At 66.1% G+C, this 230686-nt stretch carries 196 protein-coding genes and 8 tRNA genes (1 of these 204 cut by a window edge); 120 read left to right on the top strand and 84 right to left on the bottom strand.

The genetic code is table 11. The features are described 5' to 3' along the window. The 5 genes from OIK44_RS12235 to OIK44_RS12215 form a co-directional block, all read right to left on the bottom strand. Window positions 1-443, bottom strand: the start of a protein-coding gene (locus OIK44_RS12235) for an ABC transporter permease (RefSeq protein WP_273671030.1). Its footprint begins 781 nt before the window's first position; 443 of the gene's 1224 nt are visible here — the first part of the coding sequence; it begins with the start codon at window positions 441-443; its stop codon lies off the left edge, out of view. Between the two features lie 34 nt (window positions 444-477). Continuing rightward, a complete protein-coding gene (locus OIK44_RS12230; protein WP_273671029.1) occupies window positions 478-1242 on the bottom strand; it encodes an ABC transporter ATP-binding protein in 765 nt (254 codons plus the stop codon). Further along, window positions 1239-2459, bottom strand: coding sequence for an efflux RND transporter periplasmic adaptor subunit (locus OIK44_RS12225; protein ID WP_273671028.1), 1221 nt, complete (start codon window positions 2457-2459; stop codon window positions 1239-1241). The genes OIK44_RS12230 and OIK44_RS12225 overlap by 4 nt, the downstream gene beginning before the upstream one ends. Before the next feature lie 164 nt (window positions 2460-2623). Beyond that, on the bottom strand, window positions 2624-3685 hold the full coding sequence (locus OIK44_RS12220) for a patatin-like phospholipase family protein (RefSeq protein WP_273671027.1): 1062 nt from the start codon (window positions 3683-3685) through the stop codon (window positions 2624-2626). A 373-nt stretch (window positions 3686-4058) separates the two neighbouring features. Then, a complete protein-coding gene (locus OIK44_RS12215) occupies window positions 4059-5345 on the bottom strand; it encodes an O-acetylhomoserine aminocarboxypropyltransferase/cysteine synthase family protein (RefSeq protein ID WP_273671026.1) in 1287 nt (428 codons plus the stop codon). Between the two features lie 205 nt (window positions 5346-5550). Between OIK44_RS12215 and OIK44_RS12210 the strand changes: the two genes are divergently transcribed. Both OIK44_RS12210 and OIK44_RS12205 read left to right on the top strand, forming a co-directional pair. Next, complete coding sequence (locus tag OIK44_RS12210) at window positions 5551-6771, top strand: cyclic di-GMP phosphodiesterase (protein WP_273671025.1); 1221 nt, start codon at window positions 5551-5553, stop codon at window positions 6769-6771. Window positions 6772-6952: 181 nt separating this feature from the next. Continuing rightward, window positions 6953-8155 (top strand): YaiO family outer membrane beta-barrel protein, encoded by a 1203-nt coding sequence (locus OIK44_RS12205; protein WP_273671024.1) that lies wholly within the window; start codon window positions 6953-6955, stop codon window positions 8153-8155. A gap of 84 nt (window positions 8156-8239) precedes the next feature. On the opposite strand, the gene OIK44_RS12200 is transcribed toward OIK44_RS12205, so the two are convergent. Continuing rightward, on the bottom strand, window positions 8240-11131 hold the full coding sequence (locus tag OIK44_RS12200) for a TonB-dependent receptor (RefSeq protein WP_273671023.1): 2892 nt from the start codon (window positions 11129-11131) through the stop codon (window positions 8240-8242). Between the two features lie 295 nt (window positions 11132-11426). Here OIK44_RS12200 and trhA point away from each other — a divergent pair, with 295 nt between their 5' ends. Continuing rightward, window positions 11427-12044, top strand: coding sequence for a PAQR family membrane homeostasis protein TrhA (gene trhA, locus OIK44_RS12195; RefSeq protein WP_273671022.1), 618 nt, complete (start codon window positions 11427-11429; stop codon window positions 12042-12044). A gap of 25 nt (window positions 12045-12069) precedes the next feature. On the opposite strand, the gene OIK44_RS12190 is transcribed toward trhA, so the two are convergent. Then, the gene (locus OIK44_RS12190; RefSeq protein WP_273671021.1) at window positions 12070-13266 is read right to left on the bottom strand and encodes an MFS transporter; all 1197 of its coding nucleotides are present in this window, start codon (window positions 13264-13266) and stop codon (window positions 12070-12072) included. Window positions 13267-13428: 162 nt separating this feature from the next. Here OIK44_RS12190 and OIK44_RS12185 point away from each other — a divergent pair, with 162 nt between their 5' ends. From OIK44_RS12185 to OIK44_RS12165, 5 genes are all read left to right on the top strand, one after another. Beyond that, a complete protein-coding gene (locus tag OIK44_RS12185) occupies window positions 13429-14310 on the top strand; it encodes a LysR family transcriptional regulator (protein ID WP_273671020.1) in 882 nt (293 codons plus the stop codon). Window positions 14311-14420: 110 nt separating this feature from the next. Further along, window positions 14421-14798 carry a LiaF transmembrane domain-containing protein gene (locus tag OIK44_RS12180; RefSeq protein ID WP_273671019.1) on the top strand — a complete coding sequence of 126 codons (378 nt, stop codon included), beginning with the start codon at window positions 14421-14423 and terminating at the stop codon, window positions 14796-14798. Further along, on the top strand, window positions 14788-15498 hold the full coding sequence (locus OIK44_RS12175) for a LiaI-LiaF-like domain-containing protein (protein ID WP_273671018.1): 711 nt from the start codon (window positions 14788-14790) through the stop codon (window positions 15496-15498). The genes OIK44_RS12180 and OIK44_RS12175 overlap by 11 nt, the downstream gene beginning before the upstream one ends. Before the next feature lie 3 nt (window positions 15499-15501). Further along, window positions 15502-16569: a sensor histidine kinase gene (locus OIK44_RS12170; RefSeq protein WP_273671017.1), complete on the top strand. Its 1068-nt coding sequence runs from the start codon at window positions 15502-15504 to the stop codon at window positions 16567-16569. Window positions 16570-16573: 4 nt separating this feature from the next. Continuing rightward, entirely contained in the window at window positions 16574-17308 is a 735-nt protein-coding gene (locus tag OIK44_RS12165) for a LytR/AlgR family response regulator transcription factor (protein ID WP_273671016.1), read from the top strand. 12 nt (window positions 17309-17320) lie between these two features. On the opposite strand, the gene OIK44_RS12160 is transcribed toward OIK44_RS12165, so the two are convergent. From OIK44_RS12160 to OIK44_RS12115, 10 genes are all read right to left on the bottom strand, one after another. Further along, entirely contained in the window at window positions 17321-19582 is a 2262-nt protein-coding gene (locus tag OIK44_RS12160) for an ATP-dependent DNA helicase (protein ID WP_273671015.1), read from the bottom strand. Next, complete coding sequence (locus tag OIK44_RS12155) at window positions 19561-21210, bottom strand: VRR-NUC domain-containing protein (RefSeq protein ID WP_273671014.1); 1650 nt, start codon at window positions 21208-21210, stop codon at window positions 19561-19563. Before OIK44_RS12155 ends, OIK44_RS12160 begins: the two co-directional genes overlap by 22 nt. Before the next feature lie 154 nt (window positions 21211-21364). Further along, on the bottom strand, window positions 21365-21898 hold the full coding sequence (gene phaP / locus OIK44_RS12150; protein WP_273671013.1) for a TIGR01841 family phasin: 534 nt from the start codon (window positions 21896-21898) through the stop codon (window positions 21365-21367). 103 nt (window positions 21899-22001) lie between these two features. Continuing rightward, window positions 22002-22205, bottom strand: a complete 204-nt coding sequence (locus tag OIK44_RS12145; protein WP_273671012.1) for a hypothetical protein — start codon at window positions 22203-22205, stop codon at window positions 22002-22004. A 92-nt stretch (window positions 22206-22297) separates the two neighbouring features. After that, complete coding sequence (locus tag OIK44_RS12140; RefSeq protein WP_273671011.1) at window positions 22298-24511, bottom strand: GAF domain-containing sensor histidine kinase; 2214 nt, start codon at window positions 24509-24511, stop codon at window positions 22298-22300. Window positions 24512-24906: 395 nt separating this feature from the next. Next, a complete protein-coding gene (locus OIK44_RS12135) occupies window positions 24907-25077 on the bottom strand; it encodes a hypothetical protein (RefSeq protein ID WP_273671010.1) in 171 nt (56 codons plus the stop codon). Continuing rightward, window positions 25068-25152 (bottom strand) — tRNA-Leu (locus tag OIK44_RS12130). Before OIK44_RS12130 ends, OIK44_RS12135 begins: the two co-directional genes overlap by 10 nt. A gap of 111 nt (window positions 25153-25263) precedes the next feature. After that, a complete protein-coding gene (locus tag OIK44_RS12125) occupies window positions 25264-26349 on the bottom strand; it encodes an NF038122 family metalloprotease (protein WP_273671009.1) in 1086 nt (361 codons plus the stop codon). A gap of 228 nt (window positions 26350-26577) precedes the next feature. Continuing rightward, window positions 26578-26662 (bottom strand) — tRNA-Leu (locus OIK44_RS12120). Between the two features lie 253 nt (window positions 26663-26915). Continuing rightward, window positions 26916-27000 (bottom strand) — tRNA-Leu (locus OIK44_RS12115). 322 nt (window positions 27001-27322) lie between these two features. Here OIK44_RS12115 and rnr point away from each other — a divergent pair. From rnr to OIK44_RS12095, 4 genes are all read left to right on the top strand, one after another. After that, window positions 27323-29842 (top strand): ribonuclease R, encoded by a 2520-nt coding sequence (gene rnr / locus OIK44_RS12110; RefSeq protein ID WP_273671008.1) that lies wholly within the window; start codon window positions 27323-27325, stop codon window positions 29840-29842. Window positions 29843-29845: 3 nt separating this feature from the next. Then, window positions 29846-30592 (top strand): 23S rRNA (guanosine(2251)-2'-O)-methyltransferase RlmB, encoded by a 747-nt coding sequence (rlmB, locus tag OIK44_RS12105; protein ID WP_273671007.1) that lies wholly within the window; start codon window positions 29846-29848, stop codon window positions 30590-30592. Window positions 30593-30751: 159 nt separating this feature from the next. After that, a complete protein-coding gene (gene cysE, locus OIK44_RS12100; protein ID WP_273671006.1) occupies window positions 30752-31495 on the top strand; it encodes a serine O-acetyltransferase in 744 nt (247 codons plus the stop codon). An 8-nt stretch (window positions 31496-31503) separates the two neighbouring features. Beyond that, entirely contained in the window at window positions 31504-32199 is a 696-nt protein-coding gene (locus OIK44_RS12095; RefSeq protein WP_273671005.1) for a YceH family protein, read from the top strand. A gap of 72 nt (window positions 32200-32271) precedes the next feature. Here OIK44_RS12095 and OIK44_RS12090 read toward each other — a convergent pair whose 3' ends face one another. The 6 genes from OIK44_RS12090 to OIK44_RS12065 form a co-directional block, all read right to left on the bottom strand. Next, window positions 32272-33252, bottom strand: coding sequence for a hypothetical protein (locus OIK44_RS12090; protein WP_273671004.1), 981 nt, complete (start codon window positions 33250-33252; stop codon window positions 32272-32274). After that, window positions 33249-34106 carry an ABC transporter ATP-binding protein gene (locus OIK44_RS12085; RefSeq protein WP_273671003.1) on the bottom strand — a complete coding sequence of 286 codons (858 nt, stop codon included), beginning with the start codon at window positions 34104-34106 and terminating at the stop codon, window positions 33249-33251. The genes OIK44_RS12090 and OIK44_RS12085 overlap by 4 nt, the downstream gene beginning before the upstream one ends. Further along, window positions 34103-34471, bottom strand: coding sequence for a GntR family transcriptional regulator (locus OIK44_RS12080; RefSeq protein WP_273671249.1), 369 nt, complete (start codon window positions 34469-34471; stop codon window positions 34103-34105). The genes OIK44_RS12085 and OIK44_RS12080 overlap by 4 nt, the downstream gene beginning before the upstream one ends. Window positions 34472-34676: 205 nt before the next feature. Then, window positions 34677-35435, bottom strand: coding sequence for a UDP-2,3-diacylglucosamine diphosphatase (locus tag OIK44_RS12075; protein WP_273671002.1), 759 nt, complete (start codon window positions 35433-35435; stop codon window positions 34677-34679). Window positions 35436-35487: 52 nt separating this feature from the next. Further along, window positions 35488-35979, bottom strand: a complete 492-nt coding sequence (locus tag OIK44_RS12070) for a peptidylprolyl isomerase (protein WP_273671001.1) — start codon at window positions 35977-35979, stop codon at window positions 35488-35490. 84 nt (window positions 35980-36063) lie between these two features. After that, complete coding sequence (locus OIK44_RS12065; RefSeq protein WP_273671000.1) at window positions 36064-36681, bottom strand: peptidylprolyl isomerase; 618 nt, start codon at window positions 36679-36681, stop codon at window positions 36064-36066. A 266-nt stretch (window positions 36682-36947) separates the two neighbouring features. On the opposite strand from OIK44_RS12065, the gene cysS reads away from it, so the two are divergent. The 7 genes from cysS to OIK44_RS12030 all read left to right on the top strand — a co-directional run bounded on the left by cysS (window position 36948) and on the right by OIK44_RS12030 (window position 43537). After that, complete coding sequence (cysS, locus tag OIK44_RS12060; protein WP_273670999.1) at window positions 36948-38339, top strand: cysteine--tRNA ligase; 1392 nt, start codon at window positions 36948-36950, stop codon at window positions 38337-38339. Beyond that, window positions 38336-38995, top strand: coding sequence for a DNA-3-methyladenine glycosylase family protein (locus OIK44_RS12055; RefSeq protein ID WP_273670998.1), 660 nt, complete (start codon window positions 38336-38338; stop codon window positions 38993-38995). The genes cysS and OIK44_RS12055 overlap by 4 nt, the downstream gene beginning before the upstream one ends. 55 nt (window positions 38996-39050) lie before the next feature. Continuing rightward, on the top strand, window positions 39051-40025 hold the full coding sequence (locus tag OIK44_RS12050) for an acetyl-CoA carboxylase carboxyltransferase subunit alpha (RefSeq protein ID WP_273670997.1): 975 nt from the start codon (window positions 39051-39053) through the stop codon (window positions 40023-40025). 124 nt (window positions 40026-40149) lie between these two features. Continuing rightward, on the top strand, window positions 40150-41559 hold the full coding sequence (tilS, locus tag OIK44_RS12045; RefSeq protein WP_273670996.1) for a tRNA lysidine(34) synthetase TilS: 1410 nt from the start codon (window positions 40150-40152) through the stop codon (window positions 41557-41559). A 182-nt stretch (window positions 41560-41741) separates the two neighbouring features. Beyond that, complete coding sequence (locus OIK44_RS12040) at window positions 41742-42989, top strand: aspartate kinase (protein WP_273670995.1); 1248 nt, start codon at window positions 41742-41744, stop codon at window positions 42987-42989. 112 nt (window positions 42990-43101) lie between these two features. After that, window positions 43102-43195 (top strand) — tRNA-Ser (locus tag OIK44_RS12035). 248 nt (window positions 43196-43443) lie between these two features. Further along, window positions 43444-43537 (top strand) — tRNA-Ser (locus OIK44_RS12030). Window positions 43538-43641: 104 nt separating this feature from the next. Here OIK44_RS12030 and OIK44_RS12025 read toward each other — a convergent pair. Further along, a complete protein-coding gene (locus tag OIK44_RS12025; RefSeq protein ID WP_273670994.1) occupies window positions 43642-43917 on the bottom strand; it encodes a hypothetical protein in 276 nt (91 codons plus the stop codon). Window positions 43918-44785: 868 nt separating this feature from the next. Between OIK44_RS12025 and OIK44_RS12015 the strand changes: the two genes are divergently transcribed. The 11 genes from OIK44_RS12015 (at window position 44786) to OIK44_RS11965 (ending at window position 60677) form a co-directional block, all read left to right on the top strand. Further along, the gene (locus OIK44_RS12015) at window positions 44786-44962 is read left to right on the top strand and encodes a hypothetical protein (protein ID WP_273670993.1); all 177 of its coding nucleotides are present in this window, start codon (window positions 44786-44788) and stop codon (window positions 44960-44962) included. A 239-nt stretch (window positions 44963-45201) separates the two neighbouring features. After that, the gene (locus tag OIK44_RS12010) at window positions 45202-46434 is read left to right on the top strand and encodes a radical SAM/SPASM domain-containing protein (RefSeq protein ID WP_273670992.1); all 1233 of its coding nucleotides are present in this window, start codon (window positions 45202-45204) and stop codon (window positions 46432-46434) included. A 15-nt stretch (window positions 46435-46449) separates the two neighbouring features. After that, entirely contained in the window at window positions 46450-47691 is a 1242-nt protein-coding gene (locus tag OIK44_RS12005; protein ID WP_273670991.1) for an aKG-HExxH-type peptide beta-hydroxylase, read from the top strand. Between the two features lie 95 nt (window positions 47692-47786). Further along, complete coding sequence (locus tag OIK44_RS12000) at window positions 47787-49013, top strand: DUF6895 family protein (protein ID WP_273670990.1); 1227 nt, start codon at window positions 47787-47789, stop codon at window positions 49011-49013. A gap of 29 nt (window positions 49014-49042) precedes the next feature. Then, complete coding sequence (locus tag OIK44_RS11995) at window positions 49043-50257, top strand: radical SAM protein (protein WP_273670989.1); 1215 nt, start codon at window positions 49043-49045, stop codon at window positions 50255-50257. Continuing rightward, entirely contained in the window at window positions 50226-51569 is a 1344-nt protein-coding gene (locus OIK44_RS11990) for an aKG-HExxH-type peptide beta-hydroxylase (protein ID WP_273670988.1), read from the top strand. Before OIK44_RS11995 ends, OIK44_RS11990 begins: the two co-directional genes overlap by 32 nt. Window position 51570: 1 nt before the next feature. Then, window positions 51571-53160: a TolC family protein gene (locus OIK44_RS11985; RefSeq protein WP_273670987.1), complete on the top strand. Its 1590-nt coding sequence runs from the start codon at window positions 51571-51573 to the stop codon at window positions 53158-53160. Between the two features lie 9 nt (window positions 53161-53169). Next, complete coding sequence (locus OIK44_RS11980; RefSeq protein WP_273670986.1) at window positions 53170-54438, top strand: NHLP bacteriocin system secretion protein; 1269 nt, start codon at window positions 53170-53172, stop codon at window positions 54436-54438. A gap of 10 nt (window positions 54439-54448) precedes the next feature. Continuing rightward, on the top strand, window positions 54449-56635 hold the full coding sequence (locus tag OIK44_RS11975; protein WP_273670985.1) for an NHLP family bacteriocin export ABC transporter peptidase/permease/ATPase subunit: 2187 nt from the start codon (window positions 54449-54451) through the stop codon (window positions 56633-56635). After that, window positions 56628-59507 (top strand): NHLP bacteriocin export ABC transporter permease/ATPase subunit, encoded by a 2880-nt coding sequence (locus OIK44_RS11970; RefSeq protein ID WP_273670984.1) that lies wholly within the window; start codon window positions 56628-56630, stop codon window positions 59505-59507. The genes OIK44_RS11975 and OIK44_RS11970 overlap by 8 nt, the downstream gene beginning before the upstream one ends. A 12-nt stretch (window positions 59508-59519) precedes the next feature. After that, entirely contained in the window at window positions 59520-60677 is a 1158-nt protein-coding gene (locus OIK44_RS11965; RefSeq protein ID WP_273670983.1) for an ABC transporter substrate-binding protein, read from the top strand. A gap of 6 nt (window positions 60678-60683) precedes the next feature. On the opposite strand, the gene OIK44_RS11960 is transcribed toward OIK44_RS11965, so the two are convergent. The 3 genes from OIK44_RS11960 to OIK44_RS11950 are packed head-to-tail and all read right to left on the bottom strand — an operon-like array spanning window position 60684 to window position 64596. Next, window positions 60684-61700 carry an ABC transporter substrate-binding protein gene (locus OIK44_RS11960; RefSeq protein ID WP_273670982.1) on the bottom strand — a complete coding sequence of 339 codons (1017 nt, stop codon included), beginning with the start codon at window positions 61698-61700 and terminating at the stop codon, window positions 60684-60686. A gap of 20 nt (window positions 61701-61720) precedes the next feature. Next, window positions 61721-63763, bottom strand: a complete 2043-nt coding sequence (locus OIK44_RS11955) for an MFS transporter (RefSeq protein ID WP_273670981.1) — start codon at window positions 63761-63763, stop codon at window positions 61721-61723. Then, the gene (locus tag OIK44_RS11950; RefSeq protein ID WP_273670980.1) at window positions 63760-64596 is read right to left on the bottom strand and encodes a hypothetical protein; all 837 of its coding nucleotides are present in this window, start codon (window positions 64594-64596) and stop codon (window positions 63760-63762) included. Before OIK44_RS11950 ends, OIK44_RS11955 begins: the two co-directional genes overlap by 4 nt. A 503-nt stretch (window positions 64597-65099) precedes the next feature. Here OIK44_RS11950 and OIK44_RS11945 point away from each other — a divergent pair. The 6 genes from OIK44_RS11945 (at window position 65100) to OIK44_RS11920 (ending at window position 73774) form a co-directional block, all read left to right on the top strand. Further along, window positions 65100-67391, top strand: a complete 2292-nt coding sequence (locus OIK44_RS11945; RefSeq protein ID WP_273670979.1) for a TonB-dependent hemoglobin/transferrin/lactoferrin family receptor — start codon at window positions 65100-65102, stop codon at window positions 67389-67391. Then, on the top strand, window positions 67391-71329 hold the full coding sequence (gene cobN / locus OIK44_RS11940; protein ID WP_273670978.1) for a cobaltochelatase subunit CobN: 3939 nt from the start codon (window positions 67391-67393) through the stop codon (window positions 71327-71329). Before OIK44_RS11945 ends, cobN begins: the two co-directional genes overlap by 1 nt. Window positions 71330-71338: 9 nt before the next feature. Further along, on the top strand, window positions 71339-71833 hold the full coding sequence (locus tag OIK44_RS11935) for a MotA/TolQ/ExbB proton channel family protein (protein WP_273670977.1): 495 nt from the start codon (window positions 71339-71341) through the stop codon (window positions 71831-71833). Continuing rightward, window positions 71830-72177 (top strand): DUF2149 domain-containing protein, encoded by a 348-nt coding sequence (locus OIK44_RS11930; RefSeq protein WP_273670976.1) that lies wholly within the window; start codon window positions 71830-71832, stop codon window positions 72175-72177. The genes OIK44_RS11935 and OIK44_RS11930 overlap by 4 nt, the downstream gene beginning before the upstream one ends. Window positions 72178-72253: 76 nt before the next feature. Further along, complete coding sequence (locus OIK44_RS11925) at window positions 72254-73240, top strand: ribose-phosphate diphosphokinase (RefSeq protein ID WP_273670975.1); 987 nt, start codon at window positions 72254-72256, stop codon at window positions 73238-73240. 27 nt (window positions 73241-73267) lie between these two features. Next, complete coding sequence (locus OIK44_RS11920) at window positions 73268-73774, top strand: Hsp20/alpha crystallin family protein (protein WP_273670974.1); 507 nt, start codon at window positions 73268-73270, stop codon at window positions 73772-73774. A 36-nt stretch (window positions 73775-73810) separates the two neighbouring features. Here the strand turns inward: OIK44_RS11920 and OIK44_RS11915 are convergent, their stop codons facing one another. The 16 genes from OIK44_RS11915 to OIK44_RS11840 form a co-directional block, all read right to left on the bottom strand. Continuing rightward, window positions 73811-75349 carry a LamG domain-containing protein gene (locus OIK44_RS11915; protein WP_273670973.1) on the bottom strand — a complete coding sequence of 513 codons (1539 nt, stop codon included), beginning with the start codon at window positions 75347-75349 and terminating at the stop codon, window positions 73811-73813. Between the two features lie 303 nt (window positions 75350-75652). Next, window positions 75653-76528, bottom strand: coding sequence for an alpha-amylase family protein (locus OIK44_RS11910; RefSeq protein ID WP_273670972.1), 876 nt, complete (start codon window positions 76526-76528; stop codon window positions 75653-75655). Between the two features lie 14 nt (window positions 76529-76542). Then, on the bottom strand, window positions 76543-78141 hold the full coding sequence (locus OIK44_RS11905; protein ID WP_273670971.1) for an MBOAT family O-acyltransferase: 1599 nt from the start codon (window positions 78139-78141) through the stop codon (window positions 76543-76545). A 6-nt stretch (window positions 78142-78147) separates the two neighbouring features. Beyond that, the gene (locus OIK44_RS11900) at window positions 78148-78399 is read right to left on the bottom strand and encodes an acyl carrier protein (protein WP_273670970.1); all 252 of its coding nucleotides are present in this window, start codon (window positions 78397-78399) and stop codon (window positions 78148-78150) included. Beyond that, a complete protein-coding gene (locus OIK44_RS11895; protein ID WP_273670969.1) occupies window positions 78396-80267 on the bottom strand; it encodes an HAD-IIIC family phosphatase in 1872 nt (623 codons plus the stop codon). Before OIK44_RS11895 ends, OIK44_RS11900 begins: the two co-directional genes overlap by 4 nt. Continuing rightward, complete coding sequence (locus OIK44_RS11890; RefSeq protein ID WP_273670968.1) at window positions 80264-81418, bottom strand: alginate O-acetyltransferase AlgX-related protein; 1155 nt, start codon at window positions 81416-81418, stop codon at window positions 80264-80266. The genes OIK44_RS11895 and OIK44_RS11890 overlap by 4 nt, the downstream gene beginning before the upstream one ends. Next, on the bottom strand, window positions 81415-82386 hold the full coding sequence (locus OIK44_RS11885) for an alginate O-acetyltransferase AlgX-related protein (RefSeq protein WP_273670967.1): 972 nt from the start codon (window positions 82384-82386) through the stop codon (window positions 81415-81417). The genes OIK44_RS11890 and OIK44_RS11885 overlap by 4 nt, the downstream gene beginning before the upstream one ends. Beyond that, window positions 82383-83054, bottom strand: coding sequence for an alginate O-acetyltransferase AlgF (locus OIK44_RS11880; RefSeq protein ID WP_273670966.1), 672 nt, complete (start codon window positions 83052-83054; stop codon window positions 82383-82385). The genes OIK44_RS11885 and OIK44_RS11880 overlap by 4 nt, the downstream gene beginning before the upstream one ends. Window positions 83055-83069: 15 nt before the next feature. Beyond that, a complete protein-coding gene (locus tag OIK44_RS11875; RefSeq protein ID WP_273670965.1) occupies window positions 83070-85613 on the bottom strand; it encodes an NfrA family protein in 2544 nt (847 codons plus the stop codon). After that, window positions 85610-87724 (bottom strand): glycosyl transferase family protein, encoded by a 2115-nt coding sequence (locus OIK44_RS11870; RefSeq protein ID WP_273671248.1) that lies wholly within the window; start codon window positions 87722-87724, stop codon window positions 85610-85612. The genes OIK44_RS11875 and OIK44_RS11870 overlap by 4 nt, the downstream gene beginning before the upstream one ends. Beyond that, a complete protein-coding gene (locus OIK44_RS11865) occupies window positions 87724-89937 on the bottom strand; it encodes a cellulose synthase (protein ID WP_273670964.1) in 2214 nt (737 codons plus the stop codon). The genes OIK44_RS11870 and OIK44_RS11865 overlap by 1 nt, the downstream gene beginning before the upstream one ends. A 17-nt stretch (window positions 89938-89954) precedes the next feature. Beyond that, window positions 89955-91103, bottom strand: a complete 1149-nt coding sequence (gene wecB, locus OIK44_RS11860) for a non-hydrolyzing UDP-N-acetylglucosamine 2-epimerase (protein WP_273670963.1) — start codon at window positions 91101-91103, stop codon at window positions 89955-89957. A 399-nt stretch (window positions 91104-91502) separates the two neighbouring features. Beyond that, window positions 91503-93140: a DUF2334 domain-containing protein gene (locus OIK44_RS11855; protein ID WP_273670962.1), complete on the bottom strand. Its 1638-nt coding sequence runs from the start codon at window positions 93138-93140 to the stop codon at window positions 91503-91505. A gap of 96 nt (window positions 93141-93236) precedes the next feature. Next, a complete protein-coding gene (locus OIK44_RS11850; protein WP_273670961.1) occupies window positions 93237-93515 on the bottom strand; it encodes a hypothetical protein in 279 nt (92 codons plus the stop codon). A 338-nt stretch (window positions 93516-93853) separates the two neighbouring features. After that, window positions 93854-94996 (bottom strand): glycerate kinase, encoded by a 1143-nt coding sequence (locus tag OIK44_RS11845; RefSeq protein ID WP_273670960.1) that lies wholly within the window; start codon window positions 94994-94996, stop codon window positions 93854-93856. Between the two features lie 36 nt (window positions 94997-95032). Beyond that, complete coding sequence (locus tag OIK44_RS11840; protein WP_273670959.1) at window positions 95033-96376, bottom strand: MFS transporter; 1344 nt, start codon at window positions 96374-96376, stop codon at window positions 95033-95035. Window positions 96377-96607: 231 nt separating this feature from the next. Between OIK44_RS11840 and OIK44_RS11835 the strand changes: the two genes are divergently transcribed. Beyond that, window positions 96608-97762 carry a sugar diacid recognition domain-containing protein gene (locus OIK44_RS11835; RefSeq protein ID WP_273670958.1) on the top strand — a complete coding sequence of 385 codons (1155 nt, stop codon included), beginning with the start codon at window positions 96608-96610 and terminating at the stop codon, window positions 97760-97762. 14 nt (window positions 97763-97776) lie between these two features. Here OIK44_RS11835 and OIK44_RS11830 read toward each other — a convergent pair whose 3' ends face one another. Beyond that, complete coding sequence (locus tag OIK44_RS11830) at window positions 97777-98250, bottom strand: YbhB/YbcL family Raf kinase inhibitor-like protein (protein ID WP_273670957.1); 474 nt, start codon at window positions 98248-98250, stop codon at window positions 97777-97779. A gap of 246 nt (window positions 98251-98496) precedes the next feature. Here OIK44_RS11830 and OIK44_RS11825 point away from each other — a divergent pair, with 246 nt between their 5' ends. Then, window positions 98497-99951 carry a DegQ family serine endoprotease gene (locus tag OIK44_RS11825; protein ID WP_273670956.1) on the top strand — a complete coding sequence of 485 codons (1455 nt, stop codon included), beginning with the start codon at window positions 98497-98499 and terminating at the stop codon, window positions 99949-99951. A 79-nt stretch (window positions 99952-100030) separates the two neighbouring features. Here the strand turns inward: OIK44_RS11825 and OIK44_RS11820 are convergent, their stop codons facing one another. Further along, entirely contained in the window at window positions 100031-101317 is a 1287-nt protein-coding gene (locus tag OIK44_RS11820) for an efflux RND transporter periplasmic adaptor subunit (protein WP_273670955.1), read from the bottom strand. Window positions 101318-101526: 209 nt separating this feature from the next. Beyond that, window positions 101527-102447 carry a LysR family transcriptional regulator gene (locus OIK44_RS11815; RefSeq protein ID WP_273670954.1) on the bottom strand — a complete coding sequence of 307 codons (921 nt, stop codon included), beginning with the start codon at window positions 102445-102447 and terminating at the stop codon, window positions 101527-101529. 145 nt (window positions 102448-102592) lie between these two features. Here OIK44_RS11815 and OIK44_RS11810 point away from each other — a divergent pair, with 145 nt between their 5' ends. Both OIK44_RS11810 and mmsB read left to right on the top strand, forming a co-directional pair. Next, window positions 102593-104107 carry a CoA-acylating methylmalonate-semialdehyde dehydrogenase gene (locus OIK44_RS11810; RefSeq protein ID WP_273670953.1) on the top strand — a complete coding sequence of 505 codons (1515 nt, stop codon included), beginning with the start codon at window positions 102593-102595 and terminating at the stop codon, window positions 104105-104107. After that, window positions 104104-105012: a 3-hydroxyisobutyrate dehydrogenase gene (gene mmsB / locus OIK44_RS11805; RefSeq protein ID WP_273670952.1), complete on the top strand. Its 909-nt coding sequence runs from the start codon at window positions 104104-104106 to the stop codon at window positions 105010-105012. The genes OIK44_RS11810 and mmsB overlap by 4 nt, the downstream gene beginning before the upstream one ends. Before the next feature lie 20 nt (window positions 105013-105032). Here mmsB and OIK44_RS11800 read toward each other — a convergent pair whose 3' ends face one another. Further along, window positions 105033-106031, bottom strand: a complete 999-nt coding sequence (locus tag OIK44_RS11800; protein WP_273670951.1) for an aldo/keto reductase — start codon at window positions 106029-106031, stop codon at window positions 105033-105035. A gap of 119 nt (window positions 106032-106150) precedes the next feature. Between OIK44_RS11800 and OIK44_RS11795 the strand changes: the two genes are divergently transcribed. Together OIK44_RS11795 and OIK44_RS11790 are read left to right on the top strand one after the other, a co-directional pair. After that, window positions 106151-107035, top strand: coding sequence for a LysR family transcriptional regulator (locus OIK44_RS11795; protein WP_273670950.1), 885 nt, complete (start codon window positions 106151-106153; stop codon window positions 107033-107035). A 202-nt stretch (window positions 107036-107237) separates the two neighbouring features. Continuing rightward, window positions 107238-109556: a heparinase II/III domain-containing protein gene (locus OIK44_RS11790; RefSeq protein WP_273670949.1), complete on the top strand. Its 2319-nt coding sequence runs from the start codon at window positions 107238-107240 to the stop codon at window positions 109554-109556. Window positions 109557-109611: 55 nt separating this feature from the next. Here the strand turns inward: OIK44_RS11790 and OIK44_RS11785 are convergent, their stop codons facing one another. Continuing rightward, on the bottom strand, window positions 109612-110337 hold the full coding sequence (locus tag OIK44_RS11785; protein WP_273670948.1) for a metallophosphoesterase family protein: 726 nt from the start codon (window positions 110335-110337) through the stop codon (window positions 109612-109614). After that, window positions 110337-110573 carry a DUF6713 family protein gene (locus OIK44_RS11780; protein WP_337587199.1) on the bottom strand — a complete coding sequence of 79 codons (237 nt, stop codon included), beginning with the start codon at window positions 110571-110573 and terminating at the stop codon, window positions 110337-110339. Before OIK44_RS11780 ends, OIK44_RS11785 begins: the two co-directional genes overlap by 1 nt. A 100-nt stretch (window positions 110574-110673) precedes the next feature. On the opposite strand from OIK44_RS11780, the gene OIK44_RS11775 reads away from it, so the two are divergent. Beyond that, window positions 110674-111888, top strand: a complete 1215-nt coding sequence (locus tag OIK44_RS11775; protein ID WP_273670946.1) for an AGE family epimerase/isomerase — start codon at window positions 110674-110676, stop codon at window positions 111886-111888. 5 nt (window positions 111889-111893) lie between these two features. After that, window positions 111894-112802 (top strand): PfkB family carbohydrate kinase, encoded by a 909-nt coding sequence (locus OIK44_RS11770; protein WP_273671247.1) that lies wholly within the window; start codon window positions 111894-111896, stop codon window positions 112800-112802. 40 nt (window positions 112803-112842) lie between these two features. Here the strand turns inward: OIK44_RS11770 and OIK44_RS11765 are convergent, their stop codons facing one another. Together OIK44_RS11765 and OIK44_RS11760 are read right to left on the bottom strand one after the other, a co-directional pair. Further along, window positions 112843-113898: a LacI family DNA-binding transcriptional regulator gene (locus OIK44_RS11765; protein WP_273670945.1), complete on the bottom strand. Its 1056-nt coding sequence runs from the start codon at window positions 113896-113898 to the stop codon at window positions 112843-112845. Further along, window positions 113895-115844: a glucokinase gene (locus tag OIK44_RS11760; protein ID WP_273670944.1), complete on the bottom strand. Its 1950-nt coding sequence runs from the start codon at window positions 115842-115844 to the stop codon at window positions 113895-113897. The genes OIK44_RS11765 and OIK44_RS11760 overlap by 4 nt, the downstream gene beginning before the upstream one ends. A 267-nt stretch (window positions 115845-116111) precedes the next feature. Here OIK44_RS11760 and OIK44_RS11755 point away from each other — a divergent pair, with 267 nt between their 5' ends. The 6 genes from OIK44_RS11755 (at window position 116112) to OIK44_RS11730 (ending at window position 122188) form a co-directional block, all read left to right on the top strand. Further along, window positions 116112-117368 carry a maltoporin gene (locus OIK44_RS11755; RefSeq protein ID WP_273670943.1) on the top strand — a complete coding sequence of 419 codons (1257 nt, stop codon included), beginning with the start codon at window positions 116112-116114 and terminating at the stop codon, window positions 117366-117368. Between the two features lie 105 nt (window positions 117369-117473). Continuing rightward, on the top strand, window positions 117474-118715 hold the full coding sequence (locus tag OIK44_RS11750; RefSeq protein WP_273670942.1) for an ABC transporter substrate-binding protein: 1242 nt from the start codon (window positions 117474-117476) through the stop codon (window positions 118713-118715). Between the two features lie 73 nt (window positions 118716-118788). Beyond that, entirely contained in the window at window positions 118789-119673 is an 885-nt protein-coding gene (locus tag OIK44_RS11745; protein WP_273670941.1) for a carbohydrate ABC transporter permease, read from the top strand. Beyond that, window positions 119670-120536: a carbohydrate ABC transporter permease gene (locus OIK44_RS11740; protein WP_273670940.1), complete on the top strand. Its 867-nt coding sequence runs from the start codon at window positions 119670-119672 to the stop codon at window positions 120534-120536. Before OIK44_RS11745 ends, OIK44_RS11740 begins: the two co-directional genes overlap by 4 nt. A gap of 8 nt (window positions 120537-120544) precedes the next feature. After that, window positions 120545-121657: an ABC transporter ATP-binding protein gene (locus tag OIK44_RS11735; protein WP_273670939.1), complete on the top strand. Its 1113-nt coding sequence runs from the start codon at window positions 120545-120547 to the stop codon at window positions 121655-121657. A gap of 123 nt (window positions 121658-121780) precedes the next feature. Next, the gene (locus OIK44_RS11730; RefSeq protein ID WP_273670938.1) at window positions 121781-122188 is read left to right on the top strand and encodes a hypothetical protein; all 408 of its coding nucleotides are present in this window, start codon (window positions 121781-121783) and stop codon (window positions 122186-122188) included. A 4-nt stretch (window positions 122189-122192) separates the two neighbouring features. On the opposite strand, the gene OIK44_RS11725 is transcribed toward OIK44_RS11730, so the two are convergent. Further along, on the bottom strand, window positions 122193-122933 hold the full coding sequence (locus OIK44_RS11725; protein WP_273670937.1) for a siderophore-interacting protein: 741 nt from the start codon (window positions 122931-122933) through the stop codon (window positions 122193-122195). 38 nt (window positions 122934-122971) lie between these two features. On the opposite strand from OIK44_RS11725, the gene OIK44_RS11720 reads away from it, so the two are divergent. After that, window positions 122972-123445, top strand: coding sequence for a MarR family winged helix-turn-helix transcriptional regulator (locus OIK44_RS11720; RefSeq protein ID WP_273670936.1), 474 nt, complete (start codon window positions 122972-122974; stop codon window positions 123443-123445). A gap of 26 nt (window positions 123446-123471) precedes the next feature. Here the strand turns inward: OIK44_RS11720 and OIK44_RS11715 are convergent, their stop codons facing one another. The 7 genes from OIK44_RS11715 to OIK44_RS11685 form a co-directional block, all read right to left on the bottom strand. Next, a complete protein-coding gene (locus OIK44_RS11715) occupies window positions 123472-124155 on the bottom strand; it encodes an ABC transporter ATP-binding protein (protein ID WP_273670934.1) in 684 nt (227 codons plus the stop codon). A gap of 204 nt (window positions 124156-124359) precedes the next feature. Next, window positions 124360-126042: a long-chain-fatty-acid--CoA ligase gene (locus tag OIK44_RS11710; RefSeq protein ID WP_273670933.1), complete on the bottom strand. Its 1683-nt coding sequence runs from the start codon at window positions 126040-126042 to the stop codon at window positions 124360-124362. Between the two features lie 215 nt (window positions 126043-126257). After that, window positions 126258-127481 carry a maltoporin gene (locus OIK44_RS11705; protein WP_273670932.1) on the bottom strand — a complete coding sequence of 408 codons (1224 nt, stop codon included), beginning with the start codon at window positions 127479-127481 and terminating at the stop codon, window positions 126258-126260. Between the two features lie 99 nt (window positions 127482-127580). Further along, window positions 127581-128714: an ABC transporter ATP-binding protein gene (locus tag OIK44_RS11700; protein ID WP_273670931.1), complete on the bottom strand. Its 1134-nt coding sequence runs from the start codon at window positions 128712-128714 to the stop codon at window positions 127581-127583. 10 nt (window positions 128715-128724) lie between these two features. After that, complete coding sequence (locus OIK44_RS11695) at window positions 128725-129564, bottom strand: carbohydrate ABC transporter permease (RefSeq protein ID WP_273670930.1); 840 nt, start codon at window positions 129562-129564, stop codon at window positions 128725-128727. Between the two features lie 72 nt (window positions 129565-129636). After that, window positions 129637-130551 carry a carbohydrate ABC transporter permease gene (locus OIK44_RS11690; RefSeq protein WP_273670929.1) on the bottom strand — a complete coding sequence of 305 codons (915 nt, stop codon included), beginning with the start codon at window positions 130549-130551 and terminating at the stop codon, window positions 129637-129639. Between the two features lie 83 nt (window positions 130552-130634). Then, window positions 130635-131885 (bottom strand): ABC transporter substrate-binding protein, encoded by a 1251-nt coding sequence (locus OIK44_RS11685; protein WP_273670928.1) that lies wholly within the window; start codon window positions 131883-131885, stop codon window positions 130635-130637. A 450-nt stretch (window positions 131886-132335) separates the two neighbouring features. On the opposite strand from OIK44_RS11685, the gene OIK44_RS11680 reads away from it, so the two are divergent. The 5 genes from OIK44_RS11680 to OIK44_RS11660 all read left to right on the top strand — a co-directional run bounded on the left by OIK44_RS11680 (window position 132336) and on the right by OIK44_RS11660 (window position 137359). Further along, on the top strand, window positions 132336-133640 hold the full coding sequence (locus tag OIK44_RS11680; protein ID WP_420213844.1) for an ABC transporter substrate-binding protein: 1305 nt from the start codon (window positions 132336-132338) through the stop codon (window positions 133638-133640). After that, a complete protein-coding gene (locus OIK44_RS11675; RefSeq protein ID WP_273670927.1) occupies window positions 133615-134328 on the top strand; it encodes a response regulator in 714 nt (237 codons plus the stop codon). Before OIK44_RS11680 ends, OIK44_RS11675 begins: the two co-directional genes overlap by 26 nt. Next, window positions 134321-135787, top strand: coding sequence for an ATP-binding protein (locus tag OIK44_RS11670; protein ID WP_273670926.1), 1467 nt, complete (start codon window positions 134321-134323; stop codon window positions 135785-135787). The genes OIK44_RS11675 and OIK44_RS11670 overlap by 8 nt, the downstream gene beginning before the upstream one ends. 73 nt (window positions 135788-135860) lie before the next feature. Then, complete coding sequence (locus OIK44_RS11665) at window positions 135861-136031, top strand: hypothetical protein (RefSeq protein WP_273670925.1); 171 nt, start codon at window positions 135861-135863, stop codon at window positions 136029-136031. A gap of 398 nt (window positions 136032-136429) precedes the next feature. Then, window positions 136430-137359, top strand: coding sequence for a PhzF family phenazine biosynthesis protein (locus OIK44_RS11660; RefSeq protein ID WP_273670924.1), 930 nt, complete (start codon window positions 136430-136432; stop codon window positions 137357-137359). Between the two features lie 55 nt (window positions 137360-137414). On the opposite strand, the gene OIK44_RS11655 is transcribed toward OIK44_RS11660, so the two are convergent. Beyond that, window positions 137415-138674, bottom strand: coding sequence for a hypothetical protein (locus OIK44_RS11655; protein WP_273670923.1), 1260 nt, complete (start codon window positions 138672-138674; stop codon window positions 137415-137417). 362 nt (window positions 138675-139036) lie between these two features. Between OIK44_RS11655 and OIK44_RS11650 the strand changes: the two genes are divergently transcribed. After that, the gene (locus OIK44_RS11650; protein WP_273670922.1) at window positions 139037-139777 is read left to right on the top strand and encodes an IPT/TIG domain-containing protein; all 741 of its coding nucleotides are present in this window, start codon (window positions 139037-139039) and stop codon (window positions 139775-139777) included. Between the two features lie 83 nt (window positions 139778-139860). Here OIK44_RS11650 and OIK44_RS11645 read toward each other — a convergent pair whose 3' ends face one another. Beyond that, complete coding sequence (locus OIK44_RS11645; RefSeq protein WP_273670921.1) at window positions 139861-140034, bottom strand: hypothetical protein; 174 nt, start codon at window positions 140032-140034, stop codon at window positions 139861-139863. Window positions 140035-140066: 32 nt separating this feature from the next. Between OIK44_RS11645 and OIK44_RS11640 the strand changes: the two genes are divergently transcribed. Continuing rightward, entirely contained in the window at window positions 140067-141278 is a 1212-nt protein-coding gene (locus OIK44_RS11640) for a DUF4382 domain-containing protein (protein WP_273670920.1), read from the top strand. A 42-nt stretch (window positions 141279-141320) separates the two neighbouring features. Here OIK44_RS11640 and OIK44_RS11635 read toward each other — a convergent pair whose 3' ends face one another. After that, window positions 141321-142103, bottom strand: coding sequence for an IclR family transcriptional regulator (locus tag OIK44_RS11635; RefSeq protein ID WP_273670919.1), 783 nt, complete (start codon window positions 142101-142103; stop codon window positions 141321-141323). 229 nt (window positions 142104-142332) lie between these two features. Between OIK44_RS11635 and OIK44_RS11630 the strand changes: the two genes are divergently transcribed. From OIK44_RS11630 to OIK44_RS11565, 14 genes are all read left to right on the top strand, one after another. Then, window positions 142333-143199 carry a branched-chain amino acid ABC transporter permease gene (locus OIK44_RS11630; protein WP_273670918.1) on the top strand — a complete coding sequence of 289 codons (867 nt, stop codon included), beginning with the start codon at window positions 142333-142335 and terminating at the stop codon, window positions 143197-143199. Continuing rightward, on the top strand, window positions 143199-144140 hold the full coding sequence (locus OIK44_RS11625; RefSeq protein ID WP_273670917.1) for a branched-chain amino acid ABC transporter permease: 942 nt from the start codon (window positions 143199-143201) through the stop codon (window positions 144138-144140). The genes OIK44_RS11630 and OIK44_RS11625 overlap by 1 nt, the downstream gene beginning before the upstream one ends. Before the next feature lies 1 nt (window position 144141). Beyond that, the gene (locus OIK44_RS11620) at window positions 144142-144915 is read left to right on the top strand and encodes an ABC transporter ATP-binding protein (RefSeq protein WP_273670916.1); all 774 of its coding nucleotides are present in this window, start codon (window positions 144142-144144) and stop codon (window positions 144913-144915) included. A gap of 20 nt (window positions 144916-144935) precedes the next feature. Beyond that, complete coding sequence (locus tag OIK44_RS11615) at window positions 144936-145670, top strand: ABC transporter ATP-binding protein (protein ID WP_273671244.1); 735 nt, start codon at window positions 144936-144938, stop codon at window positions 145668-145670. Window positions 145671-145721: 51 nt separating this feature from the next. Further along, window positions 145722-146684, top strand: a complete 963-nt coding sequence (locus OIK44_RS11610; protein ID WP_273670915.1) for an MBL fold metallo-hydrolase — start codon at window positions 145722-145724, stop codon at window positions 146682-146684. 21 nt (window positions 146685-146705) lie between these two features. Further along, the gene (locus OIK44_RS11605) at window positions 146706-148406 is read left to right on the top strand and encodes an FAD-dependent oxidoreductase (protein ID WP_273670914.1); all 1701 of its coding nucleotides are present in this window, start codon (window positions 146706-146708) and stop codon (window positions 148404-148406) included. Continuing rightward, window positions 148391-148597 (top strand): DUF2783 domain-containing protein, encoded by a 207-nt coding sequence (locus OIK44_RS11600; RefSeq protein WP_273670913.1) that lies wholly within the window; start codon window positions 148391-148393, stop codon window positions 148595-148597. Before OIK44_RS11605 ends, OIK44_RS11600 begins: the two co-directional genes overlap by 16 nt. A gap of 14 nt (window positions 148598-148611) precedes the next feature. Next, window positions 148612-149937, top strand: coding sequence for a homogentisate 1,2-dioxygenase (gene hmgA / locus OIK44_RS11595; RefSeq protein WP_273670912.1), 1326 nt, complete (start codon window positions 148612-148614; stop codon window positions 149935-149937). 25 nt (window positions 149938-149962) lie between these two features. Next, window positions 149963-151114, top strand: a complete 1152-nt coding sequence (locus OIK44_RS11590) for an ABC transporter substrate-binding protein (RefSeq protein WP_273670911.1) — start codon at window positions 149963-149965, stop codon at window positions 151112-151114. A gap of 66 nt (window positions 151115-151180) precedes the next feature. Beyond that, window positions 151181-151834, top strand: coding sequence for an ANTAR domain-containing response regulator (locus OIK44_RS11585; protein ID WP_273670910.1), 654 nt, complete (start codon window positions 151181-151183; stop codon window positions 151832-151834). A 276-nt stretch (window positions 151835-152110) separates the two neighbouring features. After that, window positions 152111-153307, top strand: a complete 1197-nt coding sequence (locus OIK44_RS11580; RefSeq protein WP_273670909.1) for a CmpA/NrtA family ABC transporter substrate-binding protein — start codon at window positions 152111-152113, stop codon at window positions 153305-153307. Next, window positions 153304-154083, top strand: coding sequence for a uroporphyrinogen-III C-methyltransferase (gene cobA, locus OIK44_RS11575; protein WP_273670908.1), 780 nt, complete (start codon window positions 153304-153306; stop codon window positions 154081-154083). The genes OIK44_RS11580 and cobA overlap by 4 nt, the downstream gene beginning before the upstream one ends. 291 nt (window positions 154084-154374) lie before the next feature. Beyond that, the gene (locus OIK44_RS11570) at window positions 154375-155250 is read left to right on the top strand and encodes a hypothetical protein (protein ID WP_273670907.1); all 876 of its coding nucleotides are present in this window, start codon (window positions 154375-154377) and stop codon (window positions 155248-155250) included. Continuing rightward, window positions 155240-156505, top strand: coding sequence for a hypothetical protein (locus tag OIK44_RS11565; RefSeq protein WP_273670906.1), 1266 nt, complete (start codon window positions 155240-155242; stop codon window positions 156503-156505). Before OIK44_RS11570 ends, OIK44_RS11565 begins: the two co-directional genes overlap by 11 nt. A 249-nt stretch (window positions 156506-156754) precedes the next feature. Here the strand turns inward: OIK44_RS11565 and OIK44_RS11560 are convergent, their stop codons facing one another. From OIK44_RS11560 to OIK44_RS11550, 3 genes are read right to left on the bottom strand one after another with little or no spacing between them, the layout of a single operon-like run. Further along, window positions 156755-157594, bottom strand: coding sequence for a hypothetical protein (locus tag OIK44_RS11560; RefSeq protein WP_273670905.1), 840 nt, complete (start codon window positions 157592-157594; stop codon window positions 156755-156757). Window positions 157595-157610: 16 nt separating this feature from the next. Then, a complete protein-coding gene (locus OIK44_RS11555) occupies window positions 157611-158231 on the bottom strand; it encodes a hypothetical protein (RefSeq protein ID WP_273670904.1) in 621 nt (206 codons plus the stop codon). A 20-nt stretch (window positions 158232-158251) separates the two neighbouring features. Beyond that, entirely contained in the window at window positions 158252-159046 is a 795-nt protein-coding gene (locus OIK44_RS11550; protein WP_273670903.1) for a TIGR04255 family protein, read from the bottom strand. A 277-nt stretch (window positions 159047-159323) separates the two neighbouring features. Between OIK44_RS11550 and OIK44_RS11545 the strand changes: the two genes are divergently transcribed. Next, on the top strand, window positions 159324-160025 hold the full coding sequence (locus OIK44_RS11545) for a YecA/YgfB family protein (protein ID WP_273670902.1): 702 nt from the start codon (window positions 159324-159326) through the stop codon (window positions 160023-160025). A 22-nt stretch (window positions 160026-160047) separates the two neighbouring features. Here OIK44_RS11545 and OIK44_RS11540 read toward each other — a convergent pair whose 3' ends face one another. After that, window positions 160048-161400, bottom strand: a complete 1353-nt coding sequence (locus tag OIK44_RS11540) for an MBL fold metallo-hydrolase (protein ID WP_273670901.1) — start codon at window positions 161398-161400, stop codon at window positions 160048-160050. Between the two features lie 357 nt (window positions 161401-161757). On the opposite strand from OIK44_RS11540, the gene OIK44_RS11535 reads away from it, so the two are divergent. The 5 genes from OIK44_RS11535 to OIK44_RS11515 all read left to right on the top strand — a co-directional run bounded on the left by OIK44_RS11535 (window position 161758) and on the right by OIK44_RS11515 (window position 169963). Then, window positions 161758-163056, top strand: a complete 1299-nt coding sequence (locus OIK44_RS11535) for an MFS transporter (protein ID WP_273670900.1) — start codon at window positions 161758-161760, stop codon at window positions 163054-163056. A gap of 2 nt (window positions 163057-163058) precedes the next feature. Beyond that, window positions 163059-165593 carry a nitrite reductase large subunit NirB gene (nirB, locus tag OIK44_RS11530; protein ID WP_273670899.1) on the top strand — a complete coding sequence of 845 codons (2535 nt, stop codon included), beginning with the start codon at window positions 163059-163061 and terminating at the stop codon, window positions 165591-165593. Window positions 165594-165661: 68 nt separating this feature from the next. Next, window positions 165662-166009: a nitrite reductase small subunit NirD gene (gene nirD, locus OIK44_RS11525; protein WP_273670898.1), complete on the top strand. Its 348-nt coding sequence runs from the start codon at window positions 165662-165664 to the stop codon at window positions 166007-166009. Then, on the top strand, window positions 166006-167235 hold the full coding sequence (locus OIK44_RS11520) for an NAD(P)/FAD-dependent oxidoreductase (protein WP_273670897.1): 1230 nt from the start codon (window positions 166006-166008) through the stop codon (window positions 167233-167235). The genes nirD and OIK44_RS11520 overlap by 4 nt, the downstream gene beginning before the upstream one ends. Window positions 167236-167248: 13 nt before the next feature. Beyond that, a complete protein-coding gene (locus tag OIK44_RS11515) occupies window positions 167249-169963 on the top strand; it encodes a nitrate reductase (protein WP_273670896.1) in 2715 nt (904 codons plus the stop codon). A 4-nt stretch (window positions 169964-169967) separates the two neighbouring features. On the opposite strand, the gene OIK44_RS11510 is transcribed toward OIK44_RS11515, so the two are convergent. Continuing rightward, a complete protein-coding gene (locus tag OIK44_RS11510; protein ID WP_273670895.1) occupies window positions 169968-171014 on the bottom strand; it encodes a hypothetical protein in 1047 nt (348 codons plus the stop codon). 575 nt (window positions 171015-171589) lie between these two features. Between OIK44_RS11510 and OIK44_RS11505 the strand changes: the two genes are divergently transcribed. From OIK44_RS11505 to OIK44_RS11485, 5 genes are read left to right on the top strand one after another with little or no spacing between them, the layout of a single operon-like run. Beyond that, window positions 171590-173341 carry a methyl-accepting chemotaxis protein gene (locus OIK44_RS11505; protein ID WP_273670894.1) on the top strand — a complete coding sequence of 584 codons (1752 nt, stop codon included), beginning with the start codon at window positions 171590-171592 and terminating at the stop codon, window positions 173339-173341. A gap of 42 nt (window positions 173342-173383) precedes the next feature. Next, window positions 173384-174070 carry an adenylyl-sulfate kinase gene (gene cysC / locus OIK44_RS11500; protein WP_273670893.1) on the top strand — a complete coding sequence of 229 codons (687 nt, stop codon included), beginning with the start codon at window positions 173384-173386 and terminating at the stop codon, window positions 174068-174070. Beyond that, window positions 174067-175098: a hypothetical protein gene (locus OIK44_RS11495; protein ID WP_273670892.1), complete on the top strand. Its 1032-nt coding sequence runs from the start codon at window positions 174067-174069 to the stop codon at window positions 175096-175098. Before cysC ends, OIK44_RS11495 begins: the two co-directional genes overlap by 4 nt. Continuing rightward, a complete protein-coding gene (gene chrA / locus OIK44_RS11490) occupies window positions 175082-176299 on the top strand; it encodes a chromate efflux transporter (RefSeq protein WP_273670891.1) in 1218 nt (405 codons plus the stop codon). The genes OIK44_RS11495 and chrA overlap by 17 nt, the downstream gene beginning before the upstream one ends. 33 nt (window positions 176300-176332) lie before the next feature. Continuing rightward, entirely contained in the window at window positions 176333-177412 is a 1080-nt protein-coding gene (locus tag OIK44_RS11485) for a sulfotransferase family protein (protein ID WP_273670890.1), read from the top strand. A 10-nt stretch (window positions 177413-177422) separates the two neighbouring features. Here the strand turns inward: OIK44_RS11485 and OIK44_RS11480 are convergent, their stop codons facing one another. Next, window positions 177423-177878 (bottom strand): RDD family protein, encoded by a 456-nt coding sequence (locus OIK44_RS11480; RefSeq protein ID WP_273670889.1) that lies wholly within the window; start codon window positions 177876-177878, stop codon window positions 177423-177425. 30 nt (window positions 177879-177908) lie between these two features. Beyond that, the gene (locus OIK44_RS11475; RefSeq protein WP_273670888.1) at window positions 177909-178829 is read right to left on the bottom strand and encodes a pyridoxal-phosphate dependent enzyme; all 921 of its coding nucleotides are present in this window, start codon (window positions 178827-178829) and stop codon (window positions 177909-177911) included. A 290-nt stretch (window positions 178830-179119) separates the two neighbouring features. Between OIK44_RS11475 and OIK44_RS11470 the strand changes: the two genes are divergently transcribed. The 3 genes from OIK44_RS11470 (at window position 179120) to OIK44_RS11460 (ending at window position 182750) form a co-directional block, all read left to right on the top strand. Further along, window positions 179120-179881, top strand: a complete 762-nt coding sequence (locus tag OIK44_RS11470) for a type 2 periplasmic-binding domain-containing protein (RefSeq protein ID WP_273670887.1) — start codon at window positions 179120-179122, stop codon at window positions 179879-179881. Between the two features lie 144 nt (window positions 179882-180025). Continuing rightward, window positions 180026-180391, top strand: a complete 366-nt coding sequence (locus OIK44_RS11465; protein WP_273670886.1) for a DUF2946 family protein — start codon at window positions 180026-180028, stop codon at window positions 180389-180391. A gap of 175 nt (window positions 180392-180566) precedes the next feature. Then, the gene (locus OIK44_RS11460; protein WP_273670885.1) at window positions 180567-182750 is read left to right on the top strand and encodes a TonB-dependent receptor; all 2184 of its coding nucleotides are present in this window, start codon (window positions 180567-180569) and stop codon (window positions 182748-182750) included. A 71-nt stretch (window positions 182751-182821) separates the two neighbouring features. Here the strand turns inward: OIK44_RS11460 and OIK44_RS11455 are convergent, their stop codons facing one another. Beyond that, complete coding sequence (locus tag OIK44_RS11455; RefSeq protein WP_273670884.1) at window positions 182822-183583, bottom strand: DeoR/GlpR family DNA-binding transcription regulator; 762 nt, start codon at window positions 183581-183583, stop codon at window positions 182822-182824. Between the two features lie 181 nt (window positions 183584-183764). Between OIK44_RS11455 and glpD the strand changes: the two genes are divergently transcribed. The 8 genes from glpD (at window position 183765) to glpK (ending at window position 192931) form a co-directional block, all read left to right on the top strand. Continuing rightward, entirely contained in the window at window positions 183765-185297 is a 1533-nt protein-coding gene (gene glpD, locus OIK44_RS11450) for a glycerol-3-phosphate dehydrogenase (protein WP_273670883.1), read from the top strand. 84 nt (window positions 185298-185381) lie between these two features. After that, complete coding sequence (locus tag OIK44_RS11445) at window positions 185382-186482, top strand: ABC transporter ATP-binding protein (RefSeq protein ID WP_273670882.1); 1101 nt, start codon at window positions 185382-185384, stop codon at window positions 186480-186482. A 2-nt stretch (window positions 186483-186484) separates the two neighbouring features. Next, window positions 186485-187570, top strand: a complete 1086-nt coding sequence (locus OIK44_RS11440; protein ID WP_273670881.1) for an ABC transporter ATP-binding protein — start codon at window positions 186485-186487, stop codon at window positions 187568-187570. Next, complete coding sequence (locus tag OIK44_RS11435; protein ID WP_273670880.1) at window positions 187570-188439, top strand: carbohydrate ABC transporter permease; 870 nt, start codon at window positions 187570-187572, stop codon at window positions 188437-188439. Before OIK44_RS11440 ends, OIK44_RS11435 begins: the two co-directional genes overlap by 1 nt. Continuing rightward, window positions 188439-189242, top strand: a complete 804-nt coding sequence (locus OIK44_RS11430) for a carbohydrate ABC transporter permease (RefSeq protein ID WP_273671243.1) — start codon at window positions 188439-188441, stop codon at window positions 189240-189242. Before OIK44_RS11435 ends, OIK44_RS11430 begins: the two co-directional genes overlap by 1 nt. A gap of 2 nt (window positions 189243-189244) precedes the next feature. Beyond that, entirely contained in the window at window positions 189245-189538 is a 294-nt protein-coding gene (locus tag OIK44_RS11425) for a DUF2160 domain-containing protein (RefSeq protein WP_273671242.1), read from the top strand. Window positions 189539-189575: 37 nt separating this feature from the next. Continuing rightward, window positions 189576-191303 (top strand): ABC transporter substrate-binding protein, encoded by a 1728-nt coding sequence (locus OIK44_RS11420; RefSeq protein WP_273670879.1) that lies wholly within the window; start codon window positions 189576-189578, stop codon window positions 191301-191303. Window positions 191304-191434: 131 nt separating this feature from the next. Next, the gene (gene glpK / locus OIK44_RS11415; protein WP_273670878.1) at window positions 191435-192931 is read left to right on the top strand and encodes a glycerol kinase GlpK; all 1497 of its coding nucleotides are present in this window, start codon (window positions 191435-191437) and stop codon (window positions 192929-192931) included. Between the two features lie 118 nt (window positions 192932-193049). Here glpK and OIK44_RS11410 read toward each other — a convergent pair whose 3' ends face one another. Then, a complete protein-coding gene (locus OIK44_RS11410) occupies window positions 193050-193415 on the bottom strand; it encodes a hypothetical protein (RefSeq protein WP_273670877.1) in 366 nt (121 codons plus the stop codon). A 231-nt stretch (window positions 193416-193646) separates the two neighbouring features. Further along, window positions 193647-194141 (bottom strand): Lrp/AsnC ligand binding domain-containing protein, encoded by a 495-nt coding sequence (locus tag OIK44_RS11405; protein WP_273670876.1) that lies wholly within the window; start codon window positions 194139-194141, stop codon window positions 193647-193649. 113 nt (window positions 194142-194254) lie between these two features. Between OIK44_RS11405 and OIK44_RS11400 the strand changes: the two genes are divergently transcribed. From OIK44_RS11400 to OIK44_RS11330, 15 genes are all read left to right on the top strand, one after another. Continuing rightward, the gene (locus tag OIK44_RS11400) at window positions 194255-195544 is read left to right on the top strand and encodes a D-amino acid dehydrogenase (RefSeq protein WP_273670875.1); all 1290 of its coding nucleotides are present in this window, start codon (window positions 194255-194257) and stop codon (window positions 195542-195544) included. A 4-nt stretch (window positions 195545-195548) separates the two neighbouring features. Further along, window positions 195549-196661 (top strand): alanine racemase, encoded by a 1113-nt coding sequence (gene alr, locus OIK44_RS11395; protein WP_273670874.1) that lies wholly within the window; start codon window positions 195549-195551, stop codon window positions 196659-196661. A 253-nt stretch (window positions 196662-196914) separates the two neighbouring features. Beyond that, the gene (locus tag OIK44_RS11390; protein ID WP_273670873.1) at window positions 196915-197472 is read left to right on the top strand and encodes an NADPH-dependent FMN reductase; all 558 of its coding nucleotides are present in this window, start codon (window positions 196915-196917) and stop codon (window positions 197470-197472) included. 183 nt (window positions 197473-197655) lie between these two features. Next, window positions 197656-199092 carry a cytochrome ubiquinol oxidase subunit I gene (locus OIK44_RS11385; RefSeq protein WP_273670872.1) on the top strand — a complete coding sequence of 479 codons (1437 nt, stop codon included), beginning with the start codon at window positions 197656-197658 and terminating at the stop codon, window positions 199090-199092. Continuing rightward, complete coding sequence (gene cydB / locus OIK44_RS11380; RefSeq protein WP_273670871.1) at window positions 199093-200100, top strand: cytochrome d ubiquinol oxidase subunit II; 1008 nt, start codon at window positions 199093-199095, stop codon at window positions 200098-200100. It abuts the gene before it with no gap. After that, entirely contained in the window at window positions 200100-200228 is a 129-nt protein-coding gene (locus OIK44_RS11375) for a DUF2474 family protein (RefSeq protein WP_273670870.1), read from the top strand. The genes cydB and OIK44_RS11375 overlap by 1 nt, the downstream gene beginning before the upstream one ends. 94 nt (window positions 200229-200322) lie before the next feature. Then, on the top strand, window positions 200323-200691 hold the full coding sequence (locus OIK44_RS11370; RefSeq protein ID WP_273670869.1) for a hypothetical protein: 369 nt from the start codon (window positions 200323-200325) through the stop codon (window positions 200689-200691). Between the two features lie 70 nt (window positions 200692-200761). Beyond that, window positions 200762-201076 carry a hypothetical protein gene (locus OIK44_RS11365; RefSeq protein WP_273670868.1) on the top strand — a complete coding sequence of 105 codons (315 nt, stop codon included), beginning with the start codon at window positions 200762-200764 and terminating at the stop codon, window positions 201074-201076. Continuing rightward, entirely contained in the window at window positions 201076-202443 is a 1368-nt protein-coding gene (locus tag OIK44_RS11360) for a TolC family protein (protein WP_273671241.1), read from the top strand. Before OIK44_RS11365 ends, OIK44_RS11360 begins: the two co-directional genes overlap by 1 nt. Then, window positions 202440-203840 carry a multicopper oxidase family protein gene (locus OIK44_RS11355; protein WP_273670867.1) on the top strand — a complete coding sequence of 467 codons (1401 nt, stop codon included), beginning with the start codon at window positions 202440-202442 and terminating at the stop codon, window positions 203838-203840. Before OIK44_RS11360 ends, OIK44_RS11355 begins: the two co-directional genes overlap by 4 nt. A gap of 19 nt (window positions 203841-203859) precedes the next feature. After that, on the top strand, window positions 203860-204600 hold the full coding sequence (locus OIK44_RS11350) for a copper-binding protein (RefSeq protein WP_273670866.1): 741 nt from the start codon (window positions 203860-203862) through the stop codon (window positions 204598-204600). 195 nt (window positions 204601-204795) lie between these two features. Continuing rightward, window positions 204796-206448 carry a methyl-accepting chemotaxis protein gene (locus OIK44_RS11345; protein WP_273670865.1) on the top strand — a complete coding sequence of 551 codons (1653 nt, stop codon included), beginning with the start codon at window positions 204796-204798 and terminating at the stop codon, window positions 206446-206448. Window positions 206449-206525: 77 nt separating this feature from the next. Beyond that, window positions 206526-207287: a transporter gene (locus OIK44_RS11340; RefSeq protein WP_273670864.1), complete on the top strand. Its 762-nt coding sequence runs from the start codon at window positions 206526-206528 to the stop codon at window positions 207285-207287. A gap of 157 nt (window positions 207288-207444) precedes the next feature. Then, complete coding sequence (locus OIK44_RS11335; protein ID WP_273670863.1) at window positions 207445-207933, top strand: hypothetical protein; 489 nt, start codon at window positions 207445-207447, stop codon at window positions 207931-207933. Window positions 207934-207989: 56 nt separating this feature from the next. Continuing rightward, on the top strand, window positions 207990-209288 hold the full coding sequence (locus OIK44_RS11330; RefSeq protein ID WP_273670862.1) for an NAD(P)/FAD-dependent oxidoreductase: 1299 nt from the start codon (window positions 207990-207992) through the stop codon (window positions 209286-209288). A 6-nt stretch (window positions 209289-209294) separates the two neighbouring features. On the opposite strand, the gene OIK44_RS11325 is transcribed toward OIK44_RS11330, so the two are convergent. Both OIK44_RS11325 and OIK44_RS11320 read right to left on the bottom strand, forming a co-directional pair. Beyond that, a complete protein-coding gene (locus OIK44_RS11325; RefSeq protein WP_273670861.1) occupies window positions 209295-210008 on the bottom strand; it encodes a sensor histidine kinase in 714 nt (237 codons plus the stop codon). Between the two features lie 93 nt (window positions 210009-210101). Beyond that, window positions 210102-211724 carry a response regulator gene (locus OIK44_RS11320; RefSeq protein WP_273670860.1) on the bottom strand — a complete coding sequence of 541 codons (1623 nt, stop codon included), beginning with the start codon at window positions 211722-211724 and terminating at the stop codon, window positions 210102-210104. 325 nt (window positions 211725-212049) lie between these two features. Here OIK44_RS11320 and OIK44_RS11315 point away from each other — a divergent pair, with 325 nt between their 5' ends. Next, window positions 212050-212445 carry a hypothetical protein gene (locus tag OIK44_RS11315; protein WP_273670859.1) on the top strand — a complete coding sequence of 132 codons (396 nt, stop codon included), beginning with the start codon at window positions 212050-212052 and terminating at the stop codon, window positions 212443-212445. A gap of 6 nt (window positions 212446-212451) precedes the next feature. On the opposite strand, the gene OIK44_RS11310 is transcribed toward OIK44_RS11315, so the two are convergent. From OIK44_RS11310 to OIK44_RS11300, 3 genes are all read right to left on the bottom strand, one after another. Then, complete coding sequence (locus OIK44_RS11310; RefSeq protein ID WP_273670858.1) at window positions 212452-213435, bottom strand: GGDEF domain-containing response regulator; 984 nt, start codon at window positions 213433-213435, stop codon at window positions 212452-212454. A 317-nt stretch (window positions 213436-213752) separates the two neighbouring features. Further along, entirely contained in the window at window positions 213753-216719 is a 2967-nt protein-coding gene (locus tag OIK44_RS11305) for an ATP-binding protein (protein WP_273670857.1), read from the bottom strand. Window positions 216720-216915: 196 nt separating this feature from the next. Then, complete coding sequence (locus OIK44_RS11300) at window positions 216916-217758, bottom strand: response regulator (protein WP_273670856.1); 843 nt, start codon at window positions 217756-217758, stop codon at window positions 216916-216918. 334 nt (window positions 217759-218092) lie between these two features. On the opposite strand from OIK44_RS11300, the gene OIK44_RS11295 reads away from it, so the two are divergent. The 3 genes from OIK44_RS11295 (at window position 218093) to OIK44_RS11285 (ending at window position 218872) form a co-directional block, all read left to right on the top strand. Next, window positions 218093-218323 (top strand): hypothetical protein, encoded by a 231-nt coding sequence (locus tag OIK44_RS11295; protein ID WP_273670855.1) that lies wholly within the window; start codon window positions 218093-218095, stop codon window positions 218321-218323. Between the two features lie 254 nt (window positions 218324-218577). Then, window positions 218578-218654 (top strand) — tRNA-Arg (locus OIK44_RS11290). A gap of 141 nt (window positions 218655-218795) precedes the next feature. After that, a tRNA-Arg gene (locus OIK44_RS11285) sits at window positions 218796-218872 on the top strand. A 57-nt stretch (window positions 218873-218929) separates the two neighbouring features. Here OIK44_RS11285 and cynS (OIK44_RS11280) read toward each other — a convergent pair. The 3 genes from cynS (OIK44_RS11280) to OIK44_RS11270 all read right to left on the bottom strand — a co-directional run bounded on the left by cynS (OIK44_RS11280) (window position 218930) and on the right by OIK44_RS11270 (window position 220753). Further along, window positions 218930-219400: a cyanase gene (gene cynS, locus OIK44_RS11280; RefSeq protein ID WP_273670854.1), complete on the bottom strand. Its 471-nt coding sequence runs from the start codon at window positions 219398-219400 to the stop codon at window positions 218930-218932. A 192-nt stretch (window positions 219401-219592) separates the two neighbouring features. Then, the gene (gene cynS, locus OIK44_RS11275) at window positions 219593-220063 is read right to left on the bottom strand and encodes a cyanase (protein WP_273670853.1); all 471 of its coding nucleotides are present in this window, start codon (window positions 220061-220063) and stop codon (window positions 219593-219595) included. 27 nt (window positions 220064-220090) lie between these two features. Next, the gene (locus tag OIK44_RS11270; protein WP_273670852.1) at window positions 220091-220753 is read right to left on the bottom strand and encodes a carbonic anhydrase; all 663 of its coding nucleotides are present in this window, start codon (window positions 220751-220753) and stop codon (window positions 220091-220093) included. 112 nt (window positions 220754-220865) lie between these two features. On the opposite strand from OIK44_RS11270, the gene cynR reads away from it, so the two are divergent. The 3 genes from cynR to OIK44_RS11255 all read left to right on the top strand — a co-directional run bounded on the left by cynR (window position 220866) and on the right by OIK44_RS11255 (window position 223206). Then, entirely contained in the window at window positions 220866-221786 is a 921-nt protein-coding gene (gene cynR, locus OIK44_RS11265) for a transcriptional regulator CynR (protein ID WP_273670851.1), read from the top strand. Between the two features lie 65 nt (window positions 221787-221851). Then, window positions 221852-221928, top strand: a tRNA-Arg gene (locus OIK44_RS11260). A 132-nt stretch (window positions 221929-222060) separates the two neighbouring features. After that, entirely contained in the window at window positions 222061-223206 is a 1146-nt protein-coding gene (locus OIK44_RS11255; RefSeq protein ID WP_273670850.1) for an alpha-hydroxy acid oxidase, read from the top strand. Window positions 223207-223221: 15 nt separating this feature from the next. On the opposite strand, the gene OIK44_RS11250 is transcribed toward OIK44_RS11255, so the two are convergent. The 4 genes from OIK44_RS11250 to OIK44_RS11235 form a co-directional block, all read right to left on the bottom strand. After that, on the bottom strand, window positions 223222-224343 hold the full coding sequence (locus OIK44_RS11250) for an MvdC/MvdD family ATP grasp protein (RefSeq protein WP_273670849.1): 1122 nt from the start codon (window positions 224341-224343) through the stop codon (window positions 223222-223224). Window positions 224344-224447: 104 nt separating this feature from the next. Next, a complete protein-coding gene (locus tag OIK44_RS11245; RefSeq protein WP_273670848.1) occupies window positions 224448-224633 on the bottom strand; it encodes a hypothetical protein in 186 nt (61 codons plus the stop codon). Between the two features lie 265 nt (window positions 224634-224898). Continuing rightward, on the bottom strand, window positions 224899-225855 hold the full coding sequence (locus OIK44_RS11240) for a D-2-hydroxyacid dehydrogenase (RefSeq protein WP_273670847.1): 957 nt from the start codon (window positions 225853-225855) through the stop codon (window positions 224899-224901). Beyond that, a complete protein-coding gene (locus tag OIK44_RS11235) occupies window positions 225855-226805 on the bottom strand; it encodes a LysR family transcriptional regulator (protein ID WP_273670846.1) in 951 nt (316 codons plus the stop codon). Before OIK44_RS11235 ends, OIK44_RS11240 begins: the two co-directional genes overlap by 1 nt. 200 nt (window positions 226806-227005) lie before the next feature. Here OIK44_RS11235 and OIK44_RS11230 point away from each other — a divergent pair, with 200 nt between their 5' ends. The 4 genes from OIK44_RS11230 to OIK44_RS11215 all read left to right on the top strand — a co-directional run. Next, the gene (locus tag OIK44_RS11230) at window positions 227006-227152 is read left to right on the top strand and encodes a hypothetical protein (protein ID WP_273670845.1); all 147 of its coding nucleotides are present in this window, start codon (window positions 227006-227008) and stop codon (window positions 227150-227152) included. After that, window positions 227149-227991, top strand: coding sequence for an alpha/beta hydrolase (locus OIK44_RS11225; RefSeq protein WP_273670844.1), 843 nt, complete (start codon window positions 227149-227151; stop codon window positions 227989-227991). The genes OIK44_RS11230 and OIK44_RS11225 overlap by 4 nt, the downstream gene beginning before the upstream one ends. Window positions 227992-228184: 193 nt before the next feature. Continuing rightward, window positions 228185-229447, top strand: a complete 1263-nt coding sequence (locus OIK44_RS11220) for an efflux RND transporter periplasmic adaptor subunit (RefSeq protein WP_273670843.1) — start codon at window positions 228185-228187, stop codon at window positions 229445-229447. 5 nt (window positions 229448-229452) lie between these two features. Further along, a partial coding sequence (locus tag OIK44_RS11215) for an efflux RND transporter permease subunit (protein WP_273670842.1) occupies window positions 229453-230686 on the top strand: 1234 nt, incomplete at its 3' end.

Below are 230686 nucleotides of genomic sequence, written 5' to 3'. Positions count from 1 at the left end.
CGCACGTCGGCCTCGCTGAAGGCGCTGCCCTGCTCGATTTTCCAGTTGCGGATCTTGAACATCGCCGGGGTGACGCCGCGCACCGTGCTGGTCGTCGTTTCATTGCCGGCCGTCAGCTTGAAGGCGCCTTGCAGCGCGGCCGCCGCGCCGTTCAGGCTGGGCAGGGCGTCCAGCGCCTCGGCGTCGGCCAGCGACAGCGAGGGCGCGGCGCCGGCGCGCAGGCGCTGCCCGGAGGCGGGGTCGCCGCCGGGCGAGATGAACAGCATATTCGTGCCCAGTTGTTCCAGCTGGGCGCCGATGAAGGCCTTCATCGCGTCGCCCAGTGCCAGCAGCAGCACCACCGAGGTGATGCCGATGATGATGCCGAGCATGGTCAATACGGTGCGCAGGCGGTTCGCGCTCATCGAGCGGAAAGCCTCGACGACTACTTGCAGAAAATTCATGCGGTGTCCTGTGTCGGTGAAGAGGGGGCGCGCCTCAGGCCGAGGCCAGTTGCTCGTGGCTTTGCGCCAGTTGGCGCAAGCCTTCGGCGGCCGGGCCGTCGTAGAGCACGCGGCCGTCCTTCAGGCGCATCAGGCGCTTGCTGTAGGCGGCGATGTCGGGCTCGTGCGTGACCAGCAGGATGGTGATGCCGCGCTCTTCGTTCAGTTGCTGGAAGGAGCGCATGATGTCGATGCTGGTCTGGGTGTCGAGGTTGCCGGTGGGTTCGTCGGCGAGGATCAGCGGCGGGTCGCCGACGAGGGCGCGGGCGATCGCCACGCGCTGCTGCTGGCCGCCGGACAGCTGGTTCGGTGTGCGCTGGGCCAGTTCCTTGAGGCCGACCCGTTCCAGTTCGACCAGCGCCTTGGCGTGCGCCTGCTTGCGCGCGACGCCGGCGTAGATCAGCGGCAGCGCGACGTTTTCGGCCACGCTCATGCGCTTGATCAGGTTGAAGCTCTGGAACACGAAGCCGATGGTGCGGTTGCGGATGGTCGCCAGCTCGGCGCGCGACAGGGTCAGCGTGTCGATGCCGTTGAGCAGGTAAGTGCCGCCGGTGGCCTGGTCGAGGCAGCCGAAAATATTCATCAGCGTCGACTTGCCCGAGCCGGACTGGCCCATGACGGCGAGGAAGTCGCCGCGCGGCACGGCCAGGTCGATGCCGAACAGCACCTGGGTTTCCACCGTGCCGGAGAAATAGCTCTTGCTGACCTTGCGTATGTCGATCAGGTGCTGGCCGGCCACCTGGTTCAGCGCTGCGCTCATTCGAACGGGCTTTCGCTGCCGCCGGCCAGCGCGCGCGTGACCACCTTGTCGCCCTTTTTCAAGTCGCCCGCCAGCACTTCCGTGTAGCGGAAATTCGACAGGCCGATCTTGATGTCGAGCGGCTTCGCCTGGTTGCGCTCGTCGAGCCGGTAGATCTTGAACGAGCGCGTCGTCTCATTCTTGCTGCGGAAGGCCAGGTCCTCGTCGGCGGCCGGGGCCGGCGCGGCGGCCGTCTTGTGCTCGCCGTCCTTGGCTTTCTGCTTCTTCAATGCCTTCTCCTGCTCCTCGTCGCTGAGGCGGAAGCGCAGCGCCGCCGTGGGGATGCGCAGCACGTTCTGGCGGTTGCCGACGACCAGGCGCACCTGCGCCGTCATGCCCGGCTTGAGCAATTCCTCCTTGTTCTCGACGTCGAGCACGACGTTGTAGGTGACGACGTTTTGCACGACGTTGGCGGCCAGGCGGAACTGGCGCATGGTGGCGTCGAACTCCCGGTCCGGATAGGCGTCGACGACGAAACGGGCCGCCTGGCCGTCCTTGAGCGCGCCGACGTCCGCCTCCGAGACGTTGGTGTCGATCTGCATCTTGGTCAAGTCCTTGGCGATCTGAAACAGGTTCGGCGTCGTAAACGAGGCCGCCACGGTCTGGCCCAGGTCGATGGTGCGCTTGATGACGACGCCGTCGATGGGCGCGCGGATGACGCTGTTGTTCAAGTCGGCCTGGGCCCGTTCGAGCTGGGCCTCGGCCAGCTTGATGTTGGCCTTGGCCACGTCGAGTTCGCGGCGCGACTGGTCCAGCGCCAGCGCCGACACATAGTTTTGCGTGACGAGGCGCTGGTTGCGCTCGAAATTGCTCTGCGCCAGGCGCATCGACGCCTGCGCCGACGCCAGGCTGGCCTCGCCCTGGCGGATTTGCGCGTTGAAGATGGTCGGGTCGAGCTTGAGCAGCACCTGGCCCCGCTTGACGTGGTCGTTGAAATCGGCCTTGAGCTCGACGACGGTGCCCGACACTTGCGAGCCGACGTTGATTAGCGCGACGGGATTGATGGTGCCGTTGGCGGTGACGGTCTGGGTGATGGTGCCGTTGTCGGCGAGGGCCGTGCGGTATTTCGATTCCGGTATATTGCCGTCATCGCCCTTGCTCAGATAGGCGGCGCCGGCGGCGCCCACCAGCAGCAGGCTGACGGCCAGCGCCACGCGTTTCTTGGTAAAAAATGTCATCGTCTCGGCAGTTAAAAATTTGTGGAAGCACTCAAAGTATTGCAAATTGAGTAAGAATGCTAGCACGCACTACCGATAAGCCGCCAAATTCTGCGATGAAATGCAGAATAGGGGGGCTGAGGCGCGCATAGTCCGGTCCAAGCGGCCGCGCGCTGGAAACAAGACTAGGCCGGCACGGCGGGCAGCGCGCGCGTCGCGGCAAAGTGTTTATCCACGGCCGTGCGCCCCGCCTGGTAGGCGCTGCTGACACCGTAGGGGGAAAAGTCGGCGCCGCCGGTCAGCGTCGGTTCCGCCGCCTGGATCACCTGCACATTCCTCAGCGCCCGCAGGCGCATCAGCCAATGAAAAGCGGGACGCTGGCGCAGCGGGCTGGCCGGCGGCAGCTCGGTGTCGAGCGCCGCCAGCATGTCGAGAAAGCCCGGCAGGCGGGCCGAGCCGCCGTACTGGGCCCAGAAACGGTTCTGGTACTGCAAGGCCGTCATGCGGGTTTGCACCTCGATCAGATTGGTCGGCAGGGGCAGGCCGCCGCTGGGGAAGAGGTCGACGACGAAGATCGGCAGGCTGTCCACCTCGTCCGCTTCGAGCAGATTGAGCAGGGCGTCGATCGGCGTGTTGCTGAACAGGCCGCCGTCCCAGAACTGGGTGCCGTCGATGTCGGTGGCGGCGAAGCCGGGCGGCAGGCTGCCGCTGGCGATGATGTGGGCGGCGTTGAGGTGGGCGCGGCGGGCGATGTGGCCGTCGCCGATGATGCCCTCGGTGCGGGCCGCCAGATGGTTGGAAAACGTCGTCGGCCCGCCCGTCTGCAAGTCGGTCGCCGTCACGGCCACGCGCATGTGGCTGGCGTCGTTGATTTGCTCGAAGTCGCAATGCCGGTTCAAGGTGGCGTACATCGGCACGGTGCTGCACAGGCTGGTCCATTGCGCCATGTCATAGTAGTCGGTGCGCGGCCGGTAAAAGTTGGGGTTGCCGAACAGCGACAGGCTGGCTTGCTGCGACGCCGGCAACCACGGCACCTGCGGCAGCGTGATCGCGGCCCATATCCTGTGCAGGCTGGCGGCGATGTCGCCGCCGGGGGCGCCGGCGATCGCCGCCGCGTTGATGGCGCCGATCGATACGCCGGTGACGGCCGTCGGTTGCCAACCCCGTTCAAGCAGGGCCGTCACGACGCCATACTCGAACGCGCCCAATGCGCCGCCGCCCTGCAAAATCAAAGCCATCTGTTTCATGCGGACTCCTCCCAGGTTGAGCCGATCCGGGCCGGCATCGGGCCGCCCGATTACGACTGTACGGAAGGGAAAGGAGGGGCGCCTTGATCGGCAGCAATGCCGGTTCAGGCGGGCAAGGGCGGATGCCGCGGGGACAGCTGGGGATTGCCCGCCGCCGCATGGTTTGATCGGACGGGTTTTCAGTCGTGCACATGGCTGGCTGCACGGCGTTCAAGGGCCAAGATGAAGCCATCAAGCAGCCAATGCCAATACTGGAAAACAGATTGTTGCCATCAAGGCGACTGTTGTTTTTTTGCGTCTGTCGGGAGCTTGAGTGCCCGTCTTGCGCGGGCACGGCCCCCGCAAGACGGTCAAGCGCGCCGGGCCGGCGGCCTTACGCGGCGGCCAGGGCGCGCTCCAGGTCGGCCAGCAGGTCGTCGATGTGCTCGATGCCCACCGACAGGCGCAGCATGTCTTCCGAGACGCCGGCCTTGGCCAGCTCTTCCGCGTTCAATTGCCGGTGGGTGGTCGAGGCCGGATGCGTGGCCAGCGATTTGGCGTCGCCGATGTTGACCAGCCTGGTGAACAGTTGCAGCGCGTCCAGCACGCGCGCGCCGGCCGCCCGTGGATCGTCCCGCGTGGCCGTCTTCAAGCCGAAGGACAGGATGCCGGACGCCTTGCCGCCCATGTACTGGCGCACCAGCGCGTGGTCCGGGTGGTCTTCCAGTCCGGCGTAATTGACCCAGGCCACCTGCGGGTGGCGCGCCAGGTGCTGGGCCAGCGCCTGGGCGCTGCTGCAGATGCGCTCCATGCGCAGGGCCAGGGTTTCTATGCCCTGCAGTATCAAAAACGCGTTCATCGGCGAGATGGCCGCGCCCATATTGCGCAGCGGCACCACGCGGGCGCGGCCGATGAAGGCGGCCGGGCCGAAGGCTTCCGTGTAGACGACGCCGTGGTAGGACACGTCCGGCTCGTTGAGGCGGCGGAAGCGTTCCTTGTGCTCGGCCCAGGGGAAGGTGCCGGCGTCGACGATGGCGCCGCCGACGCTGGTGCCGTGGCCGCCCAGGTATTTGGTCAGCGAGTGGACGACGATGTCGGCGCCGTGCTCGATCGGCCGGCACAGGTAGGGGCTGGGCACGGTGTTGTCGACGATCAGCGGAATGCCGTGGGCGTGGGCGATTTCAGCCAGTTTGGCGAAGTCGGTGACGTTGCCCAGCGGATTGCCGATGGACTCGCAGAAGATCGCCTTGGTGCGCCCGTCGATCAGCGCGGCAAAGGTGTCGGGCTGGCGGGCGTCGGCGAAGCGCACTTCGATGCCGATCTGCGGTAGCGTGTGGGCGAACAGGTTGTAGGTGCCGCCGTACAACTGGCTGGCGGAGATGAAATTGTCGCCGGCCTCGGCGATGGTCTGGATCGCGTAGGTGATCGCCGCCATGCCGGAGGCCACGGCCAGCGCGGCGACGCCGCCTTCGAGCGCGGCGAGGCGTTTCTCCAGCACGTCCTGGGTCGGGTTCATGATGCGCGTGTAGATATTGCCAGGCACCTTCAGGTCGAACAAATCGGCGCCGTGCTGGGCGTTGTCGAAGGCATAGGCGACGGTCTGGTAAATCGGCACGGCCGCGGCCTTGGTGGTCGGGTCGGGCGAGTAGCCGGCGTGCACGGCGAGCGTGTCGAGTTTCATGAAGGTCCTGTGAATGGATGCAAAGGAATATTGTGCCATGAAAACTTTGCTCGTTTTTTATCTATTGTTAGAATTTTAAGTGATAACGATATACTATCTTGACGCGCTGGGCGCGGGCGCGATGGCCTTGTCGCTGGGCAATTTTTTTAAGGAAATTCGTGTATTCTGCTTGTCATGTATGTCAGACAGCCGTCTGGAGTGGTGTATGAAGCAATTGAAAAAAATAAAGGTGCAGGATTTGCGCTTGGGCATGTTCCTGCACGAGTTTGACGGGGCGTGGCTGCAGCATCCATTCTGGAAAACGAAATTTTTGTTGAGCGATCCGGCGGATTTGCGCGCCGCCCATGACAGCGGGGTGCAGGAATGCTGGATAGACCTGGACAGGGGCGCGGCCGAGGCGCCCGCGTCCGCGCCCGAGCCGGAAGCCGCGGCCGCGCCGCGCGTGGTGCTGCCGGCGGCGCGGCCGGTGCCGCCGGTGAGCGCCTCCTTCGACGAGGAAATGCACCGCGCGGCGACCTTGTGCCGCAAGGCGCGCGACGCCACCGTGTCGATGTTTAACGAGGCGCGCCTTGGCAACGCCATCGACGCCGAGCAATGCGTGCCGCTGGTCACCGAGATCGCCGAGTCGATACTGCGCAACCCGGGCGCGCTGATCAGCCTGGCGCGCTTGAAGAGCAGCGACGACTACACGTATATGCATTCGGTGGCGGTGTGCGCGCTGATGGTGTCGCTGGGCCGCGCGCTCGGTTTCGACGAGGAGGGTTGCCGCGAGGCCGGCCTGGCCGGCTTGTTGCACGATATCGGCAAGGCCAGCATTCCGCTGGCGATCCTGAACAAGCCCGGCAAGTTGACGGACGCGGAATTCGAGGCCGTCAAGAGCCATCCGCTGCGCGGCCACGAATTGCTGGTGCGCGGCGCGGCGGCCAATGCCACGGCGCTCGATGTTTGCCTGCACCATCACGAAAAAATCGACGGCAGCGGTTACCCGCACCGCCTGCAGGGGGAGGACATTTCGCTGGTCGCGCGCATGGGCGCCGTCTGCGACGTCTACGACGCGATCACCTCGAATCGCCCCTACAAGTCGGGCTGGGACCCGGCCGAGTCGGTGGCGCGGATGATTTCGTGGAAGGGCCATTTCGACCAGCGCATACTGTCCGCCTTCATCAAGACCCTGGGCATCTACCCGACCGGGGCGCTGGTGAGGATGAAGACGGGCCGGCTGGCCATGGTGATCGAGCAAAACCCGGCTTCGCTGACCAAGCCGGTCGTCAAGGTGTTCTTCTCGACCAAGTCCGACACCTATATCCCGGTCCAGCGCATCGACTTGTCGCAGGCGCATGAGCGCGACAGCATCGCCGGGCGCGAGCCGCGCGAAAAATGGAACTTCGCCAAGATCGACGAACTGTGGGCGGGCGAGTTCGCCTGAGCGCGCCCGGTCAGCCTTGCACGCCGCCGGCGGGACCCCTCACGCGACGATCAGCGTTAATCGATGCCGGGTCCGCTCTGTTGAGGTCGCGCAAACAGACGCGACAATGGTGGAATTGCGCCGCCGCACGGCGGTCGAACCCGGTAGCGCATGAGCGTTATCGTCGGGACGGGGCGGCACCATGGATACCTATTTGCAACTGACCAGCGGCGCGGACAAGGTGGTGTTCGCCGCCTCCACGTCCGAGGTCTGTGGCAAGTCGACGCAACTGCCGTTTTGCGAAAACGGCGATGTCGTGCCGGGCGCCACCAGCAAGGGGCGCTGGTTCTACGCCTGCGCCAAGGCGATCGAGCCGCTGGCCTACTTCCGCCAGCGGCGCCGCTTCAGCTATGTGGGCGACGTTGTGTGGGCGATCAAGCGCCAGATCCTGCATCCGCGCAATTGCGGCCGCGTCTTCAATGTCGGCTCGTATGGGAAGGTGTCCCTCTTCGAACTGGCGCAGCGGGTCAAGGCGCGCGCCGGCAGCGCCTCGGAGATCGCCTTCGTTCCGTATGCGAACGCCTACGACAGCAATTTCGAGGACATGCCGGGGCGCATCCCGGATCTGCGACGCCTGCGCGAGGCGGCGCGCGCGGCGCTGGCGCTGGCGCTGGGAGCGGCCGCGCTGTCGCAGCGCGCCGCCGCCCAGCAGGCGTGGAGCTTCGACGCCGCCACCGAGCCGTCGCGGGTCAGCGCGGGCGCCCGCGACATGACGTGGTGGAACCAGCACCTGCAGGCGAGCTACCGGGCCGGACCGGGGCTGGGCTGGTATGCCGCCGCCGACAGCGAGCACCGCGAGCAGGGTGACGATCTGACGCTGAGCGCGGGCGGCCACCGCCGCATCCAGGACTGGCTGCTGTCGGGCCGGATCGGCGCCGGCGTCCAGCCGGCGTTCGCGCCGCGCTTCAGCGTCGAGCCGCAACTGGCTCGCCTGTTCGGCAACGTCGCGCTGCAGGCAAGCGCCGTGTACCGCGCGTTTCCGCAGTCGCGCGTCAGGATAGGTTCCCTGGCGGCGATCGTCTACAACGGCGACAGCGAGTTCGAGCTGAAGCTGTCCTATGGCAGCACGGAACCGGCCGGCCACCGCATCCGCGTCGTTGGCGTGCGCGCCGCGTGGGATCGCGGCGGCGCCTTCAGCTACGGCGCCAGCGTCAGCGCCGGACACGGCCTGTACGATGCCATCAACGTCCCCGGCAGCGAGGCCAGGCGCGGCTGGATCGTCAACGCCAACGTGCGCTACCGCATCGACGCCGCCAGCAGCGTGCGCCTCGACCTGACGCTGGGCCGCGAAGAGCTGTCGTTCCGCCAGCGCGCGCTGGGCTTGTCCTACCGGAGGGAATTTTGAATAGCCTGGCCTACCGCAATTTCAAGGCGCTGCGATAGCCGGTGAAGGGGCCGCGTCGCGCGGCCCCGCTTCAAGTCCCGGACATCAGAACTTGTATGTCGCGCCGACGTTGAAGAAGCGGCCCACCGCGCCGGCCTGGTGCAATGCCGGGTTGTAGAACGACGAGGCGGCGCCGCCGTAGGTTTGGAAGTCCAGCGGCGGTTTCGCGTCGAACACGTTCAGGATGGCGGCGTGGAAGCTCAACTGCTTGCTGTACTGGTACTTGGCGAACAAGTCCAGCGTCGTGAAGTGTTTCACGGAGCAGAACTCGGCCGGCGCCGTGTTGAACGCCCCGCTGCCATTGGTGATCGCCGCGTCGCAGGTCAGCGCGCTGGTGGTGGACGGGTCGACGACGCTGTAGCTGCTGACCCAGTTCACGGTGCCGCTGACTTTCACCGGCCCCTGTTCGTAGGACAGCTTGATCTGGGCGCGGTCGCGCGGATTGCCGGTGTCGCCGGAAGTTCCGGACGGGCCGTGGGTGCCGGCCAGCTCGATGGCGGCGCCGCCAGCCGTGCCCTGCTTGTAGCTCAGCATGTGCGTGTGGTTCAGCTCCGCCGTCACCTTGGCCGCGTTCGGCAGCGAGAAGCTCCAGCGCGCGTCCAGGTCGATGCCGCTGGTCTTTGTGAACAGCGCGTTTTCATATGGATACGGGGAGAAGATGCGGTCGCCTATGGCCGGCGTGGCAGTGCCGATGCTGCCGTCCGGCAGCACGAATGGCTGCGAAGTCGGCGTGCCGCGCACGACAAACGGCGCCGCATCGTAGTTGGGATCGCTATTCGCGCTGATGATCTGGTTGTTGACGCGGATGTTGTAATAATCGATAGACGCGCTGAAGTTCTTGAACGGTTCAAGGATCAAGCCCAGCGTGTACGATTTGGATTTTTCCGGCTTCAAGTCCTTGCCGGGCAGTTGCACGCCGCCCACCTGCACGGCGCACTGCTGCGGGTAGTTGCCGGGTATGGTGGCCGGATCGCTGTCCTTGGGGCCGTCATTGGCGCACAAGATCGGGTCGCGCGAGGCGCTGGCGAAGAAGTAGGAGCCGGTGTTGCCCGATTCGGCGGGGTTGGGCGCGCGGAACCCTTCGGCGTAGGTGCCGCGCAAAGCCACTTCCTTCAAGGGGCTGAACTTGAAACCGAGTTTAGGCGTGGTGGAACGGCTGCTGCCGCTGACCTTGTCGAAACGCACGGCGGCGTCCAGCTCCAGCGTCTTCAGCACCGGCGCGACCAACTCCAGGTAGGCCGCGGAAATATTCTGCTTGCCGATGGCCCAGGCGGTATTGCCGACCTGGCTGCCGTTGGCCACCCCTTCCGGCGCGCGCGCATCCAGTTCGCGGTGGGTGAACTCCGTGCCTATGCCGATGGCCAGCGGGCCGCCGTCGAGTTGCAGCAGCTCGCGCGAGCCGCGCAGATTGACGAACTGCAGGATGTCCTTGGCCTTGGCGCGCTGGGTCGGCGCGATGAAGGCGCGCTGTTCGGCCGTGTTGCCGCTGGCGGCCGCGCCCACGCGGTAGGGGTGCAAGGGGTCGTTGAAGGCCGCCTGCAGATTTTCAATGTTGAAATAGCCGTCATTGGTTTGCTTGACGGTGTTTTCCGTGTGGCCGATCGAGGCGTTGATGTCCCAGCCGCTCCAGCTGCCGTTCAGCTCGGCGACCAGGCGCACGGTTTGCGCGTCGATTTGCGAGCGGCGTCCGCCCAGCTCGGGAAAATTGTAATGCAGGTACTGCCGCGTGCCGGTGGTGTTGCCGGGGTAGGTGGCGGGCACGGTGATGGCGACCGGCGCGTTGTCCGGGCGCAGGCGCGGCAGCATATTGGGGCCGAAGGCGAGCGCCGACAGGCCGCGCGACGCGCTGTGCGAGCCGACCTGGCTGGCGTCCGACTGGAACACCGAGCCCTTCAGGTTCATTTCCCAGTGCTCGCCCAGTTTTTGCGTGTACGAGGCCATCAGATTGAGGTTCTTCGTTTCCGGCTGTATTTCCAGGTCTTCGTCGCGGTAGGTGCATTGGCTGGCGAGCATTTGCGCCCCCGTGCAACCGGGCAGGAAGGTAAGCTGGTTGCTGCCGATCATGTCGCGCAGATAGCCGGTGCTGCTGCCGGGCAGGCCGCCGTTGGCGTCGTTCGGCACGCCACGCGTCAGGTTGTTGCCCATCAACGCATTGCCCGGACCATAGCGGTAGGTGCTCCAGTCGGTCCGGGTGAAGTCGCCCTTGCGGTCGCGCAGCAAGATCTTGTTCTGCTTGCGGTATTCCAGTGCGATGTAGGCGTTGCGGCCATCCTTCTCCAGGTCGCCCCAGCCGTAGATGCCGGACAGGTGCGCCGTCTTGCCGTCGCTGTGGCCGCTGGTGCCGCCCTCGGCGGAGATTTCCGCGCCCGCGTAGCGTTTTTTCAGGATCACGTTGACCACGCCGGCCATCGCGTCCGAGCCGTAGATCGACGAGGCGCCGTCTTTCAGCACTTCGATGCGTTCGATCGCCTCGAAGGGAATCTGGCTGATGTCGACGAAGCTGCGCTGGCCGTCGTCGGACAGTGCATAGGGCGCCATCCGGTGGCCGTCGATCAGCACCAGCGTGGCGCCGACCGTCAGGCCGCGCAGCGAAATGCCGCTGGCGCCGCCGGAAAAGGCGCCGCTGAACGATTGCGACAACGTGCCGGCACCGTTCGCCGTGATGTTGCGCAACACTTCGGAAACGGTGGTGTAGCCGGAAGCCTTCAACTCCTGCACCGTCAGGATTTGCACGGGACTGGGCGTTTCCTTGTCGGTGCGGCGGATGTTGGAGCCGGTAATTTCAACGCGCTGCATGACGCTGTCGCTACCTTCTTGTTGCGCCTGGGCAGTCGGCATCGCCAGCGGCACCGCCACCGCCGTGCAAAAGGCCAGGCGTATCGCCTGCGGCATGGTTTTGCTCTTCAATTTGTTGAATTCTTTGAATACGACGTTCATCAACATTCCTCCAGAAAACTACGTGAAACTGCATAAGAGTGGATGCCCCGGAAACCGTGTCGTCGACTTTGCGCCCCGGCTTGTCCATACATCCTCACGTATCTGAGCATCTGATTGCTTATATGTCAATTTTATTCAAGTAGAACTGTTGCGAAGAGACTACGGCGGCCACGGCCCGGGCCGGCGCGAAAGCGCTAGCGCAAAAGCGCTAACGCGAAAGCGCTAGCGCAAAAGCGGCTACACTGGTGGCGCCGCGCGCGCCCGCGCCCGGCGCCAACGACAAGGCCATCGCCCCATGTATCACGGAGAACGTTTCAACAGTATCAGCCACAGCATCGGCGCGGCCCTGGCCGCCGCAGGCGGGGCGCTGCTGCTTGTGTTGGCGGTGCGCTCGGGCGACCCGTGGAAGATTGTCAGTTTCAGCATCTACGCTGCCATGCTGCTGACCTTATATCTGACGTCGACGCTGTACCACAGCGTGCGCGGCGCCGCCAAGGACGTATTGCGCCGGCTCGACCACTGCGCCATCTATCTGTTGATCGCCGGCACCTACACGCCGTTCACGCTGGTCACGCTGCGCGGGCCGTGGGGCTGGTCGCTGTTCGGCGTCGTCTGGGGGCTGGCTGTCATCGGCATTGCCCAGGAAATTTGCTACGCCAAGGGCGCGCGCGTGCTGTCGCTGGTGATTTATGTGCTGATGGGCTGGCTGGCGCTGGTCGGCGTGCAACCGCTGATCGCCGCGCTGGGCTGGGACGGCTTTCAGTGGCTGGCCGGCGGCGGGCTGTTCTACACCGTCGGCATCGTCTTTTACGCGACCGACCACAAGCTGCGCCACGGCCACGGCGTCTGGCACTTGTTCGTTCTGGGCGGCAGCGTTTGCCACTACGTCGCCGTGCTGCGCTACGTGGCGTAGGCGGACGCCGCCGCCCGCGCCCCGCTTACGGCCGCCGGCGCGGCGACAGGAGCAGGGCCGTCGCCGTCAGCGCGAGCAGCAGCAAGGCCACCGGGCCCAGGCGGCCGTGGGGAATCACCACGGCCAGGCTGCCGACGCCGGTGGCGATCAGTTGCAGCGCGAAGCCGAACAGCGCGGTCGAATGGCTGCCCTGGCCTTTGACGGCGTCGAGCGCGGCCGCCATGCTGTTGGGGAACAGCACCGCCTGTCCCAGCGACACGGCGCAATACACGCACAGCACCAGGGCCAGCAGGGCGCCGCCGTCCAGCCGGCCTTCGCCCAGCGTGGCGCCGGCCAGCAGCAGGGCGCCGGCCGCCAGCATCAGCAGCAGGCCGGCGCGCATCAGGCGCGCATAGCCGAGCCGCAGCGCCAGACGGTTCACCAGCAGCGAGCCGCAGAAGTACGCCAGCCCCAGCAGCAGCCCGGCGTTGCCGTACTGGCGCGCGCTCAGCCCCAACTGCTGCTGGAACAGGTAGGGGCCGATTTCCTGCAAGTAGATCAGCGCGCCGTAGCCGAGCGCGCCGGCGACCATCGGACGCCGGAACCCCGGATGGCGCAGCACCGCCAGGTAGGCCGCCACGTGCGACTGCGGCGCGGCGGGCGCGGCGCCGCGCATCGGCATCAGCAGTACGGCGACGGCGAGTATGGCGCTGATGGCCGCCAGCAGCAGGAACTGGGCTTGCCACGGCGCGTACTGTTGCATCAGGCCGCCGAGGAATTGGCCGCCGCCCAGCGCCGACACGAAGGAAAACGACAGATACGACAGGTTGCGCGCCAGCAGAGCGCCGTTGGCATTGTCGCGCACCAGGATGCGCCCGACGGTGGACGCGCCGCCCGCGCCCACGCCCTGCAACAGGCGCGCGCCGATGAAGGCGGGGCCGCCCGTGGCGCCGGCCGCCGCCACGCTGGCCAGGCCGAACAGGGCCAGCGACAGCAGCAGCACGGTTTTGCGGCCGTAGCGGTCCGTCGCCGCGCCCCAGAACAGGATGGGCGCGGCGCTGCCGAGAAAGTAGGCCAGCAAGGACAGCGAGGCCTGGTTCGGCGCCAGCCGCAGCGCGCCGGCGATGTCGGGCAGCGACGGCAGGTAGAGCGTCACGCCCAGTTGCGTCAGGAATACCAGCGCGCAGCTGAGGAGGAGGGTGGCGCCATTGCTGGCGTGGGCGTGGGGTGTTTCGGTGTGCATCAGGACGAAACTCGCTGAGGTGAGGAGCGCACGGTGGCGATATTATTACTTTTATGGAAAAGATGGCAAAAAGCCGATCAATATACACGAAAGGGGCGGGGCGCATGCATGCCGCCGCCGCCCTTGCCCTATAATCGGCGCTCACGGCAAGCAAGGACAATAGTGGACATTCATTCCGACGATCTCAGGGTCTTCGTCGCGGTGGTCGACAGCGGCACGCTCAGCGCGGCCTCGGCGCACCTGGGCCAGACCACCTCCGGCGTCAGCCGCGCGCTGTCGCGGCTGGAGGAAAAACTGGCCACCTCGCTGCTGACGCGCACCACGCGGCGCATGGAGCTGACCGAGGAGGGCCAGTTGTTGCTGGAGCGCGCGCGCGGTATTCTGGCGGCCATGGAAGAGGCCGAGGAAAGCATCCGCATGCGCCGGCAGAGTCCGGCCGGACGCCTGTGCGTCGACGCCGCCTCGCCGTTCATGCTGCATTGCGTGGTGCCGCACGTGGCCGAGTTTCGCGCCCTGTACCCGGACATCCGCCTGGAGCTGAGCAGCAACGACCGCATAGCCGACCTGCTCGAACACCGCACCGACGTCGCCATCCGCATCGGCGCGCTGAGCGACTCGACCTTGCACGCGCGTGCCCTCAGCGCCAGCCCGCTGCACCTGCTGGCCAGCCCCGACTACCTGCGGCGCCACGGCGTGCCGGCCACGCCGGAAGCGCTGGCCGGGCATGCGCTGCTCGGTTTCGCGCAGTACGAGCTGGGCAATGTCTGGCCGCTGCGCCACGCCGCCGGCAACACCCTGCACATCACGCCGGCGCTGACCGCTACCAGCGGCGAGACGCTGCGCCAGCTGGCGCTGCACGGCCAGGGCATCGCCTGCCTGGCCGATTTCATGAGCCGCGACGACCTGGCCGCCGGGCGCCTCGTCGCCGTGCTGGAGCACTGCTCGACCGGCTACCGCCAGCAAATCCACGCGGTCTACTACCGCAACACCCAACTGTCGCAGCGCATCAGTTGCTTCCTCGAATTTTTGCAGCGCAAGCTGTGACGGCGCCCCGGCGCCATTCACCGGCGCGGCGCCGCCATTCGCCGAAAAGCGCTGTCGCCGCGCGACATTCCCGCGTATCGTCACATTGAACCACCCGACAAGGAGACATCGTGGGCACCGACCATCGCTATTCCTGGCGCAAACAACTGCTGTGGGGCCTGCTGCTGATCGGCCTGGGCACCCTGTTGCTGCTCGAACGCCTGCACCTGATCGCCTTCGATCCTGCCCTGCTGTGGCAATACTGGCCGGCCCTGCTGGTCGTTTTCGGCATCAATAAACTGCTGCCGCCGGCTTCGCCCCGGCAGATCGTCGGCGGGCTGGGGCTGATTGCTTTCGCCGTCTGGTACTACCTGTCCTTCGAGCAACTGCTGGGCCTGAACTTCCGCAACAGCTGGCCTTTTTTGCTGATCGGCTGGGGCGTCGGACTGGTGCTGGAACCGCTGCTGAACAACTATGTCGCCACCAAGGAGCGCAAGAATGAAGAATAATTCGCAACTGAATCAGCCCGGCGGCATCATCGTCGGCGTCCTCGTCATCGTACTCGGCTGCCTGCTGCTGCTCGACAATCTCGGCTGGATCGAATTGCGCTACGCCATGCATTTCTGGCCGGCCATCCTGGTCATCGCCGGCATCTTGAAAGTCGTGCAAAGCAATAACACCTCGGGCCACGTCGTCGGCGCCGCCCTGATCGTCGTCGGTCTGTTGCTGCTGCTCAAACGCCTGGGCCTGTTCTACCTGAACTGGGGCACGCTGTGGCCCGTGCTGATCATTTTCATCGGCCTGTCGGTGGTGTTCAAATCGCTGCGCACGCAGCACGCGCGGCTGGGCGCCGCGGCCCGGCTGGACAAGGAGGCGGCGGACGACGCCGTCATCGGCGTCACCGCCATCCTGGGCGGCTACACCCGGCGCATCACCACGCCGGCCCTGCGCGGCGGCGAGGTCACGGCGATCATGGGCGGCTGCGAGCTGGACCTGCGCCAGTCCTCGCTGCAGGGCGAGGCCGTGCTGACCGTGTTCGCGCTGTGCGGCGGCATCTCGATCAAGGTGCCGCCGGACTGGACCGTGGTGTTGCAGGGCACCCCCATCCTCGGCGGCTTCGACGAGAAAACCGTCGCCCCGCCTGACGGCACGAAGCGCCTGATCGTGCGCGGTTGCGCCATCATGGGCGGCATCGAAGTGCGCAACTAGGCGATGCCGGGGCCGTTTTCGAGCCGCCGCGGTGTCGCCCTGTACGCGCTCGTCTGCCTGAGCCTTGGCGTGGCGCTGGCGGCCGTCATCGTCATGGCCGCCGACGCGCACTGGGGCAACGCGCTGCTGTTCGCCTTGCCGCTGACGCTGGTGTACGCCGTGGCGGCCGGCTTTTCCGCGTTCTACCTGTGCCGCGCCTATCCCTTGAGCGGGCGCCCGCCGCTGGCCATCGCCGCCGTGATGAGCGCGGCGGCGCTGGTTGCCGGCCTGCTGTGGCAGGCGCTGGCGCAGTTCTGGAACGGCCTGAGCCTGCTGACGGAGCTGCGCTGGGCCGGCATCGCCCTGACGCCGGCCTTGTCGGCGTTGCTGTTCGGCCTGGGCGTGCTGCTGTATGCGCTGGCGCTGGCCCTGCACTACCTGGCGCTGGAGTTCATGCGCGCGACGGCGGCCGAGCAGGGCGAGATGCAATCGCAACTGGCCGCCCAGGAGGCCCAGTTGCGCATGCTGCGCACGCAGATCGACCCGCACTTCCTGTTCAACAGCCTCAATTCCATCAGCGCGCTGACCTCGGCCAACCCGGCCGGCGCGCGCGAGATGACCGTGCAACTGGCCAGTTTCTACCGCCGCAGCCTGGGCATGGAGGCGCACAAAAAAGTCCCGCTGGGCGAGGAAATGCAGTTGATCCGGCATTTCGTGGCGATCGAACAGGTGCGCTTCGGCGCCCGCCTGCAAGTCGAGGAGGCGCTCGACGAGGCCGCCGCCGCCTGCCTGGTGCCGCCCATGCTGATCCAGCCGCTGGTGGAAAACGCCGTCAAGCATGGCGTGTGCAAGATGACCGAGGGCGGCACGATACGCATCGCGGCGCGGCGCGCCGGCAGCATATTGCGCATCAGCGTGCTGAACCCGGTCGACGCCGACTTGCCTGCGGCGCGGCCCGGCGGCATCGGCCTGGACAATGTGCGCCAGCGCCTGGCCGGCGCCTACGGGCACGAAGCCAGCATCCACTGGGCGCGGCGCGGCGCCAGCTTCGGCGTGGACATCGCCATGCCGGCCCAAACCAGCGAGGACTAGACAGATGCGCGTGATGATTGTGGACGACGAGGAATTGGCGCGCGCGGTGCTGCGCGAATTTTTGGCGCGGCACCCGGACGTCGACATCGTCGCCGAGTGCGCCAACGGCTTCGAGGCCGTCAAGGCGCTGGCCGAGCTGGCGCCCGACCTGGCCTTCCTCGACATCCAGATGCCCAAGCTGGACGGCTTCGAGGTGGTCGAGCTGGCCGCCGGCAAGACCCGCTTCATCTTCGTCACCGCCTACGACCAGTACGCGCTCAAGGCTTTCGACTGCCACGCGCTCGACTACCTGCTCAAGCCGTTCAGCCAGCAGCGCTTCGACCAGGCGCTGGCGCACGCCAGGGCCAGCGTCGGCCGCGCCGACGACGGCGCCGCCGGCCGCATGGCGCGCAAAGCGGCGACGCGCCGGCAGCCGCTGGCGCGCGTGCTGATCCGCGACGGCGCCAAGGTCCACGTCATCGCCTGCGACAAAATCGACTACATCGTAGCGCAGGACGACTATGTGCAAATCTGCGCCGAAGGCCAGTCCTACCTGAAAAACCAGACGCTGGCCGAGCTGGAAAGCCAGCTCGCGCCGGACCGCTTCGTGCGCGTGCACCGTTCCTACCTGCTCAATATCGACTGCGTCAGCCGCATCGAGCAAGTGAGCAAAGACAGCCACGCCGCCGTGCTGCGCGACGGCACCCGCCTGCCGGTCAGCAAAAGCGGCTACCAGAAAGTGCGCGGCCTGCTGCAATAGCGGCAGCGGCGCCTACGCCTCCAGCCGCCACCACGCCGGCAGCAGGCGCCGCACCTCGGGCCGCGCGAAGCGGTCGTCGATCAAATACACGACGCCGCGGTCGGACTGGCTGCGGATCACGCGCCCGGCCGCCTGCACCACTTTTTGCATCCCCGGAAACAGATAAGTGTAGTCGTAGCCGGCGCCGAAGAGCGCATCCATGCGCTGGCGGATCTGCTCGTTGACGGGATTGATTTGCGGCAGGCCGAGCGTGGCGATGAAGGCGCCGATCAGGCGCGCGCCGGGCAGGTCGATGCCCTCGCCGAAAGCGCCGCCCAGCACGGCGAAACCGATGCCTTCGCCGCTGGTGGTAAAGCGGGCGAGGAATTGTTCGCGCCCGGCTTCGTCCATGCGCCGCTGCTGGCGCCACAGCGGCACCCCGGGGTGGCGCTCGGCAAACAGTGCGGCCACCCTTTCCATATAGTCGAAGCTGCTGAAAAACGCCAGATAATTGCCCGGCGCGTCGGCGTACTGGCGCGCCATCAGCTCGACGATAGGCGCCAGCGAGGCGGCGCGGTGTTGGTAGCGCGTCGAGATGCCGCCGGCGACGCGCACCGATAACTGCGCGGCGCTGAACGGCGAGTCGACGTCGACCCAGGCCGTGTTGTCCGGCATGCCCAACTGGTCGCTATAGTAATTCCACGGGCTCAGCGTGGCCGAGAACAGCGCGCAACTGCGGCTGGCCGCGAAGCGCGGCGTCAGGAATGGCGCCGGGACGATGTTGCGGATGCACAGCAGCGTGCCGGCCGCGTCCCGGCTGGCGTCAAACAGCGAATGTGCGCCGAACGACTCGGCCAGCCGCGTGAAGTGCAGCGCGTCGAAATAGAAGCGCTGCAATTCGGCGTCGACGGCGCCGGGGTGGTCGGCGAAATGGTCGCCGATGGCCGTGGCGGCGCCCTGCAGCGCGTCGAGGAATTTCTCCGGGATGGCAGGGTAGACGCGGTACTCGCCGTCGAATTCCTTGTCAAGCGCAGCCCACTGCCGCTGCAGGCGCGCCAGCGGCTTCTTCAGCGGCGCCGGCGCGCCCTTGCGCAGCGCCTTCAGGCTGGCGTACTGCAGTTCCGCCGAATACATCTTGCGCGCCCGCGCCACCATATTGTGCGCCTCGTCGACCAGCACGCCGACCTTCCAGTCGCCGGCCACGGTCAGGCTGTGCAGCATCGCGCCCAAGTCAAAGTAATAATTGTAGTCGCCGACGATCACGTCGGCCCAGCGCGCCAGCTCGGTGGCCAGATAATAGGGGCAGACCTGGTGCGCCAGCGCGACGGCGCGCACGCCCGCCTTGTCGAGCATGCCGGTCCGCAGCGCGGCCGCGCGCGCCGCCGCCAGCCTGTCGTAGAAGCCGCGCGCCAGCGGGCAGGCGTCGCCGTGGCAGGCTTTGTCCGGATGCTCGCAGGCCGTGGTTTTGGCGCTCAGCTCCAGCACGCGCAGCGGCAGGGCGGGGGCGTGGCGCTGGATCAGGGCGCAGGCGTCCAGCGCCAGTTGCCGCCCGGACGTCTTGGCGGCCAGGAAAAACACCTTGTCCAGGCCGTGTTCGGCGCTCGCCTTGAGCATCGGGAACAGGCTGCCGACGCTCTTGCCGATGCCCGTGGGCGCCTGCGCCAGCAGGCAGCAGGCGCGGCTGCTGGCCTTGTAGATCGCCTCGGCCAACTGGCGCTGGCCGGGGCGGAAATCGGCGTGGGGGAAGCGCAGCGCGCGCAGTTGCGCGTCGCGTTCGGCGCGGTGCGCCAGTTCCCGCTCGGCCCAGGCGAGGAAGCGGCCGCACTGCCGCTCGAAATAGGCTTGCAGCGTGGCGGCCGTGTGCTCCTCATGGAACACGGTTTCCTTCTGGCTGGCGATGTCGAAGTACACCAGCGCCACGCGCAGCCCGTCCAGGCCCAGCGTCTGGCATAGCAGGTGGCCGTAGATGCGCGCCTGCGCCCAGTGCAACTGGCGGTGGTTGGCCGGCATTGCCGCCAGATCGCCGCGGAAGGTTTTGATTTCTTCGAGCTGGCGCCGGGCCGGGTCGTAGCCGTCGGCCCGTCCGCGCACGCGCAGCGGGCCGTATGCGCCGCTCAGGCTCACTTCGCGCTGGTAGCCCGCGTCGCGCCGGGCCGCCACCGCCGCGTGGCCGGCCATGCCCTCCTGGGCCGAAGGGGAGGGCGTGAAGCGCAAGTCCAGGTCGCCTTCCTTGGCGGTGAATTCGCACAGCGCGCGCACGGCAACGACGTAGCTCAAGCGCCTGCCCCGTGCCATTGCAGATAGCAGACGCTGACCGGCATATCGTGCCGGGCGCAATAGTCGAGCCAGCGCTTCTGGCTGTCCTGCAGCCGGTCGCCCGGCCCCTTCACTTCGATCATCCGGTAGCGCCGCTCGGCCGGCCAGAACTGGATCAGGTCGGGGAAGCCGCTGCGGTTGGCCTTGATGTCGAGCAGCATGCGCTCGAACCATTTGCGCAGGTGCGCGGCGGGGATGCAGTCCAGCGCCAGCGCCAGCAAGGCCTCGTCGAGCAGCTCCCAGCTGACGAAGGGCGACTGGACGCCGCACTTGCCGGCATAGTTGGCGAAGATGGTGCGGCGGTACTGGCCGCTGTCGAGCTCGTCCAGGCAGGCGGCGAAGTCGGCCGCGCGGCGGCGCTGGAAATCGGCGCTGTGCAGGTCGGCCGGGCCGCGGTGGAAGGGGTGGAAGAACGCCCCCGGTATGGCCTTGAACACGGCGTTCCAGCAAAGTAGGCCGAACAGCGAATTGATCAGTGCATTCTCGACGTAATAGACGGGCGCGTCGGCGCGCGCCAGATGGTCGCGCACGACGCCTTCGACATGGCAGGGCGCCTCCGGCGGCGGCAGGCTCAGGTCGAGCCGCGCCACCGCCGCCGCGGGCGCGGCGGCGAGCCTGGCGTGGCCCAGCTTGCGCCGCAGCCGCGGCGCGATGCGCAGCAAGTGCTGGCGCTCCGCCTCGCCCTCGGGCGCCTGCCAGGCGCGCTCCAGCCATTCGAAGGCCAGCGCGTCGCGTCCGCTCTTTTCCAGCACGCGGATGGCGCGCACGCGCGCGCCCGGATAGCCGCAGCCGGCATAGGCGTCGAAGGCGGCGTCCCAGTCCTGGCATTTTTCCAGGTGCTGGGCGATCTGGAACAGCAGCTTCTCGCGCCGGCTGGCCAGCCAGTCGTTGTCGGGCGCGCTGCCGGCCAGCTCGCGCAGCACGTCGGCGGGTGCGGCATTGTCGAGGAAACGCTCGCGGCAGCGCTGCAGGGCAAGATAGTCGTCGATGTCGCGGCGCTTGCGGAAGCCGCGTGAACATGGCGAGAACTCGACCTTCTCGTATTTGTAGACGCCCAGGTCGGACAGCACGAACTCGCTCCAATCCTGGCTGGAATTGCCGAAGAAAATCAGGCGCAGGCGGTCGCACAGGGGTTTGCTGACGATATGGTAGAGGTGCTCGCCGGCATGCCCGTACCAGGCGGAGAAGCGCAGCTGGCCGGGAAACCGGCTGCGCAGCGCCTCCAGCTGTTCGGCCTTGCGCGCGCCTTTCTCATGCGGCGACAGGCGGAAAATGGCGACGATTTCCGGCTTTTGCAGCAGCTCGAACAACTGTTCGAGGTCCAGCAGGGGATCGTTGTCTATCCAGCCCAGCGCCAGCAGCGGTAAGGCGGCCGCGTGCGTATCGCCGACTTCGGTGTAGACCAGCTTACTGGCGCGGAACAGGCAACCCTTGCGCATCACCATGCGCACGAACAGCGAGCGCGACGCCTGCGGCAGCAGCGGGAAGCGGGCGATGAAGGCGGCTTCCTCGTCCGTCAGCAAGTCGCTGTAACGTTCGCCTATCCACTCCAGCACCCGGTGAAAATTATCCAGGTAATAGAGGGGGTTATCGAGGACTTTGAGCATGGCGAAGGCGGATTGACTGTATTTATATACAGTGTATCGCCTTGCGGCGCGCTTGCCCAGGGAATTCGCACAGCGGGGGACAGACCACGATTTTCAAGGAATTATTTCTTGAAAATCGTGGTCTGTCCCCCGCTGTGGGCGCCGCTTGCCGGTGTTATTTCTTGGCTACTTGCTCGGCCGCCTTGGCGATTTGTTCCTCGACCGCCTGTACGGCTTGCTTGGTGGCCTTGGTCACCTGTTCGTAGCCGAGGAAGGCGTTGTCGATGGCCGCCTTGACGATGGCGACGGCGTTTTCCGAGCCGGGCCGCACATTTTTCGTGACATCGTAGATCAGCGCGCTCAGATTGCTTTTCGCCTCGGCCACATGGGCCTCGGCGGCGCTGGTGAACTCGTTGTGGATGTCCTTGATAATCTCGCTCAACTGCTGGTTGTAGGCCGTGACGCCGGCCACGCCCGGCTGCACCTGCGCGCCGGCCGCCTCCAAGGCCGCCTGGGTATTCTTGGCCTGGCTGATTTCCTTGCTGGCCGCCAGCGAGTCTTCGACCGTGGACTTGGCGGTGGCGACGTTGAGGGCCACAACCTGCTCGACGCCCTGCACGGCTTTGCTGGTGAGGGCGTTAAAGGTCATCAACTGGAACTCAAACAGGGCTTTGGTGGCGGATGCAAATTGCTCGGGACTAGTAAACATATAGGCTCCTAGGGGTGAACAAATCAGGCTGATTTTATTTGCTGCTGCGACGGTGACGGTTTTCCTGGCGAGCGGGCGGCCGCTCCGTGTTGTGATGGGGCCATTATTTAGCAACGATCAGTTTTTCGCAATGGCTATCTTGATAGGGCCCCATGGCCTTTTCCCAGCCGGGACCGGGCATCACTTGCGCGCAGGCATAGGTATGCTGCTGGGTCTTGCTGACCCATACATACCAGGGCGCGGGGCCGGCCAGGGCGGCGGCGCTGATGGCGAGCAGCAGGCAGGCGGCGGTGCGTTTCCGTGTCATGCGTAATCCTTGCCGGGGCGGAATCCCGTTTGCCATAGCGTACAACAAATTTTCGGCGCTGGCGAATCGGGATGTGTCTGCGTGCCCGCGCCTCACGGCGTCGCGGCCGGCGCCGAGGCCGGCAAATGCAGCGTGAACGTGGTGCCGTTGACGCCGTCGCTGGCGGCCTCGATGCGTCCGCCCAGCACGCCGGTGACGATGTTGTGGGCGATGTGCAGGCCCAGCCCTGAGCCCCCGGAACCGAGTTTGGTGGTGAAAAAGGGGTCGTAGATGCGGTCCAGGTTGGCGGCGTCGATGCCGACGCCGTCGTCGGCGATGGCCAGGGCGACGCCGCCGTCGTCGCCGGCCTGGGCGCGGATCGCGATGCGGCCCCGGCTGCGGCCGTCGAAGGCATGGCGCAGGCAGTTTTCAAACAGGCAGCTGAGCGCCTGGCCCAGCGGGCCGGGGTAACTGTCGAGCAGCAGCGCTTCCGGAATCGACTGCTCGACCGTGAAGCCGCTGTCGCGCAGGGGCGCGCACAGCGGCAGCATCAGCTCGGCGACGAACTGGCGCAGACCGAAGCGGCGCCTTTGCGAGCTGGCGCGGTCGACGGCGATCTGCTTGAAGCTCGACACCAGCCTGGCGGCGCGCTGCAGATTGCGCAGCACGATGTCGTCGGCCTCGGCGGCCTGCCCCAGGTAGGTTTCCAGCGCCGAGCGGCGCAGCCCGTCGGCCATGCCCTCGCGCAGCAGGCGGGTGCGTTCGGCCATCGTGCTGCACACGACCAGGCTGTTGCCGATCGGCGTGTTCAGTTCGTGGGCGATGCCGGCCACCAGCGCGCCCAGCGCCGCCAGTTTGTCGCGCCGCACCAGTTCCTCCTGGGTGCGCGACAGGTTCGCCAGGGCGCCGGCCAGTTCCGCGTTGATCTGGTCGGCCCGCTCCTTGGCCTGGGTCAGCGCCACGGTGCGCTCGGCCACCAACTGCTCAAGGCCGCTGCGGTGGCGCTGCAGCTCCTGCTCGTGGCGGGTGCGGCCGATGGCGATGCCGGCGATGTGGACGGCGACGTCGATCAGGTGCATATCGTCCGGCACCGGGCTGCGCACTTCGCGGTAATACATCGCGAACGAGCCCAGCACGGCGTCCGGCCCGAGGATGGGAATCGACCAGCAGGCGCGCAAGCCGTAGGGCTTGGCCAGGCCGCGGTAGGGCGCCCACAGGGGATCGTGCTCGATGTCGCTGACCAGCACCGGCTCGCGGCGGTACATGGCGGTGCCGCAGGAGCCCACCGTCGGGCCGATGGCCGCGCCTTCCAGTGCCGCCATATAGTCGGCCGGCAGGCTGGGGCCGGAGGCGCTGTGCATGCGCCGGCCGTCGTCGTCGAGCAGCAGCACCGAGCACAGCGCGCCGGGCGACTGTGCCTCGATCAGCAGCATCAACTGGTCCAGCGTCGCGGTCAGCGGCGCGCCCCGGGCGATCATTTCCAGCAGGCTGTTCTGGCCGGCCCGCAGCGACTCGGCCAGCTTGCGCGCGCTCAAGTCGATGATGCGGGCGTGCACCAGGTGGCGCCCCGGCACCGACAGCATCACCAGGCGCATTTCGCAATCCGTTTCGCTGTCGTCGCTGTGCCGGCAGCGCATCTCGAAGACGCGGATCTCGCCGGCCAGCGCGCGGGCGACGCCGGCCGCCAGGATGTCGGCCGAGCGCCGCCCGTCCGGCTGCAGCGGCGGGCACAGCGCCGCCAGATTGCTCTGCAGCAGGGCGTCGATGCCGAGGCCGAACAGGCGCCCGGCGTGGTGGTTGACGTCGATCAGGCGGTCGTTGTCGATGTCGAGCAGCACTACCGCGTCGGGCGAGCCGGCCAGCACCGAATGGTAATTGACTTCCAGCGTCTGCGGCCGCAGCGCCGTGGCCGGGGGCAGGGCGGGCAGGCGCGGCGCCCCCTCGCGCAGGGCCAGCTCGACGAGGATCTTCTCCGTCAGTTCCAGCGCCTTGCAGGGCAGCTTGATGTAGTCGGCGGCGCCGGCGCCGATGCTGCGGCTTTGCTCGGCGGCGCTGGGCGCGGCCGACATCAGGAACAGCGGCGTGCCGGCGGCGCCGGTGAGGCGCCGGCAGGCGCCGGCCAGGTCGGCGCCGGCCAGCGCCGCATCGAGCAAGACCAGGGCGATGGCGTCGCCGCTCAGGGCGGCGGCGGCGTCGAGGTCGCGGGCGCGCACCGCGTGCAGGCCGTGCCGGTCCAGTTCCAGCAGTAGCTCGTGCATTTCCTCCGGCGCGCGCGTGACCAGCAAGATGCCCGATCGCGCGGCCTGGGATGGAATGGATTGCTTCATGAAGTTGCTTCGTTGGCCGGGTAAATGTTGGACCTCGTCTGGCGAATTGTCGAATTTAAAGGAAATCCGGCCACGTTAGTGTGACATCAACGATAGCCGGAGTAAACCTGCGCCGCCTCGCGCCCCGGCGGCGTCGGGCTGGATTCGACCTTGGGCGGAATTGCCGGGTAAGCCGGGCGCGGCACGAAAGCGTCGCCGGCCGGCGCCTCCAGCGTGTGCGCCGGCCTCTTTTCGCTGGCGCCGCCTGCCGCGCGGCGCTGAAACGGTGCGTGCCGTCCAGCAAAACCGCCATCGCCGGCAAGCCCCGGCGGCGGCCGATGTGGCGCTGGGCGGGCGGCGTTCAGCCGCTGGCCGCGCTGTTTGCGCCTGGTCGGTGCCGAAGCCGGTATACGGTTTTACACCATAAAACCAGGAAATACCATGATCGTCATCACAGGCGCGGCGCCGGCCAGGCCCGCGCTGGCCGGCCGTCCGGCGACGCCAGGGCGGCGTAAACGGAAAAACGCCGCAAACTCGTGAAAGTTTGCGGCGTTCTCTTTACTGCGTATCCGGTAGATGGTGCCCACGGAGGGACTCGAACCCCCACACCTTACGGCACATGGACCTGAACCATGCGCGTCTACCAATTCCGCCACGTGGGCACTGTTACTGCTTGCTGCTGCGCTGCGTGTTCTGCAGCGACGGACAGAATCATAATGGCTGGCCGCCCATCGGTCAATGGCAATTTATGCTTTCGTGCAAGAAAATCGACTCTATCGTCCCGTGATGGCGTCGCGGCGCCTGTTCGGACCCAGCGCCGCCAGCCCGGCCAGCAGCAGCGCCAGGGTGCCCGGCGTCGGCACTTGCTGGATCTGCAGGTCCCAGCCTATCGCGTCGAGGGCGATCAAGTCCATGGGGCGTATCAGCAGGCGCTCGCCATAGCCGACCGTCGGGTCCATGATGCCGATGTTCAGATTGTCGCGCCAATGGCTGGCCTGGTCGCCGTCGCCGAAGATGCTGCCGGTGGCGAACTGCGGCCCGCGCGTGGCGCCACCATTGAGCGAGAAATACTTGCTGCGGTTGTCGGCGCTCCAGTCGATCACGCCGTTGGCCGCGCTCAGGCTGGAGTAGCGAAACATGTCGAGCCCGTAGACGTAGACGAATTCATAGTCGTTGTAGGGGCCGCGGTACGGCGGCGCGTTGTAGTCGAGCACGTCGACGCCGCTGACGAAGCCCAGCGCGTGGCCGATTTCGTGGCTGGCCACGCCGATGAAGTCGAAGGCGTTGCCGGCGACGCCGTCGTCCGGATTGAAGTCGAAGTTGAAGTCGCTGTTGAACTGGATGAAGGCGTCGCAATCGCCGATGCAGCCGGGCAGCGTTTGGGCGAGGGGCGTCAGTCCCAGGGCCTTGGCTTCGGCGTTGCTGACGCGCACGGAGGCGTTGTTGTCGTTGCCGTTGCGGTCGACATAGGGCGTGGCGCTGCCGGGGCCGAAGGGGCTGTCCGCCGTGCGGTTGATCAGCATGTCGAAGGTTTTGCCTGCCGGCAGATGCGCGCCGGCGAGGCGGTCGACGGCGGAGCTGGCGTCGGCCGCCAGCGCGGCGCGGAATGTTTCATAGGAATATAGCGTGTCGGTCGAGCCCGCCTGTCCGAGGATGTTGCCGCCGAGCGAGTTGAAGCCGACGGTCAAGTCGATGCTGACGTTGTCCCGCAGCGCCGCCGACCAGCGCGCCGCGGCCGCCTGGAAGCCAAGCTGCGCTTGCAGCGAGGTGCCGGGCAGATAGTGCAGATTGAAAATCGGCGTGGCCGACGCGGCGCCCAGCGTGGCGGCCAGCGCGACGGCGGCGAGTATCCTTTTCATGGCGACTCCTTGTCAGAGGGGAGGGGCTGCGCGGCGCCGGCGGGCGGGCGCGCCTTCCTGCGCACGCAAGAAGCGTGCTCAGCAGTGAAATCAAGGACTTGGCATGGGGCGCTTGTCGAGGTGTCAGGTTTTCCGACAGGTTCGGCGGTGGCGGCAGCGCCGCCAAAACGAAAAACGCCGCAAACTCGTGAAAGTTTGCGGCGTTCTCTTTACTGCGTATCCGGTAGATGGTGCCCACGGAGGGACTCGAACCCCCACACCTTACGGCACATGGACCTGAACCATGCGCGTCTACCAATTCCGCCACGTGGGCACTGTTACTGCTTGCTGCCGCGCTGCGTGTTCTGCAGCGACGGACAGAATCATAATGGCTGGGGAGCGATCCGGCAATAGTGTTTTTCTGATTTCATGAAGAAAAATTGAAAATATTTTCATGGCGGCATTTTGGGCTTGCCCCGGGCGGGCCGTCCGGCGCGTGGCACGCGGCATGGGGGAGGGAGGTAAACGGAAAAACGCCGCAAACTCGTGAAAGTTTGCGGCGTTTTCTTTACTGCGTATTCGGTAGATGGTGCCCACGGAGGGACTCGAACCCCCACACCTTACGGCACATGGACCTGAACCATGCGCGTCTACCAATTCCGCCACGTGGGCACTGATACTGCAACTTCTGCTATTATACGGTCTTGGAGAGTTTTGCGCCAGATGAACTTTCGTTCCATACTGCACATCCACTCTAGTACCGCTTTCTCTTTGTCAGCGCGCTTTTTCAAGTTTGCTGCCGCGAGAGACCAAGATTATAGATGAAAATCCGCAGATGTCAAATGCCGATCCAATCTTTTTTAAAAACCCGCATGCGTTAGGTAAACCACACTGACCTCCGGTACACTACGGCCTATCACCGTGTCAATATTGACGGTGATTTCTTCGGTCCTTACCCGTTTGATCACTGTCAATAATAACTATAGAAATACTTTTGAGCCAAAATACCCACACCATCCCCAGCCGGGAGGAAATTCTCGGCATATTCCGTAGCGTCAACGCGCCGCTTGACCCGCAATCGCTTGCGCAGTCGCTGGAAGTGCATGACGATTCTCTGGAAGTGCTCGTCCGCCGCCTGAAGGCGATGGAGCGCGACGGCCAATTGAAATCCGACGCCAGCGGCGTGTTCGTGCTGGCCGACCACGGCGGCTTCGTCGCCGGCCGCGTCAGCGCCCACCGCGACGGCTTCGGTTTCATCATCCCCGACGACGCCAGCGCCGACCTGTTCCTGTCCGAAAAAGAAATGCAGAAAGTGCTGCACGGCGACAAGGTCATGGCCCGCGTCACCGGCACCGACCGCCGCGGCCGCCCTGAAGGCACCATCGTCGAAGTCGTCAGCCGCGCCAACAGCCACGTCATCGGCCGCCTGCTCAACGAAAACGGCGTCTGGGTGGTGGCGCCGGAAGACAAGCGCATCGGCCAGGACATCCGCGTCGAAGGCTCGCCAGGCAAGGCCAAGGCCGGCCAGATCGTCAGCGTCAAGCTGACCGAGCAGCCGTCCCGCTTCAAGCAGCCGGTCGGCCGCATCGTCGAAGTGCTCGGCGCCCTCGACGACCCCGGCATGGAAATTGAAATCGCCGTGCGCAAATTCGGCGTGCCGCACATCTTCTCGGCCGCCGCGCTCAAGCAGGCCGCCAAGCTGCCGGACGCGGTGCGCGCCAGCGACATCGCGGAAACCCCGCGCGTCGACTTGCGCGACGTGCCGATGGTCACCATCGACGGCGAAGACGCGCGCGACTTCGACGATGCCGTGTATTGCGAGCCGGTCAAGGTCGGCCGCAGCAAATGCTATCGCCTGATCGTCGCCATCGCCGACGTCAGCCACTACGTCAAGCCGAACGACGCGCTCGACGTCGACGCGCTCGAACGCAGCACCTCCGTCTACTTCCCGCGCCGCGTCATTCCTATGCTGCCGGAAAAACTGTCGAACGGCCTGTGCTCGCTGAACCCGGCCGTCGACCGCATGACGCTGGTGTGCGACGCCGTCGTCACGGAAAAGGGCGACATCAAGGCTTACCAGTTCTATCCGGCCGTGATCCACTCGGCCGCGCGCCTGACCTACACGGAAGTGGCCGAGATCCTCGGCAACACCAACGGTCCCGAGGCGGCGCGCCGCCAGGACATCGTGCCGCACCTGCAAAACCTCAACGACGTCTACCGGGCCTTGTTGAAGGCCCGCAGCGAGCGCGGCGCGATTGACTTCGAGACGACGGAAACCTATATCGTCTGCAACCCCGCCGGCAAGATCGAAAAGATCATCCCGCGCACGCGTAACGAGGCGCACAAGATCATCGAGGAATGCATGCTGGCGGCCAACGTTTGTGCCGCCGACCTGCTGCTGCGCCACAAGCACCCCGGCACCTACCGCATCCACGCCAGCCCGACGAAAGAAAAGCTGACCCAGGTGCGCACCTTCCTCAAGCAGGTCGGCCTGAACCTGACGGGCGGCGACACGCCGGTCGCCAACGATTACGCCGAGCTGATGCGGAAGATCAAGGAGCGCCCCGACGCGGCGCTGCTGCAAACGATGTTGCTGCGCTCGATGCAGCAAGCCGTCTACAGCCCGGACAACATCGGCCACTTCGGCCTGGCCTACGAGGCGTATGCCCACTTCACCAGCCCGATCCGCCGCTACCCCGACTTGCTGACGCACCGCGCCATCAAGGCCATCCTGCTGGGCAAGCGCTACGAGCCGAAGATCGCCGACACCAGCGCGCTCAACACGACGGTGTCGAACGCCACGCGCAAGCAGCAGGCCAAGGACAAGGCCGAGGGCAAGCAAAAGCGCGCCGCCGACCTGACCATCTGGGACGCGCTGGGCGTGCACTGCTCGGCCAACGAGCGCCGCGCCGACGAAGCCTCGCGCGACGTCGAAGCCTGGCTCAAGTGCTACTTCATGCAGGACAAGCTGGGCGAGGAGTTCACCGGCATCATCACCGGCGTGACCACCTTCGGCGTGTTCGTCCAGCTCGACACGCTGTTCGTCGAGGGCCTGGTGCACGTCACCGAACTGGGCACCGACTACTTCCAGTACGACGACGCCCGCCATGAGCTGCGCGGCGAGCGCACCGGCAAGCGCTACCAGCTGACCGACCGCCTCACCGTGCAAGTGGCCCGCGTCGACCTGGAAACACGCAAGATCGACCTGCGCCTTGTCACCGAGGCGGGCGAGGAGGCGCCGGCCGGCGCCAAGAAAGGCGCCAGGAACGGTGCCCGCGGCGCGGCCGCGGCCGACGGCGAGATCGCCGCCCCGGCCAAGCGCAAGGGCGCGGCCAAGAGCATGGTCAAGCCCGGCCCGACGACGCAGTCGCGCCACGAAATCAAGGCCGTCGACGGCGGCCGGGCCGGCGGCGCCAAGCCGGCCAAACGCAGCAAGACAACGCCGGCCGCTAGCGCCCCGGCGGCAACACGCACAGCAAAAACTGTTTCAAAATCCAGTAAGAAGAAGCGATAACAAATGAAGAATAAAATGATTTTCGGCTTCCACGCCGTGACCTCGCGCTTGCGGCATGAGGCCTCGTCGGTGGAAGAGATCTTTGTCGATGCGAGCCGGGTCGACCGGCGCATGCAAGACATGGTCGCCGCCGCCAAGGCCGCCGGCGTGCGCGTCATGCCGGTGGATTCCTCGCGGCTCGACAAGATCGTCGGCACGCGCCGCCACCAGGGCGTGATCGCCTTCGCGGCCGAACTGGCGCTGGCGCGCAATCTCGACGAGCTGCTCGACGCCATCGACGGCCCGCCGCTGCTGCTGATTCTCGACGGCATCACCGATCCGCACAACCTGGGCGCCTGCCTGCGCGTGGCCGACGGCGTCGGCGCGCACGCGGTCATCGTGCCGAAGGACCGCGCGGTCGGCCTGAACGCCACCGCCGCCAAGGTCGCCAGCGGCGCCGCCGAGACGGTCCCCTACATCACGGTGACGAACCTGGCGCGCACCATGCGCGAACTCAAGGAACGCGACATCTGGCTCATCGGCACCTCCGACGACGGCGAAAAAGGCTTGTACGAAGCCGACTTCAGCGGCCCGACGGCGCTGGTCATGGGTTCCGAGGGCGAGGGCATGCGCCGCCTGACGCGCGACACCTGCGACATCCTCGTCAACATCCCGATGTTCGGCTCGGTCGAAAGCCTGAACGTGTCAGTCGCCTCCGGCGTCTGTCTGTACGAAGCGCGCCGCCAGCGCCTGGCCAAAGAAGCCGCGTAATCCCGCCAAGCCGGGGCGCCCGGGGCTGCCATCCAGACCCTGGGTGGCAGCCCCGGCTTCTTTGTCCTGGCTGCCGCGCCACCCCGCATCACCGGCCTCACCCTGCAGGCCAAGGCTGAATAAGCTACCATCAATACTCACACATCGATTTCAAGTCCTATGTTCCACAACCTGCGCGAAGATATCAACAGCATCATTGAACGTGACCCTGCGGCCCGCAACGCCTGGGAGGTGCTGACCTGTTATCCCGGCCTGCAAGCGATCGTCATGCACGGCTGGGCGCACTGGTGCTGGGGCCGCGGCCTGAAATGGTTCGGCCGCTTCATCTCCTACCTGGCGCGCATCGTCACCGGCATCGAAATCCACCCCGGCGCCCGCATCGGCCGGCGCGTCTTCATCGACCACGGCTTCGGCGTCGTCATCGGCGAGACGGCCGTCGTCGGCGACGACTGCACGATCTACCAGGGCGTGACGCTGGGCGGCACCTCGCTGCACACCGGCACCAAGCGCCACCCGACGCTGGAGCGCGGCGTCATCGTCGGCGCCGGCGCCAAGGTGCTGGGCGGCTTCACAGTCGGCGAGTACGGCAAGGTCGGCTCCAACGCCGTGCTGCTGAAGGCCGTGCCGCCCGGCGCGACGGCCGTCGGCAATCCCGCCCACATCGTGCAGAAGGATGCCGCGCGCGAAGCCAGCACGGCCCACCTGTTCGCCGCCTACGGCGTCACGCCGAACGGCGACGACCCGCTGTCGAAGGCGCTGCACGGCCTGATCAACCATGCCGTCACGCAGGAGCAGCAGATCGAACGCATCGTCGCCACGCTGAAGGCGGCCGGCATCGCCTGCCAGGATTTGCAGGAGTGTGATAAATTTGATTCAGTGCAATTGAACAAACTGGTCGATTAAGGAAGCGCATGAATATTGAATTGCCCGCAGTTGAAAAAAGTCCCGACGCAACCCTGTTGGACGCGTTTGAAATCCGCGTGCTGGCCGTGCTGGCCGAAAAGGAGGCGCTGACGCCGGACAACTATCCCCTGTCGCTGAACGCCATCACCAACGGCTGCAACCAGCTATCGAGCCGCGACCCGGTGATGGCGCTGTCCGAGGAAACCGTCTACGACGTGGTACAGCGGCTGATGCAGCGCAAATTCGTCAACGGCATCACGCAGGCGGGCGCGCGCACGACGAAATACGAGCACCGCATGCGCATCAAATGGTCGCTGGAGCAAGACAAGCTGGCGATCCTGACGATCCTGATGCTGCGCGGTCTGCAGACGGCCGGCGAGATCCGCACCCGCAGCGGCCGCCTGCACGAATTCAAGGCCGTGGCCGACGTCGAGGCGGGCCTGCAATTCTTGATCGATAAATATCCGCCGCTGGTGGCGCGACTGGAGCGCGCGCCCGGCACCAAGGAGCCGCGCTACGGCCAACTGCTGTCGGGCGAGGACGCGCTGGCGCGGCAGGAAACGGCGGCCGGTTTCGCCGGCAGCGTGGCGGCGCCTGCGCAGGGCAGCCGCGTCGCCCAGCTGGAAGAGGAAGTGCAGCGCCTGCGCCAGGATTTCGACGGCCTGGCCGCGCAGTTCGACGCGTTCAAGAAACAGTTCGAATAGACCGCTGGGGACAGACCACGATTTTCAAGAAATAACTTCTTGAAAATCGTGGTCTGTCCCCAGCTTTTTCGCTTAGATTTCTGCGTGCGTTTGGCGCAGCTTGATGGCGGCGTAGATCATCGCCGCGCCGGCGGCCGCGCCGACCCAGACGCCAGGGTTGCCGAGGGTGGCCCAGGAGTGCACCAGCAGGTCCGCGGAGGTGAGCGCCGGCCCTTTCGGCGACGTGACGCCTTGCTGATTGACCTTGTCAAGCATGAACCAGAATCCCGGCACCACACCCAGCAGGGCGCGGCCGACGACTTCCCGCATGAACCAGTCTATGATGTATGTCAGGGCAAAACTCTTCTCGATCCAGGTCACCAGCAGTCCCGTCAGCAGCGGCGTGCCCACCGCCCACAGCAGCGCCTTGGAGCGCGCCCACGCCGATACCATCAGCAGCCAGCCGACCGTCGGCAGGGCCCACAGTATGTAGACGGGCAGCAGGGCGAGCAGGCGCAAGGGTGTCAGGTAGAGGTCCGGCGTACCCAGCAAATGGCCGAACAGGTTGACGCCGTGCGTGGCCAGCAGCGCGCATAGCATCAGTAGCATCAGCAGCGAGGCCAGCGCGCCGACGGCGATGCTGATCAATGGAAGCACGGCCAGCGCCAATGCGGCTTTCGACAGCACGGTTTGCGCATCCGACACCGGCAAGGATTTCCAGAACAGCAGGCTGCGGTCGCGCCGCTCGTCGTAGAGCGTCCCCAGGCAATAGAAAAATACCAGCGCGCCCAGCATCAGGAAGAGCGGCGCCGCGGCGGCCACGTAGCTGGCGCCCATCATTTCCGCGGTGGCGCCGCGGTTCGCGTTGCCGAGGGCGTTGACGATGAGCTGGTTGATCGAGCCCCGCTGGCCGTTAATCGTCAGCGTCGCGTGCATGGCGTCGTTGGAGGCGGCGAACGTCAGCATGATGGCGGCGAGCAGCGTCATGACGGCGCCGACGACGACGGGCGTCCAGAGCACCATGCCCTTGTGCTCCCACAATTCCCGTTTGATCAGCCATTGCATCGTTTTCATTCGTAAGATCCTTTCATGGTTGCGACAAACAGATCGGCGACGCTGGGCGTGCGGATCTCGCCGAAGGTGGCCAGTTGCTGGCGGTCGACGCCGTCGAACAGCATCACCGACTTGCCGAACACCGTGCGCTGGCTCAGCGGCTGCAAGGCGTTGGCCGCCTTCTGGTAGGGCGCGCCCACCATCACCTCGGTATAGCGCTCGCCGACTTCATCCATCGACGCGGCCAGCGTGATCTTGCCGTCGCGGATGAACATCAGGTCCGTCAGGATGTGCTCGACCTCCTCGATCTGGTGGGTGGTGATGAGGATGGTCTTGTCCTCGTCGAAGTAGTCTTCCAGCAGGTTCTGGTAGAACTGTTTGCGGTACAGGATGTCCAGGCCCAGCGTCGGCTCGTCGAGCACCAGCAGCTTGGCGTCGATCGCCATCACCAGCGCCAGGTGCAGTTGCGCCACCATGCCCTTCGACATGGCCTTGACCTTCATCTGCGGCGACAGCTTGGTGCGGGCCAGGTAGCGCTCGGCCTTGCTGCGGTCGAAGCGGGGGTGGACGCCGGCGACGAAGTCGATGGCGTCGCCGACGCGCAGCCAGCGCGGCAGGATGGCGACGTCGGCGATGAAGCACACGTCCTGCATCAGCTGGTCGCGGCTGGTGCGCGGGTCCATGCCCAGCACCGACAGCTCGCCGTCGAATGAGGTCAGGCCGAGGATGGCTTTGAGCGTCGTCGTCTTGCCGGAGCCGTTCGGGCCGATCAGGCCGACGATGCGGCCGGGCGCGATGTCGAAGCTGATATTGTCGACGGCCGCTTGCTTGCCGTAGCGTTTGCTCAAGCCCTTGGCGGAGATCACGGCGCTCATGCTGCGCTCCCCGGCTGGCCGGCGCGCAGCAACTGTTCGGTGTCGAGGCCGAGGCGGCGTATGCGTTCGAGCATGGCCGGCCACTCTTCGCGCAAAAAACGTTCGCGTTCGCTGGCCAGCAGTTTGTCGCGGGCTCCTTCAGTTACATACATACCTAGTCCCCTTCGTTTTTCCACTAAAGTGTCATCGACCAGCTCCTGGTAGGCGCGCGAGACGGTGATCGGGTTGAGTTGGTAATCCGCCGCCACCTGGCGCACGGACGGCAGGGCGTCGCCGGGCTTGAGCAGGCCGTCGAGCATCATGCCGATGACGCGCTCCTTGAGCTGGCGGTAAATGGGGGCGTTGTCGTTCCAGCCTATGCTCATCGTCATGGCTCCCCGTGCGGCAGGCATGGCGCGGATCTGAATGCGGACATATCTCCTCCTTGGTGGTTTGTTGATGTGGTGATGTAGTGAACTATAACACTGATTTTAAAAAAATCCAGCAAATTGTTCGACTTGTCGAAAAAACGCGCTGTGGCCCGGGGGCGGGCGCGGGTTTTTTGCTGGAGATGTAAGGGAGGGGGCGTGCTCAGGCGAGGATGGCGCCGTCAAGGCCGTGCCGCGTGATCGCGCCGCCGGCATCCACGGCGATCCAGCCGCCGCGCGCGGCGTCCGTATCGCATTCCCAGTCGGGCAGCACATAGCGGCGCGTGGCGCCGGCGCTGTGCAGGGCGGGGCGGTGGGTGTGGCCGTGGATCATCACGCTGGTCGCCGTCTGCGCGAACACCTGCGCGATCGCCTGCGGCGTCACATCCATGATCGCATACGACTTGTCGCCTTGCTCCTGGCGGCTGTTCTGGCGCAGGCCGGCGATGATGCTCTGGCGCTGCGCCAGCGGCAGCGCGAGGAATTGCGCCTGCCACGCCGGCTGGCGCACCATCGCGCGGAACGCCATGTACTTGACGTCGTCGGTGCACTCGGCGTCGCCGTGCAGCAGCACGATGCGCTGGCCGCCTATGCTGGCCACGTGCGGCTCGCTCAGCAGCGTCGCGCCGCTGGCCTCGGCGAAGCCGGGGCCGACGAGGAAGTCGCGGTTGCCGGCGATCCAGTACAGGCGCACGCCGGCGTCGCTGACGCGGCGCAGCGCGGCGGTTACTTGCTGGTGGAAGGGGGCGGACAGGTCGTCGTCGCCGGCCCAGTACTCGAACACGTCGCCGAGCAGATACAATTCTTGCGCAGCCATCGCGCGCTGCTCCAGGAAGGCGAAAAACGCCGCCAGGGTGCGCGGGTGCGAGGGCTGCAGGTGCAGGTCGGAAATGAAGAGCGCGAACGGGCGCGCGTCAGGCATGGTCATCGCGTACAGCGGGTGCAAGCCGGAAAACAATGCCTGGACATATCAATTACGCCGCTTCGACTTTTTCAATGATCACGTCGGTCGCTGGCACGTCGGCGAACATGCCGGCGCGCGAGGTTTTGACGGCGCGGATCGCGTCGACGACTTCCTTGCCTTCGGTGACTTTGCCGAACACGGCGTAGCCCCAGCCGTCCTGGCCAGGGTAGTCGAGGAAGCTGTTGTTCTTGACGTTGATGAAGAACTGGGCCGACGCCGAGTGCGGGTCGGACGTGCGGGCCATGGCCAGCGTGTAGTTGTCGTTTTTCAAGCCGTTCTTGGCTTCGTTCTCCACCGTCGTGTCGGCCGGTTTCTGTTTCATGCCGGGCTCGAAGCCGCCGCCCTGGATCATGAAGCCGTCGATGACGCGGTGGAAGATGGTGTTGTTGTAGTGGCCGGCGTTCATGTAGGCGAGGAAGTTCGCAACGGTTTTTGGCGCTTTTTCCGCGTCCAGTTCGGCGGTGATCTTGCCCATGTTGGTGGTGATGATAACAGCGGTCATGATGAGTCCTAATCAGCAGGGTTGTAAACAGGCCGGCGCCCGGCCAGCCCGGGGAGGGGCTGGCCGGGGCGCGCGGCCAAAACGTTATTTTACCGGTTTGCGGGCCGGCTCAGCGACTAAAGTGGCCGATTCGATCACGATGGGCGTGACCGGCACGTTTTGGTACATGCCGGAATCGGCCACCGGGGTCGACTTGATCTTGTCGACCACGTCCATGCCCTTGACGACTTTGCCGAACACGGTGTAGCCGAAGCCGTCGCGGCCGGGGTAGTCGAGCGGCGTGTTTTCGCCGACGTTAATGAAGAATTGCGAGGTGGCCGAGTGCGGGTCGGCCGTGCGCGCCATGGCGATCGTGTACGGCAGATTCTGCAAGCCGTTCTTGGCCTCGTTCTGCACGGGCTTGTTGGTCGGCTTTTGCAGCATGTTCTTGTTGAAGCCGCCACCCTGGACCATGAAGCCGTCGATGACGCGGTGGAAGATCGTGCCCTTGTAGAAGCCGCTTTTGACATACTGTAAAAAATTCTCGACGCTTTTTGGTGCTTTTTCCTGGTCCAGTTCGAGTACGATAACGCCCAGATTGGTTTTCAGCGTCACCTGCGGCGCGGCGCCGGCCGCCAGTACGACCCCGCTGAGGGTCAGGCCGGCAAACAGCGCCATGAATTTGGCGAAAAATGGCAGCTTGCCGAGTGTCTTTTCTTGCATTATTGCTTCCTTGGCGTGGGAGTGGTGGAAAGTGTAAAGAAGTGAAAATTCGGTTGTCGCATGTAAAAACCTAAGCCATATCGGGCCAGTATGGTTTTTATCAATGTTATACTTGACCCAGACGTCCCATTCTAACAAAGAAGAACAACAATACAGAGGGTCTGGCAGTCTTGAGGCAGATGGATGGTTTTGGCGCGGCGCCCCCGGTGTTCGCGCCTGCCCGCCGTTTTGCCTGGCTGCCAGCCCGCTGCACCTGCAAAAGTACGATGAGCAATCTAAAGATTTACAACACGCTGGCACGCGACAAGCAAACATTCGTTCCGATGGAAGCGGGCAAGGCACGCATGTATGTGTGCGGCATGACCATCTACGACTATTGCCATATCGGCCATGCGCGCATGATGATGGCCTTCGACGTCATCTACCGCTGGCTCAAGGCTTCCGGTTACGACGTCACCTATGTGCGCAACATTACCGACATCGAGGACAAGATCATCCGCCGCGCGGTCGAGAACGGCGAGACGATTTCCCAGCTGACGACGCGCTTCACCGAGTACATGGATGAGGACACGGGCGCGCTCGGGATCTTGCCTGCCGACCATGTGCCGCGCGCCACCGCCTATGTGCCGCAGATGCTGGACCTGATCGAGAAGCTCGAAGCGCGCGGCCTGGCCTACCAGGCCGACGACGGCGACGTCAACTACGCGGTGCGCAATTTCCCGAACTACGGCAAGTTGTCGGGCAAGTCGCTCGACGACCTGCGCGCCGGCGAGCGCGTCGACGTCAACACGGGCAAGCGCGACCCGCTCGACTTCGTGCTGTGGAAGTCGGCCAAGGCGTCCGAGCCGGACGAGGTCAAATGGGACTCGAAATGGGGCCAGGGCCGGCCCGGCTGGCATATCGAATGCTCGGCGATGGCGTGCGCGCTGCTGGGCGAGCAGTTCGACATCCACGGCGGCGGCGCCGACTTGCAGTTCCCCCACCACGAGAACGAGATCGCCCAGTCCGAGGGCGCCTTCGGCCGCACGATGGTCAATTACTGGGTGCACAATGGCTTCGTGCGCCTGGACAATGAAAAAATGTCCAAGTCGCTGGGCAATTTCTTCACGATCCGCGAAGTGCTGAAAAAATTCGACGCCGAGGTGATCCGGTTCTTCATCCTGCGCGCCCACTACCGCAGCCCGTTGAACTATTCCGACGTGCACCTCGACGACGCCCGCGTGGCGCTGACGCGCCTGTACACGGCGCTGGCCGAGGTGGCCGCCGAGCCGGGCGCGCTGGACTGGCGCGAAGCCCACGCCGTGCGCTTCGCCGAGGCGATGGACGACGACTTCAACACGCCGGTGGCGATAGCCGTGCTGTTCGACCTCGTCACCGAGGTCAACAAGGGCAAGTCGGCCGCGCTGGCGCGCCAGTTGAAGGGCCTGGCCGGGGTGCTGGGCCTGCTTGAACGGGCGCCGCAGCAATTCCTGCAGGCGGCCGTGGGCGACGCCGTCCAGGCCGGCGAGGCGGCCATCGCGCAGGCGATCGCCGCGCGCGGCGAGGCCAAGAAGGCGCGCGACTTTGCGCTGTCGGACCAGATCCGCGCCGACCTGCTGGCCGCCGGCATCATCCTGGAAGACAAGCCGGACGGATCGACCAACTGGCGCCGCGCATGATGAGCCCGACCAAGGAGGGCGGGGACGCCGCCGCGGTGGTGCAAGTGCCGCCGTATTGGGAAGAGGCGAAGATCGAGCTGATGAAGCGCGACCGCATCATGAAGAAACTCATCCCGCAATTCGGCGACCTGCATCTGGTCGGCCACGGCGACCCGTTTACCACCTTGGCGCGCTCCCTCGTGGGGCAGCAAATCACGCCGAAGGCGGCCGACGCCGCCTGGCACAAGCTGCTGCTGGCTTGTCCGAAATGCACGCCCGGCCAGGTCTTGAAGGCCGGCGCGGAGCAATTGGCGGCCTGCGGCCTGTCCAAGCGCAAGACCGAATATATGCTCGACCTGGCCGACCATTTCAAGGCCAAGCGGGTCCACGCCAACCAGTGGGAACAGATGGATGACGAGGCCGTCATCGCCGAGCTGGTGCAAATTCGTGGCATCGGACGCTGGACAGCAGAGATGTTTTTGATATTTAATCTGTTGCGGCCGAATGTATTACCGTTGGACGACCCCGGTTTAATCCAGGGTATCAGTGTCAATTACTTTTCCGGCGAGCCTGTGTCACGCAGCGATGCGCGCGAGGTGTCGGCCAATTGGGAGCCGTGGCGCACCGTCGCCACGTGGTACTTATGGCGGAGCTTGGATCCGGTTCCGGTAGAATAACGAATAATGCGTCGTGCGGCCCCGCCGCAGCGGCCGGCAATAACATGGAGGTAAAATGACCAAAACCACGTTCCTGAATTTTGAGCAACCGATCGCGGAACTCGATTCCAAGATCGAAGAACTGCGTTTCGTGCAAGATGATTCCGCCGTCGACATCTCCGAAGAGATCGAGCGCCTGGCGAAAAAGAGCCAGCAACTGACCAAGGACATCTACGCCAAGCTGACGCCTTGGCAGGTGGCGCAGATCGCGCGCCATCCGCAGCGTCCGTACACGATGGACTACGTGAACGAGATCTTCACCGACTTCCACGAACTGCACGGCGACCGCAGCTTCGCCGACGACCTGTCCATCGTCGGCGGCCTGGCCCGCTTCAACGGCCAGCCCTGCATGGTCATCGGCCACCAGAAGGGCCGCGACACGAAGGAGCGCGCGATGCGCAACTTCGGCATGCCGAAGCCGGAAGGCTACCGCAAGGCCATGCGCCTGATGAAAGTGGCCGAGAAATTCAATCTGCCGATCTTCACCTTCGTCGACACCACCGGCGCCTGGCCCGGCATCGACGCGGAAGAGCGCGGCCAGTCCGAAGCCATCGGCCACAATCTGTACGTGATGGCGGAACTGAAAGTGCCGCTGATCGCCACCATCATCGGCGAAGGCGGCTCCGGCGGCGCGCTGGCCCTGGCCGTCGGCGACGCCGTGCTGATGCTGCAGTATTCGACCTACGCGGTGATCTCGCCGGAAGGCTGCGCCTCGATCCTGTGGAAGACCGCCGAGCGCGCCTCCGACGCGGCCGAGGCGCTGGGCTTGACGGCGCACCGCCTGAAGGCCGTGGGCCTGATCGACAAGATCGTCAACGAACCGCTGGGCGGCGCCCACCGCGATCCGAAGCAAATGGCGACGCTGCTCAAGCGCGCGCTGGCCGATTCGCTGCGCCAGTTCCACGGCATGAAAACCAAGGACCTGCTGCAGGCCCGCCATGAAAAGCTGATGAGTTACGGCAAATTCAAGGAAACCACGCCGAGCGAGTAAGTTCGTCCCGGCGCAGCCCCAGTCCAGGGGACAGACCCCAATTTTGCATCGCAAAATTGGGGTCTGTCCCCGTTTTCCATTTTGGGGCCTGTCCCCGTTTTCCGTTTTCGTTCTGGAGTCTAGTTTGAAAAAGCAACAAACCGGCAGCCTGGCCGACACCTTCGAGCACGCGCTGGCGGCCTGCCGGCAGCGCGCCGGCGCCACCGGGCCGCTCACTGGCATGGCGATCGCCCTCAGCGGCGGCCTCGACTCGTCGGCGCTGCTGCACCTGGCCCACGCCTACGCGCGCGGGCAGGGCATCGCGCTGCACGCCTTCCATATCCACCACGGCATCAGCCCGCACGCCGACGCCTGGCTGGCCCACTGCGAGGCCGCCTGCGCCGCGCTGGGCGTGCCTTTCGAGGCGCGCCGCGTGACGCTGGAGCGCAGCGCCAAGACGGGCACCGAGGCGGCGGCACGCAACAGCCGCTACGCCGCGCTGGGCCAGTTGTGCCGGGAGCACGGCGTGCGCCTGCTGCTGACGGCCCACCACCAGGACGACCAGGCCGAAACCGTGCTGCTGCAACTGCTGCGCGGTTCCGGCACGGCCGGCCTGTCCGGCATGGACGCGGCGAATGCCGCGCCCGAGCTGCTGGGCAACCCGGAGCTGCTGATGGCGCGCCCGCTGCTGCCGGCCTCGCGCAAGCAGTTGGCGGCCTACGTCGCCGCCCACGCCATCGCCTACGTCGACGACGAGTCGAACGCTGATCCGCGCTTCGCCCGCAACGCGCTGCGCCACCAGGTGATGCCGGCGCTGGCGCAAGCCTTCCCCGGCTTCCAGGAGCGCTTCGCCCGCAGCGCCCAGCACGCCCAGTCGGCCCAGCGCCTGCTGGTGGAGCTGGCCACGCAAGACCTGGCGCTGTGCCTGGACGGCGACTGCCTCGACATCGGCAAGCTGCGCCTGCTCAGCACGGACCGCTGCTACAACCTGCTGCGCCACTGGTTCGGCACGCGCGCCCTGCGCATGCCGTCGACGGCGTGGCTGGCGGAAATGCTGGCCCAGTTGCTGGAGGCCCGCCCCGACGCGCAATTGCTCGTCACGCATCCCGACTGCCACGTGCGGCGCCACCGCGAGCGCCTGTTCCTGACGCCCAAGCTGGCCGAGCTGGCCGGCACGCGCGACGACGACGACGACGCCAGTCCCGGCCAGGGCTTCGTCTGGCGCGGCGAGGCCGAGCTGGCGTTCCCGGCCTACGGCGGAGTGTTGTATTTCGATCAGGCCGAGGAGGGCGTCGACGCCGCCTGGCTGCGCGGGCAAAGCCTGGTGATCGACTTCCGCAAGGGCGGCGAGCGCCTGAAGCTGGCGGCCAACCGGCCGACCAAGACGCTGAAATACCACTACCAGGCCTTCGACGTGCCGGCCTGGGAGCGCGAGCGCCTGCCCACCGTCGGCACTGCGACGCAGCTGCTGTTTGCGGCCGGCATCGGCATGGATTGCCACCAGCTGAGCGAGGCGGCGGCGCCGCGCATCCGCCTGCGCTGGATTAGTTGCTGACGCGCAAGCCGCACGGGGCCGGCGTTTGCGCCGGCCCCGCCGCAACGCCGCACTGCGGCAAAAGCATATTTTCTTATGCCGATTCCGTATGAGCATATGCGCGTTTTGGCTTGTTATTTTGCGGTCCGGCCTGTAGAGTAAAGGGCTCTTTTTTATTCTTCTTGAGCGGAAACTTCACTCTTATGGCACTAATCGTCCACAAATACGGCGGTACGTCGATGGGCTCGACTGACCGCATCAAGAATGTTGCGCAGCGTGTTGCCAAATGGCATGACGCAGGGCACCAAATTATCGTGGTGCCATCCGCGATGTCCGGTGAGACGAACCGTCTGATCGGCCTGGCCAAGCAAATCATGGATCAACCCGATCCGCGAGAACTCGACATGATCGCCTCGACCGGCGAACAAGTGTCGGTCGGCCTGCTGTCGATGGCATTGCTGGCGATCGGCAAGCAAGCCGTGTCCTACGCCGGCTGGCAAGTCGCGATCAAGACCGACTCGGCCTTCACGAAAGCGCGCATTCAATCGATCGACGACGTCAAGGTCAAGCGCGACCTCGACGCCGGCAAGATCGTCATCATCACCGGCTTCCAGGGTGTCGATGAGCACAACAATATTTCCACCCTGGGCCGCGGCGGCTCGGACACCTCGGCCGTCGCCATCGCCGCGGCGATGCAGGCGTCCGAATGCCTGATTTTCACCGACGTCGACGGCGTCTACACGACCGACCCGCGGGTGGTCACGGAGGCGCGCCGCCTGAAGACCATCACCTTCGAGGAAATGCTGGAACTGGCTTCGCTGGGCTCGAAGGTGCTGCAGACCCGTTCGGTCGAATTCGCCGGCAACTACCGCGTGCCGACGCGCGTGCTGTCGTCGCTGACGGACCCGCTGCTGCCGATAGACATCGAAGCCAATTCAGGCACCCTGATCTCGTTTGAGGAAGACACCAATATGGAACAAGCAGTCATCTCCGGCATCGCGTTCAACCGCGATGAGGCCAAAATCACCGTGCTGGGCGTGCCCGACCGTCCAGGCGTGGCTTACCACATCCTCGGGCCGGTGGCCGACGCCAACATCGAAGTGGACATGATCATCCAGAACCAGTCCGTCGACGGCAAGACGGACTTCACGTTCACCGTGTCGCGCGGCGAGTACCACAATGCCATGGCCGTGCTCAACAGCACCAAGGGCGAGATAGGCGCGACCAGCATCATCGGCGACGCCAAGGTGTCGAAGCTGTCGGTGGTCGGCGTCGGCATGCGCAGCCACGTCGGCGTGGCTTCGCAGATGTTCCGCACGCTGTCGGAAGAGGGCATCAACATCATGATGATCTCCACCTCGGAAATCAAAATCTCCGTGCTGATCGACGAAAAGTACATGGAGCTGGCCGTGCGCGCCCTGCACAAGGCGTTCGACTTGGAAAACGCGTAAGATATTGCAAAATAAGCGCCCGATTCCTTGACCAATCTGGATCCAATGGATATTATGGCGGTCGTCTGCTCCAGCGCGCTGCGCTGTTGAAGGCGAGTTGACTTGTCAACTTGGAGATGTGGCCGAGTGGCCGAAGGCACTTCCCTGCTAAGGAAGCATATGGGCTTAAACCTGTATCGTGAGTTCGAATCTCACCATCTCCGCCAGTACACTGTTCCGGTAGCGCCGGGACCGTCAAAAAACCCGTAGTTCTCCTAGAGACTGCGGGTTTTTTGTTGTCCGGCCCGAACCGCCGTCCAGGGGCGCGGCCTTGCCGCCGCGGCGGCATGGAGTAGGGCAGTCTGGAATGCAATATTTTCTCCCGCACCGTTGACCAAACGGGATCTAATAGCTATGATGGCGCTCGTCTGTTGCAGCGCACTGCGCTGTTGAAGGCGAGTTGACTTGTCAACTTGGAGATGTGGCCGAGTGGCCGAAGGCACTTCCCTGCTAAGGAAGCATATGGGCTTAAACCTGTATCGTGAGTTCGAATCTCACCATCTCCGCCAGTACACTGTTCCGGTAGCGCCGGGACTGTCAAAAAACCCGCAGCGCTTTTCGAGCCTGCGGGTTTTTTGTTGTGCGCCATGCTGACCGACGCGCCCCGCCCCGCTTAGTAGTGCGTGTGGGAATAGATCAGCGGCGGCGGGCTGAAGTAGGTCCGCAAGCTGTGGATGCCCGTGGGCGGCGCGCGCCGGTGGACATGGCGGACCAGCACGCGTATGGCCACGCCGACATCCAGGCCGTGCGCGCGCAGCACGGCGGCGGCGCAATAGGTGCCGTGCGACGCCTGTATCGCCAGGCAGAGGTCGATTGCGCATGCACTGGAGAAATTGCCGCGCCAAGTGGGAGGCTGGCCTTGCTCGGGCCGTTTGCTGTGTGGGTGCATGATGATTTCCAGTCGGCCAGGCCACGATATCAGCCAGCAAATTGAAATCAATGATAAATATCAATCCTTGTCATGGCGGCGCACTGGCTTGGATTCCTGTCGTCCAATCTTCACGCCATCAGAGCGAGTCCCTGCCGACTGTGCGGACGCAGGCGATCGTTACCGGGTTTGCCCCACCGGAGCCGTAAGTGATAAACGGCTTGTTTCGTTTGGCGCAAACCTTGTGCTCCGTGCAGAGCAAACCCGACAACGCCAGTACCGTGCATCCCAATGTGCGTTTATACCGTATCGAACGCGACGTCAGGCTAATCGGCCAGTTTTATCCCGACTTGTACGCCTGGAGCGGCAAAGGCGGTGCGTAGATGGATGCTGCGCGCGTCCCCCCACCATTTTTATCCATGCGGTGTTCCGCGTTTGATTGAAAAATGCTCAATAATTACCATTAAGAAACTTTATAAAAAAATAATTGTAACACTCGCTGAAATAGGGATGTCGGGGGCTTGCAATGTTTAAAGAAATAGAGTCTACTTAATCATATTGAGTACAAAATAACAATATTCCGGAGGGCGAGGCGCGACGAACCTTAACGAACAATTCACTCATCGCGAGTCTGCGCAATGCGTGCGGCAGCACTGGCGAGTCCGCGCTCAAAGCGGGAATGGATGATTATTCTGTCCGTCATACTTTCTCGCCAGTGCGAGAGGGTAGGGGCTGAATGCCTGAGCGTTTCAATCTGCCAGCAGAAAAATTCATCAGCCAATTTTTATTGCGAAAAATAGTATATCGGTGGCTTTTTTCTAAAATAATTTCTTCATATTTCATGAAGGAATTTAACCTGGGCAATTGCCCATTTTTTACGGAGAGTACGATGTCGAAACTCAGCGAAGAAATTGAAAAAGCAAAAGATGAAAACAAACAAGTGACGCCGGTTAACCTGGAAATTCTCAGCGATATCGTCGATGCTGAACTGGACAATGTCGCCGGCGGCGGTTATAGCCAGTATGCCGCCAAGCACGCCAGCAATATCGCCAACGAAATAGAGTAGCCGGAAGCGTAATCTGATGCGGTGAATTCCGGCCTGGCGGAATGCATGTGGCGCCAGACCGGAATGGGTGATGTTGCGTGGATTATGCTGCCGGCAGACGCATCTTGGAATGTCGTCATGGCGCGACGCAAGCAAGGCGGTAGCTAAACGGCGACACGGCAGTTGTTTTTCGCCAGTATTGATGTGCGGTCCCGACGCTTGGCTGCCGGGTTTTATCTTCGCTTATCAGAGGTTCGCTTTTGAAAAATTCCAACTTGCTGGGAAAGTGCGGCACGGCCCCATCGTCCGCCATCAAGCCGGATATTCTTAGTATTGTGCTCAAGGTAACCGAACGGTGCAACCTGGCCTGTCCATATTGCTATTTTTTCTTCAGCGGCGATGAAACATATAAACAGCATCCACCCTTCATTCCGAAGGGGACGGTGGGCGAAGTCATTCGTTTCATACGCCAGGCGATTGAGGCCGGCGGCGTCCGGCAAGTGCGCATCGGTCTGCATGGCGGCGAGCCCCTGCTTCTTAAAATAAGCAAATTTGCCGAGTTGTGCGAGGCATTCAGGTCCGCACTCGATCCCCTGTGCGAGCTGATGCTGATTGTCCAGACTAATGGCGTGTTAGTGACGCGCGAATGGGTCGAGTTGTTTTCCCGATTTAAAATTCGCGTCGGCGTTAGCATCGATGGCAACGAGGCGGTGCACAATATATTCCGCATTACCAAGAAGGGCGCCGGCACCTATGCCGAAACCCGGCGTGGGTGGAATTTGTTAAATCAATCGATGGCGGATGGGGAATTACCTTCGGCAAATATCCTGTGTGTTATTTCACCGCAGCAATCCGGAGCCGCTATCTATAAGCACTTTATTCAGGAATTGAAGGCCAGCGGCGTCAATTTTCTGTTGCCGGATATGACGCATGATTCGCCGGAAGCGACCGAGCGCTATATCGAGGGTTGCGGCGATTTCATGATTGATGTTTTCAAGGCGTGGTCAGAATACGGCGGGCGCAAAGGTTTCGGCACTGTCCGCTTCATTGATGAAGTGATCGGGCCGCTGATGAATGACGAGCTTTGCCGCCGCTCGGCCCTGTCAAAGTTTGAACCGCTGGGCCAGTTCGTCATTTCCTCGAACGGCGAAGTTTCACCGGATGATGTCATCCGCGGCATCGCACCGCGCTTTCGTGGCCTCAATTATAACGTCGCCTCCCACCAATGCCAGGAGTTGCAGGAAAGCAGCGTTTGGCAAGAATTGGAGAACGCCCGGCGTTCGCTGCCATCGGCTTGCCGGGAATGCGTGTGGAAGAGTATATGCGGAGGTGGCGCATACCAGCATCGCTATTCCGAAGAGAACGGTTTCGATAATCCATCGGTATATTGTTCTGCCTTAAAGCGGTTTTACGGCCACGTGACGAAACAGGTGGTGGCGGCCGGCTATCCCATTGAGGAAATCGAACGCCGGCTCGAATTGGCCTGGAATTGAAATAGATAAAAGCAATTGGCAAGCCACGTTTTTGGAGAAAAAGTGATCCGATTGATTGTTGAAAGTGCAGCGCCGCTGAGTTATCGTCCAAATGCCAATCTGGATGTCGTCGCAGCCGCCTTCCACGCCGGCGTGATGAAACGCTTGTCGCGCGCCGCCGCCGGCGTGCCGGTGGCCGAGGCGCTGGCCCGGTACTGCGGGGAGATGATGCGCCAGCCGTGGCCGACAACCTCGTCCTGCTGGCAGCCCGAGGTCGGTGCGACGCTGCAACGCATACACGAGGGCAAGCCCTTGGAGGCGGCATTGCAGGCATTGTTTGCGCTGCATGCATTGCGCATCGCGGGGACTTGGTGTGTCGAGCTGAGCGGCCCCGTCAGGGTCAGCATGGCCGGCCATATTTTTGATGTGCGCGGAAAAATCGACGTGCAAGCCGCATCCGGCAAGCTCGTCATTCTCGACCGCGACGGCGTTCTGGCTCCGCTTGAATTCGGCGCCGTCGGCGGGGGCTGGCGCATCCTCGGGCAGTGCGCGCCCGATGCCGGGTGGCGGTACGCGAGGCCGTCATTTTTCAAGGAGGAGGGTTTTGAGGGCAGTTATGTCCAGCCCTGGCGCTTGCCGGATTGCCATCGGCGCGGCGACGATCTGATCGTCGATTGGCCCCAGCAGCCGGTCGGCGCGGACGAGGCCGCGCTGGCCGCCGACGTCGCCACACAGATGCCTGGCGTATTCGCGCTGCTGCGGCACATCGGGCCGCATTACCTGTCTTGGTGCGCACCGGTGTTTCGTGGCATTGCCGCATGCCCCAGCTATGATGCCGGCATGCGCATCAGCGCCAGCTTCCCGTCGCATACCGGGGTGGTCAGCGTGGCGTTCCCGCTGAGTACTCCTTACCTGGCTGAAATACTGGTGCATGAACTCAGCCACCAATATTTTTTAATGCTGGGGGCCGCCATACCGTTGCTGAAAAAACGGGCCGACGACGCGCTTTATTATTCCTCGTTCAAAATGAAGCAGCGTCCGCTGTCCAAGATATTCCTCGCCTACCACGCCACCGCGAACATGGCCTTGTTCTGGCATGGCCTGCTGTCGGTGCCGACGCCGCACACTGCGCTGGCGGCGGAAGAATTGGCCAAGTTGCTGCCGCACACAAAAAGCCTGGGCGGGACGATTGCCGCCAGCGGCGGCCTCAGCGAGGCCGGCGAGGCGATGTTCGGCACGCAGCGCGCCTTGCTGCAAGAACGGGGTTGGGATGCTTAAGGCGGGATCGGGGTGGCGGCGCGCGACATGCCTGCGCCCGCTTTTCAACGCCAGCCCGGCTGGCAGTGGCATTGTCGCAGTTCAGGAGCGGTATCGTGCAAATTGATATAGGAAAAATCAGCGCCGCCAAATCCACGGTGCTCGACTGGCTGCTCGGCACCCTTGAGTATGCCAATCCGTTTCTCGGCGAGGCGCCGGGCGAAATCCTGTTCCGGCGCAAGTGCTTTAACGAACTGGCACTTTTCCTGATGTTCCAGGAGCGCTTTTCCTCGCGGCACATGGCGCAGGTAGACACGATACGCGCCTTTTTCGCCGACACGTTCAACGACGATTATCTGAGCCTGGCCGCGCGCCGCTCCGAGACGCTGTTGATGTTTGGCAATGCGCTCGCTTACGCGGCGCGCAGCGCCATGCTGAGCCCCGCACAGCATGCGTTCGTGCGCGCCATCGTTTCCGGGCCGTTTGCCTGGAGCATAGACGCCTCCGCTTTTCGCCACATGGAATTGCTGCTCGCCTGCCATTATGCGGGCGTGGCAGGCATGCTGTCGGCGCACGATGTGTTCAAGACCTCCGCACTGGCCACCGTGCCCTCGCCGATTTACGGATCGAGGAATTCCTACTACGCGCTGACGCATGCCGCATTCTATCGTTTTCTGTTGCAGCAGCCCCCGCTCGATGCGGCCAGGGATGTCGGTATTTCCCTCAAGGGCGGAACGGCCCGCGCGTGCGCGGAACAGGACATGGATCTCGGCCTTGAACTGGTGGTCGCCGCCTTGTTGCAGGGGCGGGCGCTGGAGGCGGAGTCGGTGATGGTGATCGAAACGGTCGTCGGCGACGTCGCCGCCGGCGCAATGATAAGGCAGGCCAGGAATAGCACTGCCGTCAATGACTTTGTCGCCGCGGTGCCAGGGCAGCGCGAATGGGCGGAAAATTTTCACATCATGCTGGTGGCGGCGCTGTCGTTGATGGTGGTGGAGCAGCGCTGCTGCGACGCCTCCTTTGCCGTAGGCGAGGCCGAGCGGGACTTCGCCACCCGCGTCGGGTATGGCTTGCTGGCCTTCCAAAAATATCACTTTGTCAGCGGTATCGAGCACGTCAGCGGCTTGCGCGGCGGCGACGCAAATCAGGCCGCGCTGCTCGAGGAAATTGCGGATTTCCTGCATTTTAGCCGTCGCCACGACGGACATTTTGGCCATTTCGTTGATGAGTTGGCCCGTTACAAGCGCGTGCATCCGGGCCAGGATCAGGCTGCGTCGCTGACTTTGCCGGTCGACCTGGCTTGCCAGCATTATCTGGCATCCGCCGCCGCGCGCTTGCAGTAAGCGTTGCACCTACCTGATCAGGGAGTTTTGTGGATACGTTCAATATTGCGCCAAACAGTATGGTTTTAACAAAACATGCATCGGTCTATGTCATTTTGAAAATCACGGAGCGCTGCAATCTGGCTTGCCCATATTGCTACGTGTTTTTTTCCGACGATAAGACCTTTGAAATCCACCCCGCCACGATTTTGGACGATACCGTGGACGGCCTGATTGTGTTTTTACACGAGGCCATACGCAACTCCGGCATCCGCCATGTGCATATCGGCCTGCACGGCGGCGAACCTTTGCTGTTGAAAAAGCCGGCGTTCCGGAAAATGTGCACGCGCCTGCGCACCGCGCTCGACCCCGTATGCGCGCTGCAATTGTCGATCCAGACGAACGGCGTCTTGATCGACCCGGAGTGGGTGGACGTGTTTGCGGCGCATGGTGTCAACGTTGGCATCAGTTTCGACGGCACGGAAGAAATCCACAATCGGACGCGCGTCACCAAAAAGGGCCGCGGCACTTACGCCGAGTCCCGCCGCGGCTGGAACATGATCGTGGAGGCGCATCAGGCCGGCCGGATCGGCAGGCCCGGCATTTTATGCGTCGTCGCGCCCGAGCAGTCGGGCCGGGCGATCTACGAGCATTTTGTCAACGAGTTGCGGGCCAGGCACATGAATTTCCTGTGGCCGAATATTCACCACGGCGCGCCGGAGGCGACCGAGGCGTTCATCGATGGCTGCGGCGACTTCATGGTCGATGTGTGCCGGGCTTGGTTTGCTGCGGGGAAAAAGGGTGTGGAAGTGCGTTTTCTGAAGGAGATTATCGGCCCCTTGCTGGATGACGAGGTGTGCCGCGAGCTACCCAGCAACCGCAACAATCCCTTCGAGTTGATCACCGTGTCGAGCAATGGCGAGATTTCCCCGGACGATGTGATTCGCACGCTGGCGCCGCGCTTCCGTGAAACCGGTTACCGGGTCGGCGGCAGTACATTGAACGAGTTGGCTCGAAGCAACACATGGATGGAAGTCAGCCGCGCGCAGCAAATATTGCCGGAACCATGCCAAAGTTGTCTCTGGCGCAATATTTGCCGCAGCGGCAGTCCGCAACACCGATATTCCACGGAGCGCGGTTTCGACAATCCATCGGTCTATTGCAAGTCATTAAAACGGGTGTTTAGCTACGTCGCCGACAACCTGATCCGCGGCGGCGTCCCCATCGAGGCCATTGAGCGGCGGCTCGCGGCAACCTTCGCTTAAGGGGGGGCATGCGGCGAGGCTGGTCCGCGCCGCTCCGCTTGACATGCCTCATGCTGTATTTTCCGCTGCGTTTTTCATAGGAGTGACACGAATGAAGCAAATGGTCGTTGGCAGTTATGCCCCCCACCTCTACCAGGCGACAGGGGATTTGGATACATTGGCCACCGCTTACCACCGGGGCGTGCTGAAGCGGCTGGCGCGGCAAGTGGAACAGGTGCCAAAGCTGGGTGGATTATTTGCATTGTGCCGCAGCCTGGTCATGACGTTGATGCCGACCACCGCCGCCGCGTGGCAGCCCGAGCTTGGCGCAACCCTGCGCAAATCGAGCACTGGCTCGACGGAGGCGGCCGTCATCCATGCGCTGTTCGCCCTGCATGCCTTGCGCGTGCCGGCCAGTTGGGACTTCGTCCTGACGGCGCCGCTGCGCCTGAGCGTCGCTGGCCACATCTTCGACGCCGCCGGCCATATTTCGGTGCAGGCCAAGCCTGACAGCATCACGATCGCCCGCCTGGACAGCGCGCTCGAACCGCTGACCCTGCACTGGAGCGAGGCCGGCCTGCGCTACTGCGGGGTGCTGCCGCCCGAATCGCCGTGGCAATATTGTGCGCCGACATTTCTCGGCCGAAAAGATTTTGAGCACATCTATTTGCAATCCTGGCGCGAGCCGGCCCCGGACACGGTGCCCGAGATTATCGTCCAATGGCCCATTCCGCTCCTGGCCGGCGCGGACGCTGAACTCGCCGGCAACTGCGCCGCCCAGGTCGCCGACGCGCTCGATCTGCTGGCGCAAGCCGGACCGCATTATTTGCCGTGGCTCAAGCCCTTGTTCCGAGGCATTGCCACCTGCCCCTTGATCGCGCCCAATATGCGCCAGAGCGGCAGCTTTTCCTGGCATTCCGGCGTCTTCAGTTGCGGTTTCCCCCTGTCGACGGAATTTCTCAGCGAGGTGTTCGTGCATGAAATGAGCCATCAACATTATTTGTTGATCAGCTCAATTGTGCCCTTAACAAAAAAAGATGCAGTGGAGGAAATCTACTTCTCGACCTTGAAGGGGAAAAAACGCAATCTCGACAAGATATTGCTGACCTACCACGCGACGGCGAATATGGTGCTGTTTTGGCATGACGTGATTGTCGGCCTTGGCGCGGCGACACCGCGCAATGTCAGGGAGCGGGAAGTCATGCTGCGGCATACGCATGGTTTGGCGCAAGTGCTGTCGACGGTCGATGGTCTGACCGAGGCGGGCAGGGCGATGTTCCACGCTCAAGGCGAGTTGATGAATGAACGCGGCTACGGCGTCAAGCTGAGCTGATATGGTGGCTTGCCTGTCTTCGCGCCGGCGCCATGCCGCCCCGCTGCTGCTGCTTGCGCTGGCCGCCACGCCGGGTCCGGCGTCGGCCGCCGCCTTGGCGCTGGCCGATGTGGTGCGCCAGGGATTGAGCCAGAATCCGGGTATCCGGGTGGAAGAGCAGCAAATCGAGGTGGCGCGCGCCCAGCAGCAGCAAACGGGCGGGCAATTCGACTGGGTGCTGTCGTCGGCGCTGAACTATAAAAAAATGCTGACGCCCTTGCCGCCGTCGTCGTCGCGGGCACAGACGACGGCGTTTTCCAGCGGGTATCAAATCGGCTTGAGCAAGCAATTGCGTAACGGGATAGTGGTCGGCGGCAACCTCAACGCGCGGGCCGCCGAAACGGACTTGCCACCCCTGATCCCGCAGCAGAATGTGCTGGGCCTGGACTTGACCTTGGCGCTGCCCTTGTTGCGGGGCAGCGGCGCCGAGACGGTGCGGGCCGGGGAAGATGTGGCGAAGCTGAATGTGCTGCGCAGCCGCTATGAGTTGCGCAGCCGGGTTGCGCAGACGGTGTACCGCGTGGTGCTGGCTTACTGGGATTACCGGGCCCAGGTGGCGCTGCGCAATGTGGCGCAGGAGAGCGAACAGCGGAGTCAGAATTTGCTGGCTTCCTATCAGCGCCTGGTGGACGCGGCGGAAAAGCCGCGCGCCGACCTGGTGTTGTTGAAAGCCGACTTGGCCGACAAGGCCGCCGCCCTCGATGCCGCCGCGCTGGCCCTGAGCGAGTCGCGGAAAACCCTGGGCCGCTTGCTGGCGCTCGATTTGCAGGCGAGTAATCAATTGCCGGAGCCGGGCGATCCCTTTCCCGCCGTGTCCGACGCGCTGCCGTCTTTGCCGGCGCAACGGCAAACCCTGGGCGCGGCGGCGCTGGCGCGGCGGCCCGACGTGGCGGCCCTGGCCCTGCAGCGGGAGGCGAGCCGGCGCCAGTTGCAGGGCGCCGTCAAGAAAAACCAGGCGCAACTCGATTTGAATGTTGGCGTGACGTATGGCAAGGCGTCCGAGCATGGCTCGCGTTTCGGCTTTATCCAGGAGGCGGGGCGCACGCAGTCGGCGCCGTCGCTGTTCGCCAGCTTAAATTATCAGTTCCCCATAGGTAATAACCTGGCCACGGGCGAGTTCCGGGAATTGTCGGCCCTGGCCGCCAAACTGGAGATTCAGCAGCGCGATTTGCAGGAGGAGGTGGCGGCCGGGGTGGATAGCGCCGCGCAGCAGTTATCGCGCAGCGCCGCCCAGTTGCAGATAGCGGGCGACGCCCTGGCCCTGTACAAAATAGCGGTCAGCCAGGAAATTGCCAAGCAAAGAAACGGCATCGCCACCTTGATCGACGTGATCAATATCGAGGGCCGTTTCGTCAGCGCCCAGGTGAATTTCCTGCGGCTGCAATTGGCCTATTCAAACGCCCTGGCGCGCCTGCGTTTTGAAACGGGCACCATGTTTCGGCATGAGGAACTGTCCGAGACATCCACCGACCACCTGACGCTGGAGCTCGACAATCTCGTCGGCCTGGGGTCATTGCTCAATTCGGGCAACTATTCCCATCCCATTGATTAGGACAAGCGCATGGTGCAAAACACGCTTTTTCGACAGGTCGCGCTGGACCGGCTCTCTTCCCCGGAGGAGCTCGATAGCTTGCTGCAGGTCACGTCTGCCAAAGCCTGGCTGGCGCTGAGCGGCATCGGCATTGTGCTCGCGGCCACGGTGCTGTGGTCGCTGATGGGGACGCTGCCGACTAAATTGCTGGCCCAGCAGTGCATTCTGGTCAAAAGCGGCGGCGTCAATATCGTGACGACCTCGGCCAGCGGGCGTCTGTCCGATTTGTCCGTCGAGGTCGGCGACACGGTGGGGCGGGGGCAAATCATCGGCCGGGTCGAGCAGTATGAATTGCAGCAAAAGATCAAGGCGAGCGAGGCCCGCCTGAAAGAGGTGCAATCCCAGTATGAGCAGGCGCTGGCGCTGGCCGGGCAAAGCGGCAAGGCGCGCGCCGCCAGCCGGACGCAGCAGGCGCAGGGCGGCGCCGCGCAATTGGCGGCGGCGCTGCAACGGGCTAAATTGCTGGCCGAGCGGATCGAGTCGCAGGCCGGATTGCTGGAGCAGGGTTTGATCACCAAGCAAACCCTGATCAACACCCAGCTTGAACTGGCGTCGGCGCAATTGGAGGCGGCGACGGCGAAATCGCAGCTCAAGCAGTTGGAAGTGACTGCGCTGGAGGAAAAAAAACTCATCGACAATGAGGTCGTCCTGGCGCGCAACCAGGTCGACGATATGCGCAGGACGGTCGCCTCGCTGGTGCGGGAGGCGAAAAACGCCACGCTGATTGTCAGCCCTTACGCCGGCCGGGTGCTGGAATTGAAGGCGGTGGAGGGGCAGTTGGTCGAACGCGGCAGCCCCTTGGTCAGCGTCGAATCGTCCGGCGCCGACATCAATGAAATAGAGGCGTACATCTACCTGCCCGCCGACGAGGGCAAGAAAATAAAATCCGGGATGCGGGTGGAAATCAGCCCGAGCACGGCAAAACGCGAAGAGTTCGGCTTTTTGCCGGCCCTGATCACCTCGGTGGCCGACTACCCGTCGACCGACCAGGGCTTGATGCGGGTGTTCGGCAACGAGAAAGTGGTGCGGCAATTGACGGGCGTTGTGCCGCCCATCCAAATACTGGCTTCGCTGAAACCGTCGCCGGACAATGCCAGCCGCTATGAATGGTCGACCCGCAAGGGGCCGCCCTTTTCGATACAGAGCGGGACGCTGTGTTCGGCCAGCATTGCGCTCTCCGCGCAGCGCCCCATCACACTGGTGATGCCGGTGCTGAAAAAGTCGCTGGGGATAGATTGATGGGCATCGTATGACTCTGTTCCGGCGCATCGTCCAGCGTCTCAAGCCGGCCGCCTCCGCAGGCCGGGTCAGCACGCCGTCCATTTTGCAGATGGAGGCCGTGGAATGCGGCGCCGCCTCGCTGGCCATGGTGCTGGCCCATTTCGGCAAATTCGTGCCGCTGGAAGAGTTGCGTGTCGCCTGCGGCGTCTCGCGCGACGGCAGCAAGGCCGGCAACCTGGTGAGGGCGGCGCGCCAGTATGGCCTGGCCGCGCGCGGCTTCAAGGCCGAGCCGGCCGGCGCGCGGCGCCTGGCGTTTCCCCTGATCGCATTCTGGAATTTCAACCATTTCCTGGTGGTCGACGGCTTTGCCGACGGCAAGGTGTATTTGAACGACCCGGCCATGGGGCGGCGCGTCGTCAGCGACGCGGAGTTCGACCTCGGGTTCACCGGCGTGGTGATGGCCTTTGAAAAGGGGCCGGAATTCACCGCCACGGGCCGCCCCCCCAGCCTGATCGCCTCCTTGCGGCGGCGCCTGGTCGGGGCCAAGGCCGCCCTGGCCTATCTGGTGCTGGTGGGCATACTGCTGGTGATCCCCGGGCTGGTGATCCCGGTGTTTACGGCCGTGTTTATCGATACGGTCCTCGTCGCCAACCTGCAGAGCTGGCTGCGGCCCCTGGTTGCCGGCATGCTCGGCACTGGCGTGGTGCTGGCCGGCTTGACCTGGTTGCAAAAATATTATTTGCTGAAGCTGGAAACCCGCATTGCGCTGGCCACCTCCGCGCGCTTTTTCTGGCATGTATTGCGTCTGCCGATCGGCTTTTACCACCAGCGCTCGGCCGGCGACATCAGCTCGCGGGTGGGGATTAACAACCAGGTCGCCAATATCCTGTCGGAAGACTTGGCCGGCGCGCTGCTCAGCGTGTTGACGGCGGTTTTTTTTGCGGCCGTGATGCTGTTCTACGATGTGACGATGAGCCTGATTACGATCTTCGTGGTGGGGCTCAATTTTGCCGTGCTCCGCTATGTGGCGCAGCGGCGCAAGGAATTGAACCAAAAACTGGCGATCGATCACAGCAAAGTCATGGGCACGTCGATGAATGGCTTGATGCTGATTGAAAGCTTGAAGGCATCCGGCGCGGAATCCGATTTCTTCAGCCGCTGGGCGGGTTACCAGGCGCGTTTGATGAGCTCGATGCAAGAGATGAGCCGCAGCTCGATCGCCTTGGATTTGCTGCCCAAGTTCCTGACGGCCGTGAATGCGACGCTGGTCCTGGGCATAGGCGGGGCGCGCGTGATGAGCGGCGACATGAGCATCGGCATGCTGGTGGCGTTTCAGGCGCTGGTGATCAGTTTCGTCGGGCCGGTCAACGCCCTGGTTGCCCTGGGCGGAAAAATCCAGAGTTTTCAGGGGGATATGAACCGCCTGGACGACGTCTTGCGCTACCCCTGCGAAGAACTGCCCGAGCAAGCCGATGTGGCGCTGGCGGCGGCCAAATTGAGCGGGGCGCTGGAACTGAAAAATATCACCTTCGGCTACAGCAAGCTGGATGCGCCCCTGCTCAGCGGCTTCAGCCTGACGCTGCAGGCGGGCAAGCGCGTGGCCCTGGTGGGGGCGTCGGGTTGCGGCAAATCGACCATCGCCAAACTGGTCGCCGGTTTATACCAGCCCTGGGAGGGCGAAATCGCCTTCGATGGCAAGGCGCGCGGCGCGCTGCCGCGGCGGCAACTGCTCAACTCCGTGGCCACGGTCGACCAGGATATTGCGCTGTTCGCCGGCACCGTCCGCGACAATTTGACGATGTGGGATCCCAGCGTACCCGATGCCGTGATGGTGGCGGCGGCCAAGGACGCGTGCATCCACGACGTCATTTCCGCCCGCCCGGGCGGCTACGACAGCGTCGTCGCGGAAGGGGGCGGCAATTTCAGCGGCGGCCAGCGCCAGCGCCTGGAGATCGCCCGCGCGCTGAGCGCCAACCCGCGCCTGCTGGTGCTGGACGAGGCGACCAGCGCGCTCGACCCCTTGACGGAAAAAAATGTCGACGCCAATCTGCGTCGCCGCGCTTGCAGTTGCCTCATCGTGGCGCACCGTTTGAGCGCCATCCGGGATTGCGACGAAATTATTTTTCTGGAAAAGGGCAAGGTGATCGAGCGCGGCACGCACGAGGCGCTGATGCAGTTGAACGGCCATTATGCGAGGCTCATTGCCAATGAATAAAAACCGCGTCTCCATGCTCCGGCAATACCTGCAGCGCGCCGGCGCCCGGCCGGGCGGCGACGGCGACGGCACGCCGGCCGGCGGCGTCTGGCTGGTGGAACAGGGCCAGTTGAACATTTTCATGGTGTCCGGCAGCGGACGCGAGCATCTCTGTTCGGTGGACGGCGGGCAGATCTTTGTCTTTCCCGCCATCGGCGCCGATGCGCCGTATGCGCTGGTGGCCGCGCCCAGCCCGCAGACGCGCTACTGGGTCATGGACAGGCAGGCTTTCGCCGGCTTGCTGGACGATGCGGACGGCGCCTTGTTGCTGGCGCCCCTCATCGACCCCTTGCTGCTGACGCTGGCGCGGCCGGCGCCGCCGCGGCCGCGCGGGCTCGTGCCGTTGGCAGCGGGGGGGCGCGCCGCCACGGCGGAGCAGGCGCTGCCGGTGGGCGCGCAGACGGACGGCTTGTGGATGTGCCTGTCGCAAGGGCAGGGGCGCTACCTGGGCCGCTTTGCCCTGCCGCCACTGATGCCGCTGCCGCTCGACGGCTGGCTGCAGTTGGACGCGGACAGCACGCTGGCCTGTCTGTCGACGCCGCAGGTGTGCGCGGCGTTCACCGGCTTGGAGTTGCTGGAGGGCATAGAGACATGGACGCGCATGGCCTTGCTCTGCGCCATGGAGCAAACACAGCAAAATGAAATCGACGAGCTCAACCGCCTGCAGCAAAAAACCGATATGGGGCGGCGCGCGATGGCCGATGCGCTCGGCAATCTGGCCACGCTGTTCGAGCGGCCGGGCGCCGAGGCGGGCGCCGGCGGCGACGCCTTGCTGGGCGCTTGCCGCCTGATCGGCCAGTCGCTCGGCCTCAGCTTCAACACGCCCGCCGGCGGCCTGGATGGCGGCAAGCCGCAGGACGCCGTGAAAGCGCTGGCCGACGCGGCGGGGGTGCGCAGCCGTAGCGTCGCCCTGAAGGGGGAGTGGTGGCGCAAGGACAATGGCCCTTTGCTGGTGTTCACCGAAGCGGAGCGGCGGCCCCTGGCCCTGCTGCCTTTGTCCGGCGGCCGCTACCAGGCGCTCGCGCCGGGGGGCGGCGACAGCACGGTGGTGGACGCCGAGTTCGCCGGGCAATTGTCCAGGTTCGCCTATATGTTCTACCGTAAGCTGCCGAGCAAAAAACTGGCGATCGGCGACATCCTGGGCTTCATGGTGCGCGGCATCCACGCGGAAATTGCCGGCATCGCCTTGATCGGCATCCTGGCCGCGCTGCTCGGTATCGCCATTCCCATCGCGACCGGGCATTTGTTCGACACGGTCTTTCCCGCCGCCGAGCACGCGCAAATGCTGCACGTGGTGGCGATGCTGTTTGTCGCGAGTGTCGTCAACCTGCTGTTCGAGGCGACCCGCTCGCTGCTGATGCTGCGCGTCGAAGGCAAGGCCAGCAGCGATTTGCAGGCCGCCGTGTGGGACCGCGTGTTGAAGTTGCCGATGCCGTTCTTTCGCGATTACGCGGCGGGCGATCTGGCCTTGCGCATCAACGGCATCAACGAGATCCGCCAAGCCTTGTCGGGGACGGTCATCGCGTCGCTCGTCAACGGGGTCTTTTCAATCTTGAATATTTTCCTGATGTTTTACTACAGCCCGACGCTGGGCGCGCTGGCCTTGCTCCTGGTGCTGGTGGCCATGGCGTTCAACGTCACGCTGGCTTATTTCCGCGTCCGCGTCGCCAGCGCGGCCAGCGCGTTGAACGGCCTTGCCGCCGGCCGGGTGCTGGAGTATCTAAGCGGCATCGCCAAACTGCGCATGACGGGATCGGAGGGGCGCGCCTTCGCCAACTGGAGCGGCAGCTTTGCCATGCAAAAGCGCTTGACGATGCGCGCCGGCACGCTGGCGAACATGAGCAGGGTCTTTAGCGCCGTGTTTCCCCTGTTATGCAGCGCGGCGATTTTTTCCTGCCTCGCCTGGTCCGGCTTTGAGCAAGACAGGGCGCGCTTGTCGACGGGCGATTTCATTGCCTTCAGCGCCGTGTTCACCCTGTTCATGAATGCGATGCTAAACCTGGTGCAAAACGCCCTGACGCTGGTCGACATCGCGCCCACTTACCAGCGCACCAGGCCGATCCTGGAAACCTTGCCGGAGGTCGACGAAAACAAGGCCGATCCAGGCAAGTTGAGCGGCGCGATCGAGTTGAGCAACGTCAGCTTTGCCTACGCGGCTGATGCGGCGCCCATCCTCCGCGATATTTCGCTGAGCATCAGAGCGGGGGAGTTCGTCGCGCTGGTGGGGGCGTCCGGTTCCGGGAAGTCGACCTTGTTGCGCCTGTTGCTGGGTTTTGAAACGCCCAGCCGGGGCGCCATCTATTACGACGCGCACAATCTGAAGGACGTCGATGTCGGGGCGGTGCGGCGCCAGCTCGGCGTGGTGCTGCAGGGCGGACGCATCATGAACGGCGATATTTTCACCAATATTATCGGATCGAGCACCTTGTCGCTGGCCCAGGCATGGGAGGCGGCGCGCGCCTGCGGCCTCGACGAGGATATCCAGGCTATGCCGATGGGAATGCACACCCTCGTTGGCGACGGCGGCGGCACGCTGTCGGGCGGCCAGCGCCAGCGCTTGCTGATCGCGCGCGCGATCGCGCGCCAGCCCGGCATCATCTATTTTGACGAGGCGACGAGCGCGCTCGACAATCAAACCCAGGCCGTGGTCAGCGCCAGCATGGAGAAACTGCGCGCCACCAGGGTCGTGATTGCGCACCGCCTCAGCACCGTCATGAACGCGGACCGCATCTTTGTACTGGAGCAGGGCCGCGTTGTGCAATCGGGCACCTACCAGGAATTAATGCAGCAGGCGGGTTTATTTTCAGAACTGGCAAAACGTCAAATCGCTTGAATGGGGCATCATATGAAAGTGCTGTTGGGATTGGCGGCCATGCTCGCCCTGGTCGCTTGTCAAGAAAAGTCTTTGCAGCAGCAGCGCGCCGATCATTTGGCGAGCAGCACGGGCGAGGTGCGCATTGCCGTCGCCTGGCCCTTGCAGCTGAGTAAGGCTTCCCTGGTAAACGGCATTAATCTGGCGGTGCAGGAACTGAACCAGGGCGGCGGCATTCTGGGCGGCAGGAAAATCCACCTGATGTTGAAGGACGACCAGGCATCGCTGACGGCGGGGCGCCTGGTGGCGCAGGAGATCGCCAACGATCCCGATGTGGTCGCCGTGATCGGCCATTTGAATACGTATATAGCGGCGCCGGCGTCGCTGATCTACGAGCGGGCCGGCATCATGATGGTGACCCCCGGCGCCAGCGGCCAAAAAGTGACGCAGGGCGGCAGCCCGCTGGTCTTCAGAAGCTTGCCCGGCAATCGCGAGCAGGGGCGGCAAATCGCCGACTACGCCGTGGCGCGGGGCTATAAAAGTGTCGCGCTCTACTATGTGAAGAACGACTACGGCATCGATCTGGCCAACCATTTCGAGCAGCGCGCCAACGAGGTCGGCGTCCTCGTGGCCGACCGGCGCTCCTACAATATGGGCGGCGACAACTACGCCTCGGTACTGGCCGATTGGGCCTCGTTCCTGAAGTTCGACGCCATTTTCCTCGTCGGCTCGCTGCCGGAAAGCGCGCAGATCGTGCGCGACGCGCGTGCCGCCGGCATTGCCGCGCCGATTTTCGGCGGCGCGGGCCTGGACTCCGCCCAGTTGATCAAACTGGGCGGCCCGCAGGTCGAAGGCGTGGTGGTCTTTTCCTTGTTTAACATCGACGATCCGCGCCCGGAAGTGCGCAGTTTTGGCGAGCGTTTCCAGGCCAAGTACGGCGTGCTGCCGGACAGCGCCGCGGCGCAGGGTTACGACACCTTGCTGTTGCTGGCCCAGGCGATGAACCGGGCCGGCAGCGTAGTGCCCGGCAAGGTCGCGGCGGCCTTGCGCGAGACTAAAAACTGGCAGGGCGTGACGGGACGCCACACCTATGATGAGAACGGCGAGCTGGTCGGCAAGCGGCTGGCGAAAGTGGTGGTGCGGGACGGGCAGTTTGTCTTTTTCGACGGCGCCCCGCCGCGTGCCAAATGAGCGGATTTATTCGCGCGCGTCGATGGCGTCCAGCGGCATGATGGCTTCGGCGATCTTCAGGATAGCGGCGGGCGGATAGATGCGCAATTTCTTGGCCGTCGTCATATTCACCAGATAGGTGAAGCGGTGCAAAACGTCGACGGGAATTTGCGACGGCGGTATCTTTTTCACCAAGATCTGCTCCGCCTTGTAGCCGGCGAACTCGCCCACGTTGAAGTAATTGCTGACCAGGCCCAGCAGGGCGCCGTCGTTGCGGATGGGCGCTTCGGTGGCGGCAAAGACGGGGATGCCGGCCAGGTTCGCGGCCTGCACCACGGTCTTGGCGTTTTTGATGAGGAAAGAATCCGAGGGAATGTAGACAAACTGCGGTTTGTTTGCCAGCAGTTCCTTCACCGCCTTGTGCAAGCCGTCGGCGCTCGGGTTGTTGTTACGGTCGAGGGCAACCGGTTTCAATTGCACGCTCATGTCGAACTGCGGCGCGATGCGCTCCAGTTCCTGAACGGCCAGCAGGGAATTTTTTTCCTGGGGATTATAGAGCACGCCGATATGCCGGGTGCCGCGCATGCTTTGCAGGGCCTTCATCTGCGCCGCCAGCGGCACCAGGTGGGACACCCCGGTGAGGTTGCGGCCCGAGGACTTCATATCGCTAATGAGCCTGGCCCCGATGGGGTCCGCGACAATATCGAACACCACGGGAATATCGGTGACGTGGAGGCCGGGCTTGACTTGCCCTTGCAAACCGACGAGCTCGGCGGTAACGGTCGTGCCGAAGGAATAGATCAAGTCAGGCTGCAAGGTTTTTGCCGTCTGCACGCAAGCGGCGATCTTGCCATTGTCCGCCTGCCCGTCGCAGATGGTGAACTTGACCGGAATTTTCCGCCTGTGCAGATAGGCCATGAAACCTTTTTCCGCGTCGGTCGTGCCGCGGTAGAGCAGCATCATGATCTTGTATGGTTTGCCTGGGCTGGCGAACAGCGGGGCGGAGCAACATAACAGCAGACTAGACAGAATGAGACGACGCATTGCACAGAACCTTTCTTGTATTACGCCACATGGAGAGCAGCGGGAGAGGGGGGGCGCTCATACCAGAAAAATATGGCGGTGAAGCAACTTACGCAAATAAAGCACAGTATGCCAATGCCCAAGAAAGCGCCTTTGAAATTGAAGTGGGAAATCAACAGGCCGGCGACGATGGGCCCCAGGACATTGCCTATGCGTTCGATCAGACGGAAGATGCCGGTGGCCGTGCCCACGCCGACCTCCTGCACCACATCTTTGCAAAAATCGTTAACCAGGGCCAGTTGCGGCGACACGCCGATCGCATGGGCGATGCCCAATAGGGAAATGCTGAGCAGCAAACCAAAGGTGTTATCGAAAAGATAGATGATCACCATCGCCGTGGCCGCCCCGTAGCCGCCGATGGTGACGAACCAGCGCAGCTGGCCTATCTTGTCGGCCAGTTTCGCCACCAGCGGGGATAGGATGATGATCGCCAGGCCATAAGCCATCATGATCCTTCCCGTGGTCGATTGGTTATTGCCCAGCAGTTTCAGGTAGAGGGGGACGGCGTAATACAAGAAGCCGGTGAGGGCGATTTTTGCCGGGATCGCCGCCAGAAAGGTAATCGCGGAAAACTTTTTATTTTTTAGCAGCAGCTTGAAGTCATGGAAACTCAAGCGCTTCTTGGGGGCGCCGAGCAGACTCAGATGCTTGTGCAGGAAACGGAACACGAATATCGCCGAAATAAGGCTCAGCAGGGCCGACAGCAAGATGGTCCAATGATAGCCAAGGCGGTCGGCCAGAATGCCGCCGATGGCCGAGCCGGAAAGCGAGCCGGCGAAAAAACTCGACAGGAATATCGCCATGCCCTTGGTGCGCTGGGCGGGGGGCGTGTTGTTGCTGATATAGCTTTGCGCCGTAATGAACACCAGTCCGTAGCCGAGCGCCGTGAGCGAGCGCCATAGCAGCAGATCGTACAGGGTTTGCGCGCAGGCGGTCAGCGCCAGGCCCAGCGTGGTGATGCCGGCGCCGACGATAAAGGCGGTGCGATGGCCGACCCGGTCGCACCACATGCCGGCCCATGGCATGGACAGGGCCCAGGTGAGCATGAAGAGGGAAATCGGCAGTCCAATCACCAGGTTTTTGGAGATGCCCATCTCCGCCGAGTAGAACTGGTCGACAAAAAACGGGAAAAAAGACAGCGACAGGGAGTCGGCGAAAATCAGCAGGAAAAACGGCCAGCGGATGTAGTCGACGGCGGCCGTCAGCAAGCTTGGGCGCTGGCCGGCGGCGTGGAACTGGAAGGGGGCGAGGCGCTGTTGCAGCCTGGCCTTGAACGCGGCATCGGCCGGCAGGTGGCAGAGGGCTTGAAAGCGCCGGTTCAGCTCCGCGACGATGGCATTGAACGGCGCGCTTAATTGGCCGATGCCGGCCAGCCTATCATGCGGCAGATAATGGCTGAAATCGCCCTGGCGCACCCGCGACAAAAATGCCCGGGTCACATCGGCCGGGGCCGCGACCGTGAACGTCAGCACAAAACGCATCAGTTCCAGGGCGATCAGGACGGCGACGACCAGCACCGTGATGACGTCGTAGGAGATTTCCTGTAATTTTTGCTCCACCAGGGCCGAGCGCTGCCCCAAATGCAGGCTGCCCAGCCGTTGGCGCTGAAACACCAGGGGGACGTCGGTATTAAAGTAGCCGGCGCGCGTGGTGGTCTGCATGCTGGTGCCGGCCGCATTGAACAGGCGCTGCAATTGTTTTTTTTCGGGCAAGTCGGCATAGCCGCTTTGGTACAGCACTTTCCCTTGCAGGTCGGTGACGAGCATATAGGCGATGCTGGGATTGTCTTTTCTGACGGCGTCGAGGAATTCATCGACGCCAACCATCTCCTTGAACGGCACCCCGTATTGATATGCCAGCCCCAGCACCTCGGAACTGGAGTAACTGACGGCGGCAACCGTGCGCGCCATTTCCGGCGGCAAATCGCGCTCGAAGTCGCGCAATGTCAGCCAGGACAGTAACAGGGCAGATAACAGCAAACCCAGGGTGGCGAGTAGCACCAGACGCATCTGCAACTGTTTCATGGCTTGCCCCCCTGCGTGCCGGTGGCGGCATCGAGTTCGAGTTGTTTCAGTTCGCGGGCCGCGTGGTAGCTGAGCTTGGTAAATGTGTTGATGTGTTCGGCGACATCGGCACCCAGCAAGTCGGCTGTGACGTGGGCCTGGACAGGCTCGTCCAGGCTGCGTTTGAGCGTCTCGCTAACCTGCGCCAGGTCGCGCGTCAATTTGCGCGTCAACAGATAGGCGCCGCCGAAGATGAACAGCGCGCAGGGGAGCAGGGTTTGCAAGAGACTGAGTGCGAGCTTGCGCAACATGTCGCGGGTGGCGGCGCGGATTTCGAGGCGGTCGTAGCCGATCACGACGGCGCCGATTTTGATATTGAAGTTGTTGCTAAATGGCACGCCAATTTGAAAGGTGTCGGCGCCGCCTCCTTGCCAAATACCGTCGTTGGCGGTTTGCTTGAGGCGTTTTTTCCATTCGGCGGCCGGCTGGGCCGGCATATTGCCCTGCACGGCCACGACGCCGAATTCGTCGACAATCGCAATGTAACGCGTTCCGCTTTGCCTTTGCATGAGATCTTGCATCGTGGGAAGCAAATGCGTATTCGCCGCCGGCGCGATGCCGATATTCAGGCCGCCTTCAATGGTTTGCCGCAGATCCTTGCCCATTATCATGTAACGGGTGGCATTCAGCTCCAGATAGTTTTTCCGGTAGTTCGAGTAATTCAGAAAAGATATCAGGATCAATACCAGGGTAATGACCAGCATTAACAATGCGCCTATCCGCCACCATAGGTGCTTGGTCTGTCGTGCGGCATCGGTGTTATCGGCGGCAGCGCTGAGCGTGGAATTCTGCATTGTGACCATTCTGCGGCCGGCGGGCCGTGTTGGTTTTCCGGCAAAAGCATGTCGTCAATAAGACATGCGGCGTCCTTGTTTGTGAAGTCCTTGAATGCAAGCCTGCGCAGCGAGGCCGGCAAATATGCCGGCTGACGCTCAAATGAAGAGGCGGAAAGCGGAATGGCTAATCTTTTTGTTTTTCGGCATGGGGGAAAGCCGTGCACTTTTTATTTTGTTAAGTATTGCAAATTAGTGCGCTTTTGGCAAGAATTCTCTGGCGATGGACACATTCCGCGCCCGTATGCCGCCGGCATAGTTCCATCGAACTATGCCGCGCCGCCGATCAATAGGTAATAAGAATCATTCTCAATGAGATCGCTTGCCTGTTAAACTTTGGCAACAATTTCGAGAGGGGGGAGGGCCGCAGGCTTGTCCGCCGCCTCACTCGATGTCCAACGCCAGCCACTCAAGGAGAGTTCTTCCCAGGCCGCTAGCATTTGCCAGCCCTATGGAGAACTGTCATGATTTTGCTGTCCGCCGGCGTAGCGCCGGTTTTCGCGCGGCGCCGCCTCGACCTGGCCCTGGCCGCCGCGTTCGCCGCCACTTCCCTTGCTCCGCATGCCTACGCCGAGGACGTCCGATCCGTCCGCCTGGGCGAGCTGGTGGTGTCCGCCACGCGCACTGAGGCCGAGGCCGACAGCCTGTCGGCCACCGTCACCAGCGTCGACCGCGACGCGCTGGACCGGCGCCAGCCGCGCGACGAGGCCGACCTGTTCCGCGACGAGCCGGACGTGTCGATGGCGCGCGATTTGCGCCGCTTCGGCGCCACCCGCGTCAACATCCGCGGCATCGAGGACAACCGCGTGGTGCAGATGGTGGACGGGGTGCGCCTGCCGGACTACTACAACGGCGGCGGCCCGAGCAACTTTACAATGGGCGGCGCGCCGGGCGCCATGCCCGATTTCCTCAAGCGCGTCGAGATCGTGCGCGGCGCCGCGTCCAGCCTGTACGGCTCCGACGCCATCGGCGGCGTGGTCGGCTACCTGACGCTGGACCCGGCCGACCTGCTGCGCGACGGCGCCGGCAGCGCCCTGCGCCTGAAGGCCGGCTACCACGGCGCCAACGAGGGCCGTAGCCAGACGGTGCTGGGCGCCTTCGGCGCCGGGTCCGCGCAATTTTTGCTGGGGTATGCGCAGATGCGGGCGAAGGAGGCCGCCAACATGGGCGCCCAGGGCGGCGCGTCGAGCAGCCGCAGCCTGGCCAACCCGCAGGACGCCACGGACCGCGGCCTGCTGGCCAAATTGGTGCTGCGCCCGGCCGCCGGGCACAAGCTGGTCGCCACCGTCGAGGGGCGCAAGCAACAGGCCGACAGCGAGATCCTGCGCCTGGCCGCGGCGATGCCCAAGCTGACCTTCATGCGGGGCGACGACAATGTGCGGCGCCGGCGCGCCAGCGTCGAATGGGAGCACAAGCCAGCCGCCGGCCTGTACGACCGCCTGACGGCGCGGCTGTTCCGCACCGATGCGGCCACCGCCAACCACAACGCCCAGCGCCGCAGCAACACCTCGGCGACGTGCTCGGCCGCCGCCGGCGCCGGCAACAATTGCCTGGTCGCGCAGGATTTCTATCTCGACCAGGAGAGCAGCGGCGCCGGCCTGCTGCTGGAGAAGGGCCTGAAGACGGGCGCGCTGGAGCATGTGCTGAGCGCCGGCCTCGACCTGGGCCGGGTGCGCGTGGAGGAAAAGCGCGACGCCCGCATCCGTAACGAAACCCGGGGCGTCACGTTGCCCTCGCTGGCCGGCGAGGTCTACCCCCTGCGCGACTTCGCCATCGGCGTCACCGACACCGTCGGCCTGTTCGTCCAGGATGAAATCGGCGGCCTGGCCGGCGGCCGCCTGTCGCTGACGCCGGCGCTGCGTTTCGACCGCACCCGGCTCAAGCCGGAAGTCGACGCGCTGGCGCAGCAGACGCTGACGCAGTTGGGGCGCGGCGTGGTGCGGCAGACCCACAGCGCGGTGTCGCCGAAGCTGGGCGCGCAGTGGCAGTTTTCGTCCGCCGTGACGGCCTACGCGCAGGCGGCCAGCGGTTTCCGCGCACCTAATTACAACGAGGTCAACGGCGCCTTCCGCAACGCCTCGCAGTTCTACGCCACCGTGCCCAACCCCGACCTGAAGCCGGAGAAGAGCGTCGGCGTCGAGCTGGGCCTGCGCCTGGCCGCCGGCCCGCTGCGGCTGCAACTGGCCGCTTACGACAACCGCTACAAGGACTTCATCGAAACCGTGATGCTGAGCTGCCCGCGCGACCCGCTGTGCTACAGCCCGTCTCCGGCGTGGCGCACCAATATGGCGGTCAACCTGACCAAGGTGCGCATCTACGGCGCCGAGGCGCGCGCCAACTGGGACATCGCGCCGGGCTGGCGCGGCGACGCCGCGCTGGCGCTGGTCCACGGCAGCAACGAGCAGGACGGCCAGCCGCTCAACAGCGTCGAGCCGGCGCGCCTGAGCCTGGGCTTGCTGCGCGACGCCGGCAGTTGGGGCGCCGAGGCGCGCGTGCGCGCCGCCGCCCGCAAGCGCAGCGTCGACGACAGCGCCGGCACCTTCTTCCGCACGCCCGGCCACGCGGTGGCCGACCTGGCGGCGTGGCTGAAGCTGGGGCGCAATGTGCGCCTGAACGTCGCCGTCAACAACCTGCTGGACCGCAAGTACTGGCTGTGGAGCGACATCCGCCAGGCCGACGCGCCCGATCCTGCCGGCGTCGACTTCTATTCCCAGCCCGGGCGCAAGCTCAGCGTCGCCGTGCAGGCGGACTTCTGATGCTGGCAAGGCGCCTGATCATGGCGGCGGCGCTGTTCCTGCTGGCCGCCGCCGCCCACGCCGCCTCGGTGCTGTTCATCGCCACGCCGAACGTGCCGGTCGGCAAGTTCCGCCTGCTTGAGGGCATCGCCCGGACGCACGGCGTGCAGGCGGAGGTGCGCTACCTGGACAAGATCCCGGCCGACGCCGACGCCACCCTGTTCAAGGGCTATGACGCAGTCTTCTTCGACACCTACCTGCAGGACGCGGTGCGCGGGCGGCTGGCGCGGGCGCTGCCCGGCCTGAAGAAGCCGCAGTTGTGGTTGTACGACGCGCAACCGGCGTGGAGCGGCCTGCCGGACCCGCTGGCCAAGCGCCTGCTGGCCTACTACGTCAACGGCGGCCGGGCCAATTTCGACGGCTTCTTCCGCACGCTGGCGGCGCAGCTGGCGGGCCGCGCCGCGACGGGCGTGGCCGAGCCGCTGGTCTTCCCCAAGCTGGGCATCTACCATCCGCTGGCGCCGCAGATCGTCTTCGCCGACACCCCATCCTATTTCGCCTGGAAGGGCGTCGACCCGCGGAAGCGGCCGCCGACGGTCGCCATCGCCCTGCACCAGCAATACATCGCCTCGGAGCAACTGGCGTTCATCAACGACCTGATCGCCCGCATCGAGGCCGCCGGCGCCGTCGCGCTGCCCTTCTACGGCCCGGCGATGGAGTCGCCGGCGCCGCTGATCAGCGTGCAGGGCAGGGCGCAGGCCGACGTCATCATCAACACGCAAATCATCCTCAACCCGGAGGGGCGCCGGCGCGAGTTCGAGGCGTTCGGCATTCCCGTGGTGCAGGCCACGCCCTACCGCAAGGGCGACGCGGCGGCGTGGGCGGCCGACCCGCAGGGCGTGAACCTGAGCGACGTGCCGTTCTACCTGGCGCAGGGCGAGTACGCCGGCATCGTCGACGCCATGGTGGCCAGCGCCACCAGCGACGAGCAGATCGTCGCCATCCCCGAGCAGGCCCAGGCGGTGGTCGAGAAGGCGCTCAAGCTGGTGCGCCTGCAACGGCTGGAGAACGCCGAGAAGCGCCTGGCGGTGTTCTTCTGGAATTACCCGCCGGGCGAGAAGAACCTGTCGGCGTCCTACCTGAACCTGCCGAAAAGCCTGGCCGCCACGCTTGAGGCGCTGCGCGGCGCCGGTTACCGCACCCAGGCGCACGAGGAGCCGGTGCTGACGGCTTTGCTGCAGCGCCTGCTGGCGCCGTTCTACCGCGACGGCGAGCTGGAGCCGCTGCTGCGCGACGGCCTGGCCGAGCTGCTGCCGGTGGCCGACTACCGCGCCTGGCTGGGGCGCCAGCCGGCGGCCGTGCAACAGGCCATGCTGGCGCGCTGGGGCGAGCCGGAGCGCTCGTCGATGGTCGTGCGGCGCGACGGCGTCGCCTACTTCGTCGTGCCGCGCGCCAAGTTCGGTAACGTCGTGCTGCTGCCGCAGCCGCCGCGCGGCGAAAAATGGGAGGGCAAGGAGAAGCAGTTGTACCACAGTGTCAAGGCCGGCCCGTCGCACTTCTACCTGGCGGCCTACCTGTGGGCGCGCCAGGGGCACCGCGCCGACGCGCTGATCCACTACGGCACCCACGGCTCGCAGGAATGGCTGCCCGGCAAGGAGCGCGGCCTGTCCGTGTCCGACTATCCGCTGCTGGCGGTGGGCGACGTGCCGGTGGTCTACCCTTACATCGTCGATAACATCGGCGAGGCGCTGCAGGCCAAGCGGCGCGGCCGCGCCGTGACGATCACGCACCAGACGCCGCCGTTCGCCCCGGCCGGCCTGCACGAGGCGCTCACGCGCATGCACGATCTGCTGCACGCCTGGATAGGCCAGGACAGCGGCGCCGTCAAGGAGCGGCTGGCGGCCGACCTGCTGCGCGCGGCGCGGGCCGAGCGGGTCGAGCGCGACATGGGCTGGGACGAGGCGCGCATCGCCGCCGCGTTCCCCGCCTTCGTCGAGGCGCTGCACAATCACCTGCACGAGCTGGCGCAGACGGCGCAACCGCTCGGCCTGCACACCTTCGGCACGGCGCCGGCGCAGCAGCACCGCCTCGGCACGGTGCTGCTGATGCTCGGGCGCCGGTTCTGGGAACTGGCGGCCGCGCCCGGCGAGGAAGCCGACGAGAGCTTCGTCGGCGACTACCAGAAGCTGAGCGCCACCACGGCCTACCAGTTGCTCAAGCGTTACGCGCTGGACGGCGCGCCGCTGTCCGAGGTGGCCAGGCCGGAGCTGGCCGCGATGCTCGAACAGGGGCGTGCCCACTACGCCGCGCTGTCGGCCGGCAACGAGATGGCGGCGCTGCTGGCGGCGCTGTCGGGGCGCCACATTCCGACGTCCTACGGCGGCGACCCGATCCGCAATCCCGAGGCGCTGCCGACCGGACGCAATCTGTACGGCTTCGACCCGTCGCGCGTGCCGACCCAGCAGGCTTGGGCGGCCGGCAAGGAGGCGCTCGAAGCGCTGCTGGCGACCCACCGCAAGGCCAAGGGGCGCTTGCCGAAGAAGCTGGCGTTCTCGCTATGGTCGGTGGAAACCATGCGCCACCAGGGCATTCTCGAGGCGCAGGCGCTGTGGGCGCTGGGCGTCGAGCCGGTGTGGGACGCCGGCGGCCGCGTCGTCGACGTCAAGCTGGTGCCGCGCGCGGCGCTGGGCCGGCCGAGGGTGGACGTGGTGTTGTCGGTTACCGGCCTGTACCGCGACCACTTTCCCAACGCCATGCGCCAGCTGGCGCGGGCGGCGCAGCTGGCCGCCGAGGCGCAGGAGGACGACAACCCGGTGGCCGCCAACACGCGCGACATCGCGGCCCGGCTGGAGCGCGCCGGCATGGCGCCGGCCGAACGCCTGGCGGCCGCGCAAACGCGCATGTTCTCGTCGGAGTCGGGACGCTACGGCACCGGCCTGGACGGCGCCACGCTGGCCAGCGACAGTTGGAAGGGCAAGGACGACGGCGACCGCAAGCTGGCCGACCTGTACCTGAGCCGCATGCAGTTCGCCTACGGCCCCGACCAGAGCACGTGGGGCCAGGCCGGCGCCAAGGTCAATCTGTACGCCGAGGCGCTGCGCGGCACCGAGGGCGCGGTGTTGTCGCGCAGCTCGAACCTGTACGGCATGCTGACCACGGACGACCCGTTCCAGTACCTGGGCGGCCTGTCGCTGGCGGTGCGCCGGCTCGACGGCAAGGCGCCCGAGCTGTACATCTCCAACCTGCGCGAGGCCGGCGCCGGCGGGGCCGGCGGCAAGGTCGAGAGCGCCGCCGGCTTCCTCGCCAAGGAACTGGCCACGCGCAACTTCCACCCCGGCTATATCAAGGGCTTGATGGCCGAGGGCTACGCCGGCACCTTGCAGGTGCTCGACTCGGTCAACAACTTCTGGGGCTGGCAGGCGGTGGCGCGCGAGGTGGTGCGCGACGACCAGTGGCAGGAGTTCGTCGACGTCTACGTGCGCGACAAGCACCGCCTCGGCGTCAAGGACTGGTTCGAGCGCGACAACCCGCACGCGCTGGCGCAAAGCATCGAACGCATGCTGGAGGCGGCGCGCAAGGGCTACTGGAAGGCCGACGCCGACACCGTGCGCGAGCTCAAGCAGCGCTGGCGCGAGATTTCCGCGCGCCATGACGTCAAGAGCGACAACGCACAGTTCAAGGCCTTCGTCGCCGCCGGCTTCGGCACGGGCGCGGCGCGGCCGTCGCCGGCGCAGGCGCAGGCGGTGCGCCGGCCGGCGGCGGCCGGCGCCGCGGCTGCCGCGCCGCCTGCGCCGCCGCCGATACGCGGCATGCAACTGGCGAGCGTGGCGCAAACGCCGCCGCCCCGGCCGGGCTGGCCGCTTGGCGTGCTGGCGCTGCTGGGCGCCATCCTGGCCGGCGCCGTGCGCCAGACGCGCGCGCCCGGCGCCCCCCCCGATTCACGTTTGAACCTTCGTTGAAAGATAGCTATGCAAATTCTGATTGAAACCCTGATGTACCAGCTGGGCCAGTTGTTCCTGCTGCCGACCCTGGCGCTGATCGCGGCGCTGTTCCTGTACAGTTTCTATAGCCTCGGCAGTTTCGCCGTGCAGGGCTGGCAGCGCCGCCGTGGCGGCGGCCGGCCGCTGCTGGCCTGGTGGCGCGCACACCGCCACGCCGGCGCCGACGAGCTCGACGTGCGCGCCCACAAGCTGCTTGAGGCGGGGCGCATCGCCACCCGCGTGGCGCCGATGATGGGCCTGGTGGCGACGATGATACCGATGGGGCCGGCGATGAAGTCCCTGTCGGACGGCAACCTGGGCGCCGTGTCGCAGAATCTGATGGTGGCGTTTTCGGCCGTGATCCTGGCGCTGCTGGCGGCCTCTGCCACCTTCCTCGTCGTCAACGTGCAGCGCCGCTGGCTGGCCGAGGAGTTGCTGGAGATCGAAGCCCTGCGCACCGGTCCGCGCGCGGAGGCCGCATGAAGCTGCTGCACGAAGCGGACACCGAAGACCCTATCCTGTCGGTGGTGAACCTGATCGACGTTTTTCTCGTCATCATCGCCGCGCTGCTGATCGTCGTCGCCAAGAACCCGCTGCTCAACACCTTCAGCAAGCAGGACGTCACCGTCATCACCGACGCCGGCAAGCCGACGATGGAGGTGCTGGTCAAGAAGGGCGAGAAGATCGAGCGCTACAAGAGCACCGGCAACATCGGTCAGGGCGAGGGGGCCAAGGCCGGCACCGCCTACCGCATGAAAGATGGCTCGATCATTTACGTGCCGGAAGGCGGCGCCGGCGCCGGTGCGGAAGGGGGCCAGCGCGATTGAGCGATCGCAATGGCGGCGGAACTCGCGCCGCTGCGACGGATCGAACCAAGGTAATGTGAGCGTCATTGGTCTTATCATGTTTGACAATGAATTGCAGCTATTTGTGCTCAACAGCAGCCGGGCTTTCGGCGAGCAGGTGGCGCGCTGGCTCGATATGGCGCCCGGCGCCCACGAGGAGCGCGATTTCGAGGATGGCGAACATAGGGCGCGTCCGCTCGACAGCGTGCGCGGCAACGATGTGTTCGTCCTGCAATCCCTGTACGGCGACGCCCGGCAAAGCGCCAACGACAAGCTGTGCCGCCTGCTGTTTTTCATCGGCGCGCTCAAGGATGGCGGCGCCGCGCGGGTCACGGCGGTGCTGCCGTATCTGGCTTACGCGCGCAATGACAGGCGCGGCAATCCGGGCGAGCCGGTGACGACGCGTTATGTCGCCGCGCTGTTCGAGGCCGTCGGCACGGATGCCGTGCTGGCGCTGGATGTGCACAATCTGGCGGCTTACCAGAACGCGTTTCGCTGCTGCACCGAGCATCTGGAGGCGAGCCGCCTGTTCGTCAAGTATTTCGCGCCGCTGCTGCGCGGCCGCGAGGTGGTCGTGGTGTCGCCCGACGCCGGCAGCATCAAGCGCGCCGAGCAGTTCAGGCTGTCGTTGGCGCAGGTGCTGGACAAGCCGGTGTCGGGCGCCATCGTCGAGAAGCACCGCGTCAGCGGCGTCGTCAGCGGCGAGATGCTGGTCGGCGAGGTGAAGGGCAGGGAGGCGATCATCGTCGATGACATGATTAGTACCGGCAATACGCTGGCGCGCAGCGTCCGGGCCTGCCGCGCGGCCGGCGCGGGCCGGGTGTATGCGGCGGCGACGCACGGTTTGTTTGCCGGCGACGCGCAGACGCTGCTGGCCGACGGCGCGCTGGAGCGCATCGTCGTCAGCGATTCCGTGCCGGCGTTCCGCCTGGAGCCGGGCGCGGTGAAGGCGAAGCTGACGGTGTTGAGTTGCTCCGCCTTGTTTGCCGAGGCGATCGAGTGCCTGCACGGCGGCGTCCCCAGGGGCGACTTGCTGATGTCGTGACGCTATTGCCGGGATTGGGAGGACGCTATGTTGGAGTCGTTGAAGCAGTCGGGGAAGCTGATCGGCCAGGAAATCGGCCGGGCCTGGGAAAGCCTGTCGGAGGGCTGGCGCGAATTGCTCAGCCGCGGCGGCGATTCGCTGACGCATTTTATCCGCGGCAAGGACGAGAGGCCGGCGGAGGGCGCCGCGCGCGCCACCTTCCCGCGCTGGGGCTTGCTGGCCTGCGAGGTCGAGGAAATGGAGCGGCAAATCGTCGTGCGCGTCGAGCTGCCGGGACTGGAGAAGGAGGATTGCCGCATTACCGTGGAAGGCAATACCTTGCTGCTGTCCGGCGAAAAGCGCTATGCCAGCGACACCGAGGGCTCGACCTTCCACTTGATGGAGCGCGCCTATGGTGCGTTCCAGCGCGCCATTCCGCTGCCGCGCACTGTCGACATCGACAATGCGAAGGCATCGTACAAAAACGGCGTGCTGACCGTGTCGCTGCCGAAGGAGAGCGCCAGCGTGGCGCGGACCATTCCAGTGACGGGGTGAGTTGAGGCGGCCGCCCGGCGGCGGCCGCCTCATGCTTTACAGCGGCGTCACCTGGACATTGGTGATGCGCACGCGCGCGTCTTCCGTGTACAGGCCGATAGAGCCGGCCACGTCATACAGCGCCCCGGTGTAGTCGCTGGCCCTCACACCATTGATGTAGACCGTCACGTGGTTGCCGATTTTTTCGACGACGTAGTTATTCGACACGCGCAGCGCGGTGGCACTGGCGGGGCCGGTGTACAGGAAGGTCTGGCCGATGCCGTCAAACGCCTTGCCCAGTTCCACTCCGTTGGGCTTGAGCAGGAAGTAGTTGGTGTTTTTTCCCGCCGACGTGGGTGTGTAGTTGAAGAAGATCCAAAACACTTCCCACGGGTTCGGCGCCGAGTTCAGGCGCAACTGCTGTTCCGTCGTCGCCGTGATGCTGAGCCGGAAATTGCGCAACTGGATGTTTTTGGCCAGGGTCAGCGCGGCGTGCGTCTCGGACGGGGCCGTCGACGCTCTCGGCGCCATGACGATGCCGGTGGCGGCGTCGTAGCTGACGCTGCCGTAACCATTGTAGACCGTCATCCAATTGTCGGCCGCCAGCGATATGCCGCCCGCCGGCGGTGGAGGTGGCGGTGGTGGCGGAGGTGGCGCCACGCTGTTGATGGCGTCGTTGAGCGTTTGCAGCAGCGGTTTGGTGTTGGGCACCATGTCCTGCCTGAAGTACCACCAGAAGTAGCCGCCGACGTAGTTCGGCACGTTGATCTGCTTGCTGTAATAGCGCCGCACATATTCCGCCTTGCGCGAGGCTATCGCCGTGCCCACTTCGCCGAAACCGATTTTGGAATTCGGGAACATCGCGTGCAGCTGGTTGAACACGGTCGGCCAGTCCGGCTGCAAGCCGTTGCAGTCGTCCTCGTAATAGCTGACCAGTACGTAGTCCAGACCTTGTTTCATGCGCGCCGGAATGTTGTTCTGTGCCCAGGTGAACATTTCGTTGGCCGGATTGGACCAGCAGTTTTTGTTGTAGTACAGCGTCAGCTCGGTGAGCTTGCCGCGTGCCTTGACGAGGTCGTAGGCGCCGCTCATCTTGGCGACGACGTCGACGTTGCTGCCCAGCCATTCGCCGTTGATTTCATTGCCGACTTCCCAGATGTCGACCTGGTTGCCCAGCGTGTTCAGGTATTCCGTGGTGCGGTCGAGGTAGGCTTGCACCGAGTAATGCCGAACGTAGAAGGAATCCAGCAGCTCTCCCATCACGTAGCTGACGTTGCGGATTTGCGTGGTCGCACTCAGATAGCTATTCGCCGGGACGTATTCGTCGAAGACGATGCGCGTCGTCGGGACTTTGCTGATGCTGTTGAGCGAGCTTATCGTGGCCGCCAAGTTGCTGATGCCGTCTATCGTCACGCCGGTGAGCGGCGCGGTGATGGGCAGCGTGGGGCGCGGCCGGTTGTAGACGGTGGCGTTGCTGACCGCGGCGGCGGTCTGGCCTGGCGCGACGGCCTGGTCGCCGGAAGAGCCGCCGCACGCTGCCAGTAGCAGGACGGGGAGCGCAAGCAGGAGTCGTGCGCGGAATATGAAGTTGGGCATATTTTTCCTCCAAAAGAGGCGTTAAGTTGCGCCAACTTTTGATCTAAATCAATATGCACACCGGAACTATATTTTTTTTATTTGCAGGGGGAAATTGAACTTTTTTCGATGGGAAATGTCCAGAAAAGCGGACTCAGGTAGAGGCGCAAGGGCGCAGGCGGGCGTGGGATTTGGCGTTGCCGGCGCGCCGCGTGCACAGCATCAGGGTTGGACCCCGGTTGCATGCCTTTGGTTTTTGCCGGCGCGGCTGGCTAGTATTCCGAGTCAGGCACGCGTTGTCGAGCGAACCGGCAACTCAGGACATTAGTTTTCCTGCAGCAGTTTGAAGATGTCCTGGACCAGCGCGTCGTTGACATAATGCGGGCCGTCGAACAGGTAGCGGCGGTAGCCTGCATAGGCGCGCAACTGCGGCGCCAGTTCGTCTACGGTGGCGCTGCGAAAGCCGCCGCCGACGCGCGGGCGGAACGCCTCGACGATGATGCGCACCCGCGCGCGGCCCAGGCGCGCCGCCAGCGCGTCGGCGTAGCCGCGCGCGACCCGCGGTTCGCGGGCGTAGACGCCGGCGCCGTCCTGGAACAGCACGCCGACATCGTCCGGCAGCCAGGCGGCCAGCGCCGCGGCGAAATTGTCGGCGCCGATGTTGGCGCTGTCGTAGGCGCTGATCCACAACGGCCGCGGCAGCGGCGCCAGCAGCGCGGCAAGGCGGCGCGCGTCCGCCCAGCTGGGGTCGACTTCGACGGGGAAGTACCAGCCGCTCACATGCAGCGGCGTCGGCAGCGCCGCCAGCCGCTGCGACAGCGCCGCCAGGCGCGCGACGCCGGCGCGGGCGGCGTTCTCGTCGAAGCTGCCGGCCAGGCCGACGATGACGTCGCGGGCCCAGGGCTCGGCGGCGATGCGGCCCCAGTCCGGCAGTTGCGGCGCGGCCTGGGCGCCGGCTTCCGCCAGGTCGACGAAGGCGGTCTGGTCCACCAGGGTCCACTGGATCAGCAGTTCGCGCGCGCCGATCCGGTCCCAGTTGCCATATGGGCGCGCGGTGGCGTTGTCGGGCTGCCAGGCGATGCCGTCTATCGGCAGGGGGCGCTGCGCCGGGCCGGCGCAGGCCGCCAGTGCCAGCAGTGTTGCCGTCGCCACGGTGCGCAGCGCGGCGCCGGCGAGGTGAGGGCGAGGCGGCGCGGGCATGGGCGTGCTTCCCATCAGAATTGGAAGTAGAGGAATTTGGTTTCCTTGTGCATCGACAGCAGCGCCGCCGCCAGCATGCACAGCGTGACGGCGAGCCAGCCGGCGGACGGGCGCCATTGCAGCCAGCGCGGCGCCGCCCCGGACGCGGGCTTGAGCGCCGGCGAGAAGGCGCCCATGATTTGCTGCGAGTTCGGCATGCACCAGACGATCAGGAATAGCAGGGAGATCTGGATGGTTTCGGACCAGCGCGCCACCAGCAGGCGCAGCATGTCTTCGCTGCGCAGCGCGGCGCCGCCCTCGATGCCGGACCAGGGCCAGCCCGGCAGCGCCTCGACGCCGTGCTGGCCGCTCATGCCGGCCAGTAGCGACAGCGCGCCGGCGACGCCGTCGGCGCGGAAGAAGGCTTGGCCGACCAGCACCGCCAGCAGGGTCAGGGCGACGCCGCCGGCGTGGCGGACGGCGCGGCGCAAGGCGCCGGCGGGCGCTTGCTGGCGCTGGCCGGCGAAGGCGCGCCAGGCATGGTTGAGCGCCAGGTAGCCGGCGTGCAGCAAGCCGAAGACGAGAAATTGCAGGCCCGCGCCGTGCCAGACGCCGGCCAGCAGCATGGTGAAGCCGGTCGGCAGCAGCACCAGTTGGGCGAAGCCGGCGGCGCTGGCGGCGGCGCGCCGCCCGACGGGCAGGCCGCGCCGGGCGCGCCGCCGCGACAGGGCCATCGCCACCGGGTTGTACAGGTAGTCGTTGAGGTAGCGCGTCAGCGTCATGTGCCAGCGCTGCCAGAAGTCGATGATGCTGGCGGCCTTGTAGGGCGAGTTGAAGTTCAGCGGGAAGCGCACGCCGAACATTTTCGCCAGGCCCAGCGCCATGTCGGAGTAGCCGGAAAAATCGAAGTACAGTTGCAGCGCGTAACTCAGACTGGCGCCCCAGGCGCTCCACAGGCGCAGCGCGTCCGGCTCGGCGAAGCCGGCCTCGGCCCAGTGCGCGACGCTGTCGGCCAGCAGGACTTTTTTCGCCAAACCGATGGCGAACAGCGCGCCGCCGATGGAGAGGTTTTCGGCCTGGAAGCGGTAGGTGGCGCGGTCGGCGAATTGCGGCATCATTTCCTTGTGGTGCAGCACAGGTCCGGCGATCAGGTGCGGGAAGAAGGTGACGAACAGCGTGTAATTGAGGGCGCTGCGCTCGTGGACGACGCCGCCCTTGCAGTCGAGCAGGTAGCCGATTTGCGTGAAGGTGAAGAAGGAGATGCCCAGCGGCAGAATGAGCGCGTCCAGTTCGTGGGCGACCAGGCCGGCGTCGGCCAGGAAGGCGAACAGGGCGGCCAGGTATTTGTAGTAGAACAGCAGGCCGAGGTTGGCGGCGATGGCGGCCGTCAGCAAGGCCGTTTGCGCGCGCGGCCACGGCGCGCTCGCCAGCAGCGCCTGGCTGGCCAGGTAGTTGAAGGCGATCGACAGCAGCAGCAGGGCGACATATTGGGGATTCCACCAGCCGTAGAAGACCAGCGAGGCCAGGCACAGCCAGCAGGCGGCCAGGCGCCGGTGCGCCATGCCCAGCGCGTAGTAGCCGAGCAGCGCGACGGGCAGGAACACCAGCAGGAACAGGTAGGAGTTAAACAGCATGGCGGTTCAGGTTTTCTGCGCCAGCAGGCGCGCGATCAGCGCGGCCAGTTCGCCGACATTCTTCAGGTTTTCCATTTCGGCGGTGCGGAACTTGACGCCGAAGCGCATCTCGGCCGCCACCAGCAGGCTGATGTGGTTGAGCGAGTCCCAGGCGGGAACGTCGTCGGCCGTCGTCGCCGCCGTCAGCACGATGGCGTCGTCGTCGAAGACGTCGCGAAACAGTTCGGTCAATGTGTCGAGCACGGGCAGGGTGGTCATGGCGGGATCTCCTTGATGGTCATCGGCGCGGCGCGGGGCGCGTAGCCGTCCAGCTCCAGCAGCCATTCGCTGCCGCCGTCGGGCGCCGTGGCGCGCAGCGCGAAGCCGAGCTTGCGGTAATGCTCGCTGACGAGGGCGTTTTTCTCGCTGGGCCGGTAGTGGCCCAGCAGGCGCCGGACGCCGCGCCGCGCCGCTTCGGCGGCGACGATGTTCAGCGTCGCCATCTCGACTTTGCGGCCGAGCACGCGGCAGCTCATCAACCAGGTGTCGAGGCGCAGCTCGGCGGCGCCGGCGCCGGGCAGCCCGATGACGACGGCGATGATGCCGTTGTCGCCGAAGCGGTCGCGCAGGCGTAGTTGCAGCAGCAGCGCGTCCGGGGCGGCCATCAGCGCCCGCACTTCGTCGGCCTGGTAGCGCCGCGTGCACAGATTGAACTGGTTGGTTTTGTTGATCAGCTGGACCACGCGCGCCAGGTTCAGCTCGTCGACGCGCGCCCATTCCAGCGTCATGCCGATGCTCTCCAGGTAGCCGTCGAGGTCGGCGTGTGCCGCGCGCGCCGCCTGGCGCTGCAGATTTTCCTGGTACTGGCCGCCGCGGGCGCTGTCCTCGCCGGTCAGGCCCAGCGATTCGAAATAGCCGGCTTCGGCGATGCAGGCCGCGTACAGCGCCGGGTCGTCGGGCAGCTCCGGCACGGCCACCATCGGCAGCGCGCACCGCACCTGGTTGCGCTCGAAGGCGTTGTCGTCGGCGAAGACGAGGGCGTCGAGGCCGATGTTCAGTTCGGCGGCGATGCGCCGCAGATTGCTGGCCTTGTCGTCCCAGTTCGCCACGAAGCAGGCGATGTCGGCGCGCCCCAGCGCCATCTCGGGGTGGTGCAGGAAGGGCGCCAGCGCGTTTTCCTCGGCGTTTTTCGAGCACACGGCGAGGATCACGCCGCGCCGCGCCAGGCCGCGCGCGTAGCGCTGGAAGGCCAGGTGGGCTTCGCCGACGGCGTCGCCCTGGCCGAGCGCGATGCCGGCCACGCCGTCGTCGCCGACGACGCCGCCCCACAGCGTGTTGTCGAGGTCGAGCACCAGGCATTTCGCGCTGCCGCCGCGGCGCGCCGCCAGCAGGCGCGCCACCAGTTCGCCGTACAGCGGCGCCGCCTGCGGCGACACCTGCTGTTTGGCGCGGTGCCACAGTTTCGGGTCGTGCCAGGCGGCCAGGCCGTGCAGCGCGCACTGGTCGTCCAGCGCCAGCAGGTCGACGCCGTCGGCGTCGGCCGCCGCGCGCAGCGCCTGGTTGATGCGTTCGGTCAGGCGCTTCGGCGAGGCCGCCCAGCGCTGCTCGTTGCTGCCCAGCGCGGCGGGACTCACCTGCAGCAGCGTTTGCTGGATCAACTGGCAGGGCGCGCAGGCGCGCGCCAGCCGCCACGTTTGGCGCAGGCGCCTGACGGCCTCGGCCAGTAGCGCCTCGGCCGCCGCGTCGGACAGGCCGTCGGTGTCGGTGCCGATCAGGTGCGCGCTGTCGAAGGCGAACAGCATGGCGTCGACCTTGCGCAGCGGGCTGTCCGGTTCCAGCAGTTGCTGCAGATATTGGCCATAGGCGGGCAGGTGGATGGCTAGCCGCATGCCGTGGCGCAGCGCGCCCACGCGCAGTCCGGGCAGCAGGTGCTCGGCGCTCGACGAGCTGAGCACGGCCAGGCGCAGCGGCGCCCCGGCACCGCTGCGCGCCAGCAGTTTGTCGAGCCGGGCCGTTTGCACGAAGTCCAGCCGCAGTTGCGCCAGCGCGCGCCAGTCCGACAGCGATGCGGCCGGGTTGGCGGCAACGGCCCGCACTTGCTCCAGCCAGTCCGGCGGCGCCGGCGGCAACCAGTGCAGCGCCGTCATGGCGCGCTCGCCGCCAGCGCGGCGCCGGACGGGGAATGCGGCGTGGCGTTCACGCTGTCGCTTCTCGGGCCGCCGTCGCGCAGCAGGCTTTGTTCCGCCTCGCTCAGCGGCAGCGACAGGGCCAGTTCCGGCAATTCCCATACCACCAGGCGAACGCTGGCGGGCCAGCGCGCGCGCTCGCGCAGGGCCGTGTGCAGCGCGCCGGCGAACTGGCCGCCGTCGACGCTGCGGTTCCAGACGGCGCGCCCGAGCGCCATGCCGAGCGCCTCGGCGAAGTTGCTGCGGCGCGAGTAGGAGCTGCCCAGCACCATGACCTCGGGCGGCGCCGGCTCGTCGAGCAGGCCGCCGCTGCCCAGCGCGGCGATGGTTTCCGGCACCTCGCGGTCGGCCGGCGGGCGCCAATGCGGCGGCGCCTGGGCCAGCCCGGCCAGCACCAACAGGTCGCCCATCCGCTCCTGGGTGGCGCTGCCGGTCTGGCGGCTGAATTGCTGCGCCGGGCCGCCGCGCAGCAGCGGACGGGCTGCGGCGGCCACCAGCGCGGCGGCGGCGGCCGCGCCGTGCCGGTTCCAATGCACGTCGGTGCGGAAGAAGGCCGGGCTGACGGCCGCCAGCGCTGCTTCCACGTCGGCCACGCCGGCCCCCTCGGCGGCCAGGCCGGCCTGCCAGCGCCACCAGCGCTGCTGCATGTCGTCGCCCTGGTCCAGGCCGCACAGCGCGTAGCGCTCGACGCGCGCCTTGTCGGGCACCGTCAGCACCAGCACGTCGACGCCGCCGGCACGCAGCGACTGCACCACCGCGTGCATCAGTTCGAGGCGGCGGCGGAACGCGGCCCGGGCGCCCGCCCGCGCGCGCAGGCCGTCGCTGTAGAATAGCCAGCCCGGGCAGCCTTCCTGCACCTGCGCGCCGAGGTCGCCGGCGAAGCGGTAGCGCAGCGCGGCGGCGGCCGTGTTCAGGTTGTCGCGGTAGGGCAGCGTCAGCGCCCGGTTCAGCGCGCGCCCGGCCGAGCCGTCCAGCCAGGCCGCCCGCGTCGCCGCCGGCGTGCGCGCCAGCACGCCGGCTTCGTACAGCAGGCCGGCGGCCGACAGCGCGATCAGGACGGCGGCGCAGCGCCGGTGCTGGCGCCGCAGCGCCTGTGCGCTTGGCGTGCTCATGGCAGCGCCTTGGCGACGCGGGCGCGCCAGACCTCGGGCGGCATCAGCGACTTCGCGTCCCAGCGCCCGAGCGCGTTCGGGCCGAACTGCAACTGCCCCTCGTTGAGCTGCCAGACGATCACCTGCGGCTTGTGCTCGGCGAACTGCGGCGACTCCAGGTACTCCAGCATGGTTTGCCAGGGCCCGACGTTGCCGACGTTCCAGGTCACGGAGACGGGACGGTCGATGACGTTCGAGAGCTTTTGCGGGAAGCCGAAATACGGCTGCACGAAGCTGTTGCCGACCACGTGCACCTGCGCCGGCGCGGCGTCGAGCAGGCCGGCGCGCGTGGCCGCCGGCGCGCGCACGACGAAGACGTCGCGGCCGATGGCCTTGCGCTGTTCGGCGCTCATGAAGTTGGCCGCCAGGTCGCCGAAGCGGCGCTCGCTGGTCCATTCGCCCAGCTCGCTGGCCGTGCCCGGCTTGCCCTGCAGCGGCCACTGCCGGGCGATCAGTTCGCCGGCGGCCGCCGCGCTGGCCTCCGAGCTCCACGCCGTCCAGTGGTAGTCGGCGCGGTAGAAGGCCGTTTGGCTTCCCTGTTCGACGCCCTTCAGCACGGCCAGGTCGTCGACGCTGGCGATGCCGGCCTGGCTCAGCAGCGCCTGGATGTGCGGGTAGCGCGCGCGCACGTCGGCGCCCAGCGCCATGCCGGGCGGCAGGCGCTCCGGGTACATGCCGGCCTTCATCGGCGCTACCAGCACCAGCAGGCCGATGCGCTGGCCGCCCAGGCGCTCGTGGACGCCGCGTATCAGCTCGACGCTTTGGCGCAGCGCCGGCTGGTCGGACTTGGACAGGTTTTCCCAGGCTGGAAACAGCCAGCCGTCCTTGCCGACGATGACGCTGGCGTCGGCGCGCGCCGACTGCGGCGCGGCCAGGGCCAGCAACAGTGCGGCCGCGCCGCAGCGGGAAATGAGCGTGTGCGACATCATCGTGCTCCTTGATATGGCTCGGTTTGCGCCAGTTGGCCCGCCAGCACGGCGCCGCCGAGCAGGAAAATGCTGTAGTGGTCGGCGGCCTTCAGCGCCGGCAGCGTCAGGCGCTGGCCGGCGCCGTCGCCGCATTGGCCGACGACGGTGGCGGCGACCGGGTTGATGGCGCGTTGCCGGCTCTGGCCTTCGGCGACCTGCTCGAACACGGCCGCGCCGTCCGCCAGTGCCAGCCGCGCCACGCAGGCCGGCGCCAGGTTGTAGAAGCGCAGCTCGGCGCGCAGGCCGTCGCGGTTGCCGGCCGTGTCGGCGATGGTTTGCAGCGTGTGCCCCGTGCCGGCGGCGCGGACGACGACGCTGGCGAAGGTGTCGGGCGCCAGCGTTAGCGGCGCGCCGGCCGCCGCGCCGTTGACCGTCAGCGCCAGCGGACGGGCGGCGTCGACCACCCGGTAGGCGCTGGCGATGCGTCCCCGCGGCGCCAGTTCCTGTTCGGCCGCGCCGGCGCCGAGGGCGACGCGCAGCGGCTGGCCGGTGGCGTTGACGGCGCGCACGAAGGCGGCGCCGGCCGGCGGCTGCGCCGCGTACAGGCGCGCCAGCTCCGTTTGCTGCGCGCCGGCCAGCGCGGCGTGGCCGCAGGCCGCGGCGCAGAGCAGGGTTTTCAAGATGGTCATCGCGGCTCCCTTCGCTTAGTACGACATGGCGGCTGTCAGGAAAACGCCTTTTCCGCGCGCGTCGCCGCTGAGCCGGGCGCGGTACTGCAAGGTGATGTCGATGTAGGAGCGCGGCGCCGTGTAGGCGTCGGCGCGGAACCAGTGGCGCAGCGTCAGGCCGGGGCCGATGCCGGCCGCGTTGCGCCTGTCGTAGGCCGAGTTGTGGTCGAAGGCCAGCACCAGGTGCGGGTACAGCACGGTGTGCGGCAGGCCGGCGGAAAAACGGTAGGTGCGGCCGAACTGGGCCGACAGTGCGGCATAGTTTTGCGGCTGGGCGACGTAGTGGCCCAGCTCGACCGACACCTGGGTGGTGCGCCAGCTGGACGCGTCGGCGCGCAGGTCGCCGCCGGCGCCGTAGAAGTAACTGGCCTGCGCCAGCCAGTCGGCGCGGGTGGCGGCGCCCAGCGGGATCAGGCGCGACAGCGAAAAGAACAGGTTGCTTTCGCCGAAGGGCTTGACGCGGGCGCCGGCCGAGCCCTGTAGCGTGGCGCCGCCGCTGCGCTCGCCGGCGCTGCTGCGCAGCGTCGCGTAGGCGCGCGCGAACAGTTCGAACTGTCGGCCGTTGTGCGAGCCGAACGGCCGCCAGTAGGCTTCCGCGCCGGCCTGCACGCCGTCGTTGCTGGTGTCGGCGGCGCCGGCGGCGATGCCGCGCAGCGCGGTGGCGCCGCGGTAGCTGAGCGCGGCGAACACGCCCCAGTTGCGCGACAGTTCGGCGACGGCGCGGCGCACGGCGAAGCGCTGCGCCGCGTCCAGCTCCAGCTTGCCGTCGCGGGCGGCGTCGCCGCTGCGCATGAAATAGGCGATGGCGGCGTCGTTGCGGCCGGCGCGGATGGCCGCGTAGGCGGCGTCCTGCAGCGCGCCGGCGGGCAGCAGGGCTTGCGCGTCGGCGCGCTCGAAGTGCCGCAGCGCGCCGGCGCCGTCGCCGGCGCCGGCGGCCAGGTAGGCGATCTCGACGTCGCTGTGGCCAGCCAGCTGGTTCTTGTCGAGCGCCTCGGCCAGCCGCGCCGACGCTTGCGCCGGCTGCCCCAGCTCCACCAGCAGGGCGATTTCGGCGGCCGGCCCCAGCGTGCGCAGCCGCGCGGCGGCCTGGAAGTCGGCGCGCGCGGCGTCGTGCCGGCCCAGGCGTTTGCGCAATTGGCCGCGCTGCATCAGCAGTGCCGCGTCGGCGTCGTCGCCGCCCAGCAGCGTGCCCGCCAGCGCCTCCGCCTCGCTGTCCTGGCGCTCGGCCTGCAGCGCCGCCAGCAGCACCAGCTGGTAGTCGCGCCGTCCCGGCGAGGCGGCGACGGCCTGGCGCGCCTGGCCCAGCGCGGCGGCGTACTGGCGCGCGGCGATGGCGATGTAGGCGTCGCTGGCGAAGGCGTAGCCGGGGTCGCGCGGCGGGCCGCCCGGCAGCAGCGTGCAGACCTGGCCGTACGGCGTGGTGCGGCAGTCGAGTTCCGGCACCGGCATGCTGGCCAGCGGGCCTGGCGCGGCGGCGTCGGGCCGCGCCAGCGCGGCGCGCGCCGCCAGCAGCCGGCTTTGCGCCGCTTCGCCCTCCTTGCCGCCGTAGGGCGCCAGCAGGGCGATGGCGCGCTGCGGCTGGCCGGCGGCGAGGGCGGCGTCGGCGCCAATCAAGGCGATGCTGCGCGCGGCGCCGCTGTTCAAGCCCGGCTGCTTCAGCGCCCGCTCGAAGTCGGCCTGCGCCTCGGCGCCGCGGCCGGCGCGCTGGTGCAGATAGCCGCGCATGGCCAGCAGCGCGCTGTCGTTGTCGTCCAGCGCCAGCGCGGCGCTGGCCGCCAGTTGCGCCTCGTCCCACAATTCGGCGCGGGCCAGCACCTGCAACAGCAGCAGGCGGTAGGCCACCAGCTCGGGCGCCAGCGCCACCGCCTTGCGCGCCGCCAGCGCGGCCGCGGTCAGGTCCTGGCGTTCCATCGCCCGGTAGGTGTCGGCCACCGGCTGCTCGGCCAGGCGCAGGCGGATCGGTTCGCGCCGCGCCGCCAACTCCCCTTCCGGGTCGGGCACGGCGGCCAGCGCCGCGTCGAGGGCGGCGGCGGCCTGCTCGAAGTGGGCGCCGGCCATCAGGGTGTTCACCAGCAGCAGGCGGTAGGCGCTGCTGGCCGGCGCCAGCGCGACGGCGCTGCGCGCGCTGGCCGCCGCCGCGTCGAAGTCGCCGTTGTTATAGGCTTTGTAAGCGAGGTCGGCCGCCTGGAAGGCTGGATTGCGCGGCGCGGCCGCGACTGCGGCCGGCGCGGCGCCGCCCTTGGCGCCGGGGCGGGCGCCGGCGGCCCTGTGCGCCTCGCGTTGCGCCGCCAGCGCGTTGGCCAGCAGCGTGTGCAGGCTGGCCACGTCCGGGCGCAGGCGCAGCGCCTCGCGCGCCTGCGCCACGGCCGTGGCGTACTGGCCGCCGTCGTAGGCGCGGTAGGCTTGCTGGGCGAGCCGGTGGGCGGGACCGCTCAGCGGCAGTTCCAGCGCCCGGTCCTGGGCGCCGGCGGCCGCCGCGGCCAGCAGCGCCAGGGCGGGGAGGGCGCGGCGCGCCTTCATGGCGCCCCCGCCGACGGTCCCTGGGCGCGCCGCTCATGCGCGGCCTGTTCGAGCGCGCTGCGCAAAATGGCGCCGCAGCCGACCAGGTAGTCGCCGATGCGGCCGTGCTGCTCGGCGCGGTAGGGGTGCAGCAGCGCCGCGGCGACTTCCCGCTGCAGCAAGCCTTTTTCTATCAGGTAGTCGCCCAGCGGCGCGGCGCCGCCGGCGCCGCCGCGTTCGTGGCCGCGCAGCAGGCGCAGGCCGGCGGCGATTTCGCTGTCGCGCACGATGCACAGGGCCGGCGCGCGGCCGAAGGCGTCGCGCAGCTCGGCCACGGCGGCGTCGGGCGGCGCGGCGCCGGCCGCCACCAGCGGCGCGCCGGCGGCGTCGGCGCCGACGCACAGCACGCGGTGGCGCGCGCACAGCGCGGCCGGCAGGCGCGCCGCGTGGGCGCGCACGAGGGCCGCGCCGGCCTGGCCGCGCGGCAGGTCCGTCTGGCAGGCCAGCGCCTCGGCCAGCGTTTCCTCGTCGAAGCCGCCGCCGGCGACGAGGATGTGGCCGAGCGGCTGGCGGTTGCGGCTTTGCTCGTCCAGCGCGCGCTGCAACTCGTCCTCGGAAATGCTTTGCCAGGCGCGCAGCAGCTCGCCGAGGCGGGCGCGCTGCTGCAGCAATTGCGCGCCGCTGGGGAAGTCGTGCATGGTCTTGTCCCAGGCCAGGCGCTTGCCCAGGAACAGGTAGGAGAGGAACAGTTTCCAGGCCCGCATCGAGGCCATGAAGTTGACGAAATTTCCCACCACCACGCGCGGCACCGACAGCAGGCCGTGCTCCCAGCCGTACAGCTTGGTGACGAAATAGGCGCGCTGGGCCAGGCGCAGCCCGAAGGCGGCCAGGTTGATCCACAGCAGGTAGAGCAGCCAGCCGTTGTCGGCGTACAGCAGCGGATAGTAGACGGTCCAGTAGCCGTTCAGCCGCGCCACGTAGAAAGCCAGAAATTGCAGCGCCAGCACATAGGAAAACACGCCGATGAGGGTGGTGACGATGCATTTGCGGTCGTGCAGCAGCAGGTAGCGGCAGGCGAAGGAACCCTTCCATTCGATCTGTTCCCAGCCCTGCAGGCCGATGCCCAGCGACCAGCGGGCGCGCTGGCGGTAGGCCGCGCGGAAGGTGTCGGGGAAGAATTCCTGCACCGACAGCGGCAGTTGCAGGGTCACTTCGCGCGGGCTACCCAGGCCGAACCAGCGCCTGCGCCGCACCTGGCAGGGTACGGGGAAGGAGACGAAGATCGAGCGCAGCCCCATGCGCGCCAGGCGCGCGCCGATGTCGTAGTCCTCCGTCAGGCTGCCCGTGTTGAAGGGCTGGTTGCCGGTGTCGGCGGCCAGCGCCAGCAGCGCGCGGCGCGAGAAGCAGGTGCCGACGCCGGCCGAGGGCACCATGCCGGCCGCGCTTTCGCGCACCACCATGTCCTTGCTGTGGCATTCGGCGAATTCGTCCATGTAAGTGCCGGCCACCAGCTCGTACCAGTGGCGCGGCAGCGAGGCCACCGGCAGCTGGATCATGTCCTTGCGCGGCAGCAGGTAGTTAAACAGGCGCAGCTCCAGCGGGTGCAGCACGTCCTCGCTGTCGTGCAGCACGACGCCGGCGAACTGCATGTCGTTTTGCTGCTCGTGCAGGAAGATCGCCTGCACCACCCAGTTCAGGCAGTCGGCCTTGCAGGTGGGGCCGTCGTGCGGCACCTCGACCCGGCGCAATTGCCGGTAGCGCCGGCGCATGCGCTCGACCTCGGCGATGGTGGCGGCGTCGTTGGCGTAGGTGCCGACGAAGACCAGGTAGTGGCGGTAGTCGAGCACGTTGACCATGTTCTCGATCATCTTGGCGATGACGTCGTATTCGAGCCAGGCCGGCACCATGATGGCGATGGGCTGCTCGGCGCGCTCGCTTAGCTGCTGCGGCGTCAGCGGCGCCGGCCGCCGCGCCGCCGTGCCGCGCCGGTACAGCCGCCGGCTCCAGTACCACAGGTCGATCAGCAGGTCGTCGACGCTGGAGAGCAGGATCAGCACGGCGACGACGACGGCGACCCGCTCGGTCAGCGCGAAGTAGTCGGCGGCGAGGAAGGGCCAGTTCAAGCCGGGCATCACGATGCGGCTCCGGTGGCGCGGGCGTGGCGGCGGCGCACGTGGCTGGCCAGCACCAGCAGGCCGATGAACAGCGTCACCAGCGCGCAGGGGACCAGCCACCAGACGGCGCCGCGCCACCAGGCCGGCAAGCCTTCGGCGATCAGGCGGGCGCTGGCGGCGCCGTCGACGTCCAGTTCGGCGACGACGCCGTTCTGGTCCAGCAGCGCCAGGTCGCCGTGGGTCAGCGCGAAGGGCTTGCTAAATTGCGGCGCGCGCGCGCTGATGCTGCGGTACAGCACGCCGGGCTGGCCGCCGATGCGCGTCACTTCGAGCACGCCGACGCGTTCGGCGGCGGCGTCGGCGCGGCCGCGCTGGCCGTAGGCGGTCCGCAGCAGGCCGGCGCCGTCCGGCCCGTGGGCGCCGGCAGGCGCCAGGTCGAAGGCGAGGAAGGGGCCGTCGGGGCTGGCCGGGCCCTCGTCGCTGACGAGCATGGTCGCCTCGGCCGGCGCGATGCCGACCACCTCGGCGACGTAGATGACGCGCGTCAGGCTGGCCGTCGCGTCGCCCAGGTAGCGGCGCGGCAGGATCAGGCTGGCATGGGCGGAAAAGCGCGTCATCATGCCGGTGAAGTCGTCGGCCGGCTCCTTGCGGCGGAACAGGATATGGCTGGTCGGCAGCACGCTGAGCGGCGCGCCGCGCGCCGCGTCGGCGCAGTCGCTGTCGGCGTCGGGCCGCTGGAACACCACCCGCAGCGTGTTCTTCGGCAGTTGCGCGTAGTGGGGAATGGCGACGGCGATGTGCTGGGCCTTGCCGTCGGCGCTGATGCGCTGCGAGCCCAGCAGGATGTCGTTGAGCAGCACGGCCGCCGTCAGCGTCTGGCGGTTCGCCAGCGGCGCCGCCGCCACGTCGAGCACGGCCCGCGTCGCCGAGCGCCCGTGCGCGAAGCCGGCCAGGTCGAAGCCGATCTGCCACTCGGCGCGGCCGGCGACGTCGAAGCTGCCGACATAGCCGCCCAACTGGGCCACCGGCAGCGCCAGGACGGCCGCGCCGTTGTCGGCGGCGCGCGCGCCGGCGCCGCCGGGCCGCTGCGGCAGCGCGGCGGCGCGCCAGGCGTCGTCGAACAGGCCGGCGGCGCGCGCCCCGGCGGCGGCGCCGAGCACGATCAGCGGCCGGCCGGCGAAGCGCGCCAGGCGCACCTCGTGGGCCTCGGCCGGGCGCAGCGCGGCGGCGCCGCGCTCCTGCCACTGGCGCAAGGCGGCGGCGCCGCCCGGCACGCCGGCCAGCTCGGCGCGCAGCGCGTCCAGCGCGGCCAGCATGCGCGCGCGCAGCGCCGCGTCGGCGACGACGACGTCGGCTTGCAGCGGGCCGGCGGCGCCCAGCGCCAGCAGCGCGCCGATTTCGGCGGCGTCCTGCAGCGTGTGGCGGCCGCCGCCGGCCAGCGCGCCGAAGGCCGGGATGGCGCGCAGGCCGGGCGGCACGACGGTGGCGTCCAGGTCGATCTGCTCGCCCGGCTGCGGCAGCGCCAGCACGGCCGGGCGCCGCCCCGAGCGCGCCAGCGCGACGCCGATGCGCCAGGCGCTGTCGTAGCTGGGCGCGGCCAGGGTCTTGCCTGCCGTCAGGATCCGCGGCGCCGCCGGCAGCGCGCCCCAGGCCGTGGCCAGGTCGCGGATCGCCGCGCTGTCGTAGCGGTAGCTCAGCTGCGTGGCCGGGTCGATGTGCAGCGCGTTGCCGGCCGCGTTCAGCTCGGCGCAGCGGGCCGCCGGCGCGACGGACGACCACTGCACGCCGAGCCGCACGACGCCGCCCGGACGGGGCGCGCCGTCCACGCCCAGCTCGGCGCCGGCGTCGCCGCGCGCCTGCGTCAGCGCGCGCGCCGACACGGCGTTGTCGTCGAGCGCGAGCACGAGGCGGGTGGCGGCCGGCTCCGTCAGCACATAATTGGCGTGGAAGCGGATGCTGGCGTCGCTGAGGGCCAGGCCGGCCGGCACCGGCAGGTACAGCTCGCGGCGGCTGTCGCGCGCCTTCAACACGATGGGCGCGCTCACGCCCAGTTGCGCCAGCGTCACCGTGCGCAGCACGGCGCTGTCGGCGTCGAGGCCGGCGACGGCGTCGGCGGCCGTGGTGGCGCACAGGGCCGTGCCGGCCGGCGCCAGCGCGGCGGCGGCCAGCAGGGCGCGCCAGCGGCGCAAACGGCCGGCGCGCGTGGCCGCGGCGGAGGAGGGCGGATGCATGGCGCGTTTCCTGTGGTTCAGCGCAGCTGCGGCGCGAATTCGGCCAGCGGCCGGCCCAGCAGCGCCGCGACGATGCGTTCGCAGGCCCGGCCGTCGCCATAAGGATTGCCGGCGCGGGCGACGCGCAGGGCGGCCCAGGCGCGCTCGTCGTCGTACAGCCGCGCCACCTCGGCCTCGATGCGGGCGGCGTCGGTGCCGACCAGGCGCACCGTGCCGGCGGCGACGGCCTCGGGCCGCTCGGTGACGTCGCGCATCACCAGCACCGGCTTGCCCAGCGCCGGCGCCTCTTCCTGGACGCCGCCGGAGTCGCTGAGAATGACGTGGGCGCGCTGCATCAGGCGGACGAACAGGAAGTAGTCGAGCGGCTCGATCAGTTGCACATTGGGCAGGTTCGACAGGGCCGCCAGCACCGGCGCCTGGACGTTCGGGTTCAGGTGCACGGGATAGACGATCTGCATGTCGGCGCGGCGGGCCAGCGCCGCCAGCGCCGCGCAAATTTGCTGGAAGCCGGCGCCGAAATTTTCGCGCCGGTGGCCGGTGACGACCAGCAGCTTGCGGCCCGCCTGGGGCGGCGGCAACTGCTCGTCGAGCCAGTCGCGCAGGCGCGCGTCGGCGGCGATGTGCTGCACGGCCAGGTCGAGCGCGTCGATGACGGTGTTGCCGGTGACGAGGATGCGCCCGCCCAGGTTTTCCTTCAGCAAATTCGCCTTGGCGCCGGCCGTGGGCGCGAACAGCAGGTCGCTGACGGCGTCGGCGACGCGGCGGTTCATTTCCTCGGGCCAGGGCTGGGCCATGTCCTGCGTGCGCAGGCCGGCCTCGACGTGGCCGACGGGAATGCCGCGGTGGAAGGCGGCGACGGCGCTGACCATGGCCGTCGTCGTGTCGCCGTGGACCAGCACGCGGTCGGGCCGGACCGCGTCGAGCACGGGGTCGAGGGCGCCGAGCAGGCGCGCGCCCAGGCCGTTCAAGGTCTGGCTCGGCTGCATCAGGTCGAGGTCGTGCTCGGGCTCGATATTGAACAGTTCCAGCACCTGGCGCAGCATGCTGCGGTGCTGGCCGGTGACGCAAACGCTGGCCTCGACGGCCGGCGAGGCGGCCAGCATGCGCGCCAGCGGCGCCATTTTCACGGCTTCCGGGCGGGTGCCGAAAATGGAAAGGATTTTCATCAGGGTTTCTCCCGGAAATCCCGCCATCCGGGGCGGGGGGTGAAAGGGCGCCCGCGCGCCTGGGCGCGGGTCTGTCCAGCGAAGAGGAAACGGTACGGAATACTGCGGGCTGCGGCGTGGTGCATGATAGTCGTGCCAATGCTGCGTAAGTGCTGCTCGCCGCGCAAGTGCGGCGCTACCTGGGTCGTCCACGCCGTTCAACGGGGCGTATGCCGGCAAGCAATGGGCATTGCGGCGAACACGGCGCTCGCGGCCTTCCGTCTTGGCAAACGGCGATGCGAAAAAGCTTGTCTCAAAAACATCATATGTGTTTTCGGATAACCAACGATTGACGATGCGCAGAGATACAACGGGTGGCGCCGCCCGCACCGGTGGCGCCACGGCGCCCTCAAGGGGCGTTCAGGGCAGGGCGCTGGGCGAAGTCCAGGTGTAGCCGAGGGCGCTGATGGCCAGGATCAGCGTCTTGAAATCCTGCAGTGCCGGCAGGTTCAAGCTGGGTTCGAGCAGGAAGGGATGGTAAAAGAAGGAGGCGAAACCATCCCTGACGGCCAGCGCGTACTGGGCGTTGGTGTAGATGTCCTGCCAGCTGTAGACGTCGCTTGAGTCGGGAAAGAGGGCACTCAAGTCGTAGGCGATATTGCCGAGGTTCTCGGGGAGGATTTTTTGCCCGTAATGATCCTTGAGTATGATGTAGGGGAAGAATTGGCCGGCCGAAAAATCCCTGCCCTGGGCGGCGTTGAAATCGGGCGTGTCCGCCGTGTAGTAGACGGCACGGTGATAGGTTTTCGGGTAGATGGCCGGCGTCGCCCGCATGCTCAGCGCCGAACCCTGGTAATGCGGCGTCTCCCAGGCCACCGGGGTGTAGCCGTGCGCCAGCAAGTCATTCATGCCGGCCTGGATGCGCCCCGCCGCGTACGCCAGCGAATCCTCGGGCAGGGGGGTGTTGTGGACGAAGTCCCAGAATTCCAGATCGTCGCCGGTGACCGCCGAGTGCGGGTTGGGGACGTTCGAATACTGGTGCGTGTAGCCGTGCTGGACCACCTCCCCCCTGCGGCTGATTGCATAGTTGAGCGCCGTTTGCAGATTGCTCGCCTGCGACAGCGGTATCGTCCGGGGCACGCCGCCGTTGTATCGGCCCAGCGGGTCCATATACAGGGGAATCGCCGCCAGGGAGAAGGGAATATGGCGGCGGTACAGGAAGTCGCTGAGTTTTTTCACGTTCGCCGGGTTGACCAGCGCGTCGATGTCTTCCAGCCTGACCATCGCCTTGTGGCTTTGCGGATGGTCGATGTCGAGAATGTCGTGCAAGACGTCGGCCAGCACCAGGTAGCGGTCGCGCGGGCCGATGTAGGTGAAGGGCATGTCGGCGAAGTACCACAGGTGCTTGGCGCGTGTCAGGTAGGGGATCTGTTCGCCGGTGCCGCTGTTTTTGACGGGAACGACGCTGCTCGCCTTGAGCGTGTCGACTATCTCCATCACGCCCACTTCCGGGTCGGCGTTAATCGTGCCGGTGCTGCTGTTGTACTTGTAGTACTTGACGAAGTCGCGGTTCTTGTAGCGCACCGTGTCGAAGAAGCCCGGTGCGGGATTGGTGCTGGTCGGCGCCGCGTTCAAGCCGCGCAGGCCGGTAAACGTCATGCCGAAATTGCTGGTGAAGTTGTAGGCGCCGTTCCAGGCAAGTTGCCAAATGTTGGAGCGGAACCAGACCACGGTTTTGCTGGTCGTCGTGACGTCCTGCAGGAAGGCCGCCGGCAAGGGATTGTCGTAGTTGGAGCCAATATAAAATATGCTGGTGTAATTCTCGGTTTGCCCCGCCACATAATTTTGCACCGGCATTTCGACCACCGTGCCGGCGAAATGCCCGAGCAGGTTTTTTAGCATGATGGTGTAAATCAGGCCGAGTTTCTCGTAGTCGCCGCCTGGCGGCGCGTCATACAGGATCAGGGCATTCATGGTGGTGCTGGCGTAGGCATTTCCGCCAAGGCAGAATAGCAGGCCGAGCATGATTGATGCTAATGCCGATAAAAAACGTTGCATGATATCTTCCTAAGACATAAGAGTAAAAACCCGTTCATTTCGCCTTGCCAATGCAGACGTGGTAAGGGGCTCAGCAAATAGCCGTGCCGGCGGGCGTCAATTGTCGTCTGGCGTCGGCGCGTCATTGGCGCTCTCGTCCCTGTTGCCATTGACCTTGTTCCGGATGGCGTTGCTTTGCTTTTTGGTGAGGCGGGCGCGCATTTCTGCCGGTTCTCCGGGTTTTGCCACAATAGTCTGGCTGGCCACCGGGCGGCGCGGCGGCGCGACGGTGGCGGCGCGCGCCAGTTCCATCCAGCCGATCAGGGCCAGCGTGCAGGCGGCGTAGGCCGGAATCGCCCGGCGGCGTGGTAAATAGAATCGCATATTCAACTCCATATCAAGGATGGTGTGATAATATTTTCGGCGAAGAATACGTATCCATGCCGGAAATATTTCCTGGCGAACTGATATTCAAGGCGGACGGTAGTCGTTGCTTGAATAGTTAATATTAGATGGGGCGCCGCGGTAGCGAATTGAGCAAGCACAAAGCAATTATGAGAATTGCAATTGCGTGAAATGGCGGGTATTTTATTTTGGCGGCTGCGGTATTATTGATCAGCTCGCCGTAAAATATGATGGGGATTTAATGCCGGGTACGTTTTGGGGAATGCCGCGTGCCTGGCGGCGCGGCAATTCCGGTGGCGCGGGCTGGCCCCGCGCCACCCGGTTTGCCGCTACGGCAGACTCCGCCCCAGCTTCAGCGTCGCCGCCACATTGCGCGCGGCGCTGCGCACATTCACGGCCGCCGCGGCCAGCGCGTCGGCGACGCTGCAGGGCCGGCTGACGGCGCCGAAGACGGCGTCGATGCCGTGGGCGTGGACGGCGGCGGCGCTGGCGGCCAGGCAGCCGGCGATGGCAATCACGGGCTTGCCGTGGCGTAGCGCGGCGCGGGCCACGCCGATCGGCGTCTTGCCGTGGATGGTCTGGCTGTCGATGCGGCCCTCGCCGGTGACGATCAGGTCGGCCGTCGCCACCGCCGCGTCGAGGCCGACGGCGTCGTTGACGATGTCGGTGCCGGGGCGCAGCCGCCCGCCGAGGAAGGCCAGCATCGCGGCGGCGGCGCCGCCGCCGGCGCCGGCGCCGGGCACGGCGACGATGTTGACGCCGCAATCGCGGGCGATGATGGCGGCGTAATGGCGCAGATTGGCGTCGAGTTGCGCCACCATGCCGGCATCGGCGCCTTTTTGCGGCCCGAACACGGCCGACGCCCCCTGCGGCCCGCACAGGGGATTGCTGACGTCGCAGGCAACGTCGATCCGGCAGGCGGCGATGCGCGGGTCGAGCCCGGCGACGTCGATGCGCCGCAGCCGCGCCAGCTCGGCGCCGCCCGGTCCCAGCTCGGCGCCGTCGCCGTCGAGCAGGCGCACGCCCAGCGCCTGGGCGATGCCGGCGCCGCCGTCGTTGGTGGCGCTGCCGCCCACGCCCAGCACGAAGCGGCGGGCGCCGGCGTCGAGGGCGGCACGGATCAGCTCGCCGGTGCCATAACTGCTGGTGCGCAGCGGGTTGCGGCGCGCCGGCGGCAGCAGCGCCAGCCCGCTGGCGGCGGCCATCTCGATGACGGCGATGGCCGCGCCGCCCGTCAGGCCGTAAAACGCCGCCACCGGCTCGCCCAGCGGTCCGGCAACGCTGAGCTCGACGCGGCGCCCGGCCATGGCGTCGATCAGCGCCTGCACGGTGCCCTCGCCGCCGTCGGCCAGCGGCATCTTGACGTAGCGGGCGTCGGGGAAGACTTCGCGAAAGCCCGCCTCGATTTCGGCGGCGACCTGCAAGGCCGTCAGGCTTTCCTTGTAGGAGTCGGGCGCAATCAGAATTTCCATGGATATCTTTCTCGGTTCAAAGCGGCCGGCGCCGCATCAGCGGTTGACGACCTTGGCCGGCACGCGCTGCACCAGCACGGCGCCGACCAGCATGACGCTCGACAGGATATATAGTGCCAGATCGGTGCTGCCGGTGGCGTCCTTGATCCAGCCGACCAGGAAGGGGCTGACGAAGCCGGCGATCTGGCCGAGCGAGTTGATCAGCGCCAGGCCGGCGGCCGCCGCGGCGCTGCCGAGGAAGGCCGAGGGCAGGGGCCAGAACATCGGCAGGCTGGTCAAGGCGCCCATCGTCGCCAGCGTCAGGCCGAGCATGACGACGAGGGGATTGCTGGAAAACTTGGCGGCCAGCAGCAGGCCGCACAGGCCCATCAGCATCGGCACGCACAAATGCCAGCGCCGTTCGCCGCGCCGGTCGGCCGAGCGGCCGACCCAGACCATGAACACGCCTGCGGCCAGGTAGGGAAGGGCGCTGAGCCAGCCTATCGTGGCCGGATCGCGGAAACCCAGCGACTTGATGATGGACGGCAGCCAGAAATTGATGGCGTAGACACCCATTTGTATGCAGAAGTAGATGGTGCCCAGCATCCAGACGCTGCCGTTGCGCAGCACGCTGGCGAAGCTCTGTCCGCTGTCGCTGACGGCCAGGCGCTTCTTCTCGTCCTCGGCCAGCGCGCCCTGCATCAGGGTTTTCTCGTCAGCCGTCAGCCAGCCGGCCTGGGCGATGCTGTCGTTCAGGTAGAAATACACCATGACGCCCAGCGCCACGGTCGGCAAGCCTTGCAGCAGGTACAACCACTGCCAGCCGGCCAGGCCGCCCTGTCCGGCGGCGAAATGCTGCAGCATCCAGCCCGACAGCGGGCCGCCGACCAGGCCGGAGACGGGGATGGCCGACATGAACAGCGCCATCACCTTGCCGCGCCGCTCGGCCGGGAACCAGTGCGTGAAATACAGCACGATACCGGGGAAGAAGCCGGCCTCGGCGACGCCGGTGAAAAAGCGCAGCACATAGAAGGCGCTCGGCGTGGTGACGAACATCAGGCTGGCCGAGAGCGTCCCCCAGGCCAGCATCATCGTCGTGATCCAGCGCCGCGCGCCTATCCTGTGCAGCATCAGGTTGCTGGGCACGCCGCTGAGCACATAGCCGATGAAGAAGATGCCGGCGCCCAGGCCGTAGACGGTGTCGCTGAGTTTCAGGGCGTCGAGCATTTCCAGCTTGGCGAAGCCGACGTTGACGCGGTCCAGGTAGTTGAACAGGTAGCAGACGAAGATGAAGGGTATCAGCTTCCATGTGGCCTTTTTATAGGCCCGGTCCAGGATCGCCGCGGCGGAGCCGGGCGCGCCGGCGGCCCCGCCGCGTGGCGCTTGCGCGTGTTGGGTCATGCTTGTCTCCTTTATGTATGTTGTATGAGCATTATCTGGAAACGGCGGCGAAAAATCTTCGTTCAGATGCACCAGGGGCGCGCCGGCGCCGCCATCGTTTATTGGGCATATGCACAATGGATGGCGGCGCCACGGTTGGCTGGAGCATGGTTTTTTGTCGCTTGGCACAAAGAGGCGGATCGGCTACAGTGGCTGGCGCGCGCCTGCGCGACCCTCAGGAGATGCGGCGAAATGTACGTCCTTAATTCGGCACTGGCGCAAGATATCGTTAACCGGACGATGAAGATCATCCCCTTCAACGTCAACGTGATGGATGCCAACGGCACCATCCTGGCCAGCGGCGACCCGTCGCGGATCGGCGAACTGCACGCCGGCGCCTTGCTCGCCCTGGCGAAAAAATTGACGGTCGAGGTCGATGCGGCGACGGCGAAAAACCTGCACGGCGCCCGGCCCGGCGTGAACCTGCCGCTCACCATCAACGGCAAGCTGTGCGGCGCGATCGGTTTGAGCGGCGCGCCCGAGCGGGTGCGCCAGTTCGGCGAGCTGGTGCGGCTGACGGCGGAAATGATACTGGAGCAGGCCAGCCTGAGCAATGAGCTGCAGCGCGACACGCGCTACCGCGAGGCGCTGCTGCTGAACCTGATCAAATCCGACCGCGGCGCCCAGGCCGGCCTGGAGGCGTGGGCGCTGCGGCTGGGCGTGGATTTGCGACGCACGCAGATGGTGTTCCTGCTGGAACTGGACGACGGCGACCTGCCGACGGATTTGGCGCTGGCGGAAATCCAGCGCATCCAGTCTAGCGTGCTGGCGCGGCAACCGGCGGCGCTGACGGCCACGCTGGGGCCGCGCGACATGCTCATCCTGGACGCCTACGACGCCAGCGGCGTCAAGCGGACCGACGAGGCGCTGCGCGAGCGCCGCCTGCAGGGCGTCGCGGCGCTGCTGCGCGAAGAGTGCCGGCACGCGTTCCGGCTGACGATGGGCATCGCCCTGCCGGGCATCGACAGCGTGGCCATTTCCTACCAGAGCGCGGCGACGACGGCGCGCGTCGGGCGCCAGCGCGATCCGCAGCGGCGCGTGCTCAGCTACTACGAGCTGGCGCTGCCGGTGCTGCTGTCGGAGCTGGGGCGCGGTTGGCAGGCCCAGCAGCTGCGCCTGCCGATGCTGCAATTGCAGGCGCGCGACAAGAACGGCATGGTACTGCGGCGCACGCTGGACGCCTGGTTCGCCCACGACGGCCATCCGGCCGCCACCGCCGCCGCCCTGCACATCCACCGCAACACGCTCGACTACCGGCTGCGCCGCATCGGCGCGGTGACCGGGCTCGACCTGGCGCGCACGGAAGACCGCATCCTGCTCTATGTCGCCGCGCTGCTGCAGCCCTGAGGCCGGCGCCCCGGCTAGCCGCGCTCGTACAGGCCGATCAGCTCGGCCCGCTCGATGATATGGCCCTGCATCGCCTGCTCCAGCTGCGCCTTGGTCGCCTTGACCAGCGTGGGCAGCATGCGGTCGAGCGCATACAGCTTGTGGACATAGCGATGCCGGCCGATAGGCGGGCAGGGGCCGCCGTAGCCGCTTTGCTGCCAGTCGTTGATGCCTTCGCCGCTGCCCGGCGGAAAATCCTCGCCGTGCAAACCCTCGGGCAGGCCGCTGGCGCCGCCCGGCAGGTTGTACAGCACCCAGTGCACCCAGGTGCGTTGCGGCGCCGCCGGGTCGGGCGCGTCGGGATCGTCGACGATGAGCGCCAGGCTTTTCGCCGCCGGCGGCACGCCCGACCACGCCAGCGGCGGCGAAATATTCGCGCCGTCGCAAGTGTAGCGGGCCGGGATGGCGGCGCCGGCGGCGAAGGCCGGCGAAGTGAGGGACAGGGTCATGGCGCGGCTCTCCTTTCCAGTGGCGGCGGGCGGGACGCCGGGGGCGAACGCCGGGGGCGCCGCGCCGCTTCACCCGATTCGACCGGATCATGGCGTGAAAGTTGCAGGTTTTTTTCCAGGCAGACAGCCATTCGGCGCGCTTCTGGGCGGCCCTTGAGTGGCCTCAACGCGGCAAGGTAAACCGGCTCGGCGCGCGCCGCTTTCTCATATGCTGGGGAGATGAAGCCGTTGTGAGAGGTTCGCCCCATGTCTGCCAACCGCTACCTGTTTGCCCTTCTCCTCCTGGCGCTGGCCGCCTGCTCCGAGTCCGAGCACTTTGCCGGCCAGGAACCGGCCGCGCCCATGGCCCTGGCCGCGGCGCCGCGTGCGGCCGCGCCCAGCGTCGAACTGCCCAGCTTCGTCAACCTCGTCAGGCAGGAAGGGCAGGCCGTGGTCAACATCAGTTCCGTGCAGACGATACGCGACGGCACCAGCGACTTCCCGGCGCTGCCCGACGACGACCCCTTCTACGAATTTTTCCGCCGCTTCATGCCGCCGTCCGGGCCGCGCCAATTCCAGGCGCAGAGCCTGGGCTCGGGCTTCATCATCAGCCCCGACGGCTACATCCTGACGAACGCCCACGTCGTCGACAACACCGACGAAGTCACCGTCAGGCTGACCAACAAGCGCGAATTCAAGGCCAAGGTGATCGGCGCCGATACCCGCACCGACGTCGCGCTGATCAAGATCAGCGCCGAGGGCCTGCCGGTCGTGCCCATCGGCGACCCGGCCCGGCTCGAAGTGGGCGAGTGGGTGGCCGCCATCGGCGCGCCGTTCGGCTTCGAAAACAGCGTCACGGCCGGCATCGTCAGCGCCAAGGGGCGCGCGCTGCCCGACGGCAGCTTCGTGCCCTTCATCCAGACCGACGTCGCCCTCAACCCCGGCAACTCGGGCGGGCCGCTGTTCAATATGCGCGGCGAGGTCGTCGGCGTCAACTCGCAAATCTACAGCCGCACCGGCGGCTTCATGGGGCTGTCCTTCGCCATTCCCATCGACGTGGCGATGGACGTCGTCAAGCAACTGCGCGGCTCCGGCAAGGTCCGGCGCGGGCGCATCGGCGTGCAAGTGCAGGAAATGTCGGCCGACCTGGCCGCCTCCTTCGGCCTGAAGGACGTCACCGGCGCCCTCGTCGGCATGGTCGAGAAAAACGGCCCGGCCGAGAAGGCCGGCATCCGTCCCGGCGACGTCATCCTCAGCTTCGACGGCCGGCCCGTGCCCACCTCGTCCGACCTGGCGCGCATGGTCGCCGAATCGCGCCCGGGCAGCACGGTCGCGCTGCGCTACTGGCGCAAGGGCCAGGTCGCCAGCGTCAACGCGAAGGTCGAGGAATTGCTGCCCGAGCGGGGCAGCAGCAGCGCCGGCGCATCCGTGCCGGAGGCCGAGGCCGTCCAGTCCAACGCGGCCGGGCTGCAGTTGAGCGACCTGAGCGCCGAGCAGCGGGCGCGCCTGAAAACGACGGACGGCGTGCTGGTGCGCGGCGCCACCGGGCCGGCCCTGCGCGCCGGCATACAGACCGGCGACATCATCCTGGCGCTGAACCAGCAGCCCGTGCACAGCGCCGCCGCGCTGGAAAAACAGTTGGAGAATGTCGCGGGGCAGACCGTGGCCCTGCTGGTGCGGCGCGGGCCGGCGACGGTCTACGTGCCGCTGCGCATGCGCTGACCGGCGCCGGCGCGGCGCGGCGCGGCGTGCGGCGGCGGATGGCCGCGGCCCCGCCCCGACCATGCCTTCTGAAAATGGCTTATTTCTTCAACTGCAGGCGCACGGCGTTGCCGAAGCCGGCATAGCTTGACACCAGCACCTGCTCGCCGGCGCGCAGGCCCGACAGCACCTCGATCTGGCCATTATTGCGCCGCCCCGTCTTCAGCGGCCGTTTTTCCGCGTCGATGCCGTTGGCGGCGACGACGAAGACCCAGGCGCCTCCGCTGTCCGTGACGAACGGCGCGTTCGGCAGCAACAGCGCCGGCTTCGGCTCGCCCAGCGTGATCTGCGCATCGATACTCTGGCCGGGATTCAGCGTCGCCGCCTGCGCCCGGGTGAACACCAGCTCGACGGAAAAACGCCCGTCCTTAATTTGCGGATAGACCCGGCTGACCTCGATCGGATAATCCTGGCCATCCTGCTTGACTCGGCCGCGGCGTCCGACGGCGATGCGGTTCAAATAATACTCGTCGACCTGGGCGCTGAGCTTGAACCTGGCCGGATCGTCGATGCGGCCGATATGCTGGTCCGTCTTCACCGTCTCGCCGATCTGCAGCTTGAAATCCGTCAGGCGGCCGGCCACCGGCGCGCGCACCACCAGCGCCTCGACCGTGGCCCTGACCAACGTCAGGCCCGTCTCGATATTCCTGATCGCGCTCTCCATCTTGCGCACGGCGTCGAGCTTGACGCCGGCCTCGGTCGTATGGCGCAACTTCTCCTCGCCGAGCACATGGCGCTTCTGTTCGAGCGCGTCGGCCGACTCCTCCAGCGCCACCGGCGAAATGAAACCCCGCGCCGCCAACTGCACATTGCGGGCATGCTGCTTCTGCGCCTGGGCCACACCGAACGCCAGATCGGACAGGCGCCGCTGGTGGTCCGTATAAGCGGCCTCGAAACCGACGCGCAGATTCGACAGATTCGAAATCTGCTGCGTGTGCTCGGACTGGCGCTGCAACAACTCCAGATTGCGCTGCGGGTTGGAAATGCGGAACAGCACATCGCCTTGCCGGACGACGGCGCCGTCGTGGACGAAGACCTCCTCGACGCGGCCGGCCTCAACCGAATCGAGTATCACCGAATGCAAGGCCTCGGCCTTCGAGCGCACCACAATATCATCGAGGAAAATGCCGTTCTCGACGGTGGCGATGCGCACATCGGCGGCCGGCACCTGCAGACCGCGCGGCAGCAACTGCCACAGACCGAATACCGCCAGCGCGGCCAGCGCGGCGGCGGCGCCGGCGGCGGCGACCGTCTTGCCGCGGCGCCTGGGCACGATCACATCCATCGCGGCGCCGGTGACGGCCGATTGCGGATTCAAAGCTTTCATATGACTCACATCAAGGTTACGGACCAAGCAACCTATGCAAATTCCGTGCCAGAGCTGGCGGGGCGTGCCCGCCGGCGGCCTGTCCGCGAATGGACAAAGCCACTGTCCATATCCGGACAACAACAATGGGGTCAGGTCTAGACATGGCGGTTTTACTTGCGCACTCAAGTAAAACCGCCATGTCTAGACCTGACCCCAGGGGGAAGCAACTATTGGGGGAGCCAGCGCATGGTGTCGCTGTCGCCCAGCAGGTAGTCGCGGTTGAGGTCGATCGCTTCGCGCAGGTAGTGCCACAGGGCGCTGACGCGGGCGATGTGCCGCCGTTCGCTCGGGGATACCATCCAGAAGCTGCGCACGAGGTCGATTTCGGCGTCGAGCACGGCGACCAGATCGCGCTCTTGCTGCGCCAGGAAGCAGGGCAGGATGGCCAGCCCCCGTCCGCGCCGCGCCGCCTGGTATTGGGCCGTGATGCTGGTGCTGCGGAAGGCCGGCCGCGCCCCCGGCGCCACCTTGTCGATGTAGCGCAGTTCGGCGCTGAAGAGGAGGTCGTCGACGTAGCCCATCAGCGGGTGGCCGGCCAGGTCGGCCAGCGCGCCGATCGGCGCGTGGCTCGCCAGGTAGGCTGGCGTCGCGTACAGCTTGAGCCGGTAGTCCGCCAGTTTGGTGACGACGTAGGGGCCGGATTGCGGCCGTTCGATGGAGATGACGACGTCGGCCTCGCGTTTCGACAGGCTGACGAAGCGCGGCACGGCGATCAGGTCGACGCCGATGTGCGGGTGGCGCTCGCAGAAGTGGGCCAGTTGCGGCGCCAGCACGTAGGCGCCGAAGCCTTCGGTGGCGCCCAGCCGCACCTGGCCCGACAGCAGGCGGTTGTGCTCGCCCAGTTCGGCCGTCGCCGCGTAGACGGTGCTTTCGATGTTTTCCGCGTATTCCATCAGGCGCTGGCCTTCCGGCGTCAGTTGGTGGCCGCCGTTGTGGCGGTCGAACAGCTGGGTGCCCACTTGTTCCTCGAATTTGCGGATGCGCCGCGATACCGTCGAGTGGTCTATGCCGAGTTTTTTCGCGGCGTCGACGAGGCCCTGGCTGCGCGTCAGTTCGAGGAAGATCCGCATATTGTCCCAATCCAGCATGCCCGCCCCTTTGTTGTGCATTTTTGCAAAGGAATTATGCATTAATTTGTGTTGAGTAGGTATTTTTGCCGATGCAGAATGCGATATGGTCGCCCCGCGTCCGTCCGCCGCGCATGCCGGCGGCACTTCTTTTTTGGAGAGTGGTATGAATCAGGCTTTGTTGCAGGTCCCCGCCATTGCGCTGCATATCGGCGGCCAGCGCGTGCCCTCGGCCAGCGCCGCGTGGCGCGATGTCGTCAATCCGGCCACCCAGGAGGTGCTCGCCCGCGTGCCCTTCGCCACGGCCGCCGAGGTGGAGCGCGCCGTCGCCGTCGCCGCCGAGGCCTTCCGCGGCTGGCGCCAGACGCCGCTGGCGCAGCGCATGCGCATCATGTTGCGGTATCAGCAGTTGATACGCGAGAATGTCGGCGCGCTGGCCGCGCTGATCACGCGCGAGCACGGCAAGACGCTGCCGGACGCCGAGGGCGAGGTGATGCGCGGCCTCGAAGTGGTCGAGCACGCTTGTTCGATCGCCACGCTGCAGCTCGGCGAGATCGCCGAAAACGCCGCCAGCGGCGTCGACGTGTACGCCATCCAGCAGCCGCTGGGCGTGGGCGTGGGCATCACGGCCTTCAATTTCCCCGTCATGCTGCCGTGCTTCATGTTCCCGGTCGCCATAGCCAGCGGCAATACCTTCGTGCTCAAGCCCTCCGAGCAGGCGCCGTCGGCGACCATGTTGCTCGTCGAGCTGGCCTACGAGGCGGGCTTGCCGCCCGGCGTGCTCAACGTTGTCCACGGCGGCGCCGACGCCGTCGACATCCTGTGCCAGCATCCTGACGTCAAGGCCGTCTCCTTCATCGGCTCGACCCGGGTCGGCACCCACGTTTACCGCCGCGCCAGCGAGGCCGGCAAGCGGGCCCAGGCGATGATGGGGGCGAAGAACCATTGCGTCGTGCTGCCGGACGCCCACCGCGAGCAGGCGATCAATAATCTGGTCGGCGCCGCGTTCGGCGCCGCCGGCCAGCGCTGCATGGCCAATTCCGTGGCCATCCTGGTCGGCGCGGCGCGCGACTGGCTGCCCGACATCGTCGCCCGCGCGCGGGCCCTGAAGGTCGGTCCCGGCAGCGACCGCGGCGCCGACCTGGGGCCGATGGTGTCGCGGGCGGCGAAGGAGCGCACGGAGCAGTTGATACAGGCCGGCGTCGACGGCGGCGCCAGCTTGCTGCTGGACGGGCGCGGCTGCCGCGTCGACGGCTATGCCGAGGGCAATTTCGTCGGGCCGACCATCTTCGCCGACGTCACGGCCGAGATGCTCGTCTACCGCGAGGAAATCTTCGGCCCCGTCCTGTGCGTCGTCGCCGCCGCCACGCTGGAGCAGGCGATCGCCTTCATCAACGCCAATCCGAACGGCAACGGCACGGCCATCTTCACGGCGTCGGGCTGGGCCGCGCGCAAGTTCCAGAACGAGGTCGACGTCGGCCAGGTGGGCATCAATGTCGCGCTGCCCGTGCCGGTCGCGTATTTCAGCTTCACGGGCTCGCGGGCCTCGAAGCTGGGCGACCTGGGGCCGAACGGCAGGCAGGCGCTGCAATTCTGGACGCAGACGAAGACCGTCACGGCGCGCTGGTTCGCGCCCGATGCGCTGGGTGGCAAGCCCAACACGACGATGGCGCTGCAATGAGGGCCGGCGCGGCGGCGGCCGACGTGGTGTTTATCGGCCTGGGCAATATGGGCATGCCGATGGCCTTGAACCTGGTGCGCAGCGGCGCCACGGTGGCCGGTTTCGACTTGCAGAGCGATAGCGTGGCGCGCTTCGTGGCCGCCGGCGGCAGCACGGCGGACGGGCGCGGCGGCGCCGTCGCGGCGGCGCGCGTCGTCTTCACGATGTTGCCGGCCGGCGAGCATGTGCTGGCCGCCTATCTGGGCGAGGATGGCATCCTGGCGCATGCGCGGCCCGATGTGCTGCTGGTCGATTGCTCGACCATCGCACCGGCGGCGGCGCGCACGGTCGCGCAGGCGGCCGCGCAGCGCGGTCTGGCGATGCTCGACGCGCCCGTCTCGGGCGGCACGGCCGGCGCCGCCGCCGCCGCGCTGACCTTCATGGTCGGCGGCGACGCCGACGCGTTGGCGCGGGCGCGCCCGTATCTGGAGGCGATGGGCAAGGCGGTGTTCCACGCCGGCGGGCCAGGCAGCGGCCAGGCCGTGAAAATCTGTAATAACATGTTGCTCGGGATCTTGATGATCGGCACCAGCGAGGCGCTGCGCCTGGGCATCGCCAACGGCCTGGACCCGAAGGTGGTATCGGCCATCATGGCGCACAGTTCCGGCCGTAACTGGGCCTTGGAGGCCTACAACCCTTGTCCCGGCGTGGCCGAGAACGTGCCGGCCGCGCGCGGCTACACGGGCGGTTTCGGCGTCGACCTGATGTTGAAGGACCTCGGCCTGGCGCTCGACAGCGCGGCGGCCGGCGACGTCAGCGTGCCGCTGGGCACGCTGGCGCACGGCCTGTATGCGCGCCACAGCGGGGCGGGCGCCGGCGGCCTGGACTTCTCCAGCATCTTCGCGCCGCGCGGCGCGCCGGGTTGACGCCCCGGGCGCCGCCCGCACTAGGCGTCGATAAGCGCGAAGTCGCCCTCGGCGTAGCGGGCGCCGCTGACCTGCTCCGGCGCGAACAGCGCCGCGATGGCGGCGGCCTCGGCCGGCTCCAGCGTCAGCCGCGCCGCGCCGGCGTTCTCCTCCAGATGGACGACGCTGCGCGCGCCGGGAATCGGCACGATATGCTCGCCCTGGTGCAACAGCCAGGCCAGCGCCAGCTGCGCCGGCGTCATGCCGCGCGCCGCCGCCAGCTCGCCGAAACGTCGCAGCGGCGTCAGATTGTGCTGCATCGCGGCGGCGTCGAAGCGCGGCAGGCCGCGGCGGAAATCGTCGTGCGCCAGGCTGTCGCGCGAGGTCAGCGCGCCGGTCAGGAAGCCCCGTCCAAGCGGGCTGTAGGGCACGAAGCCGATGCCCAGCTCGCGGCAGGCCGGCAGCACGCCGTGCTCGGGGTCGCGGCTCCACAGCGAGTATTCGCTCTGCACGGCGGCGATCGGATGCACCGCGTGGGCGCGCCGCAGCGTCGCCGCCGTCACCTCGGACAGCCCCAGGTGGCGCACCTTGCCTTCCCGGACCAGGTCGGCCATGACGCCGACCACGTCCTCGACCGGCACGGCCGGGTCGATGCGATGCTGGTACAACAGGTCGATGCTGTCGATTCCCAGGCGCTGCAGCGAACCCGTCACCGCCTCGCGGATGTGCTCGGGGCGGCTGTCGACGCCGGCCATGCGTTCCAGGCCCTCGCCCTGCGGCAGGATCTTGAAGCCGAATTTGGTGGCGATCTGCACCTGCCCGCGCTTGCCCTTGAGCGCCTTGCCGAGCAACTCCTCGTTGCTGAACGGACCGTAGACCTCGGCCGTGTCGATGAAACTCACGCCCAGCTCGACGGCGCGGTGCAGCGTCCGGATCGACTCCCGCTCGTCGGCGCCGCCGTAGGCGAAGCTCATGCCCATGCAACCCAGCCCGAGCGCCGATACCTGCAAGCCGTCCTTGCCCAATGTTCGTTTTTGCATCTTGTTTTCCCATTCAAAGTTGACGGGAAAATGATACAGTCGCGGCCTTGCCCACACAAAGAGCCCCCAGGCGCTTATACCCATGAACACAATTCAGCAATGCGCGGGCCGCCCCTCCCATGCGGCCTGACCTGAACGAGCTGCAGATCTTCGCCGCCGTCGCGCGCCACCGCAGTTTCCGCAAGGCGGCCGAGGAGCGCAACGTCACCGCCTCGTCGCTGAGCCACGCCATGCGCGCGCTGGAAACGCGCCTCGGCATACGGCTGCTGAACCGGACCACGCGCAGCGTCGTGCCGACCGAGGCCGGCGCGCACCTGTACGCGCGCGTGAGCCAGTTGTTGAGCGAGCTGGACCAGGCGCTCGACGAGGTCAACGGCTTTCGCGATACGCTGCGGGGTAGCTTGCGGCTGAACGTGCCGCGCCCGGCCGCGCGGCTGCTGCTGGCGCCGCTGCTGAGCGGGTTTTTGAAAGCCAATCCGGGCGTCAAACTGGAACTGATCACCGACGATGGCTTGCTCGACATCGTCGCCAATGGCTTCGACGCCGGCGTGCGTTTCGGCGCCAACCTGGCGCAGGACATGGTCGCCGTGCCGCTCGGCGGCGCGCAGCAATTCGTCGTCGTGGCGGCGCCGGCGCTGCTGGCCGCGCATGCCCGTCCGGCCACGCCGGCGGCGCTGCGCGGCTTGCCCTGCATCGGCCGCAAATTCCCCAGCGGCGTGCTGTACGCCTGGGAATTCGCGCGCGACGGCGAGGCGCTGCAGCTTGCCGTCGACGGCCCGCTGGTGCTCGACGACGACGAGATGATGGTGGCCGCCGCCGTGGACGGCGTCGGCTTTGCCTACGTCTACGCGGCCTATGCGCGCGAAGCGATCCGCATGGGGACGCTGGTCCCGTTGTTCGAGGACTGGTGCCCGCCGATGCCGGGTTTTCACCTGTACTACCCGAGCCGGCGGCACATGTCGGCGGTGCTGCGCGGCTTCATCGACTGGTGCATGGCAGCATAGCGGGGACAGACCACGATTTCCGGGAAATACTTTCCCGGAAATCGTGGTCTGTCCCCGCCAAATTACGGCTTCGTCGACTGGTGCGTGGCAGGCCGCATAGAGGGGATAGGGCACGATAGATTGCCATGATGGTAATGTGAAGCTAAATGCAATACAATCGATGCACAATTGCCATGTGGCAATTTTATTTCGGAGGTAATGCATGTTACTGTTCCAAACAAAGCGCTTGCGCGGCGTCCTGCTGCTGGCCAGCGTCGCCTGTTCCCCCTGCGTCGTCCATGCGGCGGCGGCGGCCCCTCAGTCCGACTGGTCGGTTTCCACCGATCCCTCCGTCGTGCGCGCCGCGCCCGCCGGCAATCAGGTGCAGGCGCAAAATCCGCCCGGGTTTGCCTGGCCGCGTTTTGTCGATGCGCGGCGCGTGGCTGCCAGCAGCTACAACGTGAGAGTGGTCGGCACCAACGGCACCAGTGGCAGTTACGAGTTTGTCGTCAAGCGCAACTGGCTGCTGCCGGAGCAAGCGCTTGCCGCCGGCGACTACCAGTGGCAGGTCAAGCCCGACAATGGCCCCGACTGGTCGGCCTGGCACGCGTTCAGCATCGATGCATCCTCCAGCGTCTTCCTGGTCCCCGCCGCGGATGTGTTGAAGCAGCGCATCCGCGCGCGCGGCGCCATGCGCTCGCTGCCGCCGGAAGTGCTGGCAAATACCGACCCGGACATGTTGCGCGCCCGCGCGCCCCTCAAGGAGCTGCTCTTGCGGGAGTTCAAGGTGAAGACCGACCTGCCCGAGCCCAGGGACGCGGATTGGCCTTTGCGCCCGAACACGGCGCCTCCCGCAGTGTATGCGGTGCAAACGACGGCCATCCGCCACGCGATCAATGATTTGGCGCGCCAGCTGGAAGCGGCGGCCCTGTTGTGGCGTTTGAAAAAGGACGACGGCGGCAAGACGCTGGAGGAGGCGCTCAAGCGCGGCAATCAACTGGCTGCCCTCGACGTCGAGGGCCCGACCAGTTTCGCCAACCAGGACCAGGCCAGCCGCCTCATCGCCATGGCGCTGATCAAGGCGGTCGATGTGCTCGACACGGACCTGGATGCGACCGTCCGCGCCAAATGGCTGGACATCGTCGAGCGGCGCACCGCCGTCATCTATCGCGATATCATGGGAGTCAGCGGCCGCCTGGACCAGTTTCCCTTCGATTCGCACGGCGGCACCAATTACGGCGTGCTGGCGACGGTGGCGACGCTGGCGCTGAACCGTTTCCCGAAAGACCGTTTGGACGTCGCCGAAACCTGGTTCGACTATGCCTTCCGCGGCTATGCGAATTCGCTGTCGCCCTGGGGCGGCGGCGACGGCGGTTTCGCCAACGGCACCGCTTATGCCGAGTATTCCACCGATTACTATGGGCAGATGTGGCAGCCGATCGCCGCGGCGACGGGCGTCAACCTGTACGCCAAGCCCTGGGCCGCCGGCCTGGTCAACTTCATGGCGCATTTCACCCCGCCGGGTTCGCCGAACCACCTGTTTGGCGACCAGCACGAAGTCGTGCCGGTGAGGCGGATTGCGAAAACCTATGCCATGCGCGTCGCCTCGCCGACGGCCGCCTGGTATGCGAGCAAGCTCAATGCCACCGAGGACGCGCTGGCCGGCTTGCAGGCGGCCTGGTCCGGGCCGGCGGCCGCGACGCCACTGTCGGCGCCGGCCAACGCCGCCGAGTACCCGAGTGTCGGTTGGGTGGCGATGCACAGCGACATCGCCGATCCGAAGCGCACGTCCGTGTACTTCAAGTCCAGCCCTTACGGCTCCTTCAACCACAGCCACGCCGACCAGAACAGCATCGTCATCAACAGCGGCGGCGAGCCCTTGCTGGTCGAGGCGGGGGCGTCGGACTTTTACGGCTCGGTGCAGGCGGAGACATGGTATCGCCAGACCAAGGCGCACAACGCCATCACCGTCATGGACGGCGTGGACGGCGGCGGGCAGAGGCTGGGCACGAACGACAACCGCCTTTCCTTGCTCTGGAACGGCGCCACCTCCCATTTCACGCATACGCCCGAGCTGGACTCCGTCATCGGCGACGCCAGCGCCGCCTATTCGAGCAACGGCTTGCTGACGTCGGCGGTGCGGCAGGTCTGGTATCTGCGCGACCAGGACCTGGTGCTGGTGCGCGACACGCTGGCCTCGGCGCTGGCCCGCACCTACGAGTGGAATATGCATGCCGCCGAGTCGATGGAGCCGGACCGGGATGGCATGGTGCACATCCGCAAAGGCAACAGTGAGCTGTGCATCCGCTCGCTGAGCGGGGACACCGCCTTTGCCACGCGGGCGACGCCGGACAACGTGCAGCCTGTCAAAGGGCAGACCCAGGTACATGGCGTTTTGTACAACCGGACCAAGAGCAAGACGGCCGAATTCCTGGTCGCCCTCGACGTCGGTTGCAAGAGGCCGACGCTGCGGCTGGAGGGCAGTGGCGCCGACCGGGCGCTGTGGGTCGGCCGCGACAGGCGCGTCGCCTTGCCGCAATAGGCGTTCCCCTTCAGGCGGCGGCCGGCGCCGCCACGCTGGTGTCCGTTGCGCGGGTTCAGGGGGACAGATAGCCGGTGGCGAGGGCGATGGCCCAGTCGCCGCGGCCGTTCCTGGCCGCCAGCGCCGCCATCGCCGCGTGGTCGTAGGGCACGCTGTGCAGGCTCGCCTGCCAGACGCCGGCGCGCCGCTCGACCATGGCGTAGCGGGCGTCCGGCGCGCCCGATTCGATGACGTGGGGATGCGGATACTCGTCGCGGTAGGCCGGCTGGCCGACGCTGCCGGGGTTGACCAGCAGCTGGCCGCGCGCCGTGCGCACGCTGCGCGCCACGTGCGTGTGGCCGCAGGCCACCAGGGCCGCCGTCACGGCGCCGAGGCGCTGCGCCACCTCGGCCACGCTGGCGTTGCGTTCGGCCGTTTGCAGCAGGCCCGTGACGTCGCTGTCCGGGCTGCCGTGGCATAGCAGCACGTCGGGCGCGTACTGCAGGGCGGGGCGCAGGGTGGCGATCCAGGCCAGCTCGGCCGCCGTCAACTGGCCGCGGGCGTAAATGTCGGCCTGGGCCGAGCCGGCGTGGCAGGCGAGGATTTGCCGTTCGTGGTTGCCGGCCAGGTGGGTCCAGCCGCTGGCCATCAGGTAGCGCGCCGTTTCCAGCGGCAGCAGCGGCCCGGACAGGCTGTCGCCGAGGTTGATGACGGCGTCGGCGCCGCGCCGGCCGATGTCGGCGGCGACCGCCTCCAGCGCCGCCAGATTGCCGTGGATGTCGGAGACGATGGCGATGCGCATCAGGCGCCGCTAAATTCGGCCTGGGCGGCGCGCGCGGCCGCCAGCAGGGCCAGGCCGGCGAGGCCGCAACCGGCGATGATGGCCAGCGACAGCGGCAGCTCGAACTGGGCGAAGCCGGCCAGCAGGAAGCCGGCGTGGATGGCGGCCATCAGCAGCGTGAAGGTGAGGAGGTACAGCGTTCTGACCATGGCGGCGGCAATCGTGGCGGGACGGCGCCGGCAGGCGCGACGGAGCATTGTATTGTTTAATCGGCATCCCGGTCAAGCGTGCCGGCGCGCCGCCGCCGGCCCATGCTATGATATTTGTTATCGATAACAAACCGATCCGGGAACCGCCATGCACCCAGACTTCCGCAGCCGCGCCATGCTGCTGGACCACATCCGCCACACGCTGCAGTTCTACCACCCGCGCTGCATCGACCCCAGCGGCGGCTTCTACCACTTCTTCCTCGACGACGGCAGCGTCTACGACGCCACCACGCGGCACCTGGTCAGCAGCACGCGCTTCATCTTCAATTACGCGATGGCCTACCGCCAGTTCGGCGACGCCGACTATCTGGCGGCGCTGCGCCACGGCCTGGACTTTTTGCGCCGGGCCCACCGCAACCCGGACACGGGCGGCTACGCCTGGCAACTGGCGTGGCGCGACGGCGCGGCGCGCGTCATCGACGCCGACAACCACTGCTATGGCCTGGCCTTCGTGCTGCTGGCCTACGCCCACGCGCTGCGCGCCGGCGTGGCCGAGGCGCGCGCGCATGTCGACGAAACCTTCGCGCTGATGGAGCGGCGCTTCTGGCAGCCGGAGCACGGCCTGTACGCCGACCAGGCCAGCGGCGACTGGGCCACGCTGGACCCATACCGGGGCCAGAACGCCAATATGCACGCTTGCGAGGCGCTGCTGGCCGCCTACGAGGCCAGCGGCGAGCCGCGCTATCTGCACCGCGCCGAGCTGCTGGCCCACAACATCACCGTGCGCCAGGCGGCGCTGGCCGATGGCTTGATCTGGGAGCATTACAAGCCGGACTGGTCCATCGACTGGACCTACAATTTGCACGACAAGAGCAATATCTTCCGCCCCTGGGGCTACCAGCCCGGCCACTTCACCGAGTGGGCCAAGCTCCTGCTGCTGCTGGAACGCCACGCCGGCGCGCTGGCCGGCCCGGCCGATTGGCTGGCGCCGCGTGCGGCCGCCTTGTTCGACACGGCGCTGGCGCGGGCCTGGGATGGCGAGCATGGCGGCATCTGCTACGGCTTCGGCCCGGACGGCGCCATCTGCGACGGCGACAAATACTTCTGGGTGCAGGCCGAGAGCCTGGCGGCGGCGGCCGTGCTGGCCGCGCGCACCGGCGCGGCCCGCTACTGGGAGAGCTACGAGCGCATCTGGGACTACAGCTGGCGCCATTTCGTCGACCACGAGCACGGCGCCTGGTATCGGATACTGGGCCGCGACAACGCCAAGCTGGGCGCCGAGAAGAGCCCGGCCGGCAAGGTCGATTACCACACCATGGGCGCCTGCTACGAGGTGCTGAACGTCGTCGGGGGCGCCGCGTGAGCGCCATGCCGCGCTTCGTCGCGGCCGGCGAGGCCCTCACCGACATGCTGCGCACAGGGACGGACAACTGGAGCGCGCGGGTCGGCGGCTCGACGTGGAACGTGGCGCGCGTGATGGCGCGGCTGGGCGTGCCGAGCGCCTTCGCCGGCGCCGTCAGCCGCGACGTCTTCGGCGCCGCGCTGGCGGCCGCCGGCGCCGAGGCCGGCCTCGACCCGCGCTTTTTGCAGCAGCTCGACAAGTCGCCGCTGCTGGCCATCGTGCATCAGCTCAGCCCGCCGCAGTATTTCTTCGTCGGCGACGACAGCGCCGACCTGCATTTCGACGCGGCCCTGCTGCCGCAGCAGTGGCAGCGGCAGGCGCAATGGGTGCATTTCGGCGGCATCAGCCTGGCACGCCAGCCGCTGGCCGGCAAGTTGCTGGCGCTGGCCGCCGAACTGAAGGCGGCCGGCGTGAAGATCAGTTACGACCCGAACTTCCGCGTGCTGATGGATGGCCGCTACGACGCCACCTTGCGCCGCATGACGGCGCTGGCCGACGTCGTCAAGGTGTCGGACGAGGATTTGCGGGGCCTGTTCCGCGGCGACGACGTGGATGCCGCCTTCGCCACGCTGCGCGGCTGGAACCCGCAGGCGCGTTACTTGTATACGGAGGGGGAGCGCGGCGCGGCGCTGTATTGCGGCGACGCCGTCTGGCGGGCGGCGCCGCCGCATATCGCCGTGGCCGACTCGGTCGGCGCCGGCGACGCCAGCATCGGCGGTTTGTTGTACAGCCTGATGTGCCGGCCCCAGTCGGATGGCGGCGCGCATCTGCGCTTCGCCGTCGCGGCGGGCGCCGGCGCCTGCCTCGCGGCCGGCGCGGCGCCGCCGGACCTGGCCCTGGTCGAGCGCCTGTTTGGCGCTTGCGCGCTGGCTTAGCCGGCGTAAAGCGGGGGGGGCTTGACCCCGGCAAGCCGGGTCAGGCCCGCTGGCCGCGCCGCGGGTCCGGCGGCGCCGACGAGGCGCGTTCGACCAGCGTGAACGCCAGCAGCTGGTGGGCCGCCAGCGCCGCTTCGCCGGCGCGGCGGCGGCGGATTTCTTCGAGCAGCAGCGTGACGGCGGCGCGCGCCATGGCGGCGATCGGCTGGTGTATCGTCGTCAGCTCCGGCCACACCGTCGTCGCCACCGGCGTGTCGTCGAAGCCGCATACCGTCAAGTCCTCGGGCACGTGCAGCTGCATGCCGTGCGCCACCGCCAGCGCGGCCGCCGCCATGTCGTCGTTGCTGGCGAAGATGGCGCTGGGGCGGCTGGGCGCGGCCAGCAGCTGGCGCGCCGCCGCCAGCCCGGAGCGGTAGGTGAAATAGCCTTGCGCGATGCGCCCGGCCGGCACCTTCAGGCCGGCCGCGCGCATGCCGTCCTCGAACGCGCGCCAGCGCAGTTGCGCCGGCGTGTGCTTCGGGTCGCCCTTGATGAAAGCGATGTCGCGGTGGCCCAGCCCGAGCAGGTGGCGCGTCAGCGCCAGCGCGCCCTGGTAGTCGTCGATGCGCACGGCGGCGACGCCGGCCAGCGGGCGCGCCGTGGCCACCGCCACGGCCGGCACGCCCATGCCATGCAACTGCCGCAGCGCCGCTGCGGAGTCGCACAGGGGCGGCGGCACCAGGATGCCGTCGGCGCCGGCGGCGACCAGCTTGCCGATGGCGGCGCGCTGGCTGGGCAAATCGTCGCAGCGCTCCAGCATCAGCTGGCCGCCGCTCTGGCTGCATTGATCCATCGCGCCGACCAGGAGTTCGCTGAGGAAGGCGGCGCTGGGGTTGCTGTACAGCAGGCCGACGCGCAGCGTCCCGGTGCGGGCGGCGCGCGCGGCCAGATTCGGCTGGTACTGCAGCGCGGCGATGGCGGCGTCGACCTTGCCGCGCGTGGCCGCGCTGACGCCGGCGCGGCCGTTGATGACGCGCGACACCGTCATCGCCGACACGCCCGCCGCGCGCGCCACGTCGTGGACGGTGGCGCCGCCCTGCGCCGGCGGCGCCGTCATTCGAGGTGGCCGCCGAACTTCAGCCTGCCGTTGGCGCGGGCGGCGCCGCGCGGCGCCGCCTCGTCCGGCGCCGGCGCCGGCGCCTCGCCGTGGCGGGCCGGATCGCGCCGCGCCAGGCCCACCGACAAGATATCGAGCAGCATCAGTTGCAGCAGGCGCACGATCATCGGCACGAAGTTCAGATTGCCCTCCGGGTGGTTCAGCGTCAGCAGCACGTCGGCCAGCTTGGCCAGCGGCGAGCCGCTGGTCGTGATCGCCAGGATGCTGGCGCCGCGGCCGCGCGCCACCTTGACCGCGCGCAGCAGCTCGGCCGGCGCGCCCGAGCGCGACACGACCAGCGCCACGTCGCCCGGCGCCAGCAGGGCGGCGCTCATTTCCTGGGCCTGCGGGTCGGGGAAGTAGTTGCTGACGATGCCCAGCGTGAGCAGTTTTTGCTGCATGTCCTCGGCCACGACGCGGGCGCTGCCGACGCTGAGCAGCTCGACCCGCCCGGCCGTGCGCAGCAGCTCGATGGCGGCCGTCAGCGCCTTGACGTCGAGCATGTCGCGCAGGGCCAGCGCGGCCGAGGCGTTGTTGCCCAGCACCTTGCGCGCCAGTTCCGCGTCCGAGTCGGTGATTTCGACGTGGCAGTGCGAGACGGTGATGGCGCCGCCCGTCAGCCCGGAGGCCAGCTTGAGCTTGAAGTCGGCCAGGCCCTGCACGCCGATGGAGCGGCAAAAGCGCATCACGGTGGGTTGGCTGACGCCGGTGCGCTGGGCGATTTCGGCGATCGGCAGCGTCAGCATTGCGTTCGGTTCCCTGAGCACCCAGTCGGCGACCTTGCATTCCGAGGGGCTCATGCGGTCGCGCGCCTGGCGGATCTTGTCGAGCACGGGCGCGCCGGCGTGGGCCAGCTTGAGCTTTTGCGCCAGGATGGCGGCCACGCCGAGGAAGGTCGGCTGCTCGGCCGTGATGACGTAGGTGGGGATGTGCGCCAGGTAGTCGCCGAGGCGGCCCTTGGCCTCGAAGCGGCGGCGGAACGGCGAGCGCGCGAACAGCGGCCCCAGCCGCGGCACGATGCCGCCGCCGATGTAGATGCCGCCCAGCGCGCCCAGCGTCATCGCCAGGTTGCCGGCCACCGAGCCGAGGATGGCGCAAAAGCAGTCGACGGCCTCGACGCAGACGGCGCAGCTGCCGGCCAGCGCGGCGCCACTGATCTCGGCCGCCGCCAGCGGCGCCGCGTCGGCGCGGCCGGCCCGCTCGGCCAGCGCGCGGTAGATCAGTTCCAGACCACGGCCGGAGGCCAGGCGCTCGGCCGAGACGTGCTCGTGCTCGCGCCAGGCGTAGGCCAGCACGTCCATTTCGCGCCCGTCGCAGGGCGCGAAGCTGACGTGGCCGCCCTCGCTGCCGAGGGCGATCCAGCGGTCCTCGGCCGGGATCATGCCCGACACGCCCAGCCCCGTGCCGGGGCCGAGCAGGCCGATGACGCCGTCGGCGCGGGCCGTGCCGCCGCCGATCTTGTCGCGCTGCTCGGCGCGCAGGTGGGGCAGGGCCATCGCCAGGGCCGTGAAGTCGTTGACCACCAGCAGCGTGTCCAGGCCCAGCGCCGCGCGCATCGCCGCGATCGAGAACGACCAGTGGTGGTTCATCATCCGGATGGCGTCGTCGTCGTCGATGGCGTTGGCGATGGCCACGGCGGCGTGGCGCACGCGGGCGGCGCCGACGGCCTTGGCCTCGGCGCCGCCCAGGTAGGCCAGCATGGCCTCCAGCAGCGAGCCATAGCCGTCGCAGCGCAGCACGGCGGCGGCCTCGAAGCGGCCGGGCCGGGTTTCCAGCACGAAGCGGGCGTTGGTGCCGCCGATGTCGGCCAGCAGGCGCGGCCCGTCGCTGTAGCGGCCGGCCTGCTCGGCCCCGGCCGGCGCCGCTGGCAGCGCCGGCGGCGCCGCGGTGGAGTCTTCTGTTGTCATCGCGTCTCGCTGTGGCGCGCGCGGCGCGCCATCTCTCGTTGTCGGGGGCGGGCCGGGCCGGCGCGCCATTTTCATGCGGAATTCTAATGCGGATCGCCGCGCCGCGCCGCATTATTCTGTCGGCCATAAAGTCGTAGGATTACAACATCATATGTTGATATTTGTTCGTAGTATAGTTACTATCACTGTGCCGGAAATAATTCTGGACGGTAAAAGCCAACCCCCGGACTCTTACACGACAAAAAAACGACAACGAGGAGACACAGCATGCATCGCACGATGTTGAAAGTATTGCCCGCAGCAATCATCCTGGCGCTGGGCTGCGCCAACGCCGCGGCCGACGAGGAGGGCTTCCACGGCTACTTCCGCGTCGGCGCCGGCGGCGGCAGCGGGAAGGGGCCGCAAAGCTGCTACGGCCTGGGCGGCAACACGATGAAATACCGCCTCGGCAACGAGTGCGACGCCTACGCCGAGTTCGGCTACACGAAGGAAATCGCCAAATCCGACGGCGTCAGCTACGTCGCCACCATCTGGGCCGACGTCTACAGTCCGAAGTCGGACTTCGGCGACGCCAAGCTGGGCATCGCCAAGGCCTTCGTCGAGGCCAAGGGCCTGGACTTCCTCAACGGCGGCACGGCCTGGATCGGCAAGCGTTACTACTTCCGCCCCGACATCCACATGCTGGACTTGCAGTACATTAACTTCAACGGCACGGGCGCCGGCGTCGACCAGGTCAAGCTGGGGCCCGGCAAGTTCGGCTACGCCTTCTTCAAGGACAACGACACCAACACCCGCGACAAGGACACGGGCAAGATCGTCGGCACGCCGTCGGCCGTGCGGCAGAACTTCATTTACCAGGACATTCCCGCCAACGCCGACGGCAGCGTCGACGTGGCCCTGTCCCTCATCACGGCCCAGGGCGGCGACGACGCCGGCGGCAAGAAGCACAATGGCTGGCAGGTGTCGCTGTTCCACAAGCAGGCCAAGGTCTTCGGCGGCGTCAACACGGTCGGCCTGCAGTACGGCGTCGGCCCCGGCACCGGCGTGGGCGTGGGCAACGGCCGCATCGGCGCCTCCGGCTACACCTCGCTCGGCTCGGACGTGACGCGGCTGCGCCTCTTCGACGACATCTGGGTGCAGCCGACGGAAAACTTCGGCATGGAATTGGTCGCCCTGGTGCAAAGGGACAAGTCCAACGCCGGCGGCTCCTCGACCTGGACCACGCTGGGCGTGCGCCCCGTCTACGCGCTGTCGAAGAACGTCAAGCTGCAACTGGAACTGGGCACCGACCGCGTCACCGACAGCGCCGGCCCGACCAAGCGCCTGACCAAGCTGACGCTGGCGCCGACCATCTCGGCCGGCCCCGGCCTGTGGTCGCGCCCGGAGCTGCGCGCCTTCGTCACCTACGGCAAGTGGAACGACGCGGCGACGGCCTCCGTCAACGCGGCCAACAACTCCGGCCCCGTCTACAACAACAATACCAGCGGCGTCTCGTATGGTTTCCAAGTGGAAACCTGGTTCTAAAGATACCGTTTCACGCACCACAACCGGCGCCGATATGATACATATCTGTCTATCGCCCGCCGGGGCACTTCCCCCACCCGCTCGACCATAATAAGGAAACTGGAGATGAAACTGAAACACCTCGTCATGCTGACGGCGCTCGCCTGCGCCGCCCACGCCCACGCCACCGACGTCGAAGTGCTGCACTACTGGACCTCGGGCAGCGAGGCCAAGTCGGTCGGCCAGTTGCAGCAGATCGTCAAGGAGGACGGCTTCGGCTGGAAGGACTTCGCCGTGGCCGGCGGCGCCGGCGAGAACGCCGCGACGGCGCTGAAGACCCGCGTCATCTCCGGCAAGCCGCCGACGGCGGCGCAGATCAAGGGGCCGTCCATCCAGGAGTGGGGCAAGGAGGGCGTGCTGGCCAACATCGACGAGGCCGCCGCGGCCGGCAAATGGGACGCGGCCCTGCCCAAGGTCGTCGCCGACATCATGAAATACAAGGGCCACTATGTCGCCGCGCCCGTCAACGTGCACCGCGTCAACTGGGTGTGGGCCAATCCCGAGGTGCTCAAAAAAGCCGGCGTCAACGGCGTGCCGGCCACCTGGGACGCCTTCTTCGAGGCGGCCGACAAGATCAAGAAATCCGGCGCCATCGCCATCGCCCACGGCGGCCAGCCTTGGCAGGACGCCACCGTCTTCGAATCGGTCGCGCTGGGCGTCGGCGGCACCGAGTTCTACAAGAAGGCCATCCTGCAGCTGGACCAGAAGGAGTTGACGGGCCCGACCATGATCAAGGTCTTCGACACGCTGGCCCGCGTCAAGGGCTATATCGACAAGGACGCCGCCGGGCGCGACTGGAACCTGGCCACGGCCATGGTCATCAACGGCAAGGCCGGCTTCCAGTTCATGGGCGACTGGGCCAAGGGCGAGTTCTCCAACGCCGGCAAGATCCCCGGCCGCGACTACCTGTGCGCGGCCGCCCCCGGCACCGACAAGGCCTACACCTTCAACGTCGACTCCTTCGCCATGTTCGCGCAGAAGGACGCCGCCGCCAAGAAGGGCCAGATCGCGCTGGCGAACGCCATCATGAATCCGAAGTTCCAGGCCATCTTCAACCTCAACAAGGGCTCGATCCCGGTGCGCTCGGGCGTGCCGCGCGCCAAGTTCGACGACTGCGCCATCAAGTCGATGGACGATATGGACGCCACCAACAAGGGCGGCGGCCTGGTGCCCTCGTTCGCCCACGGCATGGCCCTGGCCTCGGCCACCCAGGGCGCCGTCGTCGACGTCATCGCCAAGTTCATGAACTCCAACATGAGCTCGAAGGACGCCGCCGCGGCGCTGGCGAAGGCGGCAAAAGTGAAGTAACCGCGCCGGACCACAGGCGGCCGCCGTCTCCCCGGCGCCGCCTGCCGCTTTCCCCCTTTCCTACGGCTGTCCCATGTCCCTACGCAATCTGTTCGACCGCTGGATACCGCAACTGGTGCTCGGCCCCACGCTGCTCGCCAGCCTGCTGTTCGTCTACGGTTTCATCTTCCTGACCGGCTACCTGTCGCTGACGGAGTCGCGGCTGATGCCGAACTTCGAGTTCGCCGGCCTGCTGCAATATCGCGAGCTGTTCGACAACGAACGCTGGTGGACCTCGCTGAGCAACCTCGGCATCTTCGGCACCCTGTTCATCGGCGCCAGCATCGCCATCGGCCTGTTCATGGCCATCCTGCTGGACCAGAAAATCCGCGCCGAGGGCTTCCTGCGCGCCATCTACCTGTACCCGATGGCGCTGTCCTTCATCGTCACCGGCACGGCCTGGAAGTGGATGCTCAACCCCAGCCTCGGCCTGGAAAAGCTGATGCACGACTGGGGCTGGAGCGGCTTCACCTTCGACTGGCTGGTCAACGCCGACATGGCCATCTACACCGTCGTCATCGCCGGGGTCTGGCAGTCGTCCGGCTTCGTCATGGCGCTGTTCTTGGCCGGCCTGCGCGGCATCGACGACGAAATCATCAAGGCCGCCCAGGTCGACGGCGCCACGCTGCCGACGATCTACCGGCGCATCGTCATCCCGGCCATGCGCCCGGTGTTCTTCAGCGTGCTGCTGATCCTGTCGCACATCGCCATCAAGAGCTTCGACCTGGTCATCGCGCTGACGGCGGGCGGACCCGGCAACGCCTCCGACGTGCCGGCCATCTTTATGTACCAGTTTTCGTTCACCCGCGGGCAGCTGGGCCTCGGCTCGGCCTCGGCGATGATGATGCTGGCCACCATCGTGGCGGTGCTGGTGCCGCTGATGTATCTGGAAGCGCGCAGCGCAAAGGCCATGAGATGAGCACACGCACCCCCTCCCTGACGCTGGGCCGCGGCCTGCTGTACCTGCTGCTGGTCCTGTTCGCGCTGTACTACATCGCGCCCCTGTACGTGATGCTGTCGACCTCGTTCAAGTCGCTCGACGACATCCGCACCGGCAACCTGCTGGCGCTGCCGGCCGTGTGGCAGACGGAATCCTGGGCCAAGGCCTGGTCCTCGGCCTGCACCGGCGTCACCTGCGACGGCATGCAGCCGTTCTTCTGGAACTCGCTGAAGATGGTCATTCCGGCCGTGCTGATCTCCACTTTCGTCGGCGCCTTCAACGGCTATGTGTTCGCGCATTGGCGCTTCCGCGGCAGCGAGGCCCTGTTCGCCGCGCTGCTGGTGGGTTGCTTCATCCCCTTCCAGGTGGTGATCCTGCCGATGGCGCGGCTGCTCGGCGAATTCGGCCTGGCCAACACGACGACGGGCCTGGTCTTCGTCCACGTCGTCTACGGCACGGCCTTCACGACCCTGTTCTTCCGCAACTACTACGTCGGCGTGCCGGAAGAGCTGATCAAGGCCGCGCGCATCGACGGCGCCGGCTTCTTCCTGATCTTCCGCAAGATCGTGCTGCCGATCTCCGGCCCCATCTTCGTCGTCTGCATCATCTGGCAATTCACGCAGATCTGGAACGACTTCCTGTTCGGCGTCGTCTTCGCCGCCGGCGAGTCGCAGCCGATCACCGTCGGCTTGAACAACCTCGTCAACACCTCGACGGGCGTCAAGGAGCACAACGTCAACATGGCGGCGGCGATCATCGCGGCGCTGCCGACGCTGCTGGTCTACCTCGTCGCCGGTCGCTATTTCGTGCGCGGCCTGACGGCCGGCGCAGTCAAAGGTTAAGGAACACTATGTCCAGTTTATCCATACGCAACATCCGCAAGGTCTACAGCAACGGCGTCGAAGTCTTGAAGGGCATCGACATCGACATCAAGGACGGCCAGTTCCTGATCCTCGTGGGCGGCTCCGGCTCCGGCAAGTCGACGCTGCTGAACATGATCGCCGGCCTGGAAAGCGTCACCTCGGGCGAAATCCTCATCGACGGCAAGGTCGTCAACGCGCTGCCGCCGAAGGACCGCGACATCGCCATGGTGTTCCAGTCCTACGCCCTGTACCCGTCGATGACGGTGCGCGAAAACATCGCCTTCGGCCTGGGCGTCAAGAAGGTGCCCAAGCACGAACAGGAGGAAATCGTCGCCCGCGTCGCCGAGACGCTGCAAATCACCCACCTGCTGGACCGTCGCCCGGCCCAGTTGTCGGGCGGGCAGCGCCAGCGCGTGGCGATGGGCCGGGCCATCTCGCGCAAGCCGGCCCTGTTCCTGTTCGACGAACCGCTGTCGAACCTGGACGCGAAGCTGCGCGTTGAAATGCGCGCCGAAATCAAGCTGATGCACCAGCGCCTGCATTCGACCATCGTCTACGTGACGCACGACCAGATCGAAGCGATGACGATGGGCGACCTGATCGCCGTCATGAAGGACGGCGTGGTCCAGCAACTGGGCACGCCGCAGGAAATTTACGACAACCCGGCGAACCTGTTCGTGGCCGGCTTCATCGGCTCGCCGTCGATGAACTTCATCACCTGCCGGCCGGCCATCGACGCGGCCGGCGAGGTTTTCGTGCCGATCGAAAACGCCGGCCAGACGATGCGCCTGCAGCTGCCGTTCGACGCGGCGGCGCTGCGGCCCTACGCGGGGCGCGACGTCACGCTGGGCATCCGCCCCGAGCAGATCACCGACCTGAGCAGCGCCCACGGCGACGCCGGCCAGGCGCTGTCCTGCCTGGTCGACCTGGTCGAACCGACGGGACCGGACACCCTGCTGACGACGAAACTGAACGGCGCCTCCGTCACCTGCCGGGCGCACCCGCGCGAAGCCGTGCAGCCGGGGCAAACGATGACGCTGTCGTTCAACCTGTCGAAGGCGGCGCTGTTCGACCCGGGCAGCGGCGCGCGCATCGCCTGACGGCGGGGGAGGGCGGCGGGGCTGCTATCATTCCCCTCGGCCCTCCCGGGGGGCCGACCCCGGCAGTTTGGGGTCGGACCCCTGCTGTGCGCCCCCGCATCCACCCACCAATGAGCGCCACCGATGCAACCCACCCTAAGCCTGCTGCTGGCGGCAACGCTGGGCAGCGCCGCCCACGCCGCCGAAGTCCGCTGCCTCATCAGCAGCGACGCGAGGCCTCCGATCCGCCTGCAATTCACCTTCCCCGAAGGCAAAAAGCTGCTGGGCCAGGTGCGCTATGAGCGCGGCAGCGCCGCCATCCCCGTCAAACGCCTGAGCAGCACCACGATCGACGCGGAGCCGGACCGGCCGTGGTCCTTCGAAACGACGTGGCGCGAAACCACGGCCGGCGGCGGCAGCTACACCATGCTGACCCAGGGCGCGCGCGTCTACGCATTCAGCTACACCGGCGCGAAAGGCAAAACCACCACCTTCCTGGAAGATCTCGAGGCGAGCGGCGAGCGCGGCTGCGAGTGGCGCCGCGCCGGCTGAGGCGTCAACCGTCCAGATTTTCGTGATGGCCGACGGCGCCGCGCTTCCAATACGCGGCGGCGCGGATCGCCTTGCGGTCCAGCCCCTTCTCCTCGACGAAGATGCGGCGCAGCGCCGCCACGGCGCCGGCCTCGCCGGCGCACCACACATAACCGTCGCCGGGCGGCAGCGCCAGCGCGCGCGCGGCGGCCAGCAACTGCGCCTCGTCATCGAGCCACTGCAGCGCGACGGCGGCGGCGCTGGCCAGCGGGCGGCGCTCCGCCGCATCCAGCTGCAACAGCACCGACACGCGCGCGCCGGCCGGCAACTCCTCAAGGCGGCGGGCGATGGCGGGCAGCGCCGTCGCGTCGCCGGCCAGCACATGCCAGTCGTAATCGAGGGGAATGACGAAGGAGCCGCGCGGGCCGGCGACGACGGCGTTCTGGCCCGGCGCCGCCTGCGCGGCCCAGGCGGCGCCGGGGCCGTCGCCGTGCAGCGCGAACTCCAGCGTCAGCTCGCCGGCGGCCGCGTCGTGGCGGCGCGGCGTGTAATCGCGGCGCAGCGGCGCGCCGGCCGCGTCCGCGCCAAAAATGAACTTCACATGGTCGTCGAACGACGGGCTGTGGAAGCCGGCCAGCTCGGCGCCGGCGAAGGTGACGGCGCGCATATGCGGGCTCGGCGACTCCACGCGCAGCACCTGCAGCTCGCGGTGGACGACTTCCTGGCGCAGCCGTTGGACGCGCCCCTGGGCAAGGTCTATACTCATACGTTGACACTTTCAATTGGTTGACAATATCACCTATCATGCGCGAAAAAAATGACAATGTCAACCATTCCGGCGGCGCGCCGGAAGACGGCGTGCTGGACTTGATCCACGCCGTGATGCACCAGTACCGCGCGCAACAATTCCAGGTGCTGCGCGACGGCCCGCACGACGTGACCCACATGGAGAGCAAGGTGATGGGTTATTTCGGCCGCTGTCCGGGGGCGACGCAGAGCGACCTGGCGCGCCACAGCGGACGCGACAAGGCGCAACTGGCGCGCCTCATCAAAGGCTTGCGCGAGCGCGGCATGCTGGAAGGGGAGGCCGACGAAACGGACAGGCGCAACACGCGGCTGCGGCTGACGGCGGCCGGCGCGGCCGTGCAGGAAACGCTGCAACAGCAGGCGAAGTTGCTCAACGCCAAAGCCGTGCGCGGCCTCGACGCGGCGCAGCGCGCGCAACTGACGGCCCTGCTGCAACAAGTGAGCGCCAGCCTCGCCGCCGCCCCATCCTGAGGCGGCCAAGCCGCGAAAGATAGGGCCTAGGCGGCCGCCTGCAGCGCGTCGACGACGATGCGCCCGTCCAGCAAATGCAGCGTGCGCGAAGCCTGCGCCGCGTGGGCCGGCGAGTGCGTCACCATGACGACGGTGGTGCCTTCGGCGTTGATGGTGCGCAGCAGGCGCATCACCTCGTCGCCGTGGGCCGTGTCGAGGTTGCCGGTCGGTTCGTCGGCCAGCAGCATGGCGGGGCCGGCGACGAGGGCGCGGGCGATCGCCACGCGCTGCTGCTGGCCGCCCGACAACTGCGAGGGCCGGTGCTTGGCGCGGTGGGCGATGCCGAGGCGTTCGAGCATGGCGGCGACGCGCTCGCGCCGCTCCTTGGCCGGCGTGCCCGTATATTCCAGGGCCAGTTCGACGTTCTCGAACACCGACAATTCCTCGATCAAATTAAAGCTCTGGAAAATGAAGCCGATGCGGCCGCGGCGCAACTGGTTCAGTTTGGCCTCGCTCCAGCCGGCGACATTCTGGCCCTCGAACCAATACTCGCCGCTGTTGGGCACGTCGAGCAGGCCGAGCAGGCTGAGCAGCGTCGACTTGCCGCAGCCGGAAGGGCCGGTGATGGCGACATACTCGCCGGCATCGATTTCCAGGTCGACGCGGTCGAGGGCGGTGGTCTGGACTTCGCCGGCCAGATGGACTTTGCTGACGCCTACAAGTTTAAGCATGGTATTCCCCTGTCGATAATGAAACGGATAATATAGGCAATACAGCAAACTACGTGCCAGCCCAGCAACAAGGGCGGTGCGGGGGGAGCGGCGGGGAGGTGTGCGGAGCCGGACAGTGGCGCCTGTCCGTAAGCGAACAGCCGGGGACAGACCACCATTTTCCGGGAAAGATTTCGCGGAAATGGTGGTCTGTCCCCGGCCGGTTCAGGCGGCCTGTTTTTCGTCGCGCAGCACGCGGCGCAGGATTTTGCCGACGTTGGTCTTCGGCAGTTCGTCGCGGAATTCGATGTACTTCGGCTTCTTGTAGGCCGTGAATTGCTCCTTGCAATAGGCCATCAGCTGCTCGGCCGTCAGCGCCGGGTCGCGCCGCACGACGTACAATTTGACGGCTTCGCCCGAATTGCCGTCCGGTACGCCGATGCAGGCGCATTCGAGCACGCCGGGGTGGGCCGCGACGACGCCCTCGATCTCGTTCGGGTAGACGTTGAAGCCGGAGACGAGGATCATGTCCTTCTTGCGGTCGACGATGCGGGTGAAGCCGCGCTCGTCCATGATGCCGATGTCGCCCGACTTGAAGAAGCCGTCCGCCGTCATCACGGCCGCCGTGTCCTCGGGCCGGTTCCAGTAGCCGACCATCACCTGCGGCCCGCGTATGGCGATTTCGCCGGGCTGGCCGTGCGCCACGGGTGTGCCCTCGTCGTCGAGGATGGCGATGTCGGTGGAGGCCAGCGGCAGGCCGATCGAGCCGGTGAACTTCTCGGCGTCGGCCAGGTTCAGGGTCGCCGCCGGCGCCGTTTCCGACAGGCCGTAGCCTTCGACGATCAGGCAGCCGGTGGTTTGCTGCCAGCGCTCGCTGACGACTTGCTGCACCGCCATGCCGCCGCCCAGGCACACCTTCAGGCCGGAAAAGTCGAGCTTGGCGAAGTCCGGGTGGTTCAGCAGGCCGTTGAACAGGGTGTTTACGGCCGGCAGCATATTGAAGGGATGCTTGGCCAGCACCTTGATGAAGCCGGGAATGTCGCGCGGATTCGGGATCAGGATATTCAGCGCGCCCCAGCGCGTGCCCACCAGCATGCAGGCCGTCAGGGCCATGATGTGGTACAGCGGCAGCGCGCAGACGATGCTCAGGGCCGCGACGGGCTTGCCCTGTTGCAGCGCCGGCTGGGCCCAGGTGTCGTTTTGCAGCACGTTGGCGATCACATTGCGGTGCGACAGCGTGGCGCCCTTCGACACGCCGGTGGTGCCGCCCGTGTATTGCAGGAAGGCGATGTCGTCCTGGCCCAGTTGCACCGGCGCCAGGCGCATGCGGGCGCCTTGCGCCAGCGCCCGCTTGAAGGCGACGGCCTGGGGCAGGGCGAAGGCCGGCACCATCTTTTTGACCTTGCGCACGACGAGATTGACGAGCAGGCCCTTGGCGGCGCCCAGCATGTCGCCCATGCTGGCCAGCACCACGTGCTTGACGGCCGTGCGGGCCAGCACCTGCTGCAGCGTCGTGGCGAAATTTTCCAGCACGATGATGGCCTCGGCGCCGGAATCGTTGAGCTGGTGCTCCAGCTCGCGCGGCGTGTACAGGGGGTTCACATTGACCACCGTGTAGCCGGCGCGCAGCACGGCGGCGACGGCGATCGGGTATTGCAGCACGTTCGGCATCATGATGGCCACGCGCGCGCCTTTTTGCATGCCCTTGCTCTGCAGCCAGGCGCCAAGGTGGGTGGAATACTTGTCCAGCTCCGCATAGCTGAGGAACTTGTCCATGCAGACATAAGCCTTGCGCGCGGCAAATTTCTGGAATGACTCTTCCATCAAATGGACCAGCGACGGGTATTGCGCGGGGTCGATCTCCGCGGGCACGCCCTTGGGGTACGACTTCAACCAGATTTTCTCCATAGTCTGCCTCTCGTCTATGCTTCGGTGGGAATGGAAAGCGAACGCTCGTTCTATTTTTGTCTCATCCATTCTAGGACGGGGGGCGCCGGCTGGCAAGTGCTTGTTGCAATAAAGCCAATATCGGGGCGGCGCGGGGAGCCGAAGGGAGGGAGGGGGAGGGCCGGGGCTGGCGCTTCAGGCCGGCCCCGGCTGTTTGCGCCGTTGAGGCGGCGCCGTCAGAACCAGGTTTCGACCTGCAGCCCGACCGAGGTGCCGCTGGTGGACTTGCCGAAAACCGGGCCGGACTCGTTGGCCGCGTTGACGGCGGCCGTGGCCGCGTCGTTCCAGCGCGCGTGCGTGATGAAGGCGCGCAGCTCCGGGCGGTCCCAGTATCCCTTGCCCGCCGTCAAGGTCGGGGCGAAGGTGAATTTGGTCAGGCGCTGCGCCGCGCCGCCGGTGGGCGAGGTGACGCGGTCCGTGCCCAGCTCGAACTGCAGCTTGAAGTGGTCCGACAGCGCGTACACGGGGCGCATGCCCAGCGAGGTCCAGGTCGAGGTGCCGCCGGAGGCGTTCGACTTGTCGCGCTGCACCACGGCCACCAGCTCGGCGCTCCAGTTCGGCGTCGCCTGCACCCACAGCGAGTCGAAGAAGCGCGTGCGCGTCACGTCCGAGCCGTTCTTGATGTCGCCGGTGGTGCCGATGCGGTCGCAGCACTGGCCGCCCTTGCCGGTGCCGGGGCCGACGCCGTGCTGGAAGCCGATGGTGTTGGCGCCGCCGAAGACCTTGTCCTGTTTGTGCAGGATGGTGATTTGCCAGCCGCTGTGCGTGGTGTCGTCCTTGATGTCGGGGCGGATGTAGGAGGTCAGCACGTCGACCGTGCCGTTGTTATTGACGGGAATGCCCTGGTAGACGAGGTTCTGGCGCAGCGCCGAGGTGCCGACCTTGTCCTTGTCCTTGAAGAAGCCGTAGCTGATGCGGCCCGGTCCCAGCTTGTACTGGTCGATGCCGCCGCCGGTGCCGTTCATGTTGACGTATTGCAGATCGAGGAAATGGATGTCCGGACGCATGTAATAGCGCTTGCCTATCCAGGCCGTGCCGCCGTTCAGCTCGGGGATGCCCTTGGCCTCGACATACATCTTCGCCACGTGGATGTCGGAGGCGCTGACGTTCGAGCTGGCGTGGTAGGCGTCGAGCATGACGTGGCCGACGAAGCTGACGCCGTTGATCGGCTTGCCCATTTCGCGCTGGTACTCGAACTCGCCGTAGGTGTCGCACTCGTTGCCGAGGCGGTAGCGCATCGTGTTGCCGCCCAGGCCATAGCAAGCCTGCGGGCCGCGGTTGTTCGACGAGGTGCCGACGCCGGCGCGGAAGTAGCCGTGGTACTCGCCCTCGGCGTCGCCCGCCCGGGCCTGGCCGACGGCAAGCACGAGGGGGATGGCCAGCGAAAGCGATTTCAACATGGGGTGATTCATACATCTCCTTGATTATAGTTATAGAAAAAATGTGCCCTTGGGCACCGTGCCTCGAACCGTCCCCGGTTCAATCCGTATACAACATGCTCAGGCCGCCAGCGCCTGCTTCGACGACAACATATTCCCCGGCTTGCGGCGCCGCAGCGCCCGGCCGCTGGCGTCGAAGACGTGGAAGGCGCTGCTGGCGGCTGACACCGTCAGCGCCGCGCCCAGGCGCACGGGCTGGTTGCCGTCGCCGCGCACCACCAGGTCCTGGCCGTTCTGCAGCGTTAGATAGATATAGTTCGCCTCGCCCAGGTGCTCGACGATGTTGACCACGCCGCTGAAGCTGGCGCCGCCCAGGCCGTCCTCCGCGATATGCTCGGCGCGCAGGCCGACCGTGACGGCGTCGCCGATGCGCGCCAAGGCGCCGTCGACGTCGGCGCGCACCTCCTGGCCGCTGGCCAGTTGCAGGCGCAGACTGTCGGCGTCGACGCCGCTGACGGTGGCGCCGAACAGATTCATCTTCGGCGAGCCGATGAAGGTGGCGACAAACAGATTGGCCGGCTGCTGGTACAGCTCCAGCGGCGTGCCGGCCTGCTGGATATGGCCCTCGTTCATGACGACGATCTTGTCGCCCAGCGTCATCGCCTCGACCTGGTCGTGCGTCACATAGACGATGGTGGCGCCGAGCTGGCGGTGCAGTTTGGCGATTTCCAGCCGGGTCTGCACCCGCAGCGCCGCGTCCAGGTTCGACAGCGGCTCGTCGAACAGGAACAGCTTCGGCTCGCGCACGATGGCGCGGCCGATGGCGACGCGCTGGCGCTGGCCGCCGGACAGCTCGCGCGGCAGCCGCTCCAGCAGATGGTCGATCTTCAGGATGGCGGCCGCGTGCTTGACCCGGCGCGCGATGGCCTGCTTGTCCTCGCCGGCGATCTTCAGGCCGAAGGCCATGTTGCGGTAAACCGTCATGTGCGGGTACAGCGCATACGACTGGAACACCATCGCGATGCCGCGCTCGGACGGCGGCAGGTCGTTGACGACCTGGGCGCCGATGGCCAGCTCGCCGCCGCTGATCGCCTCCAGCCCGCACAGCATGCGCAGCAGGGTGGATTTGCCGCAGCCGGAGGGGCCGACCAGCACGGCGAATTCGCCGTGCTGGATTTCCAGGTCGATCCCGGCCAGCACGTCGTGCTTGCCGTCATACGATTTGCGGATTTGTTTCAGGCTTACGTTCGCCATATAGCACCTATTATTTGACCGCGCCGGAAGTCAGGCCCCGGATCAGTTGACGAGAGAAAATGACGTACATGAGCAGCACGGGAATGACCGCCAGCGACAGCGCCGCCAGCACCGAATTCCAGTCGGTCACGTACTGGCCGATGAACTGCTGCACGCCCAGCGTGACGGTCTTGGTCTGGTCGGACGGCGCCAGGATCAGCGGGAACCACAGGTCGTTCCAGGCCGGGATCATGGTGAACACGGCGACGGTGGCGATGGCGGGGCGGATCAGCGGCAGGATCACCTGGAAGAAGATCTTGTATTCGCCCACGCCGTCGCAGCGCGCCGCATCCTTCAGCTCGCGCGGCACCTGGCGCACGAACTCGGACAAGATCATCACCGCCAGCGGCAGGCCCTGCGCCGTGTACACCAGGATCAGCGCCGTCAGCGTGTTGATCAGGTCGAGCTTGACCACCAGTTCGAGGATGGACACGGTGCCCAGGCGGATCGGGATCATGATGCCGATCGCCAGGTACAAGGTCATCCAGCGGCTGGCCGGGAAGGGGTATTCGGACAGTGCCCACGCCGCCATCGCGCCGAACAGTACGATGCACACCAGCGACACCAGCGTGACGAACAGGCTGTTGCCGAAGTAGAGCAGGAAGTGCGAATTGGCCAGCACCTTGTGAAAGCCGATCAGCGAAAACGTCTCCGGCGTCGGCAGCGCCAGCGGGTTGGCGAAGATCGCCGCGCGGCTCTTCACCGAGTTAATCAGGATCAGGAAGATCGGGAACAGGGCGACCAGGGTGTAGCCGCCCAGGATCGCATGCACGCCCGCTGTTCCCAGAGGCCGGTATAAAGGCTGTTTCATGGCGAGAGCAGTCAGTTGAGGTTCATCGGAGGCGGCAGTCCGGGGGCTGGCCCCGGCTTTTCGGCCTTGCGTTCACAGCTCATAGCGCGTCAGCTTGCGCTGCACCAAATAGAAGTACATGCCGACGCCGGCCAGTATCACCAGGAACATCAGCGTCGCCACGGCCGCGCCCATCGTCGGGCTGCCGATCTGCGCCTGGTAGCCGAAGAAGGTGCGGTAAAAGAAGGTGCCGAGGATGTCGGTGGCGTAGTTCGGCCCGGCCAGCGCGCCCTTGACCGAGTACACCAGGTCGAAAGCGTTGAAGTTGGCGACAAAGGTCAGGATGGTCACCAGGCCCAGCGTCGGCCAGATCAGCGGCAGCTTGATCTCCCAGAAAATGCGCAGCGCGCCGGCGCCCTCGGCGTGGGCCGCCTCGACTATCTCCTCCGGCACGGCCAGCAGCGCCGCGTAGATCAGCATCATCGGGATGCCGATGTACTGCCACACCGACACCAGCGCGATGGTGAACAGGGCGCTCGACTCCTGCCCCAGCCACGGCGCGAAGTAATCGGCCAGCCCGGCGTAGCTGAGCAGCGACTCGCCGACGCCCCACAGCGGCGACAGGATCAGCTGCCAGATGAAGCCGATGATGACGACCGACAGCAGCGTCGGCAGGAAAATCAGCGTGCGGTAGGTGCGCTCGCCCCGCAAACCCTTCAGGCTGAACAGCGTGGCCAGCACCAGGCCGATGGGGTTTTGCAGCAGCATATGGATCAGGAAGAACTTCAGGTTGTTCCACATGGCGTTCCAGAACGCCTGCGACCACTGCGGATCGAACAGGATGGTGGCGTAGTTGGCCAGGCCGGCGAAGCTGTAGTGGCCTGCCTCGCTGGTGGCGTAAAAGCCGAGGCGCAGCGTGTCGATCAGGGGCAGGGCGCTGAACAGCGAGTAGACCAGCACCGCCGGCGCGAGAAACACCACGATATGCCAGGGAAAAGCTCTTTTCACGGCCACTCTCCAAACGGAATAAAAACCCGGCGGCGGCGCCGCCGGCGTAAACCATGCGCCAGGCATGGGGGGGAGGACGGGGCCTACTGCTGCGGCTTGTACCATTTGGCGAAGCCGGCCTGTATCTGCCTGGCCGCGTCTTTGCCCGACAGCTTGCCGTTCAAGACTTGCGCGTTGACGTTCCACAGCTCGTTTTCCATGCTCGGCTCGCCGCGGTTGAGCACCTGCGCGTTCAGGCGGATCGTCGAGGCGCAGCTGGCGCGCCAGCCGATCATCTGCCTGGCGACCGGGTCTTTCACCGTGATCGCGTGGTTCGACAGCGAGAAGAAGCCGGTCACCTTGTTGGTGTAGATGTCGGCGAACTCCTGCGAGCCCAGCCAGGCCAGGAATTTGTAGGCTTCCGCCTTGTTCTTCGACTTCGCGTTGACGGCCATGCCGATGTCGGTATGGTCGGAGATGTAGCACTTGTCGCCGGCCTTGCGCACGGGCGGCGGGAAGGCGCCCATTTCCAGCGCCGGGTCCTGGTTGAAGTAGGAGATGTCCCACGAGCCGGTCGGATAGATCGCTGCCTTGCCGAGGGCGAACTGGTTCTGGCTGTCGCCGTAGGTTTGCGCGCTGGCGCCCTTCGACAGATAGCTGCCGACCTTGGCCTCATAGTCCCAGGCGGCGACGAACTGCGGATCGGTGAACTTGGCCTTGCCGGCGATGAGCGCCTGGCGGCCTTCCTCGCCCTTCCAGTAATTGGCGCCGATGCTGGTGAAAATCACCTGGTTGGCCTCCCACTGGTCGGCCGTGCCGAGCGCCAGCGGCGCGTACTTGCCGCTTTTCTTCACCGTCTCCAGCACCTTGAAGAACTCGTCTTCGGTCTTCGGCGCCTGCAGTTTCAGCTCCTGGAAGATCTTCTTGTTGTACAAAAAGCCGTGCATCACCGAGGCGACCGGCATGCAGAAGGTATCCTTGCCATTGTCGGTCTGCCAGGCCACCTTGGCCGAAGCGGGGAAATTCTCCATGCCGGCCCGGCCGTCGAGCTTGTCGAGGTGGCCGCGCTTGTACAGCGACAGCGACACGTCGAAGGGGCGGCAGGCCAGCAGGTCGCCGCCGGTGCCGCCGGCCAGACGCGCGGTCAGGCTGGAATCGTATTCGGTCGGCGCCGTCGGCGCGAACTTGACCTCGATGCCGGGGTTCTTCTTCTGGAAGGCCGGGATCAGCACCGTCTCCCACAGCGCCTTGTCGTCGACGCGCCAGCTTTCGATGGTGAGGGTGGCGGCCTGCGCGCCGGTGGCGGCCAACAGGGTGCACAGCGCGGCGCCGCGCATCATACGAAAGGATTGCATTGATTGTCTCCAGTGGTTTTTGTCGGTAGTGGCTGCAGGTCCTGATGCAGTGGACGGACAGTAGCACCCGAGAAAATGTGACACCAGCGGACCGAAAGTGTTATTAAGGTGATATCCTATGTGATTGATTTAATGGGAAAAATTGGTATTGTGGGAAATCGGCGCTGTTACATAACTTTACCTGCGGGGAGGGCGGCGCAAGGCGCATGGGCGCTGGCGCGGCGGCTGCCGGCGCCAAGGAAACGCAACAAAAGCTTACGCTTCTTTACAAAACTGGACGCTTACTTACTCACGCAGCCGTGTTTAGTTAAGCTATAGTTTGTCGCATAAAAAAGAGGTCTGACAACGCGGTGCCGCGGGGCTGAACCCAGCTTTTCGCAGTTGCTCTTCATCGGGCGGCATTCGTGCATAACGGTGGGAACAGGGGACGAGACATTGATTCAATCACGCGTGATTGACCGTGCGCTGGCGCGCGCCGGTCGGGGAATTAGCTGCTCCTTGCTGGGCCTGAGCCTGATGGGCGCGGCCCGCGCCGACGCGCTGCAAGTGCTGCACTGGTGGACCTCCGCCGGCGAGCGCAAGGCCGCCAACACGCTGGTGACGCGGCTGGCCGCCGAGGGCATCGACTGGCGCGACGCCGCCATCCCCGGCGGAGCCGGCGTCGGCGCCGTCAAGGTCCTGAAGAGCCGCGTCCTGTCCGGCACCTCGCCGGAAGTCATGCAGCTGATCGGCTTCAGCGTCGGCGAATGGGCCGAACTGGGCCTGCTGCTGCCGCTCGACAGCGTCGCGCTCGCCGGCAACTGGGGCGCGCAAATGTACCCGACCGCCTGGGCGCAGGCGCAGCACGGCGGCCATGTGATGGCCGCGCCGCTCGGCATCCACCGCGTCAACAATCTGTACTACAACCGCAAAGTGTTCAACCGGCTGGGCATCGCGCCGCCCAAGACCTGGGGCGAATTCGAGCGCGTCGCCAAACAACTGAAACAGGCCGGCATCACGCCGCTGGCGCAAAGCAGCGAAGCGTGGCAGGTGGCGACCCTGTTCGAAACGCTGGTGCTGGCCGAGTCCGGGCCGGGCTACTACCGCGAACTGTTCGTGCAAAAGAATCCGGCGGCCTTCGCCGACGCGCGCCTGCTGCGCGCGCTGACGCGCCTGAAGGCGCTGAAACAATGGATGCCGCAGCCCCTGGCGGAAAAGCCGTGGACCGAAGTGACGCGCCAGTTCGCCGACGGCGACGCGGCCATGTTCATCATGGGCGACTGGGTCAAGGGCGAACTGAATGCCTGGGGCGTGGCCACCGACGACGGCTTCGGCTGCGCCGCCGTGCCGGAAACCGGCAACTACCACCTGTACAGCATCGACACCTTCGCCATGTTCGCCGCCGACTACAGCCACCAGGCGGCCCAGGAAAAACTGGCCCAGCTCATCACGGCGGCGCCGGCGCAGGCCGAATACAACCAGATCAAAGGCTCGATCTCGGTGCTGCGCACGGCCGACCCGGCGAAAATGGACAGCTGCGCGCGCGCCTCGGCGCAGACCTTCGCGCGCGGCGCGGCCGTGCAGGCGCCCAGCTTCGTGCACCGCATGGCAACCGACGAAACCAGCAAGGACGCCATCATCGCCGAAGTGCGGCGCTACTTCATCGACGACCGGATCAGCGCCGCCGACAGCCAGCGGCGCATCGGCGCGATGATGCAGGCGCTTTCGAAACAAGGAAAAGGAAAAGACTATGGCGCGCAAGATCCTCATCGTTGACGACGACCAGAAAACCCGCATGCTGCTCAAGGCCTACCTGGAAAAGAACCAGTACGAAGTCGGCCTGGCGCACAACGGCGAAACCTTCCTGGCCGAGTTCTACCGCTGCGCCGACGAACTGTCGCTGCTGATCCTCGACGTCATGCTGCCCGACACCGACGGCTTCGCGCTGTGCAAAATCGTCCGCGGCCGCTCCAATGTGCCGATCATCATGCTCACCGCCAGCTCTGACGAAACCGACCGCGTCGTCGGCCTGGAACTGGGCGCCGACGACTACATCGCCAAGCCCTACAGCCCGCGCGAGCTGCTGGCGCGGATCAAGGCGATCCACCGCCGCACCGGCATCGACAACGCCGCGCCGCCGCGCTACTACCGCTTCGTCGGCTTCACGCTCGACACGGTCGAGCGCACCGTCACCGACGCCGGCGGCGAGGCCATCGCGCTGACGGGGCTCGACTTCCAGCTGCTGAAATACTTCGTCGAGCATCCCGGTGACATCCTCGACCGCGGCGTGCTGTGCGAACAGACCCGCGGCCGCGACGCCGGGCCGCTGGACCGCTCGCTCGACGTGCAAATCAGCCGGCTGCGGCTGCGCCTGAACGACGACGGCAAGCAACCGCTGCTCATCAAGACCGTGCGCGGCGCCGGCTACGTCTTCTCGGCCGACGTCAGCAGCGCCCATGCCTGAGGCCAGCCGTTACGCGCGCGCGCTGGCATGGCTGCTGCCGCAGTCGCTGCTGGGGCGCCTTTCCGTCGTCATGGTCGCCGGCGTGCTCATGACGCAACTGGCCGGCAACCTGATCTGGGGTGCGCAACTGCGCAAGGACGCCGAAGTCGAAGCGAAGCTGGCGGCCCAGCACATCGCCCACAGCGCCGCCAGCGCCGTGCGTTTCTTCCTCAGCCTGCCGGCCAACTACCGGCCCATCCTGATCCAGCAATTCCGCGAAATGGGCGGCACGCGCTTCTTCGTCAACGTCAACCGCGCGCCGCTGGCGATCCAGCAGATCGAGGCGCGCGCGCTGTCCGACACCGTCGTCGCCAGCGTCGGCGCCACGCTCAAGCAAGACCTGCCGCAATTGAACCACTACCGCGTCGCCTTCGCCTGGCCCGGCGAGCTGAGCGTCTCCGACAGCGGCTCGAAAATCGCCGACCTGCCGGAAAGCTGGGTGCAGCACATCCTGCTGGTGAAGCCGAACCCGGCGCCCATCCTCGTCATCCAGACCGAACTGGAGCCGGGCAACTGGCTGTACCTGGCCGCGCTGATGCCGAATCCCTACTTCCTCGACAGCGGCAACCCGCTGGCGCTGGACCGCGTGCTGCTGCAAGGGCTGTCGCTGGCGGCCGTGCTGCTGCTGTCCATCCTCGTCGTGCGCTGGACCACGCGGCCGCTGGCGGCGCTGTCGGACGCCGCCGAAGCCTTCGGCAAGGGCGAAAACATGCCGGAGCTGCCGGAAACGGGCAGCCGCGAATTCGTCAACACGGCGCGCGCCTTCAGCGCCATGCGCGAGCGCATCCAGCGCTACCTGGAAGACCGCGAGCGCCTGTTCGTGTCGATTTCGCACGACCTGCGCACACCGATCACGCGCCTGAAACTGCGCAGCGAACTGCTCGACGACGACGCGCTGCGCAACGAGTTCCACGACGACCTCGACGAACTCGACATGATGGTCAAGGGCGCGCTGCAATGCGTGAAGGACAGCGACATCCACGAAAACCCCACCGAAGTGCGGCTCGACGCGCTACTCAAGCGCATGGTGCGCGGCAGCCAGCTGGGCGGCCACCAGGTGCAGTTCAGCGAGGCCGGCCTGAGCGTGACGGCGAAGCCGCTGGCGCTCAAGCGCGCCATTGGCAACCTGCTCGACAACGCACTGTATTACGGGAAGCGGGCGGACATCTCGGTGCACCGCGAGCCGGGCCACGTCGCCGTCCGCATCCGCGACTACGGGCCGGGCGTGCCGGAGGAGGCATTCGGCAGCCTGTTCCAGCCCTATGTGCGCCTGGCGCACGGACGCGACCAGAACGCCGACGGCATGGGGCTGGGGCTGGGCATCGCGCGCAGCATTGTGCAGGCGCACGGCGGCCACCTGACGCTGGTCAACCATCCCGACGGTGGCCTGGTGGCGACGATCAGCCTGCCGGCCCAATAGGGGCGGCGGGCAATTGCCGAGCTTGAGTCAGTAATTATTAAATTTCATCAGTCTGCTAAGTAGCAGGCATGTCATGCCTAAAAATACAAGTGCATTGAATAAAATTTCAGATTTTCTGGAGGTAATGAAAAATCCAGATTTATTCATCGAGAAAAAGATGGCTCTTTTAGATAGGAAAATTCCCAGCAGCAGCCAGCCGGCGCCGCCTATCACCTGGGGAATATCCCCGGATTTTGTGGAATAGTAAATATCATAAATTCCAATTCCGCCCATGAGAAAAATCCATGAGAAATTCAATAATTCTTTTTTCAATTTAAACGCTTTTTCATTATTTGTTTGGCCAGCAAAAAATCATCAAGTTTCTTGAAGTGCGGTGATCTGGATTTTCGAAGATGACGTCGTTTGATGATTGCAAAAATCCCATCCATTGTCAACAATATTTCATTTTCATAAATTTATTGCGTGAGCAGTGTTCAGTTGCAGCGCCAAGGAAGAGTTGCTCAAGATCGTGTCCCGGCGGTGGCGAATCAGGCGTGTGGCCGCGGCTCCGTGAAACTGTACCTTAAGAATTGTCCGGAATTGGATCTGTTAGCGTTTGCGAAAAACCATTAGCATGTGCCGAAGTGATACATATCTGGATGTTTGAATAAGGATGCCCGATGCGCAGCCGACCATCAGTATGAAAGAGATAACATGAAAAACCGCCCATTCAAGCAAGTCGACGTGTTCACCAATGTGCGTTTCAAGGGCAATCCTGTCGCCGTGGTGCTGGACGCCGACGGTCTTTCAAGCGAGCAAATGCAGCAAATCGCCAACTGGACCAATTTGTCGGAGACGACCTTCGTTGTTCCTGTCACCGAGCCGGGGGCGGATTATCACGTCCGCATCTTTACGCCGAATGCCGAGCTGCCGTTTGCCGGCCACCCCACCATCGGCACGGCGCACGCCTTGCTGGAAGCTGGCCTGATACAGGCGCGCAATGGCGCCTTGTTGCAGCAGTGCCGCGCCGGGCTGGTCAAGCTGGCGGTCGCCCGTGGGCAAGATGGGGCGCAGTGGATTTCCTTCGATCTTCCCGAGCCGAAGCTGACGGCGCTGGACGTTGCGCAAACCGAGGAATTGGAGCGCCTGCTGGGCAGCCCCGTGCAAAGGCAGTTTCCCCCTTGCGTTGTCGATGTGGGACCGCGTTGGGTTGTGGCGCAATTGCCGAGCGCGGTAACCGTGCTGGCCGTCCAGGCCGATTTTCAGCACATGAAAGGCCGCAACGCCGCAGACGGGCATACCGGCGTCGTGATATTCGGCGCGCACGAGCAGGGCGCCGGGGCGACTATCGAAATCCGTGCATTCGCCCCCGCGCATGGCGTGAATGAAGATCCCGTTTGCGGCAGCGGCACCGGCAGCGTCGGCGCCTTCATCCGGCATAGCGGCCAAATCCAGCGCTTCGGCGGCGACTTCCTCGCCTCCCAGGGCGCCGTCGTCGGGCGGGCCGGCGTGCTGCGGCTGGTCTTGAACGAGCAGACCGTCCGGGTCGGCGGCAATGCGGTGACTTGCGTTAACGGGGAAGTGGCGGCTTGATTGTGCGAAATTGCTTGAATGGCCGCCGCGCGGGCCATTCCATCGAGCGTATCGCTTAGCGCAGCGCGCTCGGCGGCCGCGGCGACGCCATCAGTTGCCGGAAAGCGGCCCAGCGTTGCGCCTGCGCGCGCGCCGGCTCCTGTTCCGTGACCTGCCGCTCGATATACGCCTTCGCCATGTCCTGGCCCAGGTTGTAGTTGATGACGTAGCCGCGCATGGCCTCATAGAACTGCAGCCGCTGCGCCGCCTTTTCGGCCGGATACAGGCGCACGTCGATCAGCCAGGCTATGGTTTCTTCGCGCGTCATGTCGCCGTTCAGGTAAAGCATGGCGGCGTCGTTGTCGGCGTAGCTCAGTTGCGCCAGCAGGCGGTTCAGTTGCGCATAGCGCGGCGCCAGGCTGGTGTCCAGGCCGGCCAGCGGAAACAGCACCTCTTGCTCGAAGGCCAGCCGCTCCTCGTCCGTGAAGCTCAATTCGATGCCGTAGTTGGCCGTGCCCTCGGCGATCAGCGACTGCGGCGAAAACAGCGGATAGACGCAGTATTCCTGCCATTGCTTGCCGCGCAGCAGGTCTTGCTCCAGCAGCACGTTGTAGACGTGGTGGCCGGGATACGCCTCGTGGCAACCGAGGTCGACGGCGCGGTCTATATAGATGGGCAAGTCGATATTGATCTGGATAAGGCTCTGGAAATTGCCCTTGTACCAGTTATAGCCGCTCCAGGGCTTGTCGCTGACAAATTCGAGGATGAAATTTTCTTCCGCCGGCAGGGGGATGTAGCGCAGCGTGCGCTCGCGGCCGGCCTGGATGGCCGCCTCCATCACGGCGCGCAGCTTGTCGGCCGGTATGGCGAACTGGTCGCGGAAGGCGTTGACGCGCTCGCTGACGGAGCCTGGACCGGGCAGCAACTGGTCGATCCGGCCCACCAGTTGCTCGTAGTGGGCGCGCGGGTGGTGCGGCGACACGGCATCGTAGAGAAGCTCGGTTTCCGCGTCGAAGCTGAACACGGCGCCGGCCAGCATGTCGACGCGGGCCTGCATCGAGCGCAATTGCTTGTCGAGGCAGGCGACGCGTTGCACTTCTTCGTCCTGTTCGGGGTGCTGCGTCGCCAGCAGCGCGCGGGCGGCGTCGATGTCGCGGCGGATCGAAGCGAGGTCTTGTCGATTGGCGACGGCTTCGTCTTGCCACTGTGCCGGGCCGTAAAAGGCGTCGACGTAGGCGGCATCGTGCTGGCCGATGGCGAGCACCAGTTTGACGTAGCGTTCGGCGACGCCGGCCAGCCGAAGTCCGGAGGAATTGTCGTTTTGTGCGATGCTCAAGCCGTTTCTCCTTGTCGATGCGCCTGCGCTGTCTGCTTGCCAGCGGCGCGGGATGGCAAAGTATAAAGCAATTGTTCGGATCGAGATGCGTCTGTGATTGCGCGGCGATTTTCGCCCGTCGCGAGGCGTTTGCCCAGGCGCTTTCTGCCGGACAGCGTCGCGCTTGACCCCTCTCAAACAAGGGCCGGGGCGGCCTTCAATCGCCATGACAGCTTGCTAAGCTGTTCCTGCGGTATCGGCGCTTCGGCCGATGCCTGTCCCCGTTGCGCCGGGCGCGGCGCGACGGAACATACTTACCGGGAATGGGCGTTTTCAGGCATGCGCACAACGTCGCCGTTCCTTAGCCTAGGAGGAATTCCGCGATGCTTAACCGTACACCTGTCGTCATCCGTTCCGTCAGTCCCCTGCAAGGGCATGAAGGAACCATCGTCACCTTGCAGGGCTCCGGCTTTGCCCGCCACATCCGCAACAATTGCGTCGTCATCGGCGGCATGGGCGCCTGCGCCCGCGCCGAACCGCACTCCACCGACACGGAGTTGAAAGTACGCATAGGCCCGGTGGCGCGGGAAACCGCGGGCGACCTGCTGATGTGGCCGGGCGTGGGCGGCGAGCTATTCACCGAGGAAATCAGCTACGGCAACACCCGCCTGCACCTGTCCGAAGCGGCGGTGTTCCGCAATGGCGCGCCGGTGGCGGCGGCGGGCATACACTTCAAGCTCGACAAGGCTTCGCCCGACACCTATAGCGGCGCGTTTGAAAAATCGGCCCGTGGCCAGGTGCAACTGGGCGGCCAGGAAACGGCGCCCGTCATGCGCGTCGCGTTTCCGAAAGGCTTTTCGGCGGGGCGGCACAAGAAGGTCGACGTGTGCGTGGTGCTGAAAGAACCGACGCTGGCCGTCGACATCAGCGCCTCGATCGCCGGCAAATCGGGCGACGACGAAGAATGTTTGCGCGCCGTCGCCAAAGCCATCTCCCTCAATGCCGGCCTGATGGGGGAACGCGTGTTCGCCGACGTCGGCACGAATGCCCAGACGGGCGAACTGGAGTTATACATCACCAAGCCCTACCTGGAAAATGGCATGGTGACAATACACTTCAGCTAGCCTCGCGCCGCCTCCAGCCGGGGACAGACCACGATTTTCAAAAAAACTATTCCTTGAAAATCGTGGTCTGTCCCCCGCTGCGACTAAAAAATCCCTTGTCTAAAAAATGATGCAGCAGCATCATTGAATGCGCGTTCCCGCCAACTGCGCCAGTTGCCGCGATTGGGGGCGCGCACGGTCTTTTGTGCTTTAGCGTACAGAAACAATCTTGTTGCGCAGGTATATTCCTTGCACAGCGCGGCTTTGCTGCGTTGCAAGAAGACAGTCCATCACTTTAAAGGCGACAAAAATGACAATGCCAAACTCCCGGATCGGTTTGTTTACAAGCACCATTTTTGCTGCGGCAACGCTGGCCGCTTGCGGCGGCGGAGGCGGTGGTGGCGGCACGCCGCCGGCGGCGCAGGGTACGCTGGGCGTGTCGATGACCGACGCGCCGGCCTGCGGCTTTGACGCCGTCAACGTCACCGTCTCCAAGGTGCGCGTGCACCAAAGCGCGACGGCCGGCGATGCGGACGCCGGCTGGGCCGATATCACGCTGAGTCCGGCGCGCAAGATCAACCTGCTGGGTCTGACCAACGGCGCGCTGGAGTCGCTGGGGCAGACGCCTTTGGCGGCCGGGCATTACACGCAGATGCGTCTGGTGCTGGACCCGAACACGGGCAATGGCCTGGCGAACTCGGTGATTCCGACAGGCACGGCGACCGAGGTGAGCCTGGACACGCCGAGCGCCGTGCAAAGCGGCATCAAGCTGGTCAATGCATTCGATGTGGCCTCCGGCCAGCGCGTCGATCTGGTGCTCGACTTCAACGCCTGCAAATCGGTCGTGACCAAGGGGAATGGCAAATACGCACTGAAACCCGTCGTCAAAGTGATTCCGACCGCGCTGAACGGCATTTCCGGCTTCGTCGGCACGGCCTTGCTGGGCAACCATGTGATGGTGAGCGCGCAACAAAATGGCGTCGTCATCGCCTCGACCACGCCAAGCGCCACGGGCGAGTTTTTCCTGGCCCGTCTGGCGCCGGGCAATTACGACGTCGTGATCACGGCCGACAATAGCGCCACCGCCGTCGTTGCCACGGTGCCGGTCGCCACGGTGGCGAGTACCACCGTGTTGAGTACGGTGGGCACGCCGATTACCTTGCCGGCCAGCCTGTCGGGCCTCATCGGCGGCGTGGTCAGCCTGACGCCGGCCAGCGCGACCGAAGTGGCGTATGTGTCGGCAAAGCAGAGTTTTTCCGCCGGGCCGATGGTGACGGTCAAGTATCAGGGCGCCGATATCGCGACGGGCGCATACATGCTGAGCAATTTGCCGCTTGCCGCGCCGCAGTTCGCGCTCTACAGCACCACCTTGCCGCTGGTGTTTGCGGCGGCGGCGACGACTCCGGGCACGGCCAAGTATCGCCTGGACGCCGCGGCGACGGGTTACGCGGCCGTGTCGAAGCCGTCGGTGGATATTTCCGTGGTGAACCAAACCAACGTCAACTTCACACTGCTGCCGTAAGGGTGGTCAAGGCGGGGCCGGCGCGCGCAACAGCCCGGGGGCTCAGGGCAGGGTGTAGCCCAGCCGCTGCGAAATGCGCGCCGCGCACGCCTTGAGTTGCGTGGCGGCGGCGCCGTTCCAGTCGGCGTCCAGCGTTCCCGCCGGGCCGATGACGGTCACCGCCAGCACCATATTGCCGGCGTGGTCGAACACCGGCGCGCTGATCGCGTTGATGCCGGCCGTCGGGTCGCCGACGGTGCGCGCCATGCCGTGCCGCCGCACTTCGGACAGCATCGCCTCGACATCCTCCTTGCCCGGTTTCCGGCCGGAGTGGCCGGCGACGCTGTCGTCGCCCAGTTCGCGCGCGCTGAGTTTTTCCACCTGCATCGCCGGCAGATAGGCCGAGAAGACCCGCCCGGTCGCCGTGTTCAGGATGGACATCACGGTGCCGGTGCGCATCTTGACGTGGATGGGCAGGTGCGACTCGTTCAAGTGCACGATGGTGGGGCCGCAGTTGCCCAGCACGGCGAGGGCGGTGGTGTGGCCGATGTGCTCGCACAGGGCGGCCGTTTCCGGCAGGGCGATCTTGACCGGGTCCAGCAGTTGCAGGCTGATCAGGCCCATCTGCAGCGCGAAGCTGCCCAGTTCGTAGCGCCCGGACACCGGGTCTTGCTGGATCAGGCCGATGTTGCCGAAACTGACCAGATAGGGGTGGGCCTTGGCCGAGGTCATGCCGGCCTTCTGCGCCAGGTCGCGCAACAGCATCGGCGCGCCCTCGCTGACCAGGGCCTCAAGCAATTGCCCGCCCACTTCGACCGATTGAATGCCGCGTCGTTCTTTTTTCATTGACTTCCTGTTTTGATATTTTTTTGCCGCCGCTGCGCTGGCGGACGGCCTGCGTTTGCGATTTTACCAGCCCAGTAAAAAGAAAACGATTTGGTATTGACATACGCGTTTAACTATAACAAACTTGATCTACATCAAATGCGTTCGCTAATGACGAATGGTATAAGCGGCGCGCGACAGGCCAGGACCCGGCGGCACAGCCGGGCATGGCCACCTTGGAGGAGACACAATGCTTGCGCAGTTTCTGCTGTCGGGCGTCACCATGGGTTTGACCTATGCGCTGGCGGCCCTGGGTTTTTCCATCATCTACAATTCCAGCGGGGTCATCAATTTTGCCCAGGGCGAGTTCATCATGCTCGGCGGCATGGCGACCGTCTTCCTCGTCGGCCTGGGCTTGCCCCTGCCGCTGGCCATCGCGCTGGCCGTCTGCACGGCCGTGCTGGCCGGCCTGCTGGTGCAGAAGTTCGCCATCGAACGGGCCCGCAACGCCTCGGTGGTCAGCCTGATCATCATCACGATAGGCGCCTCGCTGGTGCTGCGCGGCCTAGTGCAACTGGCCCTGGGCAAGGAAAGCCACGCCTTGAAGGCGTTCTCTGGCGACACGCCGATCGCCATCCTCGGCGCCACCATCCTGCCGCAAAACCTGTGGGTGATGGGCCTGTCTCTGGGCGTCGTCGCCGGCTTGAGCTGGTTTTTCGGCAAGACGCTGGCCGGTAAGGCCATGCTGGCCACCTCGCACGACCGGCTGGCGGCGAACCTGGTCGGCATTCATACCAAGAACATCCTGCTGCTGGCCTTCGGGCTGGCCGCCGCGCTCGGCTCGTTTGCCGGCGTGATGGTCGCGCCGCTTACCTACACCTCCTACGACCTGGGCGTGATGTTCGGTTTGAAGGGCTTCGTCGCCGCCGTGCTGGGTGGGCTGGGCAGCAGCGGCGGCGCCATCCTGGGCGGCATCCTGCTCGGGCTGGCCGAGGCGCTGACGGCCGGCTACATCTCGTCCTCCTATAAGGATGCGATGCCCTTCGTGCTGATCCTGTTCGTGCTGTTCTTCATGCCGCGCGGCCTGTTCGGCGCCCACGTGACGGAGCGTGTCTGATGCGGCGGTTTTCCCGAGCGCATGCCGGCTTGCTGGCACTGGCCCTGGTTCTCGCCGCCGTGCCGCTGCTGACCAGCAATTCCTTCTATCTGGACCTGGCGGTGCGCATCGCCATCAACGCCATCGTCGCCATCGGCCTGAACCTGTTGATCGGCTACGCCGGCCAGATCAGCCTCGGCCACGCCGGTTTCGTCGGCATGGGCGCGTATGCCAGCGCCGTGCTGACGACGCATTGGCAGTTCCCGCCGCTGGCCGCCTTGCTTGCCGGCGCGGCCGGCGTCGGCCTGCTGGCCTTCCTGGTGGCGCGCCCCATCCTGCGCCTGAAGGGCCATTATCTGGCCATGGCGACGCTGGGCCTGGGCATCATCATCACCATCGTCATCACCAACGAGGCGCAGTGGACGGGCGGGCCGGACGGCATGGCGGTGCCGGCCTTCAGCGTCGCCGGGCTGGCCCTGGCCGGCGAAATGCACTGGTACATCGTCATGGCCTTGCTGTTGCTGCTGGTGTGCTGGTGCGCGCTGAATCTGATCGACGCGCCGGCCGGGCGCGCCCTGCAGGCGCTGCACGGCTCGGAGATCGCCGCCCGCGTGGCCGGCGTCGACGTGGTGCGCGCCAAGGTCCAGGTCTTCGTGCTGTCGGCCGTGCTGGCCAGCGTCATGGGCAGCCTGACGGCGCACTATATCGGCTTCGTCACGCCGGGGCAGGCGGGCTTCTTCCATTCGGTCGAGCTGGTGACGATGGTCGTCGTCGGCGGCATGGCCTCGGTGTTCGGCTCCGTCGCCGGCGCGGCCCTGTTGACCTTGCTGCCGCAGGCCCTGTCGAGCTTCGAGGGCTGGGAAACCGTCGTCTTCGGCGCGATCCTGATGGCGACGATGATATTCCTGCCGGGCGGCCTGGTGCCGTCGCTGCGGCAACGTTTTGCCAAGGGGGCGCATTGATATGCTGACCGTCAAGAACCTGTCGATTGCGTTCGGCGGCGTGAAAGCCGTGCAGGACGTGTCGTTCACGGCCCAAAAAGGCACGATCCACGCCGTGATCGGCCCCAACGGCGCCGGCAAGACCACCTTGTTCAATCTGATTAGCGGTGTCTACGCGCCGACCTCGGGGCAGATCCTGTTCAAGGGCGAAAACGTGGCCGGCAAGCCGCCCGAGCAACTGGCGCGGCGCGGCATCAGCCGCAGTTTCCAGAATTTGCAGATTTGCATGAATATGAGCGCGATTGAAAATGTCATGGTGGGCGCGCACCTGACGCTGGACCAGAGCCTGTTCAAGGCCATGTTCCGCTTGCCGGGCCTGCGCCGCGCCGACCGCGCCTGCCGCGCCGGGGCCGCGGACTTGATGTCCTTCGTCGGCCTGGCGCGCTACGTCGACGCGCAGGCGGCGCAGATGCCCTACGGCGCGCTGAAACGGCTGGAAATCGCCCGCGCGCTGGCCGCCAGGCCGGACTTGCTGCTGCTGGACGAGCCGGCCGCCGGCCTGAACAACACGGAAACGGCGGAAATCGAGGCGCTCATCAAGAAGATCGCCGCCGGCGGCGTGACGGTGGTGCTGGTCGAGCACGACATGAAATTGGTGACGGCCATCTCCGACCACATCCTGGTGCTGGACCACGGCCAGAAGCTGGCCGAGGGCGCGCCGCAGCAGGTGTGCGCGAATCCGCGCGTGATCGAGGCTTATCTGGGAAGCGACATGCAGGCGGAGGCGGTGCAATGAAGACGGAATATAGCGAGACGATGACGGCGGCCACGGCCGGCGCCCGCCCGCGGGTGCTGGAGGTGGCGGGGCTGACCAGTTTTTACGGCCGCATCCAGGCGCTGCACGGCATCGACCTGAATGTCGAGCAGGGCCAGTTGGTGGCGCTGGTCGGGGCCAACGGCGCCGGCAAGACGACGCTGCTGCGCGCCATTTCCGGCGTGCAGCCGGTCGGCGCGGGCGAAGTGCGCTTCCAGCAGCGCGCGATCAACAAGCTTGAGCCGCATCAACGCGTCGCCGCCGGCATCTGTCAGGTTCCCGAGGGGCGCCATGTGTTCGGGCCGATGTCGATCGAGGACAACTTGCGCCTGGGCGCGTATGCGCAGCCGGCGGCGCAGGCGGCGGCCGATATCGAGAAGATGTATCGGCTGTTTCCGGTGCTGGCGGAGAAGCGCAAGCTGCCGGCCGGCACGCTGTCGGGCGGGCAGCAGCAGATGCTGGCCATGGCGCGCGCGCTGATGGGCCGGCCGCGCCTGCTGCTGCTCGACGAGCCGAGCATGGGGCTGGCGCCGCTGCTGGTGCGGGAGATTTTCCGCGTCGTGCAGACGCTCAAGGCCGAGGGCATGACGACGCTGCTGGTCGAGCAGAACGCCCGCGCCGCGCTGGCCATCGCCGATGTCGGCTACGTCATCGAGACGGGGCGTATCACGCTCAGCGGGCCGGCCGCCGAGCTGCTGGAAAACGCGCAGGTCAAGCGCGCCTATCTGGGCATGTAGCACATGCCCTTGGTCGAAAACCTATCGTGTCTCATATAAAGGGAAACTGCAATGTCCGAGAAAAAATTCGCCTCGCAAGCCGATCTGGAAGAGAAGAAAACCAGTTTCATCAAGCTGTCCGACAACGCCTACGCCTATACGGCCGAGGGGGACCCGAATTCCGGCGTCATCATTGGCGACGACGGCGTGATGGTCATCGACACGACGGCCACGCCCATCATGGCGCGGGCGCTGATACGCCACATACGCGGCGTCACCGACCTGCCGATCAAGTACGTGGTGCTGTCGCACTATCACGCCGTGCGCGTGCTGGGCGCCTCGGCTTACTTCGAGGAGGGCGCCGAACAGATCATCGCCTCGCGCGGCACCTATGAAATGATCGTCGAGCGCGGCGAACAGGACATGAAATCGGAAATCGAACGCTTCCCGCGCCTGTTCTCCGGCGTCGAGTCGGTGCCCGGCCTGACCTGGCCGACGATGGTGTTTGAGAAGGAGATGAGCATCTTCATGGGCAAGCTGGAAGTCAAGCTGATGCAGGTCGGCATGGGCCACACCAAGGGCGACACCATCGCCTGGATTCCCGCGCAAAAAATCTGCTTCTCCGGCGACCTGGTCGAGTACGACGCCGCCGCCTACACCGGCGACGCCCAGCTGGAGGAATGGCCGGCGACGCTGGAGGCGCTGCGCGCGCTGGGCGCCGAGCAGCTCATTCCCGGCCGCGGCCCGGCGCTGGTGACGCCCGCCCAGGTCAACGCCGGCATCGACTACACCAAGGACTTCGTCACCACGCTGCTCGACAGCGCCAAACAGGCGGTCGCCGCCGGCAGCACGCTGAAGGAGGCGATGGCGTTGGTGCGCAGCAGGATGGACCCGAAATTCGGCCATGTCTTCATCTACGAACACTGCCTGCCTTTCGATGTCACCCGCGCCGTCGACGAGGCCGGCGGCATCAAGCACCCGCGCATCTGGACCGCCGAGCGCGACCAGGAGATGTGGCACTCGCTGCAACACTAAGCCGGCCAACCAGGAGCGGATATGGAAAAAGACTATCAGCACATCGCCTACGCCTACCGCCGTTCGGACGACGAGGGCCGGGCGGCGCCGGTGCGCCGCCCGGTCGTCATCGTCGGCGCCGGCCCGGTCGGCCTGGCGACGGCGATCGACCTGGCGCAGCAAGGCGTGCCCGTGGTGTTGCTCGACGACGACTGCCGCCTGTCGGTCGGCTCGCGGGCGATCTGCTTCGCCAAGCGCACGCTGGAGATTTTCGACCGGCTCGGCTGCGGCGAGCGCATCGCGCAAAAAGGCATCTCGTGGAACGTCGGCAAAGTGTTCTATCGCGACGACATGGTGTACAGCTTCAACCTGCTGCCCGAATCGGGGCACCGCCGGCCGGCCTTCGTCAACCTGCAGCAGTACTACGTCGAAGGCTATCTGCTGGACCGCGCGCTGGAACTGCCGAACCTGGAGGTGCGCTGGTATAACAAGGTGACCGGCATGGACCGGCGCGCCGACTGCGCCGAACTGACGGTGGAAACGCCGGGCGGCGTGTACACGCTGCAGGCCGACTACGTGGTGGCGGCCGACGGCGCGCGCAGCGAGGTGCGCCGCCTGTGCGGGCTGGAGAGCAAGGGACGCACCTTCCAGGACCGCTTCCTGATCGCCGACGTCAGGATGCAGGCGGATTTCCCCACCGAGCGCTGGTTCTGGTTCGACCCGCCGTTCCACCGCAACCAGTCGGTGCTGCTGCACCGCCAGCCCGACAACGTCTGGCGCGTCGACTTCCAGCTCGGCTGGGACGCCGATCCGGTCGCCGCACGCCTGCCGGAAAACGTCATCCCCCGCCTGAAAGCGCTGCTCAGCGACGTCGAATTCCAGCTGGAGTGGGTCAGCGTCTACACCTTTTCCTGCCAGCGCATGGACAAGTTCCGCCACGGCCGCGTGTTCTTCGCCGGCGACGCCGCGCACCGCGTGTCGCCGTTCGGCGCGCGCGGCGCCAACAGCGGCGTGCAGGACGCGGAAAACCTGGCGTGGAAGCTGAAGCTGGTCCTGGACGGCAAGGCCCCCGACGCGCTGCTCGACAGCTACGGCGCCGAGCGCGAATACGCGGCCGACGAAAACCTGCTCAACTCGACCCGCGCCACCGACTTCATCACACCGAAAAGCGCGGTCAGCCGCACCTTCCGCGACGCCGCGCTGCGGCTGTCGAAGTGGCACGAATTCGCCCGTGGGCTGGTCAACAGCGGCCGTCTGTCGCGCCCGGCCACTTTGCTCGGCAGCGCCTTGAACACGCCGGACAGCGCGCAGTTCGGCGGCGCGATGGTGCCGGGGGCGCCGGTTGACGACGCGCCGGTCGGCGTCAACGGCGCGGCGGGCTGGTTCAGCGCCTGCGTCGGCAACGCCTTCACCGGCGTCTATTTTTGTGGCGCGGAGGCGCCATGGGAGGCGCTGCTGGCGCTGCGCGACGGCGCCATCGGCATCAAGCCGCTGCTCGTGCTCGGCGCCGGCGTGGCCGCGCCGGCGCTGGACGGCGTCGATATCATCAGCGACAGCGAAGGCTTGCTGGCGCGGCGCTTCGACGCCAGTCCCGGCAGTTACTACCTGCTGCGGCCCGACCAGCACGTGTGCGCGCGCTGGCGCGCCTTCGACGCCGCGCGCGTGCGCGAGGCGCTGCTGCGCGCCACCGGCCACGTCATCGACACCCCAACCATAGCGAGCGCCCCATGCCTGGCACATTGAACACCCAGCCTAACCTGGCCTGCCCGGATGAATTCTACGAGCGCCTGATCGAGATGCACCGCGACTTCACGCAGACGCAGAGCGAGGCGGCGAATGCCGCGCTGATCCTGCTGCTGGCGAACCATATCGGCGACGCCGGGGTGCTGCGCGAGGCGCTGGACATCGCCCGCGCCGACGGAAAACTGGCCTGAATAAAGGGAGAGGTATGCAAACCGAGCAAACACAGGCGGGCGCCGGCCCGCTGCGTTACCAAACCGGCTTCGGCAACGAATTCGCCAGCGAAGCGCTGCCGGGCGCGCTGCCCGAGCAGCAGAATTCGCCGCAAAAAGCGCCCTACGGCCTGTACGCCGAACAACTGTCCGGTACCGCGTTCACGGCGCCGCGCCACGCCAACCGGCGTTCCTGGCTGTACCGCATCCGCCCGGCCGCCGCCCACCAGCCCTTCGAGCGGATCGGCAACGGCCGTTTCGTCAGCAGCTTCGGCGACGTCGCGACGACGCCTAACCAACTGCGCTGGAGCCCGGCGCCGGCGCCGACCCAGCCGACCGATTTCATCGACGGCATCGCCACGATGGCGGGCAACGGCAGCCCGGCGGCGCAGAGCGGCTGCGGCATCCACCTGTACGCGGCGAACCGCTCGATGCGGGAGCGTTACTTCTACAACGCCGACGGCGAAATGCTGATCGTGCCGCAGCAGGGCCGGCTGCGCTTCTACACCGAACTGGGCGTGATCGACGCCGAACCGCAGGAAATCGTCGTCATCCCGCGCGGCCTGCGCTTCCGCGTCGAGCTTCTCGACGCCAGCGCGCACGGCTACATCTGTGAAAACTACGGCGCCTTCCTGCGCCTGCCGGACCTGGGCGTGATCGGCTCCAACGGGCTGGCCAATCCGCGCCATTTCCAGACCCCGCACGCCTGGTACGAAGAGCGTACCGGCGACTTCACGCTGTGCGCCAAATTCATGGGCAATCTGTGGGCTGCCAAAATCGGCCATTCGCCGCTCGACGTGGTGGCCTGGCACGGCAACTACGCGCCCTATAAATACGACCTGCGCCGCTTCAACACCATCGGCTCGATCAGCTACGACCACCCCGACCCGTCGATTTTCCTCGTGCTGCAATCGCCCAGCGACACGGCCGGCGTCGACAGCATCGACTTCGTCATCTTCCCGCCGCGCTGGCTGGCGGCGGAACACACCTTCCGCCCGCCCTGGTTCCACCGCAACGTCGCCAGCGAATTCATGGGCCTGATCCACGGCGCCTACGACGCCAAGGCCGAGGGCTTCGTGCCGGGCGGCGCCAGCCTGCACAACTGCATGAGCGGCCACGGGCCGGACGCCGGCACCTTCGACAAGGCCAGCGCCGCCGACACTACGCGGCCGCACCACGTCGCCGACACGATGGCCTTCATGTTCGAGACGCGCGCCGTGCTGCACCCGACCGCGCACGCGATGCACGACGCGTCCTTGCAGGCCGACTATTTCGAATGCTGGCAGGGACTGCGCGCCAACTTCGACCCCAGCAAGCGTTAACCACTACGACACCCGGAGACAAAACATGTATCAATTCGCTTTATCCAAGATGGTGATGGCCGGCGCCGTGCTGGCCGGCCTGCACGGCGCGGCCGCGGCGGCGGACGCCATCCGCATCGGTTCGGTCGTCTCGGCGACAGGCGCGGCCGCCTACCTCGGCGACCCGGAGTTGAAGACGCTGCAGTTGTACATAGAGCGCGTCAACGCCGAGGGCGGCGTGCTGGGGCGCAAGCTGGAGCTGATCCACTACGACGACGGCAGCGAGGCGAACAAGGCCAACAGCTTCGCCAAGCGCCTGATCGAGTCCGACAAGGTCGACCTGATCATCGGCGGCACCACCACCGGATCGAGCATGGCCATGATACCGCTGGTGGAAAAGGCCGGCATTCCCTTCATCTCGATGGCGGCCGGCGTGCCCATCATCGAGCCGGTCAAGAAATGGGTCTTCAAGGTCGCGCCGACCGACCGCATGGCGGCCGAAAAAGTGTTCACCGAAATGAAGCGGCTGGGCATCACCAAAATCGGCCTGCTGTCCGAAACCAGCGGCTTCGGCCAGTCCGGCAGCAAGGAAACCCAGGCCGTCGCGCCGAAGTACGGCATCAGCATCGTCGCCAACGAAACCTACGGCCCGAAGGACACCGACGTCACGGCGCAGCTGACCAAGATACGCTCGACGGCCGGCATCCAGGCCGTTTTCGTGTTCGGCGCGGGGCAGGGGCCGGCCGTCGCCACCAAGAACTACAAGCAACTGGCGATCGCGCTGCCGCTGTACCAGTCGCACGGCGTGGCCTCGGAGGAGTACATCAAACTGTCCGGGGCGGCGTCGGACGGCGTCAAGCTGCCGGCCGCCGCGCTGGTCATTGCCGCCCAACTGCCGGCCGCCGACCCACAGAAGGCGGTCGTGTCGGCTTATGAAAAAACCTACCGGGAACGCTACAAGGCGGACGTCTCGACCTTCGGCGGCCACGGTTACGACGCGCTGATGATCGCCGTCGCCGCCATCAAGAAGGCCGGCGGCACCGACAAGGCCAAGGTGCGCGACGCCATCGAGGCGACCAGGGGCTACATCGGCACGGCCGGCCAGTTCGACATGTCGGCCAGTGACCACATGGGCTTGGGCCTGTCGGCATTCCGCCTGCTCGACATCAAAAACGGCGCGTGGCGCCTGGTGCAATAGGGCGCCGGGGCGGTAGTGGTTTGATTCTTGCTTGTATGTGGATCACCCATCCACAGAAAAGCTTACATGACGCCCAGACGCCCATTGACCCCGCCCGCGCGCACGCTGCGCATCGTCGTCGTCAATACCATCATCAACCCCGAGGACGCGCCCGACGCGGCGCTGGCGGCGCAGGCGCGGCGCGGCAACCTGCTGCGCATCGGCCTGCTGGAGTCGGGCTACGATATCGTCGCCTCGCTGCCGGCCGATTTTTACCTGCCCGAGCGCATCGCCCAGCTGCAGCCGGACCTGATCATCATCGACGCCGAGTCGGACGCCCGCGATGTGCTCGAACACATCGTCATCGCCACGCGCGACGAGCGCCGCCCCATCGTCCTGTTCACCGAGGACGGCGACACTTCCAGCATCGACGCGGCGATGGAAGCCGGCGTATCGGCCTATATTGTCTCCGGCCTGCAGGCCGAACGCATCAAGCCGGTGCTGAACGTGGCGCTGGCGCGTTTCCGCCAGGAGCAGAAGCTGCTGGCCGAACTGTCCGACACCAGGCACAAGCTGGCCGGGCGCAAGGTGATCGAACGGGCCAAGGGCTTGCTGATGGCGCGCCACCAGCTCTCCGAGGACCAGGCTTACCAGAAGCTGCGCAGCATGGCGATGAATAAAAAACTCAAGCTGGCCGAGGTCGCCCAGCGCATCCTCGACGTCGAGGATTTGCTCGGCTGAGTGCGATCCACGATGGTGCGGCGCACAATCGTGGTGCGTCTTGCTGAGCGGAAAATACACCCAAGCTCGCAATCGAGGGTCCGCCGCCAGCTTTTCGCGGCCGCTGCCTTGGCGCGTTGCCTTGGCGCACTGCCTTGGCATGCTCCTTGCTCAATCCATATTAAACGGTTCCCGCCAACGGCGGCCGGAGCCAGCTAAGACAAAGGCGTCTTTCAAGCATGAACGATTCGTGCCGGAGAGACGCTTTTTGCATTTTTGGATATAACAGGGAGCGGTATGCCAGAACAAGCGAGCGCGGGGGCCTGGGTGGCCGGGTCGGACAAACCGGAGCGGGAGACGGTCAGGGTGGGTTTCCTGCCGCTGACGGACTGCGCCTCGCTGGTGATGGCGGCGGTGCTGGGCTTCGACCGCCGCTACGGCATCAAGATCGAGCTGCGCCGGGAGGCGTCGTGGGCCGCCGTGCGCGACAAGCTGGGCAGCGGCGAGCTGGACGCGGCGCATGCGCTGTACGGTCTGGTGTATGGCGTCCAGATGGGCATAGGCGGGCCGCAGCGCGACATGGCGGTGCTGATGAACCTGAACCACAACGGCCAGGCGATCACGCTGTCGCGCGCGTTGGCGGGGCAGGGCGCGGTCGACGGCGCCTCGTTGGCCGGGTTGATGCGCGCCCGGCCGCGCGCCTACACCTTCGCCCAGACCTTCCCCACCGGCACCCACGCGATGTACCTGTATTACTGGCTGGCGGCGCACGGCATCGCCCCGTTCCGCGACGCCCGCGTCGTCACGGTGCCGCCGCCGCAGATGGTGGCGAACCTGGACGCCGGCCATATAGACGGTTTCTGCGCCGGCGAGCCCTGGGGGCATCAAGCCATCCTCGACGGCGTCGGCGTCACGGCCGCCACCACGCAGCAAATCTGGCCCGACCATCCGGGCAAGGCGCTGGGCACGAGGCGCGAGTTCGCCGCGCAGAACCCGCACACCTGCCGCGCCTTGATCGCCGCCGTGCTCGACGCGGGCAAGTGGATCGAGGCGTCAGTCGCCAACAAACGCAGGATGGTCGAGGTGATCGCGGCCGCCGACTACCTGAACACGGGGCGCGGCGCGATCGAGGAGCGCATCCTGGGACACTATCAAAACGGCCTGGGTAAGCGCTGGGACGACGCCAACAGCCTGAAATTCCACCGCGAAGGGGCCGTCAACTTCCCCTACCTGTCGGACGGCATGTGGTTCATGACGCAGCACCGCCGCTGGGGTTTGCTGAAGGACGAGCCGGATTATCTCGGCGTGGCCGGCGCCGTCAACCAGGTGGCGCTGTACCGGGAGGCGGCCGTCATGACGGGCACGGCGCTGCCGGCCGGGCTGATGCGCAGCGCCACGCTCATCGACGGCAAGGTGTGGGATGGCAGCGACCCGGCGGCGTATGCGGCGTCGTTCGATATACAGTGGGCTAAACACGACAGGGAGCAGGCATGAGCAAGCTAGGTAGCGTGACACTGGTCGGGGCCGGCCCCGGCGACCCGGAGTTGTTGACGATCAAGGCGCTGAAGGCGATCCAGCAGGCCGACGTGCTGCTCACGGACGATCTGGTCAACCCCGACATCCTCGCCTACGCGCCGGCGGCGGCGCGTGTGATCCACGTCGGCAAGCGCGGCGGTTGCCGGCAGACGCCGCAGGAATTCATCGAGCGCCTGATGCTGGCCGAGGCGCGCGCCGGCATGCGCGTCGTGCGCCTGAAGGGCGGCGACCCGTACCTGTTCGGCCGCGGCGGCGAGGAGCGCGCCATGCTGCGCGCCCACGGCATCGCCGTCGACGTCGTGCCGGGCATCAGCAGCGGCCTGGCGGCGCCGGCCAGCCTCGGCGTGCCGCTGACGCACCGGCGCTGGAGCCAGGGCGCCGTCTTCGTCACGGGCCACGGCAAGGACGCCGCGTCGGAGCCGAACTGGGCGGCGCTGGCGCAAAGCGGGCTGACCCTGGTCATTTACATGGGCGTGGCGCGCTGCGCGGCGATCCAGGCGGCCCTGCTGGCGGGCGGCGCGGCGCCCGCCACGCCGGTGGCCGTGGTGCAGTCGGCCAGCCGGGCCGGGCAGCGCCAGTTGCTGACCACGCTGGGAGAATTGCCGGGCGCCTTGCGCGCGAGCGGCCTGGGCAGCCCGAGCGTCATCGTCGTCGGCGACGTCGTGCGCTGCGCCGACGACTGGGGCGCGCTGCGCGGCCTGGCCGAGGCCGGCGTCGCGGCGGCGGCCAAGTAATTTCCTACATAACAATAGATTCCCGTACTGCCATCTGGCGTGCCCGCCTGCCGCCTGCGGCTTTTCCGCAACGCCGACATGACCTGGCGAGCCAATTTGATGTCCTGGCGAGCCAGTTGCGTCTATGGCTCAAGGTGTAGCCACTTCAACTTTGCCAAAAAGCTATGCTTGTCGGCAAGCCGCACCAGCCATCCGACGGACCAAGGCCGCACGCGCCGCCGCCCGCCCAGCCATCTTCCAGCGGCCTTCATACGCAGTTTCATTCACCCATGCATTGCTACGGAGAATTAAATGACCAGACTGATACGCATTGCCCTGACCCTACTTTTGCTTTCCATTACCACCATTGCCAGCGCCACCAATTACACCCTGTGGATTAACGGGCGCAACGGCAAGGGCACCGCCGGCGATTACGCCAGCTTCACCTACTGGGGGCCGGCGGCGACTGCCGCCGGCGTCAATAAAAAGGCGGTCAATTGGGATGGCTACAACAGCATTTCCTCGCAAAACGGCAAGATCCGCGATGCCCTCGACTGCTTTTGCACGGGGCCGAACTGGTGCTACGTGGCCACCCACAGCGCCGGCGACTTCATGATGGCCTACACGATGGCCAACTACGGCGGCAGCTCGCGCCTGAAAAAGAACGCCAGCCCGGGCAGCGGCGGCGTCTGCGGCAACACCGACGGCAGCAGCCAGGTCGGCTGGAACATCAAGTGGGTGCGCGCGGCCTCGGGCGCGGCGGGCGGCTCGGAACTCTCCGACATCGGCTCCGACACGACCTCCGAACCGCTGGTCAAGGACTTGAAGACGACCACGGCCCGCGCCATGTTCAACCACAACGAGACGCGCAACGTCTGGTTCTATATGTATCCGGGCGGCAAAGGGACGCTTTATTCCTTCGTGTTGCCGGGCCAGGACGACCAGGCCATCGCCTACCATAGCTCGGGCGGCGTCTCCGGCGCGGCCGGCCAGGCGCTGTGCAATCCGGGCGACTCCTGCCCCGAGCTGACGATGGGCAGCGGGGCGAACGCCAACGGTTCGACCAAGTGGAGTTACCATTCGGTCGAGTTCCGCGACACCAAGGAGCAGTATGACCATTATTCCAACGGCAACTGGCAGGGCATCATCTCCGTCGTGCGCGGTGCCGTGGTGAACAGTGCCCGCTAAGCGGGGCAAGCAGGCGCAGCCGGCCGGCCCGGCTGCGCCCGGGGCCGGCTGGCTGCGGCGCCATTGGCCGGCGACGCTGTGCCTGGCGGTGGCGCTGCTGGCCGCCGGCGTCGCGCTGTGGCCGGCGGCCGGCGAGGCCACGGCGGCGCGCCCGGCCGTCGCCGCCGCGTCCGCGCCGGCCTGGCCCGGCATCGGCGCGGCCCCGGACGTGCCGGCAGGCGGTCCGGCCGGCATGCCGGAACTGGTCAGCCAGCTGGAGCAGGCCGACCGCGCCTATTGCAGCTACCGCGACAACACGCGCTATCCGAACAGCTCGCGGCCGATGGCCGAGCATCCCGACCAGGTGTATCCGAACCGGCCGGTGGAGGAAAGCCACCCTATGCGCACCGACAAGGGCAGCGATCGCACGGTGCAACTGCAAACCTCGCAGACGCGCGTCTACATGGCGCCGGGCGAGAGCGTGGCCTTCACGCTGAAGGCCGTCGATGCGGCCGGCGCGAGCTTGCCGCTGAGCGTCACGCGGGCGGTGGCGCGCGGCCTGACCTTCGGCGCCAGCCGCCCGGTGACGCCCGTCACCCTGCAATTTGGCGGCCGCGAGGACGGCAGCCACGCGGCCACGCTGGCGCCGTCGCAGAGCGGCTTCGCCCAGTTCGACGGCACCATACGTACCGAGGTCAACTACAGCGTCGGCGAGCGCGCCGGCGTCGTCGTCTTCGACGTCATCTACACGCCGGAATTGCCGGCCACGTGGAGCGGCCCGGTGCGCGACGTCGTCGAAAACGGCTCCTTGACCTATTATTTGAAGGCCGAGGTGCGCCAGCCGGGCCGCTACGTGGTCAGCGGCCGCGTCGACGACGCCAAGGGCAAGCCCTTTGCGCTGCTCACCTTCAACGAGGTGCTGGCGGCTGGCCCGAACGACATCAAGCTGACCGTGTTTGGCAAGCTGATTGGCGACCAGCAAGCGGCGCTGCCGCTGACGCTGCGCGACGTCGACGCCTATCTGCTGAAGGAAAACACCGACCCCGACCGCGCGCTGATGCCGCGCCTGGCCGGCCCGGTGCACGTCAGCAAGAGCCATCCGGTCAAGGACTTCGCCGACGCCGAATGGCAAAGCGAGGAGCGCAGCCGCTATTTGACCGAGCTGAACAAGGACGTCGAGCAGGCCAGCAAGAGCCTGCTGCAATTCGCGCCGGGGCAGGTGGCGCTGCCGCCGCTGGCGCAGCGCTGCGCGCAACTGGCCGGCGACAAGCCTTGACGTCGGGCGCCGCGGCCTTGGGGGCGCGGCGCGTTTCCGGCATCGGGGCAAATATTGCGCCCGTTGGTGGTCAAAACGCCAAAACCTGCAGCGGCGATGCGGAAGGCCGTGTTGGACGTGGTGGCGGCTAGAGCGCAATCTGGCGCCAAAGCCGGGCCAGGGCTAGGCGCGGCGATTTCCCTGTGGAACAGGACGCGCTCAAGGATAAAAGATAGATTGGATACGCATGGCGAAGCCAGTTGTTCACCGCTACTCCGGCAGCGTGGCCTGTTGCGGTTGGCCTGCAAGGCTCATGTGCTCGAACCTCCAGCGCTTGAGTTGTTTGAATACGCCGTAGCTTATTGCCTCTTCAGAAATGGCGTCACAACTGGATAACTCGATATGCTGCCATTTTCCTTGCGGCTTAAAGAGTTTTTCCTCAAATGCTTTTTGGATTTCTTGCGCTGCCGTCGCGGCCACCTTTTCAGCTTCTAGTGGTTCCGGTTCTGCGGGGTAAATGATCATAATGCTGAGAGTGTATGTATCGTCTGGGCCGTCCCGATTTATTTCTGCGCCATCGTCCACATCAAAAAAAATGCCAGAGACGTTCTCACCTGCTGGCTTCATGATGTTGTAAATCTTCTCGGCTAGTTTCACCTCTTTGCTGCCGAGACGCCGCTCGAATTCTTCTGGAAACGCTGAACGGCGATACCTGCTTGCGAGCCAAAACTGTAATGTATTGAGGCTTGTGGGGCTGAGTTGCAAGTCTTGGCGCGGAGTAGTTTCTTGGAGCGTTTCTTTTGGAATTGGTATCTTCTTGCTTGCCTCAAATTCCGCAATTATTGACGGCGCGCCGTCAAATATTATGTGGAGTTTTCGAGGGTTTTTTGAGTAACAGTAATTTCCATTTAATTCATCCACGATGCGGCCAACTATTACCTCAATGGCGGGTTCAATCGTAGGTGTTTGAGTGAGATCGCAGTCATGGCTGGCAATAACAACCAATGTGTGTTCCTTGCCATCTGCATGGCAAAGCCCCAATTTCTCCGCCACGTCGCTTTGTAGGAGTTGTCCTTGCCGCCACGGTGTGTCCCGACTCCATTCCGCCATATTTCACCTATTGTGGCTAGCCGGCGGATGGCAAGTCAAAATCCACAGTTGGCGGAATTTTTTCTCGATCTTCAAAGCGAGCACTTAATCGTTCGCGTTGCTCAGATTCTCGCCTGAGTACTTGAATTAATACCGCAGCGGCGTCTGAGGCAGAGGCCCCGGACTGCGCGACTTGGAGAAGTGTTTTTCCGCTTGCGAACTTTCGTTTCAGTAGCGTGCTATTGACGCTCACGCCTGCATGGGAAAGCACGTCTGCGGCTTGCGCAAGGTCGCGAAGTTTCAAAGCATTCTCTTCTGCAATTGCCTCCCCATTGAGCCAGTTATATATGGATTGTCGAGTAACACCCAATGTGTTCGCGAGGTCAGAAACGGCAGGCGACAGCACTTGGCGTATCCGGGCCAAGTCTTGTGCCGAATTGCGCGCCGCAACAGCCTCAACCAGGTTGGTTTTAATAACGCGAAATTGGCTAGCATTCTGTCGAAACATGGCAGGCTGGGGTTCGCTACCAGTTCCGATCGTTGACTGTGCTGTCACAGCGGCGGCGGTTGGCCAATTGAACTCGCGCGTATAGCCAAATGAGCCTCCAGTGCCAATGCGGGAATTTGCACTACTGCGATAGTTGGCAGCAGTATGCATTATGTAGCTCCTTTTATGTACTAAGCCCATGCAGCAAGAGCATGGTCAGTAACTGTAGCCTTAAATGACTGTTCAATAATATCGTGTAGGGCAGTTAGGCGAGATTTTATTGCAGCTAAATCAAACTCTTCTCGCTTTACAAATGCGGCATCAGTGTCGACTGAAGCATGTAAACCTGTCCATGTGGTGAAGCGCGGGTCAATTGTCGGTGGCCGCGTAGCCAAGTCATCAGGAAGCCCTATGCCGCCAGAACGAATGGTGACTCTCGATACCAGTTGACCTGCTGCGGTCAAGGTGACCGTTTCGCTAACGGACTGCGCAAGTTCGCCTGGCAGTTTGTTTGCCAGGCCAAGCACTTGCGGCGTGAGATAATCTTCCAACTTGTCGCTTGAGTTCACTGGATGAACGGCATCGAGATAGCGCAAACCAATTCGTTCGACAAAATCAAGTTGCAGCACTTGATTTAGAATTTTTAGTCCGTCCAGCAGTGTTTGCAAAAACGATTCGAACGTTTCGTACGCAGTCGTCTGCAATGTTATTGCATTTGTTTCAAGTAAAAAACTGGTTCGTTCCGCCATGTCGCCAAAGTAAAAGCGCGATTGACGACTAAGGGACGGCACCTGGGATTGCTCCGTCCCCCCGGTTCCGAGCGGGAATACAAATCGCTGATGCACCTCATGCTTGAAATCCGGAAAGCGCTTCTCCCGCATGTTCGATTGAATGCTTGGAAGGTAGCTATCCAGGTCAAGGATGGGGTTGAACTGAACTTGCGCCACCGTATAGTAGACCGGCGCAATTCGCATTTTCTTTCCCATGGGGAGCTCAATATGGTTGACAGGTTACGTGACACTTTACAGTGTACTTGACATCTAGTGTAGCACAAGGTTTTCTGTCTGATTTTCCTCAAAGTCAGTGCATTTAGCTGGGTCTAGTTGTTCAGTCCTGGTGGGTTTGCTGTAGTGGCTCGCCGATACGGCTGTTGACTTGTCATAACAAGCCGCGACGACGGTACAATGGCGCCGGCGCAGCTTGCCGTCGCGCGGAAGGCGGGGGCGGGCGCATTCACCAGAACCCCGAAACGAAGAGAATCATATGTCTAAGCAAGCAATGACCGGTCCCCTGTCCGACGACGAATACGCCGACCTCGATACCCTCCTGGCCGCGCCCGAACTGGGCGAACGTGCCATGGACGTATCGACGCTGGAGGGCTTCCTGACGGCGGTGGCGATCGGCCCGAACCCGGTCTTGCCCAGCCAGTGGCTGCCGTGGGTGTGGGACATGGAGGCGGGCGCCGCCGGCATGTCCGGGCTCGGCGCCGGCGACGCCGAGCGTATCGCCGGGTTGGTCATGCGCCATTACAACCATATGGTCACGTGGATGACGCAGGACCCCGACAGCTTCGACCCCATCTACACCTGCGGCGCCGAGTGGGGCGCGGCCGAGTGGTGCGAGGGTTTTCTGCTCGGCATGCAGTTGGACGGCGATGGCTGGCGGCCCCTGCAAGTCAGCGAGCCGGCCTGGTTCGCGCCGTTCATGCGCCTTGGCACGTCCGATGGCGCGGCGCTGACGGCGCAACACGACGACGCCGGTCATTGGATGGACGAGGTGGTGCCGTCGGTCGTGAAGATCAATGCGTTCTGGATGCGGCAGCGCGGCGTGCCGATGCCGGCATCGGCGCACGAAGGCGGCAAGCGGCCCGTGGTGCGCGAAACGCCGAAGGTGGGGCGCAACGACCCCTGCCACTGCGGCAGCGGCAAGAAGTACAAGAAATGCTGCGGCGCCGCGGAAGCCTAGAACTCCGGGCCGGACGGCGCCATTACCGGGACGGCGCCGCCTGAAGCCGGCGCAGCTGCGCCGCCTGGTAGGCCGCCACGGTATCGTTGAACAGGCAGCGTATCAAAGGGTCGTCGACAATGTCGGCCGACTCCAGCTCGGCTTCGGTGCCGGCGTCGAAAACGCGGTCGTTGATCCGCATATACATCGACGTCAGGGATTCGCCCAAGGCCAGCGCCGCGTAGATTTTGCAAACAGGTATCTCGGTGGACCAGGATAAGGGCTCGTCGCCGAGGCCGACACGTTCTATGCGGTCGCCGTGTATGCGATACCGGAAATGCTCCACGGCGCCCGCGTGGTCGTAAGTGGACAGTTGCCACAGCCGTGGCTGCTGGAAGAAACTATCCTCGGGCAATTCCATCTCCTCGTATTTTTCCAGCAAGCCGGAGCGGCAAAAATCCAATGCGATGGCGCTCTGCTCCGTGGAGAGCGGCGCAAAACGCCGGGCAATTTCGCCCGTGCCAGGCGGGACGGCATGTTGATCGTATTGGTAGTCGACATCCTGATTCCCCACTGGCAGCACCCAGCGCAGCGGCGGCGCCGCCGTCAGCGCGGTACGATCGAGTACAAACGACACCGACGGGTTGAGCCTGAGCACGCGCGACTCGGGCAGCGCCGCCTCCACTTCCTGCTGGAACTGCCGATAGCTGATCGGGAACATCGCGTGGTTGTACCAGGACCAGGCTTCCTGAACGAATTGGCAAGAGCTGGGGACGATATATCTGGGCTGTAGCGCGCGCAGCTGGTCCAGCCATTCCGGCGGCAGTTCGGCTGGGCCGGCGGCCGCCCTGGACGGCGCGATCACGGCGAGTTCGCGCATGGTTTGAAACGGCCACAGCACCATGTCCCACGGCGCGCACTGCGCCAGCGCGGGAAGCGCCAAGGGGTCTATCCAGGAATCGACGACGTTGAGGACGTTCAGCCCGGCCGCCTTGACGTGGAACATGGAATCGACATCCGCGTCCAAGGCTTTTCGCGGGATCACCTCGAACGGCCCGACCGAGACGGGCATGTCGATGCCCAGGCGGTGGACATGCTGGAAGCCCAGGTCGCCGATCATGGAAAACAACTCGTCGAAAATACAATACAAATAGATCGGCGTCTGACGGTCGAGCAAGTTCAGACTGTCCAGCGAGCAGTGGTCATCGTGGAAATGGGAAATAAAGACGGCGGCCAGCTTCAAATCCGCAATCTGCCGGTGGTCGAACGCCACATCGGGAAAAGCGTGGCAATTCCTGCTGAAGGGGTTTTCAAAAATCGGATCGAAAGCGACCGCCGTGCCGTCGCAGTCGAATAGATAACCTGCGTGCAGTATTCTGGAGATGGTAAGAGGCATATGGTGGGGTCGGTGAGTTCAACGGCCGCCGCCGGCAGGCAGGCGGCCAAGGGCAAGCAGGATAGCATTTTTGCGACTGTGCACTGCACCATTTTCGGGCGCAAGCGCACCGCAATATCCCATGCTGCGCCAGTCCAAGGCGCCAACTTCTCCCCGCCCGCCCGGCTTCTCCCTCTGTGCGCCGGCGCGCCGGCATCTGGCACGGCGTTTGCTAGAGAATAAGTACCGGATCAATGGCGATCCCCTGAACAACACGTGCCGGTCCAACGATGGACCGACAAGGACAACGGCGTCCGCCCAGCCTGGTTTTTACGCCAGGTGGGGCGGACGCTTTTTTGTTTTTAACGGGATAAAAAAATGGCCAGCAAAGCAAACAGCATCAATCTCTTCTCCTTCCACACGGCGCCGATGCGCGCCTTCCACCTGACCTGGATGGCGTTCTTCATCTGTTTCTTCGCCTGGTTCGCCTGCGCGCCCCTGATGCCGGTCATCAAGGGCGAGTTCGGCCTGAGCCTGGCGCAAATCGCCAACATCAATATCGCCGCCGTGGCCATCACGATCCTGGTGCGCCTGATCGTCGGCCCGATGTGCGACCGTTTCGGTCCGCGCAAGACCTACACGGGCTTGCTGCTGCTGGGCGCGATCCCGGTGCTGGGCGTGGCGGCGTCGCAAAGCTATGAAAGCTTCCTGTTCTTCCGCCTCGGCATAGGCGCGGTCGGCGCCAGCTTCGTCATCACCCAGTACCACACGTCGGTGATGTTCGCGCCGAACGTGGTCGGCACGGCCAACGCGGCCGCCGCCGGCTGGGGCAACACGGGCGGCGGCGCGGCGCAGGCGCTGATGCCGCTGCTGCTGGGCGCCGTGCTGATGCTGGGCGTGTCGGAGTCGCTGGGCTGGCGCGTGGCGCTGCTGGTGCCCGGCGTGTTGATGTTGCTGATGGCGGCCGTCTACTGGCGCTACACCCAGGACTGCCCGGAAGGCAACTATAGCGCCATGCGCGCCGCCGGCATCGCCATCGACGGCGGCAAGAAGGGCGGCTGGGACAGCTTCAAGGCCGCCAGCATGAATTACCGCGTCTGGCTGCTGTTCGTCACCTACGGCGCCTGTTTCGGCATCGAGATTTTCATCCACAACATCGCCGCCGTGTACTACGTCGACCATTTCGGCCTGTCGCTGAAGTCGGCCGGCCTGGCCGCCGGCAGTTTCGGCCTGCTGGCCCTGTTTGCCCGCGCCCTCGGCGGCTGGCTGTCGGACAAGATGGCGCTGCGCGGCAGCTTGAACAGCCGCGTCACGCTGCTGTTCGTGATGATGATAGGGGAGGGCGCCGGCCTGCTGTGGTTCGCCCGCGCCGACACGGTGACGTTCGCCGTCATCGCCATGCTGTGCTTTGGCCTCTTCACGCATATGGCTTGCGGCGCGACGTATGCCTTGGTGCCCTTCATTGACAGCAAGGCGCTGGGCGGCGTGGCCGGCATCATCGGCGCCGGCGGCAATGTCGGCGCGGTGCTGGCCGGTTTCCTGATGAAGGGCACCGGCGATATCCAGCAGACGCTGGGCATTCTCAGCGCGCTGGTGATTGTCTCCGCGCTGTGCGCCATTGCCGCGCGCTTCAGCAACGCCGCCGAACCGGCCCTGGCCCCCGCCGTAGGAGCATGAGCATGAAAATTATCGTAATCGGCCACGGCATGGTGGGCCACAAATTCCTCGAACGGCTGGCCGACAGCGGCGCGCCGCATCTGCAGGTGACGGTGTTGTGCGAGGAGCCGCGTCCCGCCTACGACCGCGTGCATCTATCCGAATTCTTCTCCGGCAAGTCGGCCGAGGACTTGTCCCTGGTGCCGCCCGGCTTTTTCGAGCGCGGCAACATGCTGCTGAAGCTGAACGCGAAGGCCGGCGCGATCGACCGCGCCGCCAAGACCGTCACCACCGGCGCCGGCGAGGTGCTGCCCTACGACAAGCTGGTGATCGCCACGGGATCCTATCCCTTTGTGCCGCCGCTGCCCGGCAAGGAGCGCAAGGATTGCTTCGTCTACCGCACCATCGAGGACCTGGAGGCGATGCTGGAATGCGGCCGGCGCTCGAAGACGGGCGTGGTCATCGGCGGCGGCCTGCTGGGCCTGGAGTGCGCGAAGGCGCTGCGCGACATGCAACTCGACACCCACGTGGTCGAGTTCGCGCCGCGGCTGATGGCGGTGCAGGTCGACGAGGGCGGCGCGCGCGTGCTGCGCCGCAAGATCGAACAACTGGGCGTGACGGTGCACACGCAAAAGAACACGCTGGAAATCGTCGACGGCGAGGCGGGCCGGCAGCGCATGCAGTTCGCCGACGGCAGCCATCTGGACACGGACATGATCGTCTTTTCGGCCGGCATCCGCCCGCGCGACGAGCTGGCCCGCGCCTGCGGCCTGACGGTGGGGCCGCGCGGCGGCATCGCCATCGACGACAGCTGCCTGACGTCGGACCCGGACGTGTATGCGATCGGCGAGTGCGCGCTGTGGGGCGGGCAGATTTTCGGCCTGGTCGCGCCCGGCTACGAGATGGCGCGCATCGCCGCCCGGCACCTGCTGGGCGAGCAGGGCGCGTTCACGGGCGCCGACATGAGCACCAAGCTGAAGCTGATGGGCGTGGACGTGGCCAGCCTGGGCGACCCGCACGGCGCCGCCGCCGGCAGCCGCAGCTACCAGTTCACCGACGAGCGCAAGCAGATTTACAAGAAGATCGTCGTTTCCGAGTGCGGCAAGTTCCTGCTCGGCGGCGTCATGGTCGGCGACGCCAGCGAGTACGGCACGCTGCTGCAAATGATGCTCAACCGCATAGAGTTGCCGGCGTCGCCGGAATTCCTGATCCTGCCGCAGGCCGACGGCAAGGCCCGTCCGGGGCTGGGCGTGGACGCCTTGCCGGCCGCCGCGCAGATTTGCTCGTGCAACGACGTCAGCAAGGGCGCGCTGTGCGCGGCCGTCGGCGCCGGCGCGACCTCGATAGGCGCGCTGAAAACCTGCACCAAGGCGGGCACGGCCTGCGGCGGCTGCGTGCCCCTGGTGACGCAGATCATGAAGGCGGAGATGAAAAAGCTCGGCCTGGACGTCAACAACCACGTCTGCGAGCATTTCGCCTATTCGCGCCAGGAGCTGCACCATCTGGTGCGGGTCGGCAAGATCACGACGTTCGCGGCCTTGCTGGCGCAGCACGGCAAGGGCCTCGGCTGCGACATTTGCAAGCCGGTCGCGGCGAACATCCTGGCCTCGTGCTGGAACGACTTCGTGCTCAAGCAGGAGCACGCCAGCCTGCAGGACAGCAACGACTACTTCCTCGGCAATATCCAGAAGGACGGCACCTATTCCGTCGTGCCGCGCATGGCCGGCGGCGAGGTCACGGCCGACGGCTTGATCGCCGTCGGCACGGTGGCGAAGAAGTACGGCCTGTACACCAAGATCACCGGCGGCCAGCGCATCGACCTGTTCGGCGCCCGCGTCGAACAGTTGCCGCTGATCTGGGAAGAGTTGATCGCGGCCGGCTTCGAGTCCGGCCACGCCTACGGCAAGGCGCTGCGCACCGTCAAATCCTGCGTCGGCTCGACCTGGTGCCGCTACGGCGTGGCCGACAGCGTCGGCCTGGCCATCGAGCTGGAGAACCGCTACAAGGGCTTGCGCGCGCCGCACAAGTTCAAGTTCGGCGTCTCCGGCTGCACCCGCGAGTGCGCCGAGGCGCAGGGCAAGGACATCGGCCTGATCGCCACCGAGAAGGGCTGGAACCTTTATGTGTGCGGCAACGGCGGCATGAAGCCGCGCCACGCCGAGCTGCTGGCCGCCGACCTGGACAAGGAAACGCTGGTGCGCTATATCGACCGCTTCCTGATGTTCTACGTGCGCACGGCCGACCGCCTGCAGCGCACCAGCGTGTGGCGCGACAACCTGGAGGGCGGCCTGGATTACCTGAAGGACGTCGTCGTCGGCGACAAGCTGAACATCGCCGCCGAACTGGAGGCCGACATGCAGCGCGTCGTCGACAGCTATGCCTGCGAGTGGCGCACCGCCGTCGAAGACCCGGAGACGCGCAAGCGCTTCCGCCATTTCGTCAACAGCGAGCGCGGCGACGAGAACGTCGTCTTCGTCGAGGAGCGCGGGCAGATCCGCCCGGCCACGCCGGACGAGCGGCGGCGCGTGACGATTCCCATCATCGCCGAGACGGCATGAGCCTTGCGGCGGACAGCCGGGCTTCCGCCTCCGGGATGGCATGGACTAATTCACTATTGGAGAACCGTATGCACCGCGACCTGAAAACCGAACACTGGGTGGCCGTCTGCGCACTCGACGACATCGTGCCGAACACCGGCGTGTGCGCGCTGCTGAACGGCGAGCAGGTGGCCGTGTTCCACGTCAACGACGGCCGCGAGCGCGTCTTCGCCATCGCCAACTTCGACCCGAACTCGGGCGCCGCCGTGCTGTCGCGCGGCCTGGTCGGCAGCCTGGGCGAGCGCATCGTCGTCGCCTCGCCCATCTACAAGCAGCATTTCGACCTGCAGACGGGCGAATGCCTGGAGTCGCCCGAGCATTCGGTGGCCACCTGGCCGGCCCGCATCGACGGCGGCAGGGTCTGGGTAGGCGCATGAACGGGCGCGCCGCGAAGCCGTCGCTGGTGGTGGTCGGCAACGGCATGGCCGGCATGCGCACGGTCGAGGAGTTGCGCAAGCTGGCCCCTGAGCTGTACGACATCAGCGTGTTCGGCGCCGAGCCGCACGGCAATTACAACCGCATCCTGCTGTCGCCGCTGCTGGCGGGCGAAAAGAGCGTCGACGACATCATGCTCAACACCCGCGAATGGTATGTCCAGCACGGCATCGCGCTGCACGCCGGCGACCCGGTCGAGCACATCGACCGGCGCCGCCGCATCGTGCGCGCCCGCTCCGGCCTGGAAGTGCATTACGACCGCCTGCTGCTGGCGACCGGCTCGACCCCCTTCATCATCCCCGTGCCGGGCCACCAACTGCCGGGCGTGATCGCCTTCCGCGACATCCAGGACGTCGAAACCATGCAGGCGGCGGCGCGCCGCCACCGCCACGCCGTCGTCATCGGCGGCGGCCTGCTGGGGCTGGAGGCGGCCAACGGCCTGCGGCGCCAGGGCATGGAGGTGACGGTGGTGCACGTCACCGGCAGCCTGATGAACCAGCAGCTCGACCAGCCCGCCGCGCTGCTGCTGAAAGGGGCGCTGGAACGCAAGGGCCTGCATTTCCTGCTCGACGCCCACACGGCCGAAATCGTCGGGCCGCGGCGCGTGACGGCCGTGCGCTTCCGGGACGGCAGCGAGATTCCCGCCGACCTGGTCGTCATGGCGGCCGGCGTGCGGCCGAATATCGCGCTGGCCAAGCAAGCCGGCCTGCACTGCGAGCGCGCCATCGTCGTCGACGATACGCTGCAAACCTACGACCCGCGCATCTATGCGGTGGGCGAGTGCGTGCAGCACCGCAGCGCCACCTTCGGGCTGGTGGCGCCGATCTGGGATCAGGCGCGCGTCTGCGGCGCCCACCTGGCCGGCGCCGGCCACCGCCGCTACGTGCAGCAGGCCACGCCGACCAAGCTGAAGGTCACCGGCGTCGAGCTGTATTCCGTCGGCGACTTCATCGGCGGCCCGGACAGCGAAGACCTGGTGCTGCGCGACCCGCGCCGCGGCGTCTACAAGCGCCTCGTGCTGAAGGGCCGGCAACTGGCCGGCGCCGTGCTGTACGGCGACGTGCAGGACGGCCCCTGGTACTTCGACCTGATCCAGAAGCGCACCGACATCTCCGCGATGCGCAACCATCTATTGTTCGGCAAGGCGCTCTGCGGCTTGGCGGCGTGACCAGGAATTGACCGTGAACCTCTCCGCTATCCCCCTAGCCGTGCGCACCACCTGTCCCTATTGCGGCGTCGGCTGCGGCGTGCAGGCGACGCCGCTGCCGGACGGCAGCATCGCCATCGCCGGCGACGCCAGCCACGGCGCCAACGCGGGCCGGCTCTGCGTCAAGGGTTCGGCACTGGGCGAGACGCTGGGCCTGGACGGCCGCTTGCTGCACCCGCAGCTGCGCGAGGGCGGCGCGCTGCGGCGGGCGTCCTGGGACGAGGCGCTGGACAAGGTGGCCGGCGGCTGGCGCGACATCATCGCCGAGCACGGCCCGGACGCCGTGGCGCTGTACGTCTCGGGCCAGTTGCTGACCGAGGACTACTACATCGCCAACAAGCTGATGAAGGGCTATATCGGCAGCGCCAACATCGACACCAATTCGCGCCTGTGCATGTCCTCGGCCGTGGCCGGCCACAAGCGCGCGTTCGGCGCGGACCTGGTGCCGGGCTGTTACGAGGACCTGGAGCTGGCCGACATGGTCGTGCTGGTCGGCTCGAACACGGCCTGGTGCCATCCCATCCTGTTCCAGCGCATCGTCCGCGCCAAGGAGGCCAGGCCGCAGATGAAGCTGGTCGTCATCGACCCGCGCCGCACCGCCACCTGCGAGTCGGCCGATTTGCACCTGCCCGTCAAACTGGGCACCGACGTCTGGCTGTTCAACGGCCTGTTGTGCTATCTGGCGCAGCACGGCGTCGTCGATGCCGGCTTCGTCGCGGCGCACACCAACGGGTTCGACGAGGCGCTGGCCGCCGCCCATGTCGATTGCGCCGATCCGCTCGCCGTGGCCCGGGCCTGCCGCGTCGATCCGCGCGATGTGCTCGATTTTTACGCGATGTTCGCCGCCACCGCCAAGGTCGTCACCGCCTTTTCGCAGGGCGTCAACCAGTCGTCGGCCGGCACCGACAAGGTCAACAGCATCATCAACTGCCACCTCGCCACCGGCCGCATCGGCCGGCCCGGCATGGGGCCGTTCTCGCTGACCGGCCAGCCCAACGCGATGGGCGGGCGCGAAGTGGGCGGCCTGGCGAATATGCTGGCCGCGCACATGGAGCTGGACCGGGCCGTGCACCGCGACACGGTGCAAACCTTCTGGGACTCGCCGCGCATCGCCGACCGGCCGGGGCTGAAGGCGGTCGAGCTGTTCCAGGCCATCGAGGATGGCAGGATCAAGGCCGTGTGGATCATCGCCACCAATCCGCTGGTCAGCATGCCGGACGCGAACCAGGTGCAGCGCGCGCTGGAGAAATGCCAGCTGGTGGTGGTGTCCGACATCGTCGAAAAGACCGACACCAACGCCTACGCCGACGTGCTGCTGCCGGCGCTGGGCTGGGGCGAGAAGGACGGCACCGTCACCAATTCGGAGCGGCGCATCGCCCGCCAGCGCGGCTTTTTGGCGGCGCCGGGCGAGGCGCGCGCCGACTGGCTGGCGCTGTGCCAGGTGGCGCGGCGCATGGGTTTCGCCGGCTTCGATTTCGCCGGCGTGCACGAGGTCTTCGACGAGCACGCGCGTCTGAGCGGCTACCGCAACGACGCGCAAGGCAGCCCGCGCGTCTTCAATATCGCCGCGCTGGCCGGCATGGACAGGCGCCGGTACGACCAGCTTGAGCCGCTGCAGTGGCCGTTGCGGGCGGACCCGGCCGGCGCCGTCGAGGGCACGCCGCGCCTGTTCGGCGACGGCCGCTACGCCCACGCCGACGGGCGCGCGCGCTGCGTCGCCACGGCGCCGCGCGCGCCGGCGCACCTGCCCGACGCCGACTATCCGCTGGCGCTGAACACGGGGCGCGTGCGCGACCAGTGGCATACGATGACGCGCACCGGCAAGTCGGCCAGGCTGGCCGACCACGTGCCGGAAGCTTTTGTCGATATGCACCCGCAGGATGCGCTGCTGTGCGGCGTGCGCGAGGGCGAGCTGGCGCGCGTGTCGACGCAGTGGGGTGCGATGGTGGCCAGGGTGCAGCACGGCGGCGGCATCGCCCGCGGCGCTGTCTTCGTGCCCATCCACTGGAGCGGCCAGACGGCCTCCGACGCCCGTGTCGGCGCGCTGGTCAATCCGGCCGTCGATCCCGTCTCCGGCGAGCCCGAGTTCAAGCACACGCCGGTGCGCGTCGAGCAGTTCCGCGTGTCCTGGCACGGCTTTATTCTCAGCCGCAGCGAGCTGAACCTCGACAGCGTGGCGCACTGGACCCGCATCCAGGGGCGCGACTTCGCCCGTTACGAGCTGGCCGGGCGCAATGCCATCGCCGACTACGGCGCGTGGGCGCGGCAACTGCTGGCGCTGGTCGACGGCGAGGCCGACTGGCTTGAATACGAAGACCGCAGCGCCGGCGTCTACCGCGCCGCGCACCTGGTCGACGGCCGCATCGAACAATGCCTGTTCCTGTCGCCGCGGCCGGACTTGCCGTCGCGCGCCTGGCTGGCCGGGTTGTTCGGCCGCGCCGGACTGGGCGACGCCGACCGCGTCGGCCTGCTGCTGGGGCAGCCGGTCGAGAAGGGCGCCGACACCGGGCCGACCGTGTGTTCCTGCTTCGGCGTCGGCCGCAACACCATCTGCGAGGCCATCCGCGCCCAGGGCCTGCGCAGCGCGGCCGAGGTCACGGCTTGCCTGAAGGCGGGTGGCAACTGCGGTTCTTGCGTGCCGGAAATCAAGAAACTGCTGCTGGACACCCGCGTCGAGGAAACGGCCTAGTGCTTTAGCGCTTCGGGAGGGAGGCGGCGTTTTTGAAACCCTCTTCCCCATCGCCCGGTCCGTTGGTGCCGGGGATGATGTACTTCACCCAAGTGTAGTTTTTGTTGGCATTGACGGCGAAGCCGACCTGGCCGTTGGCATCCGAGAAATTCAGCGCCAGGCTGGTTCCGCCCGCCGACGCCGGTCCCGGCTGGTTGCGGTTACCCGGTTCGTATTTGTAGTCATTGGCGATAAACAGGCTGATGGTTTTCCCAACATACAAGCTTTGCAAATTGTTTTTCACATACATGCCGGCGTCGAAGGAACCGATCATGTACTCGTTCGGCTGGATGGCGTTGCTGAAGCCGAAGAATGCCTGTTGCGGCGCGACCGGCAAGACTTGGCCGGCCAGCGAGCTGAGCTTGCTAAGCATGGCGCTGCCCAGCATGCTGCTGGCTTTGCGGTCGATGAAATCGCCGAGGAAGGGAATCCAGCTGAAGCTGCTGTCGCAGGAAGTGCTTTGCGTCGGCGTGAAATCGATGACCGTTCCCGCCACCGCCCCGTTGTAGGGGTTGTATTGGGAAGAGAAGGAAATCGAATTCAGGGTGACTTGCGAACGGCAGGTGACCGAGCCGAGCCAGTTGGATTTCCTGGCGGTGATGTTGATGTTGAAGCTGAGTCCGCTCATCGCCATTCTCAGGGAGCCGTCCGGCAGCCCCGACACCGACATATTGAGATCCCCCCACAGGCCGCCGGGGCCGTCGACGCTGGCGTCCTGGCCGGCGGCGGCGATGCCGGCGGCGATGCCCTCGCTCAGTTTGGTGCGGATCGACCAATAAAAATTCGACGCGCCGCCGACCAGCTGCGCCATCGGCGCGCCGCCGTTCGCCATATCCGACACGGCGACGGTGGAGGCGTTGCCGTTATAGGTGACCTGGGCGGCGTAGCTGCCGCCGGTGGCGACGGGCCGGTACATGGTGATGTCGTGTATCGGCCGGGCCGAGGCCGCGCCGGAAAGCAGCAGCACACCCAGTACGCTTAATTTTAGTTTTTGCAGAATCATTTCGTTCATCTCCAATGGTTAAACAATATGTAATTGCACACACATCATTATTTTTAAGTTAATGAATGTCAAGTTAACAATGTTTCATTGCGATAATATGTTATTCCATGTCGCAAAAATGCCGCAACCCGGGCGCCGCCTGCTTGGGCGGCCGCTGCGCGCGCGTCCGGGTTTTGCGATGGCGCAAAGCTATGAATGTAGTCGTAGGGCATCAGTGACGATTGGTGACTATTAATGCCGAAAATATAGTGCAGAATGGAGCTGAAATAAATTCCCAAAAGAAATCAATCCGGCGCCTGCCATGCCGCGATAAATTGATTGAGAAACAGGTGGATATGCATTTATTGCAATAGGCATTTCTTCACCTCATACGGCTTGCCACCTCTCCCCGCCGCCAAGCGCCGAGGCGGGTTTTACGCTTGCATATAAAAATAGCTGCTTCAGGCGGAAACGGCACGACGGTGCCCCGCTCGCCTCCATAAATATTTTCTGGCGCGTCTTCATGCCGCCACAAGTTTTTATTGCCGAGGAATGTGCATGCCTTACGCACAGAGCCGATCGATCCGTTGTCACTGGGGGAGTACATGAACATCGCACACATGAAGGTGGCCACGCGCCTGGGCATTGGCTTCGGCCTGGTGGCGACCTTGCTGGCCATCGTGACCGGCTTGGGCATCAACCGCATGGCGGCCATGCGCGACCGGATGGACGAAATCATCAAAGTCAACAACGTCGAAACGAAGCTGGCGGCGGCGATGGACTTGACGATCACCGAGCGCGCCCTGGCCGTGCGCAATTTGATACTGCTCAGCGAAGAGGCGGAAATCCAGATCGAGGTCAAACGCATCGAGGCGCAGGCGAAGAAGTATGAGGAGGCGCAAAGCAAGCTGGCGCGGATGTTCGCCAGCCTGGCCGGCACGGCGCCCGAGGAAGTCGCGCTGCTCGACAAGATCCGCCAGCAGTCCTTGCTGGCCGCGCCCTTCATCGCCCGCGCCACGGAACTGGGGCTGGCCAAGAAGGGCGACGAGGCGTACAAGGTGCTGCGCTTCGAGTTTCGTCCCGTGCAAAAGAAATGGTGGGAATTGCTGCGCGAGCTGAGCGCGATCGAGGAAAAACAGAGCGAACAGGCGGCCGCCGCCGCCGAGACCGCCTACGCGGGCGCCCGTTCGATGATGCTGGGCTTCGGCGGCCTGGCCCTGCTGGCCAGCATCGCCGCCGCGCTGCTGATCACGCGCGGCCTCGTCAAACAACTGGGCGGCGAGCCCGATTACGCCGCCGAAGTGGCCGGCCGGATCGCCGGCGGCGACTTGACGGTGGCCATCCGCACCCGCGACGGCGATACCGGCAGCCTGATGTATGCGATGCGGGCCATGCGCGACAGCCTGGCCGGCATCGTCGGCCAGGTGCACGCGAGCACGTCGACCATCGCCACCGCCTCGCACCAGATCGCCTCGGGCAACCTCGATCTGTCTTCGCGCACCGAGCAGCAGGCCAGTTCGCTGGAGGAAACCGCCTCCTCGCTGGAGCAGCTGACGTCGACCGTCAAGCAGAACGCCGACAACGCCCGCCAGGCCAACGGCCTGGCGCAATCGGCCTCCGACGTCGCGGTCAAGGGCGGCGCCGTGGTGGCCCGCGTGGTCGACACGATGGGCGCGATCAATTCCTCGTCGATCAAGATCGTCGACATCATCGGCGTCATCGACGGCATCGCCTTCCAGACCAATATCCTGGCGCTGAACGCGGCCGTCGAGGCGGCCCGCGCCGGCGAGCAGGGGCGCGGCTTCGCCGTCGTCGCCTCCGAGGTGCGCAACCTGGCGCAGCGCTCGGCGGCGGCGGCCAAGGAAATCAAGATCCTCATTGACGATTCGGTGCAGCAGGTCGATTCCGGCGCCAAGTTGGTCGACCAGGCCGGCGCGACGATGGACGAGATCGTCGCCAGCGTCAAGCGGGTTACCGACATCATGAGCGAAATCAGCTGCGCCAGCGCCGAGCAGACCTCGGGCATCGAGCAGATCAACCAGGCCGTGATCCAGATGGACAATGTGACGCAGCAAAACGCCGCCCTGGTCGAGGAGGCCGCCGCGGCCGCCGCCGCGCTGCAGGAGCAGACGGCTGACCTGGCCCAGGTCGTCAGCGTGTTCCGCCTGAGCGCGGCGCACGTCCTGGCCCCGGGCCGGGCCGTCGCGGCGGCGCCGCGCAAGGCCGCGCCGCTGCCGCTGAAGCCGGCGGCGCGGGCGCAGCCGGCGCGCCTGGCGGCGGCCCGGGCGGCGCCGCAGCCGGCGCGCAAGACCGTCAACGCGGCCGCCTCGGCCGACGGCGACTGGGAAGAGTTCTAGGACCCGCCGCTGGCGGACCATGTGGATGGACGAGGAGGCAGTATGACGACCGATGTATTGAACGAACTGGCCGAGACGATAGGCGAGCGGCCGCGGGCGGCGCCGTTGCGGCGCAGCGACGACAGGGTGGCGCCGCTGAACACCTTCTGGCACGCCGGCAAGGTCACGGCGGAGCGGCGCAGCGCCCACTTCGGCCACGCGCCGGCGACGGTCTGGCTGACGGGGCTGAGCGGCGCCGGCAAGTCGACCATCGCCTACGAACTGGACAAGATGCTGCACGACGAGGGCCGCTCCAGCTACGTGCTCGACGGCGACAACCTGCGCCACCACCTGAACCGCGACCTGGGTTTTTCGCCGGCCGACCGCAAGGAGAACATCCGCCGCACCGCCGAGGTGGCGAAGATGATGAACGAGGCCGGCCTGATGGTCATCGCCGCCTTCATCTCGCCGTTCCGGGAGGACCGGGCGATGGCCGCCGCCATCATCGGCGCGAGCGAGTTCATCGAGGTGTATGTCAGCACGCCCACCGAGGTGTGCGAGGCGCGCGATCCGAAGGGCCTGTACGCCAAGGCCCGCGCCGGCGAAATTCCCGCCTTCACCGGCGTGTCCTCGCCCTACGAGGTGCCGCTGATGCCGGCGCTGGTGCTCGACAGCGGCGTCATGTCGCTGGAGGACGCCAGCCGCGCGCTCTACCAACACCTGGCGCTGCGCTTCCGGTCGAGAAAATGACAGCGGCATCCTTTACCCCGGCCGGCGACTGCGGCGCCTACGACGTCTTCAACGGCGACGCCGACGGCATCTGCGCGCTGCACCAGTTGCGCCTGGCCTGTCCGAAGGAGGCGCAACTGGTCACCGGCGTCAAGCGCGACGTCGACCTGCTGCGCCACCTGCCCGACGCGGCCGGGCTCGACGTCACCGTGCTCGACATCTCGTTCGACTGCAATGTGGCGTCGCTGGCGCGCATCCTCGACGCCGGCGGGCGCGTCGCGTATTACGACCACCATTCGGCGCACCGGGCCTTCGCCCATCCGCGCCTGGAGCTGTTCTGGGACGAGAGCATCGACGTCTGCACCAGCATCCTGGTCGACCGCCAGATGGGCGGACGCTACCGGCCGTGGGCGGCGGTGGGGGCCTTCGGCGACAACCTGGCCGACGCCGGCAACGCGCTGGCCGCCGCGGCCGGCTTGAGCGAGGTGCAGGCGGCCCAGCTGGAGCAGCTCGGGCTGGCCTTGAACTACAACGCCTACGGCGAACACATCGCGGACCTGCACATCGCGCCGGACGCGCTGTACCGCGCCGTGCACGCCTATGCCGATCCGCTCGAATTCATGCGCCGCTCGCCGTACTACCGCGCGCTGGCCGACGGCTATCGCGCCGACCAGGCCCACATGAACAGCCTGCGGCCGCAATGGCAGCCGGCCTGCGGGGCGATCTACGTGCTGCCCAACCAGCCTTGGGCGCGGCGCATCTGCGGAGTGTTCGCCAACCGCCTGGTGGCGCCGGCGAACGCGCCGGGTGCGTCCTCGTATGCGGTGCTCAGCGAAAACGCCGACGGCAGTTACGTCGTCAGCGTGCGCTCGGGCGCGCCGGTGCTGCGCGCGGCCAGCGGCCTGTGCGAGCGTTTTCCCGGCGGCGGCGGGCGCAGGGCGGCGGCCGGCATCAACCGCCTGCCGGCGGCGCAACTGGACGACTTCGTGCGGGCCTTCAGCGACTACTTCGCCGGCGCCGGCGGGGCGGCGCATGCACGCCAGGGTTAAGCGCGCGGCCGCGCCGGCCGATGCCGCCGCGCCGGCCGATGCCGCGCCGGTGGCGCTGGCGACGCTGTGCGCGATCTTCCTGAAGGTCGGCTGCACCAGCTTCGGCGGCTTCATGGTGATGATAGGCGTGACCGAGGACGCGGTGGCGCAGCGGCGCAAGCTGATGACGCCGCAGCAGGTGCTCGACGGCCTGACGCTGGCGTCGGTGCTGCCGGGGCCGATGGCGATCAACCTGGTCGCCTACGTCGGCTACCACCTGCGCGGCGCGGCCGGCGCCGCCGTCTGCGTCGGCGCCGCCGTCGCGCCGTCCTTCCTGTGCATGCTGGCCTTCAGCGCCGCGTATTTCCGCTGGGGCCACGTGGCCGCGCTGGGCCAGGTATTCATGGGCGTCGTGCCGGCCGTGGCCGCCATCATCCTGGCCGCCGCCTGGCGCATGTGGGGCGCCTGCGTCGGCGACTGGCGCGAGGGCGCGCTGGCCGTGGCCGCGCTGGCGCTGGCGCTGCTGCTGCCCGGCCTGCACACGACCTTCCTGATGCTGGCCGCGGCCGCGCTGGCCGGCTGGCGCTGTTTCGGCGGCGCCGCCACGGAGCGGCGCCGCACCGCGCCGGCGCCGCGCGCCGGCGCGCCCGTGCCGCGCCGCGCCGCGCTGCTGCTGGCGGCGCTGCCACTGCTGGGCCTGGCCCCCGGCGTGCTGCTGAAACTGCTGGCCGCCTTCGCCGGCATGAGCCTGCTGATGTTCGGCGGCGGCTACGTCTTCATCCCGATGCTGCAGCACACCGTCGTCGACGGCTACGGCTGGGTGACGCGGCGCGAGCTGGTCGACGCGCTGGCGATGGGCCAGCTGACGCCCGGCCCGGTCGCCATCAGCGCCGCCTTCATCGGCTACAAGGTGGCCGGCGTGGCCGGCGCCGCCGTCGCCAGCGTCGGCATGTTCGCGCCGGCCGCGGCGCTGACGGTGGCCTGCGCGCGCCTGCTGGAGCGGGTGCGCCACTCGGCCGCGGTGCGCGCCGCGCTGCGCGGCGTGCGCGCGGCCGTGCTGGGCATGGTGGCCGCCGCCGCCGTCGTCGTCGGCAAGGCGGCGGCGCCGCACTGGCTGTCGCTGGCGCTGTTCGCGCTGACCTTCGGCCTGCTGCTGCGCTACCGCGTCGAGGCCGTGTGGGTCGTGCCGGCCGCCGGCGCGATCGGCCTGTTGGTCTTCTAATCCGCGTTAACCGTTTTACCTGAGGAGCATCGCATGAACGCAAGCACACAAGCGGCCGGAACGGTCGTGCCGGCCAGCCGGCCCCGGCCGGTGTTGATGATACCGCTGCGGCGCTGCGGCAGCCACGCGCTGCGGCTGCGGCTGAACTTCAACCCGCAGTTCTACTCGCCGTATCCGCTGCACATCGTCGACCTGATGCCGATGCTGCCGCTGTACGGCGACCTGGCCGACGACCGCGCCTACTTCCGCCTGGTGGTCGACGTCGTCGGCCTGCAGGCGGCCAGCATGGTGAAGTGGGCCGAGATGGTGTTCGACCCGGTGGAAATTTTCGAGGCGATCAGGCAGCAGCCGCGCAGCGTGCACCGCATCGTCTGGGAGCTGCTGCTGCGCGCCGGCGAGCGCCACGGCGCCGGCGTGGTGATGGACAAGTCGCTCGACAGCGTGCACTACGCCGGGGAGTTGATGGCGCTGTTCCCCGAGATGCTGTTCCTGAACGTCGTGCGCGACCCGCGCGCCCAGGTGGCGTCGATGAACCGCGCCATCATCCACGATTTCGACACGACCTTGAACGCCCAGGTCTGGGTCGAGGCGCACCGCGTCGCGCGCGCCCTGGTGGAGCGCTATCCCGAGCGCGTGCTGACCATCCGCTACGAGGACTTCCTCGGCGAGCAGGAGGCGACGCTGCGCCGGGTGTGCGCCTTTTTCGGCATCGACTTTCTGCCGGAAATGCTCGACGTGGCGGCCTCGCCGGAGGCGCACCGGATCGCCCAGCTGTCGGCGCTGTGGGCGTCGAACTGCTTCGCGCCGATCGTCGCCAATGTCGACAAGTTCAAGAAACAGCTCAGTCTCGGCGAGATCGAGGTCATCGAAACGCTGGCGCGCGAGGATATGCAGCGCTACGGTTATGAGTTGATGACGCCGGCGCGGGCGGAGTTGACCGAGGCCGCGCTGGCGGCGGCGCGCACGCATTCCGACGCCGGCCGGCAGAACGCCTGGCGCGAGCTGGAGCAGAACAACTTCCGCGATTACATCCTGCGGCGTTACCGCGCCGACTACCTGGCCAAGGTCAGGGGACGGCTGGAGCAGGCCGCCGCGCAGCCGCAGGCGGCTTGAGCGGGGAGGCTCAGCGCTTGTCCAGGCGCACCGCCGCCGGCCGCCTGGTGCGCACCACGACGGTGCCCGCCAGCCGGTCGTGCCAGCCCTGTTTCTTCGGGTTGAAGGCGACGGCGATGAAGCCCATGCAGAGGGGCAGGGCCGACAGGTAGTAGGCGAGGTAGCGGCCTATATATTGCGGCAGGCTGGGCGCGCCGCCCGTTTCGGCGTCGACGATTTCGGCGCGGATCGCCATCTTGCCCGGCGTGCTGCCCCGGGCGCGCCAGAACAGGATAATCGCCACGGCCGGCAGAATCAGCGAAATGATGAAGTCCGCCGGGCCGAGGAAGGCGCCCTCCGCCGTGGCGTACTCCTTGCCGTAAATGGCCATCAGCAGCGGCGTCGTCAGGGCGAACAGCAGCACGGTGTCGATGATGCTGGCCCACACCCTGGCCCAGAAGCCGACATATTCGCGTTCATTGTCCATCACTGCTCCTTATGAGGGGCGAAGCGCGGCTCAGGCGAGCTGCTTCGACCATTGTTCCAGTTGCTCGACGGTGGCCGTGACGCCGCCGCACACAATCACCAGCACTTTGTCGAACGGCTCCAGCTGCGCCGCCTTCGCGTAGACGGGCGCCAGCGCCGCGCCGCAGGCCGGTTCGACGACGATGCGGTGGTCGCCGATGAAGCGCCGGCAGGCGGCCACGGCGGCCTGGTCGGTGACGACTTCGCTGAGGATGGGGTGTTGCGCCGACAGCGCAAACGCCCGCTCGCACACCTGGCGCGCGCCCAGCGAGGTGGCGATGCTGGCGATGCCGGCCAGTTCGATGCGCGCGCCGGCCCGCAGCGACTGGGCGAACGAGTCGGCGCCGGCCGTTTCGACGGCGAGCACCGGCACGTCGCCCCAGCCGTTGCGCTGCAAGCCCTCGACGGCGCCCGACAGCAGACCGCCGCCGCCGACCGACAGCAGCACCGCGTCCGGTTTGAAGCCGGCCTGCGCCACCTCGTCGATCATGCTGGCGTGGCCTTGCCACAGCAGCGCGTCGTCGAAGGGGTGCAGGAAGGCGTCCGTCGGCGTGACCATCGACTGCGCCAAGGCGTTCGCCTCGTGCCAGGCGGCGCCGTGCACGATCAGTTCGGCGCCCTCGGCGCGGATCAGCGCCTTGGCCCGCTCCGTCGTCGTTTCCGGCACGACCACGACCACCGGCACGCCCAGCATGCGCCCCGCATAAGCGACGGCGATGCCGGCGTTGCCGCCGGACGAGGAGATGAAGCGGGTGGCGCCGCGGCGTTGGTATTGCTCGCAGGCGAGGCCGATGCCGCGGATCTTGAACGAGCCGGGCGGCTGCATGGCTTCCAGCTTGAGCCAGACGGAACGGCCGGCGGCGGCGCTCAGGGCGCGCGATTCGAACAGCGGGGTGGGGATGTGCAGGGGCATTGCGAAATTCGACTCCATACAGATGATGCAAAATTGATCGCGCAACAATTGCGCCAGACGAAACAATACACGAATTCGCGGCGGCCGGAGCGCGGCGCGCTTGCGCCCGGGCGGGGCGGCCCGCGCCGTGCGCCGGCGCGGCTGTTTTTTTCGCGGTGTTGCGCGGCGCGGACAGAAATTGCGCGCCGACGTGATAGCCTGTTTCCACGAGGATAGTGGCCAGGGCGCCGGATGCAGGCGCGGATGGGCAGCCCTCTATAGATGATATGAAAACCTACCCGGGGGTCACAATGAAGATACTTGTTTCCGCATGTCTATTGCTCTGTCCGCTGGTCGCCCTTGCCGAAGACCCGATGGTCTTGTGCATCGAGGACCAGGCCGCCGCGCCGTTCACCTTCCCGAACAAGGACGGCAGCATGCAAGTGCTGCTCAAGATGGCGGCGAAGGAGGCGGCCTTGCCCGTCACGTTCACGATTTCGCCGTGGAAGCGCTGCATCGAGACGACGCGCGCCGGCAGCATGAATGGCATTGTCAACGCGGGCAACACCCCTTTCCATGCCGGGTATGCCGTCTTTCCGACCCTGCCGACCGGCAAGCCGAACACCGGCCAGTCGCTGGCGTCGATGACGGTGATGGCCTACCGCATGAAGGGCAGCGCATCGGCCTGGGACGGCAGCAAATTCGCCAATGTCAGCAAACCGGTGCTGATGCCGGCCGGCTTCGCGACGATATCCGACCAGCTCAAGGCGCTGAACACCCCCTTCGACGACAACACCAAGGAGCCGCTGCGCAATTTGTACAAAATGGTTGCCGGGCAGGGCGAGATCGTGCTGGGCTTCGAGACGGAAATGAATGCCCTGATCGCCAGCCACAAGGACATCGCCGATAAGGTCGAGATGTTGCCGGCGAAGTTCATGACGACGGATTTCTACGTGGCCTTTTCCAAGCCCTATTACGCCTCCCACAAGAGCCAGGTGGAGGCGTTGTGGACGGCCATCGCCAAGGTGAAGAAGTCCAAGGAATACCAGGACGCCGTCAAAGACATCAAGTAGACGATCGGCTGCTCCCTTGGGGACAGACCACGATTTCCAAGAAATATATTTCTTGGAAATCGTGGTCTGTCCCCAGTTGCGTTTTTCTTGACATGCGGGGCTTTTAATGCCGAGGTGCAATGTTATAATTCTCGCATAATGAATATGTCACGGATTTCCCGCCAACTAGTCTGTTTCGTCCTGCTGCTGTACGTCGCGGCCCTGGGCGTGGCAATGGCGGCGCCGTTCGTGCAACCGAAGGCGGCGAATCTGGTCTGCACCAGCGCCGGCTTCAAAATGGTCGGCCAGCAAGGCGACGCCAAGCCTGACCCGGTCGAGGCCAAGAACCCCACCCATCTGCTCGATTGCGCGCTGTGCCTTGCCAGCGGCCTCGTCCCCTCTTTGCCGTGGCAAGATGCCGCGCCCGTGCCGCATGCGCTGTCGTATGCCTTGCGCGCCATTCCAGCCGCCCGGCTGGCTGCCATCGTCGCCGCGCCGCTGCCGGCGCGCGGCCCTCCCGCCTTCATCTAAGTCTTTCCCTTTCGTCCGGCCTGTTGGCGCGGCGCCCCCTTGAAGGGCCGCGCGCGGCTTCCCATCGCCGGATCGACGTAAGCAGTTTCTCTAGCCTGCGGCAGCCGCGTTGCGCGTCGCGTTGCGTCCCTGCGCCCGGGCTCGATACCGATTTTTCATGTTAGTAGGATTTAAAATGCACTCCACACTCAAAATGTCCGTCCTGGCCGCTTCGATCGCTGCCGCCTTGTCCTGCCAGTTCGCCTTGGCCGCCGAAGCGCCGGTCGCCCGGACGCTGCCGGAAGTCCTCGTCAACGGCAAAAAAATCGACGCCAATAAAATTGAAGCGGACAAGAAAGTCGCCACCGGCGACAGCGCCGGCCTGCTGCGCGACATTCCCGGCATCAGCATGTATGGCGCCGGCGGCGTCTCCAGCCTGCCGGCGATCCACGGCCTGGCCGACGACCGCCTGCGCGTCCAGGTCAACGGCATGGACTTGATTTCCGCCTGCGCCAACCATATGAATCCGGCCCTGTCCTATATCGACCCGTCGCAGATCGACTCGATCGAGGTGCTCAGCGGCATCACCCCAGTCAGCGCCGGCGGCGACAGCATAGGCGGCACGATACGCGTCAAATCGGCGGAGCCGGAATTCGCCGCGGCGGGGCAGGGGCCTTTGCTGAAGGGCCAGGCCGGGGTGTTCTTCCGCAGCAATGGCAGCGTGCGCGGCGCCAACGCCTCGGCCACGCTGGCCAATGAAACCGTCAGCGTCAACTACAGCGGCTCGACCATCCGCTCGGGCAATTACAAGGCCGCCCGCGACTTCAAGCCGGCCGGCCTGTGGACCGGCACGCCGCACGCGCAGCCGGCCGACGAAGTGGGTTCCTCGCGCTACGAGTCGCAGAACCAGTCGCTGGGCGTGGCGCTGCGCAGCGGCCAGCACTTGCTGGAGCTGAAGGTCGGGCTGCAAAACATTCCCCACCAGGGCTACCCGAACCAGCGCATGGACATGACGGGCAACGACAGCGAACAGTTCAACCTGCGCTACCACGGCCGCTACCAATGGGGCGAGCTGGAGGCGCGCGCCTACCGCGAACATACCCGTCACGTGATGAATTTCGGCCACGACAAGCAGTTCTGGTACGGCGCCAAGGGAACCGTGCCGGGCATGCCGATGGACACCGAGGGCACCAACCATGGCGGCGCGCTGAAGGCCGAGCTCAATTTGTCGGCGCGCGACCTGGTGCGCGTCGGCGGCGATTACCAACGCTACCGCCTGAGCGACTGGTGGTCGCCGTCCGGCGGCGGCATGGCGCCGAACACCTTCTGGAACATCAACGACGGCCAGCGCGACCGCTTCGCCGTCTACGCCGAGTGGGACGCGCGCTGGAACGCGCAATGGTTCAGCCAGATCGGCGTGCGCGGCGAAGCCGTGACGATGAACGCCGGCAAGGTGCAGGGCTACAACACGACGATGGCGAACTATGCGGCGGAGTCGGCCGCGTTCAACGGCCGCGACCGCCTGCGCAAGGATCACAACCTCGACCTGGTCGCGCTGGCGCGCTACACGCCGGACCGCGACGCCACGTATGAGTTCGGCTATGCGCGCAAGACCCGCTCGCCGAATTTGCATGAGCGCTACACCTGGTCGACCGGCGGCATGCCGATGAATATGGTGAACACGGTCGGCGACGGCAACGGCTATGTCGGCGACATGGACTTGAAGCCCGAGACGGCGCACACGCTGAGCGCCACGGCCGACTGGCACGACGTCGACCAGGAAAAATGGGGCGTGAAAGTCACGCCGTACTACACCTATGTGCAAGACTACGTCGACGCGCGCTGCCTGGCGAAGCAATGTCCGAAGAACGCCTTCGTGTTCCTGCGCTACGTCAACCAGAATGCGCGCCTGTACGGCCTCGACTTGTCGGGCCACGTCGCGCTGGCCAAATCGGCCGGCTACGGCAACATCAACGCGAGCGGCGTGCTGAGCTACGTCAACGGCAGCAACCGCGTCACCGGCGACCGCCTGTACAACATCATGCCGCTGAACGCCAAGCTGGCGCTGGTGCAGTCCGTGGCGGCCTGGACCAACACGGTGGAAGTGCAACTGGTGAGCGCGAAGAAAGACATTTCGGAAGTGCGCAACGAACTGAAAACGGCCGGCTACGGCTTGCTGAACCTGCGCAGCAGCTATGCGTGGAAACAGGCGCAGTTCGACTTCGGCGTGGAGAACGCCCTGAACCGCTTCTACGACTCGCCCCTGGGCGGCGCCTACGCCGGCCAGGGCACCACCATGTCGCAGAAGGGCATCCGTTACGGCATCGCGGTGCCGGGCATGGGCCGTTCGATCTATGCGGGCATGACCGTCAAGTTCTGATGTCCTGAGGTGGCTGCCCGCGCAAGGCGGGCGGCCGGGGCCGCGTCCTTGCGCGGCCGCCTCGTTCCGGCTCAGCCGGCGACGACGACCTTGACCTTGGCGTCGCGCAGCACCTGCACCATGCGCGGCGGCGGTTCGGCGTCGGTGAACAGCACGTCGATCTGCGCCAGGTCGGCCATGCGCACCAGCGCCTTGCGGCCGAACTTGTCCTGGTCGGCCACCAGCCACACTTCGCGCGATTGTTCGATGATGGCCTGCGCCACTTTCACTTCGCGGGCGTCGAAGTCGCGCAGGCTGCCGTCCTCGTCTATGCTGGAGATGCCGATGATGCCGATGTCGACCTTGAACTGGCGGATGAAGTCGATGGTCGCCTCGCCGACGATGCCGCGGTCGCGCCCGCGCACGACGCCGCCGGCGACGATCACTTCGCAGTCGGCGTTGTCGGCCAGGATGGCCGCCACGTTCAGGTTGTTGGTGACCACGTGCAAGCCCTTGTGCTGGGCCAGCGCGCGCGCCACCTCTTCGGTGGTGGTGCCGATGTTGATCAGCAGCGAACAGCCTTGCGGCACGTGCTCGGCCACGGCCAGGGCGATGCGCCGCTTGGCCTCGCTGTTCAGGGTCTGGCGCTGGCTGTAGTCGATGTTCTCCACCGAGGAGGGCAGGCCGACGCCGCCGTGGTAGCGCGCCAGCAGCTTCGCCTCTTCCATCTGTTTGACGTCGCGCCGCACCGTTTGCGGCGTCACGTCCAATTGCTGCGCCAACTCCTCCACGGACATCGTCACCTTTTGACGCACCGCTTCGAGTAGTCTCCGTTGACGGGGATTTAGTGTCATATTTTTATCACTCTTCTTTCGATAGAACCATAAACGAACACAAACGAACAAATATCTATAATAATATGTTGCTACAGTTTCGTATTTTGTCGTATCTTACGGGCTGTATCTTAACCACAGTCGCGCGCCATGCATAGCCCTTACGCGCGCCGCAAGACAAACTCCTTGAATCGGGAATCAGATGGCTTCAGCACAGCACAATATCGATTGCGACCTCCTGATAGTGGGGGGCGGCATCAACGGCGCCGGCATCGCGCGCGACGCGGCCGGCCGCGGTTTGTCGGTGGTGCTGTGCGAGAAGGACGACCTGGCTGCGCACACCTCGTCGGCGTCCACCAAGCTGGTCCATGGCGGCCTGCGCTATCTGGAATACTATGAATTCAATCTGGTGCGCAAGGCGCTGATCGAGCGCGAGGTGCTGATGCGCTCGGCGGCGCACATCATGCGGCCGCTGCGCTTCGTGATGCCGCACGCCAAGGGCCAGCGCCCGGCGCTGATGATACGCGCCGGCCTGTTCCTCTACGACATACTGGCCAAGCGCGAGATCCTGGCCGGCTCCAGCGGCATCAATCTGCGCTCCCACGCGGCCGGCAAGCCGCTCAAGCCCGAGTTCACGCGCGGCTTCATCTATTCCGACGGCTGGGTCGACGACGCCCGCCTGGTCGTGCTGAACGCGATCGACGCCAGGGAAAAGGGCGCCACCGTCTTCACGCAAACGCGCTGCGCGGCGGTGGAGCGCCAGGCCGACGCCTGGCAAGCCCGGCTGGTGCGCCAGGGCGGCGAGGAGATCCAGGTGCGTGCGCGCTGCATGGTCAACGCCACCGGCCCGTGGACGGCGGACTTCCTGCAAACGGCCGCGCCCGAGGCGAAGGGCAAGAACCTGCGCCTGATCAAGGGCAGCCACATCGTCGTCAAGCGCCTGTTCGATCACGACAACGCCTATATCTTCCAGCACCTGGACGGGCGCATCGTGTTCGCCATTCCCTACGAGCAGGATTTCACGCTGATCGGCACCACCGACCTCGATTATCGCGGCGACCCCGCCCAGGTCGCCATCGACCAGGGCGAAATCGACTACCTGTGCGAGCTGACGAGCTATTATTTCAGCAAGCCGGTCCAGCCGGCCGATGTGCTCTGGACTTATTCCGGCGTGCGCCCGCTGGTCGAGGACGAGGCCGCCGACGCGAAAGCCGTCACGCGCGATTACCGCTTCGAGCTGGACCAGAACGGCCCGGCGCTGCTGAGCATCTTCGGCGGCAAGATCACCACCTTCCGCAAGCTGGCGGAGGAGGCGGTCGACCTGATCGCGCCGGCGCTGCAGAACCGCCACGGCGCCTGGACCGAGACGGCTTGCCTGCCCGGCGGCGACCTGTTCGGCAAGGAGCCGCAGAACCGCTCGGTGCTGGACTTTGAACAATTCGTCCACGGCCTGCAGCAGCAGTACGCCTGGCTGGCGCCGAAGCTGGTGGCGCGTTATGCGCGCGCCTACGGCACCCGCATCCACGCCTTGCTGGCCGGACGCGCGCGCCTGGCCGACATGGGCGAGGAAATCGCCGCCGGCCTGTATGCCGCCGAGGTGGACTATTTGCGCCAATACGAATGGGCCGGCAGCGCCAAGGATATCCTGTGGCGCCGTTCCAAGCTGGGGCTGCACCTGCCCGCGGACACCGCCGCCAAACTCGACGCATGGTTAGCCGCTAATAGCATTAGTTGACGTTGACGTGTAGGGTAGGGCGATCGCGATCCACTCAGAGAACGCGGCGGAATCAAGAGAGAAATAATCTAGGAGGAGGACCAAGTGCAACTTGTACTGGAAAACGTCAGCACCAAATACGGTGCTGAAGACCATTTGTACCCGATGTCGCTATCGTTGGTGCCCGGCGCGATCAATGTGCTGCTGGGAACGACGAAGGCCGGCAAAACCAGCCTGATGCGTGTCATGGCGGGGCTGGACCGGCCCACGCACGGCAAGGTGCGCGTCGACGGGCGCGATGTGACCGGCGTGTCGGTCAGCAAGCGCAACCTGGCGATGGTGTACCAGCAATTCATCAATTATCCGGCGTTCACGGTGTATGACAACATCGCCTCGCCGCTGCGCATCCGCAAGGTGCCGGAAGAGCAGATCCGCCCGCGCGTGATGGATCTGGCCGAGCGCCTGCACATCACCCCGTATCTGCAGCGCACGCCCGGCGAATTGTCGGGCGGCCAGCAACAGCGCACGGCGCTGGGCCGGGCGCTGATCAAGGACGCCGACCTGCTGCTGCTCGACGAGCCGCTGGTCAACCTCGACTACAAGCTGCGCGAGGAATTGCGCCGCGAGCTGACCGAGTTGTTCTCCGACGGCAAAACGACGGTCGTTTACGCGACCACCGAGCCGCTGGAGGCGCTGCAACTGGGCGGTTACGTGTCCGTGCTGCACGAGGGCCGCCTGCTGCAGCAGGGCCGCACGCTGGACGTGTTCAACGCGCCGAACTCGATCCAGGTGGCGCGCACCTTCAGCGACCCGCCGATCAACCTGATGCCGGCCAAGATAGACGCCGACGGCGTCGCCCACCTCGGCTCGGGCCTGGCGATTCCGCTCAGCGCCGAGCAGCGCCGCAGCGCCGCTCAGCACGGCGAGGTGATCCTCGGCCTGCGCGCCCACAGCCTGCACCTGGTGCCCCGTTCGCCCAGCGAATTCGCCATCGAAACCCAGGTCGACCTGGCCGAAATCGGCGGCTCGGAAACCTATGTGCACGCGCGCCGCGGCACCATCTCGCTGGTGGCCCAGCTGAGCGGCGTGCAGAACCTGGAGATCGGCTCCGTTTGCAATATGTATTGCAAACCGGAAGCCCTGTTCGTTTTCAGTCCCGACGGCGCGCTGTTGTTCGCGCCTTCGCTGGCATTTTCCGGAGCATAAGCATGGCCCGCATTGAATTGATCGATCTGGCGCACGCCTATAAACCGAATCCCAGCGCACCGACCGACTACGCGCTGCGGCCGATGACCAAGACCTGGGACGACGGCGGCGCCTACGCCTTGCTGGGGCCGTCCGGCTGCGGCAAGACGACGCTGCTCAACATCATCTCCGGCCTGGTCAAGCCTTCGCACGGCCGCGTGCTGTTCGACGGCAAGGACGTGACGCAGTTGCCGACCGAGGCGCGCAATATCGCCCAGGTGTTCCAGTTCCCCGTGATCTACGACACGATGACGGTCTACGACAATCTGGCCTTCCCGCTGCGCAACCGCGGCTGGAAGGAGCAGGACACCCGCAAGCGCGTCGAGCAGGTGGCGCAGATGCTGGAAATGACGGGCGAGCTGAAGCACCGCGCCAGCGGCCTGTCGGTCGACGCCAAGCAAAAGATTTCGCTGGGCCGCGGCCTGGTGCGCCCCGACGTCGCCGCCGTGCTGTTCGACGAGCCGCTGACGGTGATCGACCCGCACCTGAAATGGCTGTTGCGCCGCAAGCTCAAGGAAATCCACCACGAATTGAAGTTGTCGCTGATCTACGTCACCCACGACCAGGTCGAGGCGCTGACCTTCGCCGACCAGGTCGTCGTCATGACCCAGGGCGAAGTGGTGCAGACCGGCAGCGCCCAGGCCCTGTTCGAGGAGCCGGAGCACACCTTCGTCGGCTACTTCATCGGCAACCCCGGCATGAATCTGCTGCCGGCGACGCTGCAGGACGGCGCGATCCGCGTCGCCGACCACGCGCTGCCGCTGTCCGAGCGGGCCAAGGCGGCGCTGGCTGGCGCCGCCGGCAAGATCACGCTGGGCGTGCGCCCGGAATTCGTCGAATGCCTGGCCGTGCAGCAGGCCGACGCGGTGCCGGCGACGGTGCTGGCGGTGCGCAATATGGGCACCCACTACCTGGCGGAGTTCCGCTTGGGAATGAACACGGTGGCGGCCAAGCTGCGCGTGATCGGCGCGACGGCGGGCGACCAGGTCTGGTTGCGCTTCCCGCAAGAGCGCACTTTGTACTACGTCAACGATAAACGGGTGGCTTAATGAAAACATATAACAACCGCGCCTGGTTCCTGATTTTGCCCGTCATCATCTGCGTGGCTTTTTCCGCGATTCTGCCCTTGATGACGGTGGTCAACTATTCGGTGCAGGACATTCTCAGCCCGACGCAGAAAGTCTTCGTCGGCACCGAGTGGTTCCGCATGGTGCTGCTCGACGCCGACCTGCACGGCGCCCTGATACGCCAACTGGTGTTCTCGCTGTCGGTGCTGGCCGTGCAGATTCCGCTGGGCATCCTGATCGCCCTGTGCATGCCGGCCGACGGCTGGAAAGCCTCGCTGTCGCTGGTCTTGATCGCGCTGCCGCTGCTGATCCCATGGAACGTCGTCGGCACCATCTGGCAGATTTTCGGCCGCGGCGACATCGGCCTGATGGGCTACACCCTGAACCACATCGGCCTGGACTACAACTACAGCGGCAACCCCACCGACGCGTGGCTGACCGTGATGGTGATGGACATCTGGCACTGGACGCCCTTGGTGGTGCTGCTGTGCTACGCCGGCCTGCGCGCGATTCCCGACGCCTACTACCAGGCGGCGCGCATCGACGGCGCCTCGCGCCTGGCGGTGTTCCGCTACATCCAGTTGCCGAAAATGCGCAATGTGCTGATGATCGCCGTGCTGCTGCGCTTCATGGACAGCTTCATGATCTACACGGAACCGTTCGTGCTGACGGGCGGTGGGCCGGGTAACGCCACCACCTTCCTGTCGCAGTACCTGACGCAAAAAGCGGTCGGGCAGTTCGACCTGGGACCGGCGTCGGCGTTCTCGCTGATCTATTTCCTGATTATCCTGCTGTTCTGTTTTGTCCTGTACACCTGGATGCAGCGTGTCGGCACCGGAGACCAAAAATGATGCATAAACGTATTACGGCGCCGCTGCTGATCGCCTTCCTGCTGCTGTCGCTGCTGCCGATCTATTGGATGTTCAATATGTCGCTGAAGACCAACGAGGAAATCGTCGGCACCCTCAGCCTGTGGCCCGTCCACCTGACCTTCGACAACTACAAGACCATCTTCACGGACGCGTCCTGGTACAGCGGCTACCTCAACTCGATGATCTACGTCGCCATGAACATGCTGTTCTCGGTGGCGGTGGCGCTGCCGGCCGCATATGCCTTCTCGCGCTACTCCTTCATCGGCGACAAGCACCTGTTCTTCTGGCTGCTGACCAACCGCATGACGCCGCCGGCCGTGTTCCTGCTGCCGTTCTTCCAGTTGTACTCGTCCGTCGGCCTGATGGACACCCATTTGGCCGTGGCGCTGGCGCACATGGTCTTCAACGTGCCGCTGGCCGTGTGGATACTGGAGGGCTTCATGTCCGGCATTCCCAAGGAAATCGACGAGACGGCCTACATCGACGGCTACAGCTTCCCGAAATTCTTCATCAGGATCTTCCTGCCGATGATCAAGTCGGGCGTCGGCGTGACGGCCTTCTTCTGCTTCATGTTCAGCTGGGTTGAATTGCTGTTGGCGCGCACGCTGACCTCGGTCAACGCCAAGCCGATCGCCGCGACGATGACGCGCACGGTGTCGGCGGCGGGCATGGACTGGGGCGTGCTGGCCGCGGCCGGCGTGCTGACCATCGTGCCGGGCGCGCTGGTGATCTGGTTTGTACGGCATTACATTGCCAAAGGTTTCGCGATGGGGAGGGTGTAATGATGGAAAATACGGAAAGCGTTTTTGCCTGGATGGCATGGACCCAGCCGGTCGCGCTGTTTTTCGCCGCGATCATCCTGATGTTGATCGGCATGACGGTCTGGCAAATCAAATCGCCGAGCATCGAGCGCAAAGGCTTTCTGCCGATGCCGACGACGCGCGGCGACCGCTTATTCATTAGCCTGCTGACGGCCGCCTATGTTAATCTCGCCTGGGCTGGTTTTACTGAAATGCAACAGTCAATAGGCGCGGCCTTGAGTTTTGTTTTGTTGTTGGTGGTAATGCGTTGGGGTTAAGTTGTTGGAATGTTCGAACTATAAAAGGAGATTGAAGATGAAATTGAAATTCACGGCCCTTGCGGCTGCCGCGATGCTGGTGTCGGGTGCCTCTTTCGCCGACACGAAATCGGCCGAAACATGGGTCAACAAAGAATTCCAACCGTCCAGCCTGAGCAAGCAGCAGCAGATGGAAGAAATGAAATGGTTCATTGAAGCCGCCGATAAATTGAAGAAAAAAGGCATCAAGGAAATCAGCGTCGTGTCGGAAACCATCGACACCCACGTCTACGAATCGAAGACCCTGGCCAAGGCGTTTGAAGAAATCACCGGCATCAAGGTCAAGCACGACATTATCCAGGAAGGCGACGTCGTCGAGAAACTGCAAACCTCGATGCAATCGGGTAAAAGCATTTACGACGGCTGGGTCTCGGATTCCGATCTGATCGGCACCCATTATCGTTACGGCGCGATTGAACCGCTGTCCGATTACATCAAGGCGGCCGGCAAGGATTACACCAATCCGGGCCTGGATTTGAAGGATTTCATCGGCACCAGCTTCACCACGGCGCCGGACGGCAAGCTCTACCAGTTGCCCGACCAGCAATTCGCCAATGTCTACTGGTTCCGCGCCGACTGGTTCGCGCGCAAGGACCTGCAAGCGAAATTCAAGGCCAAATACGGCTACGACCTGGGCGTGCCGCAAAACTGGTCGGCCTATGAAGACATCGCCGCCTTCTTCACCAACGACATCAAGGAAATTGATGGCAAGAAGGTGTTCGGCCATATGGACTACGGCAAGAAAGACCCCTCGCTGGGCTGGCGCTTCACCGACGCCTGGTTGTCGATGGCCGGCGCCGCCGACAAGGGCATTCCGAACGGCTTGCCGGTCGACGAGTGGGGCATCCGCGTCGCCGCCGACAAGTGCACGCCGGTTGGCGCCTCGGTGTCGCGCGGTGGCGCGACCAACTCGCCGGCCGCCGTCTTCGCGCTGAGCAAGTACGTCGAGTGGATGAAGAAATACGCCCCGCCGCAAGCGAACGGCATGAACTTCTCCGAATCCGGCCCCGTGCCGGCCCAGGGCGAGATCGCCCAGCAAATCTTCTGGTACACGGCCTTCACGGCCGGCATGATGAAGCCGGGCCTGCCGGTGATGAACAAGGACGGCACGCCGAAATGGCGAATGGCGCCGTCGCCGCACGGCCCGTACTGGAAAGAGGGCATGCAGAACGGCTACCAGGACGTCGGTTCCTGGACCTTCTTCAAGTCCACGCCGGACGACCGCAAGGCGGCCGCCTGGTTGTACGCGCAGTTCGTGACCTCGAAAACGGTGTCGCTGAAGAAATCCATCGTCGGCCTGACCTTCATCCGCGAATCGGACATCAAGCACGACTACTTCACCAAGCACGCCAACGAATACGGCGGCTTGATCGAGTTCTACCGCAGCCCCGCGCGCGTGGCGTGGACGCCGACCGGCGGCAACGTGCCCGACTATCCTAAGCTGGCGCAACTGTGGTGGAAGAACGTGGCCCAGGCCGTGACGGGCGAAAAAACGCCGCAACTGGCCATGGACAACCTGGCCGAGGAAATGGACCAGGTGATGGCCCGTCTGCAACGCGCCGGCATGAAAGCCTGCGCGCCTAAGCTGAACCCGAAAGGCGACCCGAACAAGTACCTGTCGGACACGGCCGCGCCGTGGAAGAAGCTGGCGAACGAAAAGCCGAAGGGCGAGACGATCGCCTACGACAAGCTCTTGCAAGCCTGGAAAGAAGGCCGCGTCAAGTAAGCCTGTTCAGTGCCGCATCCGCGCGCTATGCTGGGCGGATGCGGGCAGCGTAATCCGCTTGCCGGGAAGGTAGGGCCGGCCCGTTCTGGGCGGGCCGGGGCCTTCCCGTTTTCATGTATCGCCTTCAAAAAATGACCAAATACATTCTCGCCCTGGACCAGGGCACGACCAGTTCGCGCGCCATCCTGTTCGACCACGCGGGCCGCCCGCACGCCAGCGCGCAGAAGGAATTCCGCCAGATCTTCCCGCAGCCGGGTTGGGTCGAGCACGACGCCAACGAAATCTGGGCGTCGCAGATCGGCGTGGTGCAGCAGTTGCTGCGCGAGAGCGGCGTGGGCGTCGCCGACATCGCCGCCATCGGCGTGACCAACCAGCGCGAAACGACGGTGCTGTGGGACCGCGCCACGGGCGAGCCGGTGGCCAACGCCATCGTCTGGCAAGACCGGCGCAACGCCGCCTTCTGCGAGCAATTGCAAGAGCAGGGCAAGGCGCCGCTGTTCCAGGACAAGACCGGGCTGGTGCTGGACGCCTACTTCTCCGGCACCAAGCTGAAGTGGCTGCTCGACAACGTGCCGCGGGCGCGCGAACGGGCCGAGCGCGGTGAACTGGCCTTCGGCACCATCGACACCTGGCTGATCTACAAAATGAGCGGCGCCCACATCACCGACCCGAGCAACGCGGCGCGCACGATGTTGTTCAACATCCACACGCTGCAGTGGGATGCGGAGCTGCTGGAATTGCTGGATATTCCCGCCGCCCTGTTGCCGGCCATCGTGCCCAGCAGCGGCGTGGCCGCCCACACCCACGCCGACCTGCTGGGCGCGGCGCTGCCGATCGCCGGCATCGCCGGCGACCAGCAGGCGGCCACCTTTGGCCAGGTCTGCCTGAAGCCGGGCATGGCGAAAAACACCTTCGGCACGGGCTGCTTCATGCTGATGAACGTCGGCAAGCGGCCGATCGCCTCGAAAAACCGCCTGCTGATGACCATAGGCTGGAGCGTCGGGCAGGGCGCGGCCGCCTCGACCGACTACCTGCTCGAAGGCAGCGCCTTCGTCGCCGGCGCCGCCGTGCAGTGGATGCGCGACGGCCTGGGCATCATCCGCGACTCGTCCGAGGTCGAGGCGCTGGCCACCAGCGTGCCCGACACCGGCGGCATGGTCTTCGTGCCGGCCTTCGCCGGCCTGGGCGCGCCGTACTGGGACCCCTACGCCCGCGGCACCCTGGTCGGCATCACTCGCGGCACCACGCGCGCCCACATCGCCCGCGCCGCGCTGGAGGGCGTGGCCTACCAGAACGTCGACGTGCTGAGCGCGATGCAAAAGGATGCCGCCATTCCGCTGACGGAACTGCGGGTGGACGGCGGCGGCGCGCGCAACGACATGATGATGCAATTCCAGGCCGACATCCTCGACGTGCCGGTGGTGCGTCCGGTGGTGACGGAAACGACGGCGCTGGGCGCGGCCTATCTGGCCGGTTTGGCGGTGGGCTTCTGGGCTTCGCTGGAGGAAATCGCCGGGCAATGGCAGATGGCGCGGCGCTTCGAGCCGAAGATGGCGGCCGACGAGCGGCTGAGCCGGCTGCACAAATGGCAGCGCGCGGTGGACCGCTCGCGCGACTGGAGCGAATGAGGGCAGGGGGCTGAACACCCCCGGGGTCTGACCCGCTCTCAGGGTCGGACCCCAGCTGTTACGATAGCCAAAAGCCGGGGTCCGACCCAAAGAACGGGTCAGACCCCTGGACCGGGGCTTATCCCCGATAGCGGTGTATCCGGTATTTCTTGACCACGCCGTCGGGGTGGAACAGCACCACCACCTCGCGCTTGCGCTCAGTGGCGAAGAGCGAGCCCTGGCCGACGATGGACAGGTAGCGCGCCAGGCCGCTGGCCTCTTCCTTGTTCTTGTACACCCACACGTCGTAGCCGCTGTCGAGGCTGATGGCGGTGGCCTGGCCGAGCGCCATGTCCAGCTCGGCCTTGGTGGTCTTGCCGACCGTGATGCTGTTATACAGGGCATCGGTCTTCTGCGTTTCGTTCATCGTGTTCCAGGTCGCGGCGCTGGCGGCCACGGCCAGCGCGGCCAGGCAGCCCAGGGCGATTTTTGCGATCATTTTCATCAAAATGTACTCCCCCTTATGCATTCTCGTTGCAGGCTAGCTGCAGCCAGTTCGCCCGGCATGGCGCGCGGGCGGCGTATCGTCTGGCCAGGGCGGGGATCGGCAAAGGATCGGTGCGCGGCCGCGACATCGAAGGCTAGTGTCGCCATTTTCCGCGCAAAGCACGACTGAATTGTGGGAAGGAGCGCCAGTTGCGCCGTCAGGTGGCGCGATACGGTACTTTTCTGCGCCTTACTGCAGCACCTCGGTCGACAGTTCCAGGGTTTCCTTGATTTCCTCCATCACCACATAGCTTTTCGACTGCGCGGCGCCGGGCAGTTGCAGCAGCATGTCGCCCAGCAGCTTGCGGTATTCCGCCATTTCGTGGATGCGCGCCTTGATCAGGTAATCGAAATCGCCCGACACCAGATGGCATTCCTGCACCTCGGGAATGCGCAGTACTTCGCGGCGGAATTGCTCGAAGGCGAGGGCGGATTTCTGGTTCAGCGTGATCTCGACGAACACCAGCAGTTTCGCGCCCAGTGCGGCGGGCTCAACCTTGGCGTAATATCCGGTAATGACGCCGTCGCGCTCCATCCGCTTGACCCGCTCGATGCAGGGCGTGATCGACAGGCCGACGCGCTCGCCCAGATCCTTCATCGAGATGCGCCCCTCGCGTTGCAGGATACGCAGGATATGGCGGTCCAGCTTGTCCAGGCTGCGCATGGACTCTTTATGAATTCGCATGATTAATTACTGAATATTCCATTTTATACGTGAACAAATGCTGGTCACTTCCCAATATCATAGCGGTTAATCTGGTAATCTGGTAATCTGGTCGAAATTCAAGCGAGGAAATTATGCGTGTCGTTATTCTGGGTAGCGGTGTCATCGGTGTCACCACCGCCTATTATCTGGCCAAGCAGGGGCATGACGTCACCGTCATCGACCGCCAGCCCGGGCCGGCGCTTGAAACCAGCTTCGCCAACGCAGGGCAAATCTCGCCCGGCTACGCCTCGCCGTGGGCCGCGCCCGGCATTCCGCTGAAGGCCGTGAAATGGATGTTGCAGCGCCACGCGCCGCTGTCGATCACCCCAGACGGTAGCATGTTCCAGCTGCAATGGATGTGGCAGATGTTGCGTAATTGCACAGCCGAGCGCTATTCCGTGAATAAGGAGCGCATGGTGCGCCTGGCCGAATACAGCCGCGACTGCTTCAAAGTGTTGCGCGCCGAGGCCGGCATCACCTACGAGGGCCGCCAGCAGGGCACGATGCAATTGTTCCGCACCGAGAAGCAATTCGCCGACGCGGCCAAAGACATCCAGGTGCTCAAGGATTCCGGTGTGCCATACGAGTTGCTGACGCGCGAGGAACTGGCGCGCGCCGAGCCGGCGCTGGGCGCCATCAAGCACAAGCTGGTGGGCAGCCTGCGCCTGCCGAACGATGAAACGGGCGATTGCCAGCTGTTCACGACGCGCCTGGCGGCGATGGCTGTGGCGCTGGGCGTCACATTCCGCTACAACGTCGGCATCGACGGCCTCGACGTGGCCGGCGGCGAAATCGCCGGCGTGCGCTGCGGCGGCGAAGTGATCAAGGCCGACTCCTACGTCGTTGCGCTGGGCGCCTACTCGACTACTTTGCTCAAATCGCTGGTGAACATTCCCGTCTACCCGCTCAAGGGCTATTCGATCACCGTGCCCATCGTCGACGCGGCGCGCGCGCCGGTGTCGACCATCCTCGACGAAACCTACAAGATCGCCGTGACCCGCTTCGACGACCGCATCCGCGTCGGCGGCATGGCGGAAATCGCCGGCTTCGACACGCGCCTGAACCCGCGCCGCCGCGCCACGCTGGAAATGGTCGTCAACGACCTGTTCCCCGGCGCCGGCGACACGGCCAAGGCCGAATTCTGGACCGGGCTGCGGCCGATGACGCCGGACGGCACGCCGATAGTCGGCCGCACGCCGCTGCGCAATCTGTACCTGAACACCGGCCACGGCACGCTGGGCTGGACCATGTCCTGCGGTTCGGCGCAAATGCTGGCCGACCTGATGTCGGTGAAAAAACCGGCGATCCTGGCCGACGACCTGTCCGTCGGGCGCTACAGCGGCGCCCAGGGGACGGACGGCCTGAACTACGCCGGAGCATAAGCAGATGAGCACGAACGGGCATAAAAACCGCAGCGGCGCCATCCTCACCGTCGACCTCGACGCGGTGCGCGCCAACTACCGCCTGCTGCGCGCGCGGGCGGCGCCGGCGGCCTGCTCGGCCGTGTTGAAATCGGACGCCTATGGCCTGGGCGCGGTGCCGGTCGCCGCCGCCCTGTACGCCGAAGGGTGCCGGCACTTCTTCGTCGCCCACCTCGACGAAGGCATCGCCTTGCGCCCCCACGTGCCGGCGGACGCCGCCATCTTCGTGCTGCACGGCCCGCCGCTCGGCACCGAAGCCGACTTCACCGACCACCAACTGACGCCGGTGCTCAACAGCACGCAGCAAGTGGCCGGCTGGCGCGCCCACGCGCGGGCGCTGGGCCGCACGCTGGCGGCCGTGATCCAGGTCGACAGCGGCATGTCGCGCATGGGCATGGCGCCGGCCGAAATCGACGCCTGGCTGGCCGACCCGCACTTCCTCGACGGCATCGACATGCAATACCTGATGAGCCACCTGGCCTGTGCCGAGCAGCCCGACAACCCGATGAACGCGCTGCAACTCGAACGCTTCAAGGCCATCCGCGCGCGGCTGCCGGCGTGTCCGGCCAGCTTCGCCAACTCATCCGGTGTATTCCTGCCGGCCGACTACCACTTCGACCTGGTGCGGCCGGGAGCGGCGCTGTACGGCATCGCGCCGATAGCCGGCGCGGCCAACCCGATGCGGCCGGTCGTGCGCCTGCAAGGCAAAGTACTGCAAACGCGCACCATCGAACCGGGCGAGCACGTCGGCTACAGCCGCCGCTACACGGCCAGCGAAACGCGGCAAGTGGCGACCGTCGCGGTCGGCTACGCGGACGGCTGGCTGCGCAGCATGAGCAACATCGGCGTCGCCATCGTCGACGGCGTGCGCGTGCCGCAGATCGGCGCCATCTCGATGGACAGCATCACCCTCGACGTCAGCGCCATCCCGAGCGAGCGCGTCGAAGCGGGCAGCCTGGTCGACCTGATCTGCGCCGAACACCCGGTCGACGCCGTGGCCAGCCTGGCCAACACCATCGGCTACGAAGTGCTGAGCAACCTGGGGCGGCGCTACTACCGCGAATACACCGGCGCCTAAAAAGTTGCAAACCCCCTGGGGTCAGGTCTAGACATGACGGTTTTCACCTAAGAAACCGCCATGTCTAGACCTGACCCCATTGTTGCTTTTGAGCCCGGTGTTGTTTTTATGCCGAAAACCGCCATGTCTAGACCTGACCCCATTGTTGTGTGAAACCATTGTTGTGTGGCGCCGGTAAGGTGCTGCGCAGGGGGTGGTTTTGTGCCAGTATGGGGGCCACGCTGGTTTTTCTTTTACCGTTATCGGGGATTGTATGAGCCAATTTAATATTGCCGTTGTCGTTGGCAGTCTGCGCAAGGATTCGTTTAATCGGAAGATGGCCGCCGCGATCGTGAAGCTGGGGCCGCCGCATTTTGTGTTTACGCAGGCGGAGATCGGCGATTTGCCTTTGTATAACCAGGACGACGACGGCCAGCCCGGCGAGCAGGTCCAGCGTTTGAAGGCGCATATCGCCGGCGCGCAGGGCTTGTTGTTTGTCACGCCGGAATATAACCGTTCGATTTCCGGTGTGCTGAAAAACGCGATCGATCATGCCTCGCGCCCTTATGGCCAGAGCGTCTGGGCCGGTAAGCCCGCCGGTGTGCTGGGGGTGTCGGTCGGCGCCGCCGGCACGGCCTTGGCGCAGCAGCATTTGCGTAATATTCTCGGCTATCTGGATGTGCCTACCCTGGGTCAGCCGGAGGCGTTTATTCAGGTGAAGGATGGTTTGTTCGACGATGCCGGCGGTATCGGTCCGGCCAGCCTGGGTTTTCTGCAGGCTTGGATGCGGCAGTATGTCAGTTGGGTCGAGAAGCACGCGGCGCCGCTCTGAGCCGTTGCGTAGTCTGTGTCATGGGAAGCCGCTGGAAAGCGGCTTCTTGTTTTGTTGCCCCTGTTTCTGCCGAGTTCGCCGCGCAAACTGATCCGGTTCTTTCTTCCGTTTCTGAGTCTGGTATGTATTTTTGTCAAGCGCTACAGTGTAGGTCTTCAAGAACACATTCGCCGGGTAGGTATTATGTTTGGTCTTTCTGCGCTCGAACTGGCACGGATACAGTTTGGTTTCACGATTTCGTTCCACATCGTTTTCCCCGCCATCACGATTGGTCTGGCCAGTTATTTGACGGTGCTGGAGGCGGCGTGGCTGCGCACGCGCCAGCAGGTGTATCTGGACTTGTATCATTTTTGGTCGAAGATTTTCGCCGTCAATTTCGGCATGGGTGTCGTCTCCGGCCTGGTCATGGCCTATCAGTTCGGCACCAATTGGAGCGCTTTTTCGCAGTTCGCCGGCAGCGTTACCGGCCCTTTGCTGACGTATGAGGTGTTGACGGCGTTTTTCCTGGAGGCGGGTTTTCTCGGCGTGATGTTGTTCGGCTGGAATAAGGTCGGCCCCGCGCTGCATATGATGTCGACGGCGATGGTGGCGCTGGGCACGCTCATTTCCGCCACGTGGATTATCGCGTCGAATAGTTGGATGCATACGCCGCAGGGTTATGAGATCGTCGACGGCCGCGTGGTGCCGGTCGACTGGCTGCAGGTGATCTTTAATCCATCTTTCCCTTACCGTTTGCTGCATATGAGTGTCGCCGCCTTCCTCGCCACGGCGCTGCTGGTGGTGGCGTCGGCCGCCTGGCATTTGTTGCGCGGCCGGGATAATGCGGCGATCCGCAAGATGATGTCGATGGGTTTGTGGCTGGTGTTGCTTGTCGCGCCCATCCAGGCCGTTATCGGCGATTTCCACGGTTTGAATACCTTGAAGTATCAGCCGGCGAAGATCGCGGCGATGGAGGGCCATTGGGAAAACAAGGGCGAGGAGGGCACGCCGTTGATACTGTTCGGCTGGCCCGATATGGAGCGCGAGGAAACCCGCTTTAAGCTTGAGATTCCCCGTCTCGGCGGTTTGATCCTGACCCACGACTGGAACGGCAAGGTTCCCGGTCTGAAGGATTTCGCGCCGCGCGACCGGCCCAATTCGCTGGTGGTGTTCTGGTCTTTCCGCGTGATGGTCGGGCTGGGTATGTTGATGATTGCGCTGGGGGCGTGGGGCGCCTGGCTGCGCTGGCGCGGCAATTTGTGGCGTTCGCGGCTGTTCCTGCGTTTTGCCTTGCTGATGGGGCCGGCGGGCATCGTCGCCATGCTGGCCGGCTGGTACACGACGGAGATCGGCCGCCAGCCCTGGACGATACATGGTTTGTTGCGCACGGCCGACGCGGTGTCGGCGCACGGCGCCGTCCAGCTCGGCGTGACGTTGGTGCTGTTCGTGGTGATTTATTTCGCCGTGTTCGGCACCGGTATCGGCTATCTGTTCCGTTTGATCCGGGTCGGGCCGAAGGCGCACGAGGGCGGCCGCACGGAGCAGGGCGGCCCCGGCCATGAGCGCACGCCGATGCGGCCCTTGTCGGCGTCGAGCGAGTTGAACATCGGCGACCCCAGCCAACCACAGGGAGCACAGTAAATGGGTATCGATCTGGCATTGATTTGGGCCGTCATCATTTTGTTCAGCATCATGATGTATGTGGTGATGGATGGTTTCGACCTGGGCATCGGCATCCTGTATCCGTTTTTCCCGGACAAGGACGAGCGCGATGTGATGATGAATACGGTCGCCCCCGTGTGGGACGGCAACGAAACCTGGCTGGTGCTGGGCGGCGCCGGTTTGATGGCGGCGTTTCCGCAGGCGTATGCGGTGGTGTTGAGCGCATTTTATCTGCCGCTGATTTTTATGCTGATGGGGCTGATTTTCCGCGGCGTCGCCTTCGAGTTCCGCTTCAAGGCGCGCGAGCATGAGCGCCATTTCTGGGACAAGGCGTTTATCGGCGGTTCCATTGCCGCGACTTTTTTCCAGGGCGTCACGCTGGGCGCGTATATCCAGGGTGTGCCGGTGATCGACCGGGCCTACGCGGGCGGGCCGCTGGACTGGGTTTCCGCCTTTTCGCTGTTCACCGGCGCCGGCCTGGTGATCGCCTATGCCTTGCTCGGCAGTACCTGGCTGATCATGAAGACGGACGGCCCCTTGCAGCGCCGCGCCTATGCCATCACGCGCAAGCTGGTGTGGCTGTTGCTGGCCGTGATCGTCGTGATCAGCGTCTGGACGCCGCTGGCCGACGCCGCCATCGCCGCGCGCTGGTTCAGCCTGCCGAACCTGTTCTGGTTCGCGCCGGTGCCGCTGCTGGTGGCGGCCAGCGCCTGGATGTTGCACCGTTCGCTGCGCCTGCAGCATCAGGTGCGGCCTTTCCTGTACACGCTGGCGCTGGTGTTTCTTGGTTATAGCGGGCTGGGCATCAGCCTGTGGCCGAACATCATTCCGCCCTCGGTGTCGATCTGGCAAGCCGCCTCGCCGCCGCAAAGCCTGGGTTTCACGCTGGTCGGCGCGCTGTTGATTATTCCGGTGATTCTGGTGTACACGGTGTGGGCATATTATGTTTTCCGCGGCAAGGTCAGTCATGGCGAGGCTTATCACTGATGGGACATGGCGTCTGGTGGAGGCGGCTGGGCTGGTTGCTGGCGATCTGGTGCGCCAGCGTGGCGGCGCTGGCCGTGCTCGCGTATTTGATGCGCTTGCTGATGCGGGCGGCGGGCTTGAGCAACTGAACGGGCCGGCCCGCCGCGATTTGAGGAAGTAGCACTTGACCTTACCCCAATAGGAAGGTTTATAGTGCGGGTGTCTACTTGCCCGTATTTCTCCATGAACCGCATCGTCGCCAGATTCCTGCTGTGGTGTTTGTTTGCCGCGCTGCCCCTGCAGGGGTTTGCCGCCGCGATCAGGATGTCTGGCGGCCATACGCCGCCGCCGGCGCTTCAGTTGCACGGCGCGCAGCTTCAGCAGCATATGCCGGCGCACAGCCATGCCGACGCCGCCCCGGCCCACCACCATGACGACGCTTCCTGCAGCGCCTGCTCGGCCTGCTGCGTCGGCGCCTGCGCGCCGCCGGTCTGGCCGATGTTGCCCGCGATTCCCTTTATTTCCTCGGAGGTCAGGCTGACGCCTGCGCCTTTGCTCGCCGGGCATATTCCCGAGGGGCTGGAACGTCCGCCCCGTCACGCCCCCGCCTGATTGTCTGTAGCGCCGACGCCATGGCTGTGCCTGCGCGTCGCGCCCTATCCATCGCTTCCGAGGATTTACCATGAAATTTCGACATTGCTGCGCGCTGGCCGCGTGGGTACTGCTGTCGCCTGCCTTCGCCGCCGAGCCGGCCAAGGTGAGCGATGCGCATGCGCCCGTGCCGTCCAGCGCCTATATTTCCGTCCTGGCGCAGTATCAGCCGGCCGTCGAGCCGGCCGAGCCGGCCGACCAGTTCTGGCGCGCCGCCAACAAGGCGCTTGCCGCGAAGGCTGGCACGAGCCATATGGGCCAGATGCCGCCGGCCGGCTCCGCGCCCAAGGCCGCCGATCCGCATCCAGACCATTCCATGCATCACCAGCACAAGGGGAAACAATGATGGTCCGTATTCCAGGCAGCCGGCGCACGCCGGTCGCGCTCGGCCTGGCCGCGCTGTTGCTCAGCGGCTGTGCCAGTTTTTCGAAAGATGGTGGTTTGGATGCCGTGTCGGCCCTGACGCAGGCGCGCACGGGCCAGGCCGTGCCCCTGTCCGGCGCGGAAGCCGGGCCGGACCTGGCGGCCTTGCTCGGCGAGCCTTTAAGCGCCGACGGCGCCGTGCGCGTCGCCTTGATGAATAACCGCGGCCTGAAGGCGGCGCTGGCGGAACTGGGCGCCTCCGAGGCCGATTTGGTGCAAGCCGGGCGCATGCGCAATCCCGGCTTGTCCTTCAGCCGCAGCCACGGCAATGGCGAGACGGAGATCGGCCGCGGCGTCACGTTCGACCTGATCGGCCTGTTGACGCTGCCGACGCGCAGCGGCATCGAGCGCGGCCGCTTCGAGCAGGCCAAGTTGGCCGCCGCGGCGCAGGCGGTGCAACTGGCCGCCGACACGCGCCGCGCGTATTTCCACGCGGTGGCGGCGCGCCAGGCGGTGGTGTACATGGAGCAGGCCGCCGGCGCGGCCCAGGCCGGCGCCGAATTGGCCGCGCGCATGCAGCGGGCCGGCAACTGGAGCCGCCTCGACCAGGCGCGCCAGCAAGTGTTCTACGCCGACGCGATGACGCAGCTGGCCCGCGCCACGCATGGCGCGACGGCCGCGCGCGAGCGCCTGACGCGCCTGCTCGGCCTGTGGGGCGGGCAGACCGCGTTCACCTTGCCGGAGCGCTTGCCGGACTTGCCCAAGGCGGCCGACGCCATCGCCAACATCGAGGCGCTGGCGATGGAGCGGCGTTTGGATGTGCAGATGAGCAAGCACGAAACGGCGGCCAGCGCCCGCGCGCTCGGGCTGACGCGCGCCACCGGCGTCGTCAACGTGCTCGACGCCGGCTACGCCAACAAGAGCGTCACCGGCAAGGCGCGCGAGAACGGCTACGCGATTGCGCTGGAGCTGCCCTTGTTCGACTGGGGCGGCGCGCGCACGGCCAAGGCGCAGGCGCTGTACATGCAGGCCGTGCACCGCACGGCGGACACGGCTGTGCGGGCCCGCTCGGAAGTGCGCGAGGCGTATTCGGCCTACCGCAGCAGCTACGATGTGGCGCGCCATCACCGCGACGAGGTGGTGCCGCTGCGCAAGAAGATCTCCGACGAGGTGTTGCTGCGCTACAACGGCATGCTGGCCAGCGTGTTCGAGCTGCTGTCCGACGCCCGCGAGCAGATCGGCAGCGTCAACACGGCCATCGACACCCAGCGCGATTTCTGGATCGCGCACACCGACTTGGAATCTGCCATCAACGGCAATGGCGGCGCGTCCGCAAAGGAGCAGCAATGAGCACACGCAGGGACTTCTTCAAAAACGCCGGCGTGCTGGCACTGGGCGCCGCGGCCGTGAGCCGGGCCGGCGCCGCCTCGCTGCCGGAGGCCGTCAGCATGGACGACGCCGCCACCAAGGCGCCGGCCTTGCCGCCGAACGGCCGGCCCTTCCATCCGGTGGTGACCTTGAACGGCTGGTCGCTGCCCTGGCGCATGAACAACAACGTCAAGGAATTCCACCTGGTCGCCGAAGCGGTGGTGCGCGAGCTGGCGCCCGGCATGAAAGCCAATCTGTGGGGCTACAACGGCCAGTCGCCGGGGCCGACCATCGAGGTCGTCGAGGGCGACCGCGTGCGCATCTTCGTCACCAACCGCCTGCCCGAGCACACCAGCGTGCACTGGCACGGCCAGCGTTTGCCGAACGGCATGGATGGCGTGACGGGGCTGACCCAGCCGGGCATCGCGCCGGGCAAGACCTTCGTCTACGAGTTCGTCGCCAAGCGCCCCGGCACCTTCATGTATCATCCGCACGCCGATGAAATGACGCAGATGGCGATGGGCATGATGGGTTTTTGGGTCACCCATCCGAAAGATCCGAACTTCATGAAGGTGGACCGCGACTTCGTTTTCCTGTTGAGCAATTACGACATCGAGCCGGGCAGCTTCACGCCCAAGGTCAACACGATGACGGACTTCAACCTGTTCACCTTCAACAGCCGCGTCTTTCCCGGCATCGACCCGATGGTGGCGCGCCAGGGCGAGCGCGTGCGCATCCGTTTCGGCAACCTGACGATGACCAACCACCCGATCCATATGCATGGCCACGAATTCGTCGTCACCGGCACGGACGGCGGCTGGACCCGGCCGGAGTCGCGCTGGCCCGAGGTGAGCGTCGACGTCGCCGTCGGGCAGATGCGGGCCATCGAGTTCGACGCCACCGACCCGGGCGACTGGGCCTTCCACTGCCACAAGTCGCACCACACGATGAATGCCATGGGCCACGACGTCCCGACGATGATCGGCGTGGACCACGGCGGCGTGGCGCAGAAGATCAACCGCCTGGTGCCCGACTATATGGTGATGGGCGAGCGCGGCATGGCCGACATGGAAGAGATGGAGATGCCGCTGCCCGACAACACGCTGCCCATGATGGGCGGCAAGGGGCCGTTCGGCGGCGTCGGCATGGGCGGCATGTTCACCGTGGTCAAGGTGCGTAAAGACCAGAAGCCGGGCGATTACCGCGATCCGGGCTGGTACAAGCATCCGGCCGGCACGGTGGCCTACGAATGGACGGGCGCGCTGCCCGAGCCGGTGCGCAGCCGCGCCGCCGGCGGCCAGTCGATGGCGCCGGCGCGCAAGGGCGCCGACGTGGAGATGACGGTGCGCAAACCTGCCGGCCATGCCGGACACAATTAAATTGATAGGGGAAACAACGATGAAAAATACCATGATGATGAGCGCCATGCTGGCCGCTTTCTGGACACTGGCGGCGCCGGCCGCGCTGGCGCACGAGGGCGCGCACAAGACGGCGGCCACGGCCATATCCACCGAGGAGCAGCTGTTCGGCCGCCAGGGCGACCCGGCCAACGTGACGCGCGAGATCCGCGTCGAGATGAGCGACACGATGCGTTTCACGCCATCGGATGTGGCCGTCAAGCAGGGGGAAACGGTGCGTTTTGTCGTGCATAACAAGGGCAAGGTCATGCACGAGATGGTGCTCGGCACGATGGCGCAATTGCAGGAGCACGGCGCGATGATGCGCCAGCATCCCGGCATGGAGCACGACGCGCCCTACATGGCCCATGTGAAGCCGGGCGCCACGCAGGATATCGTTTGGCAATTTACCCGCGCGGGCGACTTCAATTTCGCCTGCCTGGTGGCGGGCCACCTGGAGTCCGGCATGAAGGGCGCGCTCAAGGTCGGCGGCAAGGCGGCGCCGGACGCCGCCGCCGCGCCGCGCAGCGAGGGCGAGGTGCGCAAGGTCGATAAGGCGGCCGGCAAGATCACGCTGCGGCATGGCGAATTGAAGAATCTGGGCATGCCGCCGATGACGATGGTGTTCCGCGCCGCCGAGCCGGCCATGCTGGAGCGCGTCAAGCCGGGCGACAAGGTCAGTTTCGTCGCGCAAAAGGTCGAGGGCATCTTTACGGTGACGGAAATTGATGCAGCCCAGTAAGCGGCGTTATTCTTCCCGATAAGCAGCCGGGTGTGACAAAGCGCGTATTTCAAGACGGTGTTCCAGACTATATTGTTTGGGTGATGGCACGCTTGCATCCGCAATGAGCATACCCGGGTAGCCATCTTCCCAGCCTGGACGGGGCCCCGGTTTCCTTCGATATTTCGTCAACATGACAGTGGAATCGGGGTGGTTATGTTTGCACAAATGAAGGTGGGCACGCGCCTGATCGCGGCCTTTTTCCTCTTGGCGCTGCTGGGCGCCGTCGTCGCCGGCATTGGCATCGTCAACATGGGGCGGATCGACGACATGGCCGAGCATATGTACGGCAACGAGTTGCTCGGGCTGACCCACATCAAAAACGCGAATATTGCGCTGATCAAGATCGGCCGCGCCCGCGGCAACTTCCTGCTGGCCGCCAGCGAAGAGGAGCGCGCCACCCACCAGGCCAGCATCACCCGCTCGCTGGCCACCGGCAAGGAGCAGCTGGAGCAGGCCCGCCCCCTGTTTGTCACCGCCAGGGCCAAGGAATTGTTCACCCAGTTCGCCAGCACCGCCGCCGAATACGAGCGCCTGATGGCGCAGGCGCTGGCCGTGGCGGCACGGCAGCCGCTGACGCAGCACAACGCCGAGCTCGACGCCTTGCTGGCCGACACGCGCAAGCACGCGAACCAGCTCGACGAGGTGCTGGAGCAGTTGTCCGAGCAAAAAGAGGCGCGCGCCAAGCACTCGGCCGAGCAGACGGCGGCGATTTACGCGTCGACGCGCAGCTTCATGCTGGCGCTGGTGGCCGGCAGCGTGGTGGCCGGGCTGGCGCTGGGCGCGCTGATTACCCGCAGCCTGACGCGCCAGTTGGGCGGCGAGCCGGCCTACGCGGCCGCCATCGCCGGCGCCATCGCCGAGGGCAGGTTGGCCGTGGCCATCGACACGGAACCGAACGACCGCTCGAGCATGCTGTTCGCGATGAAGACCATGCGCGACAATTTGGCCGGCATCGTCAGGCAGGTGCGCGCCGGCACCGACACCATCGCCACGGCCTCCAGCCAGATCGCCAGCGGCAACCTCGACCTGTCCTCGCGCACCGAGGCGCAAGCCAGTTCGCTGGAGGAAACGGCGGCGTCGATGGAGGAACTGACCTCGACCGTGCGGCAGAACGCCGACAACGCGCGCCAGGCCCGGGACCTGGCCGGCACCGCCTCCACCGTGGCGGGCCGGGGCGGCGCGGTGGTCGGGCGGGTGGTCGAGACGATGGAGGCGATCAATGAGTCCTCGCGCAAGATCGTCGACATCATCGGCGTCATCGACGGCATCGCCTTCCAGACGAATATCCTGGCCTTGAACGCGGCCGTCGAGGCGGCCCGTGCCGGCGAGCAGGGCAGGGGCTTCGCCGTGGTCGCCTCCGAGGTGCGCAACCTGGCGCACCGCAGCGCCTCGGCGGCCAAGGAAATCAAGACCTTGATCGGCAATTCCGTGGCGCAGGTCGAACTGGGCGCCACGCTGGTGGGCGAGGCCGGCGCGACCATGGGCGAGGTGGTCGCCAGCGTGCAGGGCATGAATACGATCATGGCCAGCATCGCGGTGGCCGGGCAGGAGCAGGGCGCCAGCATCGAACAGGTCAATCTGGCCATCACGGAAATGGACCATGTGACGCAGAAAAACGCCGCCCTCGTCGAAGAGGCCGCCGCGGCGGCCGGGGCGCTGCGGGAGCAGGCCGCCGCGCTGGCGGCGCTGGTCGACGTCTTCAAGCTCGACGGCGAGGCGGGCCGGGTGCTGGCGCTGGCGCCGCAGCGCCGGCATGCCCACCCGGCCGCGCCCGAACGCAAGGCGGAGTTCAGCGAAGTGGCTTGAGCGGGGGCATCGCCGGGTTGCGCCGGGGGCGGCGCCGGTGTTAGGCTGGCACACCAACACGCCACCAGGGGAACACCATGAACGCATTGAAATGGCCGGGCTTGCTGGCGCTGGCCGCGCTGGCCGCGCCCTGCCACGCGCAGGAAGAGGGCGGCGTCAGCCCTTATCGTCCGTCCGTGTCGAGTCCGGCGCAACTGCCGCTGGCCGGCCAGCTGGAGCTCGAATTGGGTGTGCTCAACGCGAAGACCGGCGCGGCGCGGCGCACCAGCCTGCCTTACACCTTGAAACTGGCATTCAACGAGCAATGGGGCGTGCTGCTGGGCGGCGAAGCCCATGTGTCGGCGCGCGACGGCGCCGCGCGCGCCAGCGGGGCCGGCGACACGACGCTGGTGCTCAAGCGCGCCTTCCTGGTCGACGCCGCCACCGCCTTCGGCCTGGAATTGGCCATGAAAATGCCGACGGCGAAGCAGGCGATCGGCAGCGGCAAGCGCGACTATACGGTGAACGGCATCTTCAGCAAGGATGCCGGCGGCATCCATATCGACACCAACCTGAACCTGAGCCGCCTGGGCGACGAGGCGGACGGCGCCGGCCGCACCCAGACGGGCCTGTCGGCGGCCCTGTCGATGCCGCTGGCGCCGCAATGGGGCGCCAGCGCCGAGTTGTCCGGCACGCGCCGGCGCGGCGCCGGCCACACGGCGCAACTGTTGCTGGCCGCTACCTACAGCCCCAGCAAGCAACTGGTCATCGACTTTGGCGTCGCGCATGGCCTGAGCCGGACCACGCCGGACTGGTCGCTGTTCGGCGGCGTGGTGCTGCCGCTGGGCCGTCTCTGGTGATGTGTTCAATCCGCAACGTCTATGTGCTCCAGCGAACAGAGCACTTGCGTCTAAGCTAGTAGAATTGTGATCAGGCAGTGACAGGCATCCGCCTTAGCCACCCAGCCTTGCCGGCACGTCCGGCGAGGCGTTTTTCTATAGATGAAAGAGAACGATCATGAAGACCCTACTCCTTGCCGCAAGCTTGCTTGCCACTGTATCCAGCGCGATGGCCACCGATGTCGGTGTGTCGATTAGTGTCGGGCAACCGGGGTTTTACGGTCGCCTTGACGTCGGCCAATTTGCGCCGCCGCCAGTGATTTATGCCCAGCCGATGATCATCGAGCGGCCGGTGCGCTACGTCGAACGGGCGCCTATTTATCTGCGCGTGCCGCCAGGCCACGCCAAGCATTGGTCGAAGCATTGCCGCGCCTACAATGCCTGCGGACAGCGTGTATACTTCGTGCAAGATGGCTGGTATAACAATGAATTCGCGCCGCGCTACCGCGAACAGCACCGCGACCACCGCGACCACGGCCGCGACGAGCGCGGCTATCAGGACGACCGGCGCGACAACGACAACGACAACGACCGCGGCAAGGGCCACGGCCACGGTCGCGGCCATGGCAACGGTCACGGCAACGGCCACGGCCGCGGCAATAATTAATCGGGGCACGGGCCGTATGCACGGCTCCGGGCCGAGTTCTTCTTACCGGAGGTTGTTTGCATAGCGAAATCGTGATTGTCGGCGGCGGGGCGGGCGGGCTGGAACTGGCTTGCAAACTGGGCCGCAAGCTGGGCCCGAACCGGGTGATGCTGGTCGATAGCCGGCTCTACCATATCTGGAAGCCGTCGCTGCACGAGGTGGCCGCCGGCACCCTCGACATCCACCAGGAGGGCCTGTCCTACCAGATGCTGGCCCACGACAACGGTTTCACCTATGTGTACGGGGCCATGACGGCGCTCGACGCCGCCGCCAACACGCTCACCGTCGGCCCCATCGCCACCGAGGCGAACGAGGAGGTGGTGCCGGCGCGCCGCATCGGCTACGCCAGGCTGGTGCTGGCCATCGGCAGCACCTCGAATTACTTCGGCGTGCCGGGCGCGCAAGAACATACGATTTCGCTCAACGCGACCGAGGACGCGGAACGCTTCCGCCTGACCCTGCTGAAATTGCTGACGCTGGCGGAGCTGCACAAGGAAAGCGATGCCGACGCCAGCGTCGACATCGTCATCATCGGCGGCGGCGCCACCGGCGTCGAGCTGGCGGCCGAGTTGCGCGAGGCCAGCAGCGTCTACGCCAGCTATGGCTTCCGGCACCTGCACGCCCTCAAGGACGTCCGCATCACCTTGCTGGAAGGGGCGCCGCGCATCCTGGCGCCGCTGCCGGAGCGGGTGGCGGCGGCGGCCGTGAAACTGCTCAACGCACGCGGCATCACGGTCGTGACCGACACGCGCGTGACGGCCATCGACGCCACGCAGGTCAGCGTGGCCGGCGGCGCCAGCTATCGCGCCCATTTGTGCGTGTGGGCGGCCGGCATCAAGGCGCCCGCTTTCCTGAGCGAGCTCGGCTTGCCGACCAACCGCGCCGGGCAGATCGAGGTGGACGGCACGCTGGCCGTCAACGGCTTCCCGAACATTTACGCGCTGGGCGATTGCGCCGCCTGCAGCGGCGCCGACGGCAAACTGGTGCCGCCGCGCGCCCAGGCCGCGCACCAGCAGGCCGATTACCTGCGCGACGCCTTCCTGCGCCAGGCCGCCGGCAAGGCGCCGCACCGCGCCTCCTACATCTACCGCGATTACGGCTCGCTGGTGTCGTTCGGCCAAAGCACCTCGGTGGGCACCTTGATGGGCTCCCTGAAAGGCTTGAGCTGGTTCGTCGAGGGGTTTTTTGCGCGCATGATGTACCTCAGCCTGCATCTGCTGCATCACCAGGCCGTGCTGGGCACGGTGCGCACCGGCGTGCTGGCGCTGGCGCGTTTCCTGATCAAGCGCAGCACGCCGCTGGTCAAGCTGCACTGAGGGCGCTCAGCCCTTCGGTTTCGGCAGCGTGACCGTCAACGTGGTGCCGCCGGCGCCGGTGTCGGCCGTCAGCACCAGCATGCCGCCCAGATAGTGCACGCGCTCGCGCACGGCGCGCAAGCCATGCTTGCTCAGCTGCGTGGCCGGTCCGTCCTGCAAGCCGATGCCATTGTCCTTTACCGTCAGCATCAGCGCTTCGTCGTTGTCGTCGACGATGATGTCGACTGCGTTGGCCTGCGCGTGGGCGACGATGTTGCTCAAGGCTTCTTCCAGCGTGCGCAGCAGCGCCACGCCGTGGCCGCGCGGGCACACCAGTTCGTCTTCCGGCAGGCTGCAGCGCACGGCGATCTGGTGCTGTTCGCTGAATTGCTCGGCCAGCTCGCCGAGCGCCACCTTCACGCCGAGGAATTCCAGCTTGTCGTTCCACAGTTTCATCTGCATCTGCCGGTTCGTTTCGATCACGTTCAGCAGCAGTTGCTTCATTTGCGCCGCGCGGTCGAGCAGGACGCGTTCCTGCGGCATTTGCTGCGTCAGCAGCGACAGGTGCATGGTCAGCGCCGTCAGCGACGAGCCCAGGCTGTCGTGCAATTGCCGCGACAGGCTGCGCCGCTCGTTGTCCCAGCTGGTGTTGACGTGGCCGAGCAGTTCGCTCAGGTCGGCCGCGCGCAAGGCGTCCACTTGCGACGACTCGCTAAATTGCTCTGGTTTTGACTGTGACATAGGAAACGCCGTGTAATTGAAATGTGCAAAGGCTTTTACCTTCGGATAATACATGAGCTCGGAAATGTCTGGCGCACTGCGGTGCGGCCGCGTTTACTGCGTCGCGTCGGCGCGCGCGCAGCGCTGTATGGTTTCCAGCAACTGGTCGATGTCGACGGGTTTGACCAGGTGCAGGTCGAAGCCGGCGTCGAGCACGCGGCGCTTGTCTTCGGCCAGGCCGTAGCCGGTCAGCGCGATCAGTTTGATGGCGCGGGTGCGCGGGTCGGCGCGCAGGCGCCGCGCCACCTCGTAGCCGTCGACGCCGGGCAGGCCGATGTCGACCAGGGCCAGCTCGGGCAGGAAGTCGGCCGCCGCCTTCAGGCCCAGCAGGCCGTCGGCGGCGTGCCGCACCGGATAGCCGTGGCAGGCCAGCATCATCGCCATCACTTCGCGGCCGTCGTCGTTGTCCTCGATGAGCAGGATGCGCGGCAGGCCCGGCGCCGCCGCGCGCGCGGCGACGGGGGGCGGCGCGGCGGCCGGCTGTTGCGCGGCCGGCAGGCGCACGGTGAAGGTGCTGCCGCGGCCGGCGCCCTCGCTGTGCGCGCCGACGCCGCCGCCGTGCAGCTCGGCCAAGCGGCGCACCAGCGCCAGGCCGACGCCCAGCCCGCCTTGGGCGCGGTCCAGCGTGTTGGCGCCCTGCACGAAGACGTCGAACACGTGGGGCAGCAGTTCGGCCGCCATGCCGACGCCGGAGTCGTGCACCGTCAGCACCAGCTCGCCGGCGTCGGCGCGCAGGCCGACGCCGATGCGGCCGCCGGGCGCCGTGTATTTCAGGGCGTTGTCGAGCAGGTTGCTGACGATTTGTTCGATGCGGGTGGCGTCGCCGTCGATCCAGCCCGGCGCCGCGTCCAGCTCCAGGGTGTACTGGCTCAGGCGGCCGGTGGCGCGGAAGGTGTCGACGCAGCTCGCCGTCAGCGTCGCCAGGTCGAGCGGCTGGCGGTTCAGCCGGATCTTGCCGGACATGGCCCGGCTCAGGTCCAGCAAGTCGTCGACGATGTGGCCCAGGTGGCGGCTCTGGCGCAGGATGATGCTTCTGGCGCGCGCCGCGCCCTCGGCGGAGACGCCCGGCAGGCCGATCACGGCGGCGGCGCTGCTGATGGCGCTGAGCGGGTTGCGCAATTCGTGCCCCAGCATGGCCAGGAATTCGTCCTTGGCGCTGTTTTGCTGTTCGGCCGCCTTGCGCTCCTCGATTTCGCGCGTGAGCCGCTTGTTGGTGGCGATCAGTTCGGTGCTGCGCTGGCTCAGCTTGTGCGCCTGGCCGCGCAACAGCTCGTTCTTGCTGGCCAGCGCGACGAAAACGGACACCTTGGCGTGGAGGATTTGCGGGATGACGGGGGTGAACAGGAAGTCGACGGCGCCGCGCTGGTAGGCTTTCAGGCGGTCGATTTCATCGGCCAGGAAGGCCGTCACGAAGATGATGGGAATGTTCGCCGAGCGGGCCCGCTGGTGGATCGCCTCGGCCGTTTCAAAGCCGTCCATGCCCGGCATGTTGACGTCGAGCAGGATCACGGCGAAATCGTGCAGCAGCACCTGGCGCAAGCCTTCCTCGCCCGAGCGCGCCGCCATGACTTCGTAATGCTCCTGCTCGGCCCACTGCGCCAGCAACGAGGTGAGGGCGAACAGGCTGTTGGCATCGTCGTTGACAACGAGAATCTTGGGCTTGTCGATGGTAGGCACCTTGTCCCGGCTCTGAGAATCTGCGGAGCGCATCGCGCTTGCTGTCGGCGCAAACGGCAGGGTGTGCGGCAGGCCGCCGCCCCGGCCATTCGCCGCCCGCGCGCCTTGCCCCGCGCAATGGTTCTTGCCTTAAAGAAGGCAACTCATCATATCAATAGCCATTCTCAAAGTCAAAACCGGCGCGGGCCGCGGCGCGTCTGCGTCAAGCGGGGCGCACGCGTTTGCGTTCGCTTGCGCACATACGCGGCGGCCACGGCGTGGCATAGTCGGCTGGCAAGCGGGCGCTCCGGCGGGCGCGCCCTGGAACGCAGCGGGAGGAGGCATGATGAATATCGAGACTATCGTCGATCACCACTATGTGGGCAGGAGCTTGCGCGACATCGTCGCCGCGCCGGTGAGCGTTTTGCGCGGCGTCAGCGCGGCCGACGCCAAGGCCTTGCGGCAGGCTTTCGGCGTGTGCACGGTGCGCGATCTGGCCAATCTGCATTTCGTCAAATGGGCCGGCGCGCTGGTCACGCTGGCCGACGAGGAGCTGGCGACGCCGGAGGAGCGGGCGCAGGAGGAGTTGCTGGACGAGGCCGTCGAAATGACCTTCCCGGCCAGCGACCCGATTTCCGTCGATTCCGGCATCACGCGCATCGAGGTGGCGCCGGACAAGGTGGACGCCCACGGCGACCACCAGCGCGCCGGCCAGCAGCGCGACGAAACGAAGCCGATGTAAGCCGGCTCAGGCGGCGTGCGGCGCGGCGCTGGCCAGATGCGCCGGGCGCAGCGGCGCGCCGCCCGGCGGCGTGCAGCAAAAGCGGTTCTTGCCGGCGCGCTTGGCCTCGTACAGCGCGCTGTCGGCCATCGAGATCAGCGCCTCGACGTTGTCGGCGTCGTCCGGATAGATGCTGATGCCGATGCTGGTCGACAGCGTCAGCGACAGATCGTTGATGAAGTAGGGTTCGGAGACGATTTCGACCAGCTTCGAGGCCGGTTCGCGGGCGTCGCCCAGGCCGGACAGGGCGCCCAGCACGATGACGAACTCGTCGCCGCCTATGCGCGCCACCGTGTCTTCCTTGCGGGAGGAGCCGACCAGGCGCTTGGCGACCATTTTCAGGATTTCGTCGCCGTAGGCGTGGCCGTAGGTGTCGTTGATGGCCTTGAAGCCGTCCAGGTCCAGGTACATGACGGCGGCCTTGCCGCGGTTGCGCTGGGCGTGCTGCAGCGAGGTGGCGATGCGGTCTTCCAGCAGGCGCCGGTTGGGCAGGCCCGTCAGCGGGTCGTGCAGCGCCAGTTCCTGCTGCTGCTTGCTGTACTGGGCCAGCTCCTTGTAGAGCAGGCGCACCTCCAGCATGTTGTGGATGCGCTTATGCACTTCCAGCAGGTCGAAGGGTTTGCTGATGAAGTCGCGCGCGCCGGCCTCCAGCGCGGCGATCTTGAAGCTCGGCTGGGCCGTCAGCGCCAGCACCGGCAGGTAGCCGCCCTGTTCGATCTCCTTGAGGCCCTTCATGACCTGGAAGCCGTTCAGCTCGGGCATTTGCAAATCGAGCAAGATCAAATCGTAGCAATGTTCGCGGTGCAGCGGGCACACCTGTTCCGGCCGCAGCGTCGCCGTGACGCTGGTGTAGCCGGCGTCGCGCAGGATTTCCAGCATCAGGTCGACATTGTCGGGCGAGTCGTCAACCACCAGAATCTTGGCTTTCAAAATCTCTTCTTGGCTCGGCATAGTGGTCTCGTCAATGCTGGATAGTCGACGCTGGCTGAGAGCGCTTAAAACGATGGTAGCCCCTCGCTGCGGCGTGAGGAGCGCGTCTTCAGGTTCGCCGCCGTCGATCTTGCCGGTAAGGGGTGAACCATGATGCTGGTGTATTTGTAGTGTAACAAAGCTTAGCGAAGTTGCTTGTAGGACAGTGCCGCGTCTCCGAGTAGGAAGAGCAAGCTGATTTTGTGACAAGACTGCGCCGTTGACCGTCCGCCGCGCCGATTCCGCGCTGCTTCATTATAGGACGAGTCCGGCGGGGACAGACCACGATTTCCAAGAAATCATTGCTTGGAAATCGTGGTCTGTCCCCGGCCGCAGACGCCGGCGACGGTGGCCGCCAGTTGCGCCGGTTCCACAGGCTTGGCGACGTGGGCCTGGAAGCCCAGGGCCAGCGCGCGCTGCCGGTCCTGCGAGCGGGCGAAGGCCGTCAGCGCCACGGCCGGCAGCGCGCCGCCGCGCTCGGCGCCGAGCGCGCGCACCATGCCGAGCAGGTCGAAGCCGTCCACGTCGGGCATGCCGATATCGCTGACCAGCACGTCGGGGCGCTCGTTGAGCAGCAGTTGCAGGGCCTGGGCCGCGTCGGCCGCCTGCAGCACCTCGGCGTTGCAGTCGCTGAGGATGCGTTCGATCAGCTCGCGGGCGTCGGCCTCGTCGTCGACGACCAGCACTTTCAGGCGCGCCAGGTCGGGCAGCGGCAGGTCGCCGGCCGCCGCGGCCGGCGCCGCCGAGTGGGGGCGCGCCGCCGGCCGCCCCGCCGCGTGCGCCGCCAGCGGCAGGCGCACCGTGAACGTCGCGCCGCAGCCTTCGCCGGCGCTGGCGACGGCGACGCTGCCGCCGTGCTGCTCGACGAGGTGCTTGACGATCGCCAATCCCAGGCCGAGGCCGCCGTGCTTGCGCGTGGTCGAGGCGTCGGCCTGGCGGAAGCGCTCGAACACGTGGGCCAGGAACTCGGCGCGGATGCCGATGCCGCTGTCGCGCATGGTGATTTCGGCGTGCCTGTCGGCCTGGCGCACGTCGATGCTGACGGTGCCGTCGCGCGGCGTGAACTTGAGCGCGTTCGACAGCAGGTTCCAGATCACCTGCTGCAGGCGGCTGGCGTCGCCGGCGATGGCGCCGACGCCGGCGGCGATCCGGCTGTCGAGGCGGATGTTCTTGGCGTCGGCGGCCGGGCGCAGCGCCTCGATGGCGGCGTCGATGATGGTGGCCGGCGCGATCGCCTGCATGTCCAGCTGCACCTTGCCGGAGGTGATGCGGCTCATGTCGAGCAGGTCTTCGATCAGCTGCGCCTGGGCGCGGGCGTTGCGTTCGATGCTTTGCAGGCCGCGCTGCTGGTCGGCCTGGTCGCGCGTGCCGCGGCGCAGCACCTGGGCCCAGCCGAGGATGGCCGAGAGCGGCGTGCGCAGCTCGTGCGACAGGGTGGCGAGGAATTCGTCCTTCATCTGGTTGGTGCGCTCGGCCTCGGTGCGGGCGCTGCGCTCGCTGTCGAGCAGCACCTTGCGCTCCTCGGCGGCGCGCTGGGCCGCCTCGTACATGCGGGCGTTGTCGATCGCCACGGCGGCCTGGGCGGCGATGCCGCCGACGATGCGCTCGGTGCGGGCGGTGAAGACGGCCGCTTCCGGGTGGCCGAAGAACAGGCCGCCGATGACGTCGCCCGAGCGCGCCACGACGGGCACGGCCAGGTAGCTGCGCACGGGCGCGGCGTCGGCGTAGCGCGGATCGGCCGCGACGTCGTCGGCGCGCAGGGCGCCGCCGCCTTGCCGCGCCGGGCCGAACAGGGCCTCGGCGTGGGCCGCCGCGAAGTGCCGGAACGCCGCGGCGCCGGCGCCGGCCAGCGTGCAGTGGGCCGGCGCGCCGGCGCCGTCGTCCCGGCTCAGGAAGACGCCGCAGTGCGCGCCGCTGAGGCGGGTGGTGGCGTCGGTGACTTCCTGCAGCAGCGCGCCCAGGTCGCGCGTGCTGGCCAGCGCCGTGCCGGTGCTGTTGAGCAGTTCCAGGATGGCGCTCTCGTCGCGCAGCGCCTCCTGGGCGCGCTTGACCTGGTCGACGTCGGTGCTGGTGCCGAACCAGCGCAGCAGCTTGCCGTCGCCGTCGCGGATCGGGTTGGCGCGCGTCAGGAACCAGCGGAACTGGCCGTCGGCGCCGCGTATCGGGAATTCCATTTCGAAGGGCTGGCCGCTGCGCAGCGACTGCTCCCAGCGCTGCTTCATCTGCGGCAGGCAGAGCGGGTCGTAGACGGCTTGCCAGCCGTTGCCGGCGTTCTGCCCGGCGCTGGTGCCGGTGTAGTCGTACCAGCGTTCGTTGTACCAGGTGACGGCGCCGTCGAACTGGGCGATCCAGGCCAGTTGCGGAATCGAGTTGGCCAGCGCGCGCAGCTCTTCCTCGCTCTGGCGCAGGGTGTCCTCGGCGGCCTTGCTGCGGGTGATGTCGCGCACCATGCCGGTCATGCCCTGCAGGCTGTCGTCGTCGCCGTAGTTGCCGTGGCCGACCACCGACAGCCAGCGCCGCTCGCCGCTGCGGCGCACGATGCGGCATTCGATCTGGTAGTCGGCGCGGCTGGCGAAGGCGCGCAGGAAGGCGCCGCGGGCGTCGGCGCGGTCGTCCTCGTCGATGCGCTCGCGCAGCGCGCGCCAGGTCACCGGCGTGGCGCCGGGCAGCTCGAACATCTCGGCGGCGCGCCGGCCCAGCGTGACCAGGTCGGTGGCGGCGTCCCAGCTCCAGTCGCCCAGCTTGCCGGCCGCCAGCGCCACCTGCAGGCGGTTGGCGCTCTCGCGCAGCGCCCGCTCGTCGGCCTTGCGCTGGGTGATGTCCTGCAAGTAGCTGGTCAGGCCGTCGCTGGACGGATAGGCGCGCACTTCCAGCCAGCGCTTGAGGGGCAGGTAGTACAGCTCGAAGCCGACGCTTTCCTGGCGTTCGAGCGCGTGGCGGTACTGGGCTTCGAGCACGGTGCCGCGCAGCTCGGGGAGTTGCTGCCACAGGTTGCCGCCGGGCAGGCAGGCGCCGCTCTTGCGCGCCGGGCGCAGCATGTCTTCGGCGCGCGCGTTGATGTAGCTGATGCGCCAGTCGCGGTCGACGACGAGGAAGCCGTCGGTGATGCTCTCAAGCAGCTTGCTCATCCGCTCGTCGGCCTGGCGCAGGGCTTCCCGGACTTCGGCCACTTCGTTGCTGGCCGACTGTTGCGCCAACAACACACCGGCGCCGGGGCCGGCCGTCTGGCGCAGCCGCGCGGATTCGTCGTGATCGTGTTTGGCCATCAGCGGCCCCGCGGGCGGCGGATGGCCGCGGCGGATAGGCGCGTCTGCGTGCGGCCAGGCTTTGTGGGAAGGATCATGATTGTCAGTCAAAGCCGTCATTGTTTGTCAGGGTGGCGGCGCGATGTGCGGAGCCCGCTTAACTATTTCATTGTAGTCCTATCCGGCCGAAACGATACGCACCGTTGCACGGACGTACTCACGGCGGCGGGGCGCCGGACGCCAGCTGCGCGCCGATGCGTTCGAGCGCGCCCTTGAGCAACTCCATGTCATACGGCTTCTGCAGGGCTGTGGCGGCAAATTCGACGTGGCGGGTCAGCGTGTCGCCGAAGCCGGAGGCGAAGATGATCTGCAGGCCGGGCTGGCCGCGCAGCGCCGCGCGCGCCAGGTCGACGCCGGACATGCCGGGCAGGCTGACGTCGGTGAACAAGACGTCGAAGCGGCCGGCGGCGAGGATGCCGGCCGCCTCTTCGCCGCCGCCGACGGCCTGCACCTGGTGGCCGAAGGCTTGCAGCATTTCGCAGACGAGGAATTGGGCGTCGAGGTTGTCCTCGACGACGAGGATGCGCAGCGCGCGCGGCGGGGCCGGCGGGGCGGCCGGCGCGGCCGCGGCGGCGAGGCAGCACAGCACGCCGCGCACGCGCGCCAGCTCGTCGCGGATCGGCGTGTAATACAGGTCCAGCGCCCGTTCGCTGGCGACGCCGTCGCGCCACAGTTGCAGGGTCTGGCCGCGGTAGTGGCCAGGCGCGCCGGCCCAGGCCGACTCCAGCGCGGCGGCGCTCCAGCTCCATTCGGCCGGCAGTATCGCCGGCACGCGCGCGCCGGGCGCGGCCATGTGTTGCGAGCCGAGCAGGGCGACATAGGCGTGGTTGTAGAGCATCACCTGTTCCGGCCCCCACATCAGCACCGACGCCAGCGGCGAATTGAGCATGATGTCCAGCGTCGCGCGCAGGCAGTGCGGCCATTCTGCGGGCTCGCCCAGGGCGGTGTGGGACCACGCGAAGCCGGACTTGGCCGCGGCGTCAATACTGTTGAATTGCATAGGGCTGTCGTTTCTTCCAAGAAAATATGGTGAATCCTACACGAAACATTGCCGCGCGACCCCGCGCACTGTTCAATATGCAACAGCATCGGCAATCCGGCGGGGGAGGGCGGGAGCGCGGGGCAAAAAAAAGCCCGCCAAGGAGGCGGGCTGAATCTATTTTCTTGGAGGAGAATAGAGGAGACAGGTGCATCATGCTGCGTTGCGGCATATAAAGCCAATTTATCTTGATGATAATAGAAATCGTTATGGTGAATAATGCGGCGGGCGCGCTTGTCTTTGCGTGGCAAATTTGCCATGATGCGCCACACCACCTTACTGATCCTTGCAAACCATGCCCACCATCATCAAACACCGCAAGGTGAGAATCGTCATGCTGGAAGCGGACGAGGCCATCGCCGGCCACTGCGGCGCCGGCGACATCGCCATCGTCGGCGACGCCGCCGGCTGGTGGACGCACTTCGTCGGCGAGGGCGGCGCCCTCGACAGTTATGACGCGCCGTTTCCGTCGCGCGAGGCGGCCTTGTGGGCCGCCAAGGCCGCCGCTGAATATGGCCTCGATTGAGGCCGCGCCAAATTGTTTTTCATTCACACTAGACAGGCGCCGGGCTAGTCCCTATAATCCTGCTTCTTTCGGGGGGCAAGCCCTCCGGTTCCAAGTGTCAGGGCCCTGAAAAGCGCTGATTGCGAGGGGCGAAAAGCGCAGGCTTTTCGGTTTGAAAAGCAGCGGATAGTGCGAGGCAGCATACGCAAAATCAGCTGGACGATTTAAAAATCGAACTTTTCAAAACGCACTGCATACGCTATAATGTTGCTTTCGCGGCTGTAGCTCAGTTGGATAGAGTACTTGGCTACGAACCAAGGGGTCGTGGGTTCAATTCCTGCCAGCCGCACCAGAATATCAGGAGCCAGATGCCGTTTATCTGGTTCCTCTTTTCTACCAGTAGTAAGCGTAGTAAGCGTAGTAAGTTTCGGTTTTGTTTCCCGGTTTGTCAGGGGAGCGGAATGGAAATGATAGTGTTGTAATGTTTTATTTTGCGGCTGTAGCTCAGTTGGATAGAGTACTTGGCTACGAACCAAGGGGTCGTGGGTTCAATTCCTGCCAGCCGCACCAGAATTTTAGGGGCCAGATTGAGAAATCTGGCCCCTTTCTTCGTTTGCGACGCCGCCCTTAAAACGGCTTATACGGCAAAAATTTACCGTCGAGCACAACGACGGCGCGGTAACTGCCATCCGCATCCTCCACTTTCTTCAATTCCACCTTGAAATCGATCGCGCTGATGATGCCGTCGCCGAATTGTTCATGCACCAGCGCCTTCAGCGTGCCGCCGTAGACCTGGATCATTTCATAAAAACGGTACATGGTCGGATCGGCCGGCGCGCCGGCGGCCGGGCTGCCGCGCATCGGTATCGTTTGCAGCAGCGCCACCGCCGCCGGCGCCAGGCCCAGGCGCGCGCCTATCATCTCGGCGGCGGCCGCCGGCAAGGGGTGCTGGCCGAGCAGGGCGGCGGTGACGAAGGTCGTGCTCAGTCCGGTGTCGGCCGCCAGTTGCCCCCAGCTCAGCTGGCGTTGCGCCTTGAGTTCGACGATCTCGGCGCCCAGCGCCTGGCGCGGCAACGGCGAAAATTGTGATTGCAGCATGCGCTTCCTTTCGATTGCGTGGGGGGGGGCATGCAGATCTGGCGGCGTGCTGTCTGTCATGGCGCAAGAAATTGCGTCTTTATCGGGGGTAGGGGCAGTGTGGCGCACGCGGCGCCTGCCGCGTGCGCCATTGCGCAGCCGAGCTGAGCTATATCAAACATTGCGCGGCTTGCTGTCGCGCCGCCGTCAATGTCAGAACGGCTGGGTCGGCAAATATTTGCCGTCGAAGGTGACGACGGCGCGCACGCCGCCGTCCGGGTCCGGCACTTTCTTGATGTCGAGCTTGAAATTGATGGCGCTGATGATGCCGTCGCCGAATTGTTCGTGCACCAGCGCCTTCAGCGTGGTGCCGTAGACCTGGATCATTTCATAGAAGCGGTAGATGGTCGGATCGCTCGGCACGCCGTTCGGCAAGCTGCCCCGCAGCGGCACCGATTGCAGCAGCGCCGCCTCGGCCTGGCCCAGGCCCAGGCAGGCGCAGACGGCGTGCGCGGCGTCGGGCGGCAGCGGGTGCTGGCCCAGCAGGGCGGCCGTGACGAAGGCGACGCTGAATGGCGTCGTGTCGCTGATCTCTTGCCAGGACAGGTTTTTTTGTGCTTTCGCGGCGATCAGCCGGGCCGTCAGGTGGTGGCGCGGCAGTTGTTCGAATTCGGATTGCAGCATGGTGTTTCCTTTGCGTGGGGTGGTGGTTCAGGCCTGCGCCAGCTCGGCTTTCGAGCGGGTGGCGCGGGCCAGGGGGAAATCGCCGAGGGGGCGGAAGCGCATCGTCGCGCCGTCGAGGGCGTCGACGGCGCCGCTGCCGATGTCGTAGAGCCAGCCGTGCAGGTCGAGCCGGCCCTGTTCCAGCGCCAGCGCCACGCTCGGGTGGGTCTTGATGTTGGCCAGTTGCGCCACGACGTTGTCGCGCGCCAGCGCCGCCAGGTGGGCGGCGGGCGAGGCGTGGCGGCGGGCGGCGTTGATGACCTTGGCCGACTCGGCGTGGCGCAGCCAGCTGGCGACGGCCGGCAAGTGCGCCAGGCACTGGCAGCTGGCAATGGCGGACATCGCGCCGCAGTCGGAGTGGCCGCAGATGACGATGTCGGTGACGCCCAGCACGGCGACGGCGTACTCGACGCTGGCCGACACGCCGCCCGGCTCGGCGCTGTAACTGGGCACGATGTTGCCGGCGTTGCGGATGACGAACAGGTCGCCCGGCTCGCGCTGGGTCAGCAGCTCCGGCACGACGCGGCTGTCGGAGCAGGCGATGAACAGCGCGCCGGGGTGCTGGCGGTGGGCCAGTTGCCGGAACAGCGAGGCGCGGCCGGGAAAGGCTTCGCGCTGGAACTTCATGCATCCTTCGATGATCGTTTTCATTGCGCACTTTCTTGCATCGGTGGGTGGTGCGGCCATGATGCCGCGCCGCAGCTATAGCGTCCAAGACTGGTTTACAATTGTTTCCATTGCTAATACTTATAGATGGCCACCCATGCTGCTGCGCCACATCAACTACCTGCTGGCCGTTGCCGAGCATGGCAACTTCACCCGCGCCGCCGAGGCGCTGCACGTGTCGCAGCCGACGCTGTCGCAGCAAATCCGCCAGCTGGAGGAGCAGCTTGGCGCCGTGCTGCTCGACCGCAGCGGGCGCGCCGTGCGCACCACCGCCGCCGGCGACGCCTACATCGTCTGCGCGCGGCGGGCGCTGCGCGACCTGGAGGCGGGGCGGCGCGCCATCCACGACGTGCAAGACCTGTCGCGCGGCACGCTGCGGCTGGCGTTCACGCCGACCTTCTCGTCCTATCTGGTGGGGCCGCTGGTGGAGCGCTTCGGCGCCAGCCATCCGGGCCTGACGCTGGCCGTCAGCGAAATGGCCCAGGAGCGCATGCAGGCGGCGCTGGCCGACGACCGCGTCGACCTCGGCATCGCCTTCGCCGGCGCGCCCGCCGACGACATCGATTGCCAGCCGCTGTTCCAGGAGCGCCTGGGCGCCGTGCTGGGGGCCGGCCATGCGCTGGCCGGCGCGGCCCGCTTGACGCCGTGGCAACTGCGGGACGAGCCGCTGGCGCTGCTGAGCGCCGACTTCGCCACGCGCATCCACATCGACGCCTATTTCCGCGAGCACGGCGTGGCGCCGCGCATCGCCATCGAAGCCAACTCCATCGGCGCCATCGTCGAGATCGCGCGGCGCGGCCGCGTCGCGACCATCCTGCCGCTCGCCATCGCCCGCGTTCACCCCGCGCTGCTGGCCGTGGCCCTGGAGCCGGCGCCGGCGCCGCGCATGGTGGCGCTGCTCGCGCGCAAGGGCGCCTACCGCAGCGCGGCTGCGCAAGCCTTCGCCGCGCTGGCGCACAGCCTGGCCGACGAGGCCGGCCGGGCGGCCCTGCTCGGCCTGGCGCCGCCCGTCGCGTGAAATGCGGATATTTCGTGGCGACGCTCTTGGCCATTCGCAAAAGCCCTGCTATAATCTTGTCTTTCGCGGCTGTAGCTCAGTTGGATAGAGTACTTGGCTACGAACCAAGGGGTCGTGGGTTCAATTCCTGCCAGCCGCACCAGAATATCGGGGACTAGATTGCAAAATCTAGTCCCCTTTTTCTATTTGGCGCGCCCCGGCGCGGCGTCTTTTCTATTGGCAATTGCGCGCAAATGGCCGATCATGGCTCGCACCATCGAAACGAGGAGCGTGCATGACGACTATTACCTGCATTGAAGACCTGCGCGTGCTGGCGCAACGGCGCGTGCCGCGCATGTTCTACGACTACGCCGACGCCGGTTCCTGGACGGAGTCGACCTACCGCGCCAACAGCGGCGATTTCGCGCCGATCAAATTCCGCCAGCGCGTCGCCGTCAACCTGGAAAACCGCAGCCTGGCCTCGACGATGGTGGGGCAGGCCGTGGCGATGCCGGTGGCGCTGGCGCCGACCGGCCTGACCGGCATGCAGCACGCCGACGGCGAAATCCTCGCGGCCCGCGCGGCCGAGCAGTTCGGCGTGCCGTTCACGCTGTCGACGATGAGCATCTGCTCGATCGAGGACGTGGCCGCGCACACGACGCAGCCGTTCTGGTTCCAGCTCTACGTGATGAAGGACCGCGCCTTCATCGAGCGCCTGATCGAGCGCGCCAAGGCGGCCGGCTGCTCGGCGCTGGTGCTCACGCTCGACCTGCAGGTGCTGGGCCAGCGCCACAAGGACTTGCGCAACGGCTTGTCGGCGCCGCCCAGGCTGACCGCCGCCAACCTGCTGAACATGGCCGGCAAGCCGCGCTGGTGCCTGGGCATGCTGGGCACCCGGCGCCGCGGCTTCGGCAACATCATCGGCCACGCCACCTCGGTGTCGGACATGTCCTCGCTGTCGGCCTGGACCCAGCAGCAGTTCGACCTGAGCCTGTCCTGGCACGACGTGGAATGGATCAAGCGGCGCTGGGGCGGCAAGCTGATCATCAAAGGCATCATGGACGCCGAAGACGCGCGCCTGGCCGCCGCCAGCGGCGCCGACGCGCTGATCGTCTCCAACCACGGCGGCCGCCAGCTCGACGGCGCGCAATCGTCGATCGGCGCGCTGCCGGCCATCGCCGCGGCCGTCGGCGGCCAGATCGAGGTGCACATGGATGGCGGCATCCGCTCCGGCCAGGACGTCATCAAGGCGCTGGCGCTGGGCGCGCGCGGCGTCTACATCGGCCGGCCCTTCCTGTACGGGCTGGGCGCGCTGGGGCAGGCCGGCGTGAGCAAATGCCTGGACATCATCCGCAACGAGCTCGACCTGACGATGGCCTTTTGCGGCCTGCGCGACGTGACGCGGGTCGATCACAACATCCTGCTGCCCGGCTCCTTCTGAGCGGGCGGCGCGGCGCTACTCCGTGACCACGCCCTGGGCCCGGCGGACGTTGTGCCCGGAAGGGTTCTTGTCGCCTTGCGCATGCAAGACGTACTCGGGCGAGTCGCGGAAGTCCGCGTAGCGGTGCCGCACGCCGGCGTCGCCGCGCTGGAACTGCGGATTCCTCGATTCGAGAAACTTGACGAAGGTGTCGAGCAGGGGGAATTGCGGATCGTCCTCCTCCATCCACAGGAACTGCCCCATTTCATTCACCTCAAGGAAGACGAATTCATCGTCCTCCGTGACCATGAAATCGAAGCAGCCGAAGACGATGCCGAGCCGTTCCATGAGCGCGATGCACTGGCCACGTATCTGCGCGGGCAGGACGAAGGGATCGGTGGCGATGGTCTGGCCGGCGGCGCCGGCGCGCCAATCCGTCGACGTCGAGGCATGCTCCTGCGACATCAGGCGGGCGGCGATGCATTCGTGCCCCATGATGGTGGCGCGCACCTCGTATTTTTTGCGTATGTGCTGTTGATAGATGCCGGGGCAGGCGGCGATGGATTTTTCCGCCGACAGGTGCTCCGCCCTGACGGGCGAGGTGTACGTCGAATAGTGTTTGCCTTCCCCTATCCAGGTCGAAAAATTGAAGGGCTTGAAAATGACGGCGCCGTTTTCGGCGTCGAAAAAATTCTGCACCGCCTGCGGGTCGTTCGATATCAGGGTGCGCGGGATGTTCAGGCCGATCTGCCGGGCGTATTGCAGTTGCAGCGCCTTGCTCTTGCTTTGCTGATTGCCAAGAATCGGGTTGGCGAAGAACGCCTTCGCGGAAATAAAATGCGGAATGGCCGTGATGAACGAGATCCATTCCCGGTCCGCCAGCTCCCGGTCGGCGGCGTGCAGGTCGTCCGGCAACTGGGCCCGGCCGATGCGGTGCAGCCAGACCACGTCGAATTGGTCGAGCCCGGCGTGCAGCTTGCCCTGGTGCTTGAAATGCAGCGAGCAGGCGGTGTTGTCAATGCTGATCGATGCGCTTAAATACGCGCAAAAATCGTTGAATGAAAGTAGTACCACCTCATGCCCGTTGCGCCGCAGCGCCCAGGCCACGGATTCCGGATGGGCATCGTGGGGGTAGGAAATGATGAGGAATTTCAGCATGGATCGGGCTTACGGCGGTGTCCGCGTGGGACGGGGAGGGCGGCGCCACACCCCGAAAATGCTGCCATCTTCGGGGTGTGGACTGGCATTACTTGGCGATCGAATTAATTGTCGTCGCGCATGCCAGAACCCAGCTCACCAGGCTGGGCGCCGCTATTGGTGGTCAACGGGGCGAAGCGGCCGCCGGAGATTTGCTTCAGGTCGGCCGGGGCGATTTCATGCGCCACCAGGCGGCTGAAGATGCGGGTGGTTTCGTTGCTGTTGCTGCTCTTGTCTTTGCTATTTTTCACAATTCATCCGTTTTCAGTGTGGTTTAAAAATATACATTCTGTGGGAATGCTCTTCAAACGACACGGGGCTGCTTGCGCGCCAAACTGGCCATCGCCGGCAAACCCGCGTTCCAACATACTGCAATTGCTATTTGCTCAATTAAGTAAAGAGCAAATTTAGTATAGCGCAACATATAGGCTTTTTTCAACAACATTGCACGGGATTGAAACCGGCAAACAGACCGAGCTTGTCGACCCCTTGCATGGGTGCGCCGCCGCGCCGCTTTTAGGCGACGACGTTGCGCGGCCGGCCGGCGGCGAAGGCTTCGACGTTGTCGATCAGCTGGTCGGCCAGCGCCTGCATCGCCTGGCCGCTGGCCCAGGCCGTGTGCGGCGTCAGGATGAAATTGGGCAGGCGCAGGTTCAGCAGCACATTGTCGGCCGGCGGCGGTTCCTGGGCCAGCACGTCGAAGCCGGCGCCGCCGATGACGCCGTTCGTCAGCGCGGCGGCCAGCGCCGCCTCGTCGACGAGGCCGCCGCGCGCCGTGTTGATCAGCAGCGCAGACGGCCGCATGCGCGCCAGCTCGGCCGCGCCGATGATGTGGCGGGTCTGCGCGTTGAGGGGCGCGTGCAGGCTCAGCACGTCCGAGGTCGCCAGCAGCTCGTCCCACGAGACGGCCGTCACGTCCGGGTCGGCCAGCGGCGAGCGCGTGTGCGCCACCACCTCCATGCCGAAGGCGCGCCCCAGCTTCGCCACCGACTTGCCCAGCGCGCCGTAGCCGAGCAGGCCGAGGCGGCTGCCGTGCAGGTCGCGGATCGGGTGGTTCAGCAGGCAGAAGCGCGCCGAGCGCTGCCACAGTCCGGCCTCGACGTCGGCGCGGTAGTCGAGCAGCTTGCGGCGCAGCGCCAGCATCAGCGCCATGCAGTGCTCCGGCACGCTGGCGACGGCGTAGTCGCGCACATTGCTGACGACGATGCCGCGGGAGCGGCAGGCCGCCAGGTCGATGGCGTCGGTGCCCGTGGCGGCGACGGCGATCATGCGCAGCGCCGGCAGTTGCGCCAGCTCGGCCGCGCGCAGCGGCACCTTGTTGCTGATGGCGATGCTGGCGCCGGCCAGGCGGGCGACGACGTCCGCCGCCGCCGTGCCGGGATAGTCGCGCCAGGTGTGGGGACAGCGGGGCGGGCGCAGCGTGGCGATGACGCTGTCGCGGTCGAGGAAGACGATGTCGTGCGGTGTGTTCATCAGATGGCGACCTGTAGCGGTGTCGGGCGTGGCGGCGCGTTCTTGAGCCGCAAGCCCGGATGGTTGGAAAATACTTCGGCGATCCACTCGACGAAGACGCGTACCTTGGCCGACAGGTGGCGGTTTTGCGGATACACGACATGCACGGGAAACGGGTCCGTGGTCCAGTCGTCGAGCAGGGTTTCGAGGCGGCCGTCGGCGACATAGGGCAGCACGGTGAAGTTCAGCATCTGCATGATGCCGAGGCCGGCCAGGCCGGCGGCCATGTAGGTGTTGGCGTCGTTGAGCGCGATCTGCCCCGGCAGCGGCATTTGCAGGCGCTCGCCGGCGCGCGTGAAGTCCCATTCGTGGGTCTTGCCCGTCTTGGACGAGAAATAGTTGACGCAGCGGTGCTGCAGCAACTCGTTGGGGTGCTGCGGCCGGCCGTGCTTGTTCAGGTAGGACGGCGCCGCGCAGGTGGTGAAGTGGACGATGCCGACGCGCCGCGCGATCAGCGCCGAGTCGCTCAGATGGCCGCCGCGCACGGCGCAGTCGACGCCTTCCTCGATCAAGTCGACGGGGCGGTCGCTGCAGCCGAGGTCGAGGGTGATGTCCGGGTAGCGGGCGAAAAAATCGGGCAGGGCGGGGACGATGACCTCGCCCGCGATGCCGGTGGGGGCCTCGACGCGCAGGCGCCCGGCCGGACTCAGGCGGGTGCGCGACAGCGACTCCTCGGCCTCGCGCACGTCGGCCAGGATGCGCAGGCAGCGCTCGTAATAGGCGGCGCCGTCGGCCGTGATGCTGACCTGGCGCGTGGTCCGGTGCAGCAGCTTGACGGCCAGCGCCCCCTCCAGCGCCTGGATCATCGTCGAGACGCTGGCCTTGGGCAGTTGCATGTTTTCCGCCGCCCGCGTGAAGCCGCCGGCGTCGACGACTTGCACGAAAACTTCCATCGCTTGCAGTTTATTCATTTACTTTTCCCATTGTTCGGATTCCTGAACAATCAATTCGACATTGCACTATTTATCAGATTGTAGTTCAAGTCTATAGTTGCTGTACTGCAGCATGAAATGCAGGTGTCGTCAGCAGTTATCGGGAGAATGTCATGGGTCATCGGGATGGAATCTTTGCAGTTGTCGCTCTTGCCTTGAGCTCGCTTGCTTTGGCCGGAATGTTGCACACCGATGCCTACTCGATGGCGGCGCAGGCGGAGGCCAGCGGCTATGACGCGCTGGTGTCGGAAGTGTCGAACGGCGCCTCGCTGCTGTGCGCGAACGAGGTGCCGGCGCCGCAAGACGGCAAGGCGATCGCCCAATGAACGCCGTGGCGTCCGACGCGCAACTGACCATCCGCGACATCGAGGTGCGCGGCGCGCAGGACGCCCAGGCGGCGCGGGTGTACACGGCCGGCGCGCCCGGCGCCAAGCGCGACAGTTTGATCGTGTTCTTCCACGGCGGCGGCTTCGTCGGCGGCGACCTGGAAGACGCCGACGATTTCCTGCGCTGTCTGGTGCTGGGCAACCCGCAACATATCGTGCTGGCGACCAATTACACGCTGGCGACCGTGCGGCCGTTTCCCGCCGCCGTGGAGGACGCCCACGCGGTGCTGCTGTGGGCGAAGAAGAACAAGACCAAGCTGGGCTGGACCGGCAAACGCCTGATCGTCTCCGGCATCGAGGCCGGCGCCAATCTGGCGGCCGTGTGTACGCTGATGTCGCGCGACCGCGGCGGGCCGGCCCTGTTCGGGCAGATTTTGATCATGCCGATGCTCGATCCCGGCCTGAGCAGTTGTTCGATGCGGGCCTTGCCGTCCTGTCCGGACATGTTGGAGGTTGCCGACGAGTGCGCGGCCGGTTACCGCGGCTATCTGCCGAACGCCTCGGACCGCACCCACCCTTACGCCTCGCCGCTGCAATCGAGCCGTTTGAAGAATTTGCCGCCGGCACTGATCATGTCGGCCGAAGACGACCCGCTGCGCGACGAAGCGGAGCAGTACGCCGCCAAGCTGAGCGGCTGTGGCATCCAGACCACGCTGGTGCGCATGCCGCCGGCGCCCTTGCAGGAACCGGGCGGCCGCAATGAATGCGCCTGCCGGGCGCGCGCCCTCAGCGAGATCGGCGACTTCATTGTCGCGCTGGAGCAGGGCGCTCCAGGTTGAGCGGGAATAAGCGCTTCAGCGTATTTACACTAGTTAGTTTACTTCTTAAGTAGCAAGCACTACACTGTGTAGTGTATTTTTACCCCCGTCGCTGTTCTTGCGCGTGATGGCGCTCGCTCCGAAAACTTGTTTCAAGCCGGATGGCATCTGCTCGCCTCAACCATTATAAATTTTCATATAAAAAGGGATTAAGATGAAAAACGTTAAACAACTGACCACGCTGGCACGGCCGCTCGCCGCTGCGCTGGCATTGGCGGGGCTGGCCGCCTTCGGTCTGTCGGCTTGCGATTCGGCCAACAGCAAGACGCAGGAAGCGCCGGCCGCCGGCGGTCCGCCGATCTCGGCCGCCGCCGTGCTGGAAAAACCGATCACGGAAACCCAGGAATTCTCGGGCCGCCTGGAAGCGGTCGAGCGCGTCGACATCCGCTCGCGCGTGGGCGGCTTCATCACGGCCGTCAACTTCAAGCCGGGCAGCGAAGTCAAGAAAGGCCAGGTCCTGTTCGTCATCGATCCGCGCCCCTTCCAGGCTGAAGTGAGCCGCGCCGAGGGCGCCGCCGCCTCGGCCCGCGCCAAGGCCGACCTGGCCCGCCTGGAACTGGCCCGCGCCGAAAAGCTGCTGGCCGAAAAAGCCATTCCGCAGCGCGAGCTCGACGAAAAGGCGGCCGGCTTGAAGGAGCTGGACGCCAACGCCCGCGCCGCCCAGGCTTCGTTCGAGGCGGCCCGCCTGAACCTCAGCTACACCCAGGTGCATGCGCCCATCGACGGCCGCGTCGGCAAGGCTGAAATCACCGTCGGCAACCTGATCGATGGCGCGGCTATCCTCACCTCGGTGGTGTCGACCGAGCGCATCTACGCCAGCTTCGACGGCGACGAAGACACTTATCTGCGCGTCGGCGCGCTGGCGCACAAGGGCGCGGCCGTCACCGTCAAGGTCGGCCTGGCCAACGAAACCGGCTTCCCGCACGAGGGCAAGCTGGAGTTCGTCGACAACCAGCTCGACCCGCGCACCGGCAGCGTGCGCATGCGCGCCACCTTCGCCAACGCCGACAATGTGCTGGTGCCCGGCCTGTTCGCCCGCGTCCAGCTGAACGCCGGCAACGGCGGCAAGGAGCAGACCCGCGCGCTGCTGATCAACGACCGCGCCGTCGGCACCGACCAGAATCGCAAGTTCGTCTTCGTCGTCGGCGCCGACAGCAAGGCCGAATACCGCCCGGTCAAGCTGGGCCCGACGGTGGACGGCTTGCGCGTGGTGCGCGAAGGCTTGAAGGCGGGCGAGAAGATCGTCGTGCACGGCCTGCAGCGCGTGCGCCCCGGCGCCCCGGTGACGCCGCAGACGGTGGCGATGGACTTCGACCCGTCCGCCCCGGTCGTCACCCCCGACACAAAACAGGCGGCGAAAACCGAGGCGAAAGACGCCAAGGTCGCGGCTAAAGCAGCAACGACTGCCAAGGAATAATCACTATGAATTTTTCACGCTTCTTTGTCGACAAGCCGATCTTCGCGGCGGTTTTGTCGATCATCATTTTCGTCGCCGGCCTGCTCTCGATCTTCAAGCTGCCCGTGTCGGAATATCCGGACGTGGTGCCGCCGTCGGTGGTGGTGCGCGCCCAGTATCCGGGCGCGAACCCGAAAGTGATCGCCGAAACGGTGGCCGCGCCGCTCGAAGAGCAGATCAACGGCGTCGAGAACATGCTCTACATGTCCTCGCAAAACACCTCGGACGGCGCGCTGGCGCTGACCGTCACCTTCAAGATCGGCACCAACGTCGAGCAGGCTGAAACGCAGGTGCAAAACCGCGTCCAGCGCGCCCTGCCGCGCCTTCCCGAAGAGGTGCGCCAGATCGGCGTGACGACCGTCAAGAGTTCGCCGAACCTGACGATGGTGGTGCATCTGACCTCGCCGGACGGCCGCTACGACGACCTGTACCTGCGCAACTACGCGGTGCTGAACGTGAAAGACCAGCTGGCCCGCATTCCCGGCATGGGCGAAGCCAATATCTTCGGCTCCGGCGACTATGCGATGCGCGTCTGGCTCGATCCGCAGAAGGTGGCGGGCCGCGGCCTGACCGCCGGCGACGTCGTCAGCGCCATCCGCGAGCAGAACGTGCAGGTCGCCGCCGGCGTGATCGGCGAGTCGCCGGCCAAGGGCAGCCAGTTCCAGCTGACCGTCAACACCCAGGGGCGCCTGCAATCGGTCGAGGAATTCGGCGACATCATCGTCCGCACCAACGTCGACGGCGCGCTGACGCGGCTGAAGGATGTGGCGCGCATCGAGATGGGCTCGAACTCCTACTCGCTGCGTTCGCTGCTGAACAATAAGTCCGCGATCGGCATCGGTATTTTCGAGACGCCCAACGCCAACGCGCTGCAATTGTCGACCAACGTGCGCGCCAAGATGGAAGAGCTGAAAAAGGACTTCCCGCAGGGCCTGGACTACAGCGTCGTGTACGACCCGACCCAGTTCGTCAGCGAATCGATCAGCGCCGTCATCCACACGCTGCTCGAAGCCGTCGCCCTGGTGGTGCTGGTGGTGATCGTCTTCCTGCAAACCTGGCGCGCCTCCATCATTCCGTTGCTGGCGGTGCCGGTGTCGGTCATCGGCACCTTTGCGGTGATGCTCGGCTTCGGCTTCTCGATCAACACGCTGTCGCTGTTCGGCCTCGTGCTGGCCATCGGCATCGTCGTCGATGACGCCA

The sequence above is a fragment of the Janthinobacterium fluminis genome, from assembly GCF_028595325.1.
Classification (GTDB): domain Bacteria; phylum Pseudomonadota; class Gammaproteobacteria; order Burkholderiales; family Burkholderiaceae_D; genus Janthinobacterium; species Janthinobacterium fluminis.
The sequence above is the reverse complement of the archived record's forward strand: the minus strand, read 5'-3'. Positions and strand labels throughout refer to the sequence as shown.

Coding starts and splice junctions, on each gene's coding strand:
- OIK44_RS11495 (WP_273670892.1), top strand. CDS start 174,067: ATGACAGCGGCATCCTTTACCCCGGCCGGCGACTGCGGCGCCTACGAC.
- OIK44_RS11780 (WP_337587199.1), bottom strand. CDS start 110,573: ATGCTCCGTCGCGCCTGCCGGCGCCGTCCCGCCACGATTGCCGCCGCC.
- hmgA (WP_273670912.1), top strand. CDS start 148,612: ATGCAAACCGAGCAAACACAGGCGGGCGCCGGCCCGCTGCGTTACCAA.
- OIK44_RS11880 (WP_273670966.1), bottom strand. CDS start 83,054: ATGACCATCTTGAAAACCCTGCTCTGCGCCGCGGCCTGCGGCCACGCC.
- OIK44_RS12160 (WP_273671015.1), bottom strand. CDS start 19,582: ATGGCACGGGGCAGGCGCTTGAGCTACGTCGTTGCCGTGCGCGCGCTG.
- mmsB (WP_273670952.1), top strand. CDS start 104,104: ATGAGGGCCGGCGCGGCGGCGGCCGACGTGGTGTTTATCGGCCTGGGC.
- OIK44_RS11960 (WP_273670982.1), bottom strand. CDS start 61,700: ATGCGTCGTCTCATTCTGTCTAGTCTGCTGTTATGTTGCTCCGCCCCG.
- OIK44_RS11585 (WP_273670910.1), top strand. CDS start 151,181: ATGACGCCCAGACGCCCATTGACCCCGCCCGCGCGCACGCTGCGCATC.
- OIK44_RS11845 (WP_273670960.1), bottom strand. CDS start 94,996: ATGGAAATTCTGATTGCGCCCGACTCCTACAAGGAAAGCCTGACGGCC.
- OIK44_RS12225 (WP_273671028.1), bottom strand. CDS start 2,459: ATGACATTTTTTACCAAGAAACGCGTGGCGCTGGCCGTCAGCCTGCTG.
- nirD (WP_273670898.1), top strand. CDS start 165,662: ATGCACCGCGACCTGAAAACCGAACACTGGGTGGCCGTCTGCGCACTC.
- OIK44_RS12215 (WP_273671026.1), bottom strand. CDS start 5,345: ATGAAACTCGACACGCTCGCCGTGCACGCCGGCTACTCGCCCGACCCG.
- OIK44_RS11475 (WP_273670888.1), bottom strand. CDS start 178,829: ATGCCCCTGCACATCCCCACCCCGCTGTTCGAATCGCGCGCCCTGAGC.
- OIK44_RS12070 (WP_273671001.1), bottom strand. CDS start 35,979: ATGACCGCTGTTATCATCACCACCAACATGGGCAAGATCACCGCCGAA.
- OIK44_RS11300 (WP_273670856.1), bottom strand. CDS start 217,758: ATGCAATTCAACAGTATTGACGCCGCGGCCAAGTCCGGCTTCGCGTGG.
- cobN (WP_273670978.1), top strand. CDS start 67,391: ATGCTGGCAAGGCGCCTGATCATGGCGGCGGCGCTGTTCCTGCTGGCC.
- OIK44_RS11370 (WP_273670869.1), top strand. CDS start 200,323: ATGAACCGCATCGTCGCCAGATTCCTGCTGTGGTGTTTGTTTGCCGCG.
- OIK44_RS12205 (WP_273671024.1), top strand. CDS start 6,953: ATGGATACCTATTTGCAACTGACCAGCGGCGCGGACAAGGTGGTGTTC.
- OIK44_RS11455 (WP_273670884.1), bottom strand. CDS start 183,583: ATGACACTAAATCCCCGTCAACGGAGACTACTCGAAGCGGTGCGTCAA.
- OIK44_RS11830 (WP_273670957.1), bottom strand. CDS start 98,250: ATGACCCTGTCCCTCACTTCGCCGGCCTTCGCCGCCGGCGCCGCCATC.
- OIK44_RS12080 (WP_273671249.1), bottom strand. CDS start 34,471: ATGAGCATAGGCTGGAACGACAACGCCCCCATTTACCGCCAGCTCAAG.
- OIK44_RS11480 (WP_273670889.1), bottom strand. CDS start 177,878: ATGGACAATGAACGCGAATATGTCGGCTTCTGGGCCAGGGTGTGGGCC.
- cynR (WP_273670851.1), top strand. CDS start 220,866: ATGCTGCTGCGCCACATCAACTACCTGCTGGCCGTTGCCGAGCATGGC.
- cynS (WP_273670853.1), bottom strand. CDS start 220,063: ATGCTGCAATCCGAATTCGAACAACTGCCGCGCCACCACCTGACGGCC.
- OIK44_RS11935 (WP_273670977.1), top strand. CDS start 71,339: ATGCAAATTCTGATTGAAACCCTGATGTACCAGCTGGGCCAGTTGTTC.
- OIK44_RS11355 (WP_273670867.1), top strand. CDS start 202,440: ATGAGCACACGCAGGGACTTCTTCAAAAACGCCGGCGTGCTGGCACTG.
- OIK44_RS12075 (WP_273671002.1), bottom strand. CDS start 35,435: ATGCCTGACGCGCGCCCGTTCGCGCTCTTCATTTCCGACCTGCACCTG.
- OIK44_RS11815 (WP_273670954.1), bottom strand. CDS start 102,447: ATGCTGGATTGGGACAATATGCGGATCTTCCTCGAACTGACGCGCAGC.
- alr (WP_273670874.1), top strand. CDS start 195,549: ATGAGCACGAACGGGCATAAAAACCGCAGCGGCGCCATCCTCACCGTC.
- OIK44_RS11745 (WP_273670941.1), top strand. CDS start 118,789: ATGTCCCTACGCAATCTGTTCGACCGCTGGATACCGCAACTGGTGCTC.
- OIK44_RS11540 (WP_273670901.1), bottom strand. CDS start 161,400: ATGCCTCTTACCATCTCCAGAATACTGCACGCAGGTTATCTATTCGAC.
- OIK44_RS11665 (WP_273670925.1), top strand. CDS start 135,861: ATGCCTAAAAATACAAGTGCATTGAATAAAATTTCAGATTTTCTGGAG.
- OIK44_RS11230 (WP_273670845.1), top strand. CDS start 227,006: ATGTTGCACACCGATGCCTACTCGATGGCGGCGCAGGCGGAGGCCAGC.
- OIK44_RS11740 (WP_273670940.1), top strand. CDS start 119,670: ATGAGCACACGCACCCCCTCCCTGACGCTGGGCCGCGGCCTGCTGTAC.
- OIK44_RS11895 (WP_273670969.1), bottom strand. CDS start 80,267: ATGACGGCGCTGCACTGGTTGCCGCCGGCGCCGCCGGACTGGCTGGAG.
- OIK44_RS11965 (WP_273670983.1), top strand. CDS start 59,520: ATGAAAGTGCTGTTGGGATTGGCGGCCATGCTCGCCCTGGTCGCTTGT.
- OIK44_RS11220 (WP_273670843.1), top strand. CDS start 228,185: ATGAAAAACGTTAAACAACTGACCACGCTGGCACGGCCGCTCGCCGCT.
- OIK44_RS11590 (WP_273670911.1), top strand. CDS start 149,963: ATGTATCAATTCGCTTTATCCAAGATGGTGATGGCCGGCGCCGTGCTG.
- OIK44_RS11980 (WP_273670986.1), top strand. CDS start 53,170: ATGGTGCAAAACACGCTTTTTCGACAGGTCGCGCTGGACCGGCTCTCT.
- OIK44_RS11695 (WP_273670930.1), bottom strand. CDS start 129,564: ATGAAACAGCCTTTATACCGGCCTCTGGGAACAGCGGGCGTGCATGCG.
- OIK44_RS12050 (WP_273670997.1), top strand. CDS start 39,051: ATGACCAAAACCACGTTCCTGAATTTTGAGCAACCGATCGCGGAACTC.
- glpK (WP_273670878.1), top strand. CDS start 191,435: ATGACCAAATACATTCTCGCCCTGGACCAGGGCACGACCAGTTCGCGC.
- OIK44_RS11900 (WP_273670970.1), bottom strand. CDS start 78,399: ATGACCACCCTGCCCGTGCTCGACACATTGACCGAACTGTTTCGCGAC.
- OIK44_RS12165 (WP_273671016.1), top strand. CDS start 16,574: ATGCGCGTGATGATTGTGGACGACGAGGAATTGGCGCGCGCGGTGCTG.
- OIK44_RS11725 (WP_273670937.1), bottom strand. CDS start 122,933: ATGAGTATAGACCTTGCCCAGGGGCGCGTCCAACGGCTGCGCCAGGAA.
- OIK44_RS11970 (WP_273670984.1), top strand. CDS start 56,628: ATGAATAAAAACCGCGTCTCCATGCTCCGGCAATACCTGCAGCGCGCC.
- OIK44_RS12085 (WP_273671003.1), bottom strand. CDS start 34,106: ATGAGCGCCGTGATCTCCGCCAAGGGCTTGAGCAAACGCTACGGCAAG.
- OIK44_RS11770 (WP_273671247.1), top strand. CDS start 111,894: ATGCCGCGCTTCGTCGCGGCCGGCGAGGCCCTCACCGACATGCTGCGC.
- OIK44_RS12230 (WP_273671029.1), bottom strand. CDS start 1,242: ATGAGCGCAGCGCTGAACCAGGTGGCCGGCCAGCACCTGATCGACATA.
- OIK44_RS12220 (WP_273671027.1), bottom strand. CDS start 3,685: ATGAAACAGATGGCTTTGATTTTGCAGGGCGGCGGCGCATTGGGCGCG.
- OIK44_RS12200 (WP_273671023.1), bottom strand. CDS start 11,131: ATGAACGTCGTATTCAAAGAATTCAACAAATTGAAGAGCAAAACCATG.
- phaP (WP_273671013.1), bottom strand. CDS start 21,898: ATGTTTACTAGTCCCGAGCAATTTGCATCCGCCACCAAAGCCCTGTTT.
- OIK44_RS11600 (WP_273670913.1), top strand. CDS start 148,391: ATGCCTGGCACATTGAACACCCAGCCTAACCTGGCCTGCCCGGATGAA.
- OIK44_RS11305 (WP_273670857.1), bottom strand. CDS start 216,719: ATGGCCAAACACGATCACGACGAATCCGCGCGGCTGCGCCAGACGGCC.
- OIK44_RS11325 (WP_273670861.1), bottom strand. CDS start 210,008: ATGTCACAGTCAAAACCAGAGCAATTTAGCGAGTCGTCGCAAGTGGAC.
- OIK44_RS11335 (WP_273670863.1), top strand. CDS start 207,445: ATGAAGACCCTACTCCTTGCCGCAAGCTTGCTTGCCACTGTATCCAGC.
- OIK44_RS11610 (WP_273670915.1), top strand. CDS start 145,722: ATGTCCGAGAAAAAATTCGCCTCGCAAGCCGATCTGGAAGAGAAGAAA.
- OIK44_RS12145 (WP_273671012.1), bottom strand. CDS start 22,205: ATGACACGGAAACGCACCGCCGCCTGCCTGCTGCTCGCCATCAGCGCC.
- OIK44_RS11760 (WP_273670944.1), bottom strand. CDS start 115,844: ATGACAACAGAAGACTCCACCGCGGCGCCGCCGGCGCTGCCAGCGGCG.
- OIK44_RS11510 (WP_273670895.1), bottom strand. CDS start 171,014: ATGAACGAAATGATTCTGCAAAAACTAAAATTAAGCGTACTGGGTGTG.
- OIK44_RS11930 (WP_273670976.1), top strand. CDS start 71,830: ATGAAGCTGCTGCACGAAGCGGACACCGAAGACCCTATCCTGTCGGTG.
- OIK44_RS11810 (WP_273670953.1), top strand. CDS start 102,593: ATGAATCAGGCTTTGTTGCAGGTCCCCGCCATTGCGCTGCATATCGGC.
- OIK44_RS11545 (WP_273670902.1), top strand. CDS start 159,324: ATGTCTAAGCAAGCAATGACCGGTCCCCTGTCCGACGACGAATACGCC.
- OIK44_RS11505 (WP_273670894.1), top strand. CDS start 171,590: ATGAACATCGCACACATGAAGGTGGCCACGCGCCTGGGCATTGGCTTC.
- OIK44_RS11750 (WP_273670942.1), top strand. CDS start 117,474: ATGAAACTGAAACACCTCGTCATGCTGACGGCGCTCGCCTGCGCCGCC.
- OIK44_RS11735 (WP_273670939.1), top strand. CDS start 120,545: ATGTCCAGTTTATCCATACGCAACATCCGCAAGGTCTACAGCAACGGC.
- OIK44_RS11885 (WP_273670967.1), bottom strand. CDS start 82,386: ATGATGTCGCACACGCTCATTTCCCGCTGCGGCGCGGCCGCACTGTTG.
- OIK44_RS11405 (WP_273670876.1), bottom strand. CDS start 194,141: ATGCGAATTCATAAAGAGTCCATGCGCAGCCTGGACAAGCTGGACCGC.
- cysE (WP_273671006.1), top strand. CDS start 30,752: ATGTTCCACAACCTGCGCGAAGATATCAACAGCATCATTGAACGTGAC.
- OIK44_RS11905 (WP_273670971.1), bottom strand. CDS start 78,141: ATGCTGTTTAACTCCTACCTGTTCCTGCTGGTGTTCCTGCCCGTCGCG.
- OIK44_RS11400 (WP_273670875.1), top strand. CDS start 194,255: ATGCGTGTCGTTATTCTGGGTAGCGGTGTCATCGGTGTCACCACCGCC.
- OIK44_RS11535 (WP_273670900.1), top strand. CDS start 161,758: ATGGCCAGCAAAGCAAACAGCATCAATCTCTTCTCCTTCCACACGGCG.
- glpD (WP_273670883.1), top strand. CDS start 183,765: ATGGCTTCAGCACAGCACAATATCGATTGCGACCTCCTGATAGTGGGG.
- OIK44_RS11855 (WP_273670962.1), bottom strand. CDS start 93,140: ATGCAACGTTTTTTATCGGCATTAGCATCAATCATGCTCGGCCTGCTA.
- OIK44_RS11835 (WP_273670958.1), top strand. CDS start 96,608: ATGTACGTCCTTAATTCGGCACTGGCGCAAGATATCGTTAACCGGACG.
- OIK44_RS11720 (WP_273670936.1), top strand. CDS start 122,972: ATGCGCGAAAAAAATGACAATGTCAACCATTCCGGCGGCGCGCCGGAA.
- OIK44_RS11390 (WP_273670873.1), top strand. CDS start 196,915: ATGAGCCAATTTAATATTGCCGTTGTCGTTGGCAGTCTGCGCAAGGAT.
- OIK44_RS11875 (WP_273670965.1), bottom strand. CDS start 85,613: ATGAAGGCGCGCCGCGCCCTCCCCGCCCTGGCGCTGCTGGCCGCGGCG.
- OIK44_RS11315 (WP_273670859.1), top strand. CDS start 212,050: ATGAATATCGAGACTATCGTCGATCACCACTATGTGGGCAGGAGCTTG.
- OIK44_RS11640 (WP_273670920.1), top strand. CDS start 140,067: ATGACAATGCCAAACTCCCGGATCGGTTTGTTTACAAGCACCATTTTT.
- OIK44_RS11920 (WP_273670974.1), top strand. CDS start 73,268: ATGTTGGAGTCGTTGAAGCAGTCGGGGAAGCTGATCGGCCAGGAAATC.
- OIK44_RS11945 (WP_273670979.1), top strand. CDS start 65,100: ATGATTTTGCTGTCCGCCGGCGTAGCGCCGGTTTTCGCGCGGCGCCGC.
- OIK44_RS11560 (WP_273670905.1), bottom strand. CDS start 157,594: ATGGCGGAATGGAGTCGGGACACACCGTGGCGGCAAGGACAACTCCTA.
- OIK44_RS11800 (WP_273670951.1), bottom strand. CDS start 106,031: ATGCAAAAACGAACATTGGGCAAGGACGGCTTGCAGGTATCGGCGCTC.
- OIK44_RS11240 (WP_273670847.1), bottom strand. CDS start 225,855: ATGAACACACCGCACGACATCGTCTTCCTCGACCGCGACAGCGTCATC.
- OIK44_RS11820 (WP_273670955.1), bottom strand. CDS start 101,317: ATGAAAGCTTTGAATCCGCAATCGGCCGTCACCGGCGCCGCGATGGAT.
- OIK44_RS11310 (WP_273670858.1), bottom strand. CDS start 213,435: ATGCCGAGCCAAGAAGAGATTTTGAAAGCCAAGATTCTGGTGGTTGAC.
- OIK44_RS11650 (WP_273670922.1), top strand. CDS start 139,037: ATGCTTAACCGTACACCTGTCGTCATCCGTTCCGTCAGTCCCCTGCAA.
- OIK44_RS11925 (WP_273670975.1), top strand. CDS start 72,254: ATGTTTGACAATGAATTGCAGCTATTTGTGCTCAACAGCAGCCGGGCT.
- OIK44_RS11715 (WP_273670934.1), bottom strand. CDS start 124,155: ATGCTTAAACTTGTAGGCGTCAGCAAAGTCCATCTGGCCGGCGAAGTC.
- OIK44_RS11570 (WP_273670907.1), top strand. CDS start 154,375: ATGACCAGACTGATACGCATTGCCCTGACCCTACTTTTGCTTTCCATT.
- OIK44_RS11375 (WP_273670870.1), top strand. CDS start 200,100: ATGGGACATGGCGTCTGGTGGAGGCGGCTGGGCTGGTTGCTGGCGATC.
- OIK44_RS11765 (WP_273670945.1), bottom strand. CDS start 113,898: ATGACGGCGCCGCCGGCGCAGGGCGGCGCCACCGTCCACGACGTGGCG.
- OIK44_RS11850 (WP_273670961.1), bottom strand. CDS start 93,515: ATGGAGTTGAATATGCGATTCTATTTACCACGCCGCCGGGCGATTCCG.
- OIK44_RS11795 (WP_273670950.1), top strand. CDS start 106,151: ATGCGGCCTGACCTGAACGAGCTGCAGATCTTCGCCGCCGTCGCGCGC.
- OIK44_RS11915 (WP_273670973.1), bottom strand. CDS start 75,349: ATGCCCAACTTCATATTCCGCGCACGACTCCTGCTTGCGCTCCCCGTC.
- OIK44_RS11985 (WP_273670987.1), top strand. CDS start 51,571: ATGGTGGCTTGCCTGTCTTCGCGCCGGCGCCATGCCGCCCCGCTGCTG.
- OIK44_RS11675 (WP_273670927.1), top strand. CDS start 133,615: ATGGCGCGCAAGATCCTCATCGTTGACGACGACCAGAAAACCCGCATG.
- OIK44_RS12090 (WP_273671004.1), bottom strand. CDS start 33,252: ATGAAAACGATGCAATGGCTGATCAAACGGGAATTGTGGGAGCACAAG.
- OIK44_RS11890 (WP_273670968.1), bottom strand. CDS start 81,418: ATGAGCACGCCAAGCGCACAGGCGCTGCGGCGCCAGCACCGGCGCTGC.
- OIK44_RS11865 (WP_273670964.1), bottom strand. CDS start 89,937: ATGCATCCGCCCTCCTCCGCCGCGGCCACGCGCGCCGGCCGTTTGCGC.
- OIK44_RS12170 (WP_273671017.1), top strand. CDS start 15,502: ATGCCGGGGCCGTTTTCGAGCCGCCGCGGTGTCGCCCTGTACGCGCTC.
- OIK44_RS11225 (WP_273670844.1), top strand. CDS start 227,149: ATGAACGCCGTGGCGTCCGACGCGCAACTGACCATCCGCGACATCGAG.
- OIK44_RS11670 (WP_273670926.1), top strand. CDS start 134,321: ATGCCTGAGGCCAGCCGTTACGCGCGCGCGCTGGCATGGCTGCTGCCG.
- OIK44_RS11465 (WP_273670886.1), top strand. CDS start 180,026: ATGTCACGGATTTCCCGCCAACTAGTCTGTTTCGTCCTGCTGCTGTAC.
- OIK44_RS11950 (WP_273670980.1), bottom strand. CDS start 64,596: ATGCAGAATTCCACGCTCAGCGCTGCCGCCGATAACACCGATGCCGCA.
- OIK44_RS11635 (WP_273670919.1), bottom strand. CDS start 142,103: ATGAAAAAAGAACGACGCGGCATTCAATCGGTCGAAGTGGGCGGGCAA.
- rlmB (WP_273671007.1), top strand. CDS start 29,846: ATGAAGAATAAAATGATTTTCGGCTTCCACGCCGTGACCTCGCGCTTG.
- OIK44_RS11435 (WP_273670880.1), top strand. CDS start 187,570: ATGAAAACATATAACAACCGCGCCTGGTTCCTGATTTTGCCCGTCATC.
- OIK44_RS11430 (WP_273671243.1), top strand. CDS start 188,439: ATGCATAAACGTATTACGGCGCCGCTGCTGATCGCCTTCCTGCTGCTG.
- OIK44_RS11365 (WP_273670868.1), top strand. CDS start 200,762: ATGAAATTTCGACATTGCTGCGCGCTGGCCGCGTGGGTACTGCTGTCG.
- OIK44_RS11550 (WP_273670903.1), bottom strand. CDS start 159,046: ATGGGAAAGAAAATGCGAATTGCGCCGGTCTACTATACGGTGGCGCAA.
- OIK44_RS11555 (WP_273670904.1), bottom strand. CDS start 158,231: ATGCATACTGCTGCCAACTATCGCAGTAGTGCAAATTCCCGCATTGGC.
- OIK44_RS11870 (WP_273671248.1), bottom strand. CDS start 87,724: ATGCCCGGCTTGAACTGGCCCTTCCTCGCCGCCGACTACTTCGCGCTG.
- OIK44_RS11755 (WP_273670943.1), top strand. CDS start 116,112: ATGCATCGCACGATGTTGAAAGTATTGCCCGCAGCAATCATCCTGGCG.
- OIK44_RS11440 (WP_273670881.1), top strand. CDS start 186,485: ATGGCCCGCATTGAATTGATCGATCTGGCGCACGCCTATAAACCGAAT.
- OIK44_RS11360 (WP_273671241.1), top strand. CDS start 201,076: ATGGTCCGTATTCCAGGCAGCCGGCGCACGCCGGTCGCGCTCGGCCTG.
- OIK44_RS11700 (WP_273670931.1), bottom strand. CDS start 128,714: ATGGCGAACGTAAGCCTGAAACAAATCCGCAAATCGTATGACGGCAAG.
- OIK44_RS11685 (WP_273670928.1), bottom strand. CDS start 131,885: ATGCAATCCTTTCGTATGATGCGCGGCGCCGCGCTGTGCACCCTGTTG.
- OIK44_RS12025 (WP_273670994.1), bottom strand. CDS start 43,917: ATGCACCCACACAGCAAACGGCCCGAGCAAGGCCAGCCTCCCACTTGG.
- OIK44_RS11630 (WP_273670918.1), top strand. CDS start 142,333: ATGCTTGCGCAGTTTCTGCTGTCGGGCGTCACCATGGGTTTGACCTAT.
- cobA (WP_273670908.1), top strand. CDS start 153,304: ATGAGCAAGCTAGGTAGCGTGACACTGGTCGGGGCCGGCCCCGGCGAC.
- OIK44_RS11955 (WP_273670981.1), bottom strand. CDS start 63,763: ATGAAACAGTTGCAGATGCGTCTGGTGCTACTCGCCACCCTGGGTTTG.
- OIK44_RS12125 (WP_273671009.1), bottom strand. CDS start 26,349: ATGAAAAGGATACTCGCCGCCGTCGCGCTGGCCGCCACGCTGGGCGCC.
- OIK44_RS11340 (WP_273670864.1), top strand. CDS start 206,526: ATGAACGCATTGAAATGGCCGGGCTTGCTGGCGCTGGCCGCGCTGGCC.
- OIK44_RS11975 (WP_273670985.1), top strand. CDS start 54,449: ATGACTCTGTTCCGGCGCATCGTCCAGCGTCTCAAGCCGGCCGCCTCC.
- nirB (WP_273670899.1), top strand. CDS start 163,059: ATGAAAATTATCGTAATCGGCCACGGCATGGTGGGCCACAAATTCCTC.
- OIK44_RS11705 (WP_273670932.1), bottom strand. CDS start 127,481: ATGTTGAAATCGCTTTCGCTGGCCATCCCCCTCGTGCTTGCCGTCGGC.
- OIK44_RS11785 (WP_273670948.1), bottom strand. CDS start 110,337: ATGCGCATCGCCATCGTCTCCGACATCCACGGCAATCTGGCGGCGCTG.
- OIK44_RS11625 (WP_273670917.1), top strand. CDS start 143,199: ATGCGGCGGTTTTCCCGAGCGCATGCCGGCTTGCTGGCACTGGCCCTG.
- cynS (WP_273670854.1), bottom strand. CDS start 219,400: ATGCTGCAATCACAATTTTCGCCGTTGCCGCGCCAGGCGCTGGGCGCC.
- OIK44_RS11605 (WP_273670914.1), top strand. CDS start 146,706: ATGGAAAAAGACTATCAGCACATCGCCTACGCCTACCGCCGTTCGGAC.
- OIK44_RS11910 (WP_273670972.1), bottom strand. CDS start 76,528: ATGCCCGCGCCGCCTCGCCCTCACCTCGCCGGCGCCGCGCTGCGCACC.
- OIK44_RS11580 (WP_273670909.1), top strand. CDS start 152,111: ATGCCAGAACAAGCGAGCGCGGGGGCCTGGGTGGCCGGGTCGGACAAA.
- OIK44_RS11840 (WP_273670959.1), bottom strand. CDS start 96,376: ATGACCCAACACGCGCAAGCGCCACGCGGCGGGGCCGCCGGCGCGCCC.
- OIK44_RS11775 (WP_273670946.1), top strand. CDS start 110,674: ATGCACCCAGACTTCCGCAGCCGCGCCATGCTGCTGGACCACATCCGC.
- OIK44_RS12155 (WP_273671014.1), bottom strand. CDS start 21,210: ATGCTCAAAGTCCTCGATAACCCCCTCTATTACCTGGATAATTTTCAC.
- OIK44_RS11250 (WP_273670849.1), bottom strand. CDS start 224,343: ATGCTGAAATTCCTCATCATTTCCTACCCCCACGATGCCCATCCGGAA.
- OIK44_RS11425 (WP_273671242.1), top strand. CDS start 189,245: ATGGAAAATACGGAAAGCGTTTTTGCCTGGATGGCATGGACCCAGCCG.
- OIK44_RS12040 (WP_273670995.1), top strand. CDS start 41,742: ATGGCACTAATCGTCCACAAATACGGCGGTACGTCGATGGGCTCGACT.
- OIK44_RS12140 (WP_273671011.1), bottom strand. CDS start 24,511: ATGAAGCAATCCATTCCATCCCAGGCCGCGCGATCGGGCATCTTGCTG.
- OIK44_RS11520 (WP_273670897.1), top strand. CDS start 166,006: ATGAACGGGCGCGCCGCGAAGCCGTCGCTGGTGGTGGTCGGCAACGGC.
- OIK44_RS11825 (WP_273670956.1), top strand. CDS start 98,497: ATGTCTGCCAACCGCTACCTGTTTGCCCTTCTCCTCCTGGCGCTGGCC.
- OIK44_RS11345 (WP_273670865.1), top strand. CDS start 204,796: ATGTTTGCACAAATGAAGGTGGGCACGCGCCTGATCGCGGCCTTTTTC.
- trhA (WP_273671022.1), top strand. CDS start 11,427: ATGTATCACGGAGAACGTTTCAACAGTATCAGCCACAGCATCGGCGCG.
- chrA (WP_273670891.1), top strand. CDS start 175,082: ATGCACGCCAGGGTTAAGCGCGCGGCCGCGCCGGCCGATGCCGCCGCG.
- OIK44_RS11410 (WP_273670877.1), bottom strand. CDS start 193,415: ATGAAAATGATCGCAAAAATCGCCCTGGGCTGCCTGGCCGCGCTGGCC.
- OIK44_RS11295 (WP_273670855.1), top strand. CDS start 218,093: ATGCCCACCATCATCAAACACCGCAAGGTGAGAATCGTCATGCTGGAA.
- OIK44_RS11470 (WP_273670887.1), top strand. CDS start 179,120: ATGAAGATACTTGTTTCCGCATGTCTATTGCTCTGTCCGCTGGTCGCC.
- cysC (WP_273670893.1), top strand. CDS start 173,384: ATGACGACCGATGTATTGAACGAACTGGCCGAGACGATAGGCGAGCGG.
- OIK44_RS11460 (WP_273670885.1), top strand. CDS start 180,567: ATGCACTCCACACTCAAAATGTCCGTCCTGGCCGCTTCGATCGCTGCC.
- OIK44_RS11485 (WP_273670890.1), top strand. CDS start 176,333: ATGAACGCAAGCACACAAGCGGCCGGAACGGTCGTGCCGGCCAGCCGG.
- OIK44_RS12175 (WP_273671018.1), top strand. CDS start 14,788: ATGAAGAATAATTCGCAACTGAATCAGCCCGGCGGCATCATCGTCGGC.
- cydB (WP_273670871.1), top strand. CDS start 199,093: ATGGGTATCGATCTGGCATTGATTTGGGCCGTCATCATTTTGTTCAGC.
- OIK44_RS11615 (WP_273671244.1), top strand. CDS start 144,936: ATGACGGCGGCCACGGCCGGCGCCCGCCCGCGGGTGCTGGAGGTGGCG.
- OIK44_RS11420 (WP_273670879.1), top strand. CDS start 189,576: ATGAAATTGAAATTCACGGCCCTTGCGGCTGCCGCGATGCTGGTGTCG.
- OIK44_RS11235 (WP_273670846.1), bottom strand. CDS start 226,805: ATGAATAAACTGCAAGCGATGGAAGTTTTCGTGCAAGTCGTCGACGCC.
- OIK44_RS12095 (WP_273671005.1), top strand. CDS start 31,504: ATGAATATTGAATTGCCCGCAGTTGAAAAAAGTCCCGACGCAACCCTG.
- OIK44_RS11255 (WP_273670850.1), top strand. CDS start 222,061: ATGACGACTATTACCTGCATTGAAGACCTGCGCGTGCTGGCGCAACGG.
- OIK44_RS11790 (WP_273670949.1), top strand. CDS start 107,238: ATGTTACTGTTCCAAACAAAGCGCTTGCGCGGCGTCCTGCTGCTGGCC.
- OIK44_RS11350 (WP_273670866.1), top strand. CDS start 203,860: ATGAAAAATACCATGATGATGAGCGCCATGCTGGCCGCTTTCTGGACA.
- wecB (WP_273670963.1), bottom strand. CDS start 91,103: ATGAAAATCCTTTCCATTTTCGGCACCCGCCCGGAAGCCGTGAAAATG.
- cysS (WP_273670999.1), top strand. CDS start 36,948: ATGAGCAATCTAAAGATTTACAACACGCTGGCACGCGACAAGCAAACA.
- OIK44_RS11385 (WP_273670872.1), top strand. CDS start 197,656: ATGTTTGGTCTTTCTGCGCTCGAACTGGCACGGATACAGTTTGGTTTC.
- OIK44_RS12210 (WP_273671025.1), top strand. CDS start 5,551: ATGAAGCAATTGAAAAAAATAAAGGTGCAGGATTTGCGCTTGGGCATG.
- OIK44_RS11270 (WP_273670852.1), bottom strand. CDS start 220,753: ATGAAAACGATCATCGAAGGATGCATGAAGTTCCAGCGCGAAGCCTTT.
- OIK44_RS12015 (WP_273670993.1), top strand. CDS start 44,786: ATGTCGAAACTCAGCGAAGAAATTGAAAAAGCAAAAGATGAAAACAAA.
- OIK44_RS11710 (WP_273670933.1), bottom strand. CDS start 126,042: ATGGAGAAAATCTGGTTGAAGTCGTACCCCAAGGGCGTGCCCGCGGAG.
- OIK44_RS12190 (WP_273671021.1), bottom strand. CDS start 13,266: ATGCACACCGAAACACCCCACGCCCACGCCAGCAATGGCGCCACCCTC.
- OIK44_RS12065 (WP_273671000.1), bottom strand. CDS start 36,681: ATGCAAGAAAAGACACTCGGCAAGCTGCCATTTTTCGCCAAATTCATG.
- OIK44_RS12055 (WP_273670998.1), top strand. CDS start 38,336: ATGATGAGCCCGACCAAGGAGGGCGGGGACGCCGCCGCGGTGGTGCAA.
- OIK44_RS11620 (WP_273670916.1), top strand. CDS start 144,142: ATGCTGACCGTCAAGAACCTGTCGATTGCGTTCGGCGGCGTGAAAGCC.
- OIK44_RS11730 (WP_273670938.1), top strand. CDS start 121,781: ATGCAACCCACCCTAAGCCTGCTGCTGGCGGCAACGCTGGGCAGCGCC.